Consider the following 198,820-nt stretch of genomic DNA (forward strand, 5'->3'; position numbering starts at 1 on the left):
CTATCCCAGCCATGCGGACCGGCTGACGGATGCCGGCGCGGAGACCGTAATCTCGCGCATGATGGACCTGCCGGCCGTGGTCGCAGCACTCGGGGAATGGAGCGGCGCGCTCTGAACCGGCCCGTTCGGTCAGGAGATGGTATCAGCTCCGGCGGGCCGACTTCTTTGCCGGGCCCGTCTCGAAGCCGAGACGCACGCGGGTGAAGCGCGAGGCGCCGCCCGGCGCATTCGGAATCTGCACGTCCGGCTTGTTGAAGATGAACTGCGTGCCGCCAGCCGGCATGTCGACCGGGAATGCCATCTTCTGTGAGTAGATGACATTGTCGCCGTCGATCACTTCGACGAGCACCGGCAGCGTGACCTTGCCGGGCGTACCCGCGGGACCCTGCACGATGCGACCCTGGGCGACCACATTGATGGTCAGCGTCGTTTCGTTGGCGGTGCATTGGCGCGTCGCGTCGGCGAGCGAGGCCTGGTAGAGCAGCTTTTCCGGATTATCCTGGCCGCCGCGCGCATAGGCACGGTATACGGCGGTCTGGTCCAGCATGACCACCTGGGGGCAGTAAGCCTGCACGACGGGGGTCACCGGCTGCTGGGCCTGCGCGGCGGACGTCAACCCTTCGGTGGATGATGAGGAATTGCAGCCTGCGAGAGCCGCCACGAACGATGCCGCCAGAAGACCACGTGAAATCTTGCCAAACACTCTACTCAACCCTCTTCCATCCCACGTTCCAGCCCATTTCCGGGCATTGCCTTTCGGAGAACCGGAGCGCCGTTTTCCGCTCTTTCACCGCACATTTTCATGGTCTATATCAGCGGCGCGAATAAAAATCGATTGGGGATTGAAGGTCGTGGACTACATTTCTACCCGGGGCGAAGCCGCGTCCCTCCGTTTCAGGGATGCCATGCTGGCCGGGCTCGCACGCGACGGCGGCCTTTACGTGCCACGCGAATGGCCGGTGCTGACGAAGAAGGAGATCCGCGCGCTGCGCGGCAAGAGCTACCAGGAAATCGCCTTCGAGGTCCTCAAACATTTCGTCGACGGCGAGATCCCGGATGACGTGTTCAAGGCGATGATCGACGAGGCCTATGCCACGTTCCGGCATCCGGCCGTGGTGCCGCTTGTCCAGACCGGCCCCAACGATTTCGTGCTCGAACTCTTCCACGGCACGACGCTCGCCTTCAAGGACGTGGCGATGCAATTGCTGGCGCGGCTGATGGATTACGTTCTCGCCGAGCGCGGCGAGCGCGCCACCATCGTCGGCGCCACCTCTGGCGATACGGGGGGAGCGGCCATCGACGCCTTCGCCGGACGCGAGCGCACCGACATCTTCATCCTCTTCCCGCATGGCAAGGTCTCGCCCGTGCAGCAGCGGCAGATGACCACGTCGAAAGCGGCCAACGTGCATGCGCTGGCGATCAAGGGCAATTTCGACGACTGCCAGAACCTCGTCAAAGAGATGTTCAACGACGCAGCCTTCCGCGACCGCCTGAAGCTTTCGGGCGTCAATTCGATCAACTGGGCCCGCATCATGGCCCAGGTGGTCTATTACTTCACCGCCGCTGTTTCGCTCGGCGGGCCGGACCGAAAGATCTCCTTCACGGTGCCGACCGGCAATTTCGGCGACATTTTCGCCGGCTACGTCGCAAAGAAGATGGGCCTGCCGATCGACCGGCTGGTGATCGCCACCAACGACAACGACATCCTCGCCCGCGCGCTGAAGAGCGGCCGCTACGAGATGAAGGGTGTCAAGGCGACCACCTCGCCTTCGATGGACATCCAGATTTCCTCGAATTTCGAGCGGCTGCTGTTTGAATCCTGTGGCCGCGACGCTGCCGCGGTGCGGTCGTCCATGGCAGGCCTGAAACAGTCCGGGGCCTTCGAAATCAAGCCTGAGGCGCTCAAGGCCATCAAGCGCGAATTCCGCGCCGGACGGGCGACGGAACGCCAGGTGGCCGCGACAATCCGAGAGACGCTTGCCGAAACAGGCTACCTCATCGACCCCCATACGGCGACCGGTGTTTTCGTTGCGAAGAAGAACGCCCGAGGCTCGAGTCCGATGGTGACGCTTGCCACCGCGCATCCGGCCAAATTCCCGGCTGCGGTAAAATCCGCTTGCGGAATTGATCCGGCGCTTCCATCATGGCTTGCTGATCTCATGGAAAGGGAGGAGCGCTTCGATATCTTGGAGCCTGAGCTTAAGGCCGTCGAAACCTTCATCGGCCAGCATGCCCGCGCTTGAAGTCGTCGGTAGCGCCGGAAAGACATAAAGATGAATGTAGAAATCACCCGGCTTTCCTCCGGGCTGACAGTCGTCACCGAGACCATGCCCCATCTGGAGAGCGTTGCGCTGGGTGTCTGGATCAAGTCCGGTTCGCGTAACGAGACCGAGGACGAGCACGGGATCGCCCACCTCCTCGAGCACATGGCCTTCAAAGGCACCGCGCGCCGCAGCGCCCGCGATATCGCCGAGGAAATCGAAAATGTCGGTGGCGAACTCAACGCCGCCACGTCCACCGAGACCACCTCCTATTACGCCCGCGTGCTGAAGGATCATGTGCCTCTCGCAGTCGATATCCTCGCCGACATCCTGACGGAATCGGAATTCGACGAGGAAGAACTGCGCCGCGAAAAACATGTCATTCTGCAGGAGATCGGCGCGGCCAACGATACGCCGGACGACATCATTTTCGACCGCTTCTCCGAGGCCGCCTATCGCGGCCAGACGATCGGCAGGCCGATCCTCGGCACGCCAGAAACGGTGAAAGGCTTCACACCCGCGCAGATCCGCAACTATCTCTCGCGCAACTACACGACCGACCGGATGTTCGTGGTGGCCGCCGGCGCCGTCGATCACGGAGCCTTCTGCAAGCAGGTGGAAGAACGCTTCGCAAAGCTGCCCCGGACGCCGAGCACCACGCCCGTGCTGGAAACCGCCCGGTACATCGGTGGCGACGTGCGCGAAGACCGCGACCTCATGGACGCGCAACTCCTGATCGGCTTCGAAGGCAAGGCCTATCACATGCGCGACTTCTACTGTTCGCAAATTCTCGCGAACATCCTGGGCGGCGGCATGTCGTCGCGCCTCTTCCAGGAAGTGCGAGAGCATCGCGGCCTCTGCTATTCGGTCTATGCCTTCCACTGGGGCTTTTCCGATACCGGCATCTTCGGCATCCATGCCGCCACCGGCGGCGACGACCTGCCGAACCTTGTACCGGTCGTGATCGATGAGTTGCGCAAGGCATCCGAAACGATCGACCAGCAGGAAATCGACCGCGCCCGCGCCCAGATCCGCGCCCAGCTCCTGATGGGCCAGGAAAGCCCGGCGGCGCGCGCCGGCCAGATCGCCCGGCAGATGATGCTTTACGGGCGGCCAATCCCCAACCCCGAAATGATGGAAAGACTTGCCGGCATCACCACCGAACGGCTCACCGATCTTGCCGGACGGCTGTTTTTCGATACAGTTCCGACATTATCCGCCGTCGGCCCGATCGAGCAACTCGCGCCATTGGCCGACATCACCACGGCGCTTTCCTCGCCAGGGTTCCAGACGAAGAAGGCTGCCGGCTGATTCCGGCTGGAGCATGGCATGGCAAAGTCGGTGTTTCGGTTCTTGTCGCGGCAGCCGGACACACCAGAGCTTTATGGCGAAAACCACCTGCTCCGGCTTCCGCGCCACTCCGACTACAGGCAATGGTACAAGCTGCGTTCGGAAAGCCGAGCCTTCCTGCAGCCCTGGGAGCCGGTCTGGCGGCCGGACGAACTGACCGAGGCTTCGTTCCGCGCCCGCGTCATCAGAAGCGGGCAGGAATATGCGTCGGGCCTCGCCGTACCGCTCCTCCTCTTCCGCCGGGAGGATGACGTGCTGCTCGGCGGCCTCACCATCGGTTATATCCGCAGAGGTGCTGCGCAAAGCTGCATGATCGGATACTGGATGGGTGAAAAACATGCGGGGCAAGGCCATATGTTGGCCGCATTGAAGTTGGCTATCCCCTATATCTACGGCGGGCTTCAGTTGCACCGAATTGAGGCAGCCTGTATTCCGGAGAATTGGAAAAGTGTCCGGCTTCTCGAAAAAGCCGGCTTCGAGCGGGAAGGTCTTTTGCGAAAATACCTCAAAATCAACGGCGAATGGCGCGACCACCTGATGTTTTCCCGGTTGCCGGAAGATGGTGAATTCGGGAAGATGCTGAAACCATGAGCGCGGCGTCGTCTTGTATTGCGTATTTGCGTGGGCTGACCGCCAGAGTGTTTTCATCCGCGTTCGGGTGTGCCCCTCAACACCCCCCTCTGTCCGGCAGGACAAAGGGGGGTATCACATCCCGTCTGTTTAATCGGGCTTATGTGATCGCCACCTTCTTCGCCCTTATGTTCCTCACCGTTGCCGGTGCCCAGGCGGCGGAGCCGGTCAAAATCTCGCGTGACGACACGGCGCTCGACCTCACCAAGACGACCGATATCTACACCAATCAGGGCGAGGCCTTTCAGGTCTCCACCGCTGCCGGCGCCGATGGCATCCGCCGCCGTATCGAGGTGCGCGCCAGCTCCCCCCGTCACCAGGGCGACTGGGCGGTCTTCGCACTTTCCAACGTGTCGGAAGAACAGCTCGAACGGGTGATCGTCGCGCCGCACTTCCGCCTGGTGAACTCCAAGATGTTCTGGCCGGATCTCGGTTCGCAGCGCATCATCTCCATCACGCCGTCGGAAGGGTTTGCGCTGGACCGGGTGCCTAGCCCGGATGCGGACGTCTTCCGCATCACGCTCAATCCCGGTTCAACCATCACCTTCGTCGCGGAACTTGCCACACCTTCGCTGCCTCAGATCTACCTATGGCAACCAGATGCATACAAAGACACGGTCAACTCGTTCACGCTCTATCGCGGCATCGTGCTTGGCATTGCCGGCCTGCTCGCCGTCTTTCTGACCATCCTCTTCGTGGTGAAGGGCACGTCCATGCTGCCGGCAGCGGCGGCGCTTGCCTGGGCGGTCCTCGCCTACATCTGCGTCGACTTCGGTTTCCTCGACAAGCTGATCACCATCACCGCGAGTGACCAGCGCATCTGGCGCGCGGGTGCCGAAGTGGCGCTCGCCTCCTCGCTTGTCATCTTCCTGTTCACCTATCTGAACCTCAACCGCTGGCACGTGCATCTGGGCTATGCGACGCTCGCCTGGATCGTCGGGCTCGTGCTGCTCGGCGGCGTGGCAATCTATGACCCGTCCGTCGCAGCCGGCATCGCCCGTCTTTCCTTCGCACTGACCGGCACGGTCGGCATCCTGCTCATCATCTATCTCGGCTTCAACCGCTACGATCGGGCGATCCTGCTCGTGCCCACCTGGGCGCTGATCCTCGTCTGGCTGTTCGGCAGCTGGATGACGGTGACCGGGAGGCTCGACAACGATATCGTCCAGCCGGCGCTCGGCGGAGGCCTCGTCCTGATCGTTCTCCTGATCGGCTTCACGGTGATGCAGCACGCCTTTGCCGGCGGCGCCTATCAGCAAGGCCTGTTCTCCGATCTCGAACGGCAGTCGCTGGCGCTGACGGGCAGCGGTGATACCGTCTGGGACTGGGACGTGGCACGCGACCGCGTCGTCACGACGCCGGATATTTCCGCCCGCCTCGGACTGGACCCCGGCGCCATGCACGGACCGGTGCGCAACTGGGTGCCGCGGCTCCACCCGGACGATCGCGACCGTTTCCGCGCCACGCTCGACGTGCTTCTCGAACATCGCCGCGGCCGGCTGAACCACGAATTCCGCATTCGTGCCGAGGACGGTCATTTCCACTGGCTGCATATCCGTGCCCGGCCGGTGCTCGGCTTGAACGGCGAGATCATCCGCTGCGTCGGCACGATCGTCGACACGACCGAACAGAGGAATTCCGTCGAACGCCTGCTGCAGGATGCCCTGCACGACAATCTCACCGGCCTGCCGAACCGTCAGGTTTTCCTCGATCGCCTTCAATCCGTGCTGACGCTTGCGCCCAACGGCGATACCGTGCGGCCGACCGTCATGGCAATCGATATCGATCGCTACAAGCAGGTCAACGATTCGCTTGGAATCGCAGCAGGCGACAACATCCTGATCGCGCTGACGAGGCGGCTCCGACGCCTTCTCAAACCGCAGGATACGCTGGCGCGGCTTGCCGGCGACCAGTTCGGCCTCATTCTCGTATCCGAACGGGACCCGGCCAAGGTGGCGGACTTCGCCGATGCCGTTTCCAAGGCGATCATGGTGCCGATCAACTTCGCCAATCGCGAAATCATCCTGACCGCCTCGATCGGGCTTGCCTCCTGGGTCGACCAGCAGGAAAGCGCTGCCGGCATGCTCGCCGATGCCGAGCTTGCCATGTATCGGGCGAAACGGGGCGGCGGCAACCGCGTCGAGCCCTTCCGCCCCGCCTTCCGCACCTCCGGCACCGATAAACTGCAGATCGAGACGGATCTCCGCCGCGCCATCGAACGCAAGGAACTGTCGCTCGCCTACCAGCCGATCATCCGGTTGACGGACGGTGAAGTCGCCGGTTTCGAGGCGCTAATGCGGTGGGATCACCCGAAGCGCGGCAGCATACCGCCCTCGGAATTCATCCCGATCGCGGAGATGTCGGATCTGATCGAACCGCTCGGCCTGTTCGCCATGGACCGCGCCGCCTCCGACCTGATGAACTGGCAGCAGCAGACGGGCGAGCTGCCGATCTTCGTCTCGGTCAACCTGTCGAGCGCACAGCTTCTGAACGCCGAACTCTACAACGACGTGAGGACCCTGTTCCAGAAGACGCAGATCAATCCGGGCCAGATCAAGCTGGAACTCACCGAATCGCTGATGATGGAAAATCCGGAGCAGGCGCGCCTCGTGCTTGCCAAGCTCAAGGAGACGGGCCTCAGCCTGGCGCTCGACGATTTCGGCACCGGCTATTCCTCGCTTGCCTATCTCACGCAATTCCCCTTCGACACGATCAAGCTCGACAAGGCTCTGGTCAGGGATGCCACGGAAAAGCGGGCAGTCCTGCTACGATCGGTGATCGCCATGGCCCGGGCGCTCGAAATGACAGTGGTGGCGGAAGGTATAGAGACCGACGAGGATGCAGCGGAACTCGCCAAGATGGGCTGCCATTTCGGCCAGAGCTATCTTTTCGGCCCACCTGCCCCGGCGGACGCCGTGCTCAAGCTGCTGAAGGAACGATTCCCACTGACGAAAAGGGCGTAATCTTCACGCCGCCCTTCCCGCGCTCGGCCGTTCGCGGGCAAAGGGGCTCAATCCCAGCCACCGCTGCATGGAGGCCCCCATTTCGGGATCGCCGTCGAGTTCCAGCCGACCGGCATCCATTTCGGAGCGCACAGTCGCCACCCCCATCCAGATTGCCGTCATCGTGCGGAGCTGGCAGGTCACATAAAGATCGACGTCAAAGCCTGGATCAGTCGAACAGATATCGACATCACCCTCCTCGACGACGAGCCAATAGCGTTGTCGTGCCGGCGGCTGCTCGGGATAGTGGAAGAGAACGGTAGATCGCCGCGCAGGCAGCGGCATCGGATCGAGATTGCGGCGCATGTCCCACATCAGGAGCGCGGGATCGAGCTTTTGAAGGGCGTGCTGGGTTTCAACCCACTGGTGCCCCCAGAAGCCAAGGGTCATGACGACGTCGCGGAGGTCTTCTCCGGCCGGCGTCAGGTGGTATTCGATGGCGCCATCCGATGCTTTGCGGGTCTCGATGATCCCGGCCTGTGTCAGCTCCTTCAGGCGCTTCGAGAGCAGGGTCGGCGACATGCGCGGCACACCGCGCCTCAGATCGTTGAACCGGCGGCTGCCGCACAGGAGTTCCCGGAGAACCAACGGTGTCCAGCGCGTACAAACGACCTCGGCAGCCATCGCAACCGGGCAGAACTGACCGTAACTTGCGGTCATTTCCATTATGGAAGACCTCCGCGCCAATATCCGAAGTAGAATATTCCTCTTCTTCATAAGCACCAAGTCCATTTTCTGTACCATTGATTGTGCTGGGTGATTCCCCACTCGAGCCTCATGCCGAAAAGGCCACCGGCCGAACGGCAGTACACTTCCTGTACTTGCGGCCATCCGATCGGACGCGAACAATCCGCCTATTCTCAACAGGAGGAGGATAGGAACATGGTTACAACAACCGGACTTTCACCCTTGCACACCGTTCATGCGGAACTGGCGGGCATTGCCCGGTCGCTCGGGCCGACCTTTGCCGAGCGAGCCGAAACAGCCGACGCTAACGACGCTTTCGTTGCCGAAAACTATCGCGACCTGCGTGAAGCCGGCCTGGTCGAGGCCGGAGTTCCAACGGATCTCGGCGGCGGTGGCGCCGAGATCGCCGAACTTTGCGCCATGATCAAGGAACTTGCCCATCATTGCGGCTCGACCGCGCTGGCATTTTCCATGCACACGCATCAGGTGGCAATCCCCGCCTGGCGCTGGACCCGCCAGAAGGCCGCGCCCGTGGTGCCGCTCCTGAAACGCGTCGCAGCGGAACGGATCATTCTTCTGTCCAGCGGAGGCTCCGACTGGATCGAGGGATCGGGCAAAGCCGAGAAGGTCGATGGCGGTTACCGGATCACCGCGCGCAAGATCTTCACGTCCGGCTCGCCCGTGGGCGATATCCTGATGACGGGCGCTGTTCTTGATGAACCCGATGGGCCGAAAGTCATCCATTTCGGCGTGCCGATGAAATCGCCGCATGTCAAAATCCTCGACACCTGGAAAGCGATGGGCATGCGCGGCACGGGTTCGAACGACGTGATGATCGAAGGCCATGTGGTTCCGGATGATGCCGTCGCGCTGAAGCGCAACCAGGGTGAATGGCATATGCTCTTCCACATCATTTCGATGATCGCGTTCCCGCTGATCTATTCCGCCTATATGGGCGTGGCGGAAAGCGCCCGCGATATCGCCCTCCAGATGGCGAAGAAACGAGAGCCGGATGCCCATATTATCGCGCTGGCGGGAAGGATGGACACCGAACTCAGGGCAGCGCAATACGCCCATGCCGGCATGATTGCAGCGGCGGAGCGGGGCGAGCCTTCTCCGGCAACCACAAACGAGATGATGATCGGCAGGTCGCTCGTGGCGCGCCATGCAATTGCGGCGACCGAACTTGCCATGGAAACGGCAGGGGGTGCCGCATTCTACCGGGACAAAGGTCTCGAACGCCGCTTCCGCGATGTCCAGGGAGCACGCTATCATCCGATGCGAATCGGCGCGCAGCAGGAGTTTGCCGGCCGCACGGCGCTTGGCCTGGATACGCTCAAGACCTATTGAAGAGCGTCGCGACCTTTCGGATTTGCTTGCTACGCTTCAGGTTCCTGTTCTGACATATGTCGTCATCGCAAAACCGCTGCACACTTTTGCGCGACATGCGTTGGAGCGGGGGGCCTCTTGACAGGGATGTCAATTTACCCCCTAATTTTAAGGGGTTCTGAATACTTCCCTGACCTGCCCCGCCTTTCGATCCACCGGAGGGCGGGTTTATTTTTGGGACAGGCCGAGAGTTCATTCATCCCTGATGCTCATGAATGAGTCGATGCACGAATTCCAGCTTGCCGACGACCGCCGATGTCAGGATGAACGGGTAGAGATCCGGAACTCCCATCGAGCGGTGCACGCTGTTCAGTGCCATGCTGAAAGGAACCCAGGCCGAGACAAGCTGTTCTGCGCTCTGCGCGTTATAGGGATCGAAAGCGATTTCGGCCGCCAAGGCCTCATGCTGCCTCGTCGCGATCGACATGCCATAGGCGCGTGCCGTTTCCAGCGCATCGGCGATGTGGAGGTAATGCGCGAAGGTTTCGGCGAAGTCTTCCCAGGGATGGGTGCTCGCATACGTGCTGATGAAGAATTGCTGCCAGTCCGGCGGAGGACCCCACTCGTAATTCTGTTTCAGCGCCTCGGCATAGTCCCGCCTCTCGTCGCCGAACACGGCACGAAACGCCTCCAGCCTGCCGCCGTCGCGCACCAGCTTGTCCCACATGTAATGCCCGATCTCGTGGCGGAAGTGGCCGAGCATGGTGCGATAGGGCTCGTTCATCAGGACCCGCATCCGCTCGCGGGTAACATCGTCGGCTTCCGCGGCGCGGATGGCGATCAATCCATCCTCATGGCCGGTTATCGCCGGTACGACCGTGCCGTCCTGCTGCACCTCGTCCACCAGGAAATCGAAGACAAGGCCGCCTTCCGGATCCTCCTCGCGATTGGTGCGCGGCAAGTTCCAGCGCAGAAGCGAATAGAAGAGATGCCGCTGCGCCTGGCTGATGCGGCGCCACTGGCCGAGGCCAGCCTCCGTCGAGGCATCCGGCACAAGGCGGTTATGCCGGCAAGCGGGGCAGAAAGGGTGCGGATGATCCGCAAGCACGGTCCAGTTGCAGATGTCCATAGCGGCATTGGCGCAGAGCCGCACCTTGCGGGCGGGTTCGGCGACGAGATGCCATGTACCCTCCCCCGCATCTTCCACGAGCGCATGCATGGCGAGCATTTCCGGCACGAAGGCCAGCCGGTGGCCGCAATTCACACAGGAGCGGTTGTCGAAATGAATGGGCTGTCCGCAATGATCGCATTCGTAGAGGCGCATAGACGATCAACTCAGGCGTGACCTGCCTCGCTGGATAGCATCTCCGGGCTGACGCCAAGCAGCGCCAGCGCCCGTTCATATTTGCCCTCCAGCGCGCGGTCGAAGATCAGTTCGTCGTTCGCGGGGCAATTCAGCCACCCGTTGCTGGAAATCTCCAATTCAAGCTGGCCCGGACCCCAGCCGGCATAACCGAGCAGCATGGTTGCCCGCGCCGGCCCGCGCCCATTGCAAATGGCCCGGATGATATCGAGCGTAGCGGTCAGCGAAATGTCGTCACTGACCGGTATCGAGGACTCACTGACGAAATCATCCGAATGCAGCACGAAGCCGCGGCCGGTTTCCACCGGTCCGCCTGCGAGGATGGGAAAATCTCGTGTATCGCCGGGCAGCATGATCGCTTCCTGCTGATCCATAAGCTTCAGGTGCAGGAGAACGTCCGTGAAGGAGATGGGTTGTGCGCGATTGATGATAAAGCCCATGGCGCCCGCGGTGGAATGGGCGCAGATATAAACGACCGCACGCGCGAAATTGCTATCCTTCATGCCGGGCATGGCAATCAGGAACTGGCCATCGAGGAAACCCCGTTCGCACTTGTCCCTCAAGGTCGAGAAAGCCATCATGTCTCCAGCCTGCCTTCCGGCCCGAACTCCGGGCTTGAAGGGTTTTGAATCCACCATCTGATCAAGATGGGGCAGTCGGCCCCATCAATCAACCGAAAATGATCGGCTTTTCCCGGCTCATGACTAGTCCGGGTGAACCAGATCGATTAAACCTTTGGCCGATGACAGCAAAATCGGCCCGTAGCTCTTCGATCCGCACCTTCGTTGCACTTGCCGCATGCCTTGTGGCGGGCATCACGGTCAGCTTTGCCAACACAAGCCGTGCCGAGATCACGCCCTGGGCTACAAACGAAGGCGGCCGGATGCGGATCGTCGCGTTGCCTCCGGAGCCTGACGGTACGGTGCGAGGCGCGTTGCAGATCGAACCGAAGCCCGGCTGGATCACCTACTGGAAGGAACCCGGCGACGCCGGCATTCCGCCGCAGGTCGTTTTTTCCAAGGCAAGCGGTGTGACGCTAAGCCATGTTTCCTATCCCGTTCCGAAGCGGATCGACAACGGCAAACTGCGCGATATCGGTTACGACCGACCGGTGACCCTGCCTTTCGAGTTGAAAGTGGAAGGTCCCCACAAGTCGCTGAACCTCGGCGCGTCTGCCTTCGTGGGCCTCTGCCGCAATATCTGCATTCCCTTCCAGGCGGAGTTTTCCCTGGCGCTCGGTTCTACGAAGGGGACCCCGGCCGAGGAAGCGATGATCCTCAACATAGCCGCTTCCAGGCTGCCCGAAGGGCCTTCGGATGATTTCGCCGTCACGCATTATGCGATGACCCAAGGCCGCAACATCTTGAGTCTGAAGTTGAAGCTGCCGGAACAGACATCCGAGCCCCCGCAGGTGATCGTCACAGGGCCAGAGGGCCATGTGCTCTTCGACGGCATCAACGGCCGCCAGGATGGCGACGCCTATGCACTCGACATGCCGGTCGGCAAACTGCCCAAGAACTACGATATCAACGGCAAACGCTGGGGTATCCTGGTGATCGCCGGCAACCGCGCCATGGAAACCTCGCTGGCCTTCGAGTAAGTGGCTTCACAGCAGGCTTTCTGCTTCGCCTCTCCTTGTCATATGTCAAGTCCGGACTATAGTGCGCCGCAACTGGCGGGCCGGAGGTACGAGCCTGCCCAACCGAGGAGAGTTCCCATGACCATTGCCGTTGGCAGCAGACTGCCCTCCGCCACATTCAAGGAAAAGACCGCGGACGGTCCCGTGGAAATCACCACGGAACAGCTTTTTGCCGGCAGGAGGGTCGTCCTCTTTGCCGTTCCCGGCGCGTTCACGCCCACCTGCACGCTGAACCACCTGCCGGGCTATCTCGAAAACCGGGATGCGATCCTGGCGAAGGGTGTCGACGACATTGCCGTCCTTTCCGTCAACGACTGGCACGTCATGGGGGCCTGGGCCCAACAGACGGGCGGACTCGGCAAGATCCACTTCCTCGCCGATTGGGACGGCGCGTTCACCAAGGCGCTCGGGCTTGACCTCGACCTTTCCGCCGGAGGCCTGGGGGTTCGCTCGAAGCGCTATTCGATGCTCATCGAGGATGGCGTGGTGAAGTCGCTCAATATCGAGGAAAGCCCCGGACAGGCGACCGTTTCCGGCGCTGCAGCGATGCTGGAACAGCTTTAGGCGATACCTGCAATCTGCTTCAGGGGCGCTTCGGCGCCCTTTTTTCTCCCGCGCCAGACCGGCAGACGATGGCCGCGGGCAAGCGTCCGCAGCCTCACAAAGCCATATCGAAGACCATCAGCCCCGAAAGCCCGCCATCGGCGGAGGCGATAATACGATCGCCGACAGCGACATGGTCTGGATGGACCAGATAGGCGTCGCGCGCCTCCGGGCTCTCGAAGGTCACGATGAAACCATCGAGAAAGCCGCCGTTCAGGCCTTCCGGCGAAACGTTCGGGCCGTATTTGAAATCGAGAATGCCGGGGGTGACGTTTTTCAACGCGGCGACCGCGTCATAGATCGCCTGCTTGTCGGCATGCTGGAGAGCCGCCTTGAACCGAACGAAGACGCAATGCAGGATCATGAGGCTCTCCCGGTTTTGGTTTGCGGCAGAATAGTGGCTGGCACGGCAAGCGCAACCACGTGTCAGGCGATTTCCAGAAGAAGCGCACGGTGGTCCGAGACTTCCGGTTCGGCGACAACCTCGAATTTCTCGATCCTCACCTGGGGCGTCACCAGGAGATAGTCCGCATAGCGGCCCTCCTTCGGATACCAGGAGGTGCGCGTATCGGTGAAACCACGCGTGGTGACGAGATCGGTGAGGCCGAGTCTTTCGAGAATCGCGAAGGTCTCACTGTCCGGCAGGAGATTGAAATCACCGCAGACGACCAGTCCATCCCCCGGCTGCCGGACCTTTTCGATAAGACCTGCCAAAGCGTGAGCCTGCGCCAGCCGCGCCGGCGTGTCACCCTTGCCGGCGAGATCGCGCAGGCCGTGCATCTGCACGATCGTCACCGCCGAGCCCGTATTACCGCGAAAGATGCGGATACCATGGGCATTGCGGGGACGCGGATGTTCGCCGAAACCGGAGACAGGAAAGTCTCCGTGGATGAAGCCCTGGACCTGGCCGATCACCGGCAGCCCCCAACGGACGAAGGTTGCAAGTCCCCATTCGGATGCTACTTCGCGATCGCCATCATAGAGCGGGCCGCGTGCGGCGGGAGCGAAAAAGGCATGATGGCCACGTAGAATCGCAGTCACATCCTCCAGCAAGCTGGCGCGCTGCGGCAACTTGAAGTCACCCTCGCGGAAGGTCAGCCAGCCGCAGCCAGAACCCGCGACATGGGTGACTTCCTGAAGGCAGAGCACATCCGGATCGGCCGCCTCGAGGTATTGCATCAGCGGCTCGTGGACGCGACCACCCCAGGCATTCAGGCAGATGAGACGAAGGGCCATGGGTCAGCGCTCCGCCGAAACGATCAGGAACATCGGCCGGTCCATCTCTTCGGCGAGATCGGGATTGGCGGCGATCTGATCCGGCGAGGGATGCCATTCGATGACGCGGCGGATCGCAAAGCCGTTGTCGATCAGCGTGTTCAGCGTCGTGCCGAGGGTACGGTGATATTTGACGACACCCTTGGCGAGCCAGTCGGTCGTGCGTTTACCCTCGACCGAATAGTCATCCACCGGCCAAAATCTCTTGCCAGTTCCATCCGTCTGCCAGTCCGGATTGGCCGAGGCCATGTAAATCGGGTGCTCGATCATGAAAATGAATTTTCCACCCGGCAAAAGGGCATCATGCACCTGCCGCACCAGGCGATCGAAACCTTCCAGATAGTGAAAGGCAAGCGCGCTATAGGCGAGATCGAAGGCTGCACTGGGCAGCTCCACCTGTTCCAGATCGGCGATCTCGTAGGTGACGGCCGGATGAGCATTCTCCGTCTGCCCCCGGGCGATCATGTTTTCGGAAAGGTCGAGACCAAGCACCGCTGCGGCGCCCTCTTCCGCCGCAAACCGTGCAAACCAGCCGAACCCGCAGCCGAGATCGATGACGCGCAGCCCCTTCATCGGCGGCAGCAAGGTGCGGATCACCGGCCATTCGGCAGCACCGGCAAGGCCATATACCGACCTGCCGAGCTGGCTGTAACCGGCGAAAAATTCCGGTCTGTCATAGATGTTCTGGGCCATCGTTCCCTCCGCGGCCGGTCGATCTACTTCTTCTTGAACGGCGCCATGCCGAGCCTGGCGAGTTCGTCGGCGCGCTCGTTTTCCGGATGGCCGGCATGGCCCTTGATCCAGTGCAGCGTCACCTTGTGCTTGCTGCGCGCTTCCTCGAGCTGCTGCCAGAGTTCGGCATTCTTGACGGGCTTCTTGTCTGCGGTCTTCCAGCCGTTCCTTTTCCAGCCGAAAATCCACTTGGAAATGCCATCCTTCACATAGGCGCTGTCGGTATAAAGGTCGACCTCGCAGGGCTGCTTGAGCGCGCTGAGCGCCTGGATCGCAGCCATCAGCTCCATGCGGTTATTGGTCGTTTCCGCCTCGCCGCCGAACATTTCCTTTTCGCTTTCGCCATAACGCAGGATGGCGCCCCAGCCGCCCGGGCCGGGATTGCCGGAACAGGCCCCGTCGGTAAAAATATCGACATGCTTCATGACGAGATCGCTTCCGATGCCAGGCCATATTCGGCGGCAGAGGCGATCTGCCGGTGGAAGCGCAACTTGCGCAGGTATTCGAGCGGGTCCTTCTTGACCACCAGCGCGCCGGGCGGCGTCGTCAGCCAGTCGTAAAGCCTTGTCAGGAAGAAACGCAGCGCCGAACCGCGCGACAGGACCGGGAGGGCAGCAATCTCCTCCGGCGAAAGCGGACGCACGCTCTGATAGCCTTCCAGCATCGCCATGCCCTTGGTGAGGTTGTAGGCGCCGTCCTTTTCGAAGCACCAGGCATTCAGGCAGATCGAGACGTCATAGGCGAGCAGGTCGTTGCAGGCGAAATAGAAGTCGATCAAGCCGGAAAGCCCGTCGCCTAAAAAGAAGACGTTGTCCTGGAAGAGGTCGGCATGGATGACACCTGCCGGCAGATCCTTCGGCCAATTGCCGGCCAGAAAATCGAGCTCGGAGGCGATCTCGTCCTGTAGTCCCTTTTCCACCTCGTCGGCACGGTCGGCGGATTTCGCCCAGAGCGCCTTCCATCCTTCGAGCGACAGCGCATTCGGCCGCGTCAGCGGAAAGCCCTCGCCCGCAAGATGCATCTGAGCAAGCGCCTTGCCCACTTCCCGGCAGTGCTTCGCCTCCGGCTTCCTCAACCACATGCCTTCCAGGAAGGAAATGAGCGCAGCCGGGCGGCCGGAAAGCTCGCCGAGCAACTGACCGTCGTGACGCGGCAGCGGCAACGGGCAGGACAGGCCACGCGCATAAAGATGCTGCATCAGGCCAAGGAAGAACGGCAGGTCGGCCTTCTCCACCCGCTTTTCATAGAGCGTCAGGATCAGCGGCCCGCGGGTTGTGTGCAGCAGGAAATTCGAGTTCTCGACACCTTCGGCGATGCCCTTGTAGGAGGTCAGTTCGCCGACATCGTATTCGGTCAGGAAATGTTTGAGGTCGTCCTCAGTAATATCGGTGTAAACGGCCAAGGTGTCATTCCGCTGTGATTCTGCCGGCAGAGGTATTACGGCTCTTCCTAACCGCTCCCCCCGCCCTTCGCTAGGGCTCAGGGCGTTCGAAGCTGAAATCGATTCACTGGATCGATTTCTCCGGCTCCGCCGGAACGCTTCTCACCCATTCACCCATTCCATGTCCTCATGGGTCAAGGGCACGCCGCGCAGTTCGCGATTGACGAGGAAATTCTCGTTCTCCTCCGCCGTGATCGCCAGTTCGATCTCGGCAGCGAACCGTTCCTTGAAGGCCGCGATGATCTCGTCGACGATGACCTCGGGAGCCGAAGCGCCGGCGGAAAGACCGAGGGTGCGGATGTCGCCGATCTCGTCCCAGTTCAGTTCCGAGGCCCTCTGCACCAGCAGCGAACGCTTGGCACCGGCGCGCAGAGCCACCTCCACCAGCCGTTTGGAATTTGACGAATTCGGTGCACCAACGACGATGAAGAGGTCGCAGCCCGGTGCTGCTTCCTTGACCGCCTCCTGGCGGTTGGTGGTCGCGTAGCAAATGGAATCAGCCGCCGGGGCGGTAAGGTTCGGAAAGCGCTCCTGCAGCCTGGCGATCACGCCCGCCGTATCGTCCACCGACAGAGTGGTCTGGGTGACGTAGCCAAGATTATCGGGATCGGCGGGCTGGTACCTGTCGGCATCCTCAACCGTCTCGATCAGCGAGACAGTACCGGGAGGGAGCTGGCCCATCGTGCCGATCACTTCCGGATGACCGGCATGACCGATGAGGACGACATGGCGGCCGAGCCGCTGGTGGCGCATGGCCTGCTTATGAACCTTGGAGACCAGCGGGCAGGTCGCGTCGAGATAGAAGAGATTGCGCGCCTCGGCATCCTGCGGCACGGATTTCGGCACGCCATGGGCGGAGAAGACGACCGGCTGCTCGCGATGCTCGGCCGGGATCTCGTCAAGCTCCTCCACGAAAATCGCGCCCTTCGCCTCCAGTCCCTCGACCACGTAGCGGTTGTGGACAATCTCGTGGCGAACATAGACCGGGGCGCCATAGGCTTTCAGCGCCAGAACGACGATCTGGATCGCCCGGTCGACGCCGGCGCAGAACCCGCGCGGGCCGCAAAGGCGGATCGTCAGGGGGGGCTTTTTCACCTGGATATTCATTCCGGTCCCATGGTCATTGCTTGCGCTCCATATAGGCGAGCGAATCCGGCTGCGCCAAGGAAAATGTTGCCTATTGCCCGGACGCGCCCGGACGTTTACGCCGCATCCAGACGCCCGCAACCACCGCAACCAGCGCCGCCGCCAGCCCGTACCAGGTGATGGCATACTGGAGGTGGTTGTTCGGCAGTTCGAACTGGGTCACGCCTCCCCTCGGCCAGCCGCCCGGATTTTCGACGGAAGCATCGGCATCCACGAAGAAGGGAACCATCTTCGATGCATCAAGCCCGACGCTCGAAACCATGGCGTCCAGATCCTTCCAGTAGAAGATGTTCTTGGCGAGATCGTTGTCCGGCACGATATAGGAAGGCTTTCCCGCGAGCCGCGAACGGGCATAACCGGTGACGGTCTGCTCGCCCGAGATCTCGCCGGCAGCACGGGTCGCCGGGTCCTTCATTTCATAGGGGACGAAGCCACGGTTGACGAGAAGGATGCGGCCGTCGGCAAGCGTCATCGGCGTGTAAACGTAGAAACCGGTCTGCCCCTCGAAGGTCGCGAAGAAATGCCGCTCCTTTGTGTGATCGAACGTGCCGGTCACCGAGACACGGCGGTACTCGATTTCGCCGCTGCTCTTTTCGATCGCTTCGACATCCGCAAGCGCGACCGGCGCCGCCGCACGGCGCTCGGCGATGTCAGCAAGCAGGCCTTCTTTCCAGTGCAGGCGTTCCACCTGCCAGGTGCCGAGCGACAGCAGGATCGCCAGCGCCGCAAGGATTACCGCAGCCGTGGCAATTGCCCTGCTGCGACTGCGGGTCGGCCCGCCGCCTGATGCGGTTTCCGGAGAGGCTTTCATCACCATCGAATTCCTGTCCTCGAAAAAGCAGAAGGGCGGCTTTCGCCGCCCCCGCCAATCTCTAGCGCCTGGCCTCAGTGGGCGAGCGGCGCGCCCCAACCGCCCCAGATGTAGACGGCGAAGAAGAGGAACAGCCAGACGACATCGACGAAGTGCCAGTACCACGCAGCGGCTTCGAAGCCGAAGTGATGGGTGGGGGTGAAGCCGCCGTTCAGCGCACGCAGCAGGCAGACGGCCAGGAAGATCGTGCCGACCAGCACGTGGAAACCATGGAAGCCCGTCGCCATGAAGAAGGTCGCGCCGTAGATCGAGTTGGCGAACTCGAAGGGGGCATGCGCATATTCATAGGCCTGGACGCAGGAAAACAGGATGCCGAGCGCAACCGTCAACGACAGGCCGGCGATCAGTCCCTTGCGGTCATCGTGAAGCAGCGCGTGGTGCGCCCAGGTCACGCAAGTACCGGAAAGTAGCAGGATGACCGTATTGTAGAGCGGCAGGTGCCACGGATCGAGCACTTCGATGCCCTTCGGCGGCCACTGGCCTCCCAGCACCTCGGTGCGCGTCGCCTGGATCGCCTCGTTGGAGAACAGGCTGGCATCGAAGAAGGCCCAGAACCAGGCGACGAAGAACATCACTTCCGAAGCGATGAACATGATCATGCCATAGCGAAGGTGCAGCGATACGACGCGGGTATGCGCGCCCGCACGGCCTTCCTTGATCGTATCCGACCACCAGCCGATCATCGTGTAGATGATGATCGCGAGACCGATGAAGAACAGCCACGGCGTGGCAAAATTCACGCCGAAAATCTGGAATGCGCTACCATGCAGGTAGCGCATGTAACCAACGCCGCCGAAGGTGATGACAAAAGCGCCGAGCGAGGCCAGGATCGGCCACGGGCTCGGATCGATGATGTGGTAGTCGTGCTGTTTCTGATGCGCATCGGCCATGTCAGAATTCCCCGGATGAATGCCTGTTTCGCCGGAACCCGGCGAACCCTCTCAAAGTTTCTTGTCCACCGCCTTATTGCCCTCCGGCAGAGCGGCGACCGGCTTGCCCGGCTCGCTCGGATAGAAGGTGTAGGACAGCGTGATCGTCTTGATATTCCTGGTCTCGTCCGCCTTGGCGATCTCCGGGTCAACGTAGAACACCACAGGCATCTTGACCGTCTCGCCCGGCTGCAGCGTCTGCTCGGTGAAGCAGAAGCACTCGACCTTGTTGAAATAGGCGCCCGCTTCCATCGGCGTCACGTTGAAGACGGCCGAACCCGTCGTCGGACGCGGCGAACGGTTGGTCGCCGTATATTCGATCTGTATCGTCTCGCCAATCTTGGGATTGACCATCTTGGCCGGCTTGAACTCCCAGTTCAGGCCCGGTGAGATATTCGCGTCAAATGTGACCTGGATAGTCCTGTCCAGGATCTTTTCGGAATACTGCTCTACCCGCTGGGTCGTGCCGTTATAGCCCGTCACCTGGCAGAACAACCGGTAAAGCGGCACGGAAGCATAGGCAGCACCGACCATGCCGGCGACAAAAACGACGCAGCCGGCGAAGATCGCGCTGTTGCTGACCCGCTTTGCCTGACCGTTCTGAACGACATCCGTCATCGCTTCGCTCCTAGCCCCCAATATTGCCGATTTTCACCAGCGTCATGACGTAGAAGAGGATCACCAGTCCGGCGAGGACCAGCCCGAGCGCGATATTCCGGTTGCGGCGCGATTTCTTCTGCGCGTCGTTGAGCTTGATGGTTTCGATCACAGCATACCTCCGAGGAGGTCAGGCAATCCCTCGAAAAGCCGATCCGTGAGCAAAGCCGAGAAGATCGCGAACAGATAGAGAATCGAGTAGGCGAACATCTTCTTCGCCGGGACCATTCTTTCATCGCCGTCGGGCATGCGCCGGACGGCGATGGAACAGTAGATGAAGATCGCGCCGAGCAGGGTAGCGAAAATGCCGTAACCCAGTCCGGCAAGACCCGTGAAGGCCGGCGCGACGGCTGCCAGCGCCGTCAGCACGGCATAGGCGACGATCTGGTTCTTCGTGGACGCTTCGCCAACGACATTCGGCATCATCGGAACGCCGACGGCGCCGTAATCCCGCATCTTGAAGAGTGCCAGCGCCCAGAAATGCGCCGGCGTCCAGAGAAAGATGACGAGAAAGAGCAGGATGCTGTCCAGCGAGATGCCGCCCGTGACACAGGCCCAGCCGATCATCGGCGGGAAAGCGCCGGATGCGCCGCCGATGACAATGTTCTGCGGCGTCGAGCGTTTCAGCCACATCGTGTAGACGACGACATAGAAGAAGATGGTGAAGGCGAGCAGGCCGGCCGCGAACCAGTTGACCGCAAGCCCCAGGATGACGACCGAGAAGACCGAAAGCGTCAGGCCGAAAGCGAGCGCTTCCTGCGGCAGGATGCGCCCGGCCGGAATAGGACGCTTGGCCGTGCGGGTCATGACGGCGTCGATATCGGCGTCATACCACATGTTGAGCGCGCCGGAAGCACCGGCACCGACTGCAATACAGAGGATGGAGATCAAGCCGAGCACCGGGTTGAGATGACCGGGCGCCAGCATCAGGCCGGTAAATGCGGTGAAGACCACGAGCGACATGACCCGCGGCTTCAGAAGCTCGAAGAAATCGCGCGCACTCGCTTCCGAGAGGCGCACGCCTCCATCGGTGCCGAGAGCGTCGTGATTGCCGATAACCGTCATTGAACCGTCCTGTCTGGTAGTCCGGGGCATCGCGGGTTCCGCGATGCCCTCTCTCAAGTTCGAGCCGCTCAGCGGATGCGCGGCAGCTGCTCCCACTGGTGGTAGGGCGGCGGCGAGGAAAGCTGCCATTCGAGCGTGGTGGCACCCTCACCCCAGGGATTATCGCCGGCGACTCGCTTCCTGGCGAAGGCTTCCCATACGCCGAAGAGGAAGATCAGCACGCCGACAAAGGAGATGTAGGAACCGATCGAGGAAACGTAGTTCCAACCCTCAAAGGCATCCGGATAGTCGATGTAGCGGCGCGGCATGCCGGCGAGACCAAGGAAATGCTGCGGGAAGAACACGAGGTTCACGCCCACGAACATGACCCAGAAATGCAGCTTGCCGATGAACTCGTTGTACATGTAGCCGAACATCTTCGGGAACCAGTAGTACCAGGCCGCGAAGATGGCGAAGACCGCGCCGAGCGACAGGACGTAGTGGAAGTGTGCCACGACGTAATAGGTGTCATGCAGCGAACGGTCGAGGCCGGCATTGGCGAGCTGGACGCCCGTGACACCGCCGACGGTGAACAGGAAGATGAAGCCGATCGCCCAGACCATCGGCGTGCGGAAGGTCAGCGAGCCGCCCCACATCGTCGCAATCCAGGAGAAGATCTTGATGCCGGTCGGAACCGCGATGACCATCGTCGCGAAGACGAAGTAGCGCTGCGCATCGAGCGACAGGCCGACCGTGTACATGTGGTGGGCCCAGACGATGAAGCCGACGGCGCCGATCGCGACCATGGCATAGGCCATGCCGAGATAACCGAAGACCGGCTTTCTGGAGAAGGTCGAGATGATGTGACTGATGATGCCGAAGCCGGGCAGGATCAGGATGTAGACTTCCGGATGACCGAAGAACCAGAACAGGTGCTGGTAAAGGATCGGATCGCCGCCGCCTTCCGGCGCGAAGAAGGTCGTGCCGAAGTTGCGGTCGGTCAGAAGCATGGTGATGCCACCTGCCAGAACCGGCAGCGAGAGAAGGAGCAGGAAGGCGGTAATCAGAACGGCCCAGGCGAAAAGCGGCATCTTGTGCAGCGTCATGCCCGGAGCGCGCATGTTCAGGATCGTGGTAATGAAGTTGATCGCACCGAGAATCGAGGACGCACCCGCAATGTGGAGCGAGAAGATCGCGAGGTCGATCGCCGGGCCGGGATGACCCGCGGTCGCGAGCGGCGGGTAGAGCGTCCAGCCCCCACCTGCACCATAGGCGCCCGCCGGTCCCTCAACGAACATCGAAAGAAGCAGCAGGAGGAAGGCAGGAGGAAGCAGCCAGAAGGAGATGTTGTTAAGACGCGGGAAGGCCATGTCCGGCGCACCGATCATGATCGGAACCATCCAGTTGGCGAAACCACCGATCATTGCCGGCATGACCATGAAGAAGATCATGACCAGCGCGTGAGCAGTCGTAAACACATTGAACATGTGCTTGCCGCCGTCGATCGCGGCGTCACCTTCGAAGCCATAGACCATCGAAGCCAGGCCATGGAAAATCTGGATGCCCGGCTCCTGCAGTTCCATACGCATGGCGACAGAGAGAAGGCCGCCGATGATACCCGCCATGATCGCGAAGATCAGATAGAGCGTGCCGATGTCCTTGTGGTTCGTCGAGAAGAACCAGCGGGCAGCGAAGCCCGGCTTATGGGAATGATGATCGTCGTGAGCATGCACATCGTGAGAGGTGCGAGCATGAGCGTGATCGTCGTGAGCGGATGCCATTGTTCTCACTCCTCCTGATTACTTGGATTCGTTTGCCGCAACCGCGAGATTGCCGGCAGGCCTGTCGACCGCAGCCATCAGGGCCTTGTTCGCACCTGGAAGATCGCTCCCTGCCTGCGCAAGCCAGGCATTATACCTGTCTTCAGAGACAACACGGATGGCGATCGGCATGAAGGCATGATCCTTGCCGCAAAGCTCGGAGCATTGACCATAATAAAGACCTTCGTTCTCGGCCTTGAACCAGGTCTCGTTCAAACGACCCGGAACGGCGTCGATCTTGAGGCCGAAGGCCGGCATCGCGAAGGCATGAATGACGTCCGACGGCGCGGCGGTCACCAGCAAGCGGATCGTCTTGCCGACCGGAACGACCATTTCGTTATCCACGGCAAGCAGGCGCGGATAAGCGGCGACATCCGTCTTGCCGGCAGCGGTGCGATCTTCTTCCTTCAGCATGAAACTGTCGAAGGCGACCGGGTTCTCGCTACCTTCATATTCATAGTTCCACTGCCATTGGGTGGCAGTGGCTTTTACCGTCATGTCCGCATCCGGAAGCTCAAGCTGGGCGTTCAGAAGGTTGAAGGAGGGGATGGCGAGGAAGAAGAGGACGAGGACCGGGCCGAGCGTCCAGACGATCTCGATCATCGTATTGTGACTGGTGCGTGACGGCACGGGATTGGCACTCGACCGGAACTTCACCACCACCACGAGGATGAGCGCCAGGACCAGGAGCGTGATCGGCACGATGAACCAGAGCGTATAATGCTCGAACCACCTGATCTGGTGCATGATCGGCGTGGCGGGCGCCTGAAGGTCTATCTGCCACGGATGCGGCTGGTCCGCATAACCGGCAGAAGCAAAGAGCAGACAGATGAGCGCCATCATCACTGCATAAGCTCTGTTCATCACTACATTTCTCCCCATGCGTTTGATCTAGGACAAACCGAACGCAGAATCCAAGCTATATACGGTCTGCTTCAATCACAGTTTGCCTGCCGCCGCAATATCTGGCGGGAAAAGCCCGTGCGGCATTTTTGCGCCTCCCGGAACCCCTTGAATCGTGGCAAAAGACTAGGTTCGGCCGAGCCGGATTTCCGGCACCCGTCGTGTATTTGCGGAAATCTCAACATTTCCCGGCATGCCACCGGATCATTTTACCACCAGAATCCAGCGATTTCTTTATGCGTGAATCAGCAAGACATCACATCGCACTATGGGTCCCATTTTCGCCGTACTCGGCTGGAAAGACGGCGGGGCTTTTCAATTCGTCTGGTGGACGTCAAGAATAGCCGCACTGATTCGTCTTTCAGAGGTTTCCATGGGTCGTCCCTCCCTGATCCGCGCTGGTCTTGCCGTGATGCTTGCAGCGGCTACATCGCTTCCGGCATTTGCGCAGCAGCCCGGTCCGCGGCCTATGCCACAGCCGTCGCAGGACTCCACCCGGCAACCGGCGCCGCAAGCAGCTCCCTCTGCCCCAAACGGCACGGGGACCCAGCAGCCGCCGGCCCAGAAGCCTCAACCACCAGCAGGCAATGTCCGGGAGAATCACGGCGCCTGGTCGATCATCTGTGACCGACCGGCGGGCGCCTCCGCCGAGCAGTGTGCACTGATGCAGAACGTGATCGCCGAGGATCGGCCGGAGGTCGGCCTCTCGGTCGTCGTGCTGAAGACAGCCGACCGGAAGGCGAAGATCCTTCGCATCCTGGCACCGCTCGGCGTGCTCTTGAAGGATGGCATGGAACTTTATGTGGACAACAACAATATCGGCCGCGCCTATTTCACCCGCTGCTTCTCGGAAGGCTGCTATGTGGAGGTGGAAATCGACGACGAGCTGATGCGCATCCTGCGCGCCGGCAAAAACGCCGTCTTCGCGCTGCGCGAATCGGCGGACCAGGATCGCGTCGGGATTCCAATCGAGCTTACCGGCTTCGGCGAAGGCTACGACGCGCTTCCCTGAGCGGCGTGTAATAATAAAGTGAACACGCGCACTGGGACGACGGCTCATGGAACTGCAGGGCAGCCATCACTTCCCCGTCCGTTTCGATGACGAGGTCGTGCGCGATGCGGTGCGCGCCTTCGTCATCCAACGTACCGTGCGCGAGCAGAAGATGAAGTGGGGCGCGGCTGCGCTGATGCTGGTGGCCTGTCTTGTCTTGCTCCTGCAGGGCAATTTCACGCTCGCCATCCTGGCAGTCGTCGTAGCCTGCTTTCCGGCACTTTTCAGCGCCATCGTCTGGCGCGCCCATTCCGCCAATGCATTCGGCCGCTACGGACGGATGAAAGACCGTCGCGCGGATGTGAGTATCGACGCGGAAGGTTTCGGCATCGCCTCCGATCTCGGCACCGGAAACCTCACCTGGCGCAATGTCACCGAAATCTGGGAGCGGCCGCGTTCCTTCATGCTCTTCAGCGGCTCAAACGCCTTCAACATCCTGCCGCGAGAAACCATGCCGAAAGAGCCCCAGGCCTATCTGAGCGCGCGTTCAGTTCGAAGATAGGCTTGCTTCGCCCCCGCCCCGGACCTACATCGGTCGGGAGAGCGCGCGCGTCTTTCGCAGCGACGCCCAAGGAGCATCTATGAACACCGATCTTCTCAACCTTTTCGACTGCGACGAGACGAAGCTGCGCTCGATCCTTTCCGAGACGCTGTCCGGCGCCGACGACGGCGAGCTTTTCGTGGAGCATGCCCAGGCAGAATCACTCACGTTCGACAACGGCCGGCTGAAGGGTGGTTCATTCAATACAGACCAGGGATTTGGTCTACGGGCGGTCGCCGGTGAGGCTGTGGGTTACGCGCATGCGGGCGAATTGTCCGCAGCTGCCCTTTCACGCGCCTCGGATGCAGTCCGCGCCGTCACCGCCGGTTATGCCGGCTCCTATGCCGCCGCCCCTCAGCGCACCAACAAGAAATACTACGGCGACGAGAACCCGATCGGATCCCCAAGCTTCGAGGAGAAGGTCAAGCTCCTGACGGATATCGATGCCTATCTGCGCAACAAGGACGACAAGGTGCGGCAGGTGACCGCCACCGTTTCCGCAAGCTGGCAGGTGGTCGACATCCTGCGTGCCGACGGCCATCGGGTGCAGGATATCCGCCCGATGACCCGCATCAATATCTCTGTCGTCGTCGGCGAAGGCGACCGGCAGGAGAGCGGCTCCTTCGGCACCGGTGGACGCATCGGCTTCGGCGATTTCGTGACGGAAGGCAACTGGCAGACAGGCGCCGACGAGGCGCTGCGTCAGGCGCTTGTGAACTTGACCGCAATCGATGCGCCGGCCGGCACGATGGACGTCGTGCTCGGCTCCGGCTGGCCGGGCGTCATGTTGCACGAAGCGGTCGGACACGGGCTGGAAGGCGATTTCAACCGCAAGAAGACCTCGGCTTTCGCCGGTCTTCTGGGTGAGATGGTCGCCGCACCCGGCGTCACGGTCGTCGACGACGGCACGATCGATAACCGCCGCGGCTCGCTCACCATCGACGACGAGGGTACGCCCTCCGGCTATAACGTGCTGATCGAAAACGGCAAGCTCGTCGGCTACATGCAGGACCGCCAGAATGCCCGGCTGATGGGCATGAAGCCGACCGGCAACGGCCGCCGGCAGGGTTATGCCCATGTGCCGATGCCGCGCATGACCAACACCTACATGCTCGGCGGCGACAAAACGCCGGAAGAAATCATCGCGTCGGTGAAGAAGGGCATCTACGCCGTATCCTTCGGCGGCGGCCAGGTGGACATCACCTCCGGCAAGTTCGTGTTCGGCTGCACCGAGGCCTACATGATCGAAGACGGCAGGATCGGCCCTGCTATCAAGGGCGCCATGCTGATCGGCAACGGTCCGGATGCGATGAAGCGCGTCTCCATGGTCGGCAACGACATGAAGCTCGACACCGGCATCGGCAATTGCGGCAAGGGTGGCCAATGGGTTCCGGTCGGCGTCGGCCAACCGCACCTGAGGATGGACCAGGTGACGGTCGGCGGCACGAAGGCGTGACGCCGCATCGTTCCAATGCGCTGATCCCCGAGCTTTCCGTCAGCGATTGGAGGAAAAGCCGAGATTTCTATTGTGATTTGATTGGTTTTTCAGTCGTCTACGATCGGCCGGAAGAAGGTTTTGCTTTCCTGGCGCTCGACGAGGCGCAATTGATGATCGATCAGATCGGCATCGGCCGGGATTTCGATATAGCCGGAGCACCACGCGAATATCCGTATGGACGCGGGCTCAACCTGCAGATAGTGGTTCCGGCGCTCGACCCGATCCTCGCCCGGCTCGAAACCGCCGGAGTCTCACTCTACCTCGATCCCGAAGAGAAATGGTATCGCCGCGAGAAGAACGAGGCCGGCAACCGCCAGTTCATCATCGCCGATCCGGACGGCTATCTCCTTCGGCTCTTCGAGGATCTTGGTGAGCGCCCGCTCACTCGGCATCCAGCCTGAACAGCCATTTCCGTTCAATCGCCGCGGCAAGATCGATCCGGTTGTTGCGGGCAAAAAGCAGGATATGCCCGAGGAGATCGGCGGTCTCGTCGGCAAGATCGCGATTGAGGTCGTCCTCGCTCCGCCCCTTCTTGCGGCCGCGGCCGGTCGCGCGATTCCAGGCCTGGGTGAGTTCACCCACTTCTTCCTGCAGTTTCAGGACAAACCAATCGGGGTCGCGCTCGATGCCGTGGGTTTCGACATAAGCGGCAGATGCGGCCTCGAACTGGCCGGCAAGTCTCTCCAGCATAACGTTCTCCTTTTGTGCCAGAAGGAGGCGGTGATTCGTGATCCTTGTCCAGAGTGTTGCTTGACACCCCGGTGCAAATCCCGACAGGTGCAGGCCATCGCACGAATCCGCATGACGGCCTTCCCATGAACTCGCCCTCCCCGGTCGCCGCCTTTCTGGAATCATGGCTTCCGGGCCATGGACCCGCCGAACTCGCCTTCGTCTTCGTGTCGGCGCTGATCGCGGGCTTGGCGCGCGGGTTCTCCGGCTTCGGCGGGGCACTGATCTTCGTCCCGCTCGCCAGCGCCGCCACGAGCCCGAAAATCGCCTCCGCGTTGCTCCTCGTCATCGACGGGACGATGACGCTCGGCATGCTGCCAGGCGGCTGGAGACGGGCCAACCGGCGCGAAGTCTATACGATGCTGATCGGCGCGCTGGTGGGCGTTCCGGCGGGCACGGCGTTGTTGGCTCTTCTGCCTTCCGTGACGCTGCGCTGGATCATCTCGGTCGTCGTGCTCTGCCTGCTCGTTTTCCTGATCTCCGGCTGGCGTTATCACGGCAAGCCAAAGACGCCGCTGACAATCGGCGTGGGGGCACTCGCCGGACTTTTCGGCGGGGCCGCGCAGATGTCCGGCCCACCGGTCGTCGCCTATTGGCTAGGTGGCGCCATTCCACCGCTGACGGTACGCGCCAACCTCGTGGTCTATTTCGCGCTGGCGACCGTGATTTCAGCGACCTCCTACATCGTCGGAAGCCTGCTCACCGTGGAAGTCCTGGCCATGGCACTGATCGCCGGGCCGGGCTATGGCCTTGGCCTCGCTGCCGGCTCGCAGCTCTTCGGTTTTGCATCCGAAGCGACATTCCGGCGCATCTGTTTTCTGCTGATCGCGATCGCTGCCATCGTCGGCCTGCCTCTCTTCGACGCGTTCCGTCCCTGACAGGATTCCGCATTTCATTCTTCAGCAAGGCTTAACAGGTCCGCGAGTAGGGTCGCGCCATTCGCAAAGAATACGGGCGTGATCTCAGTGAGGAATAAGAAGCGGAGGCTGCAGGCGCTCTGGCGCCGGGACGTCAAACGCCGGCTGGTCGCCGGCGGCCTCGATATGGCTGCGGCTCTCGCGCGGGCCGGAATGATGCCGAACGCGCGCGGTCGCGGCGCGATCTTCACCCTCCATCACGTCCGGCCGAAAAGGACGCGCCCGCTCCAGCCGAGCGAGCATCTCGAGGTCACGCCGGATTTCTTAAATGACGCCATCGAGCGGCTCTTTGCGGAGGGCTACGAATTCATCCCTCTTGCGGATATCCCGTCGCGCCTCGCCAGTCCGACGAAACAGCCCTTTGCCGCCTTCACGCTCGACGACGGCTACAGGAACAATGCCGAATACGCGCTGCCCGTCTTCGCGCGCCATGGCGTGCCCTTCACGGTCTTCGTCACACGCGGATTTGCCGAGCGCACCCATTCGCTTTGGTGGGAAACGCTTGCCGAACTGCTCGGCCGGGAGCGGGAAATCTCCTTCGATTTCGGACATGGCGCCAAGATCACGGGCCTGACCTCGGAAGCCCTGAAATTCGATGCCTTCGACCGCTTCTCCAGATATGTCGAGGAGACCGAAGAGGCGATTGCCGTCTCCAACATCGACGCGCTGGCGCGCAGGCACGGCATCGATCCGCTGAAAATCACCGCCGATCTCACCATGGACGCTCAGGAACTCAGGGCGCTCGCCGCGCATCCGCTCGCCTCGCTCGGCGCGCATACGCTGAGCCACCGGGCGGTCGCCCGTCTTTCCCTGGAGGAAGCCAGCGATGAAATGCGGCAATCGGCAGATTATGTGGAGGCGCTGACAGGCGAGCGCCCAAAGGCGATCGCCTATCCCTACGGCACGCGTCTGGCCGTATCGGAACGCGACTCCATGATCGCGCGCGAACTCGGCTTCTCGGTCGCGGTGACGACGCAGCCCGGCACGCTCTGCGAAAAATATGCGAACCGGCTGACCGCCCTGCCGCGCATCTCGCTCAACGGTTATTACCAGCAGCCGCGATATGTCTCGGCACTCGCCTCCGGGATACCCTTCGCGCTCGGGCGATAACGCTTCCATCTTCCCACATGTCGTTATCCCGAAACCAGTTCCGTTTTCGGGCAACATGCGTCTCACGGATACATCCGCACCTTCTCCCAGGGACCGCCCGGTACGGGGCGGCGGAACTCGATTCGATCGTGCAGGCGGAACTGGCGGTCGTGCCAGAACTCGATCGAAACGGGCTTGATGCGGAAACCGGACCAGTAAGGCGGGCGGGGAATGTCTCCGATCGCGTACCTGGCCGTATATTCGGCAACCGCCTTTTCCAACGCGAAACGGCCTTCGAGCGGCCGGGACTGTTTCGACGCCCAGGCGCCGATCCGGCTGCCACGGGCGCGCGATGCATAATAGGCATCGGCCTCGGCGTCGCTCACCACCTCCACCTCGCCCCGCAGGCGCACCTGGCGGCGCAACGATTTCCAGTGGAAACACATCGCCGCCTTCCTGTTTGCGAGAATTTCACGGCCCTTCTGGCTTTCGAAATTGGTATAGAAGACAAAACCGTTCTCGTCATAACCCTTCAGAAGGACCATGCGGACATTGGGCATGCCGAATTCATCCACGGTCGCCACGGCGACGGCATTCGGATCATTGAGCTCCGTACGCTCCGCGTCCTTCAGCCAGGTTCCGAACAGTGCGAAAGGTTCGGTCTCCTCGGTGAAGTCACCACTTGTTAACTCGCTTTCAGACATATTGACTAAAATACTCCCGAAAAGTGCCCGAAGCTTCTCCATCGGACAGGATGCAAGGTGGTAGTGATATCAAAGTCGAAGAGTCGTACAAAGAGGTCCCTTGCCCTCAGCAAACGCTTCACCGCAATCCTCCTTATCGGTCTCTCACTTGCCGGCTGCACCAGCAGTCTGGATCTCTTCGGCAGTGCGGAAAAGATCGACCGCACCATCGCGACCGGCACCGTGCCCGGCACGGCCCAGCATACGGGTGCAGCACTCTCCGACGAGGCGACGGTCCGCAACGCTGTAACCTCCGCTGATCTCGCCAAGCTCGGCGAAGCATCGGTTCCGTGGGCGAACACCGCAACCGGCAGCGCTGGCGTCGTCTCGCAGATCCGCGAAGCCCGGAATGAAGGGCATATCTGCCGCGACTTCATGACGACGCGGCATTCCTATGAAGGTGTTGCAATGTTTTCCGGACAGGCCTGCCTTACCGGCAGCGGAGACTGGATGCTCACCGCGTTCGACCGACAATAGCCCGCGCCATCCTCACGGCGCGCGCCGGGATATTCCGCCTTTGCCTGCGCGCACCTACGAACAGAATTCCTTCCATGAAACTCTGAACCACTCTCGAAACGGTTTCTTAACCTTAACAACTACCGAGCCTGGTCGCGTAACTACTGATTCAGGAGTCTTGACCTAGATTTCTACCGAACAAGCAGACCATTTGCCGGAACATGAAGAACCGGCGAGTGGCTGTCGGAATTGTGACGAGTATCGGAGGGTCCAAGAATCAAGCGGGGGCCCGCCGCTTCAGGTAACCGGTGGTCCCACAATGCGTGATCCCTATTCCGTTCTGGGCGTGAAGCACAATGCCGACGCCACTGAAATCAAATCGGCCTGGCGCAGCAAGGCAAAGACGCTTCATCCCGATCACAATCAGGATGATCCGTCGGCGGCGAGCCGTTTTGCCGAAATCGGCCAGGCCTACGAGGTCCTGAAGGACCCCGAGCGGCGCAAGCGCTACGATCGTGCTGCTGAAATGCAGCAGACGATCCTGCAGCAGCGTCAGGCTGCGCAAGAAGCAGCCGAACGCGCCAAAGCCGCCAAAGCCAATGCGGAAAAGATCATGGAGGAGCTGGCGCGCGCCAACGCGCAGCGGGCCCAATCCCAAGCTCAATCATCTCAAGATCAGCCTCAGAATCAGTCAGGTTCGGCGGGAGAGACACCGGAGGAGGTGATCGAACGCATCTTCGGTGCAGCCGCAGCCGATCAGGCGAAGGCCCAGGGTCAGGCGAAAGGATCGGCACAGGCTGCCGGCGATACTGCCGAGACGGCAAAAGTCGACCCGAACGGCGAAAAACCTCCCCTGCCGGTCATGGCGGTAGACCTCATCGCCTCGCTCGTACGCCGCATCCGCGGTACCTCACCAGCTCCTGAAAAGGCGCCGGGTTTCTCCGTCGACGCGATAGTGACCGTCGAAGATCTGCTGAAGCAGAGCTGGGTCACGGTCAAGTCGAGTGACGAGCGCGAAGTCCGTTTCACCCTGGAAAAGGGCATGACCGAAGGTCAAGTGGTACGCCTCAAGGGTCAAGGCATCAAACTTGCCGGCATGAAACCGGGCGATCTTCTCGTCACGCTCAAGGTTGCCCACGACACCGCGTTCCGCATCGAAGGTTTCGATCTCCGTACGGTCCTGCCTATCTCTCTGGAGGACGCCGTGCTGGGTGCAGAAGCAACCGTCGAGACGCCCGAAGGCAACCACAGCATCACCATTCCGGCCTGGTCCGGTTCCGACCAGACGATCAGGCTGAGCGGTTTCGGTCTCTATAATGAGGCCGGAGATCGCGGCGATCTCGTCGTCGAACTGCGCATTATCCTGTGGGAAAAGCCGAACGAAAAGGTCACCGACCTGATGCGGCACATGCGTCACGGGCTCTACGTGTAGCGGATTACGCCCGAATATGACAGTTCCGCGTCGGTTTACACCGCTATGCACCCTTGATTACGTCCTTTAACACGAGATGAATGAAGCCAGCTTGAACGCTGGGGCTGCCTATGTCATAGGCAGCATTCGTCTAAAGTTTCAGGGGACTAGGCATGGTTCAGGCTTCCGGCCTCATGGCAGGCAAACGCGGCATCATCATGGGTGTTGCGAACAACCGTTCCATCGCATGGGGCATTGCCAAGGCCATTCATCAGCATGGCGGCGAAGTCGCATTCACCTACCAGGGTGATGCACTGAAGAAGCGTGTCGAACCATTGGCCGCCGAACTTGGCGCTTATATGGCTGGCCATTGCGATGTCAGCGACGAATCGACCGTCGACGCGGTCTTCGAAAACCTCGAAAAGCACTGGGGAAAGATCGACTTCCTCGTGCATGCGATCGGCTTTTCCGACAAGGACGAACTGACCGGCCGTTATGTCGACACATCGGCGGAAAATTTCGCCAAGACGATGCAGATCTCGGTCTATTCCTTCACCTCCGTCGCAAGGCGGGCGGAAAAGCTGATGACCGATGGCGGCTCGATGCTGACGCTCACCTATTACGGCGCGGAAAAGGTCATGCCGAACTACAATGTCATGGGTGTCGCCAAAGCCGCGCTGGAAGCGAGCGTCAAATATCTGGCGGTCGACCTCGGGCCCAAGAATATCCGCGTCAACGCCATTTCCGCCGGCCCGATCAAGACGCTGGCCGCTTCCGGCATCGGCGACTTCCGCTACATCCTCAAGTGGAACGAATATAATGCGCCGCTGCGCCGCACCGTCACCATCGAGGAAGTGGGCGATGTAGGACTCTACATGCTTTCCGACCTCTCCCGCTCGGTCACCGGCGAAACCCACCATGCCGACAGCGGCTACCATGTCGTCGGCATGAAGGCCGTCGACGCGCCCGACATCTCGGTCATCAAGGACTGACCGGCTTTCAGGACGTTTGCCGTGCTCATCTACATGATCCGCCACGGGCAGACGGACTGGAATGCCGAAGGGCGGCTTCAAGGCCAGAAAGACATCCCGCTCAATGCGCTCGGTCGGTCGCAGGCGGTGCGCAACGGCGAGCGGTTGCGTGAAATGATCGGCGCGGCGGAGGGTTTTGCCTTCGTCGCAAGCCCCCTGTCGCGTACCCGCGAAACCATGGAACTCCTTCGCGCCGCCATGGGCCTCGATCCCGAGGCGTATCAAATCGACGAGCGGCTGAGGGAACTTTCCTTTGGCGATTGGGAAGGGCATACGCTCAAGGAAATCAGCCGTATGTCTCCGGATCGCAAGCGTGCGCGGACGCGAGAGAAGTGGAGCTTCATCCCGCCGGGAACGACCGCCGAAAGCTATGAAATCCTCTGCTGGCGGATCGGCGCATGGCTGCAATCCGTCGATGGCCCGACCGTCTGCATCAGTCACGGTGGCGTCATCCGGTCGCTCTTCCGACTGGTCGGCAACCTTGCCGAGGATGACGCAGCCACCGCCCCCACTCCGCAGGACCGGATCCTCAGGATCGATACGGACCATAGCCGTATGGAATGGTTTTAGCGCATCTGCGCCCGGATGGACGCAGAAAGGTTGCTCCTACAAAAGCTACACCTTGTGCATTTCTAAAATCGACGCCGATTGCAGGCAGATGCCGCAATCTTCGAAATATATTTCAAATTACTCTTTTCTGATGTTTTTGGCTTACTGGACGACTTCCAGATCGTCGACGATCCGATTGCCATCCACGACGGTGTAGAAAACCAACACCTTCACGCCCGCCTCCAACCCTTCGAAGTTGAATTCCTCGGGCACCTTGTAGGTCTTTCCGTCATCCAATGTCAGGCTGTACGCCTTCGTATCCACCGACTTGATCGTCGCCTCGACATCCGCGCTTTGCGCCCAGCTGTTCAAGGGTGAAAAGATGCTGGCCGTGGTAAGCAGAGCAGCAATCAGGATACGCATCGTCGGTGCCTTTGGCGAAGTCGAGGTTGTTTTGTTTCAATACACAGATAGCCCCCGGATTGTGGCGAAAATCGCCCGCCACCATGACATTTTCGGTACAAGTAATGACCTGATAGTTAACGCTTTTCAAGATTCTGGCGGCACCTTGCGGCCGGACTGCACAATTTCCGTCAGATCGGGTGAAGTATTTCCGGCGGCAAAAGGCCACGAGGTTTCCAGGTTGCTGTGCAATCGGAAATTAACTCCCTTCCAATAGGCTTTTTCTCCATATCACAGAGGTTAACGAAAAGGTCTGCGCGATTGAAATTCCGGCTTCCGTCCGTTTCCAGATCCCTGCGCCCTTTTCGGAGCACCAAGGCCCCTACAATGATCGCATTCGTCATCGCGCTGCTGGTGATTGTGATCGGCGTTATCATCGACCGGCGCCACACTGAAGACCATCGCAGCGAATTGCGGGCGACGACGGAAAAGGTGGCAGGCCTCCTGGCGCAGCGACTCGCATCCCGCATCGAGACCGACGCCATGACGGCCGACCATCTTGTCTACGCATTGAGGGACGATGCAAAAGGCTCGCCGCTCGCTTTCAAGAATTATGCCGACAAGGCGTTCCGAAACTGGAAGCATTTTTCCGCGATCGCGATTGCGCCGGAATTCCGTCTCGGCCAAGTCGTCACCCGCGAAGGCATCATCGATGGCGCATCGGAGACGATCGGCGACATCGATCTTCCACGTCTTGCAAACGATCTGAAATCGGTCGCAGGCCGCGACCGGGTCTCTCTGCTGAGCGGCACGCAGGAAAACCATCTCACGTTGGTCGTGCCGGTGGCCACGGAAGATGAAAGTGCGGATCTTTGGGGCGCGATCGCGGTCCTCATTGACAAGAAAGGGCTCATGGAAGCCTCCGGCGTCACTTTCTCTCCGGATTCGGCCCTAAGCCCGAACCTCATCGATCTCGGATGGTTGAACGTGGTTCTGCGCGACGCCGACAAACCCGGATATTTCGCTTTCTACGGGGACGATTCCATCGATGAACAATCCCCGATGGAATGGACCGTTCCGTTGAAGGGCGCCAATTGGACCCTGCTCGCAGTCCCTTATTCCGGCTGGGATATCGCCCCGCCGAACCAACTGCATGTCCGGCTGTGGATTGCGCTTGCCGCACTTGCGATCATCATACCGATCTTCGTCGCGACTTCGCTTATCTCAGAACGCAACCGCAATATTGCGGCGCTGAAAGCGCGCGAGCTTAACCTCCTTGAACTTTCGCAACGCTTCACCCTTGCCATGGAGGCTTCGAATATCGGCATCTGGGAGGTGGCTGGCGACAATCACGATCTCTTCTGGGATGAACGCGCCGCCAAGCTGCACGGGAAGGATGCCGCCAGCGGAGGCAATCGCCTCAATGATTGGCTGAACTCAATCTTTCCGGAAGACCGGGCGGCGGCGGAAACGCACTTCTTCAACTGCACCTGCAGCAACACGCCGCGCAGCGAGGTCTATCGCGTGCAATTACCGAATGGCGCCTTGCGATATCTGCGATCGGCCGGAGCGAACTACCGCCACGCCAATGGCACCCACCGCACCACAGGCATCGTCTGGGACGTGACTGCCGACATGGTGATGACGCAGACGCTGCGGAACGCCAAGGAAAACACCGACATCAAGAACGCCGAGCTGGAACTCGCCCTCGATGAACTATCGAACCGCGAGCAGGAACTGGAAGAGCTCTCGACCAAGCTCGATCTCGCACTTGCCTCCTCCAATTGCGGCATATGGGAATCCAACCCTGTCACGCATGTCGAAATCTGGGATGAGCGGATGTGCCAATTGCATGGGATTCCATTTGCGAACGGCGGCATCCATGCGGATCAGTGGATCAACCTCCTCCACCCCGAAGATCGGGAAAGGGCCAAGCGGACCTCCTATCATTTTGCGGGCAGCTTCCGCCCCGATCCGCTTGTCGCCCGTGTTCCGCAGCCGGACGGCTCCATCCGCTATATCCGCTCGATCGGCAAGCTGCATGTGACTCGTGACGGAACGAAAAAGGTGGTCGGTATCGCCTTCGACGTCACCCAGGACGCGATCCTCACCCAGCAGCTCAAGGCCGCCAAAGATGAAGCCGACGCCAAGAACGCCGAGCTGGAACTCGCCAAGAGCCGTATCGAGCACAATTCGCTGCACGACCCGCTGACACTGCTTGCCAATCGCCGCAAGCTCGACATGGAACTCGATCGTCTGTCACGTTCCAGCCAGAACGAGCGGCAGAAATTCTCCATCCTGCATCTCGATCTCGACCGCTTCAAGCAGATCAACGATACGCTCGGCCACGCGGCTGGCGACGCCATGCTGGTGCATGCGTCACACATCCTGTCGCGCAACGTCCGCGGCTCGGATGTGGTTGCACGCATCGGCGGCGACGAATTCGTTATCCTTGCCTCCGGCAATTCCAGCGCCGAACAGATGGCACAGCTTGCCCAGCGCATCATCGCGGAATTCCACCAGCCGATCGATTTCGAGGGCTTTTCCTGTCGGTGCGGCGTCTCGATCGGGATTGCCCAGGCGAGCGGCCTGAATGTCGACGCGCGCCGCACCCTGGTCAACGCCGACATCGCGCTTTATCGGGCGAAAGGCATGGGCCGCAACCGCTATGAATTCTTCACGCAGAACCTGCAGGCCGAGATCGTCAATCAGAAGCGGACCGCCGACGAAGTGCTTGCAGGCATCGACAACTACGAGTTCGCAACCTGGTACCAGCCGCAATTCTGCGCCCGGACCAACGAGTTCACCGGGGTGGAGGCTCTCATCCGCTGGAATCACCCGCATCACGGAATCCTCACCCCCGATCGGTTCCTGAAAATCGCCGAGGACCTCAACGTCTCGGCGACGCTTGACCAGATCGTGCTCGAGACCGTCTTGAAGGACAAACTGCGCTGGATTGCGCTCGGCATCAGGATCCCCAAGGTTTCCGTCAATGTTTCCTCCAAAAGGCTGCATGACGAGACGCTGATCGACACGCTGAAGGCCCTGCAGATCGAGCCTGGCGAAATTTCCTTCGAACTGGTTGAATCGATCTTTCTCGACGAAAGCGAAGACTCGGCGACCCGCAATCTCGAACGCATCAAGGAACTTGGCATCGATATCGAGATCGACGATTTCGGCACGGGCCACACGTCGATCGTCAGCCTTCTGAAGCTGAAGCCGAAGCGTCTCAAGATCGACCGCCAGCTTGTCATGCCGATCCTGAGCTCGCCGCAGGAACGCGCGCTCGTCCGTTCCATCATCGACATCGCCCGGTCGCTCGGGGTCGAGACCGTGGCGGAAGGCGTGGAAACGATGCAACATGCGAGCCTGTTGCGCGAACTCGGTTGCGACCTGCTGCAGGGCTACGCGTTCTCCCGGCCGCTTTCCTTCAGCGACTTCACGCAAGCCGCACTCGCCGGCTGGCGGAAAGCCGCCGCATAGACACATCGTTCACCCGTCGGCGGCACCCGTTCACGCAAGAAAAGCTTGTCGCATGGCCGCCTTTTCCATATGACAGCCGCGTCAGCAGTCGGCGGGAGGCCAACTCCGCCATAGCCGGTTATAACGTCATGTCGCATAACACGTTCGGTCACCTTTTCCGCGTCACCACCTGGGGTGAGAGCCATGGTCCGGCGCTCGGCTGCGTCGTTGACGGCTGCCCGCCCGGCATTCGCTTCACCCAAGCCGAAATCCAGGCATGGATGGACAAGCGAAAGCCCGGCCAGTCGCGCTTCGTGACCCAGCGGCGCGAGGACGATATCGTCAAAGTGCTATCCGGCGTAATGATGGATGAGGACGGTGAGACGATGATCTCAACCGGCACGCCGATTTCCATGCTGATCGAAAATACCGACCAGCGCTCCAAGGATTATGGCGAGATCGCCCGCCGCTACCGCCCGGGACACGCGGACTATACCTATGACGTGAAATACGGCATCCGCGACTATCGCGGCGGCGGACGCTCGTCCGCCCGCGAGACGGCTGCCCGCGTGGCGGCAGGAGCGCTCGCCCGCAAGGTTGTTCCGGGGCTCAATGTCCGCGCCGCGCTGATCCAGATCGGCAAGCACCGGATCAACCGCGCCAACTGGGATTGGGAGCAGGTCGGCCAGAATCCGTTCTTTTCCCCCGATGCCCAGATCGTGCCGGTCTGGGAGGAATATCTGGATTCGATCCGCAAGGCAGGTTCCTCGATCGGCGCGGTGGTGGAAGTGATCGCCGAAGGTGTGCCCGCCGGTCTCGGTGCTCCGATCTACGGCAAGCTCGATCAGGATATCGCCGGTCTTCTGATGTCCATCAACGCGGTCAAGGGTGTGGAGATCGGCGAGGGTTTTGCTGCAGCGGAACTTTCCGGCGAGGAGAATGCCGACGAGATGCGCATGGGCAATGACGGCAAGCCGATCTTTCTCTCCAATCACGCCGGAGGTATTCTCGGTGGCATCTCGACCGGCGAGGCGGTGATCGCCCGTTTCGCGATCAAACCGACCTCCTCCATTCTCACCGAACGGCATTCGATCGATGCGGACGGCAACAATGTCGAAATACGCACCAAGGGTCGTCACGATCCCTGCGTCGGTATTCGCGCGGTGCCGATCGGCGAGGCCATGGTTGCGTGCGCCGTTGCCGACCACTATCTCCGCCATCGGGCACAAACCGGGCGCACTCTTTAGGAACGACATCCATGGCCTATGACCAGAAACGCGTCGTCGACGCCATCCGAGCCTTCGAAGCCGGCGAAATCGTCGTGGTTACCGACGATGACGACCGAGAAAACGAGGGCGACCTGATCGTGGCGGCCGTTCACTGTACGCCGGACAAGATGGCCTTCATCGTGCGTCATACATCCGGCATCGTCTGCGCACCCATGCCGCGCGAGGAGGCCAAGCGCCTCAATCTCAACGCCATGGTGGCCGAAAACGACAGCGCGCATACGACCGCCTTCACCGTCACCGTCGATTTCAAGCACGGCACGACGACCGGGATTTCAGCGGAGGACAGGACCCTCACCGTCCGCAATCTGGCCAATCCCAATGTCGGCCCCGGTGATTTTGTACGGCCCGGCCACATCTTCCCGCTGATCGCCCGCGAAGGCGGCGTTCTGATGCGTTCCGGCCATACGGAAGCGGCTGTCGACCTCTGCAAGCTCGCAGGCCTGCCGCCAGTCGGCGTGATCTGCGAACTCGTCAACGACGACGGCACCGTGACCCGCGGTCAGCAGGTTGCGGACTTCGCCGCCAAGCACGAGCTTAAGCAGGTTTCGGTTGCCGATCTCATCGCATACCGCCAGCGCAAGGAAACGCTCATCGAACTGCAGTCCAGTTTCGACATCGAGACCATGCACGGCAACGCCAAGGCACATGCCTATTCTCTTCCCTGGGATCCGATGCAGCATGTGGCGGTGATCTTCGGCGACATTCGCGACGGCGTCGACATTCCCGTCCGGCTCCATCTCGAAAACGTCACCCGCGACGTTTTCGGTGCCCAGAGGCCGCTCGACCGCTACATGGCGAAGATTGAAGAAGAGGGGCGTGGCGTCGTCATCTACCTGCGCGAAGGCTCCGTCGGCGTCGGCCAGAAGGATCATGGCCGCAAGCTGCGCCACGACCAGGAAGGTCATGCCGAGGCACAGGCGCGCGAAAGCGAATGGCTGGAAATCGGCCTTGGTGCACAGATTTTGAAGGATCTCGGCGTCACGTCGATCAAGCTCCTGACCCGCAGCGAGCGCCACTATGTCGGCCTCGAGGGTTTCGGCATCAAGATTTCCGAGACCGTGATCTGCTGATCGCCTTTTAGTTGCATTCGGTTTTATGCGCGCTAGATTGCTACTCTGTTGAGGGGCGGCAATTTTTCGTGTACGAATAATATGAAGATCGTCTGGGACGAGCCGAAGCGGATAGCGAATGTCGAGAAGCATGGTCTTGATTTTGAGGACATTGCTTATTTCCACTGGGAAACGGCCGTTATGGAGCGAAGTCATTCCGGCCGCACCAAGGCAATCGGCTATTTCGAGGACGGCACGGCGGTTGTCATTTTTGCGAGGCTGGGTACTGAAGCCATTTCAATCATCAGCTTCCGGCCCGCTAACCCAAAAGAAAAGAGGCTCCTGACATGGCAGTGAAGCGTCAGACTCTCAAGGAATTCCAGCCCGGTCGCGGCTACACCAAAGAAGATTGGGACGCGGTTGACAGCCCGCCGCTCACCGATGAAGAACTCGCACGCATGCGTCCGGCGCGCGAAGTCATGCCGTCCGAGTTCTTCGAGGCGATCGAGGAGATGCGTCGCGCCCGCGGACGGCCCAGGGTCGATGCGCCGAAGGTTGCCGTGACGCTCAGGCTCGATCCGGACGTGCTCGCAAAATTCAGGGCCTCGGGCAAGGACTGGCGTACCAAGATGGCCGAGGAACTGCGCAAGGCCGCAGGCCTCTGACATCGCCCTAACGGCTCGCCGCGAGGATCGCTTCGATGAAACTGTGGGCCTTCAGTGCATCGTCGCCCGTGACGCGGAGAGCTGCGCCGTTTTGAACGGCATCGATGAAGTTTTCCATCAGCGCCCGGTGCATCTCGTGGCCGAAAGCCATGGGATCGGCGCCTGCCCCGCTGCCAATCTTCTCGCCGCCTTCACTGACGCTCGTGCCGTCCACGAAGGCGGCTTCTAGCTTGTCGCCGGTGAAGACCGCCGCACCCTTTGTGCCAATCAGCTCGATGCGCTCGGCCAAGCCGGGATAGGCGCAGGTCGTGGCATTCAGCGTGCCGATCGCGCCGTTCTCGAAGGAGAAGGCGGCCGTCACCAGATCTTCCGTCTCCATCGTATGGATGGGCGTGGTGCGGACGAAGGAAGAGACATCTTTGGGAGTCCCGGCAAAACTGAGAAGCAGGTCGATCGTGTGGATGCCCTGTGTCAGCAATACACCGCCGCCGTCGCGGGCGCGGGTGCCCCGCCCTTCGACATCGTAATAGCTCTGGGGGCGCCAGTTGCGGATCGCCGCCGAAGCTTCGACCAACTGTCCCAGCCGCCCCGACTTGACGATCTCATCAAGCTTCAGGGCCGCCGATCGGAAGCGATTCTGGAGGACCATGCCAAGCAAGACGCTTGCTTCTCTCGCCGTCCGGACGATCGCTTCGGAGCGCGCAAAGGAGATATCGAGCGGCTTTTCGAGCAGAATGTGCTTGCCGGCTTCCGCTGCCCGCCGGACGAGCTCCAGGTGGGTGTTCGGAGGCGTCAGGATCAGCAACGCCTCGATTGTCCTGTCGGCAAAGATCGCGTCGAGGTCGCCGCTCGTCTGGATCGGATATTGCGTGGCGAATGCTTCGCGCCGGGCATTGCTCCGGCTGTAGGCCGCAACGCATTCGATCCTGTCGGAAAGGTCGAGCAGCGCGCGGGCATGATGTCCCGAAGCCATCCCGAGCCCGATCATCGCCACCTTCAACCTTGCCATCATCCCCTCCCCGGAATGGTTTCAGCCGAGAACTTCAATCGTCCGCATAATGCCGCGTAGCTCCGCAAGCCCCTTCAGCCGGCCGATGCAGGAGTAGCCGGGATTGACCTTCCTGCCTATGTCGTCGACGATCGCATGACCATGGTCCGGTCGCATGGGTATCTGCCAGTCCGCCCGCCCGTCCGCCTTGCGGCGCTTCTCCTCCGCCATCAGTGCCATCACCACACGAACCATATCCGTATCCCCTTCCAGATGCTCGGCCTCGTGGAAGGAGCCGTCACCTTCCCTGGTGACGTTGCGCAGGTGCGCAAAATGGATATCCGGGCCGAATTCCTTCGCCATGGCGACCAGATCGTTTTCCGGGTTGGCGCCGTAGGAACCGGTGCAGAGCGTTATGCCGTTCGAAGGAGACTTCACGGCGGCAAGCAGCGCGCGGGCATCGGATGCCTTGCAGACGACGCGCGGCAGGCCGAAAAGCGGGAAAGGCGGATCATCCGGATGGATCGCCATCTTCACGCCCGCCTCTTCGGCCACCGGAATAATCTCCTTGAGGAAGGCGAAGAGGTTTTCGCGGAAACCATCCTCCGACAGTTCCCTGTAGATATCCAGCATGCGGTTGAGGCTCTGCCGGTCGTAGACGAATTCGCGCGCAGGCACCCATTCGATGAGGTTGCGCTCCAGCCTTGCAAGATCACTCCCGCTCGCCGTTTTCAGCCACGCCGCCGCCTTTTCGATCCGGTCGGCGGGATGGTCCCGTTCGGCGCCGGGGCGTTTCAGGATGAAGACGTCATAGGCGCAGAACTCGACAATATCGAAGCGCAGCGCCGTGCCGCCATGCGGCATGCGATAGTCGAGGTCGGTACGCGTCCAGTCGGTGATCGCCATGAAATTGTAGCAGACCGTCCTGATGCCGGCCCTGGCGACGGCGCGGATGGACGCCTTGTAGTTGTCGATCAGTTCGCGATAACGGCCGGTGCGGGTCTTGATATCTTCATGGACGATGATGCTTTCCACCACCGACCAGGTAAGGCCGGCTTCTTCGATGATCGCCTTGCGCTTCAAAATCTCGTCGTCCGGCCAGATGCGGCCGTCGTTCAGGTGATGCAGCGCGGTGACGATGCCCGTCGCGCCCGCCTGCTTCACATGCGAAAGGGCTACCGTATCGTCCGGTCCGAACCAGCGCCAGGTCTGTTCCATCGTATTTTACCTTATGCTTGTCAGCCGAGCCGCATGCCGGTGGCGGCATCGAAGACATGACTGTTGGTGGGCGCAAGCGCCAGATTGAGCACTTCGCCGGTCCTGATGAAAAGCCGCTCGCGCAGTTGCGCGGAAATTTTCTGCCCGTCGACCGTGCCCTGCACGAAGGTTTCCGAGCCGGTCGGCTCGATATTCGTCACGGTCATCGGAATGCCTTCCCCTGCCGGGGCAATCGTCAGGTGCTCCGGACGGATACCGTAGGTGACCGCAACACCGGAGGCAGCGGAGGCTTCGGAGCCGAGCGGCAGGCGAACACCGTTTTCGGTCACGACCGATTTACGATCCTCGGCGACCTTGGCCGAGAGGAAGTTCATCGACGGCGAGCCGATGAAGCTCGCGACGAAGGTATTGACCGGCTTGTCGTAAAGGTCGAGCGGCGCGCCCACCTGTTCCACGACGCCATCCCTCATCACCACGATCCGGTCTGCCATGGTCATGGCCTCGATCTGATCGTGGGTGACGTAGACGGTGGTCGTCCTGATGCGGGCATGGATGTCCTTGAGTTCGGCGCGCATCTGCACGCGCAGCTTGGCATCCAGGTTCGACAGCGGCTCGTCGAATAGGAAGACTTTCGGGTTGCGCACGATCGCGCGGCCCATGGCGACGCGCTGCCGCTGACCGCCGGAAAGCTGTTTCGGATAACGCTGCAGGTAATCGGTGAGGCCGAGGATGCGCGCGGCATCCGTCACGCGGGAGGCGATCTCCTCCTTCGGTTTCTTCGCCAGCCGCAGCGAGAAGCCCATGTTTTCGGCGATCGTCATATGCGGATAGAGCGCATAGTTCTGGAAGACCATGGCAATATCACGGTTCTTCGGCTCGACATCGTTGATGACGCGGCCGCCGATGCGGATCGTGCCGCCGGTGATTTCCTCCAGGCCTGCGATCATGCGCAGAAGCGTGGATTTGCCGCAGCCGGAAGGGCCGACGAGCACGACGAAGGCACCATCCGGCACGTCGACGGAGACGCCCTTGATGGTTTCGAAATCGCCATAGGCCTTGCGGACATTCTGGATTTCAACGGAAGCCATGAATTTATCCTGAAATTGCGTGTGTCTGGGGGCTGAGCCGGTCGGCGGCGCGGAGGGCTGCGAGCAGGCTGAGGCCGGTGTGATAACCGGGATCGAGGTCGGGCGTGGCGGGGACGAAATCGGCCGGTCCGTCTTTCGTCATGGGCTGGTAGGCGATCGGCGGCGTACCGCGCCAATAACGTTCGAAGAAAGCTGCATGCGCCGCTTTCCATATCTCCAGACTCTCGGCGCTGCGGGTGCGCTCGTGGCAAAGCGCGGCGGCGCGGATCGTCTCCGGCAGCGACCACCAGGGGCAATAGGGGCTCTGCGGCTTGCCGGTCGCAATCGAGACGGTCAGCGCGATGCCCGGCCCGACAAAGCCCTTGCGGAACGAAGAGACAAGAACGCGTTCCAGCGTTTCGATCAGCGCCGGATCGCAATTGTCGTCAAGGTAGTCGAGCGCGAAGCCCACGAATTCGATGCCGTGGCCGACATTGCAGGCGTCCTCGCCCGGCACGTTGCGGAGCAGCCCGGTTCCGGCATCGAGATGGAGGTCGATGACATGGGCAATGAAGCGGTCGGCATATGCGAGATGCGCCGTATGGCCGAAGCGTTTCAGCATGCCGGCGGCGCCGAGCAGGATCATGCGCGGGCCGAAATCATTCGCCTGCATGGCGAGACTGTCGAGCGACAACGGCCGGCGCTCGTCCATCTGGAAACGGCCGTGCTCGATCGAGGCGATGACCCCGTCGAAATAGGCGAGATGGTCGGCCAGGCCGGCCAGACCGTAACGGCTTGCGGCGGCGACCAGCCCCTTGGCCACGAAGGCATCCGAATAGGTGTAGATCAGCGCCGGCCTTTCCTGGGGCCGGACGGTGCCGGCGGCCTCGGCATAGACCGGCACCATGTCCCGGCCGTAGCAGAAATAGGCATGGCCGTCCGGCTTCTGCAGGGCGGCGAGCAGGTTGTAAAGGCGCCGGCCGGCCGCATCGAGCTTTCCGGCGAGCGGCGGCAGCTCGTCGTCGAAGAATGCCGCATGCATGACGAGGGATTCCAACCCCCTGCCCTGGATCCAGCCATAGGTATAATCCGGGCCGCGGATGCCGTCTTCCAGACCGTAATCCTTCAGCGTCAGGCTGTTCTGCTTGGTATTGAGAAATCCGCCGCCGAGCATCGGCCGCTGCAACATCCAATAGAGCGTGCCGGCATTGGCCGCAGCATAGACGGTACGCGCTTCTTCAAAGAAATCCATCGCATCACTCCTTCAAACCGGTGCTTGCGACACCCTGCACGAAATTGCGGCGCAGGATGACGAAAAGCAGGATCGAAGGAATAAGTACCGTCGCCGAAGCCGCGCTCAAGCGGCCGAGATCAACCGTGAAGCCGGTCTGGAAGAGCGCCAGCCCCACTTCGATCGTGTAGCTCGTTCGGGTCGTGGCGACGATCATCGGCCAGGCAAAGGCAGTCCAGGCCTGGAAGAAGGCGAGCACTGCAAGCGCGCCCAGCGCGCCGCGAAGGAGCGGCAGGACGATGTGCAGAAAAATCCAGAATTCGCCGGCGCCGTCGATACGCGCCGCCTCCAAAAGCTCGTCCGGGATCGAATGGATGACGTTCTGGCGGATCAGGAAGATGCCGAAGCTCATCACCAGATAACCGAGCAGCAGGCCCCAGACGGAATTCAGGATGCCGAGGCTCTTTGCCTGGAAATAGAGCGGGATCATGTAGACCTCGAACGGTACGATCGCCGTCGCGAGGAACAGTGCGAAAATGACGTTCAAGGTTCCGAAGCGGAATTTTCCGAAGATATAGCCTGCAATCGCCGATGTCGCGACGATGGCAAGCGTCGAAAGGATGGCGAAGGCGAGGCTGTTGCCGATCCAGCGCAGGAGCGGCGTCTCGCCGAGCACGGCCGAGAAATTCTCCAAGGTCGGATCGCGAGGGATGATGGTCGGCGGCCAGGCAAGCATTTCGGCCGGCGTCTTGAAGGCGTTCGCCACCAAGAAGACGAGCGGCAACAGCATCAGCAGCGAGACGACGATGAGGAAAGCATCGATCGCGAGATTGGTGAGACGCTTCCTGCGGCGCAGGCGGCGGCCTTCGGCAAGCTCGTCCGGCGTCGGCTCCACATGAATGGTCGCAATATCGGTCGTCATGCCTTGCCCCTTTCCCGCAGCATCGAGAACTGGATCAGCGTCAGCACAAGCACGATGACCAGAAGCACCACGGCTTCCGATGCAGCATAGCCGACGCGGTAGTTGCGGAAACTGTTTTCCAGCATGTCGAGTACCAGCACGCGAACCTGTCTTCCAGGCGCGCCTTGCGCATCGGATGCCAGGACGAAGGCCTGGGCATAGACGTTGAAGCCGGATACCAGCGTCACGACCGAGACATAGAGTGTGATCGGTTTCAGCATCGGGATCGACAGATGCCAGAAGCTCTGTGGGCCGGAGGCGCCGTCGAGCTTTGCCGCTTCGTAGAGAGAAACCGGCAGGTTCTTGAAGCCGACGATATAGATCAGCACCGCATAGCCCAGCGCCTGCCAGGAGCAAAGCACGATGATGCAGATGACTGAAAGAACCGGGTCGAACAGCCAGTTCTGCGCCGGGATGCCGAAAAAGGTCAAAAGGGCGTTGAGCGGACCGAGCCGCGCGTCGAAGATCCACTTCCAAGCCATCGCGGCGGGCACCAGTGAGACGACATGGGGAATGAAGACGGCGGTCTCATAGAACCCCGCCATTCGCGATCGCGTGCGATGGAAGATCAGCGCGGCGATGACGAGCGCCATCGGGATCGTCAGCGACAGCACGCCGAAAGCGATGATCGTCGTGTTGACGAGCGCGTCGAGAAACAGGTGGTCGCCCATCAGTTCGCGAAAATTCGCGAGGCCGATGAACGGCTTCCGCTTCGACAGGATGTCCCATTTGAAAAGGCTGAGCCTTAGCGTGTCGGCGATCGGATAGAGCCGCACATAGACGAAGATCGCCAGCGTCGGCAGGATCGCGAGGATCGCAAAAATGAATCTTTTGCGCTTCAGCATATGGTCATCCCCGAAGAGCGCCCGGGACGATGATGCCCCGGGCGGATGCAATTGGCGAGTGGCAGGTAAGCGATTATTTCGCCAACAGGCCTTCGCGATCGAGGATCGTGTCGACCTCATCGCTTGCCTTCTTCAGGAAGGCGTCGATCTTGGCGTCGTCACCGGCCATTGAGGCATCTCCGAAGGCGACGACAAGCTGCGCCGCTACGCGGGTCAGGATTTCCTCGATCGGGCCGATCGACGGCAGCGTGAAGAACTCATACCCCTGCGGATAATCGACGAAGGCCGCGAAAGCCGGCTGCTTGGTGGTCACGCTCGAATAATCGACGCCCGAGCGGTTGGGCAGCCAGCCCACATTCTCAAGCAGCCAGACGAGGTTTTCCGGCGAATTGGTCGCCTTGGCGAATTCCCAGCCTATGTCCGCATCGTCACCGGCCACGTAGAGGTTGGTCGGCAGGGCGATCGAGCCCTTCGGCAGCGGTGCGGTTGCGTATTTCAGATCCGGCGCCTTCTTGGCGATATCGCCGATCACCCAGGATTCGCGGATGAACATGGCCGTCTGGCCGCGCTCGAAGGCATCGGCGTCAGCCGGCATTTCCGGCGTCACGGTCTTCAGCGTAAAGATGTTCTCGAGATACTGCTTCAGCGCCTTGCGGCCGGCCTCGTTGGCGAAATTGGTCTTCCACTTGCCATCACCGGCCGGAACCAGGATCGAGCCACCGAACTGATGCATGTTGATCCAGAATTTTTCCGCAATGCCCTGACCGCCGCCGGAAAGACGCAGGCTCCAGCCGGAAACGGTCGTTCTGCCGGAAGCGTCGCGCTGGGTCAGCTTCTCGGCATATTTGGAATAATCTTCCATCGTCTTCGGCGGTTCGGTGAGGCCTGCAACCTTGAACATGTCGGTATTGTAGAAGAGTGCACCCTGGCCGCGGAAGAGCGGCACGCCATAAACCGTATCGTCGTAGCTTGCCGTGTCGCTGAAGAACTTGTCGAAGTTCTTCGGGTCCTTCACGAAAGTCGCGATATCGTCCGGCGCTTCCGGAAGAAGATCGTTCTCAAGGTAGCGGGTCGCGGTCGAGCCGGAAAGCTCGATGACGGTGACACCTTCCTGCCCGCCCGTAAGGCCGAGCGCCACGCGCTTTTCATGTTCGCGAAGAGCGATCGCCTCGACCTTCACCTCAAGGTCCGGATGGGCAGCCTTCAGACCCTGCGCGACATGCTCGTAGAATGGCGCCATTTCCGGATAACCGCTCCAGACCGTCAGCGTCTCGGCCGAAGCGGAAGAAACGCCGGACAGCAGAGCGGCGCCGAATACCGCGTTCAGGAGCAGCGCGCGGGTGGAAATCCTGTTCTTTACTGATGCGTTTTTCATGTCCCTGTTCCCTCTTGTTGTTGACAAAAAACTCTCATGCAACCGGTTGCGTGTCAAGCATCGGATGGCTGTTCGTGTCAGTGGAAATCATGTGTTCACTCTCCTCAATTGCCGGCAGCAAGCTCGATGGCGCAGGCGGCCAACGTCTCGGCGGAGCCCGGCGCGAACGTTGCCGCCAAACCGTAATAGCGGTGCGCCTCATCCACCTCATAACCGCCGTGCAGGAATTCACTTGAAGGCGGGATGTAGCCCGGATTATCGTCGGCAAAACCGACAACGAAGGCCGGTTTTTCGGGACCGATTGCTGCGCGGATCGCAAGCGCGGTTTCGGCAAATATCTCGCCGGGCAGCGCCACGACCGGCACGCCGCCCCAGTCGAGCACGGTAACGCGGGCGGAAAGCGGTTCGGGCTCACCAGACGCGACAGCGCGAGCCCATTCAGCCCAATATCCAAGCAGGCTTCTACGGGCAGGCTCGGCCGTCAGTGCTTCTTCCCGCCAGCGTTTTTCGAGAATTTCGGGCACTTCCGTCTCGCGTCGCCGAAAGCCGAGGGTGACGGTGCCGTTTCGCGCTGCAACGGTGCCGGAAATCGTTTGCTCGGAGGCTGCAAGGGCCGCGTCGGCGACCTTGCGGCCAATGCGTTCTGCGGCTTCGAAAGTCCGGTCCGGATTGGCCGAGAGCGTGATCGAGGCATGCGCCGAATGGCCGGTATTGGTATCTCCGACGCAGCCGGTCATGAACAACGCGACCGCACCGGGATAGGCTTCTTCCAGCGCCTGCCGCACGAAATGCGGATAGTCTGCCGTCCAGAGCAGGTTGTCAGCGGCGAGCACGACCGGGTGACAGGCATAGGCCGTTACGACCGCGATCATGGCACCGTCTTTGTCGCGAATACGCAGCAGCGGCAGGGGGGCGTCCACCGGCCCGCCGGGATGGCGGCGATTGCGGGCAATCCCCGGATCACTTCCCCGCCCTATCGTCATCGTCGCATGCTGACGCGCGGCGGCGGCCTTGTCGACGGCCGCGATACAGGCGTCTTCCAGCCGCTCCAGGTAGGTGGGGTCGGCGGCAATGCTGAGCCGGCCGGCCATGGAAACCGGACCACCGTGATTATGGAGCGCGGCGACCACGACATTTTCCGCCGGCAACACGCAGCGCTTTCTGATCCGGGCGCTCATGGCCGCGTCGATGCCGATGACATCGGCCACCACCACCGCCGTTTCCCCGATCACCACGGCCCGCGCCGTCAGCGCGTCATGCGCACCTTTCGCCGGCAGGCTTCGGGCGGCAAAGCCGGACATGGCAAGACCTGGCGGCGGCGTGATATCGACGATGGCGGCACCGGCTCGGATCATCCGCAAAACGCCTTCTCGCCATGAACCCAGGCCTCGCGAACCTTCAACTCGCGTTCGCCTTCCGACCAGTCGAAGCGGATGAGATCGGCACGGCCACCGACCTCCAGTCTTCCACGCCCGCCGACGAAGCGTCCGGGATTTTGGGTCGCCAGAACCAAGGCATCCGCCAGCGGAATTCCCGCCATGTCGGCGGCGATCGCCACATTGGCGGAAAGCGGCAGGCTGGCGCCGGCGAGATAGGGCGTGCCGGCAACACTGATGCGGCCTTCCGGCGAAACCTCGACGCGGCCACCGACCGGCTGATCATAAACGCCGGGCGGCATGCCGGCGAGCGCCACCATGTCGGACACAAGGATTGCCCGATCCATGCCTTTGGCGCGCAGCATGGCCTTGAACGTATCAGCCGGCAGGTGCCAGCCGTCGGCGATGAAGCTCGCCGTCAGCCGATCGTCGGCAAGCTGCGCCCAGATGAAATTCGGATGGCGCGGCAGCATGGCAGCCGCCCCGTTGCCGAGATGGGTGGAGAGCACCGCACCTGCTTCCGCCGCCGCATGGATTTGCTCCGGTGTCGCGGCCGTATGGCCGAGCGCGACATGAACACCTCGCGCCGCAAGAGCGCTTATATAGTCGATGCTTCCCTCGTACTCGGGGGCGATCGTCACCATGGATACGAGATTGCCGCAGGCTTGTTGCCAGCGATCGAATTCCGCAATCGAAGGCGGACGGACATGCTCCAGCGGATGCGCGCCGCGCGGGCCGTCCTTGTCTGAGATCGACGGGCCCTCGACATGTACGCCCGGCACCATTTCAGCGATCAGCCGATGGCCGGCACGGATTTTCGCGATGGCTTCCAACGCCCGGAGGATCGCTTCCTCCGAGGCGGTAATGATGGTCGGCAGCCATGTGGCCACGCCGACGCCTAGAAGCTCTTCGCAAAGTGAGAGAACGATCTTCGGCGTCACCTCGCCGTTGTTCAGGTCGAAGCCGCGAAAACCGTTGACCTGCAGGTCGACGAGACCCGCCGAGAGAAAATGCGAGCTGGTGTTTTCTGCCGGGCGGATGGCGGAAATCCTGCCGTCCGCGATCTCGATCGCGACACCTTTGCCGGTTCGGGGATCGATACCGTCGACGACCATGGTCAGAGCGCCCTCACCCGGCCCTGGAATTTGCCGATAAAACGGGCATTCGCCTCGTCGCCGCCCGGCGCGTTGCCGCTGCGCCAGACCGGCGGTTCGATGCCGTGCTCGACAAGCTTGGCGACCGTGCGGATCACCAGGCAATTGAGCGTGAAAGCATTGGCGAACGTGGAGATTGCCGCGATGTTCTCGCTCATGCCGGGCACGGTGACCACCGCGTCGCCGATCGGTACCTTGCAGTCAACGACAATGTCGACGATGTCGTGCAGATTCTGCCTGGTCGGATGCCGCGCCGGGTGATCCGGCGACGTGTTCGAGGCATGCTCACGGGAACTGATGCCTATCAGGAATGTGCCGCGCCGACGCGCCTCCAGCGCCGCATCGATCAGCGCCGCATTGATCCCGTAGGCATTCACCAGGATCAGCAGGTCGTTTTCGCCGAGCCGCTGGTTGGCGATCACCACCTTGCCGTAACCGGGCGTGCGTTCGATCGCCATGGAACGCAATGCCCCGTTCGAAAGCAAGGTGCCTTCGTCCAGTATGGCACTGATATGCATCAGTCCGCCGGCGCGGAAGAAAACCTCCTGCGAGGCAAGGTTGGAATGGCCGCCAGGGCCATAGATATGCACCAGACGGTCGGCGGCGATCTGATCCGCCAACTTCGAAGCCGCCTGATCGAGCGGAGTCTTTTCCTCCTCCAGCACCCGGCGCATCAAGGCTTGGGTCGAGGCGAAATAACCTTCGCAGAGCTGATCCGCATCGATGACGGTCTTGTCAGGCATCGGGGTCGGAGTCCTTGTCGACATAGAGGGTGCATGCGGCGTGGTAGCGCAGGACGCTCGCCGGGCATTCGGTGGTCAGCGGACCGTAAAGCGTCTTCGAAACGGCATCGCGCTTGACGGCGCCCGGCACGACGCAGAACAGCCGGTCGGCTCTGAGCAGGCGCGGCACCGTCAAGGTGATCGCCTCGTGAGGCACGGAGGCGAGATCGGGAAAACACTCGTCATCGACCTGCTGCTGGCGGCAGACATCGTCCAGCTCGACGATCTTGACGTCCAGCGGATCGGCGAAATCCGCAACCGGCGGGTCGTTGAAGGCGATGTGGCCGTTGACGCCGATGCCGAGGCAGACGAAATCGATCGGCGCCTCGTTCAACAGGTCGGCATAGCGGCGGACCTCGGTCGCGGCATCCGGCTCCGGCGTGATGCGATGAACGGCTGCGAAGGGCAGCTTGCCGAAGACGTGCGCGTCCAGCCAGTTGGCAAAACGGGCGGGCGAAGACGGTGAGAGCCCGATGTATTCATCCATGTGGAAAGCTGTGACGCGACTCCAATCGATGCCCGGCTTGGCGCAGAGCGCCTCCAGCATATCCGCCTGGCTGGGGGCGGCCGCAAACACCATCCTCACACCGGATTGACGGGCAAGACGCTCGGTCAAAGCAGCCGCAATATCCGCTGCCGCAGCAATCCCCATCTCGGCCCGTGTTGCAAAGCTCTCGACGACAAGCCGATCGAAGGTCTGCCGCGTTCTCGGCGAAGGGCGAAGGACGGTGGCAAGGTTCAATGCGGTCTCCATATCCTCATCTCAAGCGACCGGGAGATGCGCTTCCGCATCCGGTACAGTCCCTTTTTCTTGTTGATGAAAGATTTTCATGCAACCGGTTGCATGTCAAGTGGATGAATGGCAGTCTTCGGGCTTGAATTGATGGAGCTTCAGGATTCGTGGTAGTCGGGTTCAAAACGGGCGAGTTTCCAGAATCCATGATCAAGCGAGCCAAGGGCGTCACCATCAGCCAAGTCGCGGAGGCGGCCGGCGTGGCGCGTTCCAGCGTCTCGCGCGCCTTCACGCGGCCGGACATGCTCTCGCCCGAAACGGTCGAGCGGATCATGAAGGCGGCGGAAGCGCTCGGCTACGTGCCGAACCATACGGCACGGGCGCTCAGCACCGGCCGCCACGGAAATGTCGGGCTGATCGTGCCGGATATCGCCAACCCTTTCTTCCCGCCGATGATCCGGGCTGCCCAGCTGGAAGCCGACCGCTCCGACTTCTGCATCTTCCTCGGCAATACGGAGGAAAACCCCAAGCAGGAGGACAAGCTGGTCGGCCGGTTCGCGGGCCAGGTGGAGGGGCTCGTGCTCGCCTCCTCGCGTCTTTCCGACGAGCGCATCCGCGCCCATGCCGGGAAATTGCCGCTCGTACTGATAAACCGCGACCTCGATGGCATTCCACGCGTGCTGATCGACAGCGGTTCCGGCGTGCACGAGGCAGTGGAGCATCTGGCCAAGCTCGGGCATCGCAAGATCGTCTATGTCAGCGGTCCCTCGACCTCCTGGTCGAACAAGCAGCGGCGTTCCGCCGTGCGGGCGGCCGCATCCAGCCTGGGTATCGAAGCCGAGACAGTGCCGGCCGTGCTGCCGAGCTACAATTCCGGACGCAACGCCGTCGGTGCGATCCTTGCAACCGGGGCAACGGCGGCGATCGCCTTTGACGACCTGACGGCACAGGGCGTGCTTGCCGGCCTTGCCGAAAAACATGTGAGCGTGCCCGGCGATTTCAGCCTGATCGGCTGCGACGACGTGCTCGGAGCCGTCACCTATCCGGCCCTCACTTCCGTTTCCAACCGTTCGATGGAAGCAGGCCGCGTTGCCGTCTCGCTGCTGCTCGACATGCTGCAATCACGCGCCATCCGTGATGTGCGCTATGTACTGGAAACCCATCTCGTGGTGCGGAACACGACGGCAGCCTTGCGATAAAGCACCGGGAACCTTGGCCCGCGGGACAGGTTTGGGAAGCATTCCAACCTTTCGCGGGAGGCGTTGATGCCCAAGAAGAAAAAGAAATGGTCGCAGGATGTGACTGAACACAGTGATGCCATGGACCTTCAGGAGGGCGTGTTCAAATCGCGCAGCCCCAAGAAGATTGCAGATTCGCTGAAACATTCGGCCAAAACCAGCGAGAGGCGCAAGTCGAATCCCTTCCGTTCGGCCATGTCGATGCTGACTTTCTATATCAATCGCGCCGGTGGCCAGCTTTCCAAATCACGGCGCGCAACGCTGGAAAAAGCCAAGGATGAGTTGCGCAAGGATTTCGGCCATGACCCGAAGCATTAAAACCGTGCCGCCGAGCCTTGATCCTGCCGCACCCGCCGCTGCCATGACCGTCGACACCATCTTCCTTGAACCCAGCGGCCAGGTGCCGAACCATCCGGGCCTGCCGGTGCTCATCTATCGCAACGCGATCCCGGCGGAAGGCGAGATGGCTCCCAAGTTCGAGACGTGTTTCAGCAAGAATGGCTGGCAGGGAACCTGGCGCAATGGCGTTTTCGATTACCAGCATTACCATACCGGCGCCCACGAAGTGCTAGGCATCGCCGCCGGCCGGGCGCGGCTTCTGATCGGCGGGCCGGATGGCGTGGAACTCAGCGTCAACGCCGGCGATTGCCTCGTGCTGCCGGCGGGAACCGGCCACAAGCGGATCGATGCGAGCCGCGATTTTCTGGTGGTCGGCGCCTATCCGCCCGGCCAGCATCCGGATATCCAGACCGGCCCGGCAAGCGAGGCCCAGCTGCAAAAAATCGCACATCTTCCGATTCCCGCCACAGATCCGGTGGAAGGCGAGAACGGTGCGCTGAAGCGGTTCTGGGCACGCCGATAGGCCAAAAAACGAGCATCGGAACACGACGTCATAAGCGGACCCGCTCAGGCCATTAGATTTAAGCCGGAGCGCATTTTCCCGCAGGGAGATTGTTTGACGCTCCTCAAAATATATGGCTACCTTATACCGGAGCGCGAACGGGAGGAGACTGTCTCGCGTCATACTTTCCGGCCTCGCCCTCGATGTGCCGGACTGACTCTAGGAGGAGAGTGCAGTGAACCGCTTTCTCGCAAGCGCCCTGGCGCTGATGATTACCGCATGCCTGTCAGCGGGTGGCGCGCGCGCAGCCGAGGACAATTATCCCAGCAGGCAGATCACGCTGATTGCAGGCTTCCCCGCCGGCAGCGGTGCGGACGTCTATGCCCGCTTTTTCGCAAAGAAGCTCGAAGAGGCGCTCAAGCAGACCGTCATCGTCGAGAACAAGCCGGGCGGTCTCGGAAGCCTTTCGGTCGTCGCGCTGAAGAACGCGAAACCGGACGGTTATACGATGCTGATCGGCAGCGCCGACCAGTTCACCGCTGCTCCGCACGTCTTCCAGAATCCGCCCTACGATCCGCTCAAGGATTTCGACTACGTCGCCCCGGTCTTCAGCCAGGCATTCATGATGCTGGTGAACGCCAAGTCCCCCTATATGCATATTTCCGACCTGACCAAGGCGATGAAGGAAAAGGGCGACAAGGCATCCTATGCCACGCCGAACTTTCCGGCGACCATTCTTGCCGAGATGTACAAGGCCAATGCCGGCGGCCTCGATACCCTGCAGGTGCGCTACAAGACCAGCGCAGATACGCTGAACGATTTCTCAAGCGGGGCGATCGACTATATGGTCGGTGATCCGGTCTTCGGGCTGGCCCGCTCGCGTGACGGCACGTTGCGCATTCTTGCCGTCAGCACGGCAAAGCGCATTTCATCGGTCCCGGATATCCCGACTTTCGAGGAAGAAGGCGTGCCGAATGTGGACGTGCGTATCTGGTGGGTCCTGGCCGCACCCAAGGGCACGCCCAAACCGATCCTCGAAAAGATGCACAAGGTCATGACCGAGGTCACCACCAGCGACGATGCCCGCAAGTTCGTCGGCACCAATGGGGGTGAACCGATGACGCTCGACAGTCCGCAGGCCACTCTCGACTATGCGACCATGGACGTGAAGCGCTGGGAAGAGTGGGCGAAGATCGGAAAGATCGAGAAACAATAAGTAAAGCTTCGTGGGGACGGAGGCGGAAAAGGGTCGAAGGTAAATCTTCGGCCCTTTTTCTTTGTTGCTTTTTTAGAGGTTAGTCGCCCCTTCTGTCGGCACTGCCCCAGCTAGTCCCGATTCTGAACAACCTGTGATCGTAGTCCATCCTGCCGTTTTCCGGCGGGAAGTGAAATTCAGTGCCGATTTCGCCGGAACAAGCCTCCCTGCCTTGGAGTTACACGCAAAACTCTACGGCAAGGCACAACCGATGAACACGCGCCCCCAATTCGCCTCACGGACCTCGCTCTCGCAACTGCCACCGCAGATTTATTACGTTCATCCGTTGATACTGAAAGGCCTGGACGCCTGGCGTGAAGTCTTTGCGCATGCCAAAGACCTCGGCTTCGACACCGTGCTGACCGCTCCCCTTTTCGCACGCGGCCGCAATGCCAGCGTCTTCGTGACGAGAAACTTCGACCGGCTCGACCCGGAGCTGGAATTGGGTACCTCCGTCGAGGATGGGTTCAAAGCGCTGATCGAAGCGGCCCGGGCGCAGGATCTCAGGCTGATGCTCGATCTCATCATCGATCGAGTGGCTGATGACGAACACACCGGCTCGATCGCCGCAGACCCCCGCGTGGCGCCGCAGGAAAGCCTGAGCCGCCGCATCGATTTCCTGAGCGAAGCCCGGCATGTCGAGGATTGGCGCAACCGCATGGCGTGGCTCGCCGGCCTTGGCATCGCCGGCTTCCGCTGCCTGGGGATCGGCCGCATTGCGCCGGAGGCGTGGTATAACCTCATCGTTTCGACCCGCAGAGCAGCACCGGGAACAAGCTTCCTTGCCTGGACGCCTGGCAGCGCCTTCGAGGATCGGAAGGCCCTCAAGGGTGCCGGCTTCGATGGCAGCTTCTCGTCCTTCGCCTGGTGGAATCTCGAAGAACGCTGGATCATGGATGAATACCAGATTCAGCGGCAGATCGGCTACCAGATCACCTTCCCGGAAGCGCCATTCGGCAAACGCATGGCCCATGGCACGGACAGCTGCGAGGTGCTGCAGCGCAAGGCGATCCGGGCGCTGAAGCTCGCTTCGACCTTTGCAAGCGGACTGATGATCCCGATGGGGTTCGAATATGGTGCGGCCGTTCCGCTCGACCCTTTGCACGGTGACGGGTTAGGCCTGCGCGGACTGCAGGATCAAGGCGCGTTCGATCTTTCGGGCGACATCCGCGCGTTGAACGCCAGCACCAACAAGACCGTCGCCGGTTTTGCCCGCCAGCCGTTGAGGCTCATCTCCGCCAGTCAGACACCAGCCGTCGCGTTGCTACAGACGGATCAGGAGGACTTGCGTGCCTCGCAGAAAATCCGCGTCGTGGTGCTTAATCGCGACCTGCGCAAGGTGACCAGCGCGCCCTTCAACGTGCTGCGCGAAGCCGCCTCCTCTTTTCTGCCGCTGACGGCACTGGACGACGAAAATGAAGTCTTCGCCGCTGAAATCGAGCTGAAGCCCGGCGAACTGCGCATCTTCGAGGGCCGGTCATCCGTCCCGGTCATCGATGCTGTCCCGGTGCCGACCGCCCAGGAAGCTGCCGCTTCGCCGCGCCTTGCGATCGAAAAGATCACGCCTTCGGTCGATGACGGCCGCTTCGTCGTCAAGCGTGTCGTCGGTGAAATCGTGAAAGTCGAGGCCGACATCTTCAGTGATGGACACGATCCGCTTTCGGCGGCCCTGCTCTGGCGCGCGGCCGATGATGAGAACTGGCATGAAGTCCGCATGCAGCTTATCGAAAACGATCGCTGGCAGGCCGAATTCACGCCGAGACGCATGGGCCGGCACGAATTCGCGGTCGAGGGCTGGCGCAGTACCTTCGCCATCTTCCGCTACGAATTCATCAAGAAGCACGAGGCGCGGCTCGATCTTCGCCTGGAAATCCAGGAAGGCATCAACCTCGTGCTCGATGCGCTCGACCATGCATCCGGCCAGATCAAAACGCGGCTGCAGGCTCTATTCGACAAGTTGACGGAGGTGCAGGATACCCAGCGCACGGAAATCCTGCTGGCGGCAGAAACAGCCGAACTCATGGCGCAAGCCGACCGCAAGCCGCATGGCGTACGCTCCCAGGTCATCCCGGTTGACGCAGAACGCACGGCAGCCGCATTCGCAAGCTGGTACCAGATTTTTCCGCGCTCCCAGAGCGGCGATCCGGGCCGACACGGCACGTTTGACGACGTCGCCCGTCGCCTGCCGGCGATCCGCGAGATGGGCTTCGATGTGCTCTACTTCCCGCCGATCCATCCGATCGGCAAGACGAACCGCAAGGGCAGGAATAACAGCCTGCGGGCAGCACCGGAAGATCCCGGCAGCCCCTATGCGATCGGCTCCGAGGCGGGTGGCCATGACGCGATCCACCCCGAGCTCGGAACATTCGAAGACTTCCGCCGGCTGATCGATGCCGCAGAGGAGCATGGCCTCGAAATCGCTCTCGACCTCGCGATCCAGTGCTCACCCGATCATCCCTGGCTGAAGGAACATCCCGGCTGGTTCGACTGGCGCCCGGACGGCACGATCCGCTATGCAGAAAACCCGCCGAAGAAATACGAGGACATCGTCAATGTCGATTTCTATGCCTGCGACGCGGTCCCGTCGCTCTGGATCGAATTGCGCGACGTTGTTCAGAAATGGGTGGACCAGGGTGTCAAACTCTTCCGCGTCGACAATCCGCACACCAAGCCCTTTCCGTTCTGGGAATGGCTGATCGCCGATATCCGCTCGCGACATCCCGACGTGGTCTTCCTGTCGGAGGCCTTCACCAAGCCGAAGGTCATGTACCGGCTCGCCAAGATCGGTTTCTCGCAGTCCTATACTTATTTCACCTGGCGCAACGCCAAGTGGGAACTCGAAGAGTATATGCACGAGATCACCACCGAAGAGCCGAAGGATTTCTTCCGGCCGCATTTCTTCGTCAACACGCACGATATCAACCCGGATTTCCTGCAGAATGCGCCGCGCCCGGCCTTTCTTATCCGCGCCGCGCTCGCCGCAACGCTTTCCGGCCTCTGGGGCGTCTACAACGGCTTCGAACTCTGCGAAGGCAGGCCGGATGCCAAGCGCAAGGAATATGCGGATTCGGAAAAATACGAGATTCGCGCCTGGGACCATGACCGGCCGGGCAACATCAAGTCCGAGATCACCATGCTCAACCGCATCCGCCGCGAGAACCCGGCGCTGCACTCGCATCTCGGCATCCAGCGTCTCACCGCATGGAACGACAACATCATGTTCTACGAGAGGGCGAGCGCGGGACGGGAGAACGTCCTGCTGATCGCGGTGAACCTCGATCCCTACAATGCCCACGAAGCGGATGTCGAAATTCCGCTCTGGTCATGGAACCTCCCCGACCACGCCGCGCTTGATCTCGAAGACCTGATCACCGGGCACAGGTTCACCTTAGCCGGCAAGATGCAGAGGATCAGGCTCGATCCTCATGCAGGACTGCCCTTTGCGATCTGGCGCGTGAGATAAGGGAGGAAAGCAAAATGGACATGACGACCACTCGCGGCCAGAACCAGGCCCAGCCCCACGAGACGGACCCGCTGTGGTACAAGGATGCAATCATCTACCAGCTCCACATCAAGTCCTTCTATGACGCCAACGGCGACGGCATCGGCGACTTCAAGGGCCTGCACGAGAAGCTTGACCACATCGCCTCGCTCGGCGCCAACGCGATCTGGCTTTTGCCTTTCTTTCCTTCCCCCCGCCGCGACGACGGCTACGACATTGCCGACTACGCGAATGTCAGCCCGGATTACGGCACCCTGGACGAGTTCAAGGCCTTCGTCGATGCAGCCCACGAGCGGGGTATCAGGGTCATCATCGAACTCGTCATCAACCACACTTCCGATCAGCATCCCTGGTTCCAGAGGGCCCGGCATGCGCCGCCCGCGTCGCCGGAACGGGATTTCTACGTATGGTCGGACGCGGATCACAAATTTCCGGAGACGCGGATCATCTTCCTCGACACCGAGAAATCCAACTGGACCTGGGATCCGGTCGCGGGGGCCTATTACTGGCACCGTTTCTATTCGCACCAGCCGGACCTCAACTTCGACAATCCGCTGGTGCTCGAAGAACTGCTCGGCATCATGCGCTTCTGGCTGGAGACCGGCATAGATGGCTTCCGGCTCGATGCGATCCCCTACCTCGTCGAGCGCGAAGGAACGATCAACGAGAACCTGCCGGAGACGCACGACGTCCTGAAGAAGATCCGCGCCGCGCTCGATTCCACCCATCCGGGCAGAATGCTGCTCGCCGAAGCGAACCAATGGCCAGAGGATACAAGCGAATATTTCGGCAATGGCGACGAATGCCACATGGCCTTCCACTTCCCGCTGATGCCGCGCATGTACATGGCGATCGCCAAGGAAGACCGCTTCCCGATCACCGACATCATGCGGCAGACGCCGGAAATTCCGAAGAATTGCCAGTGGGCGATCTTCCTCAGAAACCATGACGAGCTGACGCTCGAAATGGTGACCGACGAGGAACGCGACTATCTCTGGAACATCTATGCCGCTGACCGCCGTGCGCGTATCAATCTCGGCATCCGTCGCCGCCTATCACCGCTGATGGAACGCGACCGCAGGCGCGTGGAGCTCATGAACGGGCTGCTTCTTTCCATGCCCGGCACACCAGTCCTCTATTACGGGGACGAGATCGGCATGGGCGACAACATCTATCTCGGCGACCGCGACGGTGTCAGGACCCCGATGCAATGGTCGCCGGACCGCAATGGCGGCTTTTCCAAGGCCGACCCGGCGAAGCTCGTGCTGCCACCGATCATGGACCCGCTCTATGGCTACGAAGCCCTGAACGTCGAGGCCCAGAGTGCCGACGCCCATTCGCTGCTCAACTGGACGCGGCGGATGCTGGCGCTGCGCAACAAGCACCCTGCCTTCGGCCGTGGTTCGCTGAAATTCCTGGCGCCCGGAAACAGGAAAATCCTCGCCTATCTGCGCGAATATGATGACGAGACGATCCTCTGTGTCGCCAATCTCTCACGCCTGCCGCAGGCCGTGGAACTCGACCTCGCGCAATTTGCCGGCCGTGTGCCGATCGAGCTTTCCGGCATGTCGCCCTTTCCCCCTATCGGGCAGCTCACCTATCTCCTGACATTGCCCCCCTATGGTTTCTTCTGGTTCCAGCTCGCGGCGGAAGCGGATGGTCCGGTCTGGCGCACCGAGCCGCCGGAGCAGATGCAGGACATGGTGACGATGGTCGTGCGACGCGACCTGCAGGAATTGATCGACGAGCCGCGCCTTTCGAATACGCTTTCGAATGAGGTGCTGCCACCTTATCTCGGCAAGCGCCGCTGGTTCGGCGCCAAGGGTGAAACGCTACGGGGCGCTTCGCTCGTTGCGGCAACGCCGATTCCCTTCGCCAGCAACCTCCTACTTGGCGAACTCGAGGCGGACTTAAGCGGACGCAAGGATACCTACCTGCTGCCGCTTGCCGTCTCCTGGGACGACAGCCAGCCAACGGCGCTCGCCCATCAACTGGCCCTTGCCCGCCTCCGCCAGGGCCGCCGCGTCGGCTTCCTGACCGACGGCTTCGCGATGGAGAGCCTGGCACGCGGCGTCATCCGCGGGCTCTGTGAACGGGCGGTGATCTCCGGACGTGCCGGAACGCTGGAGTTTTTAGGTGCCGACCAGCTCGACTGCATGAGCGTCGCCGACGACATGCAGGTGCGCTGGCTCTCCGCTGAGCAATCCAACAGTTCCCTGATCCTTGGCGATATGGCGATGATAAAACTCATCCGCCACATCTTCCCGGGCATCCATCCTGAAGTGGAGATGACCCGTTACCTTACCAATGTCGGATACAAGAACACGGCACAGCTGCTCGGCGAGGTGGCCCGCATCGCGCCGGACGGTAAGCGATATACGCTGATCATCGTGCAGAGCGCCATCCGCAATCAGGGGGATGCCTGGAACTGGATGCTCAGCAACCTGCGCCGCTCGATCGATGAGGTGATGGTGACCGGCATCGACGGCGACATGGCGGACGAATATTTCAAGCCGCTCACCGACTTCGTCGCCAAAATCGGCCGGCGGCTGGGTGAACTGCATGTAGCACTGGCGCAACCAACAGACAACGAGGATTTCAAGCCGGTCTGGGCGACCGCCGCTGATGCGGACAAATCGCGCGAGGCGGTGACCACACGGATTTCCGAAAGCTTGTCGATCCTTGCCGATAGTATCGAAGCGCTGGAGTCGGACCTGGCCGCCGAGGCAAAGTCGCTGCTGGAGCGCCGCAATGATCTTCTGCGGCTCGGAGAACATCTTGCAGGAGCCATCGACGGCACGCTGCTGACACGCAATCACGGCGATTTCCATCTCGGGCAGATTCTGGTGGCGGAAGGCGACGCCTATATCATCGACTTCGAAGGCGAACCGACCCGCGATCTCTCCGACCGCCGCGCCAAAGCCAATCCGTTGCGTGACGTCGCCGGGCTTCTGCGGTCGCTCAGTTATCTCGCGGCCTCTGCCGATCTCGATCGGGAGGTTGTGAGCGAAGTGGATGATGTCCGCCACAACGCGCTCGTTGCCCGTTTCACCAAAATGGCCGAGCCCGCCTTTCTGCAGGCCTATTTCGACGCCACGGAAAGTTCGGACGCGTTGAAGATATCCAACGAGGTCCGCGACCGCATCCTCGACCTCTTCCTCCTTGAAAAGGCGGCCTACGAGATCGCCTATGAAGTCCGCAGTCGGCCGCACTGGCTGCCGCTTCCAATTGCCGGCTTCTCGGCGATCGCCTCGAGACTTCTGGAGAACGCCCGATGAGATATGAGCGCTCCGACCTGATGATCGGTACCGTCCGTGAGGGCTTGCAGGCCCTCGTGGAAGGGCAGCACGGCGATCCTTTCTCGATCCTCGGACGCCACCAGTACGGCGACCTTACCATCGTGAGAGCCTTTCTGCCGGGGGCCCTTTCGGTGCAGGTCGTGGAGGCAGATACGAGCAAGGTGCTGGCCGAACTGGAAACCATCCATGAGGGCGGATTGTTCGCTGGCGTGACCGGCAGCACTACGCCCTATCTTTTCCGCATTCGATGGCCGGACGCGGTGCAGGAAACGGAAGACCCTTATTCCTTCGCTCCGCTGCTCGGCGATCTCGACCTGCATCTCATCGCTCAGGGCACCCATTACGAGCTTGGACGAACGCTCGGAGCGATCCCGATGGAGGTCGACGGCGTCGAGGGTGTACGGTTCGCGGTCTGGGCGCCCAATGCCCGGCGCGTCTCGGCCGTCGGCGATTTCAATTCGTGGGACGGCCGCCGCCACCCCATGCGGCTCCGTCCTCAGGCCGGCATCTGGGAGCTTTTCGTTCCCCGGCTCACCCATGGCGAACGCTACAAGTTCGAAATCATCGACGCCCATGGCAATCTGCTGCCGCAGAAGGCAGACCCCGTCGCTCGCGCCAGCGAGGCCGCACCTTCGACCGCTTCGATCGTCGCCTCCTCAAAACCCTTCCGCTGGACCGACGAGGAATGGATGCGCGCCCGCCGCGCCGACCTCATCGGCGACGGTGCCATCTCGGTCTATGAAGTGCATCCCGGTTCGTGGGTGCGGATCACCGACGAGGGTAACCGGGTGCTCGACTGGGTGGAGCTCAGCCAGCGGCTCGTTCCCTATGCCGAAAGCCTCGGCTTCACCCATATCGAGCTCCTGCCGATCATGGAACATCCCTTTGGCGGCTCCTGGGGTTATCAGCCGCTCGGTCTCTTCGCGCCGACCGGCCGCTACGGCACGCCGGAAGATTTTGCCTATTTCGTCGATCGCTGCCATCAGGCGGGCATCGGCGTCATCCTCGACTGGGTGCCGGCACATTTCCCGACCGACGTCTGGGGGCTTGCCCGCTTCGATGGCACCGCCCTTTATGAGCATGAGGACCCGAGGGAGGGATTTCACAGGGACTGGAATACGCTGATCTACAATCTCGGCCGCAACGAGGTGAAGGGGTTTCTGATCGCCAGCGCGCTCGAATGGCTGGAGCATTTCCATGTCGACGGGCTGCGCGTCGATGCGGTCGCCTCAATGCTCTACCGCGACTACAGCCGCAATGAGGGCGAATGGATCCCGAACCAGTATGGCGGGCGCGAGAACCTCGAGGCGGTCGAGGTCCTAAGGCATCTGAACAGCATCATCCATGATCGCTGCCCGCATGCCTTCATGGTGGCCGAGGAGTCGACCGCCTGGCCGGACGTGACAAAGAAGCCGGAAGAAGGCGGCCTCGGCTTCGATTTCAAGTGGAACATGGGCTGGATGCATGACACGCTGCATTACATGCAGGACGATCCCGTCTATCGCAAATACCATCACCACGCGATGACCTTCGGCATGATCTACGCCTATTCCGAGCGCTTCATGCTGCCGCTTTCCCACGACGAGGTGGTGCACGGCAAGGGCTCGCTGCTCGGCAAGATGCCGGGCGACCATTGGCAGAAACTCGCCAACCTGCGCGCCTATTACGGCTTCATGTGGGGTCATCCCGGCAAGAAACTGCTCTTCATGGGCGGCGAGATCGCTCAGGAGACGGAATGGAGCCATGACGCCTCCGTCCACTGGGACCTGCTCGACCGGCCGGATCATGCGGGCCTCCAACGGCTGGTCGGCGACCTGAACAGGCTTTACACGCAGGAGCCTGCCCTGCAGTTCGGTGACCTGCATCATGAAGGCTTCGAATGGGCCGTGGCCGACGACGCGGAAAATTCCGTCTACGCCATGTTGCGAAGCGCGGAGGACCGTTCCGCATACATCCTGATCGCATCCAACTTCACGCCGTTGCCGCGGCATGGCTACCGGATCGGGGTTCCTGTGGAGGGGCGCTGGGACGTGGTTCTGAACACTGACGCTGCAATCTACGGCGGCTCCAATTTCGGCCAGGTGGAAGCCTGGACGGAGCGCCAGCCGGCGCATGGCAAGGCCTTTTCCGTATCGCTCGTCCTGCCGCCGCTTGCGACGGTGTTTTTAAGGCAGAAACAGTAGCCGCTCCGGCGTTGCCCCTCATCCGCCTGCCGGCACCTTCTCCCCGTTCTGGCGGGGAGAAGGGATATGCCGTGCCGCTTTCGCCTCAGCGTGACGTAGGCACGTCCCCTCTCCCGCTTGCGGGGAGAGGGTTAGGGTGAGGGGCCAAATAAACCGCATCGACTGGCCTCTATTCCCCCCGCCAGCCGTCCTGATAGGTCACCTTGTCGACGCCGGCGAAACGCGCGATGCGCAGCAATTCAGCTTCCAGCTTTTCCAGTCGTCCGGAGGACGGACGCACACCCTTTTCCAGCCACAACCGCCTGACGTCCAGCGCACCCGTCTTGCGATCGGCCTTCATATCTATGCGCCCGATCATCCGGTTGCCTTCAAGCAGCGGGAAGACGTAATAGCCGTACTGCCGCTTCGGCTCCGGCACGAAAACCTCAATGCGGTAGAAGAAGTTGAAGAGCCGCTGGGCGCGGTCACGATCGCGCAAGAGCGGATCGAAGGGGCTGAGCACCCGCACGCGCGCCGGCGGCTCCGGAATATCGCCAAGGTTGTCGGGGAAACCGATGAAAGCGAAGGAGGGTCGCGGTTTTCCGCCGTTGGCTGAGGCGATCAGCACCTCCGTCAGTTCGTCGCGATGGCTTTTCACCCAGTCCTTGGCCTCGTCCGGCGTCACCAGATCCCAGAAGGCGGAGATCTCGCCGGATGTGGCAAATCCGAGCCTCTTCAGCGCGCTGCGGCAGGCCCAGTCGATGAATTCCTCATGGCTTACGTCCGGCTCATGGTGGTGCGGCGGGATAACCCGTTCCATCAGATCATAGATCTTCTGGAAGTTGGCGCGGCCGGCGATCGCGAGCTTACCGGTATGCCAGTAATATTCGAGCGCCGTCTTGTTCGGATGCCAGTTCCACCAGCCGCCGGACTTGTGGTCCTCCACCTTCATGTCGCGCGACATGATCGAACCGTTTGCGACGATATGCTGAAACGTTTCTTCGAAGGCTGCGTCGAAACCTTCGCCATGCCATTTTTTCCAGCGCTCGGCGATGATCGGTTCGCGACGGCGGAAGCGATGTTTCCAGTAACGGAAAAGACGCGCCGGAATGATCGACGCATCGTGTGTCCAGTGCTCGAAAAGGTCGCGATCCTTTTCCAGAAGGGCGGTCAGATGCTCCCGCTTGTAGGTCTGGTTGCGCGAGAACAGGATCATGTGATGGGCGCGCTCGACGGTCGCGATACTGTCCACCTGGACGAAGCCCAGATCGTCGATGAGCTGCAGGAGACCTGGCTTGGTGAGCGCGAGGCCGGGCGGCTCGGAAAGCCGCTGCCGTTCGAGGAAGATGTGTCTAGCCTGATCATTCGGAATGAGAATCGCCATGAAGGTAGACTAGGATGCCGCCGCCTGATATTCAATGTTCATGTTTAGTTCCGAATTCCCCTTGCCCATCATCCGGTTTATAGACCGCTGAAAAAGCGAGGATGAGGCTTGGATATCCGGTTCGAACAGGCAGAAGCGCGCTTCGAGGGACGTATCGTGCTCCATCCGCTGACGCTTTCGCTGACCGAGCGGCGCATCGGCGTGATCGGACTCAACGGTTCCGGCAAGACGACGTTCGCGCGCATGATCAACGGTCTGGTAACACCATCCGCCGGACGCGTGGTCGTCAACGGTTTCGATACGGTGAAGGATGGCGAGAAGGTGCGGGCCGACGTCGGCTTCATCTTTCAGAACCCGCAGAACCAGATCATCCTGCCGATCCTGAAGGAGGATATCGCGCTCGGGCTCAAACCGCGGAAACTGCCGAAGCAGGCGATAGAGGCTGCCGTCAACGGCATTCTCGCCCGTTTCGGCATCGGCCATCTCGCCGGACGCCGGGCGCACGAGCTTTCCGGCGGCGAATTGCAGCTCGCAGCCCTTGCCTCCGTGCTCGTCACCGAGCCCGGTATCCTCATCATGGACGAACCGACCAATCAGCTCGATTTGAAGAACCGCGATCTCGTGGAACGCACGATCCGCGGCCTCGACGAGAATATCATCGTCATCAGCCATGATCTTTCGCTGATCGCCGATTTCGACCGGGTTCTGCTGTTCCATGAGGGCCGGCTCGCTGCTGATGGACTTCCTGGGGAAATTGTTGCCCGATACCGGGAAATCGCCGCATGAAGACGCTCTATGTCGAAGGCGACACGTTCCTGCACCGGCTTTCGCCGCGGGCAAAGCTCCTCGGGCTTGCGGCGATCAGTTTCCTGCTGTTCCTGATCGATGCGCCCGCTTTTCTTGCTGTTGCCGCTATCCTCGGCGCAGGTGCCTACGCCTCGCTCAGGCTCGGATGGCGGCAATCCTGGCTTCGTTTGCGGGTGATCATGCTGACGATCGTGGTCGTTGCGGTTTTTACCCTCTTTCTCAACAGCTCCGGGCAAGCGCTTGTTGTCCTCCTGCGGCTGACTGGGCTGGCGCTTTTTGCCGCAGCCGTCACAGCGACGACGAACATCGGAGATTTCATCGATGAGATCACGCTGGCCGCCCGCCCACTGGAACGGATCGGTCTTGTTCGGGCGGCCGATATCGGCCTTTCGATCGGCCTTGTGATCCGTTTCGTGCCGGAAATCCTGAACCGCTACCAGGCCATCCGTGATGCACACTACGCCCGTGGGTTGAGGCCGGGGCCATTGACGCTCGTGGTGCCCTTGATCATCCTGACGCTCAGAAACGCCGACGAGATCGCCGCCGCCATCGACGCCCGCGGCATCCGGGCACAAAAATGACATCGTCACGAAGTTGAGGTGAAAACCATGAGCACTCGCGATCTTGTTCTGGCTGCGCTGTTCGCCGCCATCATCGTCGCCCTTGGACTAGTTCCGCCGATCATGCTCGGCTTCATTGCGGTGCCGATCACCGCGCAGTCGCTGGGTGTCATGCTGGCGGGTGTCGTGCTGGGCGCCAAAAGGGGCGGTTTCGCGGTCCTTCTCGTCCTGCTTCTCGTCGCAATCGGCCTGCCGGTGCTTTCCGGCGGGCGTGGCGGCCTTGCCACTTTCGCCTCACCCACCGCCGGTTATCTCGTCGGCTGGTTCTTCGCAGCCATCGTCACCGGCTATCTTTCCGAGCGCTTTGTTGACCGCTCGCAGAGCGGCATCGTGCAGATCGCCGGCTTTTTCCTCGCAGCTCTGCTTGGCGGCGTGGTGGTCGATCATGCGTTGGGCATTCTCTATCTCGCCTATGGCATGGGCACCGGGCTTTCGACCGCCTTCATGGGCGATCTCGCCTTCATTCCGGGCGACGTCCTTAAAGCGCTGATCGCGGCTTTTGCCGGCCGGGCAGTCATGGTCGGCTATCCGCTGCTGCCGCAACGGGTCTGATCAGTCCAGGAACTGATAGAACCAATCCCGCAACTCTTCGGGAAGAGCGACCGGCTCTCTGCTTTGCGGATCATGAGCCGTCAAGACGACCTCCGCTTCCGCCACGGCCTGATCTTCCCGCACCATATGCACCAGAAAACCTGCGGACTTTCCGCCAATCTTGCTGACACCGACATGGGTATGTACAAGATCGCCAAGCTTCAGCGGCGAGTGGAAGGTGCAGGTGATCTTGCTCACCGTGAAGATCGGATCGTCCTTGCGGAGTTTGCGGCGACGCCAGAACTCCGTGACGGCCTCCTCTGCCCGCACGACATAGGCCGACCGGAACATTTCCCCATGCATGTCCACATCGCGGAAGGGCACGCGGAATTCCTGCGATTTGACCGTATCCTTGACCACTACACCCTCTAAGTTGAGAACTTAGCCATGTAAGACCATTCCTTCAATCTAAACAAGCACCGGAACGAAGGTAGGCGGCTTGAAAAAAAGCGGCATCTGCGCCATGTCCAGATCGTCCGCCCCGGATTGCACCTCAAGAGGCCGCCCCATGACCACGCGCCTTTACGAACACCAGATCTTCCTCGAACATCGCACTCCGGAAGGCCATCCCGAGCGTGCCGACCGGCTGCGATCCCTGGCGATCGCGCTTCAGCATCCGAATTTCGACCGGCTTGACCACAGGGAGGCCCCGCAGGCCAACGAGGACGCGGTTCTGCTCGCCCATCCGGAAGAACACCTTCGCGCCGTCATGCGGGAAATCCCCGAAGAAGAAATCATTCGCCAGATCGAGGCGGACACCTATGTCAGTCCGAAAAGCCTGCAGGCCGCGCTGACCGCCATCGGCGGGGCGATGGCTGCCGTCGACGACGTCATGTCGGGGAAAGTGGACAATGCCTTCGTAGCCGCGCGTCCGCCCGGCCATCACGCCGAAAAAGACAAGGCGATGGGCTTCTGCCTGTTCAACAATGCCGCCATCGCCGCCCGCCATGCACAGCGGACGCACGGGGTCGAGCGGGTCGCAATCGTCGACTGGGACGTGCATCACGGCAACGGTACGCAGGACATCTTCTGGAACGATCCCTCCGTGCTGTTCTGCTCCACGCATCAGATGCCGCTTTACCCCGGCACCGGCGCCGTGGACGAAACCGGCGAGAAGAATAATGTGGTCAATGCGCCGCTCTCACCCAACAACGGCAGCGAGCATTTTCGTGACGCCTTCAAGAGCCGCGTGCTTCCGGCGCTCGAAAACTTCCGGCCGGACTTCATCATCATCTCGGCCGGCTTCGATGCCCATCACCGCGACCCGCTGGCGCAGATCAACCTTGTCGGCGACGATTTCGACTGGGCAACCGGACGCGTCATGGAGATTGCGGGCAAATATGCCAACAACCGGGTCGTCAGCCTGCTCGAGGGCGGATATGATCTTGAAGGTCTGGCCGAATCGGCCGGCATGCACATTATGAGACTGATGAGAGGATAGGAATGACCGAGAACAACGAATCCATCGATGTGAGCGGCTATTCCTTCGAGAAGGCCGTCGCCGAACTGGAAAGCATCGTCGCACGGCTGGAACGCGGCGACGTGGCGCTCGACGAATCCATCGCCATCTACGAGCGCGGCGAAGCGCTGAAAAAGCATTGCGAGGCCCTTTTGACCGCCGCCGAGAACCGCATCGAGAAAATCCGCCTCGACCGCGCCGGCAAGCCGCAGAGCGTCGAGCCGCTCGACGGCGAGTAGTCTCGATTTACCACGAAAGTCGTACGACCCCCGCCATGATCAGGTCACAAAGCGATTGACGCACCGTGACCGCCTCCCCATGATAGCTGCCATTCGAATGTTTGCCTTGGGAGGAACAAATCGTGATGTTTGGCGTGAAATCCAGCAAAATCAATCTCATGTTCGCCGCGACACTGGCCGTCTCGACGGCCTTTTCGGCGGTCGGCGCGAAAGCTGCGGAATTCATCAACGTGCTGACCGGCGGAACGTCCGGTGTTTACTATCCGCTCGGCGTGGCGCTTTCGGAGATCTATGGCCAGGGTATCAAGGACTCCCGCACCCAGGTGCAGGCCACCAAGGCGTCCGTCGAGAATCTCAACCTCTTGCAGGCAGGCCGTGGCGAAATCGCCTTCTCGCTCGGCGATTCCGTCCAGGCGGCATGGGAGGGTAATACCGAGGCCGGTTTCCCCGGCAAGCTGGACAAGCTGCGCGGCATCGCCGCCATCTATCCCAACTATATCCAGGTCGTAGCGAGCGCCGATTCCGGCGTGAAGACGCTGGCCGACCTCAAAGGCAAGAGCCTGTCCGTGGGCGCTCCGAAATCCGGCACCGAGCTCAATGCACGCGCCATTTTCGAGGCCGCCGGCATGTCCTACAAGGACCTCGGCAAGACCGAATATCTGCCGTTCGCCGAATCCGTGGAACTCATCAAGAACCGCCAGTTGGATGCGACACTTCAATCCGCCGGCCTCGGCGTGGCCTCGATCCGCGACCTCGCCACATCACTGAAAATCAATGTCGTGGCCATCCCGAAGGCGGAAGTCGAGAAGATCGGCGCTCCCTATATTCCGGCCGTCATTCCCGCCGGCACCTATGAGGGCCAGACCGCCGAGGTGGAAACCGCGGCCGTCGGCAACTTCCTCATCACCCATTCGGGCGTATCGGACGAAACCGCCTACCAGTTGACGAAGCTGCTCTTTGAAAACCTGCCGAAGCTGACCGCCGCGCATGCCGCCGCCAAGGCGATCGACCCGAAGAAGGCCCTCGACGGCATGCCCGTGCCGCTGCATCCCGGCGCCGAGCGCTATTACAAGGAAATCGGCCTCATGAAGTGATTTCGGCTTGAGGGGCAATCGCCCTCATCCGGTCGTCACCACCTTCTCCCCGCCTGCGGGGAGAAGGACTTATGCCGCAACGTATCCACCTCTCCTCGATGGCCCTGGGCACGTCCCCTCCCCCCGCGAGGAGGGTGAGGGTGAGGGTGAGGGGCAACGGAAATTCCGGAGTAACGATGTCCGAATCCACAATACCGCAGCACCAGAACGGGCCGCATTCGGCTGAAGAAGCGATCGAGGGCTTGCCGGCCGGTTTCGGCGAAGGGATCACTGGACGCCTTGCCTTCTGGATCGCATTTGCCTTCACACTCTTCCAGCTCTGGACCGCGGCCTATGGTACACTTGCAAGCCAGATCGTGCGCGCCATGCACGTGGCCTTCCTGCTTCTCCTAGGTTTCGCGCTGTTCGGCAATCTCGTCGCCAAGACCGCAGCCGGGAAAATATGGTTCTGGGCGCTCGGTGTTCTCGGCTTCCTTACCGGCGTCTACAACTGGGTATTCTATGAGGATCTGATCCAGAGAAGCGGATTTCTCACCACCCCGGACCTGATCGTCGGCACCGTGCTGATCGTGCTCGTCTTTGAAGGCGCGCGACGCCTTATGGGACTGCCGCTGACGATCATCGCCGCCATTTTCCTGGCCTATTGCTTCTTCGGCCAGTACATGCCCGGCCCCTTCGTGCATCGCGGCTACGATTTCGAGCAGATCATCGAGAATTTCGCCTACGGTACCGAGGGCATATACGGCACGCCGATCTACGTTTCTGCCGCCTATATCTTCATCTTCGTCGTATTTGCCGCCTTCCTGGAAAAGGCGGGCATGCTCAACCTATTCAATGATTTCGCCCTCGGCCTCGTAGGTACGTGGCGCGGCGGACCTGCCCAGGTCTGCGTCATGTCGTCGGCGCTGATGGGTACGATCTCCGGCTCCGGTGTCGCCAACGTCGTTGCTTCCGGCCAGTTCACCATTCCGCTGATGAAGCGCTTCGGTTTCCGTTCGGCCTTTGCCGGCGGCGTGGAGGCGACTTCTTCCATGGGCGGACAGATCATGCCGCCTGTCATGGGCGCGGTCGCCTTCATCATGGCCGAAACGCTGAACGTCTCCTATGCGGAGATCGTCAAGGCGGCGGTCATCCCAGCGATCCTTTATTTCGGCGCCTGTTTCTGGATGGTTTTCCTCGAAGCCGGCAAAGCCGGCCTCAAAGGCATGAACAGGGCCGAATTGCCGAACCCCTGGGCGGCTGTGAAGGAACACTGGCCGCTCATCCTGCCGCTCGCCGCGCTGGTCTATCTTCTCTTCGCCGGCTATACACCGATCTTCGCCGGCACGATGGGGTTGGCCCTGGTTGCGGTTCTCGTCCTCGGCATGCCGCTGGCGGCAAGCATCGGGCCATTCGCCTTCCGCCTCGTCTTCTGGGTCCTGCTCGGTCTCGCCGCGGCGTCATTCCTGCGCTACGGGGTGAATTTCCTGGCAATCGTCATCCTGGCGCTCATCGCGGGCTGCATTTTCGCGAAGGGCGGTCGGGAGACGCTTGCCCTCTGCCGCGACGCCATGGCTGAAGGCGCCAAGAATGCACTTCCGGTCGGGATTGCCTGCGCCATCGTCGGAATCGTCATCGGCACGCTGACACTGACCGGCATCGCATCGACCTTCATCGGCGCGATCATCCGCATCGGCGAACAGCACCTCTTCCTGTCGCTGGTGCTGACAATGATCACCTGCCTCATCCTTGGCATGGGCATTCCGACCATTCCGAACTACATCATCACGTCGTCGCTTGCTGGCCCCGCCCTGCTCGAACTCGGCGTGCCGCTGATCGTCAGCCACATGTTCGTCTTCTATTTCGGCATCATGGCGGACCTCACCCCGCCTGTGGCACTCGCCTGTTTCGCGGCCGCGCCGATGGCCAAGACATCCGGCCTGAAGATATCCATCGAGGCTTCGAAACTGGCAACGTCCGGCTTCGTCGTGCCTTTCATGGCCGTCTATACGCCGGCTTTGATGCTGCAGGATCCGGGAGCCATTGCCGCCGCATGGGGCTATCCGGTCGAGGTGGCTTATCTCTTCCTGAAAGCCTGCTTCGGCATCGCACTTTGGGGAACGGCCGTCGTCGGTTTCCTGTTCGCCCGCATGGCGATCTGGGAGAGGCTCCTTGCCTTTGCCGCCGGCGCGAGCCTCGTGATGGCGCTTCCCTGGACCGACGAACTCGGATGGGCGATCGGCATCGTCCTCGTCGCACAGCACTGGTGGCGGAACCGCAACGCCCCCGCCGCTCCTGCGTTGTCATGAGCCTCTGCATCCTGGCGGGCGGCAAAGTAACAGCGCTCGCCGCGTCGCTCTTTTCGCTCTCCTGGACGCATTCGGTACAGAAGACCGAATGGCGCGAGACCTGGGCCGTGACGGACAAGGGGCTTGAAATCCGCGAGGCCGCCGTCAAGGGCTCCGGCGCCGGCATGGAGCCCGGCCCGGATGCAATCCTTCGTGATGGGTGGTGGGTCTGGCACCCGGCGCTGGCGCCGCAGAAGCGCGTCTCGCTCGCTGCGTCGGGCATGACGCCCAGCGCATGGCGGCTCTGCCATGAAGGTGGATGCATGGAACTGGGGGCGAAGGCGGGGGATGAGGTGGTGCTGAGCGGGTGCCCCTGATAATCAAAGGGAAATAACAGTACGGATTTCGTCGTAACCAGCATGCAATCCGGTTTCATCCTGCTCAATCAGACCAGCCCGGCCCAAGATTTCCACATCTTCATGGACGCGCCGGTAATCCCGGCCAAGGGCTCGTGCCAGAGCCGCCACGCTTACCTGCGGATGCTCATGCAAATAACGCAGCAGCTCCAGCCGCTTGCCGGTCATCGCACTGGAGAAAGCATCCCAAGTGACAAAGGTCAGGTGATCTTCCGAGACCGCCTCGCCTCTCTCCGCCCGATGCCAGGCATCCGCTACGCGTTTTGCGACATTATCAAAGGAGCCGCCGATATGCAGTTCGATATCCTTGCTCATATCTTCTCTCCTCTCAGCACCTCGACATCCCGGCGGAAATCCGCCAGCAATTGCTCGATCGAGACAAATTGATAACCTTCCTCCCGACTGCCATGGTGTCGGTGATCACCCTTGCCACGCTCGTTATCGTAACCGACTAGCCGCTCGCCGGGACGACCGTAGAACAGGGAATATTTCAAGAAATGTTCTGACGGCGGCACCTTCTTCGGCACCCGCCAAACCCTGATCTCCAAAATCGCTCCGTCGCCAAAGACGATGCGTTCACGGATGATCCTCTCAGCTTTCATAGAAGGCTTATGACATACAATGCCATATGACGTCAATCGTCATAGGAGATACGGTTGTTTGTAGTCCCGCTTCCGCGCTAGATTCCATTCACATCAGATGGAGACTAGCCATGTCCTTCTTTCCCGGAAAAGACCCGGTCGCGGGTGATGCTTTCGCCTGCGATGCGATCGAAAACCTGATCATCCCGCGCACCAGCGATATCGGCGGCTTTGCCGTACGGCGCGCACTGCCGAGCCGTCAGCGGAGGCTGGTCGGGCCGTTCATCTTCTTCGACCGGATGGGACCGGCTCTGCTTCGCGCTGACGAGGCGCTGAACGTCAAGCCGCATCCGCATATCGGGCTTTCCACCGTCACCTATCTCTTCGACGGCGAAATCAAGCATCGCGACAGTCTCGGCACGGAACTCGTCATCCGCCCTGGCGACATCAACCTGATGACCGCCGGCCGCGGCATCGTGCATTCGGAGCGCACCCCGGAAAACCTGCGCGGCCATCCGCAATCGGTCTCCGGCCTGCAGACTTGGCTGGCGCTGCCGGATAACAGGGAAGAGATCGACCCGACGTTTGATCACACCGGCAAAGAGATGATGCCACTGATCGATGCGGACGGCATAAAAGGCCGCGTGGTGATCGGCGCCTTCGAAGGCCTCACGTCCCCGGTCTCGACCTTTACCGATACGCTCTATGTCGATCTGCGGCTTGATGCCGGTATACGCTTTCCCTTTGCGGCCGCGCATGAGGAACGGGCGGTCTATATCCTCTCGGGCGAGCTCGTCGTCGCAGGCGACCGTTTCGCGGCCGACCAGCTTCTCGTCTTCCGGCCCGGCGACGCGATCACGCTGGACGCGGGACTTCAGGGCTGTCACCTGATGCTGTTCGGCGGAGCGGCGCTCAATTCCAAGCGCTATATCTGGTGGAATTTCGTTTCTTCCTCCAGGGAGCGGATCGAAAAGGCGAAGGAGGAATGGCGCACGGGCCACTTTGACATCGTACCGGGCGACGAGGAAGAGTTTGTCCCCTTGCCCACAGCCTAAAATCGATTAGAAACCTGTGATAGGACAACTTGAAAAAGCCTGTTTTCTTCTCATCTTGTGGAAGGACAGACTTCCGGACAAGAGCAGAAAAGGCCACAATCCGTGACATCAATGCCCTCCACGCCGTTGCTCGACAAGGTCAATCTTCCTTCCGACCTTCGCGCAATCGATGACCGCGACCTGACGCAGCTTGCACGCGAAGTGCGCGACGAGATGATCGATGCCGTGTCGCGCACCGGCGGGCATCTGGGCGCGGGTCTCGGCGTCGTGGAACTGACGATCGCCATCCACAAGGTGTTCAATACGCCGGACGACCGGCTGATCTTCGATGTCGGGCACCAGTGCTACCCGCACAAGATCCTGACCGGCCGGCGCGACCGCATCCGCACCTTGCGGCAGGAAAACGGGCTTTCCGGCTTCACGCGGAGGGCTGAAAGCGAATACGACCCGTTCGGCGCAGCGCATTCCTCCACCTCGATCTCGGCCGGCCTCGGCATGGCGGTGGCCGCCGATCTTTCCGGCTCGAAGCGCAATGTGATCGCCGTCATCGGCGATGGCGCGATGTCCGCCGGCATGGCCTATGAGGCGCTCAACAATGCCGGCGCGCTCGATGCCCGGCTGATCGTCATCCTCAACGACAACGACATGTCAATCGCCCCCCCGACGGGTGCGATGAGTGCCTATCTGGCACGGCTCGCTTCCGGCCGGACCTATATGGGTTTCCGCGAGCTCGGCAAGAAGCTGACCGCCTATCTCGGCCACGGAATCGATAAGGCGATCACCCGGGCCGTCGAGCATGCCCGCGGCTACGTGACCGGCGGCACCATGTTCGAGGAAATGGGCTTCTACCATATCGGTCCGATCGACGGACATTCCTTCGACCATCTGTTGCCGGTGCTGCGCAATGTGCGCGACAATGCCCGCGGCCCGGTGCTGATCCATGTCGTCACGCAAAAGGGCAAGGGTTATGCGCCGGCGGAAGCGGCCGCCGACAAATATCACGGCGTCAACAAGTTCGACGTCATCACCGGCGCCCAGGCGAAATCGAAGCCGAACGCACCAAGCTACACCAGTGTTTTCGCCGAGGCCCTGGTGCAGGAGGCGGGCTTCGACGATAAGATCGTCGGGATTACCGCCGCCATGCCGAACGGCACCGGCATCGACAAGCTGGCGGAGGCCTTTCCCACCCGTACCTTCGACGTCGGCATTGCCGAGCAGCATGCCGTCACTTTCGCGGCCGGCCTTGCGGCGGAAGGCTTCAAGCCGTTCTGCGCTCTCTATTCCACCTTCCTGCAGCGGGGTTACGACCAGGTCGTCCACGACGTGGCGATCCAGGGACTGCCTGTGCGTTTTCCCATCGATCGTGCCGGTTTCGTCGGCGCGGACGGGCCGACCCATGCGGGCTCGTTCGACACGACGTTCCTTGCGACGCTTCCGGGCATGGTGGTGATGGCGGCGGCCGACGAGGCAGAGCTCAAACACATGGTGCGCACCGCCGCCGCCTATGACGAAGGCCCGATTTCTTTCCGCTATCCGCGTGGCGAAGGTGTCGGTGTCGAGCTGCCCGAGCGTGGCCAGATTCTTGAGATCGGCAGGGGCCGGATCATGAAACAGGGTGCGAAGGTAGCGCTGCTCTCCTTCGGCACCCGGCTCAAGGACTGTCTGCTGGCAGCCGAGGACCTCGATGCCGCGGGGCTCTCCACGACGGTCGCGGATGCGCGCTTTGCAAAGCCTCTGGATCGCGACCTGATCCGCCAGCTCGCCCGCCACCACGAAGTGCTGATCACGATCGAGGAAGGTTCGGTCGGCGGCTTCGGCAGCCACACGCTGCAGTTTCTCGCCACCGAGGGCCTACTCGACAGCGGGCTGAAAATCCGCTCCTTGGCTCTGCCGGACATCTGGATGCAGCAGGCAAGCCCGGATGTTATGTATGCGAAGGCAGGCCTCGATCGCGCCGGAATCGTCTCGACCGTGTTCCAGGCGCTCGGCCAGACCCGGATCGGCGTCGGCTTCGCAGGGTGACGTCGCCGGTCCTCAGTTCCGCTCGCCCTTGATCATCATGTCGAACTGCACGACGTTGGAATAGATCGGCGTGCCGACATCCATGGCATAGCGCGAACGAAAGATCCTGCCGCTGACGTTGAAGGCGATCATGCGGCCGTTCCATGCCGTCAACGTCACATCGAAACTCTCCGACATGCTGCGTCCCTTGGCGGTCAGCGTGCCGGTAATACGGGCGCTATCCGGCCCCGTCTGCTCCACGTGTTCGGAGCGGAACGAGATCGTGTCGAATTGACTGGAATCGAAAACCGCCCCCGAGCGCAGGAAGGCATCGATACGATCCTGGCCGGTCATGACGCTTTCAGGCTTCAGCTCGAAACTCACCATGGAATGAGCAAGATCGCCGGCCTTCAGATTGAAGGTGCCGGAAAACTTGCCGAACTTGCCCTTGATGCCGCCGCCGCCAACCTGACCGACGCTGAAGGCGATGCTCGAACCGGGCGTAATGGCATAACGACCGGCGGCCTCGGCAAGGCTCGGAACCTCGACGGCCGACTGGCCGTCCTGTGGAAACGACGCAGCGAAAAGCAATGCGGTGAACAAGACTGTCTTGCGGGTCATGACCGCCACTCCCTGATGGATGTTTTAACTGGATGACGCCGGCCTCCGAATATACGGGTCAGCACATCGTCGTGCCGGCGATAATGGTGGTAAAGCGCGGCACCTGAATGCAGGAACACCAGCGCCAGCGTGGAATAGGCAAGCACGGCGTGGGCCGTCGTCCACCAGGCTTCAGCCGCGTCCGATTTCGGCACCGGCAGATGCGGGACGACGACGAGGTTGAAGGCGAATGTCGGAATTTCCAGGGGCGAGACCGAAGCGATCATCCAACCAGCCAGAGGAACTGCAACCGCGAGCACCAACAGCACATGGTGCATCATCTTTGCGGCGCGGTGTTCGAGCGGACTCATGCCGGCTGCCGGCCTTACCCGAACCAGCGCCAGTGAATGGATGAGGCGGATTGCGGCAAGCAGTAGCGCCAGGATGCCGAATGACTTGTGCCACTGGAAAAGCGAGAATTGCAGGCCCGGATCGATGGACGGCCGGGTCAAGACGAAACCAAGCACGATCAGGCCGAGAATGATAAGGGCGATCAGCCAATGCAGGATGATCGTAAGGGGATTGTAACGATCGGCAGGATGACGCATGACCGGCTTTCCGGAAATTTCATGCTTCAATCATCCTCCTCAACGAGCGCCCCAGCAAATCGCGAACGATCACGCCGCTTCAACAGTCGCTGAGATTATCGGTCTGCAGCCGCCAGGAAGAGGATGTGCAGGTCTTTTTCCGGAGAGAAATCCTGTGCCTTCACCTCGAAGGTGGTCGGATCGGTTTTCTTGACCCCGCTGCCGCAAAAGCTGACGTAGTCCTGCGGCTGGCCCTTGTCGATCGTCAGCTTGAACTTGCCGATCGGGCCGCTCCAGTTGGCGCCGGTCGTCAGGATATAGGAGACCCACTGCTCGGTATAATTCGGTCCCGACCTGCTGGCCGCAGCCTCGAGCTTCGCCGCCGTCTTCATGAAGGCGCTGTCTATGCAATAGCGTTCGACATACTCCTTGTAAGTCGCGCCCGGCTTTCCCTGGTCGATGAAACTCATGGCCACCGTGCCGCCAACGCTCGGCTTGTAACGATGGCTTACGCGCACCGGTTTGCCGGCCGGAAACACCGTCTTCCACCAATATACGGAGCGAAGGGTCCAGGCAGGCCGCAAGTCCTCCTGCCACCCCTGGCCCGCATCATAGCGATCCACGTAGATGAGACCTTCGGCAATCCACTCGGCCTTCACGTCCTCCGGCAGGCTCTTGAGCGCGGCGAACGTCTTTTCGCTATAGGGAAGAAGCGGAATGTTGCGGGCGAGAAGTTCATCGGTGCGGTCGATGCCGGCCGCGATCACCCGCTGCTGCAATTCCGGCTTGATCTGCCTGCTATCCTGCACGACCGAAAAACCGAGGAAATTATCACTTTCGACGTCGTCAAGGGCGATGTCGCTTTCCAGACTGCCGACGATATCCGGCATCGGGAAGGCGACGACGCTTTCAATATCCTTGTCGCCGGTATTCCTGAAGGCGTAGTCGACCAGCACCTCTTCGCGGGAGATGTAAAGATTTTCCTCCTCCATCGCGACATCGGAGGTCTGGACGTAGGTCAGCCCGCCGGCCCCCAACTCTGCCATCGAGTCATTGGCGAGTGCGGGGGGTGTCGATAGCAACAACCCGCCGATCAGCAAAATCCAGCGCATACGATCCCCTCCTGTCTCCTGTGCTGGAAGATAGACCGGATTCTCCAAAAGAGAAGGCAGGCCGGATAGTTCTCCGGCCTGCCTTGAAAGATCGTTCGAAGGAGGATCAGAATTCAGACCACTCTTCCTTCACGGCAGCGACGCTTGCCGCCTTGCCGGAAAAAGCTCTGGCGACGGTGGAGCGCAGCGCATTGGCCGGAGATGCGGCCGGCCGGGCTTCCGCCGATGCGGCGACAGGACGCGATGCAGCGGAAGGCGAACCGCCGACGTTGAACTGCCGAAGCAGGGCATCAAGGGCCTGGGCTTCCTGGGCGAGCTTGTGGCTTGCTGCAGTCTGCTGTTCCACCATGGCGGCATTCTGCTGAGTGCCCTGATCCATGGTGTTGACCGAGGTATTGATCTCCTGCAGCCCCGTGGACTGCTCGCGGGTAGAGATGACGATCGCGTGCAGGTGCTCGTTGATCTGCTGCACCTCCCCTACAATGGCCGCCAGTGCTTCCCCGGTCTCGCCAACCAGAGCCACGCCGGCATCCACCTGCTGGCTGGATGTCGTAATGAGCGACTTGATCTCCTTTGCCGCATTGGCCGAGCGCTGCGCAAGTTCGCGGACCTCCTGAGCGACAACGGCAAAGCCCTTGCCTGCATCGCCTGCGCGGGCTGCCTCGACGCCGGCATTCAGGGCAAGCAAGTTGGTCTGGAAGGCGATATCGTCGATGACGCTGATGATGTTGATGATCTCGCCGGAAGATTTCGAGATCTGCTCCATCGCCGAGACCGCGCGACGAACCACCTCACCCGATTTCTCCGCGCCGATACGGGCACGCTCGACACGCTGGCCAACGTCTTCGGCACGGCGGGCGGATTCCTTTACAGTCGTCGTCACCTCTTCAAGTGCTGCCGCCGTCTCTTCGACGGAAGCGGCCTGCTGCTCCGTGCGGCGGCCGAGGTCATCGGCAGCGGCGCGGATTTCAGCGGAACCGGCGCTGATGGCGGACGCATTTTCGCCGACCGCCCGAAGGGCTGCCTGCAGCTTGTCGAGCGCCTGGTTGAAATCGGTGCGAAGCCGGTCCAGGCGGCTCGCGAAGGGCTTTTCGAGGCGATAGGCGACATCGCCATCGGCGAGGTTCGCGAGGCCGGTCGCAAGCGAGTCCATGGCGAACTCGATCTCGGCAGCTTCGCGAGCCTTCTGAGCATCATTGGCAAGACGATCCCGCTCGGCAGTCTCCCGCAAAGCGTCCGTATCGTGAGCAAGACGCAGTTTTTCGATAGCCGCATCCTTGAAGACGGCAACGGCCTTGGCCATCCGACCGACCTCGTCGCCGCGGTCCAGAGCCGGCACGTCGATATCGTTATTGCCACCGGCAAGCTGGGTCATGGCCTCGGTCATGCCGACGATCGGCGTGACGATGGCGCGGGAGAGAGCCCAGACAAGTCCGGCAGCGATGAGGCCGGCAAGTCCGCCGCCGATCAGCAGCGTGAGGAGCAGGTCACGATGCGCGCCGGCCTGGGCGTCCTGCAAACCGGTTGTCAGAGCCAGTGCCTGCTTCTTGATCTTGGCCGCTGCATCGCGGAAGCCGTCAAGCTGGCCTTTGGCCTGATTGCGGCCGATCTCGATCACTTCATCGATCGGCTTGTCGGTGTTCTTGCGCGCATCCAATTGCGGTACGGTGAGTTGGGTATGGAAAACATCCGCAGCCGTCCGCATCTCGTCCAGCGAAGCGATCAGGTCGGGCATGCCGGCAGCCGCCGTCCTGGCGGCATCGATTGCGGCGATCATCCTGTCACGATTGTTGAAGACGTCATTATAGGTGCTGTCGCTTTTGAAGAGCAGGAAGCCGCGCTGGTTCACGGCCTGCTCCAGCATGGCCTCCAGCGCATTCTCCACCTGGGTCAGGACGGTCTGCGAGGCGACCTGCTGCGCCGAAGCACGGCTGGATTTCAAGGCCTGCCAATAAACACCGGCTGAGGCCAGGAGGCAGACGGACATCAAAGCTACGAAGGTGGTGATCAGCTTTTTATTGAGGGAAAGATTCTTAAGTGACATGACTACTTTCGCTTTTCTCGGATGACACGGCTCGAGCGTCTCCTCCGCGTGCCAGAAAAGCTCAAGTCGATTAAAATTGCGTTGAACATGCCGCTTAAGTTTTCACCCGCGACATACTTGCCAGGGACAGCAGAGCCGGGCATTGACTGCCGGTATGTCCAACACTTCTGAAAATCAGCGCCTCGACCAGCTTTTGGTATCATCGGGACTCTTCGAAAGCCGGTCTCGAGCGCGCGACGCGATTACCCGAGGCACCGTTACCGTCAATGGCCAGGTCATCACCAGGGCCGGGCAGACCTTTCCGGGGGATGCCACAATCACCGTAGACGATCCGGCCAAGGCCTATGTCTCCCGCGCGGCACTGAAGCTGGTCTCGGCGCTCGACCACTTCGAGCTCGATCAGAAGGGCAAGACCTGCCTCGACATCGGTGCATCGACCGGAGGATTTACCGAGGTCCTGCTGCAACGGGGAGCCGCACATGTCACCGCGATCGACGTGGGGCACGGCCAGATGCACGGACGGATCGCCGGCGACCCGCGTGTCACCAATATCGAAGGGCTGAATGCACGCAACCTTACCGCGGACGACCTTGGCGGCAAGGTGATCGATTTCGTCGTTTCGGACGTTTCGTTCATCTCGCTGAAGCTGGCACTGCCTCCGGCATTGAACCTTGCCCGGCACGGCGCCATATGCGTGCTTCTCGTCAAGCCACAGTTCGAGGCCGGCCGCGAAGCGATCGGCAAGGGCGGCCTTCTGCGGGATCCGGACACCGCTCCCATTGTGGCGGCAGAACTTGAACGCTGGCTGGTGGAAGACATGGGCTGGACGAGCCTCGGCCTCATCCCCTCCCCCATTGCCGGCGGCGACGGCAACCAGGAATTCCTGCTTGCAGGGCGGAAACCATAATGAGCACAGAAACGGTGAAGATCACACGCCTCGGCACGCAGGGCCACGGCATCGCAGAGGGCGCGCAGGGACCGATCTACGTACCCTATGCGCTGCCGGGCGAGACGGTGGCGATTGCCCGCAACGGCGGCCACGGCACGCTGATATCGATCACGGAGACTTCGACCGACCGCGTCGCGCCCCTCTGTCGGCATTTCGATCCGGATCGCGACGCCTGCGGCGGCTGTTCGCTGCAGCATCTGGCGGATGTGCCCTATCGCGCCTTCAAGCGTGATCTGGTCATCGAAGCGCTGAGATCCAGGGGGCTGACGCCGGAGGTCGGTGCACTCATCGCCGCTCATCCCGGCGAACGGCGGCGCGTCGTCCTCTCCGCCCGGAAGACGGAGAAGGATTTCCTGCTCGGCTTCAACCGCGCCGAAACGCATCACATCGTTTCGATCGAAGAATGTCCGATCGCCTCGCAAGGAATCATGGTGCGGCTCGGAGCAATCCGGGCGATCGGGCAAGTCCTTGCGACCGGTTCCGATACCTTCCGCATCACGGTGCTCGAAACGCTTTCCGGCCTCGACCTTGCCGCCGACGGCCTGAAGCCACTTTCCGACAAGCAGCGCCGCGCCGTGACCGAGACCGTGCTCAGCCTCAAGGGGATCGCCCGTGTCTCGGTGAACGGCGAGGTGGTCATCGAGCCGCAGAAGCCCGTGATCGATTTCGGTGGCGTGAAAGTCGCGCCGCCGCCAGGCGCTTTCACCCAGGCGACGAAACCGGCTGAGGACGCGATGGCCGAGCTCGTTCTCGCCCACGCGGGCAAGGCTAAGCGCGTGCTGGACCTTTTCGCGGGTTCGGGCACGTTCGCGCTGCGACTGGCCCGGATCGCCAGGGTGCATGCCGTCGAAAGCGAGGAAAAGCCGCTGAAGGCGCTGGAGCATGCCGCCCGCAACATGCAGGGCCTGAAACCCGTCACGATCGAGAAGCGCGATCTCTACCGCCGGCCGATGATGGTCCAGGAGTTGAAGAATTACGACGCCGTCGTCTTCGATCCGCCGCGCGCCGGCGCGGAAGCACAGATGAAGGAGCTTGCCCGCTCCACCGTGAAAACAGTCGCGGCAGTGAGCTGCAATCCGCTCACGCTCGCCCGCGATCTCAGGATTCTCGTCGACGGCGGCTATCGCATCAAATCAGTCGCGCCGATCGATCAGTTCCTCTGGTCACCACATGTGGAAGCAGTGGCGCTGCTGGAGAAATAGTCACCATCCTGCCAGATCGAGCGTGCCGCTTCCCACGACGTTCGGGCAACGGCAACGGCCACCGACGCGGCCCGCATCGGCACGGCAGACATAGGGCCGCGTGCGGTCGTCACTCTGGCGCGGCGGCACGACGCAGACATAGCGTTGCGGCCGCGGCGGACGATCGTCGGTGCGTGACTGGGTATTCCCCTGATACTGGACCAGCGACATGGCAGCATCGCCGCCAGCCATCGAGAGCTCGCCGGCACCGGCGGCAGAGCTTGAGATCAGCAGGATCGTCAGGCCCGACAGGATTTTGCGCATTGAGATTCTTCCTCTTTCCAGGAGGAATCTAACTCTGCTCATGCACCAAAAGAAGACGGTGGCCCGACATTCCCGCGCGGCAGCGTTAACGCCGCATGAAGGCCTCGAAGGCTGCGCGCGCCTCGGCGCTCCTGAGCTGTGCAGTGAAATGCACCAGCTCTTCGTCCATCCGGGCCAGAAGAGCGTCGCCATTGCCCTTCATGAGGTTGCGGGTGATCTTCAGTGCATGCGGCGGCTTCTTTGCGAGACTGTCGGCCAGAGCCAGGGTCTCCTTCTCCACGGCTTCCGGCTCCACCACTTTCCAGATCAGGCCTGCGGCACATGCGGCTTCGGCCGAGATGCTTTCACCGGCCACCAGCATGGCGAAGGCGCGCTGATGCCCCAGCACCCGCGGCATGAGCAGGCTGGATCCGGCTTCAGGAACCAGGGCCAGATCGACGAACGGCGTTCTGAACAGGCTGCGCGAGGAGGCAATCGTCATGTCGCAATGCAGGTTAAGCGTGGTGCCGATGCCGATCGCCAATCCGTCGACGCCGGAAATCAGCGGCTTCTCGATTGTCGCAAGCGCCTGGAGAAACTCGAACGCCGCCGGAGGCCCGCCGCCTTCCTTCAGCGCAAAATTCAGGAAGTCGCTCAGATCGTTGCCTGCGGAAAAGCAGCCTTCCGTGCCAAGAAAAGCAACGACGCGAACGGCCTGATGATTGGCGGCCTCGTGCAGGGCCTGCGTCATCCGCGCATACATGGCCGTGGTGATGGCGTTCTTCTTTTCCGGCCGGTTGAACCGGATCAACATGACGCCCGGATGGGTTTCGGGATGCTCTACAAGGATATGATCGTCGCTCACGGGCAGGCTTCCTCTCAGGCAAGAATGGCGCGGGCGGCTTCAAGGCTCGCCGCGCCGGAGATAACACGATCCTTGAGCGCCGAGGTCTCGGCGAGCAGGTTTTCCGCCATGAAGCGGCAGAGCGCGACGCGCTTTTCCGTGCCGCCGTCACCGATATCCACCAGGGCACCTTTCGCAAGGTAGCAGCCGGTGAGTGTCAAGCCGAACAGGCGCTGATAGGGTGTCGCCCCGGCGAGCGCATCCGCGCTTCTTCCGTCAGCCTGCACCTCGAGGAGCCAGTTGGTAGCAGCCTCCAGTGCGAAGACTGCGGCGCGCAACCGGTCGCCGCTTTCACCGAAAGCCGTATCGTTCGAGGCGGCGACGCTCTCGGCGATCTCCTTCAGTTCGCCAATGAAACCGCGTACCTGTTCACCGGCCGACAACGGCAGTTTCCGGGTGACCAGATCGATCGCCTGGATACCGTTGGTGCCCTCGTAGATCGGCGCGATGCGGGCGTCGCGCAGATAACGGGCTGCACCCGTTTCCTCGATGAAGCCCATGCCGCCATGCACCTGGATGCCCAGCGAGGCGACCTCGACCCCGATATCTGTCGCGAAGGATTTGGCAACAGGCGTCAAAAGTGCGGCCCGCTCGGACCAGTGGCGAGCTTCGTCGCCTTCGGCGTGATGCGACATGTCGATTGCGTAGGCGCAGGCATAGCAGATGGCGCGTGCCCCCTGAGTCAGCGCTTTCATGGTGATCAGTGTGCCGGCAATATCGGGATGTTCGATGATCGGGCTCATATCCCCCCGCTGGCCCTCGCCAGTCCAGCCAGGCGCCCTGCCCTGCGTCCGCTCATGGGCATAGGCGACTGCCTTCTGGGTCGCTGCCTCGGCGATTGCAACGCCTTGCATGCCGACCGCAAGGCGAGCGTTGTTCATCATGGTGAACATGCAGGCAAGCCCCTTGTTCTCCTCGCCGATCAGCCAGCCAATCGCGCCCTTCTCTTCGCCGTTTTCCGGGTGGAACCTGCCGTCGCCATAGATCATCGTGCAGGTCGGTGCGCCATGAATGCCGAGCTTGTGCTCGATCGAATGACAGAAGACGTCGTTGCGGGCGCCGAGCGAGCCATCGTCATCGACCAGGAATTTCGGCACGAGGAACAGCGAAATGCCGCGCGTACCAGCCGGCGCATCGGGTAGCCGCGCCAGAACGAGATGGATGATGTTGTCGGCGGCGTCATGCTCGCCCCAGGTGATGAAGATCTTCTGGCCGAAGATGCGATAGGTGCCGTCACCGCGACGCTCGGCACGGGTCTTCAGGACGCCCAGGTCGGAGCCGGCATGCGGCTCGGTGAGGTTCATGGTGCCGGTCCATTCGCCGGACACCATTTTTTCGAGATATTTCTCCTTGAGCACTTCGCTGCCGTGAGCGGCGATGGCCTCGATCGCGCCCATGGTGAGCGTCGGCGCCAGCGCGAAAGCCATGGACGCGGAATTCCACATTTCCAGAGCGGCAACGTTCAGCATGTGCGGCAGATGCTGGCCGCCGAAGGCTTCCGGCGCGGTCAGCCCGTTCCAGCCGCCCTCCCGCCAGTGGCGGTAGAGTTCGGGCCAGCCGTCCGGTGTCTTCACCTCACCGCCGATGAGCCGGGCGCCCTGTTTGTCGCCAATTTCGCCGAGCGGCGCTATCTCATTGGTGGCGAACCGTCCCGCTTCGTCCAGAATAGCATTGACCAAGTCGGAACTGAGGTCGCCGAACCGGCCGATCTCCACGGCATCCGCAAGGCCTGCCACATGGTTCAGCGTGAAGGCGATTTCCTCGACCGGTGCCTTATACATGATGCTCCTCCTCGTCGGCGCATTCAGCCAATTTCGGTTATTCCCCTCCTGCTTTTTACGTAAACGTAAATGGAATTGTCAACGCTCACGCGAATCCGAAAAACACAGCAAGTGACCGGGTCACGGAAATCATCGTCTCATCATCAATACGGCCGAAGACTTTTCCCAGTTTATCGCGCCTTACAGTCATCGTCTTGTCGACCATGATCTGCGAAGGCTTGTTAAGCGTATTCGTGGCATCTGGCTGCACTGTAAGGCGAACAAGGGGCGCATTCACCAGCGTGCTGGAAAGCAGCAAAACTGTAAGGGTGTCCGTCTCGTCGAACAGATCAGATTGGACTATGAGCGCGGGGCGCGGCTTGCCGAAATCGCCGGTTAAGGCGACCGTGACGAGATCCCCTCTTTGCATCACGGTTCACCGAGATCTGCCAGAGCCTCATCCAGAAAATTCAGCAGATCGGGATCTGCAGCGTCCGCTGCTGCGACCACTCTCGATTGGCGGCGGCACTCTTCTGCAAAACCTGGACGTCGCGTATCAGGCACCCAAATTTGCAGCGGCCGCAAACCGGCCGCCCGAAGACTTTCGCGACGCTTCCTGACGCGCTCACTTACCGAAGAAGGCATATCACAATACTCCGACAATCCGTTACATGTAACACAAGGCTGCACGTCTTTCAAGGGCCCGATGACCCTTTAGAGAATCTTGTTGAAACCAGCGTTACACAAGGGGCTTAAGGAGATGCCTCATGCCGCCGGATTCATCACCCATGTCGCTCGTTGCTCCTGCCATCCCGGGCCTTGTCTGGGCCTATCACTTTCGTCCTGGCTCAGCCCCCTGCACCCGCCTGCCGATCGATGTGGCGCGCAGCGACCTCGATGTCAGCGAAGGCTTTCTCTGGCTGCATCTCAATCTCGCCGACACGCGAGTCAATGCATTCCTCGAGAACTTTCCGGGCCTGACGCCGCCGGCCTTCACGGCACTTACCACTCATGACACGCATGCGGCGATCACGCTTGACGAGCAGCTCGTCTACGGCACGCTGGTCGATTTCCAGCGGGAATTCGACAGCGAGACCCGCGATATCGGCTGGCTGCACTTCTTCGTCTCCGACAGGGTGATCATCACGACCCGCCTGCAGCCACTCCGATCCGTCGATCGGATGCGAGCGGCGATCGAAAAGAATGCCTCCCGCTACAGACGTCCGATCGACGTGTTCGAAACCCTGGTCGCCGAATTCCAGCGCACGCTGATCAGCCTGGTGATGGAGCTCACCGAAGAACTGAACCTCATCGAAGATTTCGTCTACGACAATACGCCGCGCGACGAGCGCCGCCGGCTCGCCCCCGTGCGGCGCACCGTGGTTCGGCTGCACCGTCACCTCAGAACCGTGCTGACGCTGATGCGGCGCGCCGCGGCGGCCGACGACGACGAGATGCCGCCCGGTTTCGACGACGTGGCCTCACGGCTGGTCGGCCGGCTGGAGGCGGTGGATCACGATGTTTACGCACTGCAGGAACGTGCCCGGCTGCTGCATGAGGAAATTGACTCGAAGCTCTCCTCCGAGACGAACCGGCACCTCTACATTCTGTCGCTGATGACGGCATTCCTGCTGCCGCCAACGCTGGTCACCGGCTTCTTCGGGATGAACACCTCGTCCCTTCCTTTCGCAGAAGGCACGAACGGCACCGGCTACGCCCTCAGCCTGATAGGCGTGTCGGTGCTTGCTGCCTGGTGGCTGCTGAGGCGCACCGGTATTCTCTGACCCGATCAAATGAAAAGCCCGCCCGGCTTGTGCCGGACGGGCCTTCAAAGCTACGCCTGATGATAGGCCTCAGTAATAAGGCGAATAGCAGGGCTGACGCGGGCCGTTATAGGGCTGGAACGTGTTGGAATAGGAATCGTAAGAACGATAGCGGGCGGAACACCATTCATAGTGACGCGGATTGAGGCCACCGCTATAGGACGGCGCCGGAGCCACGTAGCGCGGCTGCGAGGCAATGGCACCGCCGATGATTGCGCCGGCGCCAAACGCCGCCAACGGGAACCAATAGCCGTTGTAGTAACGATGGTGTGGCCGGCGGTCGCGATAACCACGATAGCCATTGTAATAACCGTCTCGGTAGCCATTCCTATACGCGTCGCGGCGCCAGTGACGGCGCTCCCACCGATCATGGCGATCCCGGTATTGTACCTGGGTCACATCCGACCTTTCCGTAACCGCGGCCGGCGCCGCGGGAAGCGGCATAGCCTGAGCCGGCATCAGGGAGCCAGCCAGAACGGCGACGGAAATACCAGCGGCGGCGATCTTCCTGAACAGCGTCATATCAAGTCTCCATACCCTGTTGTTATCTTTTCTTTCAATTCTCTGCGCCAAGCAGCGTCTCTTATATCAGACGGCTGAACTTCACAGCGACCCTAGGGAATTCATCCTGAATGCGCGATTAACGCTTCCGACAGAAAACCCGGCCCGGGCCGCGTGCCCGAACCGGGTTCCATATCCAGCCCCGGAAAGCTTCACCGATATGGCGAAATGCATTGTGCGCGCACGCCAACGCGCGGCACGTAGGTATTGTCGTACGCACGATAGGTGCGATAGCGGCTCTCGCACCAGGCGACATGCCGGCTGGAATAACCGGCGCGATCGTTTGCAATCGCCCCGCCGATGATCGCCCCCGTGGCAAAGGCTGCCAGCGGGAACCAGAAGCCGTTGTGATAGCGATAACCCGGCCGGCGGTCACGATAACCGCGATGGCCGTTGTACCAGCCATAACGGTCGCGGTCACGATGCCAATCGCGACGATCTCGATATTGGACCTGCGTTATGGTGGTCGAGGTTGAAATGCCGGAGATCGGCTGCGTCTGGAAAGCCTGAGCGGGCGTAAGGCTCGTGAGCGCTACGGCAAAGGCTGCCGCAACCGTGGTCAAACGCAAACGAATGGCATTCATCCTGATGTTTCCCTGTGGTTAATTTCACTTGGGAACAACGCGGATGCGGAAGCTTGGTTCCTCGGGAACCCGGACCCAGGCCGATCACGAACGAGCGATCTGCCCGCCGGCAGGAATGTCACGCCACGATCGAAAGCTTCGCCTGCTCATCCCCCTGCAGGCGGTTGACCATGAAGTTCGAATACCACTCGACGAACTGCATGACGCCGCCCTCGTGGACCGCCGAGTAAGGCCCCGGCTCATAGGCCGGCGAGCGGATGCCGAAGGCGTTCTCCTCGACGATCTGACGGTCCTGATCGTTGGTCATGTTCCACACATGCGTCAGTTCTTCGAGATCGTAATCGACGCCTTCGACCGCATCCTTATGGACCAGCCATTTGGTGGTGACCGCCGTTTCCTCCGGGCCGAGCGGCGTGACGCGGAAGGAGATCGCGTGGTCGCCCAGCATATGGTTCCAGGTGGTCGGATAGTGGAAAAGCAACATGGTGCCGATGCCGTCGATCGTCACGCCGTCTGAAAGCTGGCGGACGACGGCCTTCCTCCCCGACATGGTGTAGCTTTCAGCGCCTTCGATCAACGGCATGCGGGCGACGCGGAACTGGCCATCCGGAGATATCCGGAACTCGCTCGGCAGATTGGCCGCCTCGCAGCGCCGCCAGTGTTCGGTGATGACGGGATCGTCAATGGCGCCGGCCACACCGCTGACGGTCGGCGCTTCCGGGAACGTGCGGCAGAGCTCCGGGTGATTGCCGACACAATGATAGCACTCGCGGTTGTTTTCCCAGACGAGTTTCCAGTTGCCCTTTTCGATGATCGTCGACTGATGGGCGACCTTGGCTTCCGAAAGGCGATGCGGCGCCATGTAGGGCTCGATTGCCGCGCGGACGGGTGCGAAGTCCGGCGCCTCGTTGGCGAGGCAGATGAAGATATAGCCAGCAACGCTTTCGCAATGGACCTTCTTCAAGCCGAACTGGCTCTTGTCGAAATCCTGGCCCATCTGGCGGGCGGCCATCAGCGAGCCGTCGAGCTCGTAGGTCCACTGGTGGTAAGGACAGACGAGGCGGACTGCCGAACCGCTCTCCTTGGTGCAGACCCGGCTGCCGCGATGGCGGCAGGTATTGTGAAGCGCCCGGATCCGGCCGTCGCGACCGCGCACGATGACGACCGGATAGTCTCCGATCTGCAGCGTGAAATAGCTTCCGGCCTTCGGCAGTTCGCAATCGTGGCCGACGAACAGCCAGTCACGGTACCAGATCATTTCGAGGTCGAGCTTGTAATAGTCCGGGTCGGTATAGAAGGCCTGTTCGAGGCTGAAGCCTTCACGGCGGTTCTTCAATTGCCGCAGGACCTGACTGCGAATTTTCATCTTGCCTTCCTCGTCAATGCTGCCTTCAAGCGGCCTGCGAAAAGGACATGGAAAAGCCAGCCGGCCTCAGCCTGCCAGTCTCCTTGTCCGAACGCCCGCCGCGATCGGTCAAAATCTCGTTCACTTCAGGCTGGTTTCCGGGCTCAGGAGCTGCCCCTTGCGGGACCGGCCTGGCGCCTTCCCGGGCAGCCTTTGCGGCTCTTTCCCAGTGGCTTCCGCCAGGCCTTCGAGCTCCACCACCGTTGCGGGGGCAGCGCCGGGCTTCGACCGGCTTCCCAATTCTCCGCCCCTCCCTAGCGGGACGGCACCTTGAGCTTGAGGCGGATATAACCATCCTCCAAACTTGCCGCATAGATGACATTGCGACATCGGCAACCGCATTGACGACGGCCTTTCTCAAGCCTCGCGAAAGGGAAACTCGTCATTAAGAGTTGAATCCTAAAATCCCGGCCTCAATGGGAGCGGCGCCATCGTGCAGGCAAAGGCAAAGATCCGCTACTTCGAAGCTCCTCCGCCGGCTCCTCCTGTTCCGGCGGCGACAAAAACGACCGTGCATTCGGAATTTCTGCGGACCGGGCGCATCACACGCTACAAGCCAATCTGGGCACCGGAGGAACGCCGTTATCTCAGTTACACCGAGGTCGCGGAACGCACAGGCAAGCGATTGGAGGCCGCAGGCGAAAAAAGCCACGAGCGGATCAACGCCTTCCACCGCTCAATCCAGTTCCCTAAGGTCATCTTCCATCGCACGCTCGATGACCGTCCGCATCTCGGCTATTGCCACGTGACGGCCGCCCGGACTCTCCTCGCGTCTCGCGTGCCGGTGCGCTGGTCTTTCTACATCGCCAATTTCTTCTCTGAGATCGGTGAGGATGAAGAGAAATTCTTCGAGCGCATCAGCCATATGAATGCGCGTATGTATTTCGCGGTCGCGATCGAAAGCGAGCCTGGCCAGCCTTTTCGGATCAACCGCTCGATCCGCAGGAACGGGCTCCTGTTCAGGACCGACGATCCGATGGAGGCGATCAAGAACGTGCTGATGCTCGGTGCTTCAAGCGAAGCGCTTCGCGAAATCATCAAAAAGCTTTGACGGCGGACGAGTCCGCGTTATTGACGGCGGACATGACAGCCGAAATCATAGACATCACCACGGATCGCGAAAAGGCGCTCGAGCGCGCCTGTGCCGTCCTGGCAGACGGTTTTCCTGTCGCGATCCCGACCGAGACGGTTTACGGACTTGCGGCAGACGCCACCAATCCCGCCGCTATCACCCGAATCTACGAGACCAAGGGTCGGCCGCGTTTCAACCCGCTGATCTGCCACATGTCCGACCTCGCCATGGCCGAGCGCTATGCGGTCTTCGACCCCGTCTCGGAAAAGCTTGCCGAGACCTTCTGGCCCGGACCGCTGACGCTGATCCTGCCGTTGAGGCCCGAAAGCGGCATCCACTCGCTGGCGACGGCCGGGCTCGACACGGTCGGCATCCGTCTGCCGAAAGGTTTTGCCGCCGACCTCATCCGCGCCTATGGCAAACCGCTCGCCGCCCCCAGCGCCAATACGTCCGGCGGAGTGAGTCCGACAAGCGCCCGACATGTGGCGGACGACCTGGGCGACAAATTGAAGCTCGTCATCGACGGCGGCGCAGCACCGGTCGGCGTTGAATCGACCATCCTCCGCGTCGAAGGTGGCGCACTCCGGCTGCTGCGGCCCGGTGGGGTTGCCGCAGAGGAAATAGAAACGGCAACGGGGCTGACCGTCATCCGGCCTGAAGGTCCCGCAGCGATCATCGAGGCGCCCGGCATGCTTGCCTCCCACTATGCGCCGGGTGCGAGCGTGCGGCTCAACGCCGATCATGTCGAGCCGGGCGAGGTGTTGATCCGCCTCGGCGCGGTTCCGGTGAAGGGAATCGAACAGGCCGCTGCAATTTTCGACCTCAGTCCCTCCGGCGATCTTGCCGAGGCGGCCGCAAATCTGTTCGATTACCTGAAGCGCGCCGATGCGACCGGTGCCACCCGTATCGCCGTCACACCCATTCCGGGTCACGGTCTCGGCGAGGCGATCAACGACCGGCTGGCCCGCGCCGCAGCGCCGCGGAAATAAGAGGAGACGCCGATGGACATTTCGGGACCCAAACCAGAGCTTCTCGACCGCTTTGCGGCGATCGTCGGCGAAAACCATGTGCTGCGCGACCAGCAAGACCTCGCGCCGCATCTCATCGAGGGCCGTGGACTTTACCAAGGCTCCTCGCCAATGCTGCTCAAGCCGGGCTCCACGCAGGAGGTTTCGGCAGTCCTCAAGCTTGCAAGCGAAACCGGCACGCCGATCGTGCCGCAGACCGGCAATACCGGCCTTGTCGGCGGCCAGACCCCGCGCACCGGCGGCAATGACCTAATCGTCTCGCTTGAACGCATGAACCACATCCGCGATGTGGATCCGGTCGCCAATGTGCTTGTTGCCGATGGCGGCGCGATTCTTGCCGATGTGCAGAAGGCGGCAGAAGCGGTCAACCGGCTGTTCCCCTTATCGCTCGGCTCCGAAGGTTCCTGCCGCATCGGCGGCAACCTTTCCACCAATGCCGGTGGTACGGCCGTGCTCGCCTACGGCAACATGCGCCAGCTCTGCCTCGGCCTCGAGGTGGTGCTCCCGACGGGGGAGATCTGGGACGGCCTGCGACGGCTCAAGAAGGACAATACCGGTTACGACCTGCGTGACATGTTCATTGGTGCTGAGGGAACTCTCGGCATCATCACCGGCGCGGTGCTGAAGCTTTTTCCGCAGCCGGTCGGCCATCAGGTGGCGCTCGCGGGCCTCAACTCGCCCGAGGATGCTCTCAAACTCTTCGAACGGGCCTCGAACCTCTGCGGCACGGCGCTGACCGGCTTCGAACTGATGCCGCGCATCGGCATCGAGTTTACCACCCGCCATATCGAAGGCGTGCGTGACCCTCTTTCGGATCTGCATCCCTGGTACGCCCTGATCGACATCTCCACTTCCGATTCCGCCGAGACGGCGCAGACCATGGTTCAGTCGCTGCTCGAACAGGGATTCGAGGCAGGTCTCATACGCGACGCGGTGATTGCCTCCTCAGTCGCCCAGCAGAGGGCACTCTGGCATATGCGGGAAAGCATGTCGGACGCCCAGAAGCCGGAGGGCGGCTCGATCAAGCACGACGTTTCCGTGCCGGTCTCGAAAATCCCGTCCTTCATGGCGGAGGCGGACAAGGCGGTGGTGGCAGCCGTTCCCGGCGCCCGCATCTGCGCCTTCGGCCATCTCGGTGACGGCAACATCCACTACAACATTTCCCAGCCGGTCAGTGCGGACATGAAGGCCGACAAGGCCGCCTTCATCGCCCGCTGGCGGGAAGTCAACGAGATCGTGCATGGTATCGTGCTCGCTGCCGGCGGCTCCATCTCCGCCGAACACGGTATCGGCCAGTTGAAGCGCGACGAACTCGCCCATATCCGATCGCCGATCGAAATGGACCTGATGCGACGCATCAAGAGGGCTTTCGATCCGGCCGGTATCATGAATCCCGGCAAGGTGCTCGTTCCATGAGCCGGGCGCCGAAGACGACGATCCGCATCGACCTCGACAATGGCGTGCGACTCGGCCCGGGCAAGGCGCAACTCCTCGAACTCATCGCCGAGCACGGTTCGATCCGGGCCGCCGGCGCGGCAATCGGCATGTCCTACCGGCGTGCCTGGCTGCTCGGCGACGAAATCAACCGGATGTTCCGGGAACCGTCGATTTCCACCCGCCACGGAGGAAAAAGCGGTGGTGGGGCCGGTCTCACCGAATTCGGCCGGGAACTGCTCTCCCGTTACCGGCGCATGGAAGAGGCAAGCCGCGACGCGATGCGCGCCGATCTCGACTGGTTGGCGGCCAATACGGATCTGAATTTCGAATCGTCCGACAAGAGCGACGAAACCTGAAACCCGACCAGCCCAACACTCGCCTTAGCCCATCCTGATCTGAGACAGTGCCCAGAGCGTATCGGCACTGATGCCGGCTGAACTGCCGCTGAGAATATCGGCCGCCGACGCGGTCGTCGTGGCATTGCTCTCGATGTCGTACATGACGGTGAACCGCCTGATCAGCTTGTCGAGCTTTTCCGGGTCGGACAAATCCTCGAGATCGAGATTCTTCTCGACCAGTTTCGCCTGCTGATCGACGTCCATATTGCCGATTTCCTCCGGCAGGCTGAACGTGATACGGAAGAACTCCATCAGCGCCTCATCGCCGAGGATGACATAGGGATCGGTGATGGTGTCGGCCATGCGCTGGAAATAGAGTGCCAGGCGGACACCCGCGTTTTCCTCGCCTTCCTGGGTTTCAAGCAGCTGCCGTATATAGTTGCTCTCGGTCGCAGCGATCTCGCCGCCGTTCTGGGCCTTGCCGGCAGCGCTGCGGTCGATGTCACCCTTGGCATCGAAGTTGAAGGTGCCGACGATCTGGGCAAATCTCTTGTCCGTTTGCGTATTGACGAAACTCGCCGGGTCGCTCAGATCGGAATTGAAGGCCTGTTTCAGGAAGTCGTCCGTCACCGTCGAGGGGTCTATCCCTTTCGAGGTCAGGAGGATATCGAGCAGCTTGCGGTCCGCCAGCAATTCATCGCGGCTGTCGATGCGCTGCATGGTTTCGGTATAGTATTTCGTTTCTTCCTCGGCCTTCTTCTTGGCAGCTTCCAGCTCATCGCCCTCAAGGAAGCGGGTCTTGCGCAGGATATAGTCCCTGGCGACATTGGTGATCGCCGCATTGGACTGGGCAAGCACCGGCGCGGTCACATCGCCATCCTTGCCGAAATTGAACAGCTTCGCGAGCGTGATGAAGCGCTCGTCCTTCAGCTGATAGATATAGCTGTCCGGATCGGAGAGGTCGCTCTTCAATGCGTATTTGATCGTCAATTTCGAGACGGAAGAGGGGTCGAGGCCGACTGCCTCCAGGGCGAACTCATAACTGGTCTGCGCGTCGCTGCTCAGGAAATCGTCAAGTGTTTCGATGGCCGCGAGGTCCAGTTTGTAGAACTTGATCGTCTTTGCAAGATCCTCTTCCTGCTTGTCATCCCAGCGGCTGAAATAGTTGCTGCGGGTCTTGCTGGTCTGCTGGGCGGTCTGGGCTTCACCGGCCGCAACCGTGCCGTCCGTATTGAAATTGAAGGCTTTCGCCAGTTCCAGATATTGCGGCCGGTCCTTGCCGTAGACATTGGCGTAGCTGTCGGGATCGTCGAGATCGCTGGTCAGAATCTGGTCGATCGTCGATTTTACGATATAGCTCTCGTTCAAGTCGAAGGCCGATTTTATGTACTGCAGGATACGCGGATCGTCTATCAGATCGGTGACGTTCGTCGCCGTCGCGATCTTCTGCTCGAAGAGTTCCTGATTGAACATCGCTTCGGCATGCGTCACCTGCGTCTGCTTGTTGAAATAGCCGCCCACGATTTCCTGCAGCTTTTCCGCTGTTACGGCGCCGTCGGCCGGGACGGTACCGTCCGCATTGAACTGGAAATCCTCGGCGAGGGATTTCATCACTTCCAGGTAGGCGGCATCAGACTTTGTACCGCTGATGATCTTCGCCAGTTCGGCGCGCCGCTGGGCCGACTGCTCGACGGGAACCAGCTTGGCATTCAACTCTTCAAGACGGGGTTGCTGCTCTTCGAAACTGGCCTGATCCTTTGCGATCAGCGCCTCCGTCTCGGTCAGTTGCGTCTGCAAAGCGTCGATCTCAGGCTGCAGAACATCGGGATCGCCACCATTGTCCAATTCATCCTGCTTGGCGGCGATCTGGGCCTCAAGATCGGCCTTCAGCTGCTCCCCCAACGCAATCGAGTCCTGAAGTTCGAGAATCCCTTCCCGTTCCTCCAGTTCGGCGTCCTCGGCCACGGCGGCATCGTATTGGTCCAGCCGGCTGCCGTAAGCGGTGTTATAGTAACTGTCCGGATCATCCGGATCGCTGGTCAGCACGCCGCGGATGGCGGTGTAATTGTAGTATTTCCCATCAATGCCATAGGCAGTGAACATATATTCGCGCAGCCGGTCGTTCCTCAGGAATTCATCGACATTATCGATGTTGCCGGTCGTCCCGAGCATCACCTGGAAGTATCGCGTGTCTTCCTCGATCTTGTCCGACTGCGAGGCGATCGTCTGATCATAGGTATCGAAGAGCTCTTCCATCTGGCCGTCCGATTGGGCGACAGCGACATCCGAGGTGGACGAACCGAAGTTGAATGCAGCGGCGAAATCCTTGTACCGATCATCGGTGAGGCGGTTGGCGAAGCTGTTATCATCGCTGAGATCGCTTTCCAGGACCTGCTTCATGAAGGCCTTGGCATAGATCATCTCATCCAGACCGTAGGCGGTCATGGCGTAGGAATAGAGCCGATAGTTGTCCAGGAATTCGTCGACCGTTTTTATCTTGCCGATGTTTTCCTGGTAATATTTCGAATCGTTGGCGACGGTGGTCTGGTTGGCAACCTGCTTCAGGCTTTTCTGGAGATCGCGATTGACGAGATCGAAAGTCAGATAGGTCGATACCATGGACAGGCCCCGCGAGTCGGAATGATGCTGCCGCAAGCATTGCAGGATAGCCTTGCCCGTGGCTTTTCAAGCTTCGGCCCGACAATCTCTTCTGTCCCGCGCCTGTACAATTTCTGCGATTCACTTTCCGGAAACCCAAAGGGGTGCGCTTTCGCTAACCATTCAGGCAGGCAAAGCTTCCTTAACCGCGATTTTTAAGCAGTCTCGAACATGCCAGCCCTATGCTCCAACTGCAGAGGACAAAAGTCCCGCAGAGAAACCGGCAACGGCTCTCAGGTAAAACAAGGGTAGCATACCGATGACCAACACTGTTCTGAAGCCCATATGGGCAGGGTCGACATTGAGGCTCGATCCGTCTCGTTTCCCGCAGCAGGTTACCTATGCGCTGCGCGAGACATCAGGAGATGTCACTATCACCATCGACGAGCGCGGCGCCGTGCTGCGCAAGATCCTTCCCTCGAGCGGCCTGCCGCTCTCCTTCGCTCTCCCTGCCCGCGCGTTCAAGGGTGTCGCCGCGCGTGCCATCGACCACGGTGACGGCGAAGTGACCGTCACACTGGAACTCCATCACGAAGATCCGGATCTCTGCATCCCGCTTCTGGTCGCCCACGACCTCTGCGACATCGCCGCCGACTGGCGGAGCTGGTCGGATGCGTTCCGCATCCCGATGCTGATGGTGGAAGCCGACGGCATTGCCCGCCCGCTCGAAAACCATATCGGCGATGTGCGCTCGAACGGCACGGCTGCACGCCGCCGCCATTCCTATTTTGCCGGCCGCCGCCCCCGTTTCCTGGTCCGCCGGACCACCGGCAGCCTCGGTGTGACGATGAAAATCGAAGGCAAGGAGATCATTGCGCGCCGCTGAGGCCTTGTTTGTCCCTTTGGCCTCCGCCGCTCGCGATAAGAAAGAAGCCCGACCCTCAGCCGGTCGGGCTTCTTTCCTTTTGAAGACTAAACGGCAAGCGACAGGACAAGGCCCAGGAACAGGGTCGTGCCGACGTGGTGGTTGAACTTGAAAAGTCTCAGGCACTGTTCGGCATTGTCGATGTCGAGGATGAGCACCTGCCAGGCGAACATGATCGCCGCTGCGAGAAGGCCGAGATAGGCGAAGAACCCGACGCCGGCTGCGGCAAAGGCAAAGATCAGGAAGAGCAGCGTGAAACCGTAAAGGCCAATCAGCCACCGCTTGGTATCCTCGCCGAAGAGGCGTGCCGTCGAGCGTACGCCGATCAGCGCATCGTCCTCCTTGTCCTGATGAGCATAGATCGTGTCGTAACCGATCGTCCAGGAGATGGCGGCAAGATAAAGCCAGAGAGGCGCCCATGACAGGCTGCCAAAGACGCCGGCCCAACCCATCAGCGCGCCCCAGGAGAAGGCAAGGCCCAGGAAGAATTGCGGCCAGTCGGTAAAGCGCTTGGCGAAGGGATAGACCGCCACCACGCCGAGCGACAGGATGCCAAGCACGATCGTAAAGGCGTTGAACTGGATCAGCACCAGAAGACCGACAAGCGCCTGCACTGCCAGAAACACCTTGGCCTCAAAACGAGACACACGGCCAGACGGCAGAGGGCGCGATCGGGTGCGCGCCACCTCCATATCGATATTGTGATCGACAAGATCGTTATAGGTGCAGCCGGCACCACGCATGGCGACTGCGCCAATAAAGAACAGGATCAGATGGAAAAGAAAAAGCCCGAGGGAAAACATCCCCTCGTCCTGCGCGGCATTGGCCGCGAGCGCCGCCGACCAGAAGCACGGCCACATGAGGAGCTGCCAGCCGATCGGCCGGTCCCAGCGGGCAAGCTGTGCATAGGGCCAGGCCGGCCGCGGCAGAACGCGGTAGACCCAGTTGTCCGAAGGGGCGTCAGCCACGCGGCCCGTAAAATCGTCGGCATTCGTCATGCCGAGGTTCTAGCGCCCGCCGGAGCCGGCGGTCAAGCGGGGCGGAAACGCCCCGCTTCCCGACCATTCAGACCGCGACCCTGTCGAGCGGCACGCGGCGCTGTTCGAAGGCCTTCAGCTCCGCCTCGCGCTCGTAGATATAGTTCCGATTGTCGGGAACGGTGGTGCGCTTCTTGACGATCTGCATCTGGAAGATGAAGAAGTTCTCGTGGGTGAAGGCCATTTCCGAACCGGCGAGATAGAACTCCCACATGCGCACGAATCGCTCGTCGTAGATGGCGGCCGCCTTCTCCTTGTTCGCCATGAAGCGCTCACGCCAGTGGCGCAGCGTATAGGCATAGTGCATCGGCAGGATTTCGATGTCAGAGACGAGCAGGCCCGCCTTTTCCACAGCCGGCATCACCTCGGCGATCGAGGGAATGTAACCGCCCGGGAAGATGTATTTCTCGATCCAGGGATTGTTGTAGATCGCCGGATAGGGCTGGCCGATCGAGTGCAGCACCATGACGCCGTCATCGGCCAGCACGTCATTCACCTTGTTGAAGAACTTGCGGTAGTTCAGCCGGCCCACATGTTCGAACATGCCGACGGAGACGATGCGGTCGTATTGGCGCGGCGGCAGGTAGTAGTAGTCCTGCAATTCGAAGCGGACGCTGTTGGCAAGTCCGCGCTTGGCGGCGCGCTCGCGGGAGATCTTGAGCTGTTCCGTCGACAGCGTGATGCCGGTGACATCGACGCCTGATGATTCGGCGAGATACATGGCCATGCCGCCCCAGCCCGAACCGATTTCCAGCGCCCGCTGGCCGGGCTCGGCAAGCAGTTTCGCAACGATATGGCGCTTCTTGGCTACCTGCGCCTCATCCAGCGAAACGCCCGGCGGATTGAAATAGGCACAGGAATACTGCCAGTCCTCGTCCAGAAACAGCGAGAACAGCCTCTCGTCCAGATCATAATGATGGGCGACGTTCCGCCGGTTGTGGTTGACCGGCACGCGATTGCGGAACTGCGATGCCACCATCCGCGCAACGCCACGCAGGATCATCCCGAAGGTCAGGCCCTCACGCAGCGTATTGTCCTTGATGAGCGCGAGGAACTCGTAGATATCGCCCTCTTCGACGCGTAGCCGGCCATCCATATAGAGTTCGCCGAGCTTGAGTTGCGGATCGCTCACAAGTTCCCGTTCCGCCGCTTCGTCCACAAAGCGGATGGTTACTGCCCTGCCTCCTCCTCCGCCGTAGCGCTGCTCGCCACCCGAGCCGCGAACGGTCAGGGTGCCGGTCTTGATGATTGTGTTGAAGAGATTGTGAAGGGACGAGGCCATGGACCCACCTCCATAGATACTAAGGCTGCCTTACTAAATCGAAAATCTAATAATTTCTCTGCGACTTTCAAGCACATTCCCGCCATGAAAATGACACAAAAAAACAAGCCGTCAAACCCATGCCTGACGACCTGCATCTTATGGTAGAAATTTTTAAAAAGCAGCCGAAAATTACCTGCGTTTCAAAGCTTCCGCGAGTGCGGCACCGAACGCGCCCTGCGAGGACGGCTTTTCCGTCTTCGCAAACTTCGGGCTGAGCGGCTTGCCGCGGTCTTCGCCGCGCGGCGCCGCCTCGCCGCCGTCCTTGCGCATGGTCAATCCGATTCGCTTGCGCTTCACGTCGACTTCCACGACCCGGACCTTCACTACGTCGCCGGCCTTGACCACTTCATGCGGGTCCTTGACAAACCTGTCCGCGAGTTGGGAGACGTGCACCAGCCCGTCCTGGTGAACGCCGATATCCACGAAGGCGCCGAAAGCGGCCACGTTGGTCACGGTGCCTTCCAGCATCATGCCGGGCCGAAGGTCCCCGATCTCGTTGACCCCTTCCGCGAAGGTGGCCGTCTTGAAGCTCGGGCGCGGGTCCCGGCCCGGCTTTTCGAGCTCGGCAATGATGTCCTTCACCGTCGGCAGACCGAACTGCTCGTCGATGAACCTGCGCGGGTCGAGCCCTTTCAACGTCGCGCTGTCGCCCATCAGGGTGCGCAGGTCGCGGCCGCAGGCGGCCACGATCTTCTTGGCGACGCCATAGGCTTCCGGATGGACGGCGGAAGCATCGAGCGGCTCCTTGCCATTCGGGATGCGCAGGAAGCCCACCGCCTGCTCGAAGGTGCGGTTGCCGAGGCGGGCGACCTTCAGCAGGTCCTTGCGGCTTCCGAACGGTCCGTTCTGATCGCGGTGCACGACGATCGATTCCGCAATCGAGCGGCTGAGGCCGGAGACACGCGCAAGCAGCGGCGCGGACGCCGTGTTCAAATCGACGCCGACGGCGTTCACCGCGTCTTCGACCACCGCGTCCAGTGAGCGCGACAGCTTCGTCTGGTCGACATCGTGCTGGTACTGGCCGACGCCGATCGATTTCGGCTCGATCTTGACGAGTTCGGCGAGCGGATCCTGAAGGCGGCGGGCGATGGAGACGGCACCGCGCAGGGAGACATCGAGCTGCGGGAATTCGGCGGCAGCTGTCTCGGATGCCGAATAGACCGAAGCGCCGGCTTCCGAGACTATCACCTTGGTCGGCTTGGTTCCCGAGGGAGACGCCGGCAGGTTCGCCAGCATGTCGGCCACCAGTTTTTCCGTCTCACGGCTGCCGGTGCCGTTGCCGATGGCGATCAGTTCGACATTGTGCGTGCGGATGAGTGCCGCGAGTTCCGCCTGGGTGCCGCGAACATCGTTCTTCGGCGGGAAGGGATAAACGGTCGTCGTGTCCAGCAGTTTGCCGGTGCCGTCGACAATCGCAACCTTGACGCCCGTGCGGATGCCCGGGTCGAGGCCCATCGTGGCGCGTGAGCCGGCGGGGGCGGCAAGCAGCAGGTCCTTGAGGTTTCGGGCGAAGACGTGGATCGCCTCCTCCTCGGCGCGCTCGCGCAGTTCCCGCATCAGGTCCAGCGACAGCGAGACCGAAAGCTTGACGCGCCAGGTCCAACCGGCAACGTCCATCAGCCAGCGATCCGCCGCACCCCTTTCGCGGATGTCGAAGGCAGCAGCCACGATGCGCTGCGCAGGCTTCACCGGTGACGGGTCGTCCTGATCCACTTCGATCGTCAGCGTCAGCACTTCCTCGTTCCAGCCGCGCAGCATGGCGAGCGCCCGGTGGCCCGGCACCGTCGCCCAGCGTTCGGAATGGTCGAAATAGTCGGCGAACTTGGCTCCGGCCTCCTGCTTCCCGTCGACCACCTTTGCCTTGAGCACCGCACCGGCACGCATATGCTGGCGCAGCTTGCCGAGCAGGTCGGCATTTTCGGAAATCGTCTCGGCGACGATGTCGCGGGCGCCTTCCAGTGCCGTCTTCACATCGGTCACATCTCCCGTGACATAGGCCTCCGCCAACCTGGCGGGGTCGGCGGTACGATCGGCCCATATCGCGTCGGCGAGCGGCCCAAGCCCGCGCTCACGAGCGATCTCTGCGCGCGTGCGGCGCTTCGGCTTGTAGGGGAGATAGAGGTCTTCCAGTTCCGCCTTGGTCGTCGCCTTGCCGATCTTCGCCGATAACTCGTCGGTCATCTTGCCCTGAGAATTGATGGAATCGACGATCGTCGCCCGGCGGGCTTCCAACTCGCGCAGATAGACGAGGCGCTCCGACAAATTGCGCAGTTGCGTGTCGTCCAGCCCTCCCGTCACTTCCTTGCGGTAGCGCGCGATGAAGGGCACCGTGGCGCCCTCGTCGATCAACCCGATCGCGGCGGCAGCCTGTTCGGGACGGGCATTGATTTCCGCTGCAATCGCAGCGGCAAGGAAACGGAGATCGGCGGCCATGGGCGTCCTCGTTCAAATCGGGAGGCGCGACCATAGTCCAAGTTTGCGACAAGGCAACGTTGCCGATGCCTGGGTCCACAGGATGCGGTACAGATCGTGCCGAAACGAGGCAGGCTTCAACGATTGCTAACCACGGATTTGTGGAAAATAGGTGACTACCTCTCATCTTTACAAATCAGTGGCTACGTTTTCCAGGCCGCATGATGCGGTGAGCAATGGAGGTATGAATGCCTATGAAAGCTGCCAGGATGCTGGCACTGGAAACTGCGGTTGCAACCGAAGAGCTGGAATCCATCATTTCGTATCTCGACCAAAAACTGGACGACGCGTCGTCCCGAAACGAGCCGGTACCCTTTCTGGCCTACCGGAACCGGGTGATCTTCCAGACGACGCTGAACATCCGACAGGGCAAGATCTGGAGCCCGTCGCAATATTAGGACTGCCGTCAAAGGTCACGGGATGACGGTATCTCGTGACCTTTTCCCTTGACCTTTCCCGGCCCTCCCCTTAACCGCCCGGGAAAGCACAAGCGAGGATGAGGCATGAAGGTTCTCTTGATCGGTTCGGGCGGACGCGAGCATGCGCTCGCATGGAAGCTTGCCCAGTCGCCGAAACTCGGCAAGCTTTATGCGGCACCCGGCAATCCCGGCATTGCCGAACATGCCGAACTCGTGGGCCTCAACATCGATGATCACCAGGCGGTCGCCGCTTTCTGCCTCGACAAGGCGATCGGCCTCGTCGTGGTCGGGCCGGAAGCGCCGCTGGTCGCCGGCCTGGCCGATGATTTGCGCGCAAGGAACATCGCCGTTTTCGGGCCTTCTGCCGCGGCGGCTCAGCTCGAAGGTTCCAAGGGCTTCACCAAGGATCTCTGCGCCCGCTATGATATTCCGACCGGTGCCTATCGCCGCTTTTCCAACGCGGCGGAAGCCAGTGCCTATGTGAGGGAACAGGGCGCGCCGATCGTGGTGAAGGCGGACGGCCTTGCGGCTGGCAAGGGCGTCACCGTCGCCATGACGCTCGAAGAGGCGCTTGCCGCGATCGACGACTGTTTCGACGGCGCTTTCGGCGCAGCCGGTACGGAAGTGGTGGTGGAAGCCTATCTCGACGGCGAGGAGGCAAGCTTCTTCTGTCTGTCCGACGGCAGGACCGCGTTGGCGCTCGCCACCGCCCAGGATCACAAGCGGGTCGGCGATGGCGATACCGGGCCGAATACCGGCGGCATGGGCGCCTATTCGCCGGCGCCGGTGATGACGCCCGACATGGTCTCCCGCACCATGAAGGAAATCATCGAGCCGACCATCCGCGGCATGGCGGACAGTGGTTATCCCTTCACAGGCGTCTTCTTTGCCGGGCTGATGATCACCGCCAAGGGGCCGGAGCTCATCGAATACAACGTCCGCTTCGGCGACCCGGAATGCCAGGTGCTGATGATGCGGCTGAAGAGCGATCTGCTCGACCTGCTTCACGCCGCCGCGACCGGAACGCTCGACAAGGTTTCGGCCGAATGGAGCGACGACGTGGCGCTGACTGTAGTGATGGCTTCGAAGGGCTATCCCGGCTCCTACGACAAGGACACGCCGATCGCGCACCTGCCGGAAACATCGGCTGGCGAGAAGATATTCCATGCCGGCACGGCGATGAAGGATGGCGCACTCGTGGCAACCGGCGGCCGCGTGCTCAACGTGACGGCCACCGGAAGAACGGTCGCGGAGGCGAAGACCCGGGCCTATGCGCTCATCGACAACGTGAAATGGGAAAACGGCTTCTGCCGCCGCGACATTGGCTGGCGCGCCGTTGCACGCGAGAACTGAGGGGCTGGCGCGCCATCAAGCGCGAACAGAACCAGGCGCAGCACCCTCCGATTCATTCAAAATTTACCGACTATCCTGACGGGATGGAAACGAAACGACGCTACCGTTTCCGGACCTAGAAAAGGGTTCCGGTTATGCATCTCGTTCTGACTACGGCTCTTGTGCTTGCAAGCGGTGCGGCCTTCGCGTCTTCCATCACGACAATCAGCGGAGCAAATCCCTCCGGCGCCAGCATTGTCGAAAAACGGTGCACCGACTGCCCGGTCCCCAAGCCGAGAGCGAACGAATCCACCTACAAGGTGCCGGAATTGGCGAATGGCATCCAGAAGACGGAAATCATCGACATCAACGGTGAGAAAAAGCTCGTCCGCACCGAAGCGTGGTTCGGCGGCTCGCCCGTCATCTACATCAGCAAGCTGCCCGACTGGATGGCCACAGACAGTGCCATTGCCGAACTTCATCCGACGACCGACGGCTCGACAGAGACGGGGCTAGCAACGCTGGATGGCATCGATCTCGATGCCACCACAAGCGCTGTCGCAACCGACGGGACTATTGAACCGGTTCAAGCCTCCGCCGTATCCGTGGCGGCTGCCTTCAATGAGCTGGAACTGCGGCTGCGGCCGATCGAATAAGCATCCGATAATATTTACAATCTGCGCAACACGCGAAGAGTTACAGTTCGCGATTAACGCGAATTTAATGCCTCGCTGAAGCCGGTTTGGCTAATTTATTATCATTCTAAGCTGTCAAGCTCCCCATAATTAAATTTTTATTCAAATTTTCGGCATCACTGTCTTTCCGAGCAGTGCATGCAGCACGTTACGGCGCAGGAAGCGCCCTCCCCAAAGTCAACCTCATTTTGCCGGCTCCACCGGGAGATTTCGGCTGCCAAAGAGTGGAACATGAAGAACCTCAAGATATCCCAGCAGCTTTTGCTGCTGATAGTGGCGATCATGGTCGCGTTCGCGGCCGTGACTTATTATCAGGTGCGCACGTCGATCGCATCGATCTACGCCGAGCGCTACGACATGCTTCGCACGCAGGTGGAATCGGCAACCTCGATCCTGCAATCCTATTACGAGCAGGAAAAAGCCGGCAAGCTGACGCATGAAGAGGCACAGCGCCTGGCTTATGCAACTGCAGCAGGAATCAAGTTCGAGCCCGCAGGCTACATCTTCGGCATGAACTACGACACGGTTACGCAGTTTCACTACAACCCGAAACTGGTCGGCATGAATCAGAAAGGCCAGCCGGACAAGATGGGCAATCTCTTCCGTGAGGAGATCGTCGCCCATGGCCGCGCCGGTGGCGGTATCACCACCTATTATTGGGAAAAACCCGGCAAGCCGGCCAATGAGGTTTACAAGAAGGCCGTCTATTCCAAGGCTTTCGAGCCGTGGCAGATCGTCGTTGCGACGGGTGTCTACATCGACGATCTCGACGCGAAGATCAACAAGGCGATCGCCGAAGTTGCCGTCGCGGGGCTTGTCGCCGTCATCATTGCGATGATCCTGGCATTCTTCGTCATCCGCAACATCACTCGCCCGCTGGGCGCGGTTCACGCAGCGCTTGAAGCCGTTGCCGACGAGGACGTCGCCATCAAGGTTCCGCATACGGACATGGCGAATGAAGTCGGCATGATGGCCAAGGCGACGCAGGAGCTTCAGGAGAAGATCCGTGAGCGCCATGCCATGGCCGCGCGCGAGGAGCAGCAAAAGCAGGAACTCGATCGCGAGCGCCAGCAAAACCTCGACATGCAGCAGCAGGAAGCCGTGATGCAGGCCCGCGTCGTCTCCACCATCGGCGAAGCGCTGGAATCGCTCGCCACCGGCGACCTCACCATCCGCTGCGGCGATCTCGGCCCGCGATATGAAACGCTTCGCCACAACTTCAACGAGGCGATCCTGCATCTCGAAGCCGCCATGGCCAAGGTCAATGCCAAGGGCATCGACATCGGCGGATCGAAGGAGGAAATCCGCCGCGCTTCCAACGAACTCTCGCAGCGCACCGAGCGCCAGGCAGCCAACCTGGAGGAAACCTCGGCCGCTCTCGACGAGCTTGCCGTCGCCGTCCGCCAGACCGCCGAAGGCGCCCACGAGGCCGCCCAGCGGGTGACCTCGGTCAGCTCGGAAGCCAACCGTTCCGACCAGATCGTCGCCGAGGCGATCGACGCCATGGGCGGTATCGAGCACTCGTCGGAAGAGATCTCCAAGATCATCGGCGTGATCGACGACATCGCCTTCCAGACCAACCTGCTGGCGCTGAACGCCGGTGTCGAGGCCGCTCGCGCCGGCGATTCCGGCAAGGGGTTTGCCGTCGTCGCCCAGGAAGTGCGCGAACTGGCGCAGCGTTCCGCCGCTGCCGCCAAGGAGATCAAGGACCAGATCTCCCGCTCGTCCGGCCAGGTGCAGAACGGCGTCCGCCTGGTGGGCGAGGCTGGCGAAGCCTTGAAGCGCATCTCCAGCCAGGTGAAGGCCGCCAGCGACATCGTCGGCAAGATCGCCCATTCGGCATCCGAACAGGACACGACGCTGCGCTCGATCTCCTCCTCGCTGAACCAGCTCGACGCCGCGACCCAGCACAATGCCGCCATGGCGGAGGAAACCACGGCTTCGGCAGAAGCGCTGGCCACCGACACGGACGAGCTGCTCAACCTGATCCGCGGCTTCCGCGTCGGGAACGACGGCATCAGCAGCCTGCACCACACCGCGCAGAAGATGCGCAAGGCAGGCTGAGCCGGACCTTCAAGTGGAGGACGAAAGACCGCCGGGCCAAAAGCCCGGCGGTTTTGTTTTAAAGGCAATCAGGCCGCAGCCACGGCAAGGTGGATGCCCGCGCTTTCCTGCAGCGCCTGGATGACCTTGAACAGGTTGTCCGCGCGCGGATTGCCTTTAGGTCCGAACATGCGCATCAGGCTTTTCACAGGCATGCCCACCTTCCGTGCGAGCGCTTCAAAACCGATCGTGGCATTGATGAAGTCGCGAAGAACGCTCTTGCCGGTATCGAGATCGCCATCGAGTAGAAGCTCGACGGCATCGGACAGCAATGCAGCGCGAAACGCCGGGTCCTGATCCAGGCGAGCCTTGACAGTTTCCTTGAATTCCCGTGTCAGCGCCATGTCAGCCTCCTTTCCTGGATTTGTAATCCCGCCAATAGGCCTGTGCAGTCTCGATATCGCTCTGCTGGCGTTGCTTCGTCCCGCCTACCAGCAGGACAATCAATTGCCCGCCATCGCGGCCGAAATAAATCCGATAACCGGGTCCGTAATCGATCCGGTATTCCAGCACACCCGAACCGACCGATTTGACGTTCGAAAGATTGTCCTGTCCGACCCGCGCCAATGCGACCGTCACTTTCGAGGCCGCGCGTGCGTCGATTTTCGCGAACCACTGCCCGAACGGGCTCTTTCCATTCCGGTCCAGGTATTCGGTGATCTTCATCGGAACATGGTAACACATATGTCACCACGCACCAATGACTTTGTGGAATCAGCCGGAAATTTTCGAGAAGTCGGCGACTGTACCGGTCGCCTCGCGGATCGCCTTCAGAAGCGCCAGACGATTGGCGCGGATTGCGGCATCCTCGTCGTTGACGAGAACTTCCTCGAAGAAGGTGTCGACCGGTGCGCGAAGCTTCGAAAGAGCTTCCATGGCCGAGAGGAAGTCCTCCCCGGCGATCGCATCGGCAGCATCCTTCGATGCGGTCTTGATCGCCGCCCAGAGCGCCTTTTCCGCATCGAGCCGCAAGAGCTCATCAGCGACGCCATCGGCGACGACCGTGCCCTTCTTTTCCTCGGCAGCGAGAAGCTGGACGGCGCGTTTGGTGCCGGCGAGCAGGTTCCTGCCATCCTCCGACGTGATGAAAGCCGTCAGCGCCTCGGCACGGCGCGTGACGAGCAAAAGGTCGTCGGCGTCCGGCGTCAGCACGGCATCGATGATATCGTGCCGTGCGCCCATGTCGCGCAGATAGACTTTCAGGCGGTCGTGGAAGAAAGAGAGGAGGTCTGGTTTATAGGCGCGATCATAAACTTCTTCCAGATTTACGGCAGCAATCTGATAGAATGCGGGATTGTCAGCGGCAGCAAATATCTGTGAAAGATTCAGCCTTACCTTGCGTTCCAGCAAGATACGCACCACACCCAGCGCCGCGCGGCGCAGCGCATAAGGGTCCTTGGAGCCGGTCGGCTTTTCGTCGATCGCCCAGAAGCCGACAAGGGTGTCGAGCTTGTCGGCGAGTGCGACCGTGATCGCCACCTTATCATCCGGCACGCGGTCGGACGGGCCCTGCGGCTTGTAGTGGTCCTCGATCGCGGCGGCGACAGAGGCATTCTCGCCCTGCAGCGCTGCGTATTTGCGGCCCATCAGGCCCTGCAGTTCCGGGAATTCGCCGACGGCTTCCGTGCGCAGGTCGGCCTTCACCAGCACTGCGGCGCGATCGACCAGCGCGGCATCGGCGCCAACGATCGGAGCGAGCTGTGCCGCCAGAGCACGGACGCGGGCAACGCGCTCGCCCTGCGTGCCGAGCTTGGCGTGGAACGTCACGTTCAGCGCGTCGAGCTTCGCCATGCGCTGGTCTAGCGGCTTCTTCAGGTCGAGGCCGAATTTCTCCGCCGAGTCCACCAGCGTATCGAGGTCCGGCATGTCGCCCTGGTCGCGGGTCCAGAAATGCCTTGCGTCCGAAAGACGGGCGCGCACCACCTTGCCATTGCCGTGCATGATTTCCCTGCCGCCGTCCTTCGCCTCGATGTTGGAAACGAGGATGAAGCGGTTCGACAGGTTTTCGCCGCCCTGCGGGCGGGTGACGAAACACTTCTGGTTCGTCTTGATGGTGAGCCGGATGATCTCCGAGGGGATTTCGAGGTATTCGGGCTCGAACTCGCCCATCAGCACATGCGGCCATTCGACGAGGCCGGAGACCTCTTCCAGCAGGCCCTCGTCCTCGACCAGTTCCAGGCCGTTGGCAAAGGCGAGATCGCGTGCATCATGCAGGATCACGTCCTTGCGGCGCTCGGCATCGAGCATGACCTTCGCTTTTTCGAGGCTCGAAACATAATCCTGGAATCGGCGGACGGTAATCGCTTCCGGCGCATGGAAGCGATGGCCATAGGTGACGTTGCCAGCCACGATCCCGTCGATTTCGAACGGGATGACCTGCGTTTCCTCATGCTCCGGGCCGAAGACGCAGACGATCGACTGCAGCGGGCGCACCCAGCGCAGGCTTTCCGAACCCTTCCCCTCGATGCCCGCGTAACGCATGCCCTTCGGCATGGAGGCAGCGCCCCAGCGCATCGACTTCGGCCAGGGGAAATCGCGGATGATGCCGGGCATGACATCGGCGATGATTTCTTCCGCCGGACGGCCCGGCTTGGAGATCACAGCCACATAGAAATCGCCCTTCTTCGGGTCGCTGACGACCTGGGCTTCCGAGACGGACGAGAGGCCGGCGCCGCGCAAAAATCCTTCGATCGCCTTTTCCGGCGCGTCGGTGCGCGGGCCCTTGCGCTCCTCGCGCTGGTCGGCGGAACGGGCCGTCAGGCCACGGATGTCCAGTGTCAGCCGGCGCGGCGTCCAGTATTCGCGCGCGCCCTCATAGATCAGCCCCGCTTCCACCAGCGCATCGGTGACAAGCTTTTTCAAGTCTCCCGCGGCCTTCCGCTGCATGCGGGCCGGGATTTCCTCCGAACGGAGTTCAAGAAGCAGATCGGGCATGGTGATGTCTTTGTATTGGAAAACAACGTCGCGGCGGACTTAGCAAGCCTGCCGCCAAAAGTCATTAGCAGGATTTGTGAAAGTCGCCGCCAGAGGGCTAGGCAGCACTCATTACCGGAATGGCGGCAATCTCGTCTCGCTTTGCAGCACCTTCAACCTTCAGATCATAGCTCGTTTGAAGGTTCATCCAGAATTCAGGCGTCGTATCAAAAAAGCGCGCAAGCCTCAGGGCCGTATCGATGGTGACAGGCGTCTGTTCCGTCACCAGCCGTTCTATGCGGGTACGCGGGACGTTGAGCTTTCTGGCCAAAGCGCCTGCGCTCATATGCAGGGGAGCGAGGTATTCTTCCCGCAGGATTTCGCCGGGATGGACAGGGGGAAGAATGCTCGTCATCTCTTGCTTCTCTCAGTGATAGTCCACGATTTCGACCTGCTCGGCTCCGGCCTCGGTCATCGCATTCGCGTAGGAACGGATCACCAAGGCTTACCTCCACGTATCGTCATACGATACATTTTTCAACCGAACACCTACCACCCTCCCCCGCCGCCACCGCCCCCTCCTCCGCCTGAGGAGCCGCCCGAAAAGCCGGATGACGAGGACGAAGATTTCGGAGCGGGAATGGTCGAAGCAATGGTGGATGCCATCGAGGATGAGAAGCCGCCGATGCGGTCGCCGAAGCTCGAATAGGAATCGCCGCTATACCAGCCCGGCGCATAAGAGGCTGCGGCAGCCCCCGCCGCCGTGGCAAGCCAGGCCTCAAAAGCACGGCTCCAGGGCTTTTCGACGCCGAGCGCGACTGCATAGGGAAGCAATGTCTCGAAGTGCTGCGGCGACATGGTCGGCACACCCGCCATGTTCATCCGGTCCTTTTCGGCGAGCGTCAGATAGATACGCAGGCCTTCGATGCCATCCATCAGCTTGCGACCGAGCGGCGTCGGCGCGCCTATCAGGAAGAAGAAGATGACATTGGCAAGCACGATGCCGCCGACCGCCACCATAACCGGCCAATGTTCGCTGCCGGTCATTTCCGAAACGATTGCCACCAGGATTGCCGAGCCGGCCGACAGCGCGACAAAGCCGATGAACCCGAGAACGATGACCGATACGATTTTCGACATGAGCGAGGAGCCCCGGCGCAGACCCTTGCCGAAGCTGACGGCAAACCCGCCGATGAAGACCGCGAAAAAGGCAGGAATGATCAGCATGACGATCATGTCCGGTTCAAGATTGCCGAAGATGATCAGCGCCAGGATGGAGAGCACGCTCAGCGCCACGCCACCCATGACGTAACCCGTATTGGCCTTGTAATACTTGCCGCGGTGTTCCTTTTCCATCGCGTTTCGAAAACTCGCGCCCACGGACTGCACCGTAGTGCCGTGCGCCTCGTCGATGACGAGGCTTCGCCGCGGCGCGCCAATCGAGCCCAGGATGGAGGCCTGGCCGATCGGCAAGGTTCTCGGCGCGGCCTTCTCGGTCCGCCGGATGGTAATCTTCTTCTTGAGGTCTTCCAGTACGACATATCCCTTCACCGCCAGATCGAGTGCGCTGGCGGAAAAGGCGGTCCAGCCGCCACCGGAAAATCCCTTGTTGTCGATATAGTTGACGAGGGCCGGCGAGATGCCGTCAGGGGCATCCCAGCGCGGCACGACGACGCCACGTGCGGGGTCGCGGCCGACGCGGTTCCAGAAGATCACGTAATAGCCAACGACAAGAATGAGCCCGCCGACGCCCAGGAAAAGGTTGAGGCTGTCGCGGAACCACCAAATGCGCTCCTGATCCGCCGAGGGCGGCGCGACCACGCCTTTTGGAAAGCCGGCAACGATGGTGAGGCCTTCCTCTTCGCCCAACGGACGGGTCGTGACGAAATCCGCCTCGTTGCCATTCGCCTGCATGCGAGCATTTCGTGCGGTCGAGCCTAGCGGACCGGTATAAGCTGCCGTCTGCGTCACTCGTCCACCCGGAAGCATCACGCGGGCGGATGCCTCGGCGATGCGAAATTGCCAGCCGTTTCCGGTGACGTTCCAGTAAAGCTCGTCATGGTCGTCGAAATAGCGGATCTGGCGATCCGTCCGATAGGTGAAAACATAGGTGTGCTCGCCATTGCGAAGGAGCACGTCTTCCGATCCCGCATAGATGCGGATGCCTCCGGTCACCGATTCTGTATGATAGGGTTCATCCTGCCCATCCCGGGTGACGGACAGGACATCGAAGCCCACCCGCAGCGTACGGCCGTTTGCATCCACCATGGTCAGCGGAAAATCGCGGAAAATCCCGCGCCTGATCCGGTTGCCCTCGGCATTGACTATGATCGTCTCGGAAACCGTCAGGTCGCCATTCTGAGCAACCTGAATATCGGAATGGTAGGAACGGATATATTCCTCCGCCCGGGCGGGCAGCGCCGCCAGCGCCAGCAGAAGTAGCAGGCAGCAACCGGAGAACCACCGCATCACGACATCCCTCCCCTTCGGCGCCCTAGCCCGTGTCCTCTTGCCCGGCCTATTCGATATCCGTGTATGCGACACCGAGCGAGGCCAGCACATCCCAATAATCCGGAAAGGTCTTGGCGACGCAATCCGGGTCGAGAATGGTGATGCCGCCGATCTTCAGGCCCGCCAGCGCGAAGCTCATGGCGATGCGGTGATCGGCGAAGGTGTTGATCGCCGCCGGCAGCGTCTGGCCGGCGAGCGACGGATCGGATGCGACAATCAGATCATCGCCTTCTTCCGTCGCCAGACCTTCGCGGATCTCGTTGAGGCCGAGCGACAGCGCCCGCACCCGGTCGCATTCCTTGACGCGCAGGTTGGCAATGCCGGTAAAGCGCACCGGCGTCTCGTTGAAGGCGGCGAGCACGGCAAGCGTCGGCACCGCATCCTGCATCTGCGAACCGTCGATCTCGGCCGGCAGATACGGGAATTTCGAAATCACGTCATAGGCCTTGGCATCCGGCTGGGTGAAGGCGCCGTTCGGAACGCCGAGATCGATCGCCCCACCGGTCAGCACTTCCGCGGCCCAGAGATAGGTTGCGGCGGAAGCGTCTGGTTCGATGACGAAATCCGCAGCCCGATAACCGGTCGGCTCGACTTTCCAGCTTGCTGCGTCGATCTGCTCCACCTTGGCGCCGAATGTCTGCATGGCGGCGAGCGTCAGGTCGACATAGCCGCGGGCGCCGATTTCCGCACCGGCAAGCGCTACGGTGACCGGCGCATTGGCGCCTCTGGGGGCCAGCGGCGCCGCCATCAGCAGAGCGGAAACATATTGGCTCGACAGGCCCGCGTCGATCTCGACCCGGCCCGATGCAAAATGGCCGATGCCGTGCACGGTAACCGGTGGGCAGCCGGTCGGCGCCTCGACGTCGATGCCGAGGGATTTCAGGGCCGCCACCAGTGGGGCGATCGGCCGCTTGCGCATGTGCTCGTCGCCATCGACCACGACGGTCCCATCGACCGAAGCAACTGCGGCCGTCAGGAATCGGGTCGCGGTGCCGGCATTGCCGAGGAAAAGCGGTTCGGAAGGCGGCAGGAGCTTGCCCATGCCGGTGACGACGAAGGTCGTCTCGTCCGGCTCGTCGATTGTCACACCCATTGCCCGCAGGGCATCCGCCATATAACGCGTGTCGTCGCTCCGCAGCGCGCCCGTCAGCCGGCTTGTTCCCCTGGCGAGGCCCGCCAGGAGCAAAGCACGGTTGGTGATCGACTTCGAGCCCGGCGGCACGGCGCGGCCGACAAGCGGCTTGCCCGGCGGCACTATGGTGAGTTTCACTCTGCCCATGATGATCGTCTCTTCCGTCACTCGCGGCGCTGCCTGCAAGGCACGCCATAACTTTTCAACCTTCGACGGCGCTCTTAGAGCGTTTCCGTGCAAAGGTCCAATGACGGTTTCCTAGAATTTGACAGCTGGAACCGCGCGATCCGCCTCGTTGGCGATTTCGAAATATTCGCGCTTGGAAAAACCGAACTGACCGGCGACCAAGTTGGACGGGAAACTTTCGACCTTGACGTTCAGATCACGCGCCGCGCCGTTGTAATAGCGCCGCGACATCTGAATCTCGCTTTCGATCGTTTCCAACGAAGCCTGCAGTTCAGAAAAATTCTGGTTCGCCTTGAGGTCCGGATAGGCTTCCGCGAGCGCGAAGAGCTTGCCAAGCGCCTGGGACAGCAGACCTTCCGCCTGAGCGCGGGCGGCGACATCGCCGGCCGGCACGGCCTGGGCCTGGTTGCGCAGCTTCACCACTTCTTCGAGCGTGCCCTTCTCATGTGCTGCGTAACCCTTCACTGTCTCGATAAGGTTCGGGATGAGATCGGCGCGGCGCTTCAACTGGACGTCGATGCCGGACCAGGCCTCCTCCGCCATCTGACGGGATCTGACCAGCCCGTTATAGATCATGATGCCGTACAGGACGACGAGAACGACTATGCCGATCAGGATATACATCAGACGAATCCCCCACAGACGCGTAAATCCGAAGCGGAGACTAGGCACACTTCCTGGAAGGCGTCAAACGCACCGCGCGAAAGTCTTTGATAAGGCGGCTGTTTATGCCGCTTCCTTGCCGAAGTTGACGCCACCGGCTTCGGTCAGCAGGAAGGCCTCACCGCAGGCCTTCGCCAGCGTGCGGACGCGCAGGATATAGCTCTGGCGTTCGGTGACGGAGATCACGCCGCGCGCGTCGAGCAGGTTGAAGACGTGCGACGCCTTGATGCACTGGTCATAGGCCGGGAAGACGCATTTGTGCAGCATCTGGTTGGCGCTGCCCCCCGGAGCACCTGCCGCGAGCAGTGCCTGGCATTCCTTTTCGGCGTCGATGAAGTGCCGGTGCAGCATCGCAGTATCGGCGAATTCGAAATTGTGGCGGGAATATTCCTGCTCGGCCTGCAGGAAAACGTCGCCATAGGTGATCTTCTCCTCGCCTTCGCGGCCGTTGAAGTTGAGCTCGTAGATGGAATCCACACCCTGCAGATACGTCGCGAGACGTTCGAGACCATAGGTGAGCTCGCCCGCGACCGGCGCGCATTCGATGCCGCAGACCTGCTGAAAATACGTGAATTGCGAGACCTCCATGCCGTCGCACCAGCATTCCCAGCCGAGGCCCCAGGCGCCGAGCGTCGGGCTTTCCCAGTCATCTTCCACGAAGCGCACGTCATGCAGCAACGGATCGAGGCCGATCGCCTTCAGCGAACCGAGGTAAAGCTCCTGCAGGTTGGACGGGTTCGGCTTCAGAATGACCTGATACTGGTAATAGTGTTGCAGGCGGTTTGGGTTTTCGCCGTAACGGCCATCGGACGGACGGCGGGAAGGCTGCACATAAGCGGCCCTCCATGGCCTCGGGCCAAGCGCACGCAGCGTGGTGGCAGGATGGAACGTGCCGGCGCCGACCTCCATGTCATAGGGCTGCAGGATGGCACAGCCCTTGTCCGCCCAATAGTTCTGGAGCGCCAGGATCAGCCCCTGAAAGGAGCGGGTCGGAGACATGTGGGCGGGCAGATCGGTCATGGCGATAAAACGGTTGTTTATTGAGGATGCGGACGAGTGCCACGCATCGGGGGCACCGGTCAAGGATTTATAGGCCGGCAAACGGTTTCCGGTCACTCCTCCTCATCCCGCTTCACGCGATACTCTCCCGTCACCGGGTCCTTGACGAGCGTGCCCATGGCGCCGGTCTGGCGCTCCTTTTCCCGCTCCTTCGAGCGCTGGGTGAGCTTTTCGGCATCCTTGATGAATTTCTTGTAGAGCATCCAGCCGCCGCCAATCACGATGATCAGAAATATAAGCTGCGCCATCTCCCCCTCGCGCGTTCCTTTCGCCTTTTCAAAGGCCGTACCTTGCCCACAATGCCCTTTCCTCCAGGCTCGCGGCAAGTCCCGTCGCCGCCCCTGCGGCGATTTCGGCGGATTTGCCCTCGCCGAATACGACGCCCGGCACGCGGCGACCGAAGAGCGTGCGGGCGCTGCCGATCAGTTCCAGCTTCGCATCCTTGCCATAGCGGCGCTTGACGACCTCGCGCACTTCGCCCAAACCGTCGATCAGACCGAGGTCGAGGCCGCGCAGGCCGCTCCAGAAGAGACCTGAAAAAATGGTCGCATCATCGGCGAGCCGCTCGCCGCGGCGCATCTTCACCATATCAATGAAGACCTTGTGGATTTCGAGCTGCAGCGATTTCAGATATTCGATATCGCCTTCCTTTTCCGGCTGGAAAGGATCCAGGATCATCTTATTTTCGCCAGCGGTATAAACGCGACGCTCGACACCGATCTTGCGGAGCAGTTCCGGAAAACCGAAGCCGCCGGAAACGACGCCGATCGAGCCCACGATCGAGGTCGGGTCGGCAAAGATCTCGTCGCCTGCAAGCGCGATCATATAGCCGCCGGAAGCCGCGACATCCTCGATGAACACCAGCACCTTCTTATCCTTCTCCTCGGCAAGCGCCCGGATGCGCTGGAAGATCAGGCGCGACTGCACCGGCGAACCACCCGGAGAATTGATGGCGATCGCGACGACCGGCGCCTCCTTCTGTGCAAAGGCCTTGTCCAGCATGGGCGCGACGGTGGCCAGATTGAGGGTCTGCTTGAACTGGCTGCCGCCGGCCATGATCGCGCCGTGGAGCCGGACGACGGGAATCGTCACGCCCTTCTTGCGGAACCGTTTCGGCACCAGCCTCTTCCAAAACCCGGCCATTTCTCTTCCTTTTGTTTGTCGTGTTGAGCCTGTCACAGCATGTATGCGCTGGATTTTCAAACACAATGGCTCGCGTCCGGCGAAAGCGGCATTTTGACATCTGCAGATGCGAATGACTTGCATTATCATTCTAAAAAAGGGTATCTATGCCAAGCCCGGGTGGGAAACGGAGATATTGCAATCATGGACATGTCGAGATGGGACCAGCCGGACGGCTGGCGGCACCAACCGGGAGAGGCGTCGCTGTCCGACGTTCACCGCAGCATCCATGTGCCGTCTGGATCGAAGCTACGCCGGATCGCCGCGTTTGCCGGGCCGGGTTACATGGTGGCGGTCGGATACATGGATCCCGGCAACTGGGCGACCTCGCTCGCGGGCGGATCGAAGTTCGGCTATGCGCTGCTGGCAGTCGCCCTGCTCTCGAACCTGATGGCGATCGTGCTCCAGTCGCTTTGCGCCCGCCTTGCGATCGCCTCCGGCCGCGACCTGGCGCAAGCCTGCCGTGACGCTTTCCCGAAATGGATTTCAATCCCCCTCTGGGCGCTGGCGGAAATCGCCATCATCGCGACGGACATCGCCGAGGTGATCGGCACCGCGATCGGCCTCAACCTGATCTTCGGCATTCCGCTCGAACTCGGCGTGCTGATCACCGCGCTCGACGTCTTCATCATCCTCTACCTGCAGAAACTCGGTTTCCGCTGGATCGAGGCCTTCATCATCACCATGCTCGGCGTGATCGCCGTCTGTTTCGGGGTGCAGATCTTCCTTGCCGATCCGGACTGGGGCGGCGTGATCAGGGGCTTCTTCCCGACGACCGAAATCGTCCGCAATCCGGAGATGCTCTACCTCGCGCTCGGCATTCTCGGCGCCACCGTCATGCCCCATAACCTCTACCTGCATTCCGGCATCGTGCAGACCCGCGCCTATGGCCATACGCTGCCGGAAAAACGGGAAGCGCTGACCTTTGCGACGATCGATTCCACCGTCGCGCTCTGCTTCGCGCTGCTGATCAATGCCTCGATCCTCATCCTTGCGGCGGCCGCCTTCAATGCTCACGGACAGACGGATGTCGTCGAACTCGGTGACGCTCATGCGCTGCTGTCGCCGCTTCTCGGGCTTGCGATTGCGCCGATGCTTTTCGGCATCGCGCTGCTCTGTTGCGGGCTGAATTCCACCGTGACGGCAACCCTTGCGGGCCAGATCGTCATGGAAGGCTTTCTGAAAATACGATTGCAGCCCTGGATTCGCCGCCTCATCACCCGCGCCATTGCGATCGTCCCCGCAGCACTCGTGACGATGTTGTACGGAGACCAGGGCACGGCAGAACTGCTGATCCTGACCCAGGTCGTGCTGAGCCTCCAGCTTTCCTTCGCAGTCTTCCCGCTCGTCATGTTCACGGCCAGCAAGATCAAGATGGGTGCGCTCGTCGCACCGCGCTGGCTGACCGCGATCGCCTATCTGATCGCCATCGTCATCGCCGTCCTGAACGTCAAGCTGCTTATCGATTTCGTCTTGGGCTGAGCCGCGGATAGGCGGTGCGGCCATTGTTCAGATCGTCCGCAAAGGGCGTGAAGGCGTGGCCATCGGCGCCGTGCAAAAAGAGCGGCGCCCGCAGCGCCAGCCGGGCGCGCGAGCCCTTGACGGCCGTTACGAGAATCCGCGTGGCATTCTCGCCTGGCCTCGGATGGATGGGCGTGATCTCCAGTCCCCCGAACCGTTTGCCGCAGGCATCGGTGATCTCGGCGATCGATTGCGGCCGGGCGATCAGCGACAACTGCCCGCCGGGCTTCATGATCGCGCCGGCTGTACGGACCCATGCTTCGAAAAGGCCCTCTGTCATCGCATGCGCCTCGGCTTTCAGAGCATCCGGCGTCCTGCGGTCGGCCGCATCGTTGAAGGGCGGATTCATGATGACATGGTCGCAGACCTCATCGAGCAACCCCGCAGCAATTCGCGGCTTGCCGGTCAGCGTCACATCGGTCTCCAGCACCTCGACGCGACCGGCCAGAAAGGCGTTTTCGGGAAGCGCCAAAGTCCGGCGGGCGTAATCGGCCATCAGCGGCGATTTCTCCACCAGCAGGATCCTGGCCTGTTCCAGACGTGCGGCCACGGCAAGGCCGGCGGCACCGGCGCCAGCGCCGAGATCCGCCACACGAACCGGCTTGTCGGCCACCACCAGCGAGGCGAGCAGCATGGCGTCGACGCCGGAACGATGTCCCCCACCCTTCGGCTGCGTCACATGGAAGCGACCACGATGGAAGGCGTCGATGGTATGAGTGGAGGTCAAGGCCTCAGCTCCGCCGCCAGGCCCGCATCCTTCAATATCCCTCGCGCCTCGTCTGCCTTCTCCGCCTCGACGAGAAAGCGGCGCGGCAGAAGCCCGAGCGAACCTTCCAGCACGCTCATCGACTGGTCCGCGATCATATAATGGATGCCGGCATCCTTCATCAGGCTTTCCGCCAGCGACAGGATCACGACATCGTTGGTGCGGATGATCTCCAGCATGACGCTTTTTTGAAACCCCATTAAATCCGGCGGGATGCGATTTGCCCTTGCCGCCCTATCCGCCTCTTTCTATGGTCGTTTAAAAGATTTCGATAGGGAGGCCTCATCGTTGGGCGTCGTCATACCGCTTGAAGAAGGTAAAAACAAATCCGCGTCCGTCAAACCTTTGGTGGACCTTACCAAGGCGGACATGGAGCGGGTCAACCAGCTGATCCTGTCCAAAGCCGGCTCCGACGTGCAGATGATCCCGGAAGTCGCCAACCACCTCATCTCATCGGGTGGCAAGCGTTTGAGGCCGATGCTGACGCTCGCATCCGCCTCGCTGTTCGGCTATCGAGGCGACGGACATGTGAAGCTGGCGACCAGCGTCGAATTCATGCATACGGCGACGCTGTTGCATGACGACGTGGTGGACGAAAGCGATCTGCGCCGCGGCAGATCCACGGCACGGATGATCTGGGGCAACCAGGCAAGCGTGCTGGTCGGAGACTTCCTGCTTGGCCAGGCCTTCAAGATGATGGTGGATGCCGGTTCACTCGAAGCGCTCGATGTGCTGTCGACAGCCGCCTGCGTGATTGCCGAGGGCGAGGTGCTGCAGCTTTCCGTCGCCAAGAATATGGAAACGACGGAAGATGATTACCTTTCCGTCATCCGCGCCAAGACGGCGGCACTCTTTGCCGCGGCTGCGGAAGTCGGTCCGATCGTCGCCAATGCAGACAAAGCCGGGCGCGCGGCGATGAGATCCTACGGCATGAATCTCGGCCTTGCCTTCCAGCTCGTCGATGACGCACTCGACTATGGCGGCAAGGCGGCCGATCTCGGCAAGAATGTCGGCGACGATTTCCGCGAGGGCAAGATCACGCTGCCCGTCATCCTTTCCTATCGCCGAGGGACAGAAAGCGAGCGCGCTTTCTGGCGCAACGCGATCGAGAATGGCGAAAGCAGCGACGAGAACCTCGAAAAGGCGCTCGGTTTCATCAACAAGTACGATGCGCTGAACGACACGATCGCCCGTGCGCTGCATTACGGCACAATTGCCCGCGATGCGTTGGCGCCGTTACCGGCGTCGCCGCTCAAGGCAGCGCTTCTGGAAGTCATCGATTTCTCCATCCAGCGCGTCAATTAACACGCTGGATCACTAACGAAGGTGTGACCGGCACCGCCCGTCTGCGGCGCGGGAGATTTCCTTGCGGACGTGCTTCAAAAAAGCCATTCTGTTGTGAATCAATTGGAGCATGTGTGGCGGCTGATTTCAGCGCCGTACCAGGCTCTACACGAAAGGCACCTTTCATGCGGCGGCAATCCAGCCTTCTTCTGCTCTCCAGCGCGGCGCTTGCGGCCGTGCTTTTCATCGGCCCGGTTGCACGCGCGGCAACCGCGGATCCGAGGCCAACAGCAGAAGACGTGGTGACTTTCGATGCCAGCGATGTGAATTCGTTTTCCGGCGCGTTCCTGGCAGGCCGCACCGCCGACGTGGATCATGACTACCTGACCGCCATCTCGCTTTACCGCAAGGCGCTCGATTTCGATCCGGCCAATCTGGAGATCCGCGAAAGGCTGATGATCTCGCTGCTGCTCAACGGCGATTTCGAGGACGGCCTCAAGGAGGCTGACGCGCTGAAGGAAGATGCGGCCGTCGAGCGGATCACCAAGATCGTCCGCGGCCTCGACGCCCTGCGCGACAAGAAGTTCGACACGGCGAAAAAGGTCCTCGCCTATGACGGGCCGAACGATCTCGACCGGCTGACGCATCAGCTCCTTTCCGCCTGGGCAGATATCGGCGCCGGCAAGGGCAAGCGCGCCATGGCCAATGTTGCCAATCTCAAGGGGCCGGCCTGGTACAAGGTGTTCACCAGCTACCAGCTCGGCGCCATGGCGCTCGTCACCGGCGATATCGGTACGGCACGCCAGCATCTCAACACGGCCGTCACCAACAACGAAGCCGTGGCAACCGCGCCCGATACCTTCATGCGTGCCGTGATGGCGCTTGCACGTCTCGAGGCCGCCGCCGGCAACAAGCAGAAGGCGCTCGATGCAATCGCTGTCGGCGATGGCATGGTGGCCAATTACGCGCCCCTGAAAGCACTCAGGCAGAGCATTGAAAAGGGCGAGAAGCCGCAACAACAGGTAACCAATGCCGCCGAAGGCGCGGCCAGCGTGCTCTTTTCCATCGGCGGTGCGCTCAATCGCCAGGGCGCCGAGGACATGGTGTCGCTCTACCTGCAGATATCCCACGCGCTGGATCAAAAAAGCGCCGATACGCTGATTCTGCTCGGTGGCATTGCCGAAAAGCTTGAACAGCCCGAGCGCGCCATCAAGTTCTATTCGAGCGTGCCGGTCGATTCGCCGATGCGGCGGATTTCCGAACTGCAGCTCGGCGTGACGCTCTCGGAAACCGGCAAGGCGGAGGAAGCCAAACAACATCTGAAGGCGCTGATCGATTCCGATCCTTCCGACATTCGTAGCTATATCGCCTATGGCAGCGTGCTTTCCGAAGCCAAGGACTACAAGGCCATGGCGGAGACCTACGACAAGGCGGTCGAGGTGATCGGCCCGGTGCCGAAGCCCGGCGACTGGTCGGTCTTCTTCCAGCGCGGTATCGCCTTTGAACGGCTGAAGCAGTGGGACAAGGCCGAGCCGAACTTCCGCAAGGCGCTGGAGCTCAATCCCGAACAGCCGCAGGTGCTGAACTATCTCGGCTACTCGCTGGTCGACATGAGCAAGAACCTCGAAGAGGGCCTCGACATGATCCGCCGCGCCGTCGATGCGCGGCCTGATGATGGCTATATCGTCGATTCGCTTGGCTGGGCCTATTACCGTATGGGCAAGTTTGACGATGCCGTGACGGAACTGGAACGGGCCGTGCAGCTGCGTGCCGGCGATGCCACGATCAATGACCATCTGGGCGACGCCTACTGGCGCGTTGGGCGCAAGCTTGAAGCGGTCTACCAGTGGAACCGGGCGCTCGTTTCCGAAGGCGAGGACATCAACCGCGAGCACATCAAGGAAAAGATCGAGAGAGGCCTCCCACCGCTCGATCCGACCGCGACCACTGCCGACCGCAGCCCGGCGGAGCCTGCCGCCCCGCCGCCGCCCGCACCGGCAAATCCCGACAAGAAATCCTGACGCTTCATGCCGATCGACAACATGTTTCCCGAAAACGGGCCTGCCGGCGAGGCGGGCCTTTTTGAACTGGCTCCTGCCAAGATCAACCTCGCCCTGCACGTGACCGGACAGCGGGCCGACGGCTATCATCTGCTGGAAAGCATCGTGACTTTCGCCGACAGGGGCGACGTGCTGAGCTTTGCCGCGGCGGAAGCCGACGACTTCATCGTCTCGGGCCGGTTCGCCCATTTCGTGCCGGCCGATGCGGCGGAAGGGGACGGGAACCTGGTGCTGCAAGCGCGCGACCTCTTGCGCCGGACGCTTGCAGATCGGGGCATTGCAACGACACCCGTCGCCATCCATCTCGAAAAGAACCTGCCCGTCGCGGCCGGGATCGGCGGCGGCTCGGCAGACGCAGCCGCAACGCTGCGCGGGCTCCTCCGCTTTTGGGATGCAAGCCTGCCGGAGCCGGAACTTATCGCACTGTGTCTGTTCCTCGGCGCCGACGTGCCCATGTGCCTCAAGGGCGAGGCGCTGATGGCCAGGGGCATCGGTGAAGAACTCGCCACGCTGCCCACCCTGCCCTCGCTGCCACTTGTGCTCGGCAATCCGCTCATTGGCGTTTCGACGCCGGATATCTTCCGGCGTCTGCTTCGCAAGGACAACCCGTCTATCGGCGCACGTGACGACGACTGGGTACCTTTCCTCAAAACGTTACGCAACGACCTCGAACCGCCGGCCCGTTCACTCGTGCGCGAGATCGATCAGATCTCCAACATGATCGGCGCCGAAGGGGCCATGCTGACGCGCATGTCCGGTTCGGGCGCGACCTGTTTCGGGATATTTCCTTCCCTCGAAACAGCCCAAAAAGCAGTGGACAGCCTTAACGAGCAGAAGCCGGACTGGTATTTTCAGGCCGTGCAGACCATCGGTACAGAGCCATGAACCGGATAGACGAAACACGCCATTTCATTCCCGTCGGCATTGCAGTGCTGACCGTTTCCGATACGCGCACGCCGGAGAACGACAAGTCGGGCGACACGCTCGTTGCCAGGATCGCCGAGGCAGGCCACCAGCTCAAGGCCCGCTCCATCGTGTCCGACGACAAGGAACGGATCGCTCAACAGGTTCGGGAATGGACCCTCGATCCGGAGATCGACGTGGTGATCACCACCGGCGGCACAGGCTTCACCGGCCGCGACGTGACGCCGGAAGCGCTCGAACCTCTCTTTGAAAAACGGATGGACGGTTTTTCCGAAGTCTTCCACCGAATCTCCTACGACAAGATCGGCACCTCGACGATCCAGTCGCGGGCGACGGGCGGCGTCGCGAATGCAACCTTCATTTTCGTGCTGCCGGGCTCGCCGGGCGCCTGCAAGGATGCCTGGGACGGCATATTGAAGGCACAGCTCGACTATCGCCACATGCCCTGCAATTTCATCGAAATCATGCCGCGGCTCGACGAGCATTTGAAGCGGGGCGCCGGAAAATAAGTCAGCGGGCTGACGCCGCCACCCAGGCAGGGATCATCTCGCTGACGAGCTTCGAGGCCTTCTGCCCCCTGGCGAGCGCTTCCAGGTCCATGCCGGACTTGGCGAGCGCGATCGCCTGTCGTTTCGGCAAAAGCAGGCCGTATTCCAGAGGCGGCACCGCACGCCCGATGCGCTTGAAGAACGGTCGCCGATAGGTTCGCGACGGCGCGAATCGGGCCGGCCGCTTGTTGAGCGCGATATATTCCATCACCTCGTCGATCCAACCGGCCTGCAGCCGCGCGCCCGGCTCCACCAGAAGCAGCCACTCCCCCCGCGCGCCGCGCAGGATGTCCTTGATCTCCCAATGGGTGTGGAAACGGCAGCCGGCCGCATCGGCGACGTGGGAGGTTCCATCCCGCGAGCCGTGATCGAGCACCACCACATCGCTTACAAGCCCTTCCACCGCGGCGGAAACAAGAATGGAGAGCGTCTGCGCCAGCTCTGATTCCTGGTCGCGGCATTCCATGATGACAGTCAGCATTCCTGACATTTACCGCATTGCAACAGGGAATGCCAGAAACGGTTTTCAAAATTTGTTCTTGCAATGTTCTCGTTTTGAGGCTAGGAATTTAATCATCACGAACGGGGAATTTCCCCTTCAGGAGCGTCCGATGAACGAGCTGTCCCATTTGCGGCAGGCTGCCTTTGCGCCTGCCCATACGGCGGATATTGCCGATGCGCTGGTGAAGTCCTCCGGCCTCAGGGTAGAGGTCGACCGTCGGCGCGGACGCGGCGCGGGCTTGAATCCGAGCGGCCGCTTCGAGGAGGAGCGCCGTGAGATTTTCGACGACGGCTGGCAGACGATCGAGGAGCTGGAACCGTTCAAGACCGAGGTGCAGGTGGAAAAGCCGCGTACGGCAATCACCCGCAACGATTCACCCGATCTCTCCTTCGACCGTTCGATCAATCCCTATCGCGGCTGTGAACACGGCTGCATCTATTGTTTCGCACGCCCGACCCACAGCTATATGGGGCTTTCGCCGGGACTCGATTTCGAATCGAAGCTTTTCGCCAAGCCCGACGTGCCGAAGCTGCTCGAAAGGGAACTGAGCAAGCCCGACTACAAGGTGCGGGCGATCGCGATCGGGACGAATACCGATCCCTATCAGCCGATCGAGCGGGAATGGCGCATCATGCGGCAGATTCTCGAAGTGCTGAACAAGGCCAACCATCCCGTCGCTATCGTGACGAAATCGGCGCTGATCACCCGCGATATCGACATCCTTTCCGAAATGGCTTCGAAAGGGCTTGCGAAGGTCGGCATTTCCGTCACGACGCTCGACCGCAAGCTGGCCCGCACCATGGAGCCGCGCGCCTCGACCCCTCCCAAGCGTCTTACCGCTATCAAGGCGCTGACCGGTGCCGGCATTCCGACGGCGGTCATGGTGGCGCCCGTGATCCCGGCGCTTAACGATCACGAGATCGAGCGCATTCTGGAAGCCGGCCATGCGGCAGGAGCAGCCGAGGCACGCTATGTTCTGCTCCGCCTGCCGCTGGAGGTGAGCCCGCTCTTCCGCGACTGGCTTCTGCAGAACTATCCGAACCGCTACCGGCACGTGATGTCGCTGATCCGCTCGATGCGCGGCGGCAAGGACTATGATGCCGAGTGGGGCAAGCGGATGAAGGGTGCCGGCCCCTATGCATGGCAGATCGGCCGCCGCTTCGAGATGGCGGTGAAGCGGCTCGGCATGGTGCGCCGCGGCCTGCCTTTGCGCGACGACATTTTTATCCGGCCGGATGGCGGAGGCATACAGCTTTCACTGCTTTGAGCACGACAGGCATGAAGCCTGCGATTTTTTGATTTTCTCTTTCCGGCACCTTCCCCGCATCCATTGCGTGCCGGAATCTCCCCGGTTCCACCGCCGCCCCGGTGGATAGCGACGCCGCATCGCTTGTCCGGGGTTGCAGGAGATCGGGTCGGCGTGCGAGGTTGCCGCCATGTTGCCTCGCACGTCACCCGATTCTCCGATGCTTTTCGAAGAAGTGCCGCTCGTTCCGGATTTCAGCTTGGAACTTCTGGCACGCAAGGCCGGCCATTGGCCGGTCGCCGGCACCGACGAGGCCGGGCGCGGGCCGCTAGCCGGCCCCGTCGTTGCGGCTGCCGTAATCCTCGATCCGAACAATATCCCGGATGGTCTCAACGATTCCAAGCAGCTCACCGCCGCCCAGCGGGAAGTGCTGTTCGAGGCGATCATGGCCACATCGGAGGTCTCGATCGCCGCTTCCGGCCCCCGCCATATCGACGAGCGCAATATTCTGCGCGCCAGCCTCGATGCCATGCGTCGGGCCATAGCCGGTCTTGCCATAACCCCGGCCTATGTACTCGCCGATGGCCGCGACGTGCCCGCCGGCCTTTGCTGTCCCGGCAAGGCGGTCATCCAGGGCGATGCACGTTCCGTTTCGATCGCTGCCGCCTCGATCATCGCCAAGGTCACACGGGACCGGATGATGGCTCGCGCCCACCATGTGTTCCCGGCCTACGGCTTTGCCAATCACGCGGGCTATGCCACGCCGCAGCATCGTGCCGGCATTGAGATGCATGGCCCCTGCCGCCTGCACCGGATGAGTTTCCGGCCGCTTCGGAAGGACGATCTGCCGGAGGGTTGACCGCCAAGGCCAGCTTTCGCCCGCCTGCGCCGAGCATCAACTTGTCGGGTCCGTCGCTCGCATGCTCGGGCGATCCGCCATCCGTTCCCACCACGCGACGACCTCTGGATTCTCGGCCATCATGTCCGAAGCGACCGGTGCCTTGACGAAATAGTCGATCATCGGCGCGACATGGAGATCGGCGAGGCTGAGGGCGCTTCCGCATAGCCATGGGCCATTCGCCATCAGATCACTAATCGCCCGCAGGCAGGTCGGCGCCCGATCGAGTGCTGGCTGCAGCTTGGCAATATCCGTCTGCCTGCCGCTCAGAGGCTTCGAGACCTGCTCGACATAGATGCCCCAGACGAGGGTCGGGTAGAGATAACCATCCGCGATGCTGATGATCTGGTTCATCCGCGCCCGGGCGCGGGGGTCAGCGGGCTGCAGAACGGGTCCTTCAAAACCTTCGTCCACATATCTGGTGATGGCGCCGGTCTCATAGAGTGCGAAGCCGCCGTGCTCGAAGGCAGGAATACGCCCGAAAGGCTGCCTTTCCAGATAGGTGGCGGGCGGGCCGCCTGTCGCGAAGACGTCGACCGGCGCCAGTTCATAGTCAACGCCCTTCTCGAAGAGCGTCAGCCGCGCCGCGCGCACATAGACACTATAATCGGTACCGAACAGTGTTGGCTTCTGCATTGGCCGTCTCCGAACCTTGCCTCACTTCGCTGCAGCGAACGCGATGGCGGCAAAAGAAAAGCCCCCGGAGCTCAGCGCTTCGGAGGCTTCAGATGTTCGATGAAAATCGGAATCAGTTCAATCGCGACTGCACCTTGCCGACGGCGTCCTGGAAGAGTGCATCCCGGGTGGCGGCGTCCGCCTTCTTCGCAATGACGCTTTCGGCAGCGGCGATCGCAAGATCGACAGCGGCAGAGCGCACGGCGCCAATCGCTTCCGCCTCGGCCTGCTTGATCTTCTGCTCGGAAAGCGCATTGCGGCGAGTGACGAATTCCTCCGTCTTCTGCTTGGCTTCCGCCGTCAGAGCTGCAGCTTCACGCTCGGCAGCGGCGACGATCTGCGCGGCATCCGCTTCGGCTTCCTTGCGCTTGCGCTGGTATTCGGCAAGCAATAGCTGAGCCTCGTCACGCAGACGCTTTGCCTCGTCGAGTTCCTTGCGGATGTTTTCGGCCCGCTCGTCGAGCGACTTCGCCATCATGCCCGGCACTTTGAGATAGACGATCAGAGCCAGGAAGAGGACGAGACCGACGAACGCAAAAAATGTTGCATCGAATGCCATCGGATCAGGCCTCCGTCTTCACGGCTGCAACCGCAGCCTTGATGTCATCGCCAGTTGCCTTGGCGCCGATCAGCTGATCGACGATGGCAGATGCGGTTTCTTCGGCGATCTGGCCGACTTGGGCAAAAGCCTGCGCCTTGATCTCTCCAATGCGGGTTTCGGCCACCGCAAGCTTCTGAGCTAGTTCGGCCTCGATCGCAGCACGGTCGGCGGCAGCCTTCGTCTTGGCGGCTTCGCGGGCGGTTTCGGCAATCGAATGCCCCTTGGAACGGGCGGCGGCCAGTTCCTTTTCATAGGTCTCGACGGCAGCATCCGCTTCCGCCTTCAGGCGGGCGGCCTCGTCGAGGTCCTGGGCGATCCGGTCATGGCGGTGTTCGAGAATGCCGCCAACGCGCGGAACGATGACCTTCTTCATCAGGAGATAGAAGAGGCCGAAGGTGATGACGAGCCAGAGGATCTGCGACGGGAAATAGGTCGCGTCGAAGGGCGGGAAGGTTCCGCCACCGTGCTCGCCTTCATGGGCGACGCCGGTTTCGGTATGCACTTCGCCAGCGGGCGCGGCATGCGTATCGCCCGCAGGGGCGGTGCCCGGTGCTGCAGGCGTTTCAGGAGCGGCCGGCGCGGTCTGCGCATGTGCCGAGGTCACGAACATCATCACCTCCAGGTGTATTCCAAATGCGAAGGATCACGGCGCGCTTTTCCAAGCGGCCGCGATCCCGATCCCTGGCCAGGTATCAGACTGCGTAGAGCAGCAGGAGAGCGATGAGCAGCGAGAAGATGCCCAGAGCTTCCGTAACGGCGAAGCCGAATACCAGACGGCCGAACTGGCTGTCAGCGGCGGACGGGTTGCGCAGGGCGCCCGAGAGGTAGTTGCCGAAGATGTTGCCGAGGCCGAGAGCCGTGCCGGCCATGCCAAAGCAAGCCAGACCTGCACCGATGAACTTTGCTGCTTCCGCTTCCATGAGAAACTCCTTGAAATGGTTGTTGCGGCTGATGACTGACGCCTCAGGACGCCAATGTCGTTATCCTTAGTGCCCGCCGGGATGGATCGCGTCGTTGAGGTACATGCAGGTCAGCACCGCAAAGACGTAAGCCTGGAGGAAGGCGACGAGGAATTCGAGACCGGTCAGGGCGACCGTCATGATGAGGGGAAGGACTGCACCGCCGATGCCGAGTGCGCCGAGGGTTCCAAGCGAGGCGACGAAGCCTGCGAACACTTTCAGCGTGATGTGGCCGGCAAGCATGTTCGCGAAAAGACGAACGGAGAGCGAAACCGGGCGGGAGAGGAACGAGATGATTTCGATCGAGACGACCAGCGGCAGCAGCGCGCCCGGCACACCGCTCGGCACGAAGAGCTGCAGGAAGTGCAGGCCGTGCTTGTAGAAGCCGTAGACGAGGACCGTGCCGATGACCAGAAGCGCAAGCGCGAAGGTGACGATGATCTGGCTGGTAACGGTGAAGAAATAAGGAAACATGCCGAGCAGGTTCGCGGTCAGCACGAACATGAACAGCGAGAAGACCAGCGGGAAGAACTTCATGCCGTGGCTGCCCGCGCCTTCGCGCAGCATTCCGGCGATGAACTCATAGGACATTTCCGCGACCGACTGCGCCCGTCCCGGGATGAGGCCGCGCTGAGACGTCGCAAAATAAAGAAAGCCTGCAGCGCAAGCTATGGTCGCGACCATGAAAAGAGATGCATTTGTGAAGGAGAAGTCGATGCCGCCGATCTCGATCGGAACGATCTTGCTGATCTGAAACTGATGGATCGGATCGTTTGCCACCGTCTACCTCTTTCCTTCGCCGCCGAAGCGACTTTGCTCATTATCGAAGCCGCCGAAGGCCGCTTCATTTCCCATCCTTGTCGTTCCGCTTCTGCATGGACGGTGGCGGAGCCACCATGCCGACGGAGCGGAGCACATTCAAAACACCGGCACAGAAACCGAGGAGAAGCAAAACGATCAGCCCCCACGGCGACGTACCGGCAAAACGGTCGAGCATATAGCCCAGGATGGCGCCAACCGCGACGGCGGAGATGAACTCGGAGGAAAGCTTGAAGCCAAGAGCCATGCCCTTGCGGCTTTCTTCCGATTGCGCGTCCCTCTTCGCCTCTGCCACGTCTTCGGCCTTCCTGTTCGCAAGCTCTGCGGACAGGCGCCTCCGGCGCTCTTCCAGACCATCGTCCCGATCATCCGTCATTCGCGTCCTCCCCTCCTCCGGCTTCCAGACCCAACAGCCTGCATGCCGGCCGGCCATCTATAATGCAGCCAGCGAGGGATTTCGCGCCTTCCGGCCCGTTTTCAAGTCGCGCGCAACATAGTTTTGAGCGCCCATATAGTCAAGGCGTCCAAGGCTGTTAGACTGAGGTAAATTAGCCGAGAAGTTTCATATAGTTACAGGCAATGCAACCTGAGCCGGGTAAAACTGTCGCGGGAATCGCTGCCCATTGTGACGCCGGGGGAAGCCTCAGCTCCAGCCGCCGCCATAGGTGCGATAGAAGACATGCAGGCCGATGCGGCCGACCTTCTTCATCGTGCGCGCCCAAGCCGGCCGTACATAGACGGCATGGTAGTGGGTGGCGGACCCCACTTCCGGCAGCCAGATCTTGCCCGCCGTCACCGCCATTGCCACTTCGCGGGCCATCTTCCAATGATATTGCGAGCGGATGCGGTCCTTGATCCGGTCGCAGGCGAAGGAAAACTGGCAGCGATTGCGCCAATCCTCGTTCTGGTAGACGACGTCGCAAATCGTGCCCGGATAGGCAGGATTGCGGACGCGGTTCAGAATCACCTGAGCAACCGCCGCCTGGCCGCGGGCGGATTCGCTGCGCGCTTCGAAATAGATGCCGGAGGCGAGGCATTGCTGTTCACGGGCGGAGAATGCGGAAGGCGGCAGCGGCGTCGCAGCCCAGGCGTGATCCTTCGGCCCGATCGGCGGAATGAACCGGCCCACATTCGGCTTTTCCTTCAGAATCGCATCGAAGGGCGACTGCTTGGCGAAATCGGGCTCCGGCGGCGCATAGGCGGTCGCGAGCACGTCGGCATGGCTGTTGTTGATGAGGCTTGCGACCATCGGCAGGAGGCCGTCGTCCGGCTTCGGTTCTTCCTTCTTGCGGAAATAGAAGGAGGCGAGTTCGATCTGCTTCTGCGCCTTACCGGGCTTGGCAAAGGCCGTCAGCTCCTTGCGTGTTTCGATCGGCAGCGTAAGCGCGCTGGAGCGTTGCAGCACGGAACCCGCAGAAAAGGCCTTGGGCGGCTGCATCGGCTCGACGGCGACGACGCGTCCCTTCTTTGAGGCGCGGTTGACGCGCTCTTCATCCGGGCGCGGATCAGTGGATTTCTTCTCATCGACCAGGGCGATCTTGCGGCCATCCGGAAGAGTGATTCCCGCATTGCCGGAAACGGCGTCTTTCAGGCCCGGGAATGCCAGCGAGGCCTGATGGATCGAGCCTGCCGGGGAATTGGTGAGCACCATGCGCCACTGATCCGCGTTATTGAAACCGGTCAGAAGATCGGCGAGGTCTCCCTGGGCGGGAGAGGATGGAAAAAGCAGCCAGCAGGCGAGGCCGAAGACAGCCGGAGAAGTCCAGGCATCCGGACGGGACGAGGACTTGCGACTCAAAATACGCTTCGAACGCAAAACCGAAAACTCCACAACGGCAACGACGACCCGATGAAGATCGATCATTAACCTTGATGCGCGGTTAACGCGGATGGCCGAAGCGTCCTGAAATCCGGCTTATTTAGCAGATTCACATAAATGTCAGGGTGATGTGTATCAGATGATGACATGCGAGCCGAGCTCCACCACCCGGTTGGCCGGCAGGTGGAAATAGTCGGAAGGATCGGTCGCGGTGTTGGCCATGGCGATGAACAGCCGGTCCTGCCACATCGGCATGCCGGATTCGGCATCCGGCACGAGCTTGCGGCGGCCGAGATAAAAGGAGGTCGACATGATGTCGAACTTGAAGCCAGTTTTCCTCAAATAAGCGAGCGCCTGCGAGACATTGTGCGACTGCATGAAGCCGAAACGCAGTTCGATCAGCGTGAAACGCTCGGAAATCTTCTCGATCTTGAACCGCTCTTCCACGGAGACGCGCGGCTTGTTGACCGTCACGATTGTCAGGATGACGTTCTTCTCGTGCAGAACGTGGTTGTGCTTGATATTGTGCAGCAACGCCGCAGGAGCCGTTTCCGGATCGCTGGTCAGGAAGATCGCCACGCCCGGCACCGAGACCGGTGCATGATCGCTCTTCTTCTCCACCATGGGGACGAAGGTCGCAAGCGGCACGTCTATGCGGCGGGTCTTTTCGAAAAGAATCGCCGCACCGCGCTTCCAGGTCCACATGATGATGGTGAAGATGATTGCCATCGTGATCGGCACCCAGCCTCCGTCGTGGATCTTCAGGAGATTGGCGCCGAGGAAGACCAGTTCCAGCGCAAGCAGCGGCGCCAGCGTGGCGATGGCCAGTGTCTGTGGCCATTTCCATTTCGCCCGCACGAATTCGAAGGCCATCAGCGTGGTGACGACCATGGCGCCGGTCACGGAGATACCATAGGCGGTGGCGAGCGCCTCGGAACTCTCGAAGCCGAGCACCAGCGCAGTCACGCCGACCAGAAGCAGCGTGTTGACCGACGGCAGGAATATCTGGCCGATATTGGTCTCGGAAGTGATGAGTATCTGCATGCGCGGCAGATAACCGAGGTGGATCGCCTGACGCACCAATGAGAACGCGCCGGTAATCACCGCCTGGCTGGCAATGATGGTTGCGGCCGTCGCCAGGATCACCATCGGCAGCAGCGCCCATTGCGGGAACATCAAATAGAAGGGATCGGACATCGCTTCCGGGTGCTTCAGCACGAAGGCGCCCTGCCCCAGGTAATTGAGCGTCAGGGCCGGAAACACCAGCACGAACCAGGCCCACTGGATCGGCCGGCGTCCGAAATGACCGAGGTCGGCATAGAGCGCTTCCGCCCCGGTGACCGTCAGAAAGACCGCGCCGAGCACAACGATGCCGACAAAGCCCTCGTGCAGCATGAACTCCATAGCGTACCACGGATTGAAGGCTGCCAGGATACTGTAGTCATCGGAAATATGAACGACGCCGAAGCCCCCGATGGCGATGAACCAGAGAGCGGTGATCGGCCCAAAGAAGGCCGAAACAAGCCCCGTTCCCTTCGACTGGATGGCAAAAAGCGCGATCAGGATGCCGACCGAAATCGGCAGCACGGCATTCTGCAAGGTCGGCGTCACGAGCTTCAGCCCCTCGACAGCCGACATGACCGAAAGCGCCGGGGTGATCATCGCATCGCCCAGGAAGAGCGCCGCGCCGATAAGGCCAAGCAGCATCAGGAATGCCTTATGGCCATTGGCCGTCTTGGTGAGCATGGCGAGCAAAGAAAGCGTACCACCTTCGCCATCGTTATCGGCACGCAGCAGGAAGAGCACGTATTTGAACGTCACGATGATCGTCAGCGCCCAGATCATCAGCGAGATAAGGCCGATGATTTCGGTCTGCGTAACGCCGTCATGGGCGACCGGCTTCAGGGCCTCGCGGAACGCGTAGAGCGGGCTCGTGCCGATATCGCCGTAGACGACACCGACGGAGCCAAGCGCAAGCGCGAAAAGGCTCTGCCCCTTCGTTTCTTCGGTGACATGAATTTCAGCGGGTTGACCCATGGCGTGTCTGGCTTCAGAGCCAGCCTTTCCAGCGGAAGACGAAAAAGGGAATAATGGCGGACAGGATCATCGCGACGATTGCGAGCGGATATCCAAAGTGCCAGTCGAGTTCCGGCATGAGATGAAAATTCATGCCGTAGATGGAGGCGACGAGCGTCGGCGGCAGGAAGACGACCGATGCGATCGAGAAGATCTTGATGATGGCGTTCTGTTCGACATTGATGAGACCGAGCGAAGCATCCAGCAGGAAGGCGATATTGCCGGCGATGAAGGCGGCGTGTTCCGACAACGTGTTGACGTCGTGCGCAACCGTGCGACAAAGGCTGGCATCGCTCTTGTCGCCCTTGATCAACGGGACGTTCATCAGGAAGGTCAGGAGCCTGGAAAGCGAGCCCAGACTGTCACGCACCTTGCTGATCAAACGATGATGATCGGCGATGTCCGCAAGCTTGGCTTCCAGGAACCGCGGCGCACGGCGTCTGCCGTGATCACGGAAGATATCGGACGACAGCTTGTCGACACGATCGACCGTGTTTTCGAGAATCTCGGCCGTGCGATCGGCTATCGTCTCCAGCAGTCTCCCGAGCAGCGTCACGCCGTTGCGCATCTCGTCTGGCGCGCGGCCGAGAGCGGCGATGAAGAGCTGAAAACTCTTCGGTTCCGCGTAGCGGACAGTGATCAGCCGGTTGCCCGAGAGGATGAAGGCCACGTCGGTGAGCTGGGGATCCTTGCCATCCGCACGCCAGACCAGAGAAGCGGTCATGAAGACTGCGTCCTTCTCGATGTAGAGGCGGCTCGACGGCTCGATGTCCCTGAGGTCAACTCGGGTCGGGACCTGAATGCCGACAAGCCCCTCCACATAGGCATCTTCCTGCGGTGTGGGGTTTACGAGATCGATCCACGTGACATCGTCTGGAAGCTGCGGCAGCGCCTCTGCCGGCAGAAGCGTCCTCGTCGAGCCATTGGCGCTATAGGCATTGATCAATCTTTGTCTCCGGCCGAAATCCGTCGGCCTTGAACGAGAAGCGGGCTTGCCGGCTCCTTCCAGGGCCATTCGGCCTCCAGCGGGACGCGCCTATAAAGATAGCCATAGTCAAAATCAAGAGGCGTATAAACGTCGCTGTCAGCGCGGCAACATGACTCCGGCCCGCAGGATGTTCAAGAGGGCATGCGGTTGCGAGACGAATCTCGATCGGCATCAAGGTCTTGGCCGAGAACGCCGACCCTATCCACTTCCGACCAAAGTCGAACGGTTCGTTTGCCGCGATGGCATTTCGCTTATACGGATTTTATTCGAAAACGATGGCCGGTGTCTGTCGTGGGGCGCGACCTCCGAGCTCGGCCCAGACCTTTGCGGCGATCTGCCGGTAGATCTCCGCCGTCGCCCCTTGCGGATCGGAAACGACCACCGGAGTTCCGGCATCGGACCGCTCGCGGATGTCGATCGTCAGCGGCACCTCGCCCAGGAAGGGCACCCCGATCCGCTCTGCCTCGCCGCGTGCGCCGCCGTGGCCGAAGATATCGTAGCGTTTGCCGGTATCCGGGGCGAGGAAATAGCTCATGTTCTCGATGATGCCGAGCAGCGGCACCTCCACCTTGCGGAACATGGCGATCCCCTTGCGGGCGTCGATGAGCGCCAGATCCTGCGGCGTCGAGACGATGACGGCGCCGGCAAGCGGCACCTGCTGCGCCATGGTGAGCTGCGCATCGCCCGTGCCGGGCGGCATGTCGACGACCAGCACGTCGAGCTCGCCCCAGGCCACTTCGCGCAACATCTGCATCAGCGCCGACTGGACCATCGGGCCGCGCCAGATCATTGCCGTCTCCTCATCCACGAGGAAACCCATGGACATGGCCTTCAGGCCATAATTCTCCATCGGCTTTATGATGCGATTCTCGATCTGTTGCGGGCGGCCGGAAATCTTCAGAAGCCGCGGTACGGAAGGGCCGTAGATGTCGGCATCCAGAATGCCGACGCGCAAGCCATTCGCCTGAAGCCCGAGAGCGAGATTGACGGCCGTCGTCGATTTGCCGACGCCGCCCTTGCCCGAGGCCACCGCGATAATCGCGCCCACTCCCGGTACGCCAGCCTTCTCGCGCTGTGGCGGATGAGAATGTCCCGAAGCATGACCAGGGGATTGACCGGCAGAGGACGGAGGCTGCGGGCGCGGCGGCGGTGACGAGCCCGCCTTGCGGTCCGCCGTCAGCGTCACCAGCGCACCCTTGACGCCCGGCATCGCCTTGACGCTGCGCTCGGCAGCGATGCGCAACGGCTCCAGTTCCTGCGCACGCTCGGACGGCACGGTGATGGAAAAATAGACCTTGTTGTCGGAAATAAAGACATCCGACACCATGCCGCGCGAGACGATGTCGCCTTCCAGATCCGGACCGCGCACCTTCGAAAGCACCGCCAGCACGTCTTCCTTCGTCACGTCGGACATTTTTCAAACTCCCGATTTCTCAAGCATCCTCCCGAAACGAAAGGTTGCTTTCGGCGTATATAGGTGTTCCGCATTGCCGGGAGCAAGAAAGATTAAGCCGCCGTCCGATCGGCAGCCGTATGGCGCACTGATCGAACGACGGCTTTTCTTGGCACGCCTCTTGGGGCGCTTCACAGTCCCCTCTGGACCTGTACCATACAGAAGCACGAAACATGCCAGACGGGAAGATGCTTCCTTTTATTGAGTTTTTTCAACTACTTCTGATGGGAAATACTGCTGCAGCGCAGCAACCTGCCAGATCCGGACGCTTTTTTCGTCGATCTAGCCTTGGGCAGTGATGAATTTGTGTGCAGTGCAGCACGGATTTTTTTACTTTATCAAGCCGATACGGAGTGCCTTGGCCACTGCTTGGGTGCGGTTGACCGTGTCGAGCTTTTTTGCCGCACGGTTCAGGTAGTGATTCACTGTATGCTCCGAGAGACCGAGGATCTCGGCGATTTCCGCGCTGGTCTTACCGGCAGCCGTCCAATTCAGGCAGTCGATCTCGCGGTCCGTCAGCATGTCCGTGACGCGCACGTCGAGATTACGGATTTCAGACAGCCGCTCAAAGACATGGATGGAGATATACATCAGTTCCATCATCTGCTGACGGGTGAAGGGCGGGCCGTCGCCGGCGAAGGAAACCGCGCCGCGGCCGCCGGACATGTCATGCACCGGGAAATAAGCGCCACGGACGATGCCGAAACGCCCAAAAATGCTGCGCACCAGCGGGCCGCGCCGCTCGGGACCGACCGTTTCCAGATCGAAGGTTATCGGCAGGGTCGAAGCGTGGAGCCTGCGAAGGATGGGACTCGTCCGCATCAGTCCTTCGCGATCGAAGTGGGCCATCAACTCGGCCGGCCAGTTCGTGATCACGGTGTTGCTGGACAACTCGAGAGAGGTGGCCGGGGGAAGGTTGAGAACCATGAAGGTTCGGCAGCCGTAATGTTCCATCACTCGCTTCATGAACCGGAACACGTCGAACTGAGTCCTGAGACCCGCGATCTCTTCGACATTTCCGTCAAAGGCCGGAGTTTTTCCAGCTTTCTCGGTATTGATGGACATCACTTGCTTCTTTGCTCGCCCGCCGCAATCGAGCGACCCATGGCATTTCCCATACATCCGCCTCGAACCGGCCATTCGTTATTTATTCGCAATACCTGCCGCGACGGAAATGCACTGAGGATCTTCTGGATCTCACTGAAGGCATTCCCGCCTGACGCACCCTTGGTCAAGGCTGCCATCTTGAGTTTAAATAAGTGCCAAATTTGTTGCTAATTATCAGTTCCGGCTTGTGATCGTGCCGTTTGCCCATTTTAAAAAATCTTCGCATGCTTCCAATCCTTTGTCAGGAGATAATTGTTGGGGATCAAATCAGCTATGCCGAACATTTGCGAACTCGCGTTTGAATGATACAGATTCGCCCGCCCTGACTGCAATTGGAGATTTTCCGTGACGACCACTTACAATTTTGAGGGTGCTGTCCTTTCCTCGTCCCTTTGCGAACTTGGAGAAGGCCCCACCTTCGAATCGGAGACCGCAACGCTCTGGTGGTTCGACATCCTTGGAAAGGCATTGCACGAACTGCATATGGCGACCGGTCGCGAAATCGTCCACACATTGCCGGTCATGGGCAGCGCGCTCGCCTCCATCGATTCTACCCGGCAATTGCTGGCGAGCGACAAAGGCCTCTTTGTCCGCGACCGGGCAAGCGGGAGGCTTTCTCCCTATCGTGAACTGGAGCCGGAAAAGCCTGGCAACCGCTCCAACGACGGTCGCGTACATCCCTCGGGCAGCCTCTGGATCGGCACGATGGGCAGGAAAGCTGAAGACGGTGCCGGCGCCATCTATCATGTGGCACACGGCGTGGTAACGAAGCTCTTCGATCGGATCAGCATCCCGAACTCGATCTGCTTTTCGCCGGACGGGACGATTGGCTATTACGCCGATACGCGGGTCAATCGGCTAATGCGCGTTCCGCTCGATCCCGAGACGGGCCTGCCGGCTGGCGACGCCACCGTGCTTGTCGATGAGAATGGCAAGCCGGGCGGCATTGACGGCTCCATCTGTGCAAGCGACGGGACGATCTGGAACGCACGTTGGGGTCAGGGGGCCGTCGATCACTATGCGGCGGACGGCACGCATCTGTCACGCCATCTCTTACCGGCGCGCAGGACCACCTGCCCGGCTTTCATTGGCGACGGGAGGCTTGCCGTAACCTCTGCCTGGGAGGGGCTGGATGATGCGGCCCGGGCCGGCGAACCCTTGGCCGGAGCACTTTTTGAGATCGCTGCGCCGATCCACTGCAATCCTGAACCCGCCTATCGCCCGTAAAATTCAAAGACGCGCCAAACTGCGAGAACGCTGAAAAGTTCCACCAAAATCGCCTAAAATTTCAGCAATTTGATCCGGAACCAATAGCCTTTCATGACATTTCCCTCTTGAACTGACGCGGCCAAGGAACCCCTCCTCGGGGAAACCGCGTGTTCAAAAAGGAACCCTAGCAGAGGAAGGTAGGATCGTTATGAAGAAGACCCTTAGCACGATGGCGGCCGCAATTCTCCTGGCATCTACAGCCATTGCGCCGGCATTCGCCCAGACCCAGCCGACTCCTCCGGCATCTCCGGCTCCGGCTACACCTGCCGCTCCATCCGATCCGGCTGCCAAGCCGGCTGACAGCGCGGCAACTCCTGCACCGAATACCGGCTCCGACATGGCTGCCTCTTCCGGCGGATATTTGACGGAGCAGAGTGAAACCCAGGTCAGCGCCAATGATTACATCGGCAAGCCGATCTATAATGCCGAAGACAAGAGCATCGGCGACGTCAACGACCTGATCATGGAAGAAAACGGCGGTATCGTTGCAGCCGTGGTCGGCGTCGGTGGTTTCCTCGGCATCGGCGAAAAGGATGTCGCCGTTCCGATGGACAAGATCACCATGACCCGGGATGCCGAGGACAACAATGAAGTGCGCCTGACAACGACCGAGACGGTCGAAGCCCTGAAGGCGGCCCCGGAGTTCAAGACGTTGGCGGACAAGCAGGCCGAAATGGACCAGACGACCACTTCGTCGACCGGTACGCAGATGCCTGCAGGTGGCGGCGCCGCTCCGAAGCAATAAAAGTCCGGAACGGGCGACACGTCGCCAATTCAGAAAAAGGGGCGGCACGCGGCAGTGCCGCCCCCTCTGTTTTACAAGAGCGAGCAGAAACGCAAGGCGTCGTATATCGCCGCATGAATGTTGCGGCTGGCAACGGCATCCCCGATACGGATGAGATCAAAGCGGCTATCTGGCTGCTTCATCGGCAAGGGCGGCTTGCGGGCGATCAGCGCACGGTAGTCCACCGCACCCAGGTTTTTCGACATCGGCTTCAGCGCCAGGTAGAGTTCGGCATTGGCGGCCGTTCCGTGTTCCACCACGACCTGCGCTACCCGCCGCTCCTGCTCTGTTTCGGTCGAAAAATCCGACCCCAGGACGGCCACCAGCGCATTGCCGTCGCGCCGAACCGATTTCAGCCGCGTATTGATGGTGACACGCACCTTCTTCTCCGCGAAGGCTCTGGCATAAGGCACATGGTTCATGCCGCCCATTTCCGGAGCGAAGAAGCGCTCGGGGGACACGACCTCCAGTTCCGCGCCCGTTTCCGCGATCACTTCCGCCGCACTCATGCCCGGATGACCGCCGTTATCGTCGAACAGCAGGACCGGACCAGTCGGTTTCACCGCCCCCGCCAGGATATCCCAGCTCGACGTCAGAAGTTCATCACCGCTTTCCACCTCGGGCATCTGCGCCACACCGCCAGTCGCAACCACGACCAAATCCGGCTCAAGAGCCAGCACATCTTCCGGTTCGGCGTAGACATCGTAATGAATCGCAGCACCGAGCCGTTCCAGTTCGGCAAGCCGCCAGTCGATGATGCCGATCATTTCCCTGCGGCGCGGATTGCGGACGAGAAGGTTGACCTGCCCCCCGGCTTCGCCCGCCGCCTCCAAGATCGTCACGCGATGGCCGCGCTCGGCAAGAACTCGAGCCGCCTCAAGCCCCGCAGGCCCGGCGCCGACAACCACAGCCCTACGAATAACGTCCGCTTTGAAAATGACATGTGGCATGTCCCCTTCGCGGCCCGTCGCAGCATTGTGGATGCAAAGCGCCTCGCCCCCCTCATAGATGCGATCAAGACAGTAGGTGGCGCCGACGCAGGGGCGGATGCGTGCTTCCTCGCCTCGCAGCACCTTTTCCGCGATATGCGGATCGGCGATATGGGCCCGGGTCATGCCGACCATGTCGAGTTTGCCGGTCGCAACCGCATGGCGGGCGGTCGCCACATCCGCGATGCGGGCCGCATGAAAGACCGGAAATCTCGTCGCCTCCCGCACCTCTCCGGCGAAATCCAGGTGCGGCGCGGACCGCATGCCCTGGATCGGGATCACTTCGTTCAAAGGGGCATCGTGATCGATATGGCCGCGGATGATATTCAGGAAGTCGATCTTGCCGGAACCCGCCAGGTAACGGGCAATCCCGATGCCCTCCTCCCGCGACAGTCCCTTGTTCCAGTCCTCGTCGGCAACCATGCGGATGCCGACGATGAAATCCGTGCCGACGGCCTTGCGCACTGCGTCGATCACCATCGTGGTGAAACGCAGGCGGTTCTCCAGCGAACCGCCGAATTCGTCCTCGCGGCGGTTGGTGGCCGGCGACCAGAACTGGTCCATCAGATGGCCGTAGGCCTCGAATTCGATGCCGTCGAGCCCGGCCGCCTGCATACGCTGCGCCGCGTCGGCATAATCGGCGACGATGCGCTCGACATCCCAGTCCTCCGCCTCCTTGGGAAAGGCGCGGTGCGCCGGCTCGCGGACCGGCGACGGCGCCAGCACCGGCAGCCAGTCGCCCTTGTTCCAGCCGGTGCGGCGGCCGAGATGGGTGAGCTGGATCATCACCGCCGCACCATGCTCATGACAGTCGTCGGCCAGGCGTTTCAGCCACGGCACGATCTCGTCGCGATAGGCATGCAGATTGCCGAAGGCGGGCGGACTGTCGGCGGAGACCACGGCCGACCCGGCCGTCATGGTGAGCGCAATGCCGCCCTTGGCCTTTTCCACATGGTAGAGCCGGTAGCGGTCCTTCGGCAGGCCGCCCTCGGAATAGGCCGGCTCATGCGCGGTCGACATGATGCGGTTCTTCAGCGTCAGGTGCTTGAGCTGAAACGGCTGCAGAAGGGGATCGTTGGAGGTCGACATCGGCTTCCCGGGCGTTGAGGCGATGGGCCATCATCGCCCAAGGCCGCCTACATCGCGAGAACCGTGCGCGGCGCGTTCTGTCCGAAGAGCGTCGTCTTGAGGGAACTCAGCTCCGTTCGATCGTCACGAAATCGCGATAGTGGTCCTGGAGATAGCGCAGCGTCGCGGTGCTGTCAGCGGGTCTGCCGTAGTAGTATCCCTGGCCCATGCCGCAGCCGAGTTCCTTGAGCTTATCGGCATCGGCCTTTTCCTCGATGCCTTCAGCCACCACTTCCAGATCCAGGCCCTCGCACATGGCGATGATCGCCTTGACGATATGTTCGGAAGCGCGGTCGGTGGTGATGCGCGAGACGAAGGCACGGTCGATCTTCACCTTGTCGAAGGTGAAGTCGCGCAGGCGGCCGAGACTCGACTGGCCGGTGCCGAAGTCGTCGAGCGCGATGCGCACGCCCTGCTTTCTGAGTTCGGTGATGATGCGCTGCGCCGTGTCAGCGGACGTCATCACCGCGGTTTCGGTGATCTCCAGTTCCAGCCGGTAGGGATCAAGGCCGACACGAGCCAGAGTCGAGAGGATGGTCTCGGTCGTGCCGGGGTCCATCAACTGGGCGGAAGAGAGGTTGAAGGACAGGAAAAGTTCGCGCGGCCACGAGAGCGCGGCCTCCGCAGCCTTGCGCAGCAACGTTTCAGAAAGCGCATCAATAAAACCCCGTTCCTCGGCGAGCGGCACGAAGATCGCGGGCGAGACGAAGCCCAGATCGGCATCGATCCAGCGGGCCAGCGCCTCGAAACCGACGACGGCACCGTCCTTGATGCGCACGATCGGCTGGAAATGCACATCGACCGCATCGGCAATGACGGCGTTGCGCAGCGCCTGTTCAAGCTGCGTCGCCCGCTTCATCTCCTGGGCGATCTCGCGGGAATAGACGGTGATCTGGCCGCGGCCGCGACGCTTGGAACGGTAAAGCGCGGTCTCGGCGCTCTTCAGCAGTTCCTCGAAATCCTCACCGGCAAAGGGATAGATCGCAAAACCGAACGAGGCGGAGAGACGCACATTGCGGTCACCGAGATCATAAGGGGCGGAAAGCACGTCCTTGATCATCTGGCCGATCCGTTCGGCCCCGTTCCGTTCGAAGACCAGCGGCAGGACGAATGCGAACTCATCGCCGTCGTGGCGGGTAACAGTCGCGCCGTCAGGAATGCAAGCCTTCAGTCGATGGGCGACCTGACAGAGGATCTCGTCGCCCGCCTCGGCGCCGAAAAGATCGTTGATGGGCTTGAACCCATCGAGATTGGCGATGCAAATGGTGAAGGGCGCGGGATCCTGAGCGCGCTCGGCTGCCAGGAGGCGAACCTTATCGCGGAGGCGGTAGCGGTTTCCGAGACCCGTCAGAGGGTCGCTGTAAGCCATCGCCTGCAGCTCATTCTGGCTGACCTGCGGCAATGGGTTTCCCGCCGACTTCATGAATAATCCCGTTACGCTTCAAGAACGAAGGCAGGATGAGGGAAAAAGATTAAAAAATCATGGCCCGGGCCTAGCTTACGCCAAAAGTTTGATTAATCGGTTAAGCATATGACCGCTTCACCGGAATATCGAGATAGGCCTGGAACACAGCTTCCAGCGCCTCGGGGCTGATCGGCTTCAGGATCACGTCGTTCATACCGGCGGCGAAACACTCGTCCCGATCGCGATCGAACGGGTGGGCAAGCACGCCAATGATCGGGATGGAACCATCGATGGTTTCGAGCGAACGGATTCGGGCGCTCGCCTCGAAACCATTCAGTTTCGGAAGCGTGACGTCCATCAGGATCAGCCGCGGCGAAAGTTCCCGCCACATACGGACCGCCTCTTCCCCATCGGCGGCGATCGCATATCGATAACCGAAACCTTCGAGGATCTGCGAGAAAACGATCTGGTTCACCTCATTGTCTTCGGCGACAAGGATGTCGATGACAGGGCCATCGGCGTTCACCCCCGTGTCGATTTGCCAGTCCTCCTCCGGCATATTCTCCGCAGCTTCCGCGGGCTTTTGCTGGAGCAGATGAACGACGTTGGACGCCAGTTCCTGCATCATCTCCAGACCGTTGACCGCAAGGGTCGGAATGTCATGCTGCCTGGCAATCTCCATGCATTCAGCGTCGCTCGCCACGTCAATGACGATGAGATCCATGCGGATGCGGGAATCTTTTACGAATTTCAGGAAGAGCCGGAGTTCCGCAGCAGTCGAAACCGACGATGTATCGAGCCGAAGCGTGGCAAGAATGTTCGATGCTTCGGCCTCCATTTGGGCGTCCGCCGAAACCATCAGAACCTTGCGGCCGGCGACCTCGGCGATGTCCCGCGCCGGGTCGGTACGCATATCGCGCTCGTGGCGACCGAAAGCAGCTTCCATCACCTGAAGCCGGTCCTTGCTCAGGACGGGCTCACGACCATCGTCACCTGTTCCGACGAGCGCCGTGATGTCTTCCATGGCTGTAACGATGTAGTAGCGGCCAGGTTTGCCGATGCGATATTTGTTGGCGATGATGATCGCGTCCGGTCCATCCGGCCGTGTCACGCGGTCGGCGAGTTGGACCGGTTCCCCGGTATCGAAGAGTTGCCGGTTGATGCCATCAAGGCGTTTTTCCAGTTTGGCGGAATGGATATCCGATCCCTTGTGCCCCAGGACGGCTTCGACCGGCAAACCGAGGAACCGGCTGGCAGCCTTGTTGACGGCGACGAAGGTGAAATTTCTGTCCTTCACCGTGATCGGGAACGGCAGATGGTCGAGCACTTCCTCGGTGATCTGCACCCGCTCCATGTCTGCCCGCCATTGCTCCTCGCGCTTCTTATGGTCCGAGACATCCCTGATCACGGAAACGCCATAGCCGGAGGGCAGTCGACGCTTGGTGAAACTCAGCCAGCGGTCAGTCCCGCGGCGCTCAAGCGTGTCGGCGCGCTCCTTCCAGAGGGTGGCGATCTGTTCGGCAACCCAGTCCTCGCGGCTGAGCATGCGGCGAGGGCTGGTACTGTCGGCAACGAAGCGTCCGCCGCTATCGTAAACCGCGCCGAGGAAATCCCTGAGGCGCGTGCCGGGTGCAAGAAATCCCTTGGGAACCGGCAGGAGGCTGAGCAAATGCTGGCTGGCGAAAACGATCTGGTCGTTCTTGTCGTAGACAAGCAGGCCGCCCGAGACGCCCTCGGAAATCACTTCGAGCAAGGCAGTCTGAATGTTCGCGTCTGCCGACGCCAAATCATTCATAGGATGGAACTCCCCGTATGCTTTTTCGGACTCGGTTCAGAGACCGGCCGTTATGCCGCTTGGTCGCCTTTCGGCGTTATTCCTTCTAGTTTCAGTCGTGCGGGGTCGGAAAACATGCTGGCTCCAAGTCCTCAACGAGTGATCCGGTCTCGCATGACGGTGCCCAGCCGGCCGTCACCCTGATCACACGCGGGGAGCTGGCACTCCCCCGGGTTTCATCCAATTCAATGTCAACACAAATATCGGTCTTGTCTTAAGGCCGGATTAATGAACACTCGTGCACTTGTGCGAACCTGTCCTCAAATCGGTTGAACGTGTCCATCGAGGCCTTTTCTTCCTCACCCGAATCCCGGACAATGATCCCATGTCCGTCAAACAACTGCCCGAGACGCTGATCAATCAGATTGCTGCCGGCGAGGTCATCGAAAGACCTGCCAGCGCTGCGAAGGAACTGATCGAAAACGCCATCGATGCGGGTGCAACCCGCATCGAGATCGCTACCGCCGGCGGCGGCAAGAGTCTCATCCGCATCACCGACAACGGCTCCGGCATGGATGCTGCCGATCTCGATCTGGCTGTCCGGCGGCACTGCACGTCGAAGATTTCCGACACGCTCGACGACATCCGCACGCTCGGCTTCCGGGGCGAAGCGCTGCCCTCGATCGGTTCGGTCGCCAAGCTCACGATCACCAGTCGGAGGGCCGGTGACGCAGCCGGCTCGCAGGTCGCGGTCGTCGGAGGCAAGAATTCCGGCGTCAAGCCGGCGCCCGCAAATCCCGGCACGGTGGTGGAGGTGCGCGACATATTTTTCGCCACTCCCGCCCGCCTGAAATTCCTGAAGACGGAAAGAGCGGAAGCCGGCGCCATCACCGAAATCGTCAAACGCATGGCGATTGCGTTTCCGAATATCCGCTTCGTGCTTTCCGGCTCAGACCGTTCCACCCTGGAATTCCCCGCGACCGGCGATGACCATCTCGCCCGCATGGCGCAGGTATTGGGAGCCGAGTTTCGCAACAACGCGATCGAGATCGATGCGGTACGCGAGGATGTGGCACTTTCCGGTTTCGCCGGCGTGCCGACCTTCCATCGCGGCAACTCTGCGCATCAGTATGCCTTCGTCAACGGCAGGCCGGTGCAAGACAAGCTGATTCTTTCGGCAATCCGCGGCGCTTATGCGGAAAGCGTACCGTCCGGTCGCTATCCCGTCGCGGTGCTGTCGATCACGCTCGATCCGGCGCTGGTGGACGTCAACGTGCATCCGGCCAAGGCGGATGTGCGGTTCCGCGATCCCGGACTGGTGCGTGGCCTCATCGTCGGCGCTATCCGCGAGGCGCTCGTGCGGGAAGGCGACCGCGCGGCGACGACCGGCGCGTCGGGCATGATGCGCGCGTTTCGCCCCGGCTTTTCATCCGTGCAGCCGGCTCCGCGCACGTCCTGGGCGGCAGCAGCCTCACCCTACCGGCCGCTTCATCCGCAACCGGCCAACGACTTTTCCGAGCAGGTGCAGTCGGGCTTCGATGTGCTGACCATGCCGGCTGCGCGCACCGACGCGTTCATTGCCGAACCCGTGGCCACGCCTGCTGCTGCGGAGGGTGCGCCGCGCCATCGTCTCGGGGCCGCCCGCGCCCAGCTTCACGAGAACTATATCGTCGCGCAGACGGAGGACGGGCTCGTTATCGTCGACCAGCATGCCGCGCACGAACGGCTCGTCTTCGAGGCGATGCGCAAGGCACTGGACAGCAAGCGACTGGCGAGCCAGGTCCTGCTGATCCCCGAGATCATCGACCTGCCCGAAGAGGATTGCGACCGGCTGGTGGGGCACGGGCAAGAACTCGACCGGCTGGGGCTTGTCATCGAGCGCTTCGGCCCCGGCGCGGTGGCCGTGCGCGAAACGCCCGCCATGCTCGGCGAAGTCGATGCGGCATCACTGGTGCGCGATCTCGCCGACGAGATAGCCGAATGGAACACGGCCGGCGGCTTGCGCGGCAAGCTCGAATATGTCGCCGCCACCATGGCCTGCCACGGTTCGGTCCGTTCCGGCCGGCGGCTGAAGCCGGAGGAGATGAACGCGCTTCTGAGGGAGATGGAAGCGACGCCCGGCTCCGGCACCTGCAACCATGGTCGGCCGACCTATATCGAACTCAAGCTCTCCGACATCGAACGGCTATTCGGCCGGAGTTGAAAACCGCTGGCAATCGGAGCCCTATCAGGATAGAGCAGGCATATGTTTTTCCGCAGGAGACGACAGATGAACCGGTTCGAAGGCAGCGGCTATCGCGAGGCCAAAATCCGGTATCTTGACGGCGATTACCAGATTCTCGCCGCAGGCTCCTATGTCGTATGTGCCATGACAGGCGCGCAGATCCCGATCGACGAACTGCGTTACTGGAGCGTCGCACGGCAGGAGCCATATGCCGATTGCGCAGCCTCGCTCGAAGCTGAAAAACGCGCCGGCGCCCTGCCGAACCAGAGCCGCGCCTAGGCTTTCGCTGAATTTTCCCTCAACCGCCGCTCACGGAAATTGGCGATCGCCGTATCGATCATCTTGCCCGGCGCCTGCGGATCGTCGAAGGTCATGTCGACCTCGACCACTTTCGCCTTCTGAGCCAACTCCTCCATGCGGCCGTGGTGGCCGGCAAGCCGCACCGCGTCCTTGGCGGTCGTGACGAGCGTCAGGTTCTCCTTCGCGGCATCATCCAAGAGGTCTGCGATCTCGTCCTCGCTGAAATAATGGTGATCCGGGAAAGCCCGCTCGATCATGATCCGTCCACCGATCTGTTTGACCGTACGGTAGAACTTCTCGGGGTCGGCAATGCCGGCGAAAGCAAGCAGCGGCCTGTCGGCGATCTCCGGGACCTCTCGCGGCTTCAACGCCGCAACATAGACCTGCTTGCCGGCGCGCGCCGCCTGGCGCACCAGCTTGTCGGCCGCCTCTCCGGTCCCGACCTTGAGGATCGCCGAGAGCTGGCGCATCTGTTCGGCGATCGGCGCCCTCACCGGCCCGCCCGGCACGAGATGGCCGTTGCCGATGCCGCGCACCGTGTCGATGACGACGAGCGCGAAGTCGAGCGCCAGGCGGGCGCTCTGGAAGCCATCGTCCATGATGATGAGGTCGACGCCTTCCTCGACCAGCTTGCGGGCACCGTCGACGCGGGTGCGGGAAATGACGGTCAGCGCCTCACGGCAGAGGAGCAGCGCTTCGTCACCAACCGCTTCGGCCCTGTGATGAGCGGGATCGACCACGGTCGTCACGTCAAGCGAACCGCCATAACCACGGCTCAGGAACCCGGGTTTCAGCCCCTTTTCCCTTGCCGCACGGGCAAGCGCAATCGCGGTCGGCGTCTTGCCCGCACCGCCGACGGTGAAATTGCCGACACAGAGCACCGGCACCGGCACGCTGGCCCGGTGCGCGCGCGCCATGCGGCGCCCCGCGATCCGGCCATAAAGGAAGGAAAAGGGGAAAAGGCCCCAGACACGCCAATCCGCTTTCGTCCACCAGAATGGCGGTGCTTCCGTTACCATGCGCTACGCTCTCCGGATGATCCGTCCTGAAACAGCCGCGAAGAAGATGGGAATTTCCCAGAAAAGGCAAGCCCCGGCGGAGGTTAGAGCGCTCCGGCCTTGGCGGGCAGAAGCGCCTCCAGTGCAGTGATGTCGTCGAGGCAGATGTCCGCGGTCGCTGACAGCGTCTCCCGGGAACCGGTGCCCGTCATGACCGCAACGTTGAGGCCGACGCCGGCCTGCTTGCCCATGTGCATGTCGTGATTGTTGTCGCCGACCATGGCGACGCGGACGGGATCGAGGCCGACCGAATGGCAGAAGCCAAGCAGCATGCCGGGCTCCGGCTTCACGCCATGGCCGCTATCGTAACCGGCAATGAAATCCAGATGCTCGATGAACCCGAAACGGATGGCGGTCTGGTGGATCGCCTTCTCGTTGTCGCTCGAGGCGACCCCGAGCTTGTAACCCCGCGCCTTCAACCGGGAGAAGAGGCTCGCAAGATCGGTGACCGGCACCGAAAATTCGGCCGAACGGATAAACAAATCATCGAGTAACCGGGTCAGTTCCGCGACATCGACGGGCGAACCGGCAGAGACGAAACCTGCGGCGATCTCGGCCGCATTGCCGGCGGCAAGCAGGCTGTCGGGCCGTGTATGGCCGGATACGGGATCCATGCCGCCGGAGAACAGAAGCTGCGGTTCGAGCTCGGCATTGCCGGCGGATGCGATGCGGGCAGCCTCGCGGTTTACCGGTCCCCAGCTTTCATCGTAACGCAACAGCGTCCCGTCCTTGTCGAACAGGATGCCGGCGATCCCTCTGAACTTTCCGGTGTTCATCGGACGGCGGCGGCAGCCGTTGCTGCTTTCGGCTGTAGCCGGGCACTCACTGTCAGCGGATTGATGTAGGGTTCCAATGCCTTGACCGTCTTCGAAAGGGCGCCGCGCATCTCTTCCATTGCGTCATAGCCCGAATCGACCATCTTGCGGCGGGCGAGGTCGTTGATCATCAGATAATGAACGGCCTTGGCCAGCATTTCGACATCCCGGACGATACGGGCTCCGCCCTTGCGCACGAGGTGCTGGTAGGCGTCGCGGAAATTCTGGATATGCGGACCGGAAAGCACCGCGCAGCCCAGCATGGCCGGCTCCAGCGGATTCTGGCCGCCCTCAGCCGCGGCAAGCGACTTGCCGACGAAGGCGATTTCGGTGAGCCGCAGGTAAAGCCCCATCTCGCCGATGGAATCGCCGAGGAAAATATCGGTCTCTGGCGTCAGCGGATCGTTACGCGAACGACGCGCGACAGTCAGCCCCGCCTCTTTCAGCATGGTTTCGATCGCATCGGCGCGATCGGGATGGCGCGGCACGAGAATGGTCAACTGGCCATTCTTCGGCTTCAGCGCACGATGGACGGTCGCAACCGCCTGCTCCTCGCCATCGAAGGTGGAGATCGCCGCCCAGGTCTGGCGGTCACCGATCTCCTTGCGATAACGGGCCAGCAGGGTCTCGTCGCAAGGGGGCGGATCCGTATCGCTCTTCAGGTTGCCGGAAACGATGACCGGCCAGGCACCGAGGTCGCGGAATCGTTCCGCATCGAGGTCAGACTGAGCCACGACCAGAGCCATCTTTTCGAACAGCGCCTCGGCAATCGAGCCATAGTTGCGCCAGCGGTCGAAGGAACGGTCGGAGATGCGGGCGTTGACGCGGATCTGGGGGATATAGCGGCGGGCGAGTTCAGAGACCGTCGTCGGCCAGATTTCGGATTCCGCCGTGATGCAGGCATCCGGCTTCCAGTAGGCGACGAAGCGCTTGATCGGAAATTTCACGTCGAGCGGCACGTATTGATGGATGACCTCGTCGGCAAGGCGCGACTGGACGAGGTTGGCGGAAGTCACGGTGCCGGTGGTGAGCAGGATATGGATTTCGCGGCGCCGCAGCTCGCGGATCAGCGGCATGATGGCGATCGTCTCTCCCACACTTGCGGCGTGCATCCAGACGAGCGGCCCCCGCGGACGGGGAAGGCTCGCATAACCCAGCCGCTCCAGCCGGCGGCTGCGGTCTTCCTTGCCCTTGATGGCGCGGTAGCTGAGATAGGGGCCGACCAGCGGATAGAGCACGATACCAGCCAGCCGATAGCTGAAAAGAGCCGTGCGCGCCAAGCCGCTGCTCATAGTACCTGCACCCGATCGATCGTGACCGCCGTCAATATGACAACCCCTCTTATTTCGTAATCCGTAGCCCAATTTCTTGTGTTTTACAAATGCGTCAAAATAGGGTCCTCGCAGGGGCGTCGTCAGGCGGAGGACTTGTATTCGGATGCGGCCCGGAGCCAATCCTCAGAGAGTGCGGCTTACCTCAGACAGGCTTGACGCCGGGGTCCAGCAACCGGTGCATATGAACGATGAAATAGCGCATTTCGGCATTATCGACCGTCTGCTGCGCCTTCGCCCGCCATGCGGTAAGCGCGCTTGCATAATCGGGGTAGATGCCAACGATATCGAGCTTCGAAAGATCCTTGAATTCCACGCCTTCAAGGTTCTTGAGCTCGCCGCCGAAGACCAGATGCAGAAGTTGTTTGTTTTCGCCCGTTTCCGTCATTGTCGATATCCGTTCATTCCAGCCTCCCCGGCCCCTCCTCTGCGGCATTCTCGAAGAAACGTCAACCCGCTCCGCCGGCAACCTTCGGCAGCAGATCACGAACCGCCCCTTCGGCACCGGCAACCAGCATTTCGTGGCGGACATCGCTCCGGTTGTAGACAAGCCGTCTGCCGTCAAGATCGACAAGGCGCCCGCCGGCACGTTCGACGATCAGATCGGCTGCGGCGAGGTCCCAATCGTGGGAATTGCGCTTGACGATCGTGCCGTCGATCCGGCCATCCGCCACCATGGCCAGCCGATAGGCCAGCGACGGGATGTGCCCCACGCGATGCACCATCTCGCGGAAGGCCGGATCGAATTTCTTGACGAGGCCCTCGTCCGCCGCGATCACCAGCTTGTTATCGGCGTGCCCGACGCTGACGGTGATCGGATCATCGTTCTTGAGCGCCGGGCCGTCCTTGACCGCGGAGAATTCTTCGTTCAGCGCCGGCGCGACCAATACGCCCGCGACCGGCTGGCCGCGATGGACGACGGCAACCGAGACGCACCAGGTCTTATCACCATTGATGAAGGCGCGCGTGCCGTCGATCGGATCGACAACGAAGAGCGTCTCGCAGGACAGACGGGCGACGTCGTCATCCGTCTCCTCGGACAGCCAGCCGTAATCCGGCCGTGCTTTCCGGAGCAGGCTTTCGAGACGGTCATTGGCGGCGAAATCCGCGGCACTGACCGGAGACCTGCCCTCGTTCTTCCACCAGACCTCAGGCGCCTGGCCGAAGAAGCCATGGGCGACCTCGCCGGCCTGCCGCGCCGCATGGAGGATGAGGTCGAGGTCTTCCTGCCAATGCTCAGCAGCGCTCATCGGGATCACCGCCCCGCCAGCGTCATGCCCTCGATGGCGAGCGTCGGGGAAGCCACGCCGAACTTGCGGTCGATATCGTTTGCCGGCGTGATCCGCATGAACATGTCCTTGAGATTGGAGGCGATCGTCACTTCCGAAACGGCATAGGCGAGCTCACCGTTCTCGATCCAGAAGCCGGTCGCGCCGCGGCTGTATTCGCCGGTGATCATGTTGACGCCTTGGCCGATCAGTTCCGTCACGTAAAAACCGGTGCCGACCGACCTGATCAGGTCCTCGGGAGAAATGTCGCCGGGTTCCAGCGCAAGGTTGGTCGAGGCGGGCGTCACCGCCGTGCCGCCCCGCACACCACGGCCGTTGGTCGTAAGTCCGAGCTCGCGGGCCGTCGAGGTCGACAGGAACCAATGTTTGAGCACGCCGTCCTCGATCATCACCATGCGCTCGCCCATCACGCCCTCCCCGTCGAAAGGACGCGAGGAGGCGCCCCGGACGACGAGCGGATCATCGGTGATGTTCAGTCCAGCCTTCAGCACCTGCTGGCCCATCCTGTCGCGCAGGAAACTCGTCTTGCGTGCCACGGACGCGCCGTTGATGGCGCCTGCAATATGGCCTACGAAACCACGGGCGATGCGTGGATCGAAGACAACGGTAATATTGCTGCCGGTTTCCACCTGGCGGGGATTGACGCGCTTGACCACCCGCTCGCCGGCGCGGCGACCGATCAGCTTCGGATCATCGAGATCGGCGGCATAGAGGCGGGCGTCGAAATCGTAGTCGCGCTCCATCTTCGTGCCCTCGCCAGCGATCACGCTGACGGATCGACCGAAGCGGCTCGCCATGTAGCTGCCGGAAAAGCCGTGCGAGGTGACAAGCACGAGACCGCCCATGCCTGCGGAGGCTCCAGCACCGGAGGAATTGGTGACGCCCGGAACGTCGAGCGCCGCCTGCTCCATTTCGAGCGCCGCCTCCCGCAATGCCTCGGTCGGAACATCCGTGCTGTCGAAAAGATCGAGATCGGGGTAGGATTTCGCAAGGTCCTTCTGGTCCGCCAGGCAGGCGAAGGGGTCTTCGGGCGACACCTTCGCCATCGCGACAGCGCGTTCGGCGAGCGTCTTCATGTCGAAGCCGGGATTGGCCGAAACACTGGCAACCCTTTTGCCAATGAAGACGCGAAGCGAAAAATCATCGCTTTCGGAGGCTTCCGTTCCCTCCACCTTGCCCAGCCGGGCGCTGACGGAGCGGGAGCGGGAGCGCACGACCACCGCATCCGCCTGATCCGCCCCCGCGGCCCTGGCTAGATCGATGAGTTCGCTGGCGCGGGAAAGCAGAGCGGCGGAATCGATTTGGGAGGTCATGATTGCAAGCCTTTCATTCTCGTCCCATTTATTGTGCACTGTCAGAAGCATCAAGGGCGACTCGCCGATTCTTGAGAGGACCAATGCCTGCCGAACTCCGAAAGTGTCCCGCATGACCGCACCCGGCTCCCTGCTTTCCCAAATTCTTCTGCTTCTGGCTGGAGCGGTCCTCGCTGCACCGCTGTTCAAAAAGCTCGGACTGGGTACGGTACTCGGTTATCTCGCTGCGGGCGTAGTCATCGGACCGGTGCTGCAGCAGATTATCGATGCTGAAGAAGTGTTGCACTTCTCCGAGTTCGGTGTCGTCTTCCTGCTGTTCATCATCGGGCTGGAACTGAAGCCCTCGCGGCTCTGGCAAATGCGCGGCGACGTTTTCGGACTCGGTCCGGCGCAGGTGGTGCTGACCGGCCTCGTGCTGATGATGCTTGCCTATTTCACCAACATGGCAGACTGGCGCGGCAGCCTCATCATCGGTTTCGGCCTGGCGCTCTCCTCGACCGCCTTCGCATTGCAGATCCTGAACGACGAGGGCGACATGAACAGCCGCTACGGCCAGCGGTCGTTCTCCGTGCTGCTTTTCCAGGATCTCGCCATCGTACCGCTTCTGGCGCTGATCACGATTCTGGCCCCTGGGACCACGGAAGCGGAAGCAACGCCACTCGTCGATTTCGCCGTGGCCGTTGCCGCCGTCGGCGCGATGGTGCTTGCCGGCCGCTATCTGCTCACTCCAATGTTCCAGGTGATCGCCCGCACGGGGGCGAGGGAGGTGATGATCGCCGCCGCACTCCTCGTCGTGCTCGGATCAGCCACGGCCATGCAGGCTGCCGGCCTTTCCATGGCGATGGGAGCCTTCCTCTCCGGCGTGATGCTTGCCGAATCCTCCTACAGACATGAGCTGGAAGCGGATATCGAACCATTCCGCGGCCTGCTGCTGGCGCTCTTCTTCATGGCGGTCGGCCTGTCGCTCGAAGTCCACGTCATCCTGGACAACATCCTCTTCATCCTGCCGGCGGTGCCGATCTTCATGGCCGTCAAGTCGCTGATCGTCTACGGGCTGTGCCGCCTCTGGGGATCGTCGCACAACGATGCCGTCAGGATCGCCTTCCTGCTGCCGCAGGGTGGTGAATTCGGTTTCGTGCTTTTCACGACAGCGACCGCCGCGGGCCTCCTCTCCTCCGCGACCGCCTCGCTGCTCATTGCCATCGTAACCCTCTCCATGGCGCTCACGCCGCTCGGCGCGGCACTTTCCAAGCGCTTCCTCAGCGGTGAAACGCGCGAGGAACTGGAGGAGGATTTCGACGGAGCAGGCGCCGACGTGCTGATGATCGGCTTCTCGCGTCTCGGCCAGATCGCCGCGCAGATCCTTCTTGCCGGCGGTCGCGAGGTGACGGTCATCGATGATTCCGCCGACCGCATACGTCAGGCGGCATCGTTCGGCTTCCGGATCTATTTCGGCGACGGCACGCGCCGCGACGTGCTGATCGCCTCGGGCATAGAGCGGGCAAAAGTCGTCGCGGTCACCACCCAGAAGCGCGAGACGACCGACCGGATCGTCGACCTGATCCGCTCGGAATTCCCTGACGTGCGCCTCTTCGTGCGCTCTTACGACCGTATTCACTCCTTGTCGCTTCGGGCCCGGAATATCGAATACGAACTGCGCGAGACGCTGGAATCCGGTCTTCTCTTCGGCCGCCGGACGCTGGAGGCGCTCGGCATGTCTGAAAACGAGGCAGAGGAGATCGGCGACGATATCCGCCGGCGCGATGAAGAACGGCTGCAAATCCAGGCAGTCCAGGGGCTCGGTGCCGGCCGCGAGATGCTCTTCAACAGTCCGGTTCGGCCGGAGCCGCTGATCAAGCCGAAGCGGGCGCCCGTCATGGACGAGATGGGTTCGGAGCCGGCGGTGGCGGAGACCAGCTAGGGCAGGTCGACCGCCTCTGTTCTTCCCAGGCAAGCCGGCGCTACTTATTGCGCTCGGCCATCGCGACGATCGTTGCAAGGAGTTCTTCTTTGGCCTGCGACGGTGTGATCTCGCCGGTCGCAGCAGCGTGGGAAAGAGCCTCTGCCGCGCCAAGCATGCTCCACAAACCAGCCGACCTGATAGTGCCCGCCTTTGCAAAGGGGGCAAGAACAGCCCGGCACTTCTCCATGAAGACAGCCTGGTAATCGCGCTTGATCTTTTCAAGCTCCGGGGAACCGGCAAGGGCGGCGATGACGCCCGGTATTTCACGCCCCTGCTGCAGGACGCAATCCACATAAGAGGAGGCGATCACCCGGGCACGGTCGCTCAAGTCGGCTTCGCCCTTCTCCAATGCAGCGTCCATAACGGCTGTCTGGCGCGCATCGAACTCCTGGTAGAGAGCTATCAGCAAGTCCGGACGGGTGGCGAAATGATCGTATACAACTGGCTTGGCGACCCCCGCGCCCTCGGCCAGACGACCGAGGGTCAAGGCATCGGTCCCCTCGTCTCGGGCAATTTTCCATGCCACATCGAGAAGCTGACGATGCCGGGCCTCGCGCGTGAGGCGCTGGCGTGGACGGCGGGTGGTTTGCTCTTCCATGCTTGACTTCACTATATACTAAAAGTAAATTACTAAAAGTATATAACTTCCAGGCCTCCACAGCAAGCTCATCAGGAGTATCCGACATGCATGCCCTTATCGTCGTTGCGCATCCCGAGCCGGGTTCCCTTACCCATAATGTCGCTGCCCATATCGGACACGGTATATTACCTGCGATCCGGCCGATTCTTTCGAGATCGCCGACCTCGCCGCCGAAGGCTTCGATCCCCGGTTTACGGCGGTCGATCTGGCGGTCCATCGTCGCGAGATGGCCGCTTCCGCGGACGTCATCGCCGAACAGGCGAGAATAGATCGCGCCGATGCGCTTGTACTGGTCTATCCCGTCTATTGGTGGTCAATGCCGGGACTGCTGAAGGGGTGGATCGACCGCGTCTTCAGCAATGGCTGGGCCTATGACGAAGGCGCCGATCTGAAACTCGTCAAAAAACTTCAGCGGCTCCCTGTCCATCTGGTGGCCATCGGCGGCGCCGACATGCGCACCTATGCGAGGCATGGTTATTTCGGTGCCATGAAAACGCAAATCGACCATGGGATTTTCGACTATTGCGGCGCCAGGGTGGTGACTTCGGAGCTTTTGCTGGAGCAGCGGGAAGGAGAAGATCAGCGATTACAGACCGCGCGCACCATTGGCTGCAATCTCTTCAGAAAGAAGATGTCCCAGGCCGCCTAGCGATCTCAGGCTTCAATCGCTGCGTGAAGCGCGTCGATGGCGCGCTTCAAGTCGTCCTTCACGCCTTCGGATTCCTCCAGGATTTCACGGGCCCTCAGGAAATCCAGCACCCGGAACCGGTTGACCGAGGGTCGCAGGAAAATATGCGGCGGGTTGAGCTTCAGCTTGAGCGCGATACTCGCCTGCATGGTGAGCTGGCTCGCGCCGAACAGGCTGTCGATACGGCTCGGAACATGGGTGCCGTCCCCTTCCGGTGCGCCGACCACATCGACGCCGATCACCACGTCGGCAAGCTCCATCAGATGTTCGTAGGGAACCGGATTGAAGACGCCGCCGTCGACCATGATCCGTCCATTGACGCGCACCGGCATGAAAAGGCCGGGAATGGCCGCGGAGGCTGCGATCGCCGTGCGCAGTTCGCCCTCCTCCAGCACCACCTCCGCCTGGCCGTAATAATCCGTGGCCGAAATTTTCATCGGGATGTGGAGATCGGCGAAATCCTCCGGCACATCAGGCGGCAGGAAGGCATCCAGAATGAGTTCGAGATTGAAGTGGCCGAAGCGGAAACCGCCGAGCTTGTCGCGCATGGTGGCCGGGCCGAGGCTCCAGAGCTTGTTGAGCAGCACTCCGCGATTGCCGATCGTTTCCAGCGTAAAATTGCGGATCTCGCGGCCCTTCATGCCCGACGCCATGCCGGCTCCCATAATCGCGCCGATCGAGGAGCCGGAGATCGCTACCGGCCGGATGCCAAGCTCGTCGAGCGCCTCGATGATCTGGATATGCGAAATGCCGCGTGCACCGCCGCCACCGAGAGCGATTGCAAAGGTCAGCCCGCTTTTCCGTTTCGCGGACTCGACATCGGGAAGCGCAAGCTTGACGTTCATTCCTTTCCTCTCACGCCTTTCTTTCACATCGGCTGGTAGCGGAAGAAATCCATGCGAGTGTCGCCGAAGAGGCGGCTTTCGAGCAGTTTGAAGGCCGGATCCACCGCAGATTTCACGTCGGCACGTTCCTCCAGGATCGCCAGGGCGCCCGGAACCAGCCAGCCGCCCGTGTGGGCCGCGAGCAGGGCCGCATCGCCCAGACCCTGACCATAGGGCGGATCGGCGAAAAGGAAATGGAAAGGCTCCATCGTGCCGATCGCGCCAAGCTTCGTTGCATCGCGGCGCAGGATACGAGAGCGGCCATGCAAACCGAGATTGTCGATGTTTTCCCAGAGCAGGCCCCGCCCCTCGACGCCGTTCTCGACAAACAGGGCATGACGACAGCCTCGCGAGACGGCTTCGAGACCGACCGCGCCGGTGCCGGCAAAGAGATCGATCACCCGTGTGCCGTCCAGCGCTTCCGGATAGACGTGGCTGATGATGTTGAACAGGCTTTCGCGTGTCCGGTCGATGGTCGGCCGGATGGCATCGGTTTTCGGTGTGGCCAGGGACCGGCCGCGAAACTCACCACCTACGATCCGCACTGTCCGTCACCCCTTTGGCCCACGCGGCTTGCTGCCGGACCTTGCCCCGCCCGGACGCGAACCGCCCGGACGACCGCCAGGTTTGCCCGCGCCGCCCGGCTTTCCGCGACCGCCAGCGCCTTTCCCGGCAAAACCACCTGCGCCGGCTGGCTTGCCGCCAAAGGATTTGCCAGCCGGTTTTCCGCCGCGCGGCTTATCGCCGAAGGGCCGGTCGCCGGCAGGACGCTCGCTGCGCGGACGTTCGGAGCGAGTGCGTTCGGCACGCCCCTCGCCCGGGGAGAAGGATCGTGCGGGACGATCACCATCCTCGCGAGGCCGGCGTTCGCCCCTCGGCTTATCGAAGGACCGTTCGCCACGCGCCGGACGGTCTCCAAAGGGACGGTCACCACGCGGATGCTCGGAGCGCTTCTCGCCGGAGAAAGAACGGGCTGGGCGATCACCATCCTCTCGTGGCTTGCGATCACCACGAGGCCTATCGCCAAACGGGCGTTCGCCGCGTGGGCGATCACCCTCTTCGCGCGGCCTGCGGTCGCCTCTCGGACGGTCACCAAAGGAACGCTCTCCCCGTTCGGCCCGATCGCCAAACGAACGCTTGCGGCCGAAATCGCCGCCCTCTTCGTCGCGCGGACGGCGGGCCGGCTCCTCGGCGCGGATCCAGTCGCTGTCGTCGTCGGCGCGGTTCACCACGACGCGGCGATCATTTTCGGGCGCAGGCTTCTTGAACAGCCGTTCGGCGTCAGCACGCGCGGAGGTTTTTTGGGCCTTGCCGTCGGTGGTCGGGCGGGCGCCCGGCGCCATCCAGACATTGGCGGTGCGGCTGGTGCCCAGCGGAGGACGCTTCTTCGGACGCTCCTCTTCATCCCGATCCCGGTTGCCGAACGATTTGCCGCCGCGGGGCTTGTCCGGGAACTTGCGATCATCGCGCCTGGTGTCGAGCCGGCCGAGCGCCTTCTCGCGCCTGTCTTCCGGCTTGCCGGCGCGCGGACGTTCCGTCTTTTCCGGCTTTACGGCCCAATCGGACCGTTCGGCGCGCACCGGCTTGTCGTCTTCCGAGTCCCTGTCGTTGTAGAGCGGCGCGTCGAAATTCGCCTTCGCTTCCTCGATCAGGCGCGGCCCGAGTTGGTCGCGCAGCATGCGGCCACGCACTTCGATCACCTGGCCCTCGGGCAGATCACCGAGCTGGAACGGCCCATAGGAGATACGGATCAGGCGGTTGACCTCGAGCCCAAGCGCGCCGAGAACGTTCTTGATCTCGCGGTTCTTGCCTTCGCGAAGACCCATGGTGATCCAGACATTTCGACCCTGGCTACGGTCCAGCGTCGCGTCGATCGAACCGTAGAGCACGCCGTCGACAGCGATCCCTTCTTTCAGCTTGTCGAGCGCTTCCTGATCGATCTCGCCATGCGCGCGGACGCGGTAGCGGCGCAGCCAGCCCGTTGTCGGCAATTCCAGGACGCGCGACAGGCCGCCGTCATTGGTGAGCAGCAGCAGGCCTTCCGTATTGATGTCGAGTCGGCCGATCGAAAGCACCCGCGGCAGACCTTCCGGCAGGTTGTCGAAAACGGTCGGACGGCCTTCCGGATCAGAATTGGTGGTCACGAGGCCGGCCGGCTTGTGATAGAGCCAGAGGCGGGTGCGCTCGATCCCGCGGATCGGCACGCCATCCACCTCGATCTTGTCGTTAAGCGTCGCATTGACGACGGGCGTGTCGAGAAGCTCACCGTTCAGCTTCACCCGGCCTTCCATGATCATCCGCTCTATATCGCGGCGGGAGGCAACACCGGCGCGCGCCAGGAGCTTGGAGATGCGCTCAGGCTTGCCCTCGGCCTCGGCGGATATCGTTGCGGCCGGCGCCGGCTTGCGCGCTGCCTTCACCGGTTTTTCGGAAAAGGCTTTCGGCGCGGCGTTTTTCCTTGCGCCCTTGGCGGCCTTGCTGCCGGCAGCCGCCTTCGGGGCCGATCTGGGTTTGGTTTCGCGAACGAAAGTTCTGCCTTCGCCGCGCTTCGGCTTGTCTTTGGAATTCATTTGTTGTTTGCCTGAAGCGTGATGTCTGACGGAGATGATCCGGACATTCTTGTTCGTGTTGACTTAAGTGGTGTTAGGCCCGCAAATCGGGCTTCCGGTTGGATGCTTCCTACCAGTTCGCGCGATCCGGGTTAAGAGGAAATCGCCTGAAATGGCCAATACCGATGGTTTCATGGACGCAGCGCTCGCCGAAGCCCGGGATGCCGCTGCCCGCGGCGAGGTTCCGGTCGGCGCCGTGCTGGTGCTCGACGGCGTCATCATCGCCCGGTCGGGAAACCGCACCCGCGCCGACAACGATGTCACGGCCCATGCAGAGATCGCCGTGATCCGCGATGCATCCGCAGCACTCGGGCAGGAGCGGCTTGCCGGTGCCGATCTCTACGTGACGCTTGAACCCTGCACCATGTGCGCGGCGGCAATCTCGTTTGCCCGCATACGCCGTCTCTATTACGGCGCGGAAGACCCGAAAGGCGGCGCGGTCGACAACGGCGTTCGCTTTTTCAGCCAACCGACCTGCCACCATGCGCCGGAGGTCTATTCCGGACTTGGCGAAACCGAAGCGGCAAGCCTGCTCACCGGTTTCTTCCGCGCGAAAAGAGAGGACTGACCGGCATGCCGGCAATCAGAAGAGCTTCCACCATTCGCGGGAGTTCTTCGCTTCCGTGGCTTCCTTCTTGCGGCGCTTTTCCTTCTGCATCTCGGGCTCGCCAAGATCGCTCAGATTGGCCGTATCCGCCGAACGGAACTCCGCAGGCGGTTCGGTAAGCGAACGGCGGCGGGCAGAGACGTCAACGGTCTCGGCGTCCTGCTTGGCCTTGCGGAAGGCCTCCCACTTTTCGGATTCGGTCAACTGACCGCCCTGGCCCTTGCCGGTGATAAGGGGAGATTGATATCTCGGATTGTTCGCGTTTGCATCCGCCTCTTCGCGGAGTCGCTTACGCGTTTCTTCCGGAGATTCGACCCAGTTCGGATTGTTCTCGCGGTTGGCAAGCGATTGCTGCGGCGGCGGCAGGTTAGCCGCATCCCCCTTGGCGACGACAAGCGAAGGACGCGGATTGTATTTCAGATTGCGCTTGGCTTCGTCTTCCTTGCCACCGATCGAAACGGCCGAACCAAGGTCGTCGGTGAGCTGCTCGAGGGCAGTCTTGTCGGTGCCGTAGGTGGGGCTGCCAAGGCAGCCCGAAAGGGTCAAGGTCGAGGCGAGGATGCCGGCCACGCCCATGCCGACACGAAACGCAGATGTCGTTGTCATCAAAACCCTTCCAGCGGCGCCCGTCCTTGACGCCTGAGACTACTTGCACCCCAGATGGCGGGAAAATCCGGCCAATTTCGGGCAGAAATACCGGATGACGCGCCAAAGCGCAATCATCCGGCGGCTTTTCAGGTCAACCGAGACGACCGAGAGCGGCGAGTTCGCGAAGTGCCGCAGCGTCGCGTGCAGAGACATCCGGCCAGGCGGGGTCGGAACCGACATCCTTGGTCACACGCCAGGAGCGGGCGCATTTTACGCCTTCAGCGAGCTTCGGATCGACGGCAACGCCCGGAACTTCCGGCAGCCGGAAGGCGCTTTCCGGCCCTTCGCCCGCCACGATCTCGATGCCGGAGGTGATGCAGATCTCCTCGAAGTCCTGGTCTTCCAGCGCCTTCAGGAGCGCCGGATCAGTGATGTGGACGACGGGGGCCGCTTCCAGCGAGGAACCGATGCGCTTGTCCTTGCGCTCGATCTCCAGTGCGCCGGTGACAACGGAGCGGACCCGGCGAATCGCGCTCCATTTTTCGGCAAGCATGTCATTGCGCCATTCGGCCGGAACGTCCGGGAACTGTTCGAGATGCACGGAGACCGCGCCCGGATTGCGCGACAGCCAGGCCTCCTCCGTGGTGAACGGCAGCATGGGCGCAAGCCAGGTCACCATGCAGTCGAAGATCCTGCGGATGACGGAGAGTGCTGCACGGCGGCGCAGCGACGACGGCGCATCGCAATAAAGCGCATCCTTGCGCACATCGAAATAGAAGGCCGAGAGCTCGACATTGGCGAAATCGATGAGCGCGCGTGCGATCTTCTTGAACTCGAAGGCGTCGTAAGCCTCACGGACGAGCTTATCCAGTTCCGCCAGGCGATGCAGCATCAGCTTCTCGAGTTCAGGCAGGTCGGCATAGGCGATCTCCTCGCCCTCATCGTGGGCGAGCGTGCCGAGCATCCAGCGGATCGTATTCCTGAGCTTGCGATAGGCATCGACATTCGTCTGGATGATCGTCTTGCCGAGGCGCTGGTCTTCCCAGTAATCCGTCGTCATGACCCAGAGGCGCAGGATATCGGCGCCGGCATCCTTCATGACGTCCTGCGGCGCCACGACATTGCCGAGCGACTTCGACATCTTCTGGCCCTTCTCGTCCATGGTGAAACCATGGGTGATGACCGTGTCATAGGGCGCACGGCCGCGGGTGGCGGCGGATTCCAGGAGGGACGAATGGAACCAGCCGCGATGCTGGTCGGAGCCTTCTAGATAGACGTCGGCCGGCCATTTCAGGTCCGGGCGATCCTCCAGCGTGAAGGTGTGCGTCGAGCCCGAGTCGAACCAGACGTCGAGGATGTCCATGACCTGCGTCCACTTGGCCGGATCATGTTCGTTGCCCAGGAACCGTTCCTTGGCGCCTTCGGCAAACCAGGCGTCCGCGCCTTCCACCTCGAAGGCATCGAGGATGCGCCGGTTGACGGCCTCGTCCTGCAGAACCTCACCATGCTCGTCGACGAAGACGCAGATCGGCACGCCCCATGCCCTCTGGCGGGACAGCACCCAGTCCGGGCGCTGCTCGATCATGGCGCGCAGGCGGTTCTGGCCGGCAGCCGGCACGAAACGGGTATCGTCGATTGCCCTCAGCGCCCGCTCGCGCAGCGTCGTGCCGTCGGCAAGCGTCTTGTCCATATAGACGAACCATTGCGGCGTATTGCGGAAGATGATCGGCTTCTTGGAGCGCCAGCTATGCGGATACTGGTGCTTCAGACGGCCGCGGGCGAAGAGCATATTCCTCTCGATCAGCGCCTTGATGACGCGATCGTTGGCATCGCCCTTCTTGCCATTGTCGTCCATGACGCGCACGCCCTCGAAACCGGGTGCGTCTGTCGTATAGGTGCCGGAATCGTCGACCGGGAACGGGATCTTCGTCTCGATGCCGCGCGCCTCCAGCTCCCGGATATGGTGCATCCAGGCCTCGAAGTCCTCACGGCCATGGCTCGGCGCGGTGTGGACGAAACCGGTGCCGGCATCGTCGGTGACGTGGTCGCCGGCCAGCAGGGGCACGTCGAAGTCGTAGCCGCCACCGAGGCCGCGCAGGGGATGGGCGCAGGTGATCGCCGCCATCTCATCAGCCGAGACATCGCGCAAGCGCTTATACTGGAGCTTGGCCTTGGCGAAGCTTTCTTCGGCCAGTTTGTCGGCAAAGATCAACTTCTCACCGGGACGCGGGCCGAAATCGTTCTCTGCCGCCGTGACTTCGTAGAGGCCATAGGCGATTTTCGGCGAATACGAGATCGCCCGGTTGCCCGGGATGGTCCAAGGCGTCGTGGTCCAGATGACTACGAAAGCACCGCGGATATCATCCATATAGGACTTTGCCTCAAAAGGCGTGTCGATCGTCCCGAAACCGGCTACAGGGAACTTCACCCAGGTCGTATCGGACTCGTAATCCTGATACTCGACCTCGGCTTCCGCCAGCGCGGTGCGCTCGACCACCGACCACATGATCGGCTTCGAGCCGCGATAGAGCTGGCCGCTCCTGGCGATCTTCAAGAGCTCGCCGGCGATGCGCGCTTCGGCGTGGAAATTCATCGTCAGGTACGGGTTCTCGAAATCGCCGACGATGCCGAGGCGCTGGAACTCACCCGCCTGAACCTTGATCCACTTTTCCGCATAGGCGCGGCACTCGCGGCGGAACTCGGTCATCGCCGCCGGCTCGGAGAGGTCGGGCTTTGCCTTGCCCTTGGAACGATAGTTCTCTTCCTCGATCTTCCACTCGATCGGCAGGCCGTGGCAGTCCCAGCCCGGCACATAGTTCGAGTCATAGCCGCGCATCTGGAACGAGCGGGTGATGACGTCCTTGAGGATCTTGTTCAGCGCGTGGCCGATATGGATGTTGCCGTTGGCATAGGGCGGGCCGTCGTGCAGAACGAATTTTTCGCGGCCGGCGGCGGAGGCGCGGAGCTTCTTGTAAAGGTCCATCTGCTGCCAGCGGGCAACCAGTTCCGGCTCCTTCTGCGGCAGTCCGGCGCGCATCGGAAAATCGGTTTCGGGCAGATAGAGGGTTTTCGAATAGTCGAGTTTTTCGGCGGTATCGGTCATGATGGCAATCGTTTCTGGCGCCGCGACGGGGCGCGTCTCGATGAAAACACGGTGGCGGAAGGCGCTTGTCGTAAGCGCCGAAAACCCGGACCCTCCGGCCGCTCTTACAGCGCGCGGAAGGCCGGGCCGATAATTCGTATGATCTGAGCCAGCCGAAATTTTTGCATAGTGGCGGTTGTTTATGTGTTCTTGCCGAAAAAAGGAAGAGGGTCGGTCAGGAATATGAAAGACCGGCTTCGGCAAAATAGCAGGCGCTTTCCCCCGCCCTGCCCTTTAAAACAGGACGGGACGGGAGACATGGCTGAAGCCGCGGCGTTCAGCCGAGCGGGATTTCGAGCAGGTCGCGTCCGACGACGATCTCCCCGTCAAAATGCCTGGCGGTTTCGGCACGCCACATTTCGTCGGTGATCCACTCCATGTCGCCAGGCCCGAAATGGCTGAGGACGAGTTTCTTCGCGCGAGCCTGTGCGGCGATCATCCCCACCTGCTCGGCCGCCGTGTGACTTTCGACGATGTGCTTGCGGAAAGCGGGCGTGCCATTGGCGCGCTTCACCAGGGCGTCGACGCCGGGAAGGTAAAGGACTTCGTGCACCAGCACGTCCGCATCGCGCGCGAAATCGGCCAGCGCCGGATTATAGGCGGTGTCACCCGAATAAACGACGACCCCATACGGCGTTTCGAACCGGTAGGCGAGATTTTCCAGCGGCGGGTGGGGCGTCGTGAAGGCGGGCACCTTTACCCGCTCGTCCTGCATGACCAGCCCGTCCTTTTTGGTAAAATCGTGGGCGCGCAGGAGCTTGGACGGGTCGGCACGGCCCTCGTCCTCCATCCTGGTCGCGACGTCAAGACGGTTGAGCTGCCAGAAATCCCTCGCCATGTCTTCGAGCCCAGCCGGTCCATAGGCATCGATCGGCTGACGCAGCGCCCCGGATACCCAGATATTGTAGACCAGATTGCCGAATTCGAGCTGATGGTCCGAATGCATGTGGGAAATAAGGATCGTGCGGATGCTTGCAAGATCGATCCCTGCCTTCACGACCTGAGCCGTTACCCCCATGCCTGTGTCTATGATGTAGGTAACGCCGTCGACGATCAGCGCATTGGCGGGATTGGATCGGTTGCCACCCACGCGCGGCCCGCCCTTGGTGCCCAAGAGCACAAGCTTCGCCCCCTTGGGAGCTGCCGGCGCCTCGGCATGAGCGGCAACCGGAAACATGCTTGAAGCACCGGCTGCCAGGGCAAAGTTAAGAACACTCCGACGAGTGAATGCATGCCCGCTGTTCGAAATCTCCATCTCTCTCCTCCCTCCGATCAGAGAGCCGAGATTTAACAACAGCCGAACGAGGAATCAATCAGAATAAGAATCTCATTCTATTTTAAGCTGATGGACAACGGGAATACGATACGCAATTCATAGAGGAGAGGCGGTGCATATTGAGAACGACAGCGAATTGGCATGACGATCTGGCGCGAGTTGGCGTTCTTCCCGCCCAGCAGCTGCGCAGCCGCGAATTGCGCGATCGCCTGATCAAGGAAGGGCTGCGCATCGCGCGAAAGACCTCCTTCGACGAGGTCGGCGTTGCCGATATCTGCAACGCCGTCGAATGCTCGACCGGTGCCTTTTACGCGCGCTTCCCCGACAAGCTGACGCTCTTCAAGGCGGTCATGGTCGCGGCTGCGGCAGAATCGGGGCCAATGCTCGAGGCCGTCGTGCGGGAGACGACCTTCAACCGTATTCTCGCTGAACTGACACGGGCGCAAGTCGCCCGCTACATCGAGCAGAAGACCTTTTTCCGTTCCGCGTTCAAGGTCAGCCTGGAATCAGGAGAGGCATGGGAACCCTTCCGCCGGAACGTGCATGCGCTGACCGATGCCTTTCTCGATCGGGTTGCCCGCGAACCGTCGATCGATCATGCCCGCGTCGATGAGGCCCGCATCCGCTTCGCCTTCCAGGTGATGTACGGCGTTCTCAACAACACCATCATCAACCAGCCCGGCCCCTTCTTCCTGGAAACACCGGAGTTTCCGGAGATGCTCGAACAGACGATGCTGGCGACAATGGATTTGCCGCGCAAGCCGACTGTGAGCTGACTTGCGGACTTCGTCATCAAACGACGTCAGAATGCGATTTTCGCGTCCAGTTCCCCGAGCGGTCTGACACCGGAGAGCAGCGCCCGCGCCTCTTCCTCGTCGCGTTTGATCTGCACCACCAACGCGTCGAGGCTGTCGAGTTTCAGCTCGTCGCGCAGGTGCCCGAAGAAGGAGACGGAACAGATTTCACCATAGAGGCTGCCGGAGAAATCGAAGAGATAGGTCTCAAGCAACGGTGCGCCGTTGTCCGTCACGGTCGGACGGCGCCCGTAGCTTGCAACGCCATCGTGGAGCGTGCCGTCGGGGCGGCGGAACCGTACGGCATAGATGCCTGCCTTCAGCTCTGCTTCCGGGGATAACTGCATGTTGGCGGTCGGGAAGCCGAGCTGCCGGCCGAGCTTTTCGCCGCCGATCACCTCAGCCTCGACCGTATAACGGTAGCCGAGAAGACCTGCCGCGCCAGACACGCCGCCTTCCCCCAGCAGGGCCCGGATGCGGCTCGAAGATATCACTTCGGCATTTTCGTCCCGGAAGGCATCGACGAGCGAGACGGTAAAGCCGTGCCTTTCGCCCGACGCCATCAGGAAGGCCGGGCCGCCTTCCCTGCCCTTGCCGAAATGGAAATCGAAGCCGGTGACGACGGCGCCGGCATGCAGCCAGTCGACCAGGATCGTCCGGATGAATTCTTCCGCCGAGCGCGTCGCGAATTCCCTGGTAAAGGGATATTCGATCACCGACTGGAAGCCCATGGCCTCCAGCAATCGCGCCTTCAGCGGCGCGGGCGTCAGCCGGAAGACGGGTTCCTCCGGCCGGAACACGGTGCGTGGATGCGGCTCGAAGGTCAGCACCAGCGCGGGTGTGCCGCGCTCTTCGGCAAGCGACAACGCGCGCTCGAGAACGCTGCGATGGCCGCGATGCACACCGTCGAAATTGCCGATGGCGATGACGCCGCCCTTCAACGCCTCGGGCAGCGGTTCTTTCTTTTCGTTGCGGTGGAATACGGTCATCGAAGCGATTTCCGGTTCAGGCAAGCCTCTGCATCCAGTATTTCGGCGCGGCGTTTTCCGATTTCAGCCAGGCATTGAGGATCGCTTCGTCGGTCCGGCCATTGACGGTATATTCCGCCACATGGATACCCCCGCTGATATAGAGCAGATCGAGCCCGTATGCGAGCGCACCGCGCACGTCGGTAGGCATACCGTCGCCGACCGCCAGCACACGGTCCATCGGGAAATCGCCGCGCACTTCGCGAGCGGCGGCAAGCGTCGCCTCGTAGATCGGCCGGTGCGGTTTGCCGGCGATGCGCGTCTTGCCGCCGAGTTGTTCGTAATAGGCGGCGACGGCACCGGCACAGGGGATGATGCGGTGGCCGCGCTCGACCACGAGGTCGGGGTTGGCGCAGATGAACGGCACGTCGCGCTTGACGAAGGCGGTCAGGAGGCCGGTGTAGTCCTCCGGCACTTCCTTCTCGTCGTCGAAGAAACCGGTGCAGACGATGCAATCCGCGTCCTCTGCCGAAACGGCCTCGACGTCGAGCCCGTCAAACAGCGGCATGTCGCGTTCGGGGCCGAGCAGGAAGACCTTTTTCGGCCCTTCGGCAATCAGATGGCGCGTCACGTCGCCGGAGGTGACGATACGGTCATAGGTCCCGTCCGGCACGCCGAGCGCGCGCATCTGCTGGATGACGCCCGGCGCCGGACGCGGCGAATTGGTGATCAACACGACTGTCGCGCCGGCCTCCCGCGCCTCGGCAAGCGCCTTGCAGGAGTGCTGGAAGGCATCGACGCCATTGTGCACGACGCCCCAGACGTCGGAAAGAACGACGTCGTAGCCGCCGATCACTTCGCTCAAACTGCCGATGCGCTTTGCCATATGTCCGTCCTGTCACTCCAAGTCCCCGGTGACATGGCAAACCGCCGAAAAGATTACAAGCAAAAAGCTCCCGTTGCGCCGCGACGACACGCTGGTGTCATTTTTGCGCCGCACCATGGCCCGGCTTATCCATTAAGCTTGTTTTCAACCGGCAGGCGGGACCGCCTTTAAAATTTCAGCTTCGTCCTTGACTCAATCGCCGGCCCCACTTATCTCGACCCTCGTTAGCACTCCCGCAAGGTGAGTGCCAACAGCCAAGCGATACGGATCTTGCGATCCGTCAATGTCATTTGATCGAGGGATTAGACAATGGCAAGCACCAATTTCCGCCCCCTGCACGATCGCGTCGTCGTTCGCCGCGTCGAGTCTGAAGAAAAGACCAGAGGCGGCATCATCATTCCGGACACCGCCAAGGAAAAGCCCGCTGAAGGCGAAATCGTCGCCGTCGGCCCCGGCGCCCGCGACGAGTCCGGCAAGATCGCCGCGCTCGACGTCAAGGTCGGCGACCGCGTTCTCTTCGGCAAGTGGTCCGGCACGGAAGTCAAGATCAACGGCGAAGACCTTCTGATCATGAAGGAAACCGACATCATGGGCATCATCGGCTGATTTCGGCCGGTCGTGTTTTCCGAAATTCTCTGACACCCGTTTCAGGAGTTCTCAAAAATGGCAGCTAAAGAAGTCAAATTCGGCCGCACCGCGCGTGAAAAGATGCTGCGTGGCGTCGACATTCTCGCTGACGCAGTGAAGGTCACGCTCGGCCCGAAAGGCCGCAACGTCGTGATCGACAAGTCCTTCGGCGCGCCGCGCATCACCAAGGACGGCGTTTCCGTCGCCAAGGAAATCGAACTGGAAGACAAGTTCGAGAACATGGGCGCCCAGATGGTCCGCGAAGTCGCTTCGAAGACCAACGACATCGCCGGTGACGGCACCACGACCGCAACCGTTCTTGCCCAGGCCATCGTTCGCGAAGGCGCCAAGGCCGTTGCAGCCGGCATGAACCCGATGGACCTGAAGCGCGGCATCGACCTCGCCGTCAAGGCCGTCGTCGCTGATCTCCAGGCCAAGGCCAAGAAGATCAACACTTCGGAAGAAGTCGCCCAGGTCGGCACGATCTCCGCCAACGGCGAGCGCCAGATCGGCCTCGACATTGCCGAAGCCATGCAGAAGGTCGGCAACGAAGGCGTCATCACGGTTGAAGAAGCCAAGACCGCCGAGACCGAACTCGAAGTCGTCGAAGGCATGCAGTTCGACCGCGGCTATCTCTCGCCCTACTTCGTCACCAACCCGGAAAAGATGGTTGCTGACCTGGAAGATGCCTTCATCCTCCTGCACGAGAAGAAGCTCTCCAACCTCCAGGCGATGCTCCCGGTTCTCGAAGCCGTCGTCCAGACCGGCAAGCCGCTCCTCATCATCGCTGAAGACGTCGAAGGCGAAGCGCTCGCAACGCTCGTCGTCAACAAGCTGCGTGGCGGCCTCAAGATCGCTGCCGTCAAGGCTCCGGGCTTCGGCGATCGCCGCAAGGCCATGCTGGAAGACATCGCCATCCTGACCGGCGGCACTGTCATCTCCGAAGACCTCGGCATCAAGCTCGAAAACGTCACCATCGACATGCTCGGCCGTGCCAAGAAGGTTTCGATCTCCAAGGAAAACACCACGATCGTCGACGGTGCGGGCCAGAAGGCCGACATCGAAGGCCGCGTCGGCCAGATCAAGGCCCAGATCGAGGAAACCACCTCCGACTACGACCGCGAGAAGCTGCAGGAACGCCTTGCCAAGCTCGCTGGCGGCGTTGCCGTCATCCGCGTCGGCGGTTCGACGGAAGTCGAAGTGAAGGAAAAGAAGGACCGCATCGACGACGCGCTCAACGCGACCCGTGCGGCCGTTCAGGAAGGCATCGTACCGGGCGGCGGCGTCGCTCTGCTGCGTGCTTCCGCTCAGCTTACGGTCAAGGGCGAAAACGCCGACCAGGAAGCCGGTGTCAACATCGTTCGCCGCGCCCTGCAGGCTCCGGCCCGCCAGATCGCCGAAAACGCTGGTGACGAAGCTTCGATCGTCGTCGGCAAGATCCTCGAAAAGAACGACGACAACTACGGCTACAACGCCCAGACCGGCGAATACGGCGACATGATCGGCATGGGCATCGTCGATCCGGTCAAGGTCGTTCGCACCGCCCTGCAGGACGCAGCCTCGGTTGCCGGCCTGCTGGTCACCACCGAAGCCATGATCGCCGAGCTGCCGAAGAAGGACGCTCCGGCCGGCATGCCTGGCGGCATGGGCGGAATGGGCGGCATGGACATGATGTGAGACTGACGTCTCGCATCTGAGCCATCCGGTTCAGTCTTGGAAGGGCGGTCTTCGGGCCGCCCTTTTTCATCTCAACGAGGCCGCCATCATTCCAGACGGCTCTGCGCGTCGAGCGCGCCGGGCTATCGACTTCCGCTTCCCTGACATTCGTCAATTGACGGGAAACCTCCAGGAGGATAATTGGAATTCATGACCAGCAGCGCCTCGATCGTCAGCATCTGCATGATGATGCCGCTTTCCAAATCGGAAGCGGCAGGTCTTGGCATGTAATCCACGCGGATAAACAAACATCCAAGTCGCTTCCACCCGGGGCGGCTTTTTTGTCTTCAGGGACCGCCTCGTTCTCAAACCCGAGAGGTCTCCCGATGCCCGCGAATGCTCATTCCATCAACCCATCTCATCGCTACGTCACGACGGCGATTCCCTATGTGAACGCCCGGCCCCATATCGGCTTCGCGCTGGAGGTCGTTCAGGCCGACGTCATCGCCCGATCCCACCGCTCCGCGGGCGCCGATACGCGCTTCCTGGCCGGTACCGACGAGAACAGCATCAAGAACGTTCAGGCTGCCGAAGCCGCCGGGCTGCCCGTCGAAACGCTCGTCGAGCGCAATTCCGATCACTTTCGCGCTCTTCAGCAAGGTTTGAACCTCTCCTATGACGACTTTATCCGGACCAGCAGCGATCCACGCCATGCACCCGGCGCCCGCAAGCTCTGGGCGGCATGTTTCAGGAGCGGCGACATCTACAAGCGTGCCTATCGCGGCCTTTACTGCAATGGCTGCGAACAATTCTACAAGGCCGAAGAACTCGCCGACGGCAAATGCCCTGAACACGGCACTGTCCCGGACTTCGTGGAAGAAGAAAACTGGTTCTTCCGCCTCTCGCGCTACGAGGAGACGCTGCGCAGATTGTATGAACGTCGCGAGATCGACGTGGTGCCGGAATCACGGCGCAATGAGGTCCTGGCCTGGATCAGGGGAGGCCTTGAAGATTTCAGCATTTCGCGCAGCGCAATCCGTGCACGCGGATGGGGCATTCCCGTGCCGAACGATCCAGGCCAGGTGATTTATGTCTGGTTCGATGCGCTTGCCAACTACATCACGGCCCTCGGCTATGGGACGGACGAAGCCCTGTTCCGCCGCTTCTGGCTTGAGAGCGATTCCCGGGAACACGTGATCGGCAAGGGGATCACCCGGTTCCATGCCATCTATTGGCCGGCCATTCTTCTTTCGGCGGGCATCATCCCGCCCACGCGCATCTTCGTCCACGGTTATGTGACAGTGGACGGCCGGAAGATCGGCAAATCGGCCGGCAACGCGATCGATCCCGTTCCATTGGCCGGTGAACTCGGCACAGATGCCTTGCGTTACTATCTTTTGCGGCATATCCGCCCTACGGGCGACGGTGATTTTTCCCATGAGCGCTTCCGGCAGGCGCATGACTCCGAACTTGCGGATCAGCTCGGCAATCTCGTGCACCGCGCTCTCAGCATGATCGACCGCTATTGCGGCGGCATCATACCGGCTCCCGAAGGCACCGACATCAGAGGGGACGACCTGCTTCATCAGGCGGCCGACCTCAGGAAAATCGTCGCCGGCTCCATCGAGGCCTACACATTCGATGAGGCCCTGGATGCCGTGTGGTCGTTCGTCGCATCGACAAATCGCTATGTCGCGGAACAGCAACCCTGGGCTCTGGCCAAAGCCGAAGGTTCCGAACCGGCGATCAGGTTGCGCAACTGCCTGTTTAATTTGGCGGCGTCACTGCAGGCGATCGCCGATTGCCTCAGCTCCCTGCTGCCGGAGACGAGCGAAAAACTGCGCTATAAACTGGGCGGGCCATTGCGGGGCGCAGAAGCCCTGGAATTGGCCGGGCTCAAGGTTGACAGAGGTGGCGCACTGTTTCCCAAGGGAAGCATCTCACGCAATCCCGGCTAGAGCAAAGATGCAAGGCCGCTGACAGCTGCCCGCGCCGCAATTACAGTCGCACCCATGAGTTTCTTTGAAAGCCTACTCCTTCTGGTGCTGGTCGCGATCGTGCTGCTGCAGGTTTCGCGCCGCCTCTCCGTGCCCTATCCTTCCATGCTCGCCCTGGCGGGCGCGGCCGTCGCGCTGGTTCCCGGCACGCCATACATTTCCCTCGACCCGGCCACGGCACTCGCCCTGTTCATCGCACCGGCGCTGTTCGATGCCGCTTTCGATTTTCCGGTGGGCGTCGCGCGCCGCTTCTGGCTGCCGCTCGTCGTCTTCGCCGTGGGTGGCGTCGTTGTGACGGCGGCGGCAGTCGCATTCTTTGGCTGGGCTTTCGCCGGCCTGCCGCTCGCCGCAGCGCTGGTGCTGGGCGCGATCGTCGCGCCGCCCGACGCGGCGGCGGCGACCGCGGTACTGTCTGCCATGTCGATCCCCCGCAGCACGGATACGGTCCTGCGCGGCGAAAGCCTCTTCAACGACGCCGCAGCACTCCTGATCTTCGACGCCGCGCTCGCCATCCAGTCGGCGGGCGGCCTCGACATGCCCATCGCCTTGCACCTCACGATTGCCGTTCCCGGCGGCATCCTGCTCGGAATCATAGCCGCAACGCTGGTCCGGCACCTGGCGCGCTTCGTCTCCGGCACGCTTGGCGGAAACCTCCTGCAGTTCGTGCAGACCTTCCTCCTGTGGGTCATCGCCGAACGTCTCGGTCTTTCGGCCGTGCTCGCCATCGTCGCCTTCGCGATGACGCTGGCGTACAGCAACAGGACGCCGACCTCGGTGCGGATGCGGGTGCAGTCCTATGCGGTCTGGAGCGCCGTTGTCTTCGTGCTGAACGTGATGGCCTTTCTTCTGATGGGCATGCAGGTTCGCGATATCGTCGGAGGAATGTCAGCAGACCGTCTCGGAGAGGCGATCCGTTTTGCTCTGATTACCGTCGTCATCGTCATCCTGGTGCGTTTCGTGGTCTATGTGGGCTTCAACCGCCTGCAGGCCTGGCGTGCGCGCCGCCGCGGCGTACCGGAACCAGCCTCCGTCAAACAGGCGCTGCTTGCCAGCTGGTGCGGCATGCGCGGACTTGTGACACTTGCGACGGCCTTCGCCTTGCCGGCCTCATTCCCCGAACGCGATATTGTCGTCCTGACGGCCTTCGCCGTCGTACTTGCCACGCTGGTCGTCCAGGGGCTGACGCTTGCGCCGATCATCAGATGGCTCGGTCTCGACCGCCGCCAGAAAGGGCTTGGCGAACTCGCTGCCCGTCGCAGCGAAATAGCGTTTGCAGGGTTCTCGAGACTCGACGGAGCAGTGGAGGACGAAGCGGAACTGCTGCGCGCAAAATTCCGCCTGGAGCAGGAGGCCGTGTCCGCGACGTCGCTCGAAACCTATCGCCGGCTGGCGCTCGATGCCATCGTCGCCCAGCGGGAGGCGCTCGAAGGACTTCGCGCGGCCGGCCATCTCAATGTCGACGAATACAATCTTCTCCTGGAGGAAATCGACTGGCGCGAACTTTCCGTCCTGCCGGAGAACGCGCGGCGGATCGAGGAGATATAAACTCCTTCAAGGCCTCCCCGGCTTTGACATGACGAAAACGTGCGCGCCGGACTGCGTCCTCCGCGTTCACAAATCGGCAACAAACCGTCCACGATTGTTCATCTTCCGAATACGGATTAAAACGGGCAAATATGCAGGCAGAGAAATTCAACCGCCTGTCGAGACACAGGCACTGAACCGGAGCTTCCAAATGTCTTCCACCGCCACTACCAACAATTCCCTGCTTCTCGCCGCCCGCGTCCTGCTGGCGATCATGTTCATCACGTCCGGCTTCCAGAAGCTCATCGACCCCTCTGGCACCGCCGGCATGATCACCGGCGCCGGCATTCCCGCGGCCGCGTTGCTCGCCTATGTCGCCGGCCTCTTCGAGTTGGTGGCCGGTCTTGCCGTCCTCACCGGTTTCCAGACCAAGATCGCCGCTATCCTGCTTGCCCTTTTCTGCCTGTTCACCGCCTTCGTCTTCCATAACGGCGCGATCAACATTCCCGGCTTCACGCCGGAAGCGAACGGCCTGCTGACTGTCTTCAATGGCCTGATCTTCTGGAAGAACGTCTCGCTTGCAGGCGGCTTCCTGGCTCTCGCCGCCGCCGGCGCCGGCGCCTACTCGATCGACGCCCGCCGCGGTTCGGTCGCAATTACCGCTTAACTTGCCAGCATTCCCTGCCCTGGACTGATCCGCCGGACCTCGCGTCCGGCGGATTTCTTGTCTCTAATCCTTTTCACGGGCCGGCAATTCGCCGATCTGCGAAAGCCAGGCCGGCGAGGAGCGGCACCAGACCTGCCGCTGCGGTTTCAGCTCCATCCGTTGGTCGATGCTGCCCCAGCGGATGCCCCAGATCTTCGAAGCCTCCCCCTCGCCGTTGACGAAGAGCTGCGAGCCACATTCCGGGCAGAAATACTGGAGCCGGCCGCGCCCGCTTTCGGCCGTCTTTCGGTATTGCTTCGGCGGCTCGCCGGTGAGCTTCAAATCGCTTTCCGGAACGACCGCCGTCACTCGAAAAGGCGAGCCGGTAAGTTTCTGGCAATCGGTACAGTGGCAGATGGCGACCCGCTGCGGATCGAGCTCGGCCTCATAGGTCACATAGCCGCAATGGCATCCGCCGGTGATGTGCATGCATCTTCCTCCCCGTTGAAACTTTAAAGCACGCCGCGGACCGCCTCCACGATCTGCGCCACTCGCGGATCATCCTCGTGATCCGGCTTGCGGGCTCTCACCAGGCAGGCCTCGGATTTCAGGATCACCCCATCCGACAGGATCTTCAGATGGTTCGCCCGAAGCGTCGAGCCCGTCGAGGTAATATCGACGATGATATCCGCCTGGCCAGCCGCCGGCGCGCCTTCCGTGGCGCCGAGGCTTTCCACGATGCGGTAGAGCTGGATGCCATGCTGGCTTGAAAAGAACTGCTGCGTGAGCCGCCTGTATTTCGTGGCGATCTGCAACCGGCGGCCATGGCGGGCGCGGAAATCCGCGGCCACGTCGCCGAGATCGGCCATGGTCTCCACGTCGAGCCAGATTTCCGGCACGGCGACCACGACATCCGCCTGGCCGAAGCCCAGGCGAGCGCAGAACTCGACGCGTCCGTCGGCGCCTGCCATGCCCTCACGCACAAGATCTTCGCCGGTCACGCCGAAATCCACCGCGCCGCTTGCGAGTTCCCGTGCAATCTCGGAGGCCGACAGGTAGGCGATCTCGACGCCGTCCATTCCTTCAATGCGGCCGCGATAGGAGCGGTCGTTGCCGACGGCGGAAATCGCAAGCCCGGCGCGTTCGAAAATCGCGGCGGTGTCTTCCTTGATGCGGCCCTTGGACGGCAGGGCAATCGTAATGACGCTCATTGAACGCTCTTTTCTTCGCGCGGCGGGTCCGCCCGAAAACCGGCCTCCACTTTTCGGCCCGCCGCGGCACCCCTCGCCGCTTCAATTCGATCGAGCCAGAGCGAGAAACCGACGGCCGGAATATGATCCTTCGCCCCGAGCAGGGTCAGCAGCCGGTCGAAGCGGCCGCCGCCGGCCAGAACGGCAGGCGAGCCTTCTTCCGTCACCTCGAAGACGAGGCCAGTGTAATAGTCGAGCGGGCGGCCGAAGGCGGCACGATAGGTCATGGCCGAAAGGTCCGCACCGGCATTGGCAAGCGCCGCCAGACGCGCGTCGAAAAGTGCTGCCGCCGGCCCGAGTTTCAGATCGGCGGCATCGGCGAAGCCGGCAAGCGCCGCCGGCGCCTCCGCGAGCGGAAGCTGAAGCGTCAGGAATTCACGCAGCAGCAGCAGCGCTGTGCCGTCGAGCCGCGTCTCGGCGAGTTCCAGCTTTTCCTTGAGCCGCCTTGCGATCTCGGCCGGCGAGCGGCTGGCATTGGTGGAATAGCCGGTCTCCTGCATGGTGCGATCGATGCGCGACACCAGTTCCGCCTCGTTGCCGGAGGCCAGGAGCCCGGCGATCTCGGGATCGAGACCGGTGACCGGCTGCGGCCGGGCAAGCCGTTCCAACAGCGCTTCGAGATGCGCCATGTCGCCGAAGGCATGGATCAGCCGCCGCTGCCAGCCGAACGGCAGGCCGAGCGCGTTCACCACCGCCTCGAATACCGCCTGGTCGCCCAGCGTCACCCCGAGTTTGCGGCCGGGCAGCAGCGCCTTCAAGATGCCGATCGCGTCCCCGATGACGCGGGCATCGGCGCTGGCGATGTCCTTGTCGCCGAGGTCTTCAATGCCGGCCTGGTAGAATTCATAGGCGCCTTCGCGGCGCTGACGGAACACCTCGCCGAGATAGGAATAACGCTTCGGCGTGCCGGTGGCCGTCTCGATATGGCGAAGGCAGACGGGAATGGTGAATTCCGGTCGCAGGCAGAGGTTCGCGCCCGTCTCGCTCTCGGTCAAGAAGATGCGGCGGCGCAAGTCCTCGCCGGCCATGTCGAGAAAAGGCTCGGCCGGCTGGATGACCGGCGTGTTCACCCGCTCGGTGCGGCGAGCGGCGAATTCGGCGAGGAGATCGCCGGAAAACTCCGGCATGTCGATCAGGGGCATGGGATTGCTCCCACTGTGCCACGACTCCCCCCTCTGTCCTGCCGGACATCTCCCCCTCGGGTGGGGAGATCACAAGCGGCACGACCGTCGTTTCCGAGGGGCGGCTGCGGGGAAGGAGACGTCAGATTGAAGGCGACGAGAGGGCCACCAGCCGATCTCCCCCCTTGAGGGGGAGATGCCCGGCAGGGCAGAGGGGGGTAACACTCACGCATCCTTCGCCCTTCTGCGATCCTCGGCCTGGGCGGCCAGAATCTCCTTCACCTTGGCGACCAGTTCCGCCTCGGGAACGGTTTCCTGGGCCACCCGCGCCTCGCGCCAGGCCGCATTGTCCTCGATCTCGCCGGAAAGGCGCTTGCCCTCAATCAGGTCCTTGATCTGCACCACACCCTCAGCGCGCTCATCGCCACCCTGGATGAGGGCGATCGGGCAGCCGCGGCGGTCGGCATATTTCAGCTGGATGCCGAACTTCTTCCAGTTGCCCTGGTACATTTCGGCACGGATGCCGGCATTGCGCAGGTCCTGCGTGAAGCGCTGGTAGCGGCCCATGCTTTCCACATCGCCGTCCATGACGGTGACCAGAACCGGGGCGACCGCCTCGTCCCGGCCGAGCTTGCCGAGGTTCTTCAGCGCCGTCATCAGGCGCGAGACACCGATCGAAAAGCCCGTCGCCGGAACCGGCTGGCCCATGAAGCGCGAGACAAGCCCGTCATACCGCCCGCCGCCGCCGACGGAGCCGAACACGACTTCTTCGCCCTTCTCGTTGGTAACGTCGAAGGTGAGCTCGGCTTCAAAAACCGGGCCGGTGTAGTATTCGAGGCCGCGGATAATAGTGGTATTTATCGCGATACGATCAGGGCCATAGCCCGATTGCTCAAACAGATTGAGCATCAATTCAAGCTCTTCAATTCCAGCAGCTCCGCTTGGCGTCGCACCTACGATCAACCGAGCAGCTTCAATCGAATTCCAAGAATTGTCGACCCACAGAATGCTGTCTTCCTTTGAGGGCCGTCCTACTAGAGGTCGAACGCGACTCCGAGATTGATCAGCGGGGACCATGGTTGATCCGGCCAGAAATGGAATGATTAGTTTGATCTGCTCGGAATTTAGCCCCGCCCCCTTGGTACGGTCGCCACTTTCATCTGTACGTCCATCCCCAAGAAGGAGGAGAACCCCCTCGGTTCCGAATTTATCGTGCTTATCGAGAGCACGAAGAACAGCGAGTTTCTGCGTGGGATCGTCAACTCCGATCGCCTCCATGACGCCATCCAGAACCTTGCGGTTGTTGACACGGATCACGTAATCGCCGCGCTTGATGCCCAGCGCTTCCATGGTGTCGGCCATCATCATGCACATTTCGGCATCTGCCTGGACGCCCGCCGCGCCGACGGTGTCGGCATCGAACTGCATGAACTGGCGGAAACGGCCGGGACCCGGCTTCTCGTTGCGGAAGACGTAGCCGGCGCGATAGGTGCGGTAAGGAAGCTGGATCTCGTTGAAATTCTCCGCGACATGGCGGGCGAGCGGCGCTGTCAGGTCGTAGCGCAGGCTCATCCACTGATCGTCGTCGTCCTGCAGCGAGAACACGCCTTCGTTCGGGCGGTCGGCATCCGGCAGGAATTTTCCGAGCGCATCGGTATATTCGAACATCGGCGTCTCGACCGGGTCGAAACCGTAGCGCTCGTAGACCTCGCGGATCTTCTCGATCATCTCGTTGGTGGCATGGATATCGGCACTGGTGCGATCGACGAAGCCGCGCGGCAGGCGGGCTTTGAGTTTCTGCGGTTTTTGTCTCTTGTCGCTCATGATCGAAATTCCATTGCCGTCGGCCGCAAAGGCCGGATTTGTGAGCGGTTTCTTAGAGGATAGAGGCGGGAGCGGCAAGGGCGATGGGTGGCGAAGTGTTCGGGAGAATGCTATATATTCCGGCATGAAAGGGCAAAGGCCATGAACAAACGCGTCACGATCGAAATGCCGGACGAAATGCACAAGCTGATCGCCGAATACGCCGCGGAAGCCGGTGCCGAGCCGGATACCTATATGCGCGACGTGCTGGAACAGCATCTCGAAGATCTGCATGACATTGCGCTTGCGGAAGCCGCAATGGAGCGGATTCGCAACGGCGAGCGGACCTATACACTGGAAGAAGTGAAGCGCGAACTTGGCCTGGACGATTGAGTTACGGGATAGCGCGCGGAAGCAACTAAAGCATCTCGCCCACCACGATGCAGCGCGCATTATCTCATTTCTTGAAGAGCGTGTCGCGACACACGAAAATCCCAGAGAACTTGGCGCGGCGCTGAAAGGGCACGTCCTTGGCGGGTACTGGCGCTACCGCGTCGGCGACTATCGCATCATCTGCGAAATCCAGGATCAGCGGCTCGTCGTGCTGGTGATCGAGATCGGTCATCGGCGCGAAGTCTATCGCTGACTTATGCTCCTCGAAGCTGTTCAATATGCCGCGACCCATGCGGTCACGCCGAAAGCGTTTCGTCCCTTCATCCGATCCTCCGTCAGCCTGTGGTCGCGGGCCGGGCGATGCGCGAAAGCCTGGGCGCCGCATGAGGAGAACTGCAAGGCCTTCATTCGGGAAACGACAGACGGCATGAAGCAGAAGCGCACCGCTGTCGTGCTCGGCTCGGGCCTGTTGCGGGACGTGCCGATCAAAGAATTGTCGAAACAATTCGACACGATCGTGCTGGTCGACCTCGTGCATCTGGCGAGCGTCAGGATGTGGCTGAAAGCCGGGCGTTTCCGGAATGCCCGGCTGATTTCCCGCGATCTCTCGGGGTTCGAGGATGCCGTTGCAGGCAAGCCCGTCGAGCCGCTCGCGTTCCTCCGGCAAGTGCCGTATCTCGACCTTGTCGTCTCGGCAAACATCCTGTCACAGATCGGGGTCGGGGCGAAACGGCGGCTGGAGAGGGAAAAACGGCCGGGCAAAGATGAAATCGTGAGAGCATTGATCCTCGCCCATCTCGATGGCCTGACCACCCTGCCCTGCCGGACAGTGCTCCTGACCGACACCAACTATCGCGTCACCGATCGCAAAGAAATCGTGCGCGAAGAGGCCGACCTGCTCTGCGGCTTGCCGGCGCCGATCGCGAAACGGAAATGGATCTGGCCGGTCGCGCCTTACGGCGAGCTCAGCCGCGATTGCCAGGCGATCCATGAGGTCATCGCCCGGTCATCATCATAGCGTGATCTTCACATGGTTGATTTCCATGCCGGCCATCTTAGATCTAAGCCCATGTCGCGTATCGCCGCCGTTTTCATGTTCTTCGCCTGGCTCCTCTACGGGGCCATGCCCGCCATGGCGACGTCTTCGGTGCTCGTATCGGGAAAGCAACCTCCTCCGATCGTGCATGACCATTCGCAACATCGCGGCCATGGCCAGCACGAGCACGGCAGGACGATTGAAACTTCCCAAACCGCCCATATGCACGGCGACACCAAGCAACCCTGCCCGCATGGCGCAAAGGCCTGCGCGGCACCCTTCTGCGCCGTATGCGTGACGCTCCTGCCGAATGTCGCGACCGGCGATGCCGGCCGTATCATCCATGCCTATCCCGCGCCGGCCGTCGAACAGGCACTCGTCTCGCCTGTTCCCGCGCCGCTGACACCCCCTCCCCGCGCCTGATCGAATATCGGATCACTTCATCTTCAATTTCCATCGGACACGGGAAAGGAAATACCATGTCTCAGAAAACCATATTCATCGCCGCCGCTCTTGCGGTTCTGGTCTCAAGTCCGCTCGCAGCCCAGCAGATGATGGACCACTCCAACATGAAGAACATGCCCATGGCGAATTCCGGCACGGCTGCCGAAACGCCCGCCACCAAGGGCTACACGGCCGCCAACGAGAAGATGCACCAGGACATGGCGGTGGAATATTCGGGCGATGCGGATGTCGATTTCGTGCGCAGCATGATCCCGCATCACCAGGGCGCGATCGACATGGCAAGGGTCGAGCTCGAATACGGCAAGGATCCGGAAATCCGCAAGCTCGCCGAAGCGGTCATCAAGGCGCAGGAGGCGGAAATCGCCGAAATGCAGGCCTGGCTGAAAGCACACGGCAAGTAACAACGCTTAACAACACCGCGCCGGGCACGCCGAACCGCTTGCCCGGCGTCTTCTTTTTCGCCATATCAACGCATGGAGGCAATGGACCCATGCGCCCGATTACCGCGATCGGCTTCGATGCCGACGATACGCTCTGGCAGAACGAACAATATTACCGGCTGACGGAAGAGCATTTCCAGAAGCTGCTCGGCGATTTCGCCGAGGGGCCGCATATTTCCGAGCGTCTGCTCGAGGCGGAAAAACGCAACCTCGCCCAATACGGATTCGGCATCAAGGGTTTCACCTTGTCGATGATCGAGACGGCGATCGAGATCACCGACGGCAAGGTGCCGACCCGGACGATCGGCGAAATCCTCGATATCGGCCGCGGCCTCCTCAGCCATCCCGTCGAGACCCTGCCGCATGTGGAAGAAACGCTTGAGGCGCTGAACGGCGAATACCTTCTGGTGCTGATCACCAAGGGCGACCTTTTCGACCAGGAGCGCAAGCTCGCCCAATCCGGCCTCGGCGATTTCTTCGATGCGGTGGAGATCGTCAGCGACAAGAACGCCACGACCTATCGCCGCATCTTCTCGAAAGTGGCGGACGGGCCGGAACGGGCGATGATGGTCGGCAATTCGCTGAAGTCAGACATCGTGCCGGCGATCGCCGCCGGCTCCTATGGCGTCTTCGTGCCGCATGCGCTGACATGGGCCCTGGAGCATGTGGACGCGCCGGCCGAAGCGCCGCGCTTCCGCCAGATCGAACATCTCGGCGAGCTTTCGGCGATACTCGCCAAAATCACGGGCGCTTGAACTTCAGCCGCAGGTCCTCGACCTCGCGCTGACAAAAACAGCCGTCGAGATGGTCATTCACGAGGCCCATGGCCTGCATGAAGGCGTAGACTGTCGTCGGACCGACGAAGGTCCAGCCGCGCTTCTTCAGGGCTTTCGACAGTTTTACGGAAACCGGCGTGGTGGGGTTGGCGCGCAGCGTCTCGAGATCCATCGCCTCGGGCCGCTCGTGGGAGCCCGGCTCGAAACCCCAGAAGTATTTTGCAAGCGATCCGAACTCGTGCCTGAGTTCGATGGCGCGGGCCGCGTTGTTGATAGTCGAGACGATCTTGCCGCGGTGGCGGACGATGCCGGTATCGGCAAGCAGCCGGGCAACATCTTCCTCGCCGAAGCGCGCCACTTTCTCGAAGTCAAAGCCGGCAAAGGCGGCGCGGAAATTCTCGCGCTTCCTCAGGATGGTCAGCCAGGATAAGCCGGATTGGAAACCCTCCAGGCAGATCTTCTCGAACAGTCGGAAATCGTCGGTGACCGGACGACCCCATTCCTCGTCATGATAACGGCGGTAGTCCTCCAACCCGCCATGCCAGAAACAGCGGCCCCTGCCGTCGTCGCCGATGATGATTCCCGCCTTTTCCATTCCCGATTCCCTGCCGTTAACCGCTTTTGTCATCGCTTTAGCACTGGTCAACCATGTTTCCAAACCGGCCGGTAACCCTGCCAAAAGGTTTATGGGCTGCGTGCGTTTCGGTGCGCCACCCGTTTACCATTCGCTTTCACCTCGCGCCCACCATGAGCGCCAACGCGGGTATTCTTTTTTCAAAAGATTCGCCCGGTCGGTGATTTGTAACGCGTGGACCCGATCATGAAGAAAACCCTGTTCCTGGCCTTCGGCCTTGCAGCCGCCCTGTGCGGCAATGCCTTCGCAAACGACCGATATCGCGAGCGCCCGCCCGTCATCGTCAGCCCCGATCTCGCGGCCCCATGGGTGATGCAGCTTGCGGGGCCGAATGCCCGGCCAGTCGTCTATCCGCGCCAGGCGGCCCAGCCGCGCGTCATCTACCGGCAGCGCGAAGCGCGAACTGTGCAGCGACGCGGCATCTTCGACCAGGGTCGCGCGCAACCGGTCGCCATGCGGCCGCAACCGATCCGCGGCCGGATCGAACCGCAATTCCTGCCGCAAATGGTCGCCTACGAGACCGGAGAGAAGCCCGGCACGATCGTCATCGACACCAATAACCGCTTCCTCTACCTCGTGACAGGCAACGGCCAGGCCCGCCGCTACGGCGTCGGTGTCGGTAAGCCAGGGTTCGAATGGGCCGGCGCGCACAGAATCACACGGAAGGCCGAATGGCCGAACTGGACGCCGCCGAAGGAGATGATCCAGCGCGAGGCCGCCAAGGGCCATTACCTGCCGGCGCGCATGGACGGCGGGCCGGAAAACCCGCTCGGCGCGCGCGCCATGTATCTCGGCTCGACCCTTTACCGCATCCACGGCACCAATGCCCCCTGGACGATCGGCAGCGCGGTTTCTTCCGGCTGCATCCGCATGCGCAACGAGGACGTTGTCGACCTCTACGAGCGCGTCAACGTCGGCACCAAGGTCATCGTGATGTAACCTCCTGAACGGCGGAAAGTGAGGCGGGGAGGACACAGTCCTGCCGCCTTCTGGCCATCACATCTTCTTTATCCGGCCTGCGACATCTTGCTTTGGCGATGGAGTCGGCTAGCCTCGCTGATCCTGAAATTGAAGAGGACGAGGGAATGAGGAGAGGCAGGATCCTCGCAATGGCCATGGGGATGGCCGGCGCGATTTTTTTCACCGCTCAGAATGCAAGCGCGATCGGGCCCGCCGCACGGCATGCCGAACGCCCGGCAAGCGACGTCACCCTGGTGGCGCAGCGCAAGGAACTGCCGGAAAAATACAAGCGCCGCGTGGTGCGCTTCTCGACGACGGAAAGGCCCGGCACGATCATCGTCGATACCAACAACAAGTTCCTTTATTATATCGAGGGTCCCAATCGCGCGACCCGCTACGGCATCGGCGTTGGCCGCGACGGCTTCGGCTGGTCGGGGGTCGTGAACGTCGGCCGCAAGGCGGAATGGCCCTCCTGGACGCCGCCGGCGGAAATGCGTGCCCGCGAGCGTCGTGCCGGTCGCATCCTGCCCGCCGTGCAGGAAGGCGGTATCGACAACCCGCTCGGCGCCCGCGCGCTCTATCTCTACAAAGGCGGTCGCGACACCATCTTCCGCATCCACGGCACCAACCAGCCATGGACGATCGGCCTCAACATGTCGTCGGGCTGCATCCGCATGATGAACAAGGACGTGGAGCATCTCTATGCCCGCGCCGACATCGGCACCAGGGTCATCGTCATCGGCCCCGGCAACCGCCACGGCAATGTCGACTACAAGGACCGCGGCATCGATATCTTCGGCACGATTTTCGGCGGCTGACAACTTGTCGCAATCATCAGAAAAGGGCAGAAAAACTGCCCTTTTCCATTGTTTTAGGCTTCGTTAACCATGACCCGTCTAGCTTCGTGAAGAACTGGTGCAAAAAAGGCACAGACCAGCGAGCCGTCCGCCGCTAGAGTGCGCCTCGAAAATCAATTTCTGCAGGCCGATTCATGCGCAAACTTCTTTCGCTTTCCCTGGTTTCCACGGCTCTGACCGCGGTCGCTGCTTTCGCACCGGCTCATGCGGCTGACCCTGCAGTCGCCGAAGCACCGTATGTCGCTCCGGTTCAGACAAGCAGCGGCGGATGGGAAATCTCCGCCTACGGCGGCTATCAGTTCTCGCCTCACTCTGACGTCGATGTCTCCGACCAGGCCGACTTCACGGCCGGCTGGGATACGAAGCCGTTCAACATGCCGCCCTATTGGGGTATCCGCGGCACCTACTGGTTCGAAGGCGGCGCGCTCTCGAACTGGGGCGTCTCGCTCGACTATACTCATGCCAAGGTCTATGCAGACGACGAGACATTTACCAAGTCCGGCGGCTGGACCGTTTTCGAATTCACTGACGGCCTCAACCTTCTGACGCTGAACGCGCTCTACAAGTTCCCGATCGAGGGCAGCAAGTGGACGCCCTATGTCGGCGCGGGCGTCGGTATCAACGTTCCGCATGTGGAAGTCACCCGCGCAAGCGGCCGTACATTCGACTACCAATTCGGCGGCGCGACCATCCAGGCCCAGGCCGGCGTCCGCTACCAGTTCACCGAGAATTGGTCGGCCTTTGCCGAATACAAGGGCAACTATTCCTGGATCGACGTGGATATCGACAGCGGCGCTTCGCTGCAGACCAATATCCTCACCCACGCGATCAACTTCGGCGTGTCCTACAAGTTCTGAGGCCTGAGACCTGCGAACCAGAAAGCCGGCGAAGTTGCCGGCTTTTTTTATTTGAACGGACTTTATTTCGTCGGCAGCTTTTCCGGCCTGGGGCCGCCATAGGCCCAATCGAGCAGCTCGACCGTGTGAAGGATCGGGATTTCCGTGCCGGTGGCGATCTGGGTGATGCAGCCGATATTGCCGGTGGCGATAACATCGGGTTTGGTGGCCTCGATGTTTCTCACCTTGCGCGCCTTCAACTGCGCCGATATCTCCGACTGCAGGATGTTATACGTGCCGGCCGAACCGCAGCAGAGATGCCCTTCCGCCGGATCGCGAACAGTGAAGCCGGCCGCCTTCAGGAGGTTCTTCGGAAGAGCCGTGATCTTCTGGCCGTGCTGCATCGAACAGGCCGAGTGATAGGCAACGTTGAGCCGCTTCGGCTCCAGCTTCGGCAGATCGAGTGTCGCGAGATATTCGGTGATGTCCTTTGCAAGCGCCGACACCCTTGCCGCCTTTTCGGCATAGGCTGAATCGAGGCGCAGCATATGACCGTAATCCTTGATCGTCGTGCCGCAGCCCGATGCGGTGATGATGACGGCGTCGAGTCCACCCCTATCGATCTCGCGGGTCCAGACATCGACATTGCGGCGGGCGAAATCGAGCGCCTCATTTTCCCGGCCCATATGATGCACCAGTGCGCCGCAGCAGCCTTCCCCCTCCGGCACTACGACGTCGATGCCAAGCCGGGCCAGCAGCCGCAGCGTCGCATCATTGATGCCGGGATCGAGCACCGGCTGGGCGCAGCCGGACAGGATCGCGACGCGGCCGCGTTTCTCCGCCTGCGCCGGATAGGTCCCTCGCCTTGTCGCGTCGGAAGCCTTCGCTGCAGTCTTCGGTGCAAGGTCCAGCATGGCGCCGAGCGGCTTCAGGGCCGATACGCGCTTCAGCATCGGCGCAAGCGGGCGACCGAGCTTCGCGAGGATGAGGGCCGCGCGAAAACGCTGCGGATAAGGCAGAACGGCCGCAAGAAGGTTGCGGATCAGCCGATCAATCAGCGGGCGTCTGTAGGTGTTCTCGATGTGGATGCGGGCATGATCGACCAGATGCATGTAATCGACGCCGGAGGGACAGGTCGTCATGCAGGCAAGGCAGGACAGACAGCGATCGATATGGGTGACGACCTCCTGATCGGCGGGCCGGCCGTTTTCCAGCATGTCCTTGATGAGGTAGATGCGCCCGCGCGGGCTGTCGAGTTCGTTGCCAAGCGTCACATAGGTGGGACAGGTGGCGGTGCAGAAGCCGCAATGCACGCAGCGGCGCAGGATCTTTTCGGATTCGGCCACATGCGGATCGGCAAGCTGTTCGGGCGTGAAGGAGGTCTGCATTAGGAGGCTCCTCGCGAGGTCGCGGGCGCATGCCCCTCTCTGGCCTGCCGGCCATCTCCCCCACAGGTGGGGAGACTGGCAGGACGCGCCGGCATCGCTCCAACTGCGATGTTTGCTATGGACGAGACGTGACACCGAGTCGATCTCCCCCCTTGTGGGGGAGATGGCCGGCAGGCCAGAGGGGGGTGAGAGGGGATAACGATCATTAGGTCTACCACCCCATCTTGCCTGCGCTAAAAATACCGGCCGGATCGAGTTTCTGCTTTACGCGAGCCGAAAGCGCCGCCACCGCATCCGGCAGCGGCTCGAAGGCCGGTGTCTCGGCCCGCACCGCATCGGAAGCGCGCATGAGCGTCGCATGGCCGCCGCCAAGTGCGCGGATATAACGACGCAATAATTCTGCCTCCGGATCGGCCTCCATGCGCATCCAGATCAACCCTCCCTGCCAGTCGTAGAAGGCATCGACGCCCGCTTCCAGCCGGAGTGCAGCGACAAGCTGATGACCCGCTGATGGTGCGACCGAAACGTGCCAGAGCGGCTTCTGCGTACCGTCGGCATAGGGGTGGACGTCGCGGATTTCGTGCCAGAGCTTCTGACTTTCCTCCATGCCGAGCCGCGCAATCGGGCCGAAGGCCTCCATGACGGCGGCGAGCTTTTCCGCACGCACGGAAACGGAGGCAGAAAGCCCTTCGAGGCGCAGCACGGTCGCCTCCCCTTCCGGCAGCGCGCCGCCGATGAATCGATAACGGACGGTTTGCGGCAGATGCGCCGCACCCGAAACCTCGACCGGCAACGCTATGGCGGCGGCCATGGCCTTCGCAGCTGCCGCATCGTCCAGTCCGGAAATGACGATCGTCTCCACCGCCTGCGGCACCGGCAGGACCCGGAAGGTTACCTCGGTCAGAAAACCCAGCGTGCCGTGCGAGCCGGCGAGCAGCTTCACCAGGTCGAGACCGGTGACGTTCTTCATCACCCGACCGCCGGCGCGGATCGCTTCTCCCTTGCCGTTGATGAAACGGATGCCGAGCAGGCTGTCGCGTGCCGCTCCCGCTACGAAGCGACGCGGCCCGGAGACGTTGGCAGCAAAGACGCCGCCAATCGTCGGCTCGCCGGTCGTGCCCATGATGCCGCGATGATCCATCGGCTCGAATGCCATCATCTGCCTGTTTGCCGCGAGCACCGCCTCGATTTCTGCGACAGGCGTGCCGGCTTTCGCCGTCATGACCATTTCCGCAGGCTCGTAATCGACGATGCCGGACAGTCCCCGGGCGCTCAGCACCTCATCGCTCGAAACGGGATTGCCGAATCCGCTCCGGGTATTGCCTCCGCAGAGCGCGAGCCTGGTGCCCTGAGCCGCGGCATTGCGGACGACATAGACCGCGTCCGTTTCGTTATGCGGGATCAGCATTCTAAGCACCCCCCTCTGCCCTGCCGGGCATCTCCCCCTCAAGGAGGGAGATCGGATAGCAGCGATGCCTCGCTCCAAACATAGGCTTCGAGCTGCCGAGGCGATGCTGAAAACGACAGATGTTTCGGGAAGCCGGCGCGTCTTGCCGATCTCCCCCCTTGAGGGGGAGATGCCCGACAGGGCAGAGGGGGGTAAGGTCGCCAGCCGCAAGGACGGCGGAAGAAGCGGTACACATGAAATTCACGCTCTTCCCTCCAGAGGAAAGACTTTCGACGGATTGAGGATCCAGTCTTCATCGAAGGCAGAGCGCACCGCCATCTGCTGGGCAAGCTCGGCTTCCGAATATTGATGCCGCATCAGGTCGCGCTTCTCGATGCCGACGCCGTGTTCGCCGGTCAGGCAACCGCCAGCATCGACGCAGAGCTTGAGGATCTCGTTGCCGGCCTCTTCAGCTTTCGCCGCATCCTCCGGATCGTTGGCGTTGAACAGGATCAGCGGATGCATGTTGCCGTCGCCGGCATGGAAGACGTTGGCGACCCTCAGCCCGTACCGTTCAATGATCTCGGACGTCTTGTTGAGCACATAGGAGAGTTTCCCAAGCGGCACGGTGCCGTCCATGCAGATATAATCGGCGATGCGGCCCGTCGCACCGAAGGCCGACTTGCGGCCCTTCCAGATGAGCGCCGCTTCCGTCGCCGACTGGCACTCGCGCACGGTTTTCACATCATGGCGGCGGGCAATCTCGACGATGCCTGCCAGCATCGTATCCATCTCGGCTTCAGAGCCCTCGACTTCGACGATCAGCAGCGCGCCGACATCAAGCGGATAACCCGCCTGGGCGAATGCCTCGCAGATCTCGATCGCCGGCTTGTCCATGAATTCGACCGCAACCGGAATGATGCCCGCGCCGATGATGTCCGTCACGCAAGCACCAGCCGCCTCCGACGTCTCGAAACCGAAGAGCACAGGCCGCGCACCTTCCGGCTTGGCGATCAGCCTCACCGTGGCTTCCGTAACGATACCGAGCTGGCCTTCCGAACCGCAAACGAGGCCGAGCAGATCGTAGCCCGCCGCGTCCAGATGCTTGCCGCCGAGCTCGATCACCGTGCCGTCCACCAGCACCATCTTGACGCCGAGCAGGTTATTGGTCGTGACACCGTATTTCAGACAGTGCGCGCCGCCGGAGTTCATGCCGATATTGCCGCCGATTGTACAGGCGAGCTGCGAGCTCGGGTCCGGCGCATAAAAGAAGCCGTCGACACCGACGGTCTCGGAAATGCTCAAATTCGTGACACCCGCCTGCACAATGGCAGTGCGGTTGGCATAGTCCACTTCCAGGACGCGCGACATCCTGGACAAGCCGAGCACGACCGCATCTTCCTGCGGAATTGCCCCGCCCGAAAGCGAGGTGCCCGCGCCGCGCGGCACGACCGGAATGCCATAACGATGGCAATATCTCATGACGGCGGCCACTTGCGCCGTTGTCCTCGGCAGGACCACCGCCAGGGGCAGACGCCGATAGGAGATGAAGGCATCGGTCTCAAACGGAACCAGCTCGCGCGGCTCATGCACGAGACAGTCTGCCGGCAGGAGATCGGTGAGATCGGCGATAATGGCCGCCCGCCGCGAAAGGACCGCCGGACGTGGCGGCAGAAAGCGAATAGCTTCGGACACGGCAACCTCCCTTTGCAATTCAAGCCGCCTGTTCTTTTCTCCCATCCTATTTCACGATCAGGCCGCTGCTTCAACTTTCTTCGTCGTATTTGTCGCAATCACGCCATGCAGATCCACGATGCCGTTATAAAGTGAACAGGTGTGCAATTTATCAGTTGACCTTAAACAAGGCGGGCCCGAAAATAATCTTCATCTTAGCGAACCTTCCGCCATGATTCTCGTTCAAAACGGTTGTGCTCAGCTCGTTAAGCTTCAGGCAATCCCTATATTAGTAAAATGTCGTTCACTCGGAGGTATCGCGGAAATTGGGTTTCATGAATCAGGTCACCGGCAATCTTCGGTTGATGCTGCAGCGGCCGCCGCGGCAGCAATATGCCGCGCTGTGCTACCGGATGAAGAAGAAGCAGGGACAGCTTGAAGTCCTCGTTGCCACAAGCCGCGATACCGGTCGCTGGGTCATTCCCAAGGGCTGGCCGATGACAGGCAAGAAGGCCTATCAGGTTGCCGAACGCGAAGCCTTCGAAGAGGTCGGCGTCAAGGGCAAGATAGGGAAGGAACCACTCGGCTACTACAACTATCGAAAGACACTCACCAACGGTCTGAAGATACCTGTCCAGGTGCAAGTTCATGCGCTGGAAGTGACCGAATGCCTCAAGAGCTTTCCCGAAAAGGGTTCGCGAACCCTGGAATGGGTTTCCTGCGAGGAAGCCGCCAATCGCGTCCACGAGCCGGAACTGAAGATTCTCCTCCTGCAGTTCGCCGAAAAAATGCAGCCGCGCATTCCGCCGCTGCCGACCAAGGCGGCGAGCTAAGCTCCGCACGTTCCAATATTGCCTTCATGAGCCATTGCCATTAGGCGGTGGGCCACGATTTCTTCGCGAGGTGGAGAATGGCCGGGCCACCGTTTTACACCTCGCGTATCACCCAGGGATGATTAAATGGGCCAAAGGCGGCCGCGTCTGGCGAAGCCGACGCTCGACAAGGATCTGGAAAAGTTATCCTCGGTGGAGGAAGCCGCGCGGCAGACGTCGCGCCGGCTTGCCGCACCGGGTACGGCACTGCTTTTCATCGTCCTCGTCGCGATCTTTGCCGCATCCTACGTGACGGGCAAGCCCGGTGCCGTGGTCGTCATCGCCGCATCCGGAATTGCCGCCTACATGGCGATGAATATCGGCGCCAACGATGTGACGAACAATATCGGCGCCGCGGTCGGCGCACGTGCCATGAGCATGGCCTTCGGCCTTGGGCTTGCCGCCGTCTTCGAGGTGGCGGGCGCGGTGATCGCGGGCCGGGGTGTCGCCAACACAGTCGCCAACAACATCATGCAAGGCAGCATGATAGCCAGCCCGGAAATCCTGATCTGGGCCATGATGGCGGCTCTGCTCTCCGCCGCCATCCTTATCAATGTCGCAACCTGGTTCGGCGCGCCGGTCTCCACCACGCATTCCATCGTCGGCGGCGTCATGGGCGCCGGAATAGCGGCCGCCGGCCTTTCGGCGATCAACTGGGGAACGGTCGCCGGCATCACCGCCAGCTGGGTTTTCTTACCAATCCTCGGTGCGGTCATCGCCGCAGCACTGCTCTTCCTCATCAAGGAAACCATCATCTACCAGGAGGACAAGATCGCCTCGGCCAAGAAATGGGTGCCGGTGCTGATCGGTCTCATGACGGGGGCTTTCGCAGGGTTTCTCTCGCTGATCGGATTGGGCCAGCTCGTGCATGTGTCGGTTCCGGTCGCAACACTGATTGCGGTGGCGACCGGCCTGGCTGCATGGCGGCTCCTGATCCCGGTGATTGCCCGGCAGGCCGAGGGGCTCGAAAACCGCAATCAATCACTCAGGAAACTTTTCCGCGTCCCCCTCGTCTTTTCCGCCGCGCTCATGTCCTTTGCGCATGGAGCCAATGACGTCTCCAACGCGATCGGGCCGCTTGCGGCCATTGTCGCGGCGGCGCAACGCGGCGTCACCGGAAGCGTCCACGTCCCGCTCTGGGAGCTGGTGATCGGCGGGCTGGGCATCTCGCTCGGACTGCTGCTGTTCGGACCGAAACTGGTCAGGCTGGTGGGTACAGAGATCACCAGGCTCAATCCGATGCGCGCCTATTGCGTGTCGCTCTCGACCGCGCTGACGGTGATCATCGCCTCGTGGATTGGCCTGCCGGTGTCTTCGACGCATATTGCCGTGGGCGCTGTGTTCGGCGTCGGCTTCTTCCGCGAGTGGTATACGCGCTATTCCCGCCGTCGTCTCGACTATATACGGATGCGCTCCGGCAAGGAGCTTGACATGACCGAGCCCTTCGAACGCAACGACGAAGAGTTAAAACGGCGTTTTCTGGTGCGGCGCTCGCATCTGCTGACCATCGTCGCCGCATGGGTGATCACGCTTCCCGCCGCAGCCACCCTTGCGGCAATGCTCGCGACGGCTATGTTCGCGCTGTTTATCTGACCAGGACGAACGGAATATCCATGCGCGCCAACTTCCGGATGCAAAGGCTGTTCATCGAAGCGCCGCTCGGGGCCGGCGTCCGGCACGAAGTATCGGCCGAGCAGTTCAACTATCTCGCCAATGTGCTCAGGATGGCCGAAGGGGCGGAAATTCTCGTCTTCAACGGCCGTGACGGCGAGTGGAAGACGAAGCTCACCTTTCCGACGCGCAAGAAGATCATACTGGAAGCACTCGAACAGACCCGGCCGCAGCCGCCTGCGCCTGACCTTTATTACCTGTTCGCGCCGCTGAAGGTCGGGCGGCTGGACTATATCGTCCAGAAAGCGGTGGAGATGGGCGCCGGGCTCCTGCAGCCCGTCATGACCCAGCACGTGCAGGGCAAGATCACCAGCCTGGACCGGCTTCAGGCAAATGTGATCGAGGCCGCCGAACAGTGCGGCATATTGTCGATCCCCGGCGTGGCAGCGCCGAAGAAGCTTGGCGACCTTCTGGAAAAATGGCCGGCGGACCGGCGCATCATCTTCTGCGACGAGGGCGACGAAGGACAGAACCCGCTGCCGATCCTTTCCACCGTCAAGGAGACGAGACTGGCGTTGCTGGTCGGCCCGGAAGGCGGGTTTTCCGAGGAGGAAAGGACAGCGCTGCGGTCCTTGTCCTTCGTCACGGCCATCCCACTCGGACCGCGGATTTTGCGCGCGGATACCGCAGCGGTGGCCGCGCTTGCGGTCATCCAGGCGGCGATCGGCGACTGGCGGTGACACGCTTGACACAGTGGCTTTGAAATTCTGAATCTATCTTGAAAGAAATTCACTTGCACCGCACATCATTCCGGTCCAAGCAGCCGGCATTCGTACGATTTTGGCGTCCAGATCCGGCATTCCGAACAAGGTAAATTTCATGGCGCGTGACACCACCGACCAGACACCGCTCTCCTCGGTGTCCGAGCTTTCCGCCTACCTGGCCAAGGGACCGCGGGCGAAGGAAGACTTCCGCATCGGTACGGAGCACGAGAAATTCGCCTTTTTCCAGGCGGATCACCGCCCTGTTCCCTATTTTGGCGATGCCAGCATCTCCGCACTCCTGAAGGGCATGGAGGCGAAGCTCGGCTGGGAGCCGATCATGGATGGCGAGAATATCATCGGGCTCGGCGAGCATTCAGGCATGGGTGCCATCTCGATCGAACCGGGCGGCCAGTTCGAGCTTTCGGGCGCGCCGCTCGAGACCATCCATCAGACCTGTCGCGAATCAAACCAGCATCTGGCCCTCCTCAAGGAGATCGCCGAGCCGATGGGCATCCGCTTCCTCGGCATGGGCGGCAGCCCGAAATGGTCGTTTGAGGAAACGCCGCGCATGCCGAAATCCCGCTACGGGATCATGACGCGCTACATGCCGAAGGTCGGCTCGCAAGGCCTCGACATGATGTACCGCACCTGCACGATCCAGGTGAACCTCGACTTCTCCTCCGAAGAGGATATGGCCCGGAAGATGCGGGTTTCGATGAAGCTGCAGTCGATCGCGACCGCGCTTTTCGCCTCCTCCCCCTTTACCGAGGGAAAGCCGAACGGCCTGCTTTCCTGGCGCGGCGACATCTGGCGCGACACCGACAATCGGCGTGCCGGCATATTGCCTTTCGTCTTCAAGCCGGATTTCGGTTTCGACGACTATGTCGAATGGGCGCTCGATGTGCCGATGTATTTCGTCGTCCGGAACGGCAGATATCACGACTGCACGCATGTCACCTTCCGCCAGTTCATGAACGGCGCCCTGAAGGGCGAAATCAGCGACTGGGAGCCCACGATGGGCGACTGGACCAATCATCTCTCCACTCTTTTCCCGGAGGTGCGGCTGAAGCGCTTCCTCGAAATGCGCGGCGCCGATGGCGGTCCTTGGCGGCGCATCTGCGCGCTGCCGGCCTTCTGGGTCGGCCTGCTTTACGACGACACCGCGCTTGCCGATGCCGAAGCCCTGACGCAGGACTGGACCGTCGAGGACGTCACCGCCATGCGTGATACGGTGCCGGCAAAGGCGCTCAAGGCCGAGATCAAGGGCAGACCTGTCCTGGATGTCGCGCGCGAGGTCGTCGCCATTTCAAGGGCCGGCCTGAAGGCGCGCAACCGGCTGAACGGCGAAGGCCAGGACGAAAGCATATTTCTGCAGCCGATCGAGGAAGTGCTCGCCAAGAAGGCGACGATGGCTGAAGACATGCTGGCACTCTATCACGGCCGCTGGAACGGTTCCGTGGATCCTGTTTTCGAGGAATATCAGTATTGAGCAACTGAGACCGGTTCTAAAAACCGGTTTCCGCTTACGCTTTTCCGGCTATAGTGTTCGTTACACGCAAGCGGAAAGGATTCTTCATGCTGCCACTGTTCGATGTGATGCTCAGGGCTCAGAACGGCGAAGGCATGGAGGCAATCGCCAAACAATTCAATCTGGCGCAGGAGCAGGCGACCCAGGCCATGGCCGCGCTGATGCCCGCCTTCTCTTCCGGCCTCAAGCGCAGCGCGACCAACCCCTACGATCTGACCGCGCTGATGAGCAGCATGTTCTCGGGCGCCTATACCAAATATTTCGAGGACATGACGAAGGCCTTCACGCCCCAGGGCGTCGCGGACGGCAATGCGGTTCTCGAAAAAATCTTCGGCTCGAAGGAGGTTTCCCGCGCCATCGCCGCGCAGGCGGAACAGTTCACCGGCATTGCACAGGACACATTCAAGAGGATGATGCCGGTGATGGCCGATACGCTGATGGGCGGGCTGTTCAAGCAGATGACCGGCCAGATGCCGACCGCCAACGAGGCCTTTGCCGCCTCGCCGATCGGCCAGATGGCACAACAATGGCTCGAAAGCATGGGGCTGCAGCCGAAGACCAAGCCTCAGGCGGCCATCAATCCTTTCGACAATCCCTTCACGCAGGCCATGCGTTCGATGTGGGGGCTGGACAAGCCGGAACAGCCGCAGCCTCCAAGCAGCAGCAATCCCTTTGCCGACAACCCGTTCGCCAAGGCGTTCCAGGATATGATGGCCGGCGCCTTCCCGTCCCAGGCTCCGTCCGCGCCCGCGCCCGAAAAGCCGACAGAAAAGCCGGCGCCCGAGGCTAATCCCTATCGCGACGTTCTGAACAGCATGTTCGACAGCGGGCTTGAAGTGCAGAAGACCTACCAGAAGAACATGGAGGCGATCTTCGCGACGCTCCGCAATGGGGCCGATGACAAGCCCACCCCTGCCGAGACCACGCCAGGAAAGTAGCGCGCCTTTTCCCGCATGCCGTTGCCCCGAAACCGGCAACCACTTTCGGGCGGCATGCGTACAAAAAAGCCCGGCACGGATCGACCGGCCGGGCAAGAGGCAGGGCTATTGGCTATCACCCTGCGGGGAAAAGCGTGAAATCAGCGGTTGGCGGACCTCGCAAAGCGGGTGCGTGCCCGTTCCCGGGCCGCGCGCGTCAGAAGGAGCGACGGATCCTCAAGAGAGCCGGACCGGTCGAGCGCCATCACCACATCATGCCGTGTGAGGCCGATATCGTTGAGCTGGCGGTCGTCGAGATCATGGAGGCAATTGGACGCCAGACGATTGCGAAAGGCACGCCATACGGATTGCACTCGCAGCATCGCAATGGCCAGGCGGCCTTCGGGGATACGCTGTTCGCAGACGAGGTCGAGTTCGGTTCCGTATTTGGTCGTGCTCATCGGACTTTCCTTTCATCAGGCACGAGTTTGGCCGCTCCTTCCGCGGAGGTCCTACGGAAAGGCAGCCTTGGGAGGCGCCCCAGGGAGAAGGCGCCGTATCGATCGTTGATTTGCGATCTTGTTATCGCTGAAAACCTATTGATCAGTCCAACGAATGTTTCTAATGATTAGCATCAAACACTCTGATGGATGCCCGCCATGTCCGCTCCGCTCGATATCGACCAGTTGCATACATTCCTTGCCATCGTGGATACCGGCAGCTTCACCAAGGCTGCGGACCGGGTGTTCAAGACCCAGTCGGCCGTTTCGATGCAGATGCGCCGGCTGGAGGAACGGATCGGAAAGCAGCTCTTTGCCAAAGACGGTCGCGGCAACCGGCTGACCGCCGAGGGCGAAAAGCTTTTGAACTATGCGCGGCGTATCATCCGGCTCAACAACGAGGCGATCGCCGCCTTCGACGACAACCGTCTGGAAGGCACGCTGCGCATCGGCACGCCGGACGATTATGCCGACCGCTATATGCCCGAAATCATCGGCCGGTTTGCCAAGACACACCCGAATGTCGAACTTTATATCGTCTGCGAGCCCTCGGTCAGCCTGGCGGAAAAGATGGCGCGCGGCGAGCTCGACATCGCGCTTGTGACGCACAACCCGCGCCAGCGGATCTCCGATGTGGTGCGGACTGAGCCGCTCTGCTGGGTCGGATCAGCCAATCATCCGCTCAAGGACGATGCGCCTGTGCCGCTCGCCGTCGGCCGTCGCGATTGCCTCTGGCGGCAGCTTGCCTGCTCGGCACTCGATGCGGACGGCCGCGAATACCAGGTTCTGTTCACAAGCTGGTCCTCGACGGTGGTCGCTGCTGCGGTACTTGCCGGCATGGCCGTTTCAGTGTTGCCGGAATCGGCACTGCGACCGGGCATGAAGGTGCTGACTGCCGCCGACGGTTTTCCGCCGCTGCCGCCGGTGCAGATCGGCCTCATGAAACGGCCGGGCCTCTCTCCCTCGCTGATGAACGCCATCACCGACCACATCACCGCCTGCCTCGACAACATCTCGCCCGCGGTCATCCCCGACGACCTCGACGGCGAGGTGAAGGCTTTCCCCCGCCTCGCCCGTGCGAGGGCAGGTCAAGCCATGACCGGGTGGTGACTGGCGACAATCCGGCCTTGCTTTCCCGACAGGCTTCAAGCTAGATCACACGTATTCTCAGGGCGGGGCGGAATTCCCCACCGGCGGTATGCGGCGCAGATCGCGAGCCCGCGAGCGCCTTCCAATGGAAGGGTCAGCAGATCAGGTGCGATGCCTGAGCCGACGGTCATAGTCCGGATGGAAGAGAACGGACGTACAGCACCCGCCATCGCGGGGGCTGATGACGTGCGTGATCGCCTTGGGTGACGTGTCGAGCCAAAGGAGATCACATGACACACACCCGCTTCGCTTTCGTCAAGGCAAACTGGCATCCGGAAATTGTAGAGAAGGCACTTGAGGGCTTTCTCGAACTTATCCCTGGCGAAGAGGTCGACATCTTCGATGTACCAGGTGCCTTCGAACTACCTCTCGCCGCGCGCGATCTCGCGGCTACAGGCAGATATGCCGCCGTGATCGCGGCCGCGCTGGTCGTCGACGGCGGTATCTACCGGCATGATTTCGTCGCAGCCGCGGTCGTCGATGGACTGATGCGCGCCGGCCTCGACACCGGCATTCCCGTCTTGTCGGTATCGCTGACGCCGCACCATTTTCATGAAACCGAACACCACCGGGGTGTCTTCACCACCCATTTCCTGGAAAAGGGACGCGAAGCCGCGCGTGCTGCGATGATGATCGTGAAAACGCGCCAGCGGATCGCAGGATGATGTCGGCGCAGGTTGAATCTCTCCTCCGAAATCGATAATTCATGACCGCATCTCACAAGAAGAATGATCGGAAAAAGTTATCGTGCTCACTCTCCGCCAGATGCGTTATTTCGATGCGCTCGCCTCCACCCGGCATTTCGGCAGAGCGGCGGCGCAAGTGCATGTGAGCCAGCCGGCTCTTTCAACCCAGATCATGGAAATGGAGGAGCATCTCGGCAGCAAGCTCGTCGAGCGTAGCCGCTCGGGCGTGCTCCTCACCCGCAAGGGAATGGAGGTACTCCAGCGCATTCGCACGATATTGACGGAGGTGGAGCGGCTGGAGGAAGCGGCACGCGACAGCGGCGGCATTCTCGACGGGCTGGTGCGGATCGGCATCATCCCCACGGTTGCGCCCTATCTCGTGCCTCGACTGGTGCCGTATCTCAGGGAAAGCTATCCGGGCATCGAGATCGAACTCAAGGAGGCGATCACCGACCGCCTGGTTTCCGATCTCATCGATGGACGGCTGGATGCGGTCATTGCCGCTCTGCCGATCGACGCCGAGAATGTCGAAACAAGGCCGCTGTTCTCCGACCGCTTCTTCATGGCCATGACGAACAATGACCGCGAAGTCCTGATGTCGCCGCTCACCGAAAACCAAGTGGATACGGAACGGCTTCTGCTGCTGGAAGAGGGCCATTGCCTGCGCGACCAGGCGCTCGCCGTCTGTGGTACGGCGGGAAAACGCAGCCTTGTCAATTTCGGCGCAACCTCCATGGCAACACTGCTTCAGATGGTATCGCACGACATGGGCATGACGCTGATCCCGGAAATGGCGATCCCCACGGAGACGACACGCAACGATCTCAGGATCGTGCCATTCGCCGACCCCGCGCCCTGCCGCGAGATCGGGCTCATATGGCGGAAATCGAGCGGCCGTGCCGAGGACATGGCCGCTCTGGGACAGGCGGTAACGCTCTGCGCTCCTGCAGGGGGGGTCAAGCCAGGTATTTCTTGAAGAAGTCCACCGTGCGGCTCCAGGCCAGGTCCG

The 198,820-nt window shown here is 61.5% G+C and carries 189 protein-coding genes, 2 pseudogenes and 2 riboswitches (1 of these 193 only partly in view); of the genes and pseudogenes, 89 read left to right on the forward strand and 102 right to left on the reverse strand.

The window, feature by feature from the left end:
* Window positions 1-115: the 3' end of an HAD family hydrolase gene (locus JL39_RS26920; RefSeq protein ID WP_037158046.1), read on the forward strand. The gene continues 575 nt to the left of window position 1, outside the view; only the last 115 of its 690 coding nucleotides appear in the window; the start codon falls outside the window, past its left edge; it ends in the stop codon at window positions 113-115.
* A 27-nt stretch (window positions 116-142) separates the two neighbouring features.
* Here JL39_RS26920 and JL39_RS26925 read toward each other — a convergent pair whose 3' ends face one another.
* Entirely contained in the window at window positions 143-703 is a 561-nt protein-coding gene (locus JL39_RS26925; protein ID WP_081953010.1) for a PilZ domain-containing protein, read from the reverse strand.
* A 139-nt stretch (window positions 704-842) separates the two neighbouring features.
* On the opposite strand from JL39_RS26925, the gene thrC reads away from it, so the two are divergent.
* From thrC to JL39_RS26945, 4 genes are all read left to right on the forward strand, one after another.
* On the forward strand, window positions 843-2,243 hold the full coding sequence (gene thrC, locus JL39_RS26930) for a threonine synthase (protein WP_200884012.1): 1,401 nt from the start codon (window positions 843-845) through the stop codon (window positions 2,241-2,243).
* A gap of 30 nt (window positions 2,244-2,273) precedes the next feature.
* Entirely contained in the window at window positions 2,274-3,572 is a 1,299-nt protein-coding gene (locus tag JL39_RS26935; protein WP_037158048.1) for a pitrilysin family protein, read from the forward strand.
* 18 nt (window positions 3,573-3,590) lie between these two features.
* A complete protein-coding gene (locus JL39_RS26940) occupies window positions 3,591-4,202 on the forward strand; it encodes a GNAT family protein (protein WP_037158055.1) in 612 nt (203 codons plus the stop codon).
* Window positions 4,203-4,345: 143 nt separating this feature from the next.
* On the forward strand, window positions 4,346-7,204 hold the full coding sequence (locus JL39_RS26945; protein WP_052183140.1) for an EAL domain-containing protein: 2,859 nt from the start codon (window positions 4,346-4,348) through the stop codon (window positions 7,202-7,204).
* A 3-nt stretch (window positions 7,205-7,207) separates the two neighbouring features.
* Here JL39_RS26945 and JL39_RS26950 read toward each other — a convergent pair whose 3' ends face one another.
* Window positions 7,208-7,903: a helix-turn-helix domain-containing protein gene (locus JL39_RS26950; RefSeq protein WP_081953042.1), complete on the reverse strand. Its 696-nt coding sequence runs from the start codon at window positions 7,901-7,903 to the stop codon at window positions 7,208-7,210.
* 222 nt (window positions 7,904-8,125) lie between these two features.
* Between JL39_RS26950 and JL39_RS26955 the strand changes: the two genes are divergently transcribed.
* Window positions 8,126-9,280 carry an acyl-CoA dehydrogenase family protein gene (locus JL39_RS26955; protein WP_052183141.1) on the forward strand — a complete coding sequence of 385 codons (1,155 nt, stop codon included), beginning with the start codon at window positions 8,126-8,128 and terminating at the stop codon, window positions 9,278-9,280.
* Window positions 9,281-9,515: 235 nt separating this feature from the next.
* Here JL39_RS26955 and JL39_RS26960 read toward each other — a convergent pair whose 3' ends face one another.
* Window positions 9,516-10,583: a putative zinc-binding metallopeptidase gene (locus tag JL39_RS26960; RefSeq protein ID WP_037158064.1), complete on the reverse strand. Its 1,068-nt coding sequence runs from the start codon at window positions 10,581-10,583 to the stop codon at window positions 9,516-9,518.
* 11 nt (window positions 10,584-10,594) lie between these two features.
* Window positions 10,595-11,200, reverse strand: coding sequence for a YqgE/AlgH family protein (locus tag JL39_RS26965; protein ID WP_037158068.1), 606 nt, complete (start codon window positions 11,198-11,200; stop codon window positions 10,595-10,597).
* A 164-nt stretch (window positions 11,201-11,364) separates the two neighbouring features.
* Here JL39_RS26965 and JL39_RS26970 point away from each other — a divergent pair, with 164 nt between their 5' ends.
* On the forward strand, window positions 11,365-12,222 hold the full coding sequence (locus JL39_RS26970) for a protein-disulfide reductase DsbD domain-containing protein (RefSeq protein ID WP_052183142.1): 858 nt from the start codon (window positions 11,365-11,367) through the stop codon (window positions 12,220-12,222).
* A gap of 117 nt (window positions 12,223-12,339) precedes the next feature.
* Window positions 12,340-12,825, forward strand: coding sequence for a peroxiredoxin (locus JL39_RS26975; RefSeq protein ID WP_037158071.1), 486 nt, complete (start codon window positions 12,340-12,342; stop codon window positions 12,823-12,825).
* A 94-nt stretch (window positions 12,826-12,919) separates the two neighbouring features.
* Here JL39_RS26975 and JL39_RS26980 read toward each other — a convergent pair whose 3' ends face one another.
* From JL39_RS26980 to coxB, 13 genes are all read right to left on the reverse strand, one after another.
* Window positions 12,920-13,228 (reverse strand): Dabb family protein, encoded by a 309-nt coding sequence (locus JL39_RS26980; protein ID WP_037158073.1) that lies wholly within the window; start codon window positions 13,226-13,228, stop codon window positions 12,920-12,922.
* A 62-nt stretch (window positions 13,229-13,290) separates the two neighbouring features.
* Entirely contained in the window at window positions 13,291-14,100 is an 810-nt protein-coding gene (locus tag JL39_RS26985; protein ID WP_037158080.1) for an endonuclease/exonuclease/phosphatase family protein, read from the reverse strand.
* Between the two features lie 3 nt (window positions 14,101-14,103).
* Window positions 14,104-14,832 carry a class I SAM-dependent methyltransferase gene (locus JL39_RS26990; RefSeq protein WP_037158083.1) on the reverse strand — a complete coding sequence of 243 codons (729 nt, stop codon included), beginning with the start codon at window positions 14,830-14,832 and terminating at the stop codon, window positions 14,104-14,106.
* 23 nt (window positions 14,833-14,855) lie between these two features.
* Window positions 14,856-15,296, reverse strand: a complete 441-nt coding sequence (gene rnhA, locus JL39_RS26995; protein ID WP_037158086.1) for a ribonuclease HI — start codon at window positions 15,294-15,296, stop codon at window positions 14,856-14,858.
* Entirely contained in the window at window positions 15,293-16,273 is a 981-nt protein-coding gene (locus JL39_RS27000) for a homoserine kinase (protein WP_037158093.1), read from the reverse strand. The genes rnhA and JL39_RS27000 overlap by 4 nt, the downstream gene beginning before the upstream one ends.
* Window positions 16,274-16,414: 141 nt before the next feature.
* The gene (ispH, locus tag JL39_RS27005) at window positions 16,415-17,419 is read right to left on the reverse strand and encodes a 4-hydroxy-3-methylbut-2-enyl diphosphate reductase (protein ID WP_037158096.1); all 1,005 of its coding nucleotides are present in this window, start codon (window positions 17,417-17,419) and stop codon (window positions 16,415-16,417) included.
* A gap of 70 nt (window positions 17,420-17,489) precedes the next feature.
* Window positions 17,490-18,275: an SURF1 family protein gene (locus JL39_RS27010; RefSeq protein WP_081953011.1), complete on the reverse strand. Its 786-nt coding sequence runs from the start codon at window positions 18,273-18,275 to the stop codon at window positions 17,490-17,492.
* A gap of 68 nt (window positions 18,276-18,343) precedes the next feature.
* Complete coding sequence (locus tag JL39_RS27015) at window positions 18,344-19,219, reverse strand: cytochrome c oxidase subunit 3 (RefSeq protein WP_037158098.1); 876 nt, start codon at window positions 19,217-19,219, stop codon at window positions 18,344-18,346.
* A 51-nt stretch (window positions 19,220-19,270) separates the two neighbouring features.
* A complete protein-coding gene (locus tag JL39_RS27020) occupies window positions 19,271-19,876 on the reverse strand; it encodes a cytochrome c oxidase assembly protein (RefSeq protein WP_037158100.1) in 606 nt (201 codons plus the stop codon).
* 10 nt (window positions 19,877-19,886) lie between these two features.
* A complete protein-coding gene (locus JL39_RS32240) occupies window positions 19,887-20,027 on the reverse strand; it encodes a hypothetical protein (protein ID WP_200884033.1) in 141 nt (46 codons plus the stop codon).
* Window positions 20,024-20,980 (reverse strand): heme o synthase, encoded by a 957-nt coding sequence (locus JL39_RS27030; protein WP_037158102.1) that lies wholly within the window; start codon window positions 20,978-20,980, stop codon window positions 20,024-20,026. Before JL39_RS27030 ends, JL39_RS32240 begins: the two co-directional genes overlap by 4 nt.
* 68 nt (window positions 20,981-21,048) lie before the next feature.
* Complete coding sequence (ctaD, locus tag JL39_RS27035; protein ID WP_037158104.1) at window positions 21,049-22,740, reverse strand: cytochrome c oxidase subunit I; 1,692 nt, start codon at window positions 22,738-22,740, stop codon at window positions 21,049-21,051.
* An 18-nt stretch (window positions 22,741-22,758) separates the two neighbouring features.
* Window positions 22,759-23,643 (reverse strand): cytochrome c oxidase subunit II, encoded by an 885-nt coding sequence (coxB, locus tag JL39_RS27040; RefSeq protein WP_052183143.1) that lies wholly within the window; start codon window positions 23,641-23,643, stop codon window positions 22,759-22,761.
* A 412-nt stretch (window positions 23,644-24,055) separates the two neighbouring features.
* Here coxB and JL39_RS27045 point away from each other — a divergent pair, with 412 nt between their 5' ends.
* The 4 genes from JL39_RS27045 (at window position 24,056) to JL39_RS27060 (ending at window position 27,173) form a co-directional block, all read left to right on the forward strand.
* A complete protein-coding gene (locus tag JL39_RS27045; protein WP_037159802.1) occupies window positions 24,056-24,694 on the forward strand; it encodes an invasion associated locus B family protein in 639 nt (212 codons plus the stop codon).
* A 46-nt stretch (window positions 24,695-24,740) separates the two neighbouring features.
* Window positions 24,741-25,235, forward strand: a complete 495-nt coding sequence (locus JL39_RS27050; protein ID WP_037158108.1) for a YcxB family protein — start codon at window positions 24,741-24,743, stop codon at window positions 25,233-25,235.
* Between the two features lie 79 nt (window positions 25,236-25,314).
* A complete protein-coding gene (tldD, locus tag JL39_RS27055) occupies window positions 25,315-26,730 on the forward strand; it encodes a metalloprotease TldD (RefSeq protein ID WP_037158110.1) in 1,416 nt (471 codons plus the stop codon).
* Entirely contained in the window at window positions 26,727-27,173 is a 447-nt protein-coding gene (locus JL39_RS27060) for a VOC family protein (protein WP_037158112.1), read from the forward strand. Before tldD ends, JL39_RS27060 begins: the two co-directional genes overlap by 4 nt.
* Here the strand turns inward: JL39_RS27060 and JL39_RS27065 are convergent.
* The gene (locus JL39_RS27065; RefSeq protein ID WP_037158114.1) at window positions 27,154-27,462 is read right to left on the reverse strand and encodes a pyrophosphatase; all 309 of its coding nucleotides are present in this window, start codon (window positions 27,460-27,462) and stop codon (window positions 27,154-27,156) included. The two genes, JL39_RS27060 and JL39_RS27065, sit on opposite strands and share 20 nt — an antisense overlap.
* Window positions 27,463-27,587: 125 nt before the next feature.
* Between JL39_RS27065 and JL39_RS27070 the strand changes: the two genes are divergently transcribed.
* Both JL39_RS27070 and JL39_RS27075 read left to right on the forward strand, forming a co-directional pair.
* Complete coding sequence (locus JL39_RS27070; protein WP_037159805.1) at window positions 27,588-28,379, forward strand: sulfite exporter TauE/SafE family protein; 792 nt, start codon at window positions 27,588-27,590, stop codon at window positions 28,377-28,379.
* Between the two features lie 165 nt (window positions 28,380-28,544).
* On the forward strand, window positions 28,545-29,528 hold the full coding sequence (locus JL39_RS27075; RefSeq protein ID WP_081953044.1) for a polysaccharide deacetylase family protein: 984 nt from the start codon (window positions 28,545-28,547) through the stop codon (window positions 29,526-29,528).
* Window positions 29,529-29,590: 62 nt separating this feature from the next.
* Here the strand turns inward: JL39_RS27075 and pdxH are convergent, their stop codons facing one another.
* Window positions 29,591-30,211 carry a pyridoxamine 5'-phosphate oxidase gene (pdxH, locus tag JL39_RS27080; protein WP_037158116.1) on the reverse strand — a complete coding sequence of 207 codons (621 nt, stop codon included), beginning with the start codon at window positions 30,209-30,211 and terminating at the stop codon, window positions 29,591-29,593.
* Window positions 30,212-30,268: 57 nt separating this feature from the next.
* Between pdxH and JL39_RS27085 the strand changes: the two genes are divergently transcribed.
* The 4 genes from JL39_RS27085 (at window position 30,269) to JL39_RS27100 (ending at window position 33,718) form a co-directional block, all read left to right on the forward strand.
* A complete protein-coding gene (locus tag JL39_RS27085) occupies window positions 30,269-30,727 on the forward strand; it encodes an RT0821/Lpp0805 family surface protein (RefSeq protein WP_037158123.1) in 459 nt (152 codons plus the stop codon).
* A gap of 298 nt (window positions 30,728-31,025) precedes the next feature.
* Entirely contained in the window at window positions 31,026-32,138 is a 1,113-nt protein-coding gene (locus JL39_RS27090; RefSeq protein ID WP_037158124.1) for a DnaJ C-terminal domain-containing protein, read from the forward strand.
* A gap of 152 nt (window positions 32,139-32,290) precedes the next feature.
* Window positions 32,291-33,109 (forward strand): enoyl-ACP reductase FabI, encoded by an 819-nt coding sequence (gene fabI, locus JL39_RS27095; protein WP_037158126.1) that lies wholly within the window; start codon window positions 32,291-32,293, stop codon window positions 33,107-33,109.
* A gap of 21 nt (window positions 33,110-33,130) precedes the next feature.
* Window positions 33,131-33,718: a histidine phosphatase family protein gene (locus tag JL39_RS27100; protein ID WP_037158128.1), complete on the forward strand. Its 588-nt coding sequence runs from the start codon at window positions 33,131-33,133 to the stop codon at window positions 33,716-33,718.
* 141 nt (window positions 33,719-33,859) lie between these two features.
* Here the strand turns inward: JL39_RS27100 and JL39_RS27105 are convergent, their stop codons facing one another.
* Window positions 33,860-34,120 carry a DUF1344 domain-containing protein gene (locus JL39_RS27105; protein ID WP_037158130.1) on the reverse strand — a complete coding sequence of 87 codons (261 nt, stop codon included), beginning with the start codon at window positions 34,118-34,120 and terminating at the stop codon, window positions 33,860-33,862.
* Between the two features lie 366 nt (window positions 34,121-34,486).
* Between JL39_RS27105 and JL39_RS27110 the strand changes: the two genes are divergently transcribed.
* The 5 genes from JL39_RS27110 (at window position 34,487) to JL39_RS27130 (ending at window position 40,564) form a co-directional block, all read left to right on the forward strand.
* Complete coding sequence (locus JL39_RS27110; RefSeq protein WP_081953012.1) at window positions 34,487-37,582, forward strand: EAL domain-containing protein; 3,096 nt, start codon at window positions 34,487-34,489, stop codon at window positions 37,580-37,582.
* Window positions 37,583-37,710: 128 nt separating this feature from the next.
* The gene (gene aroC / locus JL39_RS27115; protein ID WP_037158133.1) at window positions 37,711-38,808 is read left to right on the forward strand and encodes a chorismate synthase; all 1,098 of its coding nucleotides are present in this window, start codon (window positions 37,711-37,713) and stop codon (window positions 38,806-38,808) included.
* An 11-nt stretch (window positions 38,809-38,819) separates the two neighbouring features.
* A complete protein-coding gene (gene ribB / locus JL39_RS27120) occupies window positions 38,820-39,920 on the forward strand; it encodes a 3,4-dihydroxy-2-butanone-4-phosphate synthase (protein ID WP_037158135.1) in 1,101 nt (366 codons plus the stop codon).
* A gap of 81 nt (window positions 39,921-40,001) precedes the next feature.
* A complete protein-coding gene (locus JL39_RS27125; protein ID WP_037158137.1) occupies window positions 40,002-40,256 on the forward strand; it encodes a BrnT family toxin in 255 nt (84 codons plus the stop codon).
* The gene (locus tag JL39_RS27130; RefSeq protein ID WP_037158139.1) at window positions 40,247-40,564 is read left to right on the forward strand and encodes a BrnA antitoxin family protein; all 318 of its coding nucleotides are present in this window, start codon (window positions 40,247-40,249) and stop codon (window positions 40,562-40,564) included. The genes JL39_RS27125 and JL39_RS27130 overlap by 10 nt, the downstream gene beginning before the upstream one ends.
* Window positions 40,565-40,571: 7 nt before the next feature.
* Here the strand turns inward: JL39_RS27130 and JL39_RS27135 are convergent, their stop codons facing one another.
* The 11 genes from JL39_RS27135 to JL39_RS27185 all read right to left on the reverse strand — a co-directional run bounded on the left by JL39_RS27135 (window position 40,572) and on the right by JL39_RS27185 (window position 52,303).
* A complete protein-coding gene (locus JL39_RS27135) occupies window positions 40,572-41,573 on the reverse strand; it encodes a Gfo/Idh/MocA family oxidoreductase (RefSeq protein ID WP_037158142.1) in 1,002 nt (333 codons plus the stop codon).
* A gap of 21 nt (window positions 41,574-41,594) precedes the next feature.
* Window positions 41,595-42,770, reverse strand: a complete 1,176-nt coding sequence (gene uxuA / locus JL39_RS27140) for a mannonate dehydratase (RefSeq protein WP_037158145.1) — start codon at window positions 42,768-42,770, stop codon at window positions 41,595-41,597.
* 20 nt (window positions 42,771-42,790) lie between these two features.
* The gene (ugpC, locus tag JL39_RS27145) at window positions 42,791-43,858 is read right to left on the reverse strand and encodes a sn-glycerol-3-phosphate ABC transporter ATP-binding protein UgpC (protein WP_037158154.1); all 1,068 of its coding nucleotides are present in this window, start codon (window positions 43,856-43,858) and stop codon (window positions 42,791-42,793) included.
* Between the two features lie 4 nt (window positions 43,859-43,862).
* A complete protein-coding gene (locus JL39_RS27150; RefSeq protein ID WP_037158156.1) occupies window positions 43,863-45,089 on the reverse strand; it encodes a hypothetical protein in 1,227 nt (408 codons plus the stop codon).
* Between the two features lie 4 nt (window positions 45,090-45,093).
* Window positions 45,094-45,990, reverse strand: coding sequence for a carbohydrate ABC transporter permease (locus JL39_RS27155; protein WP_200884013.1), 897 nt, complete (start codon window positions 45,988-45,990; stop codon window positions 45,094-45,096).
* On the reverse strand, window positions 45,987-46,874 hold the full coding sequence (locus tag JL39_RS27160) for a sugar ABC transporter permease (protein WP_037158164.1): 888 nt from the start codon (window positions 46,872-46,874) through the stop codon (window positions 45,987-45,989). Before JL39_RS27160 ends, JL39_RS27155 begins: the two co-directional genes overlap by 4 nt.
* Window positions 46,875-46,947: 73 nt before the next feature.
* The gene (locus JL39_RS27165; protein WP_037158167.1) at window positions 46,948-48,249 is read right to left on the reverse strand and encodes an extracellular solute-binding protein; all 1,302 of its coding nucleotides are present in this window, start codon (window positions 48,247-48,249) and stop codon (window positions 46,948-46,950) included.
* 104 nt (window positions 48,250-48,353) lie between these two features.
* Window positions 48,354-49,604, reverse strand: coding sequence for a neutral/alkaline non-lysosomal ceramidase N-terminal domain-containing protein (locus tag JL39_RS27170; protein ID WP_037158170.1), 1,251 nt, complete (start codon window positions 49,602-49,604; stop codon window positions 48,354-48,356).
* The gene (locus JL39_RS27175; RefSeq protein WP_037158173.1) at window positions 49,601-50,740 is read right to left on the reverse strand and encodes an amidohydrolase family protein; all 1,140 of its coding nucleotides are present in this window, start codon (window positions 50,738-50,740) and stop codon (window positions 49,601-49,603) included. The genes JL39_RS27170 and JL39_RS27175 overlap by 4 nt, the downstream gene beginning before the upstream one ends.
* A gap of 2 nt (window positions 50,741-50,742) precedes the next feature.
* Window positions 50,743-51,522, reverse strand: coding sequence for an SIS domain-containing protein (locus tag JL39_RS27180; protein WP_037158175.1), 780 nt, complete (start codon window positions 51,520-51,522; stop codon window positions 50,743-50,745).
* Entirely contained in the window at window positions 51,515-52,303 is a 789-nt protein-coding gene (locus JL39_RS27185) for a 6-phosphogluconolactonase (protein ID WP_320443005.1), read from the reverse strand. The genes JL39_RS27180 and JL39_RS27185 overlap by 8 nt, the downstream gene beginning before the upstream one ends.
* A 197-nt stretch (window positions 52,304-52,500) precedes the next feature.
* Here JL39_RS27185 and JL39_RS27190 point away from each other — a divergent pair, with 197 nt between their 5' ends.
* The 7 genes from JL39_RS27190 (at window position 52,501) to glgB (ending at window position 64,612) form a co-directional block, all read left to right on the forward strand.
* Entirely contained in the window at window positions 52,501-53,493 is a 993-nt protein-coding gene (locus JL39_RS27190; RefSeq protein WP_037158179.1) for a LacI family DNA-binding transcriptional regulator, read from the forward strand.
* Window positions 53,494-53,559: 66 nt separating this feature from the next.
* A complete protein-coding gene (locus JL39_RS27195) occupies window positions 53,560-53,850 on the forward strand; it encodes a DUF3175 domain-containing protein (protein ID WP_037158181.1) in 291 nt (96 codons plus the stop codon).
* A 43-nt stretch (window positions 53,851-53,893) separates the two neighbouring features.
* Window positions 53,894-54,394, forward strand: coding sequence for a cupin (locus JL39_RS27200; protein WP_037159821.1), 501 nt, complete (start codon window positions 53,894-53,896; stop codon window positions 54,392-54,394).
* 214 nt (window positions 54,395-54,608) lie between these two features.
* The gene (locus JL39_RS27205) at window positions 54,609-55,589 is read left to right on the forward strand and encodes a tripartite tricarboxylate transporter substrate binding protein (RefSeq protein ID WP_052183145.1); all 981 of its coding nucleotides are present in this window, start codon (window positions 54,609-54,611) and stop codon (window positions 55,587-55,589) included.
* 250 nt (window positions 55,590-55,839) lie between these two features.
* Entirely contained in the window at window positions 55,840-59,091 is a 3,252-nt protein-coding gene (locus JL39_RS27210) for an alpha-1,4-glucan--maltose-1-phosphate maltosyltransferase (RefSeq protein ID WP_037159827.1), read from the forward strand.
* A gap of 14 nt (window positions 59,092-59,105) precedes the next feature.
* A complete protein-coding gene (gene treS, locus JL39_RS27215) occupies window positions 59,106-62,408 on the forward strand; it encodes a maltose alpha-D-glucosyltransferase (protein WP_052183146.1) in 3,303 nt (1,100 codons plus the stop codon).
* Window positions 62,405-64,612 carry a 1,4-alpha-glucan branching protein GlgB gene (gene glgB / locus JL39_RS27220; RefSeq protein ID WP_037158184.1) on the forward strand — a complete coding sequence of 736 codons (2,208 nt, stop codon included), beginning with the start codon at window positions 62,405-62,407 and terminating at the stop codon, window positions 64,610-64,612. Before treS ends, glgB begins: the two co-directional genes overlap by 4 nt.
* 169 nt (window positions 64,613-64,781) lie before the next feature.
* Here the strand turns inward: glgB and JL39_RS27225 are convergent, their stop codons facing one another.
* Window positions 64,782-65,975, reverse strand: coding sequence for a winged helix-turn-helix domain-containing protein (locus JL39_RS27225; protein WP_037158187.1), 1,194 nt, complete (start codon window positions 65,973-65,975; stop codon window positions 64,782-64,784).
* Window positions 65,976-66,083: 108 nt separating this feature from the next.
* On the opposite strand from JL39_RS27225, the gene JL39_RS27230 reads away from it, so the two are divergent.
* The 3 genes from JL39_RS27230 to JL39_RS27240 are packed head-to-tail and all read left to right on the forward strand — an operon-like array spanning window position 66,084 to window position 67,954.
* Window positions 66,084-66,761: an energy-coupling factor ABC transporter ATP-binding protein gene (locus JL39_RS27230; RefSeq protein ID WP_037158190.1), complete on the forward strand. Its 678-nt coding sequence runs from the start codon at window positions 66,084-66,086 to the stop codon at window positions 66,759-66,761.
* Window positions 66,758-67,363, forward strand: a complete 606-nt coding sequence (locus JL39_RS27235; protein WP_037158193.1) for an energy-coupling factor transporter transmembrane protein EcfT — start codon at window positions 66,758-66,760, stop codon at window positions 67,361-67,363. The genes JL39_RS27230 and JL39_RS27235 overlap by 4 nt, the downstream gene beginning before the upstream one ends.
* A gap of 27 nt (window positions 67,364-67,390) precedes the next feature.
* Window positions 67,391-67,954: a biotin transporter BioY gene (locus tag JL39_RS27240; protein ID WP_037158196.1), complete on the forward strand. Its 564-nt coding sequence runs from the start codon at window positions 67,391-67,393 to the stop codon at window positions 67,952-67,954.
* Here JL39_RS27240 and JL39_RS27245 read toward each other — a convergent pair whose 3' ends face one another.
* Window positions 67,955-68,353: a thioesterase family protein gene (locus JL39_RS27245; RefSeq protein ID WP_037158199.1), complete on the reverse strand. Its 399-nt coding sequence runs from the start codon at window positions 68,351-68,353 to the stop codon at window positions 67,955-67,957.
* Window positions 68,354-68,501: 148 nt separating this feature from the next.
* Here JL39_RS27245 and JL39_RS27250 point away from each other — a divergent pair, with 148 nt between their 5' ends.
* The 5 genes from JL39_RS27250 (at window position 68,502) to JL39_RS27270 (ending at window position 73,429) form a co-directional block, all read left to right on the forward strand.
* On the forward strand, window positions 68,502-69,434 hold the full coding sequence (locus tag JL39_RS27250; RefSeq protein ID WP_037158202.1) for a histone deacetylase family protein: 933 nt from the start codon (window positions 68,502-68,504) through the stop codon (window positions 69,432-69,434).
* A 2-nt stretch (window positions 69,435-69,436) separates the two neighbouring features.
* Window positions 69,437-69,691 carry an exodeoxyribonuclease VII small subunit gene (locus tag JL39_RS27255; protein WP_037158205.1) on the forward strand — a complete coding sequence of 85 codons (255 nt, stop codon included), beginning with the start codon at window positions 69,437-69,439 and terminating at the stop codon, window positions 69,689-69,691.
* A 158-nt stretch (window positions 69,692-69,849) separates the two neighbouring features.
* Window positions 69,850-70,785, forward strand: a complete 936-nt coding sequence (locus tag JL39_RS27260) for a TAXI family TRAP transporter solute-binding subunit (protein WP_244446986.1) — start codon at window positions 69,850-69,852, stop codon at window positions 70,783-70,785.
* Window positions 70,786-70,961: 176 nt separating this feature from the next.
* Window positions 70,962-73,073: a TRAP transporter permease gene (locus JL39_RS27265; protein WP_052183147.1), complete on the forward strand. Its 2,112-nt coding sequence runs from the start codon at window positions 70,962-70,964 to the stop codon at window positions 73,071-73,073.
* Window positions 73,070-73,429 carry a DUF1850 domain-containing protein gene (locus JL39_RS27270; RefSeq protein WP_037158225.1) on the forward strand — a complete coding sequence of 120 codons (360 nt, stop codon included), beginning with the start codon at window positions 73,070-73,072 and terminating at the stop codon, window positions 73,427-73,429. The genes JL39_RS27265 and JL39_RS27270 overlap by 4 nt, the downstream gene beginning before the upstream one ends.
* Before the next feature lie 3 nt (window positions 73,430-73,432).
* Here the strand turns inward: JL39_RS27270 and JL39_RS27275 are convergent, their stop codons facing one another.
* Both JL39_RS27275 and JL39_RS27280 read right to left on the reverse strand, forming a co-directional pair.
* Window positions 73,433-73,783 carry a transcriptional regulator gene (locus tag JL39_RS27275; protein ID WP_037158228.1) on the reverse strand — a complete coding sequence of 117 codons (351 nt, stop codon included), beginning with the start codon at window positions 73,781-73,783 and terminating at the stop codon, window positions 73,433-73,435.
* On the reverse strand, window positions 73,780-74,070 hold the full coding sequence (locus JL39_RS27280; RefSeq protein WP_037158232.1) for a DUF6516 family protein: 291 nt from the start codon (window positions 74,068-74,070) through the stop codon (window positions 73,780-73,782). Before JL39_RS27280 ends, JL39_RS27275 begins: the two co-directional genes overlap by 4 nt.
* Before the next feature lie 110 nt (window positions 74,071-74,180).
* On the opposite strand from JL39_RS27280, the gene JL39_RS27285 reads away from it, so the two are divergent.
* Both JL39_RS27285 and dxs read left to right on the forward strand, forming a co-directional pair.
* Window positions 74,181-75,104 (forward strand): pirin family protein, encoded by a 924-nt coding sequence (locus tag JL39_RS27285; protein WP_037158235.1) that lies wholly within the window; start codon window positions 74,181-74,183, stop codon window positions 75,102-75,104.
* 102 nt (window positions 75,105-75,206) lie between these two features.
* Window positions 75,207-77,126, forward strand: a complete 1,920-nt coding sequence (gene dxs / locus JL39_RS27290) for a 1-deoxy-D-xylulose-5-phosphate synthase (RefSeq protein ID WP_037158237.1) — start codon at window positions 75,207-75,209, stop codon at window positions 77,124-77,126.
* Between the two features lie 12 nt (window positions 77,127-77,138).
* On the opposite strand, the gene JL39_RS27295 is transcribed toward dxs, so the two are convergent.
* From JL39_RS27295 to JL39_RS27310, 4 genes are all read right to left on the reverse strand, one after another.
* A complete protein-coding gene (locus JL39_RS27295) occupies window positions 77,139-77,726 on the reverse strand; it encodes a YceI family protein (RefSeq protein WP_037158241.1) in 588 nt (195 codons plus the stop codon).
* On the reverse strand, window positions 77,723-78,343 hold the full coding sequence (locus JL39_RS27300) for a cytochrome b (protein WP_244446971.1): 621 nt from the start codon (window positions 78,341-78,343) through the stop codon (window positions 77,723-77,725). The genes JL39_RS27295 and JL39_RS27300 overlap by 4 nt, the downstream gene beginning before the upstream one ends.
* A gap of 65 nt (window positions 78,344-78,408) precedes the next feature.
* Complete coding sequence (locus JL39_RS27305) at window positions 78,409-79,404, reverse strand: DUF4424 domain-containing protein (RefSeq protein WP_152601286.1); 996 nt, start codon at window positions 79,402-79,404, stop codon at window positions 78,409-78,411.
* Between the two features lie 106 nt (window positions 79,405-79,510).
* Window positions 79,511-81,448 carry a methyl-accepting chemotaxis protein gene (locus tag JL39_RS27310; protein ID WP_037158243.1) on the reverse strand — a complete coding sequence of 646 codons (1,938 nt, stop codon included), beginning with the start codon at window positions 81,446-81,448 and terminating at the stop codon, window positions 79,511-79,513.
* Window positions 81,449-81,602: 154 nt separating this feature from the next.
* Here JL39_RS27310 and JL39_RS27315 point away from each other — a divergent pair, with 154 nt between their 5' ends.
* Window positions 81,603-82,355 (forward strand): TlyA family RNA methyltransferase, encoded by a 753-nt coding sequence (locus tag JL39_RS27315; protein ID WP_037158245.1) that lies wholly within the window; start codon window positions 81,603-81,605, stop codon window positions 82,353-82,355.
* Window positions 82,355-83,599 carry a class I SAM-dependent RNA methyltransferase gene (locus tag JL39_RS27320; RefSeq protein ID WP_037158248.1) on the forward strand — a complete coding sequence of 415 codons (1,245 nt, stop codon included), beginning with the start codon at window positions 82,355-82,357 and terminating at the stop codon, window positions 83,597-83,599. Before JL39_RS27315 ends, JL39_RS27320 begins: the two co-directional genes overlap by 1 nt.
* Here JL39_RS27320 and JL39_RS30670 read toward each other — a convergent pair whose 3' ends face one another.
* From JL39_RS30670 to JL39_RS31345, 5 genes are all read right to left on the reverse strand, one after another.
* Window positions 83,600-83,902 (reverse strand): hypothetical protein, encoded by a 303-nt coding sequence (locus JL39_RS30670; protein ID WP_052183148.1) that lies wholly within the window; start codon window positions 83,900-83,902, stop codon window positions 83,600-83,602.
* Between the two features lie 85 nt (window positions 83,903-83,987).
* Window positions 83,988-84,746 carry a crotonase/enoyl-CoA hydratase family protein gene (locus JL39_RS27330; RefSeq protein ID WP_037158251.1) on the reverse strand — a complete coding sequence of 253 codons (759 nt, stop codon included), beginning with the start codon at window positions 84,744-84,746 and terminating at the stop codon, window positions 83,988-83,990.
* Window positions 84,747-84,760: 14 nt separating this feature from the next.
* Window positions 84,761-86,566, reverse strand: coding sequence for an acyl-CoA dehydrogenase (locus tag JL39_RS27335; RefSeq protein WP_037158254.1), 1,806 nt, complete (start codon window positions 86,564-86,566; stop codon window positions 84,761-84,763).
* 85 nt (window positions 86,567-86,651) lie between these two features.
* Entirely contained in the window at window positions 86,652-86,975 is a 324-nt protein-coding gene (locus JL39_RS27340) for a type II toxin-antitoxin system PemK/MazF family toxin (protein ID WP_037158256.1), read from the reverse strand.
* A complete protein-coding gene (locus JL39_RS31345) occupies window positions 86,975-87,190 on the reverse strand; it encodes an antitoxin MazE family protein (protein ID WP_081953014.1) in 216 nt (71 codons plus the stop codon). The genes JL39_RS27340 and JL39_RS31345 overlap by 1 nt, the downstream gene beginning before the upstream one ends.
* Before the next feature lie 143 nt (window positions 87,191-87,333).
* On the opposite strand from JL39_RS31345, the gene JL39_RS27345 reads away from it, so the two are divergent.
* The gene (locus JL39_RS27345; protein ID WP_037159853.1) at window positions 87,334-88,329 is read left to right on the forward strand and encodes a transporter; all 996 of its coding nucleotides are present in this window, start codon (window positions 87,334-87,336) and stop codon (window positions 88,327-88,329) included.
* Between the two features lie 69 nt (window positions 88,330-88,398).
* Here the strand turns inward: JL39_RS27345 and JL39_RS27350 are convergent, their stop codons facing one another.
* The 3 genes from JL39_RS27350 to JL39_RS27360 all read right to left on the reverse strand — a co-directional run bounded on the left by JL39_RS27350 (window position 88,399) and on the right by JL39_RS27360 (window position 90,879).
* Window positions 88,399-88,890, reverse strand: a complete 492-nt coding sequence (locus JL39_RS27350; RefSeq protein WP_037158258.1) for a BA14K family protein — start codon at window positions 88,888-88,890, stop codon at window positions 88,399-88,401.
* A gap of 191 nt (window positions 88,891-89,081) precedes the next feature.
* Window positions 89,082-89,513 (reverse strand): BA14K family protein, encoded by a 432-nt coding sequence (locus JL39_RS27355; protein ID WP_037158259.1) that lies wholly within the window; start codon window positions 89,511-89,513, stop codon window positions 89,082-89,084.
* Between the two features lie 118 nt (window positions 89,514-89,631).
* The gene (locus JL39_RS27360) at window positions 89,632-90,879 is read right to left on the reverse strand and encodes an aromatic ring-hydroxylating dioxygenase subunit alpha (protein ID WP_037158261.1); all 1,248 of its coding nucleotides are present in this window, start codon (window positions 90,877-90,879) and stop codon (window positions 89,632-89,634) included.
* A 110-nt stretch (window positions 90,880-90,989) separates the two neighbouring features.
* A riboswitch (cobalamin riboswitch) is annotated at window positions 90,990-91,206 on the reverse strand.
* Window positions 91,207-91,351: 145 nt separating this feature from the next.
* Here JL39_RS27360 and JL39_RS27365 point away from each other — a divergent pair.
* The 4 genes from JL39_RS27365 to JL39_RS27380 are packed head-to-tail and all read left to right on the forward strand — an operon-like array spanning window position 91,352 to window position 94,811.
* Window positions 91,352-91,969, forward strand: coding sequence for a DUF6656 family protein (locus JL39_RS27365; RefSeq protein WP_037158263.1), 618 nt, complete (start codon window positions 91,352-91,354; stop codon window positions 91,967-91,969).
* A gap of 32 nt (window positions 91,970-92,001) precedes the next feature.
* Window positions 92,002-92,979 carry an L-threonylcarbamoyladenylate synthase gene (locus JL39_RS27370; protein ID WP_037158265.1) on the forward strand — a complete coding sequence of 326 codons (978 nt, stop codon included), beginning with the start codon at window positions 92,002-92,004 and terminating at the stop codon, window positions 92,977-92,979.
* A 12-nt stretch (window positions 92,980-92,991) separates the two neighbouring features.
* The gene (locus JL39_RS27375) at window positions 92,992-94,434 is read left to right on the forward strand and encodes an FAD-binding oxidoreductase (protein ID WP_037158267.1); all 1,443 of its coding nucleotides are present in this window, start codon (window positions 92,992-92,994) and stop codon (window positions 94,432-94,434) included.
* Window positions 94,431-94,811, forward strand: coding sequence for a transcriptional regulator (locus JL39_RS27380; protein WP_037158269.1), 381 nt, complete (start codon window positions 94,431-94,433; stop codon window positions 94,809-94,811). The genes JL39_RS27375 and JL39_RS27380 overlap by 4 nt, the downstream gene beginning before the upstream one ends.
* 24 nt (window positions 94,812-94,835) lie before the next feature.
* Here JL39_RS27380 and JL39_RS27385 read toward each other — a convergent pair whose 3' ends face one another.
* Window positions 94,836-97,412: a DUF1217 domain-containing protein gene (locus tag JL39_RS27385; RefSeq protein WP_037159855.1), complete on the reverse strand. Its 2,577-nt coding sequence runs from the start codon at window positions 97,410-97,412 to the stop codon at window positions 94,836-94,838.
* Between the two features lie 298 nt (window positions 97,413-97,710).
* Between JL39_RS27385 and JL39_RS27390 the strand changes: the two genes are divergently transcribed.
* On the forward strand, window positions 97,711-98,277 hold the full coding sequence (locus JL39_RS27390) for a DUF6101 family protein (protein WP_037158271.1): 567 nt from the start codon (window positions 97,711-97,713) through the stop codon (window positions 98,275-98,277).
* Window positions 98,278-98,363: 86 nt separating this feature from the next.
* Here the strand turns inward: JL39_RS27390 and ubiA are convergent, their stop codons facing one another.
* From ubiA to JL39_RS27405, 3 genes are all read right to left on the reverse strand, one after another.
* Complete coding sequence (gene ubiA, locus JL39_RS27395) at window positions 98,364-99,314, reverse strand: 4-hydroxybenzoate octaprenyltransferase (RefSeq protein ID WP_037158273.1); 951 nt, start codon at window positions 99,312-99,314, stop codon at window positions 98,364-98,366.
* Window positions 99,315-99,381: 67 nt separating this feature from the next.
* Entirely contained in the window at window positions 99,382-100,635 is a 1,254-nt protein-coding gene (locus JL39_RS27400) for a cyclopropane-fatty-acyl-phospholipid synthase family protein (protein WP_037158274.1), read from the reverse strand.
* A gap of 171 nt (window positions 100,636-100,806) precedes the next feature.
* Complete coding sequence (locus tag JL39_RS27405; protein ID WP_037158277.1) at window positions 100,807-103,110, reverse strand: Tex family protein; 2,304 nt, start codon at window positions 103,108-103,110, stop codon at window positions 100,807-100,809.
* Between the two features lie 227 nt (window positions 103,111-103,337).
* On the opposite strand from JL39_RS27405, the gene JL39_RS27410 reads away from it, so the two are divergent.
* The 4 genes from JL39_RS27410 (at window position 103,338) to JL39_RS27425 (ending at window position 107,659) form a co-directional block, all read left to right on the forward strand.
* Complete coding sequence (locus tag JL39_RS27410; RefSeq protein ID WP_037158281.1) at window positions 103,338-103,547, forward strand: hypothetical protein; 210 nt, start codon at window positions 103,338-103,340, stop codon at window positions 103,545-103,547.
* Window positions 103,548-103,652: 105 nt separating this feature from the next.
* Window positions 103,653-104,921 carry a phosphoribosylamine--glycine ligase gene (gene purD / locus JL39_RS27415; protein ID WP_037158282.1) on the forward strand — a complete coding sequence of 423 codons (1,269 nt, stop codon included), beginning with the start codon at window positions 103,653-103,655 and terminating at the stop codon, window positions 104,919-104,921.
* Window positions 104,922-105,055: 134 nt separating this feature from the next.
* Window positions 105,056-105,556: a plant virulence effector HPE1-like domain-containing protein gene (locus JL39_RS30675; protein ID WP_052183150.1), complete on the forward strand. Its 501-nt coding sequence runs from the start codon at window positions 105,056-105,058 to the stop codon at window positions 105,554-105,556.
* Between the two features lie 270 nt (window positions 105,557-105,826).
* Window positions 105,827-107,659 (forward strand): methyl-accepting chemotaxis protein, encoded by a 1,833-nt coding sequence (locus JL39_RS27425; RefSeq protein WP_037158284.1) that lies wholly within the window; start codon window positions 105,827-105,829, stop codon window positions 107,657-107,659.
* Between the two features lie 68 nt (window positions 107,660-107,727).
* Here JL39_RS27425 and JL39_RS27430 read toward each other — a convergent pair whose 3' ends face one another.
* The 10 genes from JL39_RS27430 to JL39_RS27475 all read right to left on the reverse strand — a co-directional run bounded on the left by JL39_RS27430 (window position 107,728) and on the right by JL39_RS27475 (window position 117,305).
* Window positions 107,728-108,042 carry a transcriptional regulator gene (locus JL39_RS27430; RefSeq protein ID WP_037158286.1) on the reverse strand — a complete coding sequence of 105 codons (315 nt, stop codon included), beginning with the start codon at window positions 108,040-108,042 and terminating at the stop codon, window positions 107,728-107,730.
* A gap of 1 nt (window position 108,043) precedes the next feature.
* The gene (locus JL39_RS27435) at window positions 108,044-108,364 is read right to left on the reverse strand and encodes a type II toxin-antitoxin system RelE/ParE family toxin (protein WP_037159860.1); all 321 of its coding nucleotides are present in this window, start codon (window positions 108,362-108,364) and stop codon (window positions 108,044-108,046) included.
* Between the two features lie 48 nt (window positions 108,365-108,412).
* The gene (gene glyS, locus JL39_RS27440) at window positions 108,413-110,632 is read right to left on the reverse strand and encodes a glycine--tRNA ligase subunit beta (protein ID WP_037158291.1); all 2,220 of its coding nucleotides are present in this window, start codon (window positions 110,630-110,632) and stop codon (window positions 108,413-108,415) included.
* A 97-nt stretch (window positions 110,633-110,729) separates the two neighbouring features.
* Window positions 110,730-111,026 (reverse strand): HigA family addiction module antitoxin, encoded by a 297-nt coding sequence (locus tag JL39_RS27445; protein WP_037158292.1) that lies wholly within the window; start codon window positions 111,024-111,026, stop codon window positions 110,730-110,732.
* Between the two features lie 134 nt (window positions 111,027-111,160).
* Window positions 111,161-113,083 (reverse strand): DUF2207 domain-containing protein, encoded by a 1,923-nt coding sequence (locus tag JL39_RS27450; RefSeq protein WP_037158293.1) that lies wholly within the window; start codon window positions 113,081-113,083, stop codon window positions 111,161-111,163.
* Window positions 113,084-113,129: 46 nt separating this feature from the next.
* Entirely contained in the window at window positions 113,130-114,401 is a 1,272-nt protein-coding gene (locus tag JL39_RS27455; protein ID WP_037159862.1) for a 3-phosphoshikimate 1-carboxyvinyltransferase, read from the reverse strand.
* A gap of 111 nt (window positions 114,402-114,512) precedes the next feature.
* Complete coding sequence (locus tag JL39_RS27460; RefSeq protein WP_037158294.1) at window positions 114,513-115,064, reverse strand: LemA family protein; 552 nt, start codon at window positions 115,062-115,064, stop codon at window positions 114,513-114,515.
* A 102-nt stretch (window positions 115,065-115,166) separates the two neighbouring features.
* The gene (locus JL39_RS27465; RefSeq protein ID WP_037159864.1) at window positions 115,167-116,123 is read right to left on the reverse strand and encodes a glycine--tRNA ligase subunit alpha; all 957 of its coding nucleotides are present in this window, start codon (window positions 116,121-116,123) and stop codon (window positions 115,167-115,169) included.
* 92 nt (window positions 116,124-116,215) lie between these two features.
* Window positions 116,216-116,410, reverse strand: coding sequence for a hypothetical protein (locus JL39_RS27470; protein WP_037158296.1), 195 nt, complete (start codon window positions 116,408-116,410; stop codon window positions 116,216-116,218).
* A 28-nt stretch (window positions 116,411-116,438) separates the two neighbouring features.
* Window positions 116,439-117,305 (reverse strand): S49 family peptidase, encoded by an 867-nt coding sequence (locus JL39_RS27475; protein ID WP_037158298.1) that lies wholly within the window; start codon window positions 117,303-117,305, stop codon window positions 116,439-116,441.
* Window positions 117,306-117,488: 183 nt separating this feature from the next.
* Between JL39_RS27475 and JL39_RS27480 the strand changes: the two genes are divergently transcribed.
* Window positions 117,489-118,826 (forward strand): Nramp family divalent metal transporter, encoded by a 1,338-nt coding sequence (locus JL39_RS27480; protein WP_037158299.1) that lies wholly within the window; start codon window positions 117,489-117,491, stop codon window positions 118,824-118,826.
* Here the strand turns inward: JL39_RS27480 and JL39_RS27485 are convergent.
* On the reverse strand, window positions 118,804-119,592 hold the full coding sequence (locus JL39_RS27485) for a methyltransferase (protein WP_037158300.1): 789 nt from the start codon (window positions 119,590-119,592) through the stop codon (window positions 118,804-118,806). The genes JL39_RS27480 and JL39_RS27485 overlap by 23 nt on opposite strands.
* The gene (locus JL39_RS27490; RefSeq protein WP_037159866.1) at window positions 119,589-119,810 is read right to left on the reverse strand and encodes a DUF2007 domain-containing protein; all 222 of its coding nucleotides are present in this window, start codon (window positions 119,808-119,810) and stop codon (window positions 119,589-119,591) included. Before JL39_RS27490 ends, JL39_RS27485 begins: the two co-directional genes overlap by 4 nt.
* 109 nt (window positions 119,811-119,919) lie before the next feature.
* On the opposite strand from JL39_RS27490, the gene JL39_RS27495 reads away from it, so the two are divergent.
* The 4 genes from JL39_RS27495 (at window position 119,920) to moaB (ending at window position 124,408) form a co-directional block, all read left to right on the forward strand.
* A complete protein-coding gene (locus tag JL39_RS27495; RefSeq protein WP_037158301.1) occupies window positions 119,920-120,936 on the forward strand; it encodes a polyprenyl synthetase family protein in 1,017 nt (338 codons plus the stop codon).
* 164 nt (window positions 120,937-121,100) lie between these two features.
* Window positions 121,101-122,936, forward strand: a complete 1,836-nt coding sequence (locus tag JL39_RS27500; protein ID WP_037158302.1) for a tetratricopeptide repeat protein — start codon at window positions 121,101-121,103, stop codon at window positions 122,934-122,936.
* 6 nt (window positions 122,937-122,942) lie between these two features.
* Window positions 122,943-123,860: a 4-(cytidine 5'-diphospho)-2-C-methyl-D-erythritol kinase gene (locus tag JL39_RS27505; protein ID WP_081953015.1), complete on the forward strand. Its 918-nt coding sequence runs from the start codon at window positions 122,943-122,945 to the stop codon at window positions 123,858-123,860.
* Complete coding sequence (moaB, locus tag JL39_RS27510) at window positions 123,857-124,408, forward strand: molybdenum cofactor biosynthesis protein B (RefSeq protein ID WP_037158304.1); 552 nt, start codon at window positions 123,857-123,859, stop codon at window positions 124,406-124,408. Before JL39_RS27505 ends, moaB begins: the two co-directional genes overlap by 4 nt.
* 1 nt (window position 124,409) lies before the next feature.
* Here the strand turns inward: moaB and JL39_RS27515 are convergent, their stop codons facing one another.
* Complete coding sequence (locus JL39_RS27515; protein WP_037159870.1) at window positions 124,410-124,928, reverse strand: glycosyltransferase; 519 nt, start codon at window positions 124,926-124,928, stop codon at window positions 124,410-124,412.
* Window positions 124,929-125,058: 130 nt separating this feature from the next.
* Between JL39_RS27515 and JL39_RS27520 the strand changes: the two genes are divergently transcribed.
* Window positions 125,059-126,216 carry a PA0069 family radical SAM protein gene (locus tag JL39_RS27520; RefSeq protein ID WP_037158306.1) on the forward strand — a complete coding sequence of 386 codons (1,158 nt, stop codon included), beginning with the start codon at window positions 125,059-125,061 and terminating at the stop codon, window positions 126,214-126,216.
* Window positions 126,217-126,385: 169 nt separating this feature from the next.
* Window positions 126,386-127,054 carry a ribonuclease HII gene (locus tag JL39_RS27525; RefSeq protein ID WP_037158309.1) on the forward strand — a complete coding sequence of 223 codons (669 nt, stop codon included), beginning with the start codon at window positions 126,386-126,388 and terminating at the stop codon, window positions 127,052-127,054.
* A 36-nt stretch (window positions 127,055-127,090) separates the two neighbouring features.
* Here the strand turns inward: JL39_RS27525 and JL39_RS27530 are convergent, their stop codons facing one another.
* The 11 genes from JL39_RS27530 to JL39_RS27580 all read right to left on the reverse strand — a co-directional run bounded on the left by JL39_RS27530 (window position 127,091) and on the right by JL39_RS27580 (window position 137,548).
* Complete coding sequence (locus JL39_RS27530) at window positions 127,091-127,729, reverse strand: glutathione S-transferase family protein (RefSeq protein ID WP_037158311.1); 639 nt, start codon at window positions 127,727-127,729, stop codon at window positions 127,091-127,093.
* Between the two features lie 112 nt (window positions 127,730-127,841).
* Window positions 127,842-128,327, reverse strand: coding sequence for a F0F1 ATP synthase subunit B (locus JL39_RS27535; protein WP_037158313.1), 486 nt, complete (start codon window positions 128,325-128,327; stop codon window positions 127,842-127,844).
* Between the two features lie 4 nt (window positions 128,328-128,331).
* A complete protein-coding gene (locus tag JL39_RS27540) occupies window positions 128,332-128,982 on the reverse strand; it encodes a F0F1 ATP synthase subunit B (protein WP_037158315.1) in 651 nt (216 codons plus the stop codon).
* Window positions 128,983-129,061: 79 nt separating this feature from the next.
* Window positions 129,062-129,289: a F0F1 ATP synthase subunit C gene (locus JL39_RS27545; protein WP_037158317.1), complete on the reverse strand. Its 228-nt coding sequence runs from the start codon at window positions 129,287-129,289 to the stop codon at window positions 129,062-129,064.
* Window positions 129,290-129,355: 66 nt separating this feature from the next.
* The gene (locus JL39_RS27550; protein ID WP_037158319.1) at window positions 129,356-130,108 is read right to left on the reverse strand and encodes a F0F1 ATP synthase subunit A; all 753 of its coding nucleotides are present in this window, start codon (window positions 130,106-130,108) and stop codon (window positions 129,356-129,358) included.
* A 64-nt stretch (window positions 130,109-130,172) separates the two neighbouring features.
* Window positions 130,173-130,523: an AtpZ/AtpI family protein gene (locus tag JL39_RS27555; RefSeq protein ID WP_037158321.1), complete on the reverse strand. Its 351-nt coding sequence runs from the start codon at window positions 130,521-130,523 to the stop codon at window positions 130,173-130,175.
* Window positions 130,524-130,790: 267 nt separating this feature from the next.
* The gene (locus JL39_RS27560) at window positions 130,791-131,945 is read right to left on the reverse strand and encodes a cell wall hydrolase (RefSeq protein ID WP_037159872.1); all 1,155 of its coding nucleotides are present in this window, start codon (window positions 131,943-131,945) and stop codon (window positions 130,791-130,793) included.
* A gap of 156 nt (window positions 131,946-132,101) precedes the next feature.
* On the reverse strand, window positions 132,102-134,003 hold the full coding sequence (locus JL39_RS27565) for a potassium transporter Kup (RefSeq protein WP_037158323.1): 1,902 nt from the start codon (window positions 134,001-134,003) through the stop codon (window positions 132,102-132,104).
* 13 nt (window positions 134,004-134,016) lie between these two features.
* Entirely contained in the window at window positions 134,017-134,988 is a 972-nt protein-coding gene (locus JL39_RS27570) for a magnesium transporter CorA family protein (protein ID WP_037159874.1), read from the reverse strand.
* 304 nt (window positions 134,989-135,292) lie between these two features.
* The gene (gene apbC, locus JL39_RS27575) at window positions 135,293-136,444 is read right to left on the reverse strand and encodes an iron-sulfur cluster carrier protein ApbC (protein WP_037158328.1); all 1,152 of its coding nucleotides are present in this window, start codon (window positions 136,442-136,444) and stop codon (window positions 135,293-135,295) included.
* Between the two features lie 369 nt (window positions 136,445-136,813).
* Entirely contained in the window at window positions 136,814-137,548 is a 735-nt protein-coding gene (locus JL39_RS27580) for a LuxR family transcriptional regulator (RefSeq protein WP_037158331.1), read from the reverse strand.
* A 387-nt stretch (window positions 137,549-137,935) separates the two neighbouring features.
* On the opposite strand from JL39_RS27580, the gene JL39_RS27585 reads away from it, so the two are divergent.
* The gene (locus tag JL39_RS27585; protein ID WP_037158334.1) at window positions 137,936-138,817 is read left to right on the forward strand and encodes an SMP-30/gluconolactonase/LRE family protein; all 882 of its coding nucleotides are present in this window, start codon (window positions 137,936-137,938) and stop codon (window positions 138,815-138,817) included.
* 190 nt (window positions 138,818-139,007) lie between these two features.
* Window positions 139,008-139,604: a PRC-barrel domain-containing protein gene (locus JL39_RS27590; protein ID WP_037158337.1), complete on the forward strand. Its 597-nt coding sequence runs from the start codon at window positions 139,008-139,010 to the stop codon at window positions 139,602-139,604.
* 71 nt (window positions 139,605-139,675) lie between these two features.
* Here JL39_RS27590 and JL39_RS27595 read toward each other — a convergent pair whose 3' ends face one another.
* The 3 genes from JL39_RS27595 to JL39_RS27605 all read right to left on the reverse strand — a co-directional run bounded on the left by JL39_RS27595 (window position 139,676) and on the right by JL39_RS27605 (window position 144,960).
* Window positions 139,676-141,721 carry an NADH:flavin oxidoreductase gene (locus tag JL39_RS27595; RefSeq protein WP_037158340.1) on the reverse strand — a complete coding sequence of 682 codons (2,046 nt, stop codon included), beginning with the start codon at window positions 141,719-141,721 and terminating at the stop codon, window positions 139,676-139,678.
* A 106-nt stretch (window positions 141,722-141,827) separates the two neighbouring features.
* Window positions 141,828-143,183, reverse strand: a complete 1,356-nt coding sequence (locus tag JL39_RS27600; protein WP_037158345.1) for an EAL domain-containing protein — start codon at window positions 143,181-143,183, stop codon at window positions 141,828-141,830.
* Between the two features lie 100 nt (window positions 143,184-143,283).
* Window positions 143,284-144,960, reverse strand: coding sequence for a response regulator (locus tag JL39_RS27605; protein WP_037158348.1), 1,677 nt, complete (start codon window positions 144,958-144,960; stop codon window positions 143,284-143,286).
* Window positions 144,961-145,324: 364 nt separating this feature from the next.
* Between JL39_RS27605 and mutL the strand changes: the two genes are divergently transcribed.
* Window positions 145,325-147,142, forward strand: a complete 1,818-nt coding sequence (mutL, locus tag JL39_RS27610) for a DNA mismatch repair endonuclease MutL (protein ID WP_037158350.1) — start codon at window positions 145,325-145,327, stop codon at window positions 147,140-147,142.
* A gap of 66 nt (window positions 147,143-147,208) precedes the next feature.
* Entirely contained in the window at window positions 147,209-147,442 is a 234-nt protein-coding gene (locus JL39_RS27615; RefSeq protein ID WP_037158353.1) for a DUF2093 domain-containing protein, read from the forward strand.
* Here JL39_RS27615 and lpxK read toward each other — a convergent pair.
* From lpxK to JL39_RS27645, 6 genes are all read right to left on the reverse strand, one after another.
* Window positions 147,439-148,482 (reverse strand): tetraacyldisaccharide 4'-kinase, encoded by a 1,044-nt coding sequence (gene lpxK, locus JL39_RS27620; RefSeq protein WP_037158355.1) that lies wholly within the window; start codon window positions 148,480-148,482, stop codon window positions 147,439-147,441. The two genes, JL39_RS27615 and lpxK, sit on opposite strands and share 4 nt — an antisense overlap.
* A gap of 83 nt (window positions 148,483-148,565) precedes the next feature.
* Window positions 148,566-149,297, reverse strand: coding sequence for an HAD family hydrolase (locus JL39_RS27625; RefSeq protein ID WP_037158358.1), 732 nt, complete (start codon window positions 149,295-149,297; stop codon window positions 148,566-148,568).
* Window positions 149,294-150,628 (reverse strand): lipid IV(A) 3-deoxy-D-manno-octulosonic acid transferase, encoded by a 1,335-nt coding sequence (gene waaA, locus JL39_RS27630; RefSeq protein WP_037158361.1) that lies wholly within the window; start codon window positions 150,626-150,628, stop codon window positions 149,294-149,296. Before waaA ends, JL39_RS27625 begins: the two co-directional genes overlap by 4 nt.
* 184 nt (window positions 150,629-150,812) lie before the next feature.
* Window positions 150,813-151,055 (reverse strand): DUF4170 domain-containing protein, encoded by a 243-nt coding sequence (locus tag JL39_RS27635; RefSeq protein ID WP_037158364.1) that lies wholly within the window; start codon window positions 151,053-151,055, stop codon window positions 150,813-150,815.
* Window positions 151,056-151,116: 61 nt separating this feature from the next.
* The gene (locus JL39_RS27640; RefSeq protein ID WP_037158367.1) at window positions 151,117-151,917 is read right to left on the reverse strand and encodes a 3'(2'),5'-bisphosphate nucleotidase CysQ; all 801 of its coding nucleotides are present in this window, start codon (window positions 151,915-151,917) and stop codon (window positions 151,117-151,119) included.
* 5 nt (window positions 151,918-151,922) lie between these two features.
* On the reverse strand, window positions 151,923-153,269 hold the full coding sequence (locus JL39_RS27645) for a TldD/PmbA family protein (RefSeq protein ID WP_037159876.1): 1,347 nt from the start codon (window positions 153,267-153,269) through the stop codon (window positions 151,923-151,925).
* 112 nt (window positions 153,270-153,381) lie between these two features.
* On the opposite strand from JL39_RS27645, the gene JL39_RS27650 reads away from it, so the two are divergent.
* Window positions 153,382-155,190, forward strand: a complete 1,809-nt coding sequence (locus tag JL39_RS27650) for a monovalent cation:proton antiporter-2 (CPA2) family protein (RefSeq protein WP_037158369.1) — start codon at window positions 153,382-153,384, stop codon at window positions 155,188-155,190.
* A 40-nt stretch (window positions 155,191-155,230) separates the two neighbouring features.
* On the opposite strand, the gene JL39_RS27655 is transcribed toward JL39_RS27650, so the two are convergent.
* A complete protein-coding gene (locus tag JL39_RS27655; RefSeq protein WP_037158376.1) occupies window positions 155,231-155,830 on the reverse strand; it encodes a TetR/AcrR family transcriptional regulator in 600 nt (199 codons plus the stop codon).
* An 86-nt stretch (window positions 155,831-155,916) separates the two neighbouring features.
* Between JL39_RS27655 and JL39_RS27660 the strand changes: the two are divergent.
* Window positions 155,917-156,521, forward strand: a pseudogene (locus tag JL39_RS27660) (NAD(P)H-dependent oxidoreductase).
* 5 nt (window positions 156,522-156,526) lie between these two features.
* Here the strand turns inward: JL39_RS27660 and JL39_RS27665 are convergent.
* The 3 genes and pseudogenes from JL39_RS27665 to JL39_RS27675 form a co-directional block, all read right to left on the reverse strand.
* A complete protein-coding gene (locus JL39_RS27665; protein ID WP_037158378.1) occupies window positions 156,527-157,405 on the reverse strand; it encodes a patatin-like phospholipase family protein in 879 nt (292 codons plus the stop codon).
* 23 nt (window positions 157,406-157,428) lie between these two features.
* A complete protein-coding gene (gene rsmD / locus JL39_RS27670) occupies window positions 157,429-157,989 on the reverse strand; it encodes a 16S rRNA (guanine(966)-N(2))-methyltransferase RsmD (RefSeq protein WP_037158380.1) in 561 nt (186 codons plus the stop codon).
* Window positions 157,970-160,014, reverse strand: a pseudogene (locus tag JL39_RS27675) (pseudouridine synthase). The gene rsmD and the pseudogene JL39_RS27675 overlap by 20 nt, the downstream one beginning before the upstream one ends.
* A 151-nt stretch (window positions 160,015-160,165) precedes the next feature.
* Here JL39_RS27675 and JL39_RS27680 point away from each other — a divergent pair.
* Entirely contained in the window at window positions 160,166-160,621 is a 456-nt protein-coding gene (locus JL39_RS27680; protein WP_037158381.1) for a nucleoside deaminase, read from the forward strand.
* Between the two features lie 15 nt (window positions 160,622-160,636).
* Here JL39_RS27680 and JL39_RS27685 read toward each other — a convergent pair whose 3' ends face one another.
* The 3 genes from JL39_RS27685 to JL39_RS27695 form a co-directional block, all read right to left on the reverse strand.
* A complete protein-coding gene (locus JL39_RS27685; RefSeq protein ID WP_227705070.1) occupies window positions 160,637-161,236 on the reverse strand; it encodes a hypothetical protein in 600 nt (199 codons plus the stop codon).
* 163 nt (window positions 161,237-161,399) lie between these two features.
* Window positions 161,400-164,351, reverse strand: coding sequence for an isoleucine--tRNA ligase (gene ileS, locus JL39_RS27690; RefSeq protein ID WP_037159878.1), 2,952 nt, complete (start codon window positions 164,349-164,351; stop codon window positions 161,400-161,402).
* Window positions 164,352-164,667: 316 nt separating this feature from the next.
* On the reverse strand, window positions 164,668-165,567 hold the full coding sequence (locus JL39_RS27695; RefSeq protein ID WP_244446972.1) for an MBL fold metallo-hydrolase: 900 nt from the start codon (window positions 165,565-165,567) through the stop codon (window positions 164,668-164,670).
* Between the two features lie 218 nt (window positions 165,568-165,785).
* On the opposite strand from JL39_RS27695, the gene JL39_RS27700 reads away from it, so the two are divergent.
* The gene (locus JL39_RS27700; protein ID WP_200884014.1) at window positions 165,786-166,442 is read left to right on the forward strand and encodes a TetR/AcrR family transcriptional regulator; all 657 of its coding nucleotides are present in this window, start codon (window positions 165,786-165,788) and stop codon (window positions 166,440-166,442) included.
* Between the two features lie 26 nt (window positions 166,443-166,468).
* On the opposite strand, the gene JL39_RS27705 is transcribed toward JL39_RS27700, so the two are convergent.
* Window positions 166,469-167,449, reverse strand: a complete 981-nt coding sequence (locus JL39_RS27705) for a bifunctional riboflavin kinase/FAD synthetase (RefSeq protein WP_037159881.1) — start codon at window positions 167,447-167,449, stop codon at window positions 166,469-166,471.
* Between the two features lie 16 nt (window positions 167,450-167,465).
* Window positions 167,466-168,314 (reverse strand): TIGR01459 family HAD-type hydrolase, encoded by an 849-nt coding sequence (locus tag JL39_RS27710; protein ID WP_037158398.1) that lies wholly within the window; start codon window positions 168,312-168,314, stop codon window positions 167,466-167,468.
* A 309-nt stretch (window positions 168,315-168,623) separates the two neighbouring features.
* Between JL39_RS27710 and groES the strand changes: the two genes are divergently transcribed.
* The 5 genes from groES (at window position 168,624) to JL39_RS27735 (ending at window position 174,785) form a co-directional block, all read left to right on the forward strand.
* Window positions 168,624-168,920, forward strand: a complete 297-nt coding sequence (gene groES, locus JL39_RS27715; protein WP_037158403.1) for a co-chaperone GroES — start codon at window positions 168,624-168,626, stop codon at window positions 168,918-168,920.
* A 57-nt stretch (window positions 168,921-168,977) separates the two neighbouring features.
* The gene (groL, locus tag JL39_RS27720) at window positions 168,978-170,618 is read left to right on the forward strand and encodes a chaperonin GroEL (protein WP_037158405.1); all 1,641 of its coding nucleotides are present in this window, start codon (window positions 168,978-168,980) and stop codon (window positions 170,616-170,618) included.
* A gap of 365 nt (window positions 170,619-170,983) precedes the next feature.
* On the forward strand, window positions 170,984-172,555 hold the full coding sequence (metG, locus tag JL39_RS27725; protein ID WP_052183151.1) for a methionine--tRNA ligase: 1,572 nt from the start codon (window positions 170,984-170,986) through the stop codon (window positions 172,553-172,555).
* A gap of 54 nt (window positions 172,556-172,609) precedes the next feature.
* A complete protein-coding gene (locus tag JL39_RS27730) occupies window positions 172,610-174,139 on the forward strand; it encodes a cation:proton antiporter (protein ID WP_037158407.1) in 1,530 nt (509 codons plus the stop codon).
* Between the two features lie 190 nt (window positions 174,140-174,329).
* Window positions 174,330-174,785, forward strand: a complete 456-nt coding sequence (locus JL39_RS27735; RefSeq protein WP_037158408.1) for a DoxX family protein — start codon at window positions 174,330-174,332, stop codon at window positions 174,783-174,785.
* A gap of 63 nt (window positions 174,786-174,848) precedes the next feature.
* Here the strand turns inward: JL39_RS27735 and JL39_RS27740 are convergent, their stop codons facing one another.
* From JL39_RS27740 to hisS, 4 genes are all read right to left on the reverse strand, one after another.
* Window positions 174,849-175,253, reverse strand: a complete 405-nt coding sequence (locus tag JL39_RS27740; RefSeq protein WP_037158415.1) for a GFA family protein — start codon at window positions 175,251-175,253, stop codon at window positions 174,849-174,851.
* Window positions 175,254-175,276: 23 nt separating this feature from the next.
* Window positions 175,277-175,975: an ATP phosphoribosyltransferase gene (gene hisG, locus JL39_RS27745; protein ID WP_037158418.1), complete on the reverse strand. Its 699-nt coding sequence runs from the start codon at window positions 175,973-175,975 to the stop codon at window positions 175,277-175,279.
* Window positions 175,972-177,156 carry an ATP phosphoribosyltransferase regulatory subunit gene (locus tag JL39_RS27750; RefSeq protein ID WP_037158421.1) on the reverse strand — a complete coding sequence of 395 codons (1,185 nt, stop codon included), beginning with the start codon at window positions 177,154-177,156 and terminating at the stop codon, window positions 175,972-175,974. Before JL39_RS27750 ends, hisG begins: the two co-directional genes overlap by 4 nt.
* 204 nt (window positions 177,157-177,360) lie before the next feature.
* Window positions 177,361-178,959: a histidine--tRNA ligase gene (gene hisS, locus JL39_RS27755; RefSeq protein ID WP_037158424.1), complete on the reverse strand. Its 1,599-nt coding sequence runs from the start codon at window positions 178,957-178,959 to the stop codon at window positions 177,361-177,363.
* Window positions 178,960-179,100: 141 nt separating this feature from the next.
* Here hisS and JL39_RS27760 point away from each other — a divergent pair, with 141 nt between their 5' ends.
* The 6 genes from JL39_RS27760 (at window position 179,101) to JL39_RS27785 (ending at window position 182,027) form a co-directional block, all read left to right on the forward strand.
* On the forward strand, window positions 179,101-179,331 hold the full coding sequence (locus JL39_RS27760) for a DUF6290 family protein (RefSeq protein WP_037158427.1): 231 nt from the start codon (window positions 179,101-179,103) through the stop codon (window positions 179,329-179,331).
* Window positions 179,315-179,584 carry a type II toxin-antitoxin system RelE/ParE family toxin gene (locus tag JL39_RS27765; RefSeq protein ID WP_037158430.1) on the forward strand — a complete coding sequence of 90 codons (270 nt, stop codon included), beginning with the start codon at window positions 179,315-179,317 and terminating at the stop codon, window positions 179,582-179,584. The genes JL39_RS27760 and JL39_RS27765 overlap by 17 nt, the downstream gene beginning before the upstream one ends.
* Window positions 179,585-179,587: 3 nt before the next feature.
* Complete coding sequence (locus JL39_RS27770; protein ID WP_037158433.1) at window positions 179,588-180,349, forward strand: hypothetical protein; 762 nt, start codon at window positions 179,588-179,590, stop codon at window positions 180,347-180,349.
* Window positions 180,350-180,400: 51 nt separating this feature from the next.
* Window positions 180,401-180,790 carry a hypothetical protein gene (locus JL39_RS27775; protein WP_152601288.1) on the forward strand — a complete coding sequence of 130 codons (390 nt, stop codon included), beginning with the start codon at window positions 180,401-180,403 and terminating at the stop codon, window positions 180,788-180,790.
* A gap of 56 nt (window positions 180,791-180,846) precedes the next feature.
* Entirely contained in the window at window positions 180,847-181,233 is a 387-nt protein-coding gene (locus JL39_RS27780; RefSeq protein WP_037158439.1) for a DUF305 domain-containing protein, read from the forward strand.
* A gap of 89 nt (window positions 181,234-181,322) precedes the next feature.
* Window positions 181,323-182,027, forward strand: coding sequence for an HAD family hydrolase (locus JL39_RS27785; RefSeq protein WP_037158442.1), 705 nt, complete (start codon window positions 181,323-181,325; stop codon window positions 182,025-182,027).
* Here JL39_RS27785 and JL39_RS27790 read toward each other — a convergent pair.
* Window positions 182,014-182,643, reverse strand: coding sequence for a DNA-3-methyladenine glycosylase I (locus tag JL39_RS27790; protein WP_037158445.1), 630 nt, complete (start codon window positions 182,641-182,643; stop codon window positions 182,014-182,016). The genes JL39_RS27785 and JL39_RS27790 overlap by 14 nt on opposite strands.
* A 222-nt stretch (window positions 182,644-182,865) precedes the next feature.
* Between JL39_RS27790 and JL39_RS27795 the strand changes: the two genes are divergently transcribed.
* The 3 genes from JL39_RS27795 to JL39_RS27805 all read left to right on the forward strand — a co-directional run bounded on the left by JL39_RS27795 (window position 182,866) and on the right by JL39_RS27805 (window position 185,356).
* Window positions 182,866-183,621: a L,D-transpeptidase gene (locus JL39_RS27795; protein ID WP_037159886.1), complete on the forward strand. Its 756-nt coding sequence runs from the start codon at window positions 182,866-182,868 to the stop codon at window positions 183,619-183,621.
* A gap of 146 nt (window positions 183,622-183,767) precedes the next feature.
* Window positions 183,768-184,460, forward strand: a complete 693-nt coding sequence (locus JL39_RS27800; protein ID WP_037158448.1) for a L,D-transpeptidase — start codon at window positions 183,768-183,770, stop codon at window positions 184,458-184,460.
* 173 nt (window positions 184,461-184,633) lie between these two features.
* Window positions 184,634-185,356, forward strand: a complete 723-nt coding sequence (locus tag JL39_RS27805; protein WP_037158452.1) for an outer membrane beta-barrel protein — start codon at window positions 184,634-184,636, stop codon at window positions 185,354-185,356.
* Window positions 185,357-185,418: 62 nt separating this feature from the next.
* Here JL39_RS27805 and glcF read toward each other — a convergent pair whose 3' ends face one another.
* The 3 genes from glcF to JL39_RS27820 form a co-directional block, all read right to left on the reverse strand.
* Window positions 185,419-186,723 carry a glycolate oxidase subunit GlcF gene (glcF, locus tag JL39_RS27810; RefSeq protein ID WP_037158455.1) on the reverse strand — a complete coding sequence of 435 codons (1,305 nt, stop codon included), beginning with the start codon at window positions 186,721-186,723 and terminating at the stop codon, window positions 185,419-185,421.
* Between the two features lie 211 nt (window positions 186,724-186,934).
* On the reverse strand, window positions 186,935-188,131 hold the full coding sequence (gene glcE, locus JL39_RS27815; RefSeq protein WP_037158458.1) for a glycolate oxidase subunit GlcE: 1,197 nt from the start codon (window positions 188,129-188,131) through the stop codon (window positions 186,935-186,937).
* Between the two features lie 240 nt (window positions 188,132-188,371).
* The gene (locus tag JL39_RS27820) at window positions 188,372-189,805 is read right to left on the reverse strand and encodes an FAD-linked oxidase C-terminal domain-containing protein (protein ID WP_037159889.1); all 1,434 of its coding nucleotides are present in this window, start codon (window positions 189,803-189,805) and stop codon (window positions 188,372-188,374) included.
* A 305-nt stretch (window positions 189,806-190,110) separates the two neighbouring features.
* Between JL39_RS27820 and JL39_RS27825 the strand changes: the two genes are divergently transcribed.
* The 5 genes from JL39_RS27825 to JL39_RS27845 all read left to right on the forward strand — a co-directional run bounded on the left by JL39_RS27825 (window position 190,111) and on the right by JL39_RS27845 (window position 195,497).
* Window positions 190,111-190,617: an NUDIX hydrolase gene (locus tag JL39_RS27825; RefSeq protein ID WP_200884015.1), complete on the forward strand. Its 507-nt coding sequence runs from the start codon at window positions 190,111-190,113 to the stop codon at window positions 190,615-190,617.
* Window positions 190,618-190,743: 126 nt separating this feature from the next.
* A complete protein-coding gene (locus JL39_RS27830; RefSeq protein ID WP_037158465.1) occupies window positions 190,744-192,249 on the forward strand; it encodes an inorganic phosphate transporter in 1,506 nt (501 codons plus the stop codon).
* A 20-nt stretch (window positions 192,250-192,269) separates the two neighbouring features.
* Window positions 192,270-193,007, forward strand: coding sequence for a 16S rRNA (uracil(1498)-N(3))-methyltransferase (locus JL39_RS27835; RefSeq protein ID WP_037158468.1), 738 nt, complete (start codon window positions 192,270-192,272; stop codon window positions 193,005-193,007).
* 139 nt (window positions 193,008-193,146) lie between these two features.
* Window positions 193,147-194,520, forward strand: a complete 1,374-nt coding sequence (locus tag JL39_RS27840) for a glutamate--cysteine ligase (RefSeq protein WP_037158471.1) — start codon at window positions 193,147-193,149, stop codon at window positions 194,518-194,520.
* A gap of 86 nt (window positions 194,521-194,606) precedes the next feature.
* Entirely contained in the window at window positions 194,607-195,497 is an 891-nt protein-coding gene (locus JL39_RS27845; protein WP_037158474.1) for a DUF937 domain-containing protein, read from the forward strand.
* Window positions 195,498-195,637: 140 nt separating this feature from the next.
* Here the strand turns inward: JL39_RS27845 and JL39_RS27850 are convergent, their stop codons facing one another.
* Complete coding sequence (locus JL39_RS27850) at window positions 195,638-195,937, reverse strand: DUF1127 domain-containing protein (RefSeq protein WP_037158477.1); 300 nt, start codon at window positions 195,935-195,937, stop codon at window positions 195,638-195,640.
* 198 nt (window positions 195,938-196,135) lie between these two features.
* Between JL39_RS27850 and JL39_RS27855 the strand changes: the two genes are divergently transcribed.
* From JL39_RS27855 to JL39_RS27865, 3 genes are all read left to right on the forward strand, one after another.
* Window positions 196,136-197,086 (forward strand): LysR substrate-binding domain-containing protein, encoded by a 951-nt coding sequence (locus JL39_RS27855; protein ID WP_037158480.1) that lies wholly within the window; start codon window positions 196,136-196,138, stop codon window positions 197,084-197,086.
* 49 nt (window positions 197,087-197,135) lie between these two features.
* Window positions 197,136-197,279, forward strand: a riboswitch (FMN riboswitch).
* A 76-nt stretch (window positions 197,280-197,355) separates the two neighbouring features.
* Window positions 197,356-197,790: a 6,7-dimethyl-8-ribityllumazine synthase gene (locus tag JL39_RS27860; RefSeq protein ID WP_037158482.1), complete on the forward strand. Its 435-nt coding sequence runs from the start codon at window positions 197,356-197,358 to the stop codon at window positions 197,788-197,790.
* An 82-nt stretch (window positions 197,791-197,872) separates the two neighbouring features.
* Complete coding sequence (locus JL39_RS27865; RefSeq protein WP_037158483.1) at window positions 197,873-198,787, forward strand: hydrogen peroxide-inducible genes activator; 915 nt, start codon at window positions 197,873-197,875, stop codon at window positions 198,785-198,787.
* Window positions 198,788-198,820: the final 33 nt, after the last annotated feature.

This window comes from Rhizobium sp. YS-1r, from assembly GCF_000757525.1.
Taxonomy (GTDB): domain Bacteria; phylum Pseudomonadota; class Alphaproteobacteria; order Rhizobiales; family Rhizobiaceae; genus Neorhizobium; species Neorhizobium petrolearium.

Coding starts and splice junctions, on each gene's coding strand:
- JL39_RS26935 (WP_037158048.1), top strand. CDS start 2,274: ATGAATGTAGAAATCACCCGGCTTTCCTCCGGGCTGACAGTCGTCACC.
- JL39_RS26940 (WP_037158055.1), top strand. CDS start 3,591: ATGGCAAAGTCGGTGTTTCGGTTCTTGTCGCGGCAGCCGGACACACCA.
- JL39_RS26950 (WP_081953042.1), bottom strand. CDS start 7,903: ATGACCGCAAGTTACGGTCAGTTCTGCCCGGTTGCGATGGCTGCCGAG.
- JL39_RS26955 (WP_052183141.1), top strand. CDS start 8,126: ATGGTTACAACAACCGGACTTTCACCCTTGCACACCGTTCATGCGGAA.
- JL39_RS26960 (WP_037158064.1), bottom strand. CDS start 10,583: ATGCGCCTCTACGAATGCGATCATTGCGGACAGCCCATTCATTTCGAC.
- JL39_RS26965 (WP_037158068.1), bottom strand. CDS start 11,200: ATGGCTTTCTCGACCTTGAGGGACAAGTGCGAACGGGGTTTCCTCGAT.
- JL39_RS26970 (WP_052183142.1), top strand. CDS start 11,365: ATGACAGCAAAATCGGCCCGTAGCTCTTCGATCCGCACCTTCGTTGCA.
- JL39_RS26975 (WP_037158071.1), top strand. CDS start 12,340: ATGACCATTGCCGTTGGCAGCAGACTGCCCTCCGCCACATTCAAGGAA.
- JL39_RS26980 (WP_037158073.1), bottom strand. CDS start 13,228: ATGATCCTGCATTGCGTCTTCGTTCGGTTCAAGGCGGCTCTCCAGCAT.
- JL39_RS26985 (WP_037158080.1), bottom strand. CDS start 14,100: ATGGCCCTTCGTCTCATCTGCCTGAATGCCTGGGGTGGTCGCGTCCAC.
- JL39_RS26990 (WP_037158083.1), bottom strand. CDS start 14,832: ATGGCCCAGAACATCTATGACAGACCGGAATTTTTCGCCGGTTACAGC.
- rnhA (WP_037158086.1), bottom strand. CDS start 15,296: ATGAAGCATGTCGATATTTTTACCGACGGGGCCTGTTCCGGCAATCCC.
- ispH (WP_037158096.1), bottom strand. CDS start 17,419: ATGAATATCCAGGTGAAAAAGCCCCCCCTGACGATCCGCCTTTGCGGC.
- JL39_RS27010 (WP_081953011.1), bottom strand. CDS start 18,275: ATGGTGATGAAAGCCTCTCCGGAAACCGCATCAGGCGGCGGGCCGACC.
- JL39_RS27015 (WP_037158098.1), bottom strand. CDS start 19,219: ATGGCCGATGCGCATCAGAAACAGCACGACTACCACATCATCGATCCG.
- JL39_RS27020 (WP_037158100.1), bottom strand. CDS start 19,876: ATGACGGATGTCGTTCAGAACGGTCAGGCAAAGCGGGTCAGCAACAGC.
- JL39_RS27030 (WP_037158102.1), bottom strand. CDS start 20,980: ATGACGGTTATCGGCAATCACGACGCTCTCGGCACCGATGGAGGCGTG.
- ctaD (WP_037158104.1), bottom strand. CDS start 22,740: ATGGCATCCGCTCACGACGATCACGCTCATGCTCGCACCTCTCACGAT.
- coxB (WP_052183143.1), bottom strand. CDS start 23,643: ATGAACAGAGCTTATGCAGTGATGATGGCGCTCATCTGTCTGCTCTTT.
- JL39_RS27045 (WP_037159802.1), top strand. CDS start 24,056: ATGGGTCGTCCCTCCCTGATCCGCGCTGGTCTTGCCGTGATGCTTGCA.
- JL39_RS27050 (WP_037158108.1), top strand. CDS start 24,741: ATGGAACTGCAGGGCAGCCATCACTTCCCCGTCCGTTTCGATGACGAG.
- tldD (WP_037158110.1), top strand. CDS start 25,315: ATGAACACCGATCTTCTCAACCTTTTCGACTGCGACGAGACGAAGCTG.
- JL39_RS27065 (WP_037158114.1), bottom strand. CDS start 27,462: ATGCTGGAGAGACTTGCCGGCCAGTTCGAGGCCGCATCTGCCGCTTAT.
- JL39_RS27070 (WP_037159805.1), top strand. CDS start 27,588: ATGAACTCGCCCTCCCCGGTCGCCGCCTTTCTGGAATCATGGCTTCCG.
- JL39_RS27075 (WP_081953044.1), top strand. CDS start 28,545: ATGGCTGCGGCTCTCGCGCGGGCCGGAATGATGCCGAACGCGCGCGGT.
- pdxH (WP_037158116.1), bottom strand. CDS start 30,211: ATGTCTGAAAGCGAGTTAACAAGTGGTGACTTCACCGAGGAGACCGAA.
- JL39_RS27090 (WP_037158124.1), top strand. CDS start 31,026: ATGCGTGATCCCTATTCCGTTCTGGGCGTGAAGCACAATGCCGACGCC.
- fabI (WP_037158126.1), top strand. CDS start 32,291: ATGGTTCAGGCTTCCGGCCTCATGGCAGGCAAACGCGGCATCATCATG.
- JL39_RS27105 (WP_037158130.1), bottom strand. CDS start 34,120: ATGCGTATCCTGATTGCTGCTCTGCTTACCACGGCCAGCATCTTTTCA.
- JL39_RS27110 (WP_081953012.1), top strand. CDS start 34,487: ATGATCGCATTCGTCATCGCGCTGCTGGTGATTGTGATCGGCGTTATC.
- aroC (WP_037158133.1), top strand. CDS start 37,711: ATGTCGCATAACACGTTCGGTCACCTTTTCCGCGTCACCACCTGGGGT.
- ribB (WP_037158135.1), top strand. CDS start 38,820: ATGGCCTATGACCAGAAACGCGTCGTCGACGCCATCCGAGCCTTCGAA.
- JL39_RS27125 (WP_037158137.1), top strand. CDS start 40,002: ATGAAGATCGTCTGGGACGAGCCGAAGCGGATAGCGAATGTCGAGAAG.
- JL39_RS27130 (WP_037158139.1), top strand. CDS start 40,247: ATGGCAGTGAAGCGTCAGACTCTCAAGGAATTCCAGCCCGGTCGCGGC.
- JL39_RS27135 (WP_037158142.1), bottom strand. CDS start 41,573: ATGGCAAGGTTGAAGGTGGCGATGATCGGGCTCGGGATGGCTTCGGGA.
- uxuA (WP_037158145.1), bottom strand. CDS start 42,770: ATGGAACAGACCTGGCGCTGGTTCGGACCGGACGATACGGTAGCCCTT.
- ugpC (WP_037158154.1), bottom strand. CDS start 43,858: ATGGCTTCCGTTGAAATCCAGAATGTCCGCAAGGCCTATGGCGATTTC.
- JL39_RS27150 (WP_037158156.1), bottom strand. CDS start 45,089: ATGGATTTCTTTGAAGAAGCGCGTACCGTCTATGCTGCGGCCAATGCC.
- JL39_RS27155 (WP_200884013.1), bottom strand. CDS start 45,990: ATGACGACCGATATTGCGACCATTCATGTGGAGCCGACGCCGGACGAG.
- JL39_RS27160 (WP_037158164.1), bottom strand. CDS start 46,874: ATGCTGAAGCGCAAAAGATTCATTTTTGCGATCCTCGCGATCCTGCCG.
- JL39_RS27165 (WP_037158167.1), bottom strand. CDS start 48,249: ATGAAAAACGCATCAGTAAAGAACAGGATTTCCACCCGCGCGCTGCTC.
- JL39_RS27170 (WP_037158170.1), bottom strand. CDS start 49,604: ATGATCCGAGCCGGTGCCGCCATCGTCGATATCACGCCGCCGCCAGGT.
- JL39_RS27175 (WP_037158173.1), bottom strand. CDS start 50,740: ATGGTCGTCGACGGTATCGATCCCCGAACCGGCAAAGGTGTCGCGATC.
- JL39_RS27180 (WP_037158175.1), bottom strand. CDS start 51,522: ATGCCTGACAAGACCGTCATCGATGCGGATCAGCTCTGCGAAGGTTAT.
- JL39_RS27190 (WP_037158179.1), top strand. CDS start 52,501: ATGATCAAGCGAGCCAAGGGCGTCACCATCAGCCAAGTCGCGGAGGCG.
- JL39_RS27195 (WP_037158181.1), top strand. CDS start 53,560: ATGCCCAAGAAGAAAAAGAAATGGTCGCAGGATGTGACTGAACACAGT.
- JL39_RS27200 (WP_037159821.1), top strand. CDS start 53,894: ATGACCGTCGACACCATCTTCCTTGAACCCAGCGGCCAGGTGCCGAAC.
- JL39_RS27210 (WP_037159827.1), top strand. CDS start 55,840: ATGAACACGCGCCCCCAATTCGCCTCACGGACCTCGCTCTCGCAACTG.
- treS (WP_052183146.1), top strand. CDS start 59,106: ATGGACATGACGACCACTCGCGGCCAGAACCAGGCCCAGCCCCACGAG.
- glgB (WP_037158184.1), top strand. CDS start 62,405: ATGAGATATGAGCGCTCCGACCTGATGATCGGTACCGTCCGTGAGGGC.
- JL39_RS27225 (WP_037158187.1), bottom strand. CDS start 65,975: ATGGCGATTCTCATTCCGAATGATCAGGCTAGACACATCTTCCTCGAA.
- JL39_RS27235 (WP_037158193.1), top strand. CDS start 66,758: ATGAAGACGCTCTATGTCGAAGGCGACACGTTCCTGCACCGGCTTTCG.
- JL39_RS27240 (WP_037158196.1), top strand. CDS start 67,391: ATGAGCACTCGCGATCTTGTTCTGGCTGCGCTGTTCGCCGCCATCATC.
- JL39_RS27250 (WP_037158202.1), top strand. CDS start 68,502: ATGACCACGCGCCTTTACGAACACCAGATCTTCCTCGAACATCGCACT.
- JL39_RS27255 (WP_037158205.1), top strand. CDS start 69,437: ATGACCGAGAACAACGAATCCATCGATGTGAGCGGCTATTCCTTCGAG.
- JL39_RS27260 (WP_244446986.1), top strand. CDS start 69,850: ATGTTCGCCGCGACACTGGCCGTCTCGACGGCCTTTTCGGCGGTCGGC.
- JL39_RS27265 (WP_052183147.1), top strand. CDS start 70,962: ATGTCCGAATCCACAATACCGCAGCACCAGAACGGGCCGCATTCGGCT.
- JL39_RS27270 (WP_037158225.1), top strand. CDS start 73,070: ATGAGCCTCTGCATCCTGGCGGGCGGCAAAGTAACAGCGCTCGCCGCG.
- JL39_RS27275 (WP_037158228.1), bottom strand. CDS start 73,783: ATGAGCAAGGATATCGAACTGCATATCGGCGGCTCCTTTGATAATGTC.
- JL39_RS27280 (WP_037158232.1), bottom strand. CDS start 74,070: ATGAAAGCTGAGAGGATCATCCGTGAACGCATCGTCTTTGGCGACGGA.
- JL39_RS27285 (WP_037158235.1), top strand. CDS start 74,181: ATGTCCTTCTTTCCCGGAAAAGACCCGGTCGCGGGTGATGCTTTCGCC.
- JL39_RS27295 (WP_037158241.1), bottom strand. CDS start 77,726: ATGACCCGCAAGACAGTCTTGTTCACCGCATTGCTTTTCGCTGCGTCG.
- JL39_RS27305 (WP_152601286.1), bottom strand. CDS start 79,404: ATGCGCTGGATTTTGCTGATCGGCGGGTTGTTGCTATCGACACCCCCC.
- JL39_RS27310 (WP_037158243.1), bottom strand. CDS start 81,448: ATGTCACTTAAGAATCTTTCCCTCAATAAAAAGCTGATCACCACCTTC.
- JL39_RS27315 (WP_037158245.1), top strand. CDS start 81,603: ATGTCCAACACTTCTGAAAATCAGCGCCTCGACCAGCTTTTGGTATCA.
- JL39_RS27320 (WP_037158248.1), top strand. CDS start 82,355: ATGAGCACAGAAACGGTGAAGATCACACGCCTCGGCACGCAGGGCCAC.
- JL39_RS30670 (WP_052183148.1), bottom strand. CDS start 83,902: ATGCGCAAAATCCTGTCGGGCCTGACGATCCTGCTGATCTCAAGCTCT.
- JL39_RS27335 (WP_037158254.1), bottom strand. CDS start 86,566: ATGTATAAGGCACCGGTCGAGGAAATCGCCTTCACGCTGAACCATGTG.
- JL39_RS27340 (WP_037158256.1), bottom strand. CDS start 86,975: ATGCAAAGAGGGGATCTCGTCACGGTCGCCTTAACCGGCGATTTCGGC.
- JL39_RS31345 (WP_081953014.1), bottom strand. CDS start 87,190: ATGCCTTCTTCGGTAAGTGAGCGCGTCAGGAAGCGTCGCGAAAGTCTT.
- JL39_RS27345 (WP_037159853.1), top strand. CDS start 87,334: ATGTCGCTCGTTGCTCCTGCCATCCCGGGCCTTGTCTGGGCCTATCAC.
- JL39_RS27350 (WP_037158258.1), bottom strand. CDS start 88,890: ATGACGCTGTTCAGGAAGATCGCCGCCGCTGGTATTTCCGTCGCCGTT.
- JL39_RS27355 (WP_037158259.1), bottom strand. CDS start 89,513: ATGAATGCCATTCGTTTGCGTTTGACCACGGTTGCGGCAGCCTTTGCC.
- JL39_RS27360 (WP_037158261.1), bottom strand. CDS start 90,879: ATGAAAATTCGCAGTCAGGTCCTGCGGCAATTGAAGAACCGCCGTGAA.
- JL39_RS27370 (WP_037158265.1), top strand. CDS start 92,002: ATGACAGCCGAAATCATAGACATCACCACGGATCGCGAAAAGGCGCTC.
- JL39_RS27375 (WP_037158267.1), top strand. CDS start 92,992: ATGGACATTTCGGGACCCAAACCAGAGCTTCTCGACCGCTTTGCGGCG.
- JL39_RS27380 (WP_037158269.1), top strand. CDS start 94,431: ATGAGCCGGGCGCCGAAGACGACGATCCGCATCGACCTCGACAATGGC.
- JL39_RS27385 (WP_037159855.1), bottom strand. CDS start 97,412: ATGGTATCGACCTATCTGACTTTCGATCTCGTCAATCGCGATCTCCAG.
- JL39_RS27390 (WP_037158271.1), top strand. CDS start 97,711: ATGACCAACACTGTTCTGAAGCCCATATGGGCAGGGTCGACATTGAGG.
- ubiA (WP_037158273.1), bottom strand. CDS start 99,314: ATGACGAATGCCGACGATTTTACGGGCCGCGTGGCTGACGCCCCTTCG.
- JL39_RS27400 (WP_037158274.1), bottom strand. CDS start 100,635: ATGGCCTCGTCCCTTCACAATCTCTTCAACACAATCATCAAGACCGGC.
- JL39_RS27405 (WP_037158277.1), bottom strand. CDS start 103,110: ATGGCCGCCGATCTCCGTTTCCTTGCCGCTGCGATTGCAGCGGAAATC.
- JL39_RS27410 (WP_037158281.1), top strand. CDS start 103,338: ATGCCTATGAAAGCTGCCAGGATGCTGGCACTGGAAACTGCGGTTGCA.
- purD (WP_037158282.1), top strand. CDS start 103,653: ATGAAGGTTCTCTTGATCGGTTCGGGCGGACGCGAGCATGCGCTCGCA.
- JL39_RS30675 (WP_052183150.1), top strand. CDS start 105,056: ATGCATCTCGTTCTGACTACGGCTCTTGTGCTTGCAAGCGGTGCGGCC.
- JL39_RS27425 (WP_037158284.1), top strand. CDS start 105,827: ATGAAGAACCTCAAGATATCCCAGCAGCTTTTGCTGCTGATAGTGGCG.
- JL39_RS27430 (WP_037158286.1), bottom strand. CDS start 108,042: ATGGCGCTGACACGGGAATTCAAGGAAACTGTCAAGGCTCGCCTGGAT.
- JL39_RS27435 (WP_037159860.1), bottom strand. CDS start 108,364: ATGAAGATCACCGAATACCTGGACCGGAATGGAAAGAGCCCGTTCGGG.
- glyS (WP_037158291.1), bottom strand. CDS start 110,632: ATGCCCGATCTGCTTCTTGAACTCCGTTCGGAGGAAATCCCGGCCCGC.
- JL39_RS27445 (WP_037158292.1), bottom strand. CDS start 111,026: ATGACGAGCATTCTTCCCCCTGTCCATCCCGGCGAAATCCTGCGGGAA.
- JL39_RS27455 (WP_037159862.1), bottom strand. CDS start 114,401: ATGGGCAGAGTGAAACTCACCATAGTGCCGCCGGGCAAGCCGCTTGTC.
- JL39_RS27460 (WP_037158294.1), bottom strand. CDS start 115,064: ATGTATATCCTGATCGGCATAGTCGTTCTCGTCGTCCTGTACGGCATC.
- JL39_RS27465 (WP_037159864.1), bottom strand. CDS start 116,123: ATGACCGATCTGCCCGCCCACATGTCTCCGACCCGCTCCTTTCAGGGG.
- JL39_RS27470 (WP_037158296.1), bottom strand. CDS start 116,410: ATGGCGCAGCTTATATTTCTGATCATCGTGATTGGCGGCGGCTGGATG.
- JL39_RS27475 (WP_037158298.1), bottom strand. CDS start 117,305: ATGGCCGGGTTTTGGAAGAGGCTGGTGCCGAAACGGTTCCGCAAGAAG.
- JL39_RS27480 (WP_037158299.1), top strand. CDS start 117,489: ATGGACATGTCGAGATGGGACCAGCCGGACGGCTGGCGGCACCAACCG.
- JL39_RS27490 (WP_037159866.1), bottom strand. CDS start 119,810: ATGCTGGAGATCATCCGCACCAACGATGTCGTGATCCTGTCGCTGGCG.
- JL39_RS27500 (WP_037158302.1), top strand. CDS start 121,101: ATGCGGCGGCAATCCAGCCTTCTTCTGCTCTCCAGCGCGGCGCTTGCG.
- JL39_RS27505 (WP_081953015.1), top strand. CDS start 122,943: ATGCCGATCGACAACATGTTTCCCGAAAACGGGCCTGCCGGCGAGGCG.
- moaB (WP_037158304.1), top strand. CDS start 123,857: ATGAACCGGATAGACGAAACACGCCATTTCATTCCCGTCGGCATTGCA.
- JL39_RS27515 (WP_037159870.1), bottom strand. CDS start 124,928: ATGCTGACTGTCATCATGGAATGCCGCGACCAGGAATCAGAGCTGGCG.
- JL39_RS27520 (WP_037158306.1), top strand. CDS start 125,059: ATGAACGAGCTGTCCCATTTGCGGCAGGCTGCCTTTGCGCCTGCCCAT.
- JL39_RS27525 (WP_037158309.1), top strand. CDS start 126,386: ATGTTGCCTCGCACGTCACCCGATTCTCCGATGCTTTTCGAAGAAGTG.
- JL39_RS27530 (WP_037158311.1), bottom strand. CDS start 127,729: ATGCAGAAGCCAACACTGTTCGGTACCGATTATAGTGTCTATGTGCGC.
- JL39_RS27535 (WP_037158313.1), bottom strand. CDS start 128,327: ATGGCATTCGATGCAACATTTTTTGCGTTCGTCGGTCTCGTCCTCTTC.
- JL39_RS27540 (WP_037158315.1), bottom strand. CDS start 128,982: ATGATGTTCGTGACCTCGGCACATGCGCAGACCGCGCCGGCCGCTCCT.
- JL39_RS27545 (WP_037158317.1), bottom strand. CDS start 129,289: ATGGAAGCGGAAGCAGCAAAGTTCATCGGTGCAGGTCTGGCTTGCTTT.
- JL39_RS27555 (WP_037158321.1), bottom strand. CDS start 130,523: ATGACGGATGATCGGGACGATGGTCTGGAAGAGCGCCGGAGGCGCCTG.
- JL39_RS27565 (WP_037158323.1), bottom strand. CDS start 134,003: ATGGGTCAACCCGCTGAAATTCATGTCACCGAAGAAACGAAGGGGCAG.
- apbC (WP_037158328.1), bottom strand. CDS start 136,444: ATGTCCGACGTGACGAAGGAAGACGTGCTGGCGGTGCTTTCGAAGGTG.
- JL39_RS27580 (WP_037158331.1), bottom strand. CDS start 137,548: ATGTCCATCAATACCGAGAAAGCTGGAAAAACTCCGGCCTTTGACGGA.
- JL39_RS27590 (WP_037158337.1), top strand. CDS start 139,008: ATGAAGAAGACCCTTAGCACGATGGCGGCCGCAATTCTCCTGGCATCT.
- JL39_RS27595 (WP_037158340.1), bottom strand. CDS start 141,721: ATGTCGACCTCCAACGATCCCCTTCTGCAGCCGTTTCAGCTCAAGCAC.
- JL39_RS27600 (WP_037158345.1), bottom strand. CDS start 143,183: ATGAAGTCGGCGGGAAACCCATTGCCGCAGGTCAGCCAGAATGAGCTG.
- JL39_RS27605 (WP_037158348.1), bottom strand. CDS start 144,960: ATGAATGATTTGGCGTCGGCAGACGCGAACATTCAGACTGCCTTGCTC.
- mutL (WP_037158350.1), top strand. CDS start 145,325: ATGTCCGTCAAACAACTGCCCGAGACGCTGATCAATCAGATTGCTGCC.
- JL39_RS27615 (WP_037158353.1), top strand. CDS start 147,209: ATGAACCGGTTCGAAGGCAGCGGCTATCGCGAGGCCAAAATCCGGTAT.
- lpxK (WP_037158355.1), bottom strand. CDS start 148,482: ATGGTAACGGAAGCACCGCCATTCTGGTGGACGAAAGCGGATTGGCGT.
- JL39_RS27625 (WP_037158358.1), bottom strand. CDS start 149,297: ATGAACACCGGAAAGTTCAGAGGGATCGCCGGCATCCTGTTCGACAAG.
- waaA (WP_037158361.1), bottom strand. CDS start 150,628: ATGAGCAGCGGCTTGGCGCGCACGGCTCTTTTCAGCTATCGGCTGGCT.
- JL39_RS27635 (WP_037158364.1), bottom strand. CDS start 151,055: ATGACGGAAACGGGCGAAAACAAACAACTTCTGCATCTGGTCTTCGGC.
- JL39_RS27640 (WP_037158367.1), bottom strand. CDS start 151,917: ATGAGCGCTGCTGAGCATTGGCAGGAAGACCTCGACCTCATCCTCCAT.
- JL39_RS27645 (WP_037159876.1), bottom strand. CDS start 153,269: ATGACCTCCCAAATCGATTCCGCCGCTCTGCTTTCCCGCGCCAGCGAA.
- JL39_RS27650 (WP_037158369.1), top strand. CDS start 153,382: ATGACCGCACCCGGCTCCCTGCTTTCCCAAATTCTTCTGCTTCTGGCT.
- JL39_RS27655 (WP_037158376.1), bottom strand. CDS start 155,830: ATGGAAGAGCAAACCACCCGCCGTCCACGCCAGCGCCTCACGCGCGAG.
- JL39_RS27665 (WP_037158378.1), bottom strand. CDS start 157,405: ATGAACGTCAAGCTTGCGCTTCCCGATGTCGAGTCCGCGAAACGGAAA.
- JL39_RS27680 (WP_037158381.1), top strand. CDS start 160,166: ATGGCCAATACCGATGGTTTCATGGACGCAGCGCTCGCCGAAGCCCGG.
- JL39_RS27685 (WP_227705070.1), bottom strand. CDS start 161,236: ATGGGCGTGGCCGGCATCCTCGCCTCGACCTTGACCCTTTCGGGCTGC.
- ileS (WP_037159878.1), bottom strand. CDS start 164,351: ATGACCGATACCGCCGAAAAACTCGACTATTCGAAAACCCTCTATCTG.
- JL39_RS27695 (WP_244446972.1), bottom strand. CDS start 165,567: ATGTTTCCGGTTGCCGCTCATGCCGAGGCGCCGGCAGCTCCCAAGGGG.
- JL39_RS27705 (WP_037159881.1), bottom strand. CDS start 167,449: ATGACCGTATTCCACCGCAACGAAAAGAAAGAACCGCTGCCCGAGGCG.
- JL39_RS27710 (WP_037158398.1), bottom strand. CDS start 168,314: ATGGCAAAGCGCATCGGCAGTTTGAGCGAAGTGATCGGCGGCTACGAC.
- groES (WP_037158403.1), top strand. CDS start 168,624: ATGGCAAGCACCAATTTCCGCCCCCTGCACGATCGCGTCGTCGTTCGC.
- groL (WP_037158405.1), top strand. CDS start 168,978: ATGGCAGCTAAAGAAGTCAAATTCGGCCGCACCGCGCGTGAAAAGATG.
- metG (WP_052183151.1), top strand. CDS start 170,984: ATGCCCGCGAATGCTCATTCCATCAACCCATCTCATCGCTACGTCACG.
- JL39_RS27730 (WP_037158407.1), top strand. CDS start 172,610: ATGAGTTTCTTTGAAAGCCTACTCCTTCTGGTGCTGGTCGCGATCGTG.
- JL39_RS27735 (WP_037158408.1), top strand. CDS start 174,330: ATGTCTTCCACCGCCACTACCAACAATTCCCTGCTTCTCGCCGCCCGC.
- JL39_RS27740 (WP_037158415.1), bottom strand. CDS start 175,253: ATGCACATCACCGGCGGATGCCATTGCGGCTATGTGACCTATGAGGCC.
- hisG (WP_037158418.1), bottom strand. CDS start 175,975: ATGAGCGTCATTACGATTGCCCTGCCGTCCAAGGGCCGCATCAAGGAA.
- JL39_RS27750 (WP_037158421.1), bottom strand. CDS start 177,156: ATGCCCCTGATCGACATGCCGGAGTTTTCCGGCGATCTCCTCGCCGAA.
- hisS (WP_037158424.1), bottom strand. CDS start 178,959: ATGAGCGACAAGAGACAAAAACCGCAGAAACTCAAAGCCCGCCTGCCG.
- JL39_RS27760 (WP_037158427.1), top strand. CDS start 179,101: ATGAACAAACGCGTCACGATCGAAATGCCGGACGAAATGCACAAGCTG.
- JL39_RS27770 (WP_037158433.1), top strand. CDS start 179,588: ATGCTCCTCGAAGCTGTTCAATATGCCGCGACCCATGCGGTCACGCCG.
- JL39_RS27775 (WP_152601288.1), top strand. CDS start 180,401: ATGTCGCGTATCGCCGCCGTTTTCATGTTCTTCGCCTGGCTCCTCTAC.
- JL39_RS27780 (WP_037158439.1), top strand. CDS start 180,847: ATGTCTCAGAAAACCATATTCATCGCCGCCGCTCTTGCGGTTCTGGTC.
- JL39_RS27785 (WP_037158442.1), top strand. CDS start 181,323: ATGCGCCCGATTACCGCGATCGGCTTCGATGCCGACGATACGCTCTGG.
- JL39_RS27790 (WP_037158445.1), bottom strand. CDS start 182,643: ATGGAAAAGGCGGGAATCATCATCGGCGACGACGGCAGGGGCCGCTGT.
- JL39_RS27800 (WP_037158448.1), top strand. CDS start 183,768: ATGAGGAGAGGCAGGATCCTCGCAATGGCCATGGGGATGGCCGGCGCG.
- JL39_RS27805 (WP_037158452.1), top strand. CDS start 184,634: ATGCGCAAACTTCTTTCGCTTTCCCTGGTTTCCACGGCTCTGACCGCG.
- glcF (WP_037158455.1), bottom strand. CDS start 186,723: ATGCAGACCTCCTTCACGCCCGAACAGCTTGCCGATCCGCATGTGGCC.
- glcE (WP_037158458.1), bottom strand. CDS start 188,131: ATGCTGATCCCGCATAACGAAACGGACGCGGTCTATGTCGTCCGCAAT.
- JL39_RS27830 (WP_037158465.1), top strand. CDS start 190,744: ATGGGCCAAAGGCGGCCGCGTCTGGCGAAGCCGACGCTCGACAAGGAT.
- JL39_RS27835 (WP_037158468.1), top strand. CDS start 192,270: ATGCGCGCCAACTTCCGGATGCAAAGGCTGTTCATCGAAGCGCCGCTC.
- JL39_RS27840 (WP_037158471.1), top strand. CDS start 193,147: ATGGCGCGTGACACCACCGACCAGACACCGCTCTCCTCGGTGTCCGAG.
- JL39_RS27845 (WP_037158474.1), top strand. CDS start 194,607: ATGCTGCCACTGTTCGATGTGATGCTCAGGGCTCAGAACGGCGAAGGC.
- JL39_RS27850 (WP_037158477.1), bottom strand. CDS start 195,937: ATGAGCACGACCAAATACGGAACCGAACTCGACCTCGTCTGCGAACAG.
- JL39_RS27855 (WP_037158480.1), top strand. CDS start 196,136: ATGTCCGCTCCGCTCGATATCGACCAGTTGCATACATTCCTTGCCATC.
- JL39_RS27860 (WP_037158482.1), top strand. CDS start 197,356: ATGACACACACCCGCTTCGCTTTCGTCAAGGCAAACTGGCATCCGGAA.